The sequence below is a fragment of the Streptomyces sp. NBC_01717 genome, from assembly GCF_036248255.1.
Taxonomy (GTDB): domain Bacteria; phylum Actinomycetota; class Actinomycetes; order Streptomycetales; family Streptomycetaceae; genus Streptomyces.
On the sequence record NZ_CP109178.1, the window covers coordinates 3,262,316 to 3,490,599 of the forward strand.

200 protein-coding genes, 1 tRNA gene, 4 pseudogenes and 1 riboswitch (2 of these 206 running past the window's edge) are annotated in these 228,284 nt (G+C 70.1%); of the genes and pseudogenes, 91 read left to right on the plus strand and 114 right to left on the minus strand.

All coding sequences use genetic code 11. The features are described from left to right. On the plus strand, positions 1-320 hold the final stretch of the coding sequence (glgB, locus tag OHB49_RS14635; protein ID WP_329160733.1) for a 1,4-alpha-glucan branching enzyme. The gene continues 2,128 nt to the left of window position 1, outside the view; 320 of the gene's 2,448 nt are visible here — the last part of the coding sequence; its start codon lies beyond the left edge, outside the window; its stop codon occupies positions 318-320. Here the strand turns inward: glgB and OHB49_RS14640 are convergent. After that, on the minus strand, positions 277-2,487 hold the full coding sequence (locus tag OHB49_RS14640) for a HelD family protein (RefSeq protein WP_329166476.1): 2,211 nt from the start codon (positions 2,485-2,487) through the stop codon (positions 277-279). The genes glgB and OHB49_RS14640 overlap by 44 nt on opposite strands. A 435-nt stretch (positions 2,488-2,922) precedes the next feature. Here OHB49_RS14640 and OHB49_RS14645 point away from each other — a divergent pair, with 435 nt between their 5' ends. Next, positions 2,923-3,870 (plus strand): TIGR04222 domain-containing membrane protein, encoded by a 948-nt coding sequence (locus OHB49_RS14645; RefSeq protein ID WP_329160735.1) that lies wholly within the window; start codon positions 2,923-2,925, stop codon positions 3,868-3,870. 10 nt (positions 3,871-3,880) lie between these two features. On the opposite strand, the gene trxA is transcribed toward OHB49_RS14645, so the two are convergent. Together trxA and OHB49_RS14655 are read right to left on the minus strand one after the other, a co-directional pair. Next, entirely contained in the window at positions 3,881-4,222 is a 342-nt protein-coding gene (gene trxA, locus OHB49_RS14650) for a thioredoxin (protein ID WP_030971426.1), read from the minus strand. A gap of 3 nt (positions 4,223-4,225) precedes the next feature. Next, positions 4,226-4,630 carry a MerR family transcriptional regulator gene (locus tag OHB49_RS14655; protein WP_030971428.1) on the minus strand — a complete coding sequence of 135 codons (405 nt, stop codon included), beginning with the start codon at positions 4,628-4,630 and terminating at the stop codon, positions 4,226-4,228. A gap of 293 nt (positions 4,631-4,923) precedes the next feature. On the opposite strand from OHB49_RS14655, the gene OHB49_RS14660 reads away from it, so the two are divergent. Then, positions 4,924-6,321 (plus strand): family 16 glycosylhydrolase, encoded by a 1,398-nt coding sequence (locus tag OHB49_RS14660; RefSeq protein ID WP_329166477.1) that lies wholly within the window; start codon positions 4,924-4,926, stop codon positions 6,319-6,321. A 64-nt stretch (positions 6,322-6,385) separates the two neighbouring features. Here OHB49_RS14660 and OHB49_RS14665 read toward each other — a convergent pair whose 3' ends face one another. Further along, on the minus strand, positions 6,386-7,750 hold the full coding sequence (locus tag OHB49_RS14665) for a cation:dicarboxylate symporter family transporter (protein ID WP_329160739.1): 1,365 nt from the start codon (positions 7,748-7,750) through the stop codon (positions 6,386-6,388). Positions 7,751-7,881: 131 nt separating this feature from the next. Between OHB49_RS14665 and OHB49_RS14670 the strand changes: the two genes are divergently transcribed. The 6 genes from OHB49_RS14670 to OHB49_RS14695 all read left to right on the plus strand — a co-directional run bounded on the left by OHB49_RS14670 (position 7,882) and on the right by OHB49_RS14695 (position 14,392). Further along, the gene (locus OHB49_RS14670) at positions 7,882-9,624 is read left to right on the plus strand and encodes a sensor histidine kinase (RefSeq protein WP_329160741.1); all 1,743 of its coding nucleotides are present in this window, start codon (positions 7,882-7,884) and stop codon (positions 9,622-9,624) included. Further along, complete coding sequence (locus OHB49_RS14675) at positions 9,621-10,295, plus strand: response regulator (RefSeq protein ID WP_329160742.1); 675 nt, start codon at positions 9,621-9,623, stop codon at positions 10,293-10,295. The genes OHB49_RS14670 and OHB49_RS14675 overlap by 4 nt, the downstream gene beginning before the upstream one ends. A 174-nt stretch (positions 10,296-10,469) precedes the next feature. After that, on the plus strand, positions 10,470-11,831 hold the full coding sequence (locus OHB49_RS14680) for an ABC transporter substrate-binding protein (protein WP_313939255.1): 1,362 nt from the start codon (positions 10,470-10,472) through the stop codon (positions 11,829-11,831). Between the two features lie 107 nt (positions 11,832-11,938). Then, positions 11,939-12,772, plus strand: coding sequence for a carbohydrate ABC transporter permease (locus OHB49_RS14685; RefSeq protein WP_267007953.1), 834 nt, complete (start codon positions 11,939-11,941; stop codon positions 12,770-12,772). Then, entirely contained in the window at positions 12,769-13,617 is an 849-nt protein-coding gene (locus OHB49_RS14690; RefSeq protein WP_037852194.1) for a carbohydrate ABC transporter permease, read from the plus strand. Before OHB49_RS14685 ends, OHB49_RS14690 begins: the two co-directional genes overlap by 4 nt. A 151-nt stretch (positions 13,618-13,768) precedes the next feature. After that, positions 13,769-14,392 carry a helix-turn-helix domain-containing protein gene (locus tag OHB49_RS14695; RefSeq protein WP_329166478.1) on the plus strand — a complete coding sequence of 208 codons (624 nt, stop codon included), beginning with the start codon at positions 13,769-13,771 and terminating at the stop codon, positions 14,390-14,392. Positions 14,393-14,470: 78 nt separating this feature from the next. On the opposite strand, the gene OHB49_RS14700 is transcribed toward OHB49_RS14695, so the two are convergent. Next, a complete protein-coding gene (locus OHB49_RS14700) occupies positions 14,471-15,496 on the minus strand; it encodes an ATP-dependent 6-phosphofructokinase (RefSeq protein WP_030971449.1) in 1,026 nt (341 codons plus the stop codon). A 263-nt stretch (positions 15,497-15,759) separates the two neighbouring features. Here OHB49_RS14700 and pta point away from each other — a divergent pair, with 263 nt between their 5' ends. From pta to pyk, 3 genes are all read left to right on the plus strand, one after another. After that, the gene (gene pta / locus OHB49_RS14705) at positions 15,760-17,886 is read left to right on the plus strand and encodes a phosphate acetyltransferase (protein ID WP_329160744.1); all 2,127 of its coding nucleotides are present in this window, start codon (positions 15,760-15,762) and stop codon (positions 17,884-17,886) included. A gap of 5 nt (positions 17,887-17,891) precedes the next feature. Next, positions 17,892-19,178, plus strand: a complete 1,287-nt coding sequence (locus OHB49_RS14710; protein WP_329160746.1) for an acetate kinase — start codon at positions 17,892-17,894, stop codon at positions 19,176-19,178. A gap of 74 nt (positions 19,179-19,252) precedes the next feature. Continuing rightward, a complete protein-coding gene (gene pyk, locus OHB49_RS14715; protein WP_030971455.1) occupies positions 19,253-20,683 on the plus strand; it encodes a pyruvate kinase in 1,431 nt (476 codons plus the stop codon). Positions 20,684-20,787: 104 nt separating this feature from the next. Here the strand turns inward: pyk and OHB49_RS14720 are convergent, their stop codons facing one another. The 4 genes from OHB49_RS14720 to OHB49_RS14735 all read right to left on the minus strand — a co-directional run bounded on the left by OHB49_RS14720 (position 20,788) and on the right by OHB49_RS14735 (position 24,935). Further along, positions 20,788-22,041: a hypothetical protein gene (locus tag OHB49_RS14720; RefSeq protein ID WP_030971457.1), complete on the minus strand. Its 1,254-nt coding sequence runs from the start codon at positions 22,039-22,041 to the stop codon at positions 20,788-20,790. Further along, positions 22,031-22,618, minus strand: a complete 588-nt coding sequence (locus OHB49_RS14725) for a DUF6114 domain-containing protein (RefSeq protein WP_329160750.1) — start codon at positions 22,616-22,618, stop codon at positions 22,031-22,033. The genes OHB49_RS14720 and OHB49_RS14725 overlap by 11 nt, the downstream gene beginning before the upstream one ends. 98 nt (positions 22,619-22,716) lie before the next feature. Beyond that, positions 22,717-23,355 carry a DUF6230 family protein gene (locus tag OHB49_RS14730; protein WP_030971462.1) on the minus strand — a complete coding sequence of 213 codons (639 nt, stop codon included), beginning with the start codon at positions 23,353-23,355 and terminating at the stop codon, positions 22,717-22,719. A gap of 599 nt (positions 23,356-23,954) precedes the next feature. Next, positions 23,955-24,935: a tetratricopeptide repeat protein gene (locus OHB49_RS14735; protein WP_199919184.1), complete on the minus strand. Its 981-nt coding sequence runs from the start codon at positions 24,933-24,935 to the stop codon at positions 23,955-23,957. A 315-nt stretch (positions 24,936-25,250) separates the two neighbouring features. Here OHB49_RS14735 and OHB49_RS14740 point away from each other — a divergent pair, with 315 nt between their 5' ends. After that, positions 25,251-25,880, plus strand: a complete 630-nt coding sequence (locus OHB49_RS14740; RefSeq protein ID WP_030971465.1) for a TetR/AcrR family transcriptional regulator — start codon at positions 25,251-25,253, stop codon at positions 25,878-25,880. Positions 25,881-25,904: 24 nt separating this feature from the next. On the opposite strand, the gene OHB49_RS14745 is transcribed toward OHB49_RS14740, so the two are convergent. The 4 genes from OHB49_RS14745 to OHB49_RS14760 form a co-directional block, all read right to left on the minus strand. Beyond that, positions 25,905-27,605 (minus strand): acyl-CoA mutase large subunit family protein, encoded by a 1,701-nt coding sequence (locus tag OHB49_RS14745; protein ID WP_329160755.1) that lies wholly within the window; start codon positions 27,603-27,605, stop codon positions 25,905-25,907. An 83-nt stretch (positions 27,606-27,688) separates the two neighbouring features. After that, on the minus strand, positions 27,689-28,021 hold the full coding sequence (locus OHB49_RS14750; protein WP_030971469.1) for a DUF3817 domain-containing protein: 333 nt from the start codon (positions 28,019-28,021) through the stop codon (positions 27,689-27,691). Between the two features lie 98 nt (positions 28,022-28,119). Next, complete coding sequence (locus tag OHB49_RS14755; protein WP_030971471.1) at positions 28,120-28,629, minus strand: MarR family winged helix-turn-helix transcriptional regulator; 510 nt, start codon at positions 28,627-28,629, stop codon at positions 28,120-28,122. Positions 28,630-28,639: 10 nt separating this feature from the next. Then, complete coding sequence (locus OHB49_RS14760; protein ID WP_329160758.1) at positions 28,640-30,133, minus strand: MFS transporter; 1,494 nt, start codon at positions 30,131-30,133, stop codon at positions 28,640-28,642. 72 nt (positions 30,134-30,205) lie between these two features. Here OHB49_RS14760 and OHB49_RS14765 point away from each other — a divergent pair, with 72 nt between their 5' ends. Beyond that, positions 30,206-31,204, plus strand: coding sequence for an ArsR/SmtB family transcription factor (locus OHB49_RS14765; protein WP_030971477.1), 999 nt, complete (start codon positions 30,206-30,208; stop codon positions 31,202-31,204). 59 nt (positions 31,205-31,263) lie between these two features. Here OHB49_RS14765 and OHB49_RS14770 read toward each other — a convergent pair whose 3' ends face one another. After that, positions 31,264-31,557 carry an MTH1187 family thiamine-binding protein gene (locus OHB49_RS14770; protein WP_030971479.1) on the minus strand — a complete coding sequence of 98 codons (294 nt, stop codon included), beginning with the start codon at positions 31,555-31,557 and terminating at the stop codon, positions 31,264-31,266. Further along, positions 31,554-31,904: a DUF3817 domain-containing protein gene (locus tag OHB49_RS14775; protein ID WP_030971481.1), complete on the minus strand. Its 351-nt coding sequence runs from the start codon at positions 31,902-31,904 to the stop codon at positions 31,554-31,556. The genes OHB49_RS14770 and OHB49_RS14775 overlap by 4 nt, the downstream gene beginning before the upstream one ends. A 211-nt stretch (positions 31,905-32,115) precedes the next feature. Between OHB49_RS14775 and OHB49_RS14780 the strand changes: the two genes are divergently transcribed. The 4 genes from OHB49_RS14780 (at position 32,116) to OHB49_RS14795 (ending at position 34,791) form a co-directional block, all read left to right on the plus strand. Beyond that, positions 32,116-32,748 (plus strand): AIM24 family protein, encoded by a 633-nt coding sequence (locus OHB49_RS14780; protein ID WP_037689357.1) that lies wholly within the window; start codon positions 32,116-32,118, stop codon positions 32,746-32,748. Beyond that, positions 32,748-33,398, plus strand: coding sequence for an AIM24 family protein (locus tag OHB49_RS14785; protein ID WP_030916049.1), 651 nt, complete (start codon positions 32,748-32,750; stop codon positions 33,396-33,398). Before OHB49_RS14780 ends, OHB49_RS14785 begins: the two co-directional genes overlap by 1 nt. Continuing rightward, positions 33,395-34,177: an AIM24 family protein gene (locus OHB49_RS14790; RefSeq protein ID WP_329160762.1), complete on the plus strand. Its 783-nt coding sequence runs from the start codon at positions 33,395-33,397 to the stop codon at positions 34,175-34,177. Before OHB49_RS14785 ends, OHB49_RS14790 begins: the two co-directional genes overlap by 4 nt. Positions 34,178-34,314: 137 nt before the next feature. Then, entirely contained in the window at positions 34,315-34,791 is a 477-nt protein-coding gene (locus OHB49_RS14795) for a MarR family winged helix-turn-helix transcriptional regulator (RefSeq protein ID WP_030971487.1), read from the plus strand. 117 nt (positions 34,792-34,908) lie between these two features. Here the strand turns inward: OHB49_RS14795 and OHB49_RS14800 are convergent, their stop codons facing one another. Together OHB49_RS14800 and OHB49_RS14805 are read right to left on the minus strand one after the other, a co-directional pair. Beyond that, the gene (locus OHB49_RS14800) at positions 34,909-36,393 is read right to left on the minus strand and encodes a sensor histidine kinase (RefSeq protein WP_329160763.1); all 1,485 of its coding nucleotides are present in this window, start codon (positions 36,391-36,393) and stop codon (positions 34,909-34,911) included. Next, a complete protein-coding gene (locus OHB49_RS14805; protein ID WP_030971491.1) occupies positions 36,390-37,052 on the minus strand; it encodes a response regulator transcription factor in 663 nt (220 codons plus the stop codon). The genes OHB49_RS14800 and OHB49_RS14805 overlap by 4 nt, the downstream gene beginning before the upstream one ends. 120 nt (positions 37,053-37,172) lie before the next feature. Between OHB49_RS14805 and OHB49_RS14810 the strand changes: the two genes are divergently transcribed. Continuing rightward, positions 37,173-37,616 carry a PepSY domain-containing protein gene (locus tag OHB49_RS14810; RefSeq protein WP_329160765.1) on the plus strand — a complete coding sequence of 148 codons (444 nt, stop codon included), beginning with the start codon at positions 37,173-37,175 and terminating at the stop codon, positions 37,614-37,616. On the opposite strand, the gene OHB49_RS14815 is transcribed toward OHB49_RS14810, so the two are convergent. From OHB49_RS14815 to OHB49_RS14825, 3 genes are read right to left on the minus strand one after another with little or no spacing between them, the layout of a single operon-like run. Beyond that, on the minus strand, positions 37,617-37,808 hold the full coding sequence (locus tag OHB49_RS14815; protein WP_329160768.1) for a hypothetical protein: 192 nt from the start codon (positions 37,806-37,808) through the stop codon (positions 37,617-37,619). It abuts the gene before it with no gap. Between the two features lie 45 nt (positions 37,809-37,853). Then, entirely contained in the window at positions 37,854-38,810 is a 957-nt protein-coding gene (meaB, locus tag OHB49_RS14820) for a methylmalonyl Co-A mutase-associated GTPase MeaB (protein WP_329160770.1), read from the minus strand. Positions 38,811-38,854: 44 nt separating this feature from the next. Beyond that, positions 38,855-40,057, minus strand: a complete 1,203-nt coding sequence (locus OHB49_RS14825) for an acetyl-CoA C-acetyltransferase (RefSeq protein ID WP_030971497.1) — start codon at positions 40,055-40,057, stop codon at positions 38,855-38,857. Positions 40,058-40,192: 135 nt separating this feature from the next. Between OHB49_RS14825 and mce the strand changes: the two genes are divergently transcribed. From mce to OHB49_RS14860, 7 genes are all read left to right on the plus strand, one after another. Further along, on the plus strand, positions 40,193-40,621 hold the full coding sequence (gene mce / locus OHB49_RS14830) for a methylmalonyl-CoA epimerase (protein ID WP_030916038.1): 429 nt from the start codon (positions 40,193-40,195) through the stop codon (positions 40,619-40,621). 165 nt (positions 40,622-40,786) lie between these two features. Then, entirely contained in the window at positions 40,787-44,581 is a 3,795-nt protein-coding gene (gene scy / locus OHB49_RS14835; RefSeq protein WP_329160771.1) for a polarized growth protein Scy, read from the plus strand. Positions 44,582-44,766: 185 nt separating this feature from the next. Continuing rightward, on the plus strand, positions 44,767-45,705 hold the full coding sequence (locus tag OHB49_RS14840; RefSeq protein WP_030971502.1) for a cellulose-binding protein: 939 nt from the start codon (positions 44,767-44,769) through the stop codon (positions 45,703-45,705). Between the two features lie 86 nt (positions 45,706-45,791). Continuing rightward, entirely contained in the window at positions 45,792-46,790 is a 999-nt protein-coding gene (locus OHB49_RS14845; RefSeq protein WP_030971504.1) for an ABC transporter ATP-binding protein, read from the plus strand. Between the two features lie 5 nt (positions 46,791-46,795). Continuing rightward, a complete protein-coding gene (locus OHB49_RS14850) occupies positions 46,796-47,578 on the plus strand; it encodes an ABC transporter permease subunit (RefSeq protein ID WP_030971506.1) in 783 nt (260 codons plus the stop codon). 191 nt (positions 47,579-47,769) lie between these two features. Then, complete coding sequence (locus OHB49_RS14855) at positions 47,770-48,906, plus strand: ABC transporter ATP-binding protein (protein WP_030971509.1); 1,137 nt, start codon at positions 47,770-47,772, stop codon at positions 48,904-48,906. Continuing rightward, positions 48,903-49,796 (plus strand): ABC transporter permease subunit, encoded by an 894-nt coding sequence (locus tag OHB49_RS14860; protein ID WP_329160776.1) that lies wholly within the window; start codon positions 48,903-48,905, stop codon positions 49,794-49,796. Before OHB49_RS14855 ends, OHB49_RS14860 begins: the two co-directional genes overlap by 4 nt. Positions 49,797-49,817: 21 nt before the next feature. Here OHB49_RS14860 and OHB49_RS14865 read toward each other — a convergent pair whose 3' ends face one another. Further along, positions 49,818-50,147: an ATP/GTP-binding protein gene (locus tag OHB49_RS14865; RefSeq protein ID WP_267001756.1), complete on the minus strand. Its 330-nt coding sequence runs from the start codon at positions 50,145-50,147 to the stop codon at positions 49,818-49,820. 210 nt (positions 50,148-50,357) lie between these two features. Here OHB49_RS14865 and OHB49_RS14870 point away from each other — a divergent pair, with 210 nt between their 5' ends. Further along, positions 50,358-51,410, plus strand: a complete 1,053-nt coding sequence (locus tag OHB49_RS14870) for an LLM class flavin-dependent oxidoreductase (RefSeq protein ID WP_329160778.1) — start codon at positions 50,358-50,360, stop codon at positions 51,408-51,410. Positions 51,411-51,487: 77 nt separating this feature from the next. Here the strand turns inward: OHB49_RS14870 and OHB49_RS14875 are convergent, their stop codons facing one another. Continuing rightward, positions 51,488-51,880: an SCO5389 family protein gene (locus OHB49_RS14875; protein WP_030971516.1), complete on the minus strand. Its 393-nt coding sequence runs from the start codon at positions 51,878-51,880 to the stop codon at positions 51,488-51,490. Between the two features lie 271 nt (positions 51,881-52,151). On the opposite strand from OHB49_RS14875, the gene nucS reads away from it, so the two are divergent. After that, on the plus strand, positions 52,152-52,823 hold the full coding sequence (gene nucS, locus OHB49_RS14880) for an endonuclease NucS (RefSeq protein ID WP_329160780.1): 672 nt from the start codon (positions 52,152-52,154) through the stop codon (positions 52,821-52,823). An 89-nt stretch (positions 52,824-52,912) separates the two neighbouring features. Here the strand turns inward: nucS and OHB49_RS14885 are convergent, their stop codons facing one another. From OHB49_RS14885 to OHB49_RS14895, 3 genes are all read right to left on the minus strand, one after another. After that, on the minus strand, positions 52,913-55,393 hold the full coding sequence (locus OHB49_RS14885; RefSeq protein ID WP_329160781.1) for an ATP-binding protein: 2,481 nt from the start codon (positions 55,391-55,393) through the stop codon (positions 52,913-52,915). Positions 55,394-55,624: 231 nt separating this feature from the next. Continuing rightward, positions 55,625-55,948, minus strand: a complete 324-nt coding sequence (locus OHB49_RS14890) for an STAS domain-containing protein (RefSeq protein WP_030916001.1) — start codon at positions 55,946-55,948, stop codon at positions 55,625-55,627. Positions 55,949-56,174: 226 nt separating this feature from the next. Continuing rightward, positions 56,175-57,023 (minus strand): 3-hydroxyacyl-CoA dehydrogenase family protein, encoded by an 849-nt coding sequence (locus tag OHB49_RS14895; protein ID WP_030971524.1) that lies wholly within the window; start codon positions 57,021-57,023, stop codon positions 56,175-56,177. 302 nt (positions 57,024-57,325) lie between these two features. Between OHB49_RS14895 and OHB49_RS14900 the strand changes: the two genes are divergently transcribed. Together OHB49_RS14900 and OHB49_RS14905 are read left to right on the plus strand one after the other, a co-directional pair. Beyond that, a complete protein-coding gene (locus OHB49_RS14900) occupies positions 57,326-57,898 on the plus strand; it encodes a cob(I)yrinic acid a,c-diamide adenosyltransferase (protein ID WP_030971525.1) in 573 nt (190 codons plus the stop codon). Positions 57,899-58,217: 319 nt separating this feature from the next. Beyond that, positions 58,218-60,089: a glycoside hydrolase family 18 chitinase gene (locus tag OHB49_RS14905; protein ID WP_329160786.1), complete on the plus strand. Its 1,872-nt coding sequence runs from the start codon at positions 58,218-58,220 to the stop codon at positions 60,087-60,089. A 180-nt stretch (positions 60,090-60,269) separates the two neighbouring features. Here the strand turns inward: OHB49_RS14905 and OHB49_RS14910 are convergent, their stop codons facing one another. The 25 genes from OHB49_RS14910 to OHB49_RS15030 all read right to left on the minus strand — a co-directional run bounded on the left by OHB49_RS14910 (position 60,270) and on the right by OHB49_RS15030 (position 86,184). Continuing rightward, positions 60,270-60,716 carry a DUF2550 domain-containing protein gene (locus OHB49_RS14910; RefSeq protein ID WP_030971527.1) on the minus strand — a complete coding sequence of 149 codons (447 nt, stop codon included), beginning with the start codon at positions 60,714-60,716 and terminating at the stop codon, positions 60,270-60,272. A gap of 137 nt (positions 60,717-60,853) precedes the next feature. After that, positions 60,854-61,228 (minus strand): F0F1 ATP synthase subunit epsilon, encoded by a 375-nt coding sequence (locus tag OHB49_RS14915; protein ID WP_030971528.1) that lies wholly within the window; start codon positions 61,226-61,228, stop codon positions 60,854-60,856. 110 nt (positions 61,229-61,338) lie between these two features. Beyond that, positions 61,339-62,781, minus strand: a complete 1,443-nt coding sequence (gene atpD, locus OHB49_RS14920) for a F0F1 ATP synthase subunit beta (RefSeq protein WP_030971529.1) — start codon at positions 62,779-62,781, stop codon at positions 61,339-61,341. Beyond that, entirely contained in the window at positions 62,781-63,695 is a 915-nt protein-coding gene (locus OHB49_RS14925) for a F0F1 ATP synthase subunit gamma (protein ID WP_329160789.1), read from the minus strand. The genes atpD and OHB49_RS14925 overlap by 1 nt, the downstream gene beginning before the upstream one ends. Before the next feature lie 3 nt (positions 63,696-63,698). Then, positions 63,699-65,270, minus strand: coding sequence for a F0F1 ATP synthase subunit alpha (atpA, locus tag OHB49_RS14930; RefSeq protein ID WP_030971531.1), 1,572 nt, complete (start codon positions 65,268-65,270; stop codon positions 63,699-63,701). 133 nt (positions 65,271-65,403) lie between these two features. After that, complete coding sequence (locus OHB49_RS14935; RefSeq protein WP_329160792.1) at positions 65,404-66,219, minus strand: F0F1 ATP synthase subunit delta; 816 nt, start codon at positions 66,217-66,219, stop codon at positions 65,404-65,406. Further along, positions 66,216-66,749 (minus strand): F0F1 ATP synthase subunit B, encoded by a 534-nt coding sequence (locus OHB49_RS14940; protein WP_371797265.1) that lies wholly within the window; start codon positions 66,747-66,749, stop codon positions 66,216-66,218. The genes OHB49_RS14935 and OHB49_RS14940 overlap by 4 nt, the downstream gene beginning before the upstream one ends. A 51-nt stretch (positions 66,750-66,800) precedes the next feature. After that, positions 66,801-67,031 (minus strand): ATP synthase F0 subunit C, encoded by a 231-nt coding sequence (atpE, locus tag OHB49_RS14945; RefSeq protein WP_030915976.1) that lies wholly within the window; start codon positions 67,029-67,031, stop codon positions 66,801-66,803. A 74-nt stretch (positions 67,032-67,105) separates the two neighbouring features. Beyond that, on the minus strand, positions 67,106-67,933 hold the full coding sequence (gene atpB, locus OHB49_RS14950; RefSeq protein ID WP_030971537.1) for a F0F1 ATP synthase subunit A: 828 nt from the start codon (positions 67,931-67,933) through the stop codon (positions 67,106-67,108). 225 nt (positions 67,934-68,158) lie between these two features. Continuing rightward, entirely contained in the window at positions 68,159-68,596 is a 438-nt protein-coding gene (locus OHB49_RS14955) for a hypothetical protein (protein ID WP_030971539.1), read from the minus strand. Between the two features lie 262 nt (positions 68,597-68,858). Continuing rightward, complete coding sequence (locus tag OHB49_RS14960) at positions 68,859-70,244, minus strand: MraY family glycosyltransferase (RefSeq protein ID WP_030971541.1); 1,386 nt, start codon at positions 70,242-70,244, stop codon at positions 68,859-68,861. 92 nt (positions 70,245-70,336) lie between these two features. Continuing rightward, entirely contained in the window at positions 70,337-71,602 is a 1,266-nt protein-coding gene (glyA, locus tag OHB49_RS14965) for a serine hydroxymethyltransferase (RefSeq protein ID WP_030971543.1), read from the minus strand. Between the two features lie 97 nt (positions 71,603-71,699). Continuing rightward, the gene (locus OHB49_RS14970) at positions 71,700-72,341 is read right to left on the minus strand and encodes an arsenate reductase/protein-tyrosine-phosphatase family protein (protein WP_030915954.1); all 642 of its coding nucleotides are present in this window, start codon (positions 72,339-72,341) and stop codon (positions 71,700-71,702) included. Continuing rightward, entirely contained in the window at positions 72,338-72,985 is a 648-nt protein-coding gene (locus OHB49_RS14975; RefSeq protein WP_030915951.1) for an L-threonylcarbamoyladenylate synthase, read from the minus strand. Before OHB49_RS14975 ends, OHB49_RS14970 begins: the two co-directional genes overlap by 4 nt. A 61-nt stretch (positions 72,986-73,046) precedes the next feature. Continuing rightward, positions 73,047-73,892: a peptide chain release factor N(5)-glutamine methyltransferase gene (gene prmC, locus OHB49_RS14980; protein WP_030915948.1), complete on the minus strand. Its 846-nt coding sequence runs from the start codon at positions 73,890-73,892 to the stop codon at positions 73,047-73,049. A gap of 42 nt (positions 73,893-73,934) precedes the next feature. Next, on the minus strand, positions 73,935-75,011 hold the full coding sequence (gene prfA / locus OHB49_RS14985) for a peptide chain release factor 1 (RefSeq protein WP_313939216.1): 1,077 nt from the start codon (positions 75,009-75,011) through the stop codon (positions 73,935-73,937). A 190-nt stretch (positions 75,012-75,201) separates the two neighbouring features. Next, positions 75,202-75,426, minus strand: a complete 225-nt coding sequence (gene rpmE, locus OHB49_RS14990) for a 50S ribosomal protein L31 (protein WP_030971552.1) — start codon at positions 75,424-75,426, stop codon at positions 75,202-75,204. 182 nt (positions 75,427-75,608) lie between these two features. Continuing rightward, positions 75,609-76,712, minus strand: a complete 1,104-nt coding sequence (locus tag OHB49_RS14995) for an LCP family protein (RefSeq protein ID WP_329160798.1) — start codon at positions 76,710-76,712, stop codon at positions 75,609-75,611. A 367-nt stretch (positions 76,713-77,079) separates the two neighbouring features. Then, positions 77,080-79,128 carry a transcription termination factor Rho gene (rho, locus tag OHB49_RS15000; protein WP_329160800.1) on the minus strand — a complete coding sequence of 683 codons (2,049 nt, stop codon included), beginning with the start codon at positions 79,126-79,128 and terminating at the stop codon, positions 77,080-77,082. 384 nt (positions 79,129-79,512) lie between these two features. Continuing rightward, positions 79,513-80,430, minus strand: a complete 918-nt coding sequence (gene thrB / locus OHB49_RS15005) for a homoserine kinase (RefSeq protein WP_329160802.1) — start codon at positions 80,428-80,430, stop codon at positions 79,513-79,515. A gap of 255 nt (positions 80,431-80,685) precedes the next feature. Then, entirely contained in the window at positions 80,686-81,759 is a 1,074-nt protein-coding gene (gene thrC / locus OHB49_RS15010; protein WP_329160804.1) for a threonine synthase, read from the minus strand. Positions 81,760-81,765: 6 nt separating this feature from the next. Next, positions 81,766-83,064 (minus strand): homoserine dehydrogenase, encoded by a 1,299-nt coding sequence (locus OHB49_RS15015; protein WP_326608591.1) that lies wholly within the window; start codon positions 83,062-83,064, stop codon positions 81,766-81,768. A gap of 99 nt (positions 83,065-83,163) precedes the next feature. After that, a complete protein-coding gene (gene lysA / locus OHB49_RS15020) occupies positions 83,164-84,555 on the minus strand; it encodes a diaminopimelate decarboxylase (protein WP_329160806.1) in 1,392 nt (463 codons plus the stop codon). Between the two features lie 26 nt (positions 84,556-84,581). After that, positions 84,582-85,646, minus strand: a complete 1,065-nt coding sequence (nrtL, locus tag OHB49_RS15025; protein ID WP_329160808.1) for an ArgS-related anticodon-binding protein NrtL — start codon at positions 85,644-85,646, stop codon at positions 84,582-84,584. Positions 85,647-85,701: 55 nt separating this feature from the next. Further along, the gene (locus tag OHB49_RS15030) at positions 85,702-86,184 is read right to left on the minus strand and encodes a response regulator (protein WP_078852688.1); all 483 of its coding nucleotides are present in this window, start codon (positions 86,182-86,184) and stop codon (positions 85,702-85,704) included. Positions 86,185-86,356: 172 nt separating this feature from the next. On the opposite strand from OHB49_RS15030, the gene OHB49_RS15035 reads away from it, so the two are divergent. Together OHB49_RS15035 and OHB49_RS15040 are read left to right on the plus strand one after the other, a co-directional pair. Continuing rightward, a tRNA-Arg gene (locus OHB49_RS15035) sits at positions 86,357-86,428 on the plus strand. Positions 86,429-86,958: 530 nt separating this feature from the next. Next, entirely contained in the window at positions 86,959-89,073 is a 2,115-nt protein-coding gene (locus OHB49_RS15040) for a LamG domain-containing protein (RefSeq protein ID WP_329166480.1), read from the plus strand. 203 nt (positions 89,074-89,276) lie between these two features. Here OHB49_RS15040 and OHB49_RS15045 read toward each other — a convergent pair. Beyond that, positions 89,277-89,900 (minus strand): annotated as a pseudogene (locus tag OHB49_RS15045) (tyrosine-type recombinase/integrase); the annotation flags it as partial. Positions 89,901-89,981: 81 nt separating this feature from the next. On the opposite strand from OHB49_RS15045, the gene OHB49_RS15050 reads away from it, so the two are divergent. From OHB49_RS15050 to OHB49_RS15070, 4 genes are all read left to right on the plus strand, one after another. Then, positions 89,982-90,269, plus strand: a complete 288-nt coding sequence (locus OHB49_RS15050) for a transposase (protein ID WP_329160809.1) — start codon at positions 89,982-89,984, stop codon at positions 90,267-90,269. Between the two features lie 2 nt (positions 90,270-90,271). Next, positions 90,272-90,556: an IS3 family transposase gene (locus OHB49_RS15055; RefSeq protein ID WP_329160810.1), complete on the plus strand. Its 285-nt coding sequence runs from the start codon at positions 90,272-90,274 to the stop codon at positions 90,554-90,556. Then, positions 90,553-91,179 (plus strand): IS3 family transposase, encoded by a 627-nt coding sequence (locus OHB49_RS15060; RefSeq protein ID WP_329166483.1) that lies wholly within the window; start codon positions 90,553-90,555, stop codon positions 91,177-91,179. Before OHB49_RS15055 ends, OHB49_RS15060 begins: the two co-directional genes overlap by 4 nt. Positions 91,180-91,554: 375 nt before the next feature. Then, positions 91,555-91,770 (plus strand): hypothetical protein, encoded by a 216-nt coding sequence (locus OHB49_RS15070; protein WP_267008500.1) that lies wholly within the window; start codon positions 91,555-91,557, stop codon positions 91,768-91,770. Between the two features lie 223 nt (positions 91,771-91,993). On the opposite strand, the gene OHB49_RS15075 is transcribed toward OHB49_RS15070, so the two are convergent. The 3 genes from OHB49_RS15075 to OHB49_RS15085 form a co-directional block, all read right to left on the minus strand. Next, on the minus strand, positions 91,994-92,710 hold the full coding sequence (locus OHB49_RS15075) for a DUF6928 family protein (RefSeq protein ID WP_329160812.1): 717 nt from the start codon (positions 92,708-92,710) through the stop codon (positions 91,994-91,996). Between the two features lie 481 nt (positions 92,711-93,191). Continuing rightward, positions 93,192-93,326, minus strand: coding sequence for a hypothetical protein (locus OHB49_RS15080; protein WP_329160814.1), 135 nt, complete (start codon positions 93,324-93,326; stop codon positions 93,192-93,194). 53 nt (positions 93,327-93,379) lie between these two features. Further along, positions 93,380-93,742 carry a tautomerase family protein gene (locus tag OHB49_RS15085; RefSeq protein ID WP_329160816.1) on the minus strand — a complete coding sequence of 121 codons (363 nt, stop codon included), beginning with the start codon at positions 93,740-93,742 and terminating at the stop codon, positions 93,380-93,382. Positions 93,743-94,443: 701 nt separating this feature from the next. Here OHB49_RS15085 and OHB49_RS15090 point away from each other — a divergent pair. After that, a complete protein-coding gene (locus OHB49_RS15090) occupies positions 94,444-96,558 on the plus strand; it encodes a SpoIIE family protein phosphatase (RefSeq protein WP_329160817.1) in 2,115 nt (704 codons plus the stop codon). Here OHB49_RS15090 and glyA (OHB49_RS15095) read toward each other — a convergent pair. Next, positions 96,528-97,826, minus strand: a complete 1,299-nt coding sequence (gene glyA, locus OHB49_RS15095) for a serine hydroxymethyltransferase (protein WP_443079525.1) — start codon at positions 97,824-97,826, stop codon at positions 96,528-96,530. The genes OHB49_RS15090 and glyA (OHB49_RS15095) overlap by 31 nt on opposite strands. Before the next feature lie 284 nt (positions 97,827-98,110). On the opposite strand from glyA (OHB49_RS15095), the gene OHB49_RS15100 reads away from it, so the two are divergent. Both OHB49_RS15100 and OHB49_RS15105 read left to right on the plus strand, forming a co-directional pair. Further along, entirely contained in the window at positions 98,111-99,736 is a 1,626-nt protein-coding gene (locus tag OHB49_RS15100; protein WP_329160819.1) for a hypothetical protein, read from the plus strand. Between the two features lie 208 nt (positions 99,737-99,944). After that, the gene (locus OHB49_RS15105; RefSeq protein WP_329160820.1) at positions 99,945-101,888 is read left to right on the plus strand and encodes a S53 family peptidase; all 1,944 of its coding nucleotides are present in this window, start codon (positions 99,945-99,947) and stop codon (positions 101,886-101,888) included. 124 nt (positions 101,889-102,012) lie between these two features. On the opposite strand, the gene OHB49_RS15110 is transcribed toward OHB49_RS15105, so the two are convergent. After that, positions 102,013-104,700, minus strand: a complete 2,688-nt coding sequence (locus OHB49_RS15110; RefSeq protein WP_329160822.1) for a SpoIIE family protein phosphatase — start codon at positions 104,698-104,700, stop codon at positions 102,013-102,015. Positions 104,701-104,773: 73 nt separating this feature from the next. Further along, on the minus strand, positions 104,774-105,859 hold the full coding sequence (ku, locus tag OHB49_RS15115) for a non-homologous end joining protein Ku (protein ID WP_329160824.1): 1,086 nt from the start codon (positions 105,857-105,859) through the stop codon (positions 104,774-104,776). A 90-nt stretch (positions 105,860-105,949) separates the two neighbouring features. Here ku and ligD point away from each other — a divergent pair, with 90 nt between their 5' ends. The 8 genes and pseudogenes from ligD (at position 105,950) to OHB49_RS15155 (ending at position 115,166) form a co-directional block, all read left to right on the plus strand. Next, positions 105,950-106,846 (plus strand): non-homologous end-joining DNA ligase, encoded by an 897-nt coding sequence (gene ligD, locus OHB49_RS15120; RefSeq protein ID WP_329160826.1) that lies wholly within the window; start codon positions 105,950-105,952, stop codon positions 106,844-106,846. Between the two features lie 150 nt (positions 106,847-106,996). Continuing rightward, positions 106,997-109,171 (plus strand): HEAT repeat domain-containing protein, encoded by a 2,175-nt coding sequence (locus OHB49_RS15125; protein WP_329160828.1) that lies wholly within the window; start codon positions 106,997-106,999, stop codon positions 109,169-109,171. Beyond that, positions 109,168-109,485, plus strand: a complete 318-nt coding sequence (locus tag OHB49_RS15130; RefSeq protein ID WP_329160830.1) for a zinc-ribbon domain-containing protein — start codon at positions 109,168-109,170, stop codon at positions 109,483-109,485. Before OHB49_RS15125 ends, OHB49_RS15130 begins: the two co-directional genes overlap by 4 nt. 113 nt (positions 109,486-109,598) lie before the next feature. After that, positions 109,599-110,362 (plus strand): annotated as a pseudogene (locus OHB49_RS15135) (hypothetical protein). Beyond that, on the plus strand, positions 110,359-111,732 hold the full coding sequence (locus OHB49_RS15140) for a sensor histidine kinase (RefSeq protein WP_329160832.1): 1,374 nt from the start codon (positions 110,359-110,361) through the stop codon (positions 111,730-111,732). The pseudogene OHB49_RS15135 and the gene OHB49_RS15140 overlap by 4 nt, the downstream one beginning before the upstream one ends. A 36-nt stretch (positions 111,733-111,768) precedes the next feature. Then, on the plus strand, positions 111,769-113,145 hold the full coding sequence (locus OHB49_RS15145) for an FtsW/RodA/SpoVE family cell cycle protein (RefSeq protein ID WP_329160833.1): 1,377 nt from the start codon (positions 111,769-111,771) through the stop codon (positions 113,143-113,145). Continuing rightward, positions 113,142-114,599: a peptidoglycan D,D-transpeptidase FtsI family protein gene (locus tag OHB49_RS15150; RefSeq protein ID WP_329160836.1), complete on the plus strand. Its 1,458-nt coding sequence runs from the start codon at positions 113,142-113,144 to the stop codon at positions 114,597-114,599. Before OHB49_RS15145 ends, OHB49_RS15150 begins: the two co-directional genes overlap by 4 nt. Before the next feature lie 87 nt (positions 114,600-114,686). After that, positions 114,687-115,166, plus strand: coding sequence for a DUF3291 domain-containing protein (locus tag OHB49_RS15155; protein ID WP_329160838.1), 480 nt, complete (start codon positions 114,687-114,689; stop codon positions 115,164-115,166). Here the strand turns inward: OHB49_RS15155 and OHB49_RS15160 are convergent, their stop codons facing one another. The 3 genes from OHB49_RS15160 to OHB49_RS15170 form a co-directional block, all read right to left on the minus strand. Next, positions 115,167-115,985 (minus strand): hypothetical protein, encoded by an 819-nt coding sequence (locus tag OHB49_RS15160; protein ID WP_030969936.1) that lies wholly within the window; start codon positions 115,983-115,985, stop codon positions 115,167-115,169. A 54-nt stretch (positions 115,986-116,039) separates the two neighbouring features. After that, positions 116,040-116,933 (minus strand): ADP-ribosylglycohydrolase family protein, encoded by an 894-nt coding sequence (locus OHB49_RS15165; protein ID WP_329160845.1) that lies wholly within the window; start codon positions 116,931-116,933, stop codon positions 116,040-116,042. A gap of 229 nt (positions 116,934-117,162) precedes the next feature. Next, complete coding sequence (locus OHB49_RS15170) at positions 117,163-118,266, minus strand: ferritin-like domain-containing protein (protein ID WP_329160847.1); 1,104 nt, start codon at positions 118,264-118,266, stop codon at positions 117,163-117,165. Positions 118,267-118,444: 178 nt separating this feature from the next. On the opposite strand from OHB49_RS15170, the gene OHB49_RS15175 reads away from it, so the two are divergent. From OHB49_RS15175 to OHB49_RS15195, 5 genes are all read left to right on the plus strand, one after another. Continuing rightward, the gene (locus tag OHB49_RS15175; RefSeq protein WP_030969931.1) at positions 118,445-119,380 is read left to right on the plus strand and encodes an AurF N-oxygenase family protein; all 936 of its coding nucleotides are present in this window, start codon (positions 118,445-118,447) and stop codon (positions 119,378-119,380) included. Positions 119,381-119,421: 41 nt separating this feature from the next. Beyond that, the gene (locus OHB49_RS15180) at positions 119,422-120,174 is read left to right on the plus strand and encodes a TetR/AcrR family transcriptional regulator (protein WP_030969929.1); all 753 of its coding nucleotides are present in this window, start codon (positions 119,422-119,424) and stop codon (positions 120,172-120,174) included. A 34-nt stretch (positions 120,175-120,208) separates the two neighbouring features. Further along, positions 120,209-120,475 (plus strand): hypothetical protein, encoded by a 267-nt coding sequence (locus tag OHB49_RS15185; RefSeq protein WP_030915852.1) that lies wholly within the window; start codon positions 120,209-120,211, stop codon positions 120,473-120,475. Positions 120,476-120,559: 84 nt separating this feature from the next. Then, the gene (locus tag OHB49_RS15190) at positions 120,560-123,262 is read left to right on the plus strand and encodes an outer membrane protein assembly factor BamB family protein (RefSeq protein WP_329160851.1); all 2,703 of its coding nucleotides are present in this window, start codon (positions 120,560-120,562) and stop codon (positions 123,260-123,262) included. A 146-nt stretch (positions 123,263-123,408) separates the two neighbouring features. Then, entirely contained in the window at positions 123,409-124,581 is a 1,173-nt protein-coding gene (locus OHB49_RS15195) for a C40 family peptidase (RefSeq protein WP_030969922.1), read from the plus strand. 136 nt (positions 124,582-124,717) lie between these two features. Here the strand turns inward: OHB49_RS15195 and OHB49_RS15200 are convergent, their stop codons facing one another. From OHB49_RS15200 to OHB49_RS15225, 6 genes are all read right to left on the minus strand, one after another. Further along, positions 124,718-125,467, minus strand: coding sequence for a phytanoyl-CoA dioxygenase family protein (locus OHB49_RS15200; RefSeq protein ID WP_329160854.1), 750 nt, complete (start codon positions 125,465-125,467; stop codon positions 124,718-124,720). A 203-nt stretch (positions 125,468-125,670) separates the two neighbouring features. Next, on the minus strand, positions 125,671-126,918 hold the full coding sequence (locus tag OHB49_RS15205) for a styrene monooxygenase/indole monooxygenase family protein (protein WP_030969918.1): 1,248 nt from the start codon (positions 126,916-126,918) through the stop codon (positions 125,671-125,673). A gap of 43 nt (positions 126,919-126,961) precedes the next feature. Then, complete coding sequence (locus tag OHB49_RS15210) at positions 126,962-127,612, minus strand: GTP-binding protein (protein WP_030969916.1); 651 nt, start codon at positions 127,610-127,612, stop codon at positions 126,962-126,964. Next, positions 127,593-128,003: a DUF742 domain-containing protein gene (locus OHB49_RS15215; protein ID WP_030969913.1), complete on the minus strand. Its 411-nt coding sequence runs from the start codon at positions 128,001-128,003 to the stop codon at positions 127,593-127,595. Before OHB49_RS15215 ends, OHB49_RS15210 begins: the two co-directional genes overlap by 20 nt. Continuing rightward, on the minus strand, positions 128,003-128,482 hold the full coding sequence (locus OHB49_RS15220; RefSeq protein ID WP_030915812.1) for a roadblock/LC7 domain-containing protein: 480 nt from the start codon (positions 128,480-128,482) through the stop codon (positions 128,003-128,005). Before OHB49_RS15220 ends, OHB49_RS15215 begins: the two co-directional genes overlap by 1 nt. Beyond that, entirely contained in the window at positions 128,479-131,379 is a 2,901-nt protein-coding gene (locus OHB49_RS15225; protein WP_030969911.1) for a sensor histidine kinase, read from the minus strand. The genes OHB49_RS15220 and OHB49_RS15225 overlap by 4 nt, the downstream gene beginning before the upstream one ends. A 364-nt stretch (positions 131,380-131,743) precedes the next feature. On the opposite strand from OHB49_RS15225, the gene OHB49_RS15230 reads away from it, so the two are divergent. Beyond that, a complete protein-coding gene (locus tag OHB49_RS15230) occupies positions 131,744-132,529 on the plus strand; it encodes a hypothetical protein (RefSeq protein ID WP_329160856.1) in 786 nt (261 codons plus the stop codon). A gap of 65 nt (positions 132,530-132,594) precedes the next feature. On the opposite strand, the gene OHB49_RS15235 is transcribed toward OHB49_RS15230, so the two are convergent. Beyond that, a complete protein-coding gene (locus OHB49_RS15235) occupies positions 132,595-133,092 on the minus strand; it encodes a MarR family winged helix-turn-helix transcriptional regulator (RefSeq protein ID WP_382603272.1) in 498 nt (165 codons plus the stop codon). Positions 133,093-133,316: 224 nt separating this feature from the next. Between OHB49_RS15235 and OHB49_RS15240 the strand changes: the two genes are divergently transcribed. After that, complete coding sequence (locus tag OHB49_RS15240) at positions 133,317-134,165, plus strand: lysozyme (RefSeq protein ID WP_329160857.1); 849 nt, start codon at positions 133,317-133,319, stop codon at positions 134,163-134,165. A gap of 221 nt (positions 134,166-134,386) precedes the next feature. Next, the gene (locus OHB49_RS15245) at positions 134,387-135,151 is read left to right on the plus strand and encodes a polysaccharide deacetylase family protein (RefSeq protein ID WP_329160859.1); all 765 of its coding nucleotides are present in this window, start codon (positions 134,387-134,389) and stop codon (positions 135,149-135,151) included. 132 nt (positions 135,152-135,283) lie between these two features. On the opposite strand, the gene lon is transcribed toward OHB49_RS15245, so the two are convergent. After that, a complete protein-coding gene (gene lon, locus OHB49_RS15250; RefSeq protein ID WP_329160862.1) occupies positions 135,284-137,704 on the minus strand; it encodes an endopeptidase La in 2,421 nt (806 codons plus the stop codon). Between the two features lie 698 nt (positions 137,705-138,402). Between lon and OHB49_RS15255 the strand changes: the two genes are divergently transcribed. The 4 genes from OHB49_RS15255 to OHB49_RS15270 all read left to right on the plus strand — a co-directional run bounded on the left by OHB49_RS15255 (position 138,403) and on the right by OHB49_RS15270 (position 145,231). Continuing rightward, positions 138,403-139,095 (plus strand): spermidine synthase, encoded by a 693-nt coding sequence (locus OHB49_RS15255; protein WP_329166484.1) that lies wholly within the window; start codon positions 138,403-138,405, stop codon positions 139,093-139,095. A gap of 235 nt (positions 139,096-139,330) precedes the next feature. Then, positions 139,331-140,068 carry a response regulator transcription factor gene (locus OHB49_RS15260; RefSeq protein ID WP_006127534.1) on the plus strand — a complete coding sequence of 246 codons (738 nt, stop codon included), beginning with the start codon at positions 139,331-139,333 and terminating at the stop codon, positions 140,066-140,068. Continuing rightward, positions 140,065-141,141 (plus strand): HAMP domain-containing sensor histidine kinase, encoded by a 1,077-nt coding sequence (locus tag OHB49_RS15265; protein ID WP_313939174.1) that lies wholly within the window; start codon positions 140,065-140,067, stop codon positions 141,139-141,141. Before OHB49_RS15260 ends, OHB49_RS15265 begins: the two co-directional genes overlap by 4 nt. A gap of 259 nt (positions 141,142-141,400) precedes the next feature. Next, positions 141,401-145,231 (plus strand): multifunctional oxoglutarate decarboxylase/oxoglutarate dehydrogenase thiamine pyrophosphate-binding subunit/dihydrolipoyllysine-residue succinyltransferase subunit, encoded by a 3,831-nt coding sequence (locus OHB49_RS15270; RefSeq protein ID WP_329160865.1) that lies wholly within the window; start codon positions 141,401-141,403, stop codon positions 145,229-145,231. Positions 145,232-145,321: 90 nt separating this feature from the next. Here OHB49_RS15270 and fxsT read toward each other — a convergent pair whose 3' ends face one another. The 8 genes from fxsT to OHB49_RS15310 all read right to left on the minus strand — a co-directional run bounded on the left by fxsT (position 145,322) and on the right by OHB49_RS15310 (position 158,819). Next, positions 145,322-148,315 (minus strand): FxSxx-COOH system tetratricopeptide repeat protein, encoded by a 2,994-nt coding sequence (gene fxsT, locus OHB49_RS15275; RefSeq protein WP_329160867.1) that lies wholly within the window; start codon positions 148,313-148,315, stop codon positions 145,322-145,324. A 93-nt stretch (positions 148,316-148,408) separates the two neighbouring features. After that, positions 148,409-149,797, minus strand: coding sequence for an aKG-HExxH-type peptide beta-hydroxylase (locus OHB49_RS15280; protein ID WP_329160869.1), 1,389 nt, complete (start codon positions 149,795-149,797; stop codon positions 148,409-148,411). Then, the gene (locus OHB49_RS15285; protein WP_329160870.1) at positions 149,794-151,011 is read right to left on the minus strand and encodes an FxsB family cyclophane-forming radical SAM/SPASM peptide maturase; all 1,218 of its coding nucleotides are present in this window, start codon (positions 151,009-151,011) and stop codon (positions 149,794-149,796) included. The genes OHB49_RS15280 and OHB49_RS15285 overlap by 4 nt, the downstream gene beginning before the upstream one ends. A gap of 169 nt (positions 151,012-151,180) precedes the next feature. Continuing rightward, positions 151,181-151,414 (minus strand): FxSxx-COOH cyclophane-containing RiPP peptide, encoded by a 234-nt coding sequence (gene fxsA, locus OHB49_RS45845; protein WP_078852641.1) that lies wholly within the window; start codon positions 151,412-151,414, stop codon positions 151,181-151,183. 144 nt (positions 151,415-151,558) lie between these two features. After that, a complete protein-coding gene (locus OHB49_RS15295; RefSeq protein ID WP_329160872.1) occupies positions 151,559-154,987 on the minus strand; it encodes an SAV_2336 N-terminal domain-related protein in 3,429 nt (1,142 codons plus the stop codon). A 7-nt stretch (positions 154,988-154,994) separates the two neighbouring features. Continuing rightward, positions 154,995-156,041, minus strand: a complete 1,047-nt coding sequence (locus OHB49_RS15300; RefSeq protein WP_329160874.1) for an AAA family ATPase — start codon at positions 156,039-156,041, stop codon at positions 154,995-154,997. Positions 156,042-156,156: 115 nt separating this feature from the next. Next, on the minus strand, positions 156,157-158,241 hold the full coding sequence (locus OHB49_RS15305) for a VMAP-C domain-containing protein (RefSeq protein ID WP_329160876.1): 2,085 nt from the start codon (positions 158,239-158,241) through the stop codon (positions 156,157-156,159). Further along, positions 158,238-158,819: a CU044_2847 family protein gene (locus tag OHB49_RS15310; RefSeq protein ID WP_030969871.1), complete on the minus strand. Its 582-nt coding sequence runs from the start codon at positions 158,817-158,819 to the stop codon at positions 158,238-158,240. Before OHB49_RS15310 ends, OHB49_RS15305 begins: the two co-directional genes overlap by 4 nt. Positions 158,820-158,983: 164 nt before the next feature. On the opposite strand from OHB49_RS15310, the gene OHB49_RS15315 reads away from it, so the two are divergent. Then, the gene (locus OHB49_RS15315) at positions 158,984-159,169 is read left to right on the plus strand and encodes a DUF6104 family protein (protein ID WP_007266501.1); all 186 of its coding nucleotides are present in this window, start codon (positions 158,984-158,986) and stop codon (positions 159,167-159,169) included. 98 nt (positions 159,170-159,267) lie between these two features. Here OHB49_RS15315 and OHB49_RS15320 read toward each other — a convergent pair whose 3' ends face one another. Further along, positions 159,268-160,113 carry a hypothetical protein gene (locus OHB49_RS15320; protein WP_329160878.1) on the minus strand — a complete coding sequence of 282 codons (846 nt, stop codon included), beginning with the start codon at positions 160,111-160,113 and terminating at the stop codon, positions 159,268-159,270. A 154-nt stretch (positions 160,114-160,267) separates the two neighbouring features. Here OHB49_RS15320 and OHB49_RS15325 point away from each other — a divergent pair, with 154 nt between their 5' ends. Next, positions 160,268-161,125, plus strand: a complete 858-nt coding sequence (locus OHB49_RS15325; protein WP_329160880.1) for a DUF4097 family beta strand repeat-containing protein — start codon at positions 160,268-160,270, stop codon at positions 161,123-161,125. A 1-nt stretch (position 161,126) separates the two neighbouring features. Further along, the gene (locus OHB49_RS15330; RefSeq protein ID WP_329160882.1) at positions 161,127-162,134 is read left to right on the plus strand and encodes a PadR family transcriptional regulator; all 1,008 of its coding nucleotides are present in this window, start codon (positions 161,127-161,129) and stop codon (positions 162,132-162,134) included. Between the two features lie 85 nt (positions 162,135-162,219). Here OHB49_RS15330 and OHB49_RS15335 read toward each other — a convergent pair whose 3' ends face one another. The 4 genes from OHB49_RS15335 to OHB49_RS15350 all read right to left on the minus strand — a co-directional run bounded on the left by OHB49_RS15335 (position 162,220) and on the right by OHB49_RS15350 (position 165,815). Then, positions 162,220-162,798, minus strand: coding sequence for a Clp protease N-terminal domain-containing protein (locus OHB49_RS15335; RefSeq protein ID WP_030969861.1), 579 nt, complete (start codon positions 162,796-162,798; stop codon positions 162,220-162,222). Next, entirely contained in the window at positions 162,798-163,007 is a 210-nt protein-coding gene (locus OHB49_RS15340) for a sigma factor-like helix-turn-helix DNA-binding protein (RefSeq protein WP_329160885.1), read from the minus strand. Before OHB49_RS15340 ends, OHB49_RS15335 begins: the two co-directional genes overlap by 1 nt. A 404-nt stretch (positions 163,008-163,411) precedes the next feature. Next, a complete protein-coding gene (locus tag OHB49_RS15345; RefSeq protein WP_030915745.1) occupies positions 163,412-164,377 on the minus strand; it encodes a zinc-binding dehydrogenase in 966 nt (321 codons plus the stop codon). Between the two features lie 214 nt (positions 164,378-164,591). Next, the gene (locus OHB49_RS15350) at positions 164,592-165,815 is read right to left on the minus strand and encodes an NAD(P)-dependent malic enzyme (RefSeq protein WP_030969860.1); all 1,224 of its coding nucleotides are present in this window, start codon (positions 165,813-165,815) and stop codon (positions 164,592-164,594) included. 524 nt (positions 165,816-166,339) lie between these two features. Here OHB49_RS15350 and OHB49_RS15355 point away from each other — a divergent pair. From OHB49_RS15355 to OHB49_RS15365, 3 genes are read left to right on the plus strand one after another with little or no spacing between them, the layout of a single operon-like run. Continuing rightward, entirely contained in the window at positions 166,340-167,296 is a 957-nt protein-coding gene (locus OHB49_RS15355; protein WP_329160889.1) for an ABC transporter substrate-binding protein, read from the plus strand. Positions 167,297-167,324: 28 nt separating this feature from the next. Then, positions 167,325-168,263, plus strand: coding sequence for an amino acid ABC transporter permease (locus OHB49_RS15360; protein WP_030969856.1), 939 nt, complete (start codon positions 167,325-167,327; stop codon positions 168,261-168,263). An 11-nt stretch (positions 168,264-168,274) separates the two neighbouring features. After that, positions 168,275-169,027, plus strand: a complete 753-nt coding sequence (locus tag OHB49_RS15365) for an amino acid ABC transporter ATP-binding protein (RefSeq protein WP_030969855.1) — start codon at positions 168,275-168,277, stop codon at positions 169,025-169,027. 635 nt (positions 169,028-169,662) lie between these two features. Here the strand turns inward: OHB49_RS15365 and OHB49_RS15370 are convergent. Together OHB49_RS15370 and OHB49_RS15375 are read right to left on the minus strand one after the other, a co-directional pair. Further along, positions 169,663-169,788, minus strand: a pseudogene (locus tag OHB49_RS15370) (SigE family RNA polymerase sigma factor); the annotation flags it as partial. Between the two features lie 145 nt (positions 169,789-169,933). Continuing rightward, positions 169,934-170,695, minus strand: coding sequence for a class I SAM-dependent methyltransferase (locus OHB49_RS15375; protein WP_329160892.1), 762 nt, complete (start codon positions 170,693-170,695; stop codon positions 169,934-169,936). Between the two features lie 93 nt (positions 170,696-170,788). On the opposite strand from OHB49_RS15375, the gene OHB49_RS15380 reads away from it, so the two are divergent. Further along, positions 170,789-171,418: a CGNR zinc finger domain-containing protein gene (locus OHB49_RS15380; protein WP_329160894.1), complete on the plus strand. Its 630-nt coding sequence runs from the start codon at positions 170,789-170,791 to the stop codon at positions 171,416-171,418. Here OHB49_RS15380 and sodX read toward each other — a convergent pair. Continuing rightward, entirely contained in the window at positions 171,322-171,768 is a 447-nt protein-coding gene (gene sodX / locus OHB49_RS15385; RefSeq protein ID WP_329160895.1) for a nickel-type superoxide dismutase maturation protease, read from the minus strand. The genes OHB49_RS15380 and sodX overlap by 97 nt on opposite strands. A 178-nt stretch (positions 171,769-171,946) precedes the next feature. Between sodX and sodN the strand changes: the two genes are divergently transcribed. Next, positions 171,947-172,342, plus strand: a complete 396-nt coding sequence (sodN, locus tag OHB49_RS15390; RefSeq protein WP_030915726.1) for a superoxide dismutase, Ni — start codon at positions 171,947-171,949, stop codon at positions 172,340-172,342. A 114-nt stretch (positions 172,343-172,456) separates the two neighbouring features. On the opposite strand, the gene OHB49_RS15395 is transcribed toward sodN, so the two are convergent. The 5 genes from OHB49_RS15395 to OHB49_RS15415 all read right to left on the minus strand — a co-directional run bounded on the left by OHB49_RS15395 (position 172,457) and on the right by OHB49_RS15415 (position 176,657). Further along, positions 172,457-173,074, minus strand: a complete 618-nt coding sequence (locus tag OHB49_RS15395) for a nucleotidyltransferase domain-containing protein (RefSeq protein ID WP_329160898.1) — start codon at positions 173,072-173,074, stop codon at positions 172,457-172,459. A gap of 85 nt (positions 173,075-173,159) precedes the next feature. Next, positions 173,160-174,098, minus strand: coding sequence for an NAD(P)H-binding protein (locus tag OHB49_RS15400; RefSeq protein ID WP_078852630.1), 939 nt, complete (start codon positions 174,096-174,098; stop codon positions 173,160-173,162). Beyond that, complete coding sequence (locus tag OHB49_RS15405) at positions 174,095-174,460, minus strand: DUF952 domain-containing protein (protein ID WP_329160901.1); 366 nt, start codon at positions 174,458-174,460, stop codon at positions 174,095-174,097. The genes OHB49_RS15400 and OHB49_RS15405 overlap by 4 nt, the downstream gene beginning before the upstream one ends. Positions 174,461-174,590: 130 nt before the next feature. Then, entirely contained in the window at positions 174,591-175,577 is a 987-nt protein-coding gene (locus OHB49_RS15410) for an NAD-dependent epimerase/dehydratase family protein (protein ID WP_329166485.1), read from the minus strand. A 126-nt stretch (positions 175,578-175,703) separates the two neighbouring features. Beyond that, positions 175,704-176,657, minus strand: a complete 954-nt coding sequence (locus OHB49_RS15415) for a LysR family transcriptional regulator (protein ID WP_329160902.1) — start codon at positions 176,655-176,657, stop codon at positions 175,704-175,706. 246 nt (positions 176,658-176,903) lie between these two features. Here OHB49_RS15415 and snpA point away from each other — a divergent pair, with 246 nt between their 5' ends. Together snpA and OHB49_RS15425 are read left to right on the plus strand one after the other, a co-directional pair. After that, a complete protein-coding gene (snpA, locus tag OHB49_RS15420) occupies positions 176,904-177,578 on the plus strand; it encodes a snapalysin (protein ID WP_329160903.1) in 675 nt (224 codons plus the stop codon). A gap of 203 nt (positions 177,579-177,781) precedes the next feature. After that, positions 177,782-178,237, plus strand: a complete 456-nt coding sequence (locus OHB49_RS15425; protein ID WP_329160904.1) for a group II truncated hemoglobin — start codon at positions 177,782-177,784, stop codon at positions 178,235-178,237. Positions 178,238-178,354: 117 nt separating this feature from the next. Here the strand turns inward: OHB49_RS15425 and OHB49_RS15430 are convergent, their stop codons facing one another. From OHB49_RS15430 to OHB49_RS15445, 4 genes are all read right to left on the minus strand, one after another. Then, positions 178,355-179,026, minus strand: coding sequence for a DUF6304 family protein (locus OHB49_RS15430; protein ID WP_313939146.1), 672 nt, complete (start codon positions 179,024-179,026; stop codon positions 178,355-178,357). An 82-nt stretch (positions 179,027-179,108) separates the two neighbouring features. Then, positions 179,109-179,705, minus strand: coding sequence for a GNAT family N-acetyltransferase (locus OHB49_RS15435; RefSeq protein ID WP_329160907.1), 597 nt, complete (start codon positions 179,703-179,705; stop codon positions 179,109-179,111). Between the two features lie 162 nt (positions 179,706-179,867). Further along, positions 179,868-180,914: a family 2 encapsulin nanocompartment cargo protein polyprenyl transferase gene (locus OHB49_RS15440; protein WP_329166487.1), complete on the minus strand. Its 1,047-nt coding sequence runs from the start codon at positions 180,912-180,914 to the stop codon at positions 179,868-179,870. 289 nt (positions 180,915-181,203) lie between these two features. Beyond that, the gene (locus OHB49_RS15445; RefSeq protein ID WP_030969826.1) at positions 181,204-182,610 is read right to left on the minus strand and encodes a family 2B encapsulin nanocompartment shell protein; all 1,407 of its coding nucleotides are present in this window, start codon (positions 182,608-182,610) and stop codon (positions 181,204-181,206) included. 170 nt (positions 182,611-182,780) lie between these two features. On the opposite strand from OHB49_RS15445, the pseudogene OHB49_RS15450 reads away from it, so the two are divergent. The 3 genes and pseudogenes from OHB49_RS15450 to OHB49_RS15460 form a co-directional block, all read left to right on the plus strand. Beyond that, positions 182,781-183,272 (plus strand): annotated as a pseudogene (locus OHB49_RS15450) (hemin transporter); the annotation flags it as partial. A 123-nt stretch (positions 183,273-183,395) separates the two neighbouring features. Further along, the gene (locus OHB49_RS15455) at positions 183,396-183,986 is read left to right on the plus strand and encodes an N-acetylmuramoyl-L-alanine amidase (protein WP_329166489.1); all 591 of its coding nucleotides are present in this window, start codon (positions 183,396-183,398) and stop codon (positions 183,984-183,986) included. Positions 183,987-184,052: 66 nt separating this feature from the next. Then, the gene (locus OHB49_RS15460) at positions 184,053-184,970 is read left to right on the plus strand and encodes a 1-aminocyclopropane-1-carboxylate deaminase/D-cysteine desulfhydrase (protein WP_329160910.1); all 918 of its coding nucleotides are present in this window, start codon (positions 184,053-184,055) and stop codon (positions 184,968-184,970) included. Here OHB49_RS15460 and OHB49_RS15465 read toward each other — a convergent pair. After that, positions 184,937-186,547 carry a Na+/H+ antiporter gene (locus tag OHB49_RS15465; protein ID WP_329160912.1) on the minus strand — a complete coding sequence of 537 codons (1,611 nt, stop codon included), beginning with the start codon at positions 186,545-186,547 and terminating at the stop codon, positions 184,937-184,939. The genes OHB49_RS15460 and OHB49_RS15465 overlap by 34 nt on opposite strands. Before the next feature lie 35 nt (positions 186,548-186,582). On the opposite strand from OHB49_RS15465, the gene OHB49_RS15470 reads away from it, so the two are divergent. From OHB49_RS15470 to OHB49_RS15480, 3 genes are all read left to right on the plus strand, one after another. After that, positions 186,583-186,843 carry a UBP-type zinc finger domain-containing protein gene (locus OHB49_RS15470; RefSeq protein WP_030969819.1) on the plus strand — a complete coding sequence of 87 codons (261 nt, stop codon included), beginning with the start codon at positions 186,583-186,585 and terminating at the stop codon, positions 186,841-186,843. Positions 186,844-187,075: 232 nt separating this feature from the next. Continuing rightward, positions 187,076-187,489, plus strand: coding sequence for an anti-sigma regulatory factor (locus OHB49_RS15475; RefSeq protein ID WP_030915678.1), 414 nt, complete (start codon positions 187,076-187,078; stop codon positions 187,487-187,489). Beyond that, positions 187,486-188,436 carry an RNA polymerase sigma factor SigF gene (locus OHB49_RS15480; RefSeq protein ID WP_382603320.1) on the plus strand — a complete coding sequence of 317 codons (951 nt, stop codon included), beginning with the start codon at positions 187,486-187,488 and terminating at the stop codon, positions 188,434-188,436. Before OHB49_RS15475 ends, OHB49_RS15480 begins: the two co-directional genes overlap by 4 nt. 13 nt (positions 188,437-188,449) lie before the next feature. Here OHB49_RS15480 and OHB49_RS15485 read toward each other — a convergent pair whose 3' ends face one another. Continuing rightward, on the minus strand, positions 188,450-188,827 hold the full coding sequence (locus tag OHB49_RS15485; RefSeq protein WP_037851742.1) for a hypothetical protein: 378 nt from the start codon (positions 188,825-188,827) through the stop codon (positions 188,450-188,452). 225 nt (positions 188,828-189,052) lie between these two features. Between OHB49_RS15485 and OHB49_RS15490 the strand changes: the two genes are divergently transcribed. After that, positions 189,053-190,021, plus strand: coding sequence for a diacylglycerol/lipid kinase family protein (locus OHB49_RS15490; protein WP_329160916.1), 969 nt, complete (start codon positions 189,053-189,055; stop codon positions 190,019-190,021). A gap of 319 nt (positions 190,022-190,340) precedes the next feature. Further along, entirely contained in the window at positions 190,341-190,598 is a 258-nt protein-coding gene (locus tag OHB49_RS15495; protein ID WP_003953983.1) for a WhiB family transcriptional regulator, read from the plus strand. A gap of 171 nt (positions 190,599-190,769) precedes the next feature. Here the strand turns inward: OHB49_RS15495 and OHB49_RS15500 are convergent, their stop codons facing one another. Continuing rightward, positions 190,770-192,236 (minus strand): sensor histidine kinase, encoded by a 1,467-nt coding sequence (locus OHB49_RS15500; RefSeq protein ID WP_267007966.1) that lies wholly within the window; start codon positions 192,234-192,236, stop codon positions 190,770-190,772. Between the two features lie 341 nt (positions 192,237-192,577). Further along, entirely contained in the window at positions 192,578-193,648 is a 1,071-nt protein-coding gene (locus tag OHB49_RS15505; protein WP_329160918.1) for an SIS domain-containing protein, read from the minus strand. Between the two features lie 209 nt (positions 193,649-193,857). On the opposite strand from OHB49_RS15505, the gene nagB reads away from it, so the two are divergent. Then, complete coding sequence (gene nagB / locus OHB49_RS15510) at positions 193,858-194,643, plus strand: glucosamine-6-phosphate deaminase (RefSeq protein ID WP_329160919.1); 786 nt, start codon at positions 193,858-193,860, stop codon at positions 194,641-194,643. An 80-nt stretch (positions 194,644-194,723) separates the two neighbouring features. Here nagB and OHB49_RS15515 read toward each other — a convergent pair whose 3' ends face one another. The 4 genes from OHB49_RS15515 to OHB49_RS15530 all read right to left on the minus strand — a co-directional run bounded on the left by OHB49_RS15515 (position 194,724) and on the right by OHB49_RS15530 (position 199,462). Further along, on the minus strand, positions 194,724-196,271 hold the full coding sequence (locus tag OHB49_RS15515; RefSeq protein ID WP_329160921.1) for a glycoside hydrolase family 3 protein: 1,548 nt from the start codon (positions 196,269-196,271) through the stop codon (positions 194,724-194,726). 9 nt (positions 196,272-196,280) lie between these two features. After that, complete coding sequence (locus OHB49_RS15520) at positions 196,281-197,111, minus strand: carbohydrate ABC transporter permease (protein WP_030969801.1); 831 nt, start codon at positions 197,109-197,111, stop codon at positions 196,281-196,283. Then, the gene (locus OHB49_RS15525; protein WP_329160924.1) at positions 197,108-198,094 is read right to left on the minus strand and encodes a carbohydrate ABC transporter permease; all 987 of its coding nucleotides are present in this window, start codon (positions 198,092-198,094) and stop codon (positions 197,108-197,110) included. The genes OHB49_RS15520 and OHB49_RS15525 overlap by 4 nt, the downstream gene beginning before the upstream one ends. An 84-nt stretch (positions 198,095-198,178) precedes the next feature. After that, complete coding sequence (locus OHB49_RS15530; protein ID WP_030915652.1) at positions 198,179-199,462, minus strand: extracellular solute-binding protein; 1,284 nt, start codon at positions 199,460-199,462, stop codon at positions 198,179-198,181. Between the two features lie 305 nt (positions 199,463-199,767). On the opposite strand from OHB49_RS15530, the gene OHB49_RS15535 reads away from it, so the two are divergent. The 6 genes from OHB49_RS15535 to OHB49_RS15560 all read left to right on the plus strand — a co-directional run bounded on the left by OHB49_RS15535 (position 199,768) and on the right by OHB49_RS15560 (position 207,039). Then, positions 199,768-200,544 (plus strand): GntR family transcriptional regulator, encoded by a 777-nt coding sequence (locus tag OHB49_RS15535; protein ID WP_030969792.1) that lies wholly within the window; start codon positions 199,768-199,770, stop codon positions 200,542-200,544. Between the two features lie 205 nt (positions 200,545-200,749). Beyond that, positions 200,750-201,004: a DUF3311 domain-containing protein gene (locus OHB49_RS15540; RefSeq protein WP_030915647.1), complete on the plus strand. Its 255-nt coding sequence runs from the start codon at positions 200,750-200,752 to the stop codon at positions 201,002-201,004. Further along, positions 201,001-202,656: a monocarboxylate uptake permease MctP gene (gene mctP, locus OHB49_RS15545; RefSeq protein WP_030969791.1), complete on the plus strand. Its 1,656-nt coding sequence runs from the start codon at positions 201,001-201,003 to the stop codon at positions 202,654-202,656. The genes OHB49_RS15540 and mctP overlap by 4 nt, the downstream gene beginning before the upstream one ends. Positions 202,657-202,806: 150 nt before the next feature. Continuing rightward, complete coding sequence (locus tag OHB49_RS15550) at positions 202,807-203,307, plus strand: GNAT family N-acetyltransferase (RefSeq protein WP_329160928.1); 501 nt, start codon at positions 202,807-202,809, stop codon at positions 203,305-203,307. Between the two features lie 53 nt (positions 203,308-203,360). Continuing rightward, a riboswitch (cobalamin riboswitch) is annotated at positions 203,361-203,485 on the plus strand. Between the two features lie 144 nt (positions 203,486-203,629). Next, positions 203,630-206,026, plus strand: a complete 2,397-nt coding sequence (locus OHB49_RS15555; protein ID WP_329160930.1) for a ribonucleoside-diphosphate reductase subunit alpha — start codon at positions 203,630-203,632, stop codon at positions 206,024-206,026. Further along, on the plus strand, positions 206,026-207,039 hold the full coding sequence (locus OHB49_RS15560; RefSeq protein WP_329160931.1) for a ribonucleotide-diphosphate reductase subunit beta: 1,014 nt from the start codon (positions 206,026-206,028) through the stop codon (positions 207,037-207,039). Before OHB49_RS15555 ends, OHB49_RS15560 begins: the two co-directional genes overlap by 1 nt. Here the strand turns inward: OHB49_RS15560 and OHB49_RS15565 are convergent. Then, a complete protein-coding gene (locus OHB49_RS15565) occupies positions 207,036-207,248 on the minus strand; it encodes a hypothetical protein (RefSeq protein ID WP_329160932.1) in 213 nt (70 codons plus the stop codon). The genes OHB49_RS15560 and OHB49_RS15565 overlap by 4 nt on opposite strands. Positions 207,249-207,329: 81 nt before the next feature. Here OHB49_RS15565 and OHB49_RS15570 point away from each other — a divergent pair, with 81 nt between their 5' ends. Continuing rightward, positions 207,330-208,304, plus strand: coding sequence for a GlxA family transcriptional regulator (locus OHB49_RS15570; protein ID WP_030969784.1), 975 nt, complete (start codon positions 207,330-207,332; stop codon positions 208,302-208,304). Between the two features lie 98 nt (positions 208,305-208,402). Further along, positions 208,403-210,316 carry a family 20 glycosylhydrolase gene (locus OHB49_RS15575; protein WP_443079659.1) on the plus strand — a complete coding sequence of 638 codons (1,914 nt, stop codon included), beginning with the start codon at positions 208,403-208,405 and terminating at the stop codon, positions 210,314-210,316. A 193-nt stretch (positions 210,317-210,509) separates the two neighbouring features. Here OHB49_RS15575 and def read toward each other — a convergent pair whose 3' ends face one another. The 8 genes from def to OHB49_RS15615 form a co-directional block, all read right to left on the minus strand. Further along, entirely contained in the window at positions 210,510-211,148 is a 639-nt protein-coding gene (def, locus tag OHB49_RS15580; protein WP_329160935.1) for a peptide deformylase, read from the minus strand. Positions 211,149-211,221: 73 nt separating this feature from the next. Then, entirely contained in the window at positions 211,222-212,214 is a 993-nt protein-coding gene (locus OHB49_RS15585; RefSeq protein WP_030969778.1) for a tetratricopeptide repeat protein, read from the minus strand. 92 nt (positions 212,215-212,306) lie between these two features. Beyond that, positions 212,307-213,572 carry an HD-GYP domain-containing protein gene (locus OHB49_RS15590; RefSeq protein ID WP_443079526.1) on the minus strand — a complete coding sequence of 422 codons (1,266 nt, stop codon included), beginning with the start codon at positions 213,570-213,572 and terminating at the stop codon, positions 212,307-212,309. After that, positions 213,569-215,080, minus strand: a complete 1,512-nt coding sequence (locus tag OHB49_RS15595) for an HD-GYP domain-containing protein (protein WP_329160936.1) — start codon at positions 215,078-215,080, stop codon at positions 213,569-213,571. The genes OHB49_RS15590 and OHB49_RS15595 overlap by 4 nt, the downstream gene beginning before the upstream one ends. Positions 215,081-215,337: 257 nt before the next feature. Further along, a complete protein-coding gene (rsrA, locus tag OHB49_RS15600) occupies positions 215,338-215,655 on the minus strand; it encodes a mycothiol system anti-sigma-R factor (RefSeq protein ID WP_329160937.1) in 318 nt (105 codons plus the stop codon). Beyond that, the gene (locus OHB49_RS15605) at positions 215,652-216,308 is read right to left on the minus strand and encodes a sigma-70 family RNA polymerase sigma factor (RefSeq protein ID WP_030915605.1); all 657 of its coding nucleotides are present in this window, start codon (positions 216,306-216,308) and stop codon (positions 215,652-215,654) included. The genes rsrA and OHB49_RS15605 overlap by 4 nt, the downstream gene beginning before the upstream one ends. Positions 216,309-216,654: 346 nt before the next feature. Further along, positions 216,655-217,308, minus strand: coding sequence for an alpha/beta hydrolase family protein (locus OHB49_RS15610; protein ID WP_329160938.1), 654 nt, complete (start codon positions 217,306-217,308; stop codon positions 216,655-216,657). A gap of 17 nt (positions 217,309-217,325) precedes the next feature. Beyond that, positions 217,326-218,141, minus strand: coding sequence for an SOS response-associated peptidase (locus OHB49_RS15615; protein WP_329160940.1), 816 nt, complete (start codon positions 218,139-218,141; stop codon positions 217,326-217,328). Between the two features lie 53 nt (positions 218,142-218,194). Between OHB49_RS15615 and OHB49_RS15620 the strand changes: the two genes are divergently transcribed. From OHB49_RS15620 to OHB49_RS15635, 4 genes are all read left to right on the plus strand, one after another. Then, on the plus strand, positions 218,195-218,908 hold the full coding sequence (locus OHB49_RS15620) for a M50 family metallopeptidase (RefSeq protein ID WP_030969767.1): 714 nt from the start codon (positions 218,195-218,197) through the stop codon (positions 218,906-218,908). Positions 218,909-219,025: 117 nt separating this feature from the next. Beyond that, positions 219,026-220,342 carry a 3-phosphoshikimate 1-carboxyvinyltransferase gene (gene aroA, locus OHB49_RS15625; RefSeq protein ID WP_030969766.1) on the plus strand — a complete coding sequence of 439 codons (1,317 nt, stop codon included), beginning with the start codon at positions 219,026-219,028 and terminating at the stop codon, positions 220,340-220,342. Between the two features lie 3 nt (positions 220,343-220,345). Continuing rightward, complete coding sequence (gene rsgA / locus OHB49_RS15630) at positions 220,346-221,362, plus strand: ribosome small subunit-dependent GTPase A (protein ID WP_030969765.1); 1,017 nt, start codon at positions 220,346-220,348, stop codon at positions 221,360-221,362. Positions 221,363-221,452: 90 nt separating this feature from the next. Continuing rightward, a complete protein-coding gene (locus tag OHB49_RS15635; protein ID WP_030969764.1) occupies positions 221,453-221,776 on the plus strand; it encodes a DMT family transporter in 324 nt (107 codons plus the stop codon). On the opposite strand, the gene OHB49_RS15640 is transcribed toward OHB49_RS15635, so the two are convergent. The 3 genes from OHB49_RS15640 to OHB49_RS15650 are packed head-to-tail and all read right to left on the minus strand — an operon-like array spanning position 221,706 to position 225,808. After that, positions 221,706-223,850 (minus strand): ABC transporter ATP-binding protein, encoded by a 2,145-nt coding sequence (locus tag OHB49_RS15640; protein WP_329160946.1) that lies wholly within the window; start codon positions 223,848-223,850, stop codon positions 221,706-221,708. The two genes, OHB49_RS15635 and OHB49_RS15640, sit on opposite strands and share 71 nt — an antisense overlap. Then, entirely contained in the window at positions 223,847-224,800 is a 954-nt protein-coding gene (locus OHB49_RS15645; protein WP_329160948.1) for an ABC transporter permease, read from the minus strand. Before OHB49_RS15645 ends, OHB49_RS15640 begins: the two co-directional genes overlap by 4 nt. 24 nt (positions 224,801-224,824) lie before the next feature. Then, positions 224,825-225,808: an ABC transporter permease gene (locus OHB49_RS15650; RefSeq protein ID WP_030969762.1), complete on the minus strand. Its 984-nt coding sequence runs from the start codon at positions 225,806-225,808 to the stop codon at positions 224,825-224,827. 246 nt (positions 225,809-226,054) lie between these two features. Here OHB49_RS15650 and OHB49_RS15655 point away from each other — a divergent pair, with 246 nt between their 5' ends. After that, positions 226,055-227,746 (plus strand): ABC transporter family substrate-binding protein, encoded by a 1,692-nt coding sequence (locus OHB49_RS15655; protein WP_329160950.1) that lies wholly within the window; start codon positions 226,055-226,057, stop codon positions 227,744-227,746. Positions 227,747-227,768: 22 nt separating this feature from the next. Here the strand turns inward: OHB49_RS15655 and OHB49_RS15660 are convergent, their stop codons facing one another. Beyond that, positions 227,769-228,284, minus strand: the 3' portion of a protein-coding gene (locus OHB49_RS15660) for a TetR/AcrR family transcriptional regulator (protein ID WP_329160952.1). It continues 93 nt past the right edge of the window; the window shows 516 of its 609 coding nt (coding positions 94-609); its start codon lies off the right edge, out of view — the gene reads right to left on this strand; it ends in the stop codon at positions 227,769-227,771.

Consider the following 228,284-nt stretch of genomic DNA (forward strand, 5'->3'; position numbering starts at 1 on the left):
TCCCCGAGGGCTTCGCCTGGGTCGACGGCGGAGCCGCCGAGGACAATGTCTTCGCCTTCCTGCGCTTCGACGCGGGCGGTGCGCCGCTGCTCGCGGTGTCGAACTTCTCGCCGGTGGTCCGTCACGAGTACCGGCTGGGCGTGCCGTCGTCCGTGTCCGCCTGGGCGGAGGTGCTCAACACGGACGCGGCACGGTTCGGCGGCGGAGACGTCCTCAACCCGGATCCACTGAAGCCGGAGTCCGTCGCCGCCCACGGTCACCGCACGAGCGTCCAGCTCACTCTGCCGCCGCTGGCGACGATGTGGCTGAAGCCGGTGTGATGACTCCGAGCCGCTGGGTGGCCCGGGTCAGCGCCACATAGAGATCGTTGGGGGTCATCAGCGCGGGCGCGACGACGAGAACCGTGTCGAACTCCAGGCCCTTGGCCTGGCGCGGGTCGAGCAGGACGACGGGCCGGTGCAGATCCAGCGGCCCGTCGTCGAGTCCGGTGAGTTCCGCGTGGAGCTCGCGCGGGGCGATGACGGCGAGCCTGCCCTCCGCCGGGGCCTCCGCCTCGGCGAGCCCGGCCACGTCGGCGAGCGGCAGGGTGCGCTCCCAGGGCCGTGCACCGGTGGAGCGGATGGAGCGCGGGGGTTCGAAGGCGGGGTCGGTGGCCCGGCGCCGCTCGGCCGCGTACTCCATGATCTCGGCGGGCGTACGGTAGTTGACCCCGAGCCGGGCCAGCTGCCAGCGGTCCTGGACGTGCGGTGCGAGGATCTCCTGCCAGGAGTCGCAGCCTGCCAGGTCGCCGGTCTGGGCCGGGTCGCCGACCAGGGTCATCGAGCGGGTCGGGCTGCGGCGCATCAGCAGCCGCCAGGCCATGGCCGACAGCTCCTGCGCCTCGTCGACGATGATGTGCCCGAACGCCCAGGTCCGGTCGGCGGCGGCGCGCTCGGCGGCGCTGCGGTGGTCGGCCTCCTCCTGACGCTCGGCGAACCGTTCGGCGTCGATGATGTCGTGCGCCGCGAGGACCTCGGAGGCGTCCTCGTCGATGTCCTCCTTGTCCTCGAACTCGTAGGTACGGGAGGCGTACGAGACGTCGAGGACGCCCTGCGCGTAGGCGATCTGACGGGCCCGCTCGGCCTCGGCGGCGGCCCGGGCGGCGGAGTCGTCCGCACCGAGGAGCTCGGCGGCCTCGTCGAGGAGGGGCACGTCGGCGGGTGTCCAGGCGGCCTTCTTCGCGCGCCGGAGCAGCTCGGCGTCGCCCTCGGCCAGATGCGTGGGCTCCTCCAGATAGCCGGCGAGGAACTCCTGCGGGGTGAGCGGGGGCCACAGGGAGGTGATGGCGGCGTGCACCTCCGCGCTGGCGGCGATGCCCTTGCCGAGCTGGGCGATGTCGTCGGGGCCGAGGAAGTTCGGGCCGCCGTAGGGGTCGGCGCCGATGCGGTCGGCGAGTTGCGTGGTGAGATCGTCGATGATCCGGAAGGCGAAGGTGGGCAGGGCGAGGTTGTGCGGCAGCCCGGTCTCCCGGGCCTTGTGCCTCGCTTCGACCGCCATGTCCCAGTCGAGGATCAGCTCCCCGTCGTCGTGCGCGATGACGATCGGCTCGCCCTTCTCGGGCACCTGCTGCTGGTCCCGTACGGCCTCGGCCAGTACGCCGGCCATGTCCGCCCGGCCCTTGACGGCGGCGGCCGCCGGGCTGTCGGTGCCGGTGGCGTGCACGCCGGGGAACAGTTCACCGACCGTCGACAGCAGTACGCCGGTCTCCCCGAGCGAGGGCAGCACGTCGCCGATGTAGCCGAGGAAGGCCGGGTTGGGCCCGACGATCAGCACGGCCCGCTTGGCGAGCTGCTCGCGGTGCGCGTACAGCAGATACGCCGCCCGGTGCAGCGCGACCGCGGTCTTCCCGGTGCCCGGCCCTCCCTCGACGACGAGCACCCCGCGCTGCGGGGCGCGGATGATGTGGTCCTGTTCGGCCTGGATGGTCGAGACGATGTCGCCCATCCGGCCCGTGCGGGCGCTGTTCAGCGCGGCGAGCAGCACCTCGTCGGCGTCGTGCGACTCGTATCCGGTGCGGGTGGTGTCGGCGAGATCCATGATCTCGTCGTGCAATCCCGTGACCGTGTGCCCCTGCGTGGTGATGTGCCTCCTGCGGCGCAGACCCATCGGTTCATATCCGGTCGCGAGATAGAACGGCCGCGCGACGGGGGCCCGCCAGTCGATCAGCAACGGGGTGCGCTCGGCGTCGTCCCGCCGGATTCCGATGCGCCCGATGTGGTACGTGACTCCGTCGCGCCTGTCGATCCGTCCGAAACAGAGTCCCGTGACGGCCGCATTCAGCGAGGCAAGTGAGGCGGAGTGCTCGGCGACGCCGATATCGCGCTCCACCCGCGCCTGCCGACCGGTGCTGAGCTGCGCGATCGTGGTGCGCATGGCGGCTTCGGCCGCTGCCCGGAGCTGGTCGAGCCGCTCGTGGGCGAGGGAGACGAATTGCTGCTCCTGCCGCATTTCCTCGGTTGACAATTCAGCTCCTGGCGCGATAGGGTACGTTTATTGAAGTTCTCCGTGCATTACAGTCCGTACACACACGGAACTATTCAATATAGGCGAAGAAATACCCCGGCCGTCAATTCGGACCGGGGTTTTTGTTTGCGTCCAGGAGCCGTCTGGCAAAGAGCCGGCACGCCTGTCGCATCGAGCGCGGCACGCAGCCGGACGGGATGCCCCGCCGCAAGGCGGCGTCGCTCCGGAGAGCCGCGCGCCCGGAGTCGGGCACCCGGATGCGGTCGATGGCCGGGACCGCGAGCACGGGGGAAGCGAGCAGCTCGGAACAAGCTCAGAAAAAGCTCTGAAATCAGGCTTGTTCGGATTGACCGTGCTTCACGCGGAGATACCCCTCGCATACGCACATTCATCCGGAGCACGTCCGGATCGGGGGCTGCCATGTGGACCACACTCACGCTCATCGACGCCGCGACCGCGCTGGTCGCTGCCACCGCCTGTCTGGCCCTCTCCGGTCGGCGGCTGCTGCCGTGGCGGCGCCGGGAACGCGCGCCCGACTTGAGTCCGTACGATGCGGCGTTTCTGGCGGGCGGACCGGAGCGGGTGGTGGAGACGGCGCTCCACGCCCTGTGGGGCAGTGACAACAACGTCGTGATCGGGTCGGGTGGACGGCTGCGGTTACCCGAGCCGTGGACGGGACCCGAGCATCCGGTGGAGCGTGCCGTGGTCGAGAAGTGGCGGACCTCCGGCTCCACGACCCCGACGCTGCTGCGGGTACGGGCGGTGCGGGCCGTGGCCGTACGCGAGATCGGCGACCGGCTCGTCTCGTACGGGCTGCTGATGGCCCCGCGACGCGCCCTGGCCCGTCTGTACGCCGCGCGTGGATTGGTCGTCGTGGCGTGCGGCACAGCGGTCCTGGCCGCCCTGGCCGTCCCGCAGGGGCTGCGGCGGACGGCACCGTTCATCGCGGTGACAGCCTGCTGTCTGGCCGTGCGGGTGCTGTGCCCGGCGCGGGGTCCGCTCACCCCGGCGGGCCGCCGTCGCCTCGCAGCGATACGCACCAGCGAGCCGTGGGCATCGGCCGCGCTCGGGGCCGTGGTGTTCGACGGCCGCAGCGCGCTGCCGGGTGAGCGCCGGCGCTCCCGGCGGTGGGACGGGGGCGGGGGCCGTCTGCCTTCGGTGGGCCGGATGCTGGTCAAGTACGGAAAGGCACTGGATCCGGACCACGACGACCGGAGCCCGGACAGCGGCGGCACCGGCAGCGACGACAGCTCCTACGGATCCGGCAGCTCCCACGACTCGTACGGCTCCCACGGCTCCTCGTACGACGGAGGAGGTCACCACCACAGCTGCGGCGGTGGCAGCAGCTGTGGCGGCGGAAACCACTGAGCGTCGTGGCTCACACCTTCTCGAGCACGTCCTCCAGCTCCTGAAGGAGCCTGCGCTTGGGCCGGGCGCCCACCATCGACTGCACCGGCTCGCCGGACCGGAACACCATCAGGGTCGGCATCGACAGCACCCCGTACCGGCTCGCGATCCCGGGGTTGTGGTCGACATCGAGCTGGACGATCTTGATGCGCCCGGCCTCCTCGGCGGCGATCGCGCTGAGCACGGGGGCGAGTTGGCGGCAGGGTCCGCACCAGTCGGCGGTGAACTCGACCAGTACGGGGAGCTCGGCCCCCAGCACCTCTCCGTCGAAGGTGGCGTCGGTGACCTCGGCCACGCCCTCTGCATGAATCATCTGTCATCCTCCCAGTTCACAACGTGGTTCCGGGCCGCCAGGAAGCTCGGCCGCGGCCTCCAGCTCGGCCCTCGCGAGCTCCGCGCCCACCTGGGCGCGGACCGACTGGAGCTGCTCGATGAGCGAGTCGAGCTCGCCGAGCTTGCGCCGGTAGACGGCGAGCGAGGCGGGGCAGGCGTCACCGGCCGGGTGGCCGGCGCGCAGGCACTCGACGAACGGCCGGGTCTCCTCAAGATCGAACCCGAAGTCCTGCAGGGTCCGGATCTGCTGCAGCAGACGCAGATCGTCCTCGTCGTACGTGCGGTACCCGTTCACGGCCCGCCGCGCAGGCAGCAGTCCGCGTGACTCGTAGTAGCGCAGAGTCCGCGTCGTCGTCCCGGCCCGCTCGGCCAGCTCCCCGATTCGCATGCTTCGACCGTAAAGGTTGACGCGGGCGTCAAGGCAAGCACTGGGCTCTCCTCTCCCAGCCATTCCTTCAACTGCCCTTTACATTCAAGAAGTTAAGAGTGCATCGCCATTGACGCCCCCCTGGCGTGCACCTACAAAAAGCGTGAGAGCGCTCTCAAGACAGGTACCTCGTTCCCGTTCCCCCGCCCCCACCGGAGAGGTGTTCCTTGAACGCGAGCCGCATCCACCTGCCCGCTCACTCCCCCACCTCCACTCCCCGCAGACGCACCACTGCACTCGCCGCGCTGACCGTGATGGCCCTGGTCCTGGCCGGGCTGGCCACCGTCCTCGGCTCCGGGTCCGCTCGCGGCGCCGTCCCTCCGGCTCCTGGCTGGGACCTGAAGTGGAGCGACGACTTCAACGGCGCCGACCGCTCCCTCCCCTCGGCCGCGAACTGGCAGATCGACACCGGCCACGCCTACCCCGGCGGCCCCGCGAACTGGGGCACGGGTGAGATCCAGAACTACACCGCCAGCCCCGACAACCTCAGCCTCGACGGCAACGGCAACCTCCGGATCACCCCGCTCCGGGACGGTGCGGGCAACTGGACCTCCGGCCGGGTCGAGACCACACGCTCCGACTTCAAGGCCCCGGCGGGCGGCACTCTGCGCATCGAGAGCCGGATCCAGATGCCGAACGTCACCGGTAACGCGGCGCTCGGCTACTGGCCCGCGTTCTGGGCGCTCGGCTCCCCGTACCGTGGCAACTACTGGAACTGGCCGGGCATCGGCGAGTTCGACATCATGGAGAACGTCAACGGGATCAACTCCGTATGGGGCGTGCTGCACTGCGGCGTCAACCCGGGCGGCCCGTGCAACGAGACGAGCGGCATCGCCAGCAACCGGGCCTGCCCCGGCGCCAGTTGCCAGTCGGCGTTCCACACGTACACGTTCGAGTGGGACCGCTCCGTCTCCCCCAATGTGCTGCGCTGGTACGTGGACGGCCAGCAGTTCCACTCCGTCTCCCAGAGCCAGCTGGACGCCGGCACCTGGGCTGCAATGACCGAGCACGCGGGGTACTTCATCCTGCTCAACCTCGCGATCGGCGGCGCGTTCCCCAATGCGCTGGGCGGCAGCACCCCCACCGCGGAGACCGTCCCGGGCCGCCCCATGCTCGTCGACTACGTCGGTGTCTGGACCAAGGGTGGCGGGGGCGGCACCGACCCGACCGACCCGCCGTCCGGCTCCTCCGACCTCACGCTCCGCTCCGGTGGCGGTCTCGGCGCGGCTGAGGCGGCCGGCTCGGCCGCCACGCTCGCCTCGGCGGGCGGCGCCAACTACGACGGCACCCCGCACAGCCCGCAGACCTTCACCGCCTCCGGCATCACCCGGACGTACAACGGCGGGTCCACCCAGTTCGACCTGTTCGTCGACGCCGGTACGACCGTCGCCAACGGGCAGCAGGTGAGGGTGAGTTACGACCGTACGGGCGACGGGACCTGGGACCGGACGGAGACGTACAACTACTTCCCCACCGACCCCGTCCCCGGCTACGAGCACTACACGCAGGGCAAGGGACTCATGACCTCGACCGGGAGCCAGGGCAATCTGGTGAACGGCAAGGTCAGGGTCGAGATCTGGAACGCCATCGGCAACGGCTCCAGCACGGTCGGAGTCGGTAACCAGTCGGTCGTCCACATCCCGTTCGGCTGAACGCACGGCTGACATACGGGTGCGGCCGGTACGGGAGTCCCGCACCGGCCGCACACCCACCTCGTTACGCCTTCGTCAGCAAGGGCTTCTCGTCGTCGCCGCCCCTGGACTCCGGGACGTACGGCTCCGTGGGACCCTCATCCGTGATCATCTTCTCGTCGAACGGGATGGAGCCGGAGAGGACCTGGTCGACCCGCTCCTTGTCGATCTCCTTGGTCCAGGTGCCGACCAGCACCGTGGCGACCGCGTTGCCCGCGAAGTTCGTCAGGGCGCGGGCCTCGCTCATGAAGCGGTCGATGCCGACGATCAGACCGACGCCGTCGACCAGGCCGGGGCGGTGGGACTGCAGGCCGCCCGCCAGCGTGGCGAGGCCCGCGCCGGTGACGCCCGCCGCACCCTTCGAGGCGACGATCATGAAGAGCAGGAGCGAGACCTGCTCCCCCGCGCTCAGCGGGTCGCCCATCGCATTGGCGATGAAGAGCGAGGACATCGTCAGATAGATGGCGGTGCCGTCGAGGTTGAACGAGTAGCCGGTCGGCACGGTGATGCCCGCGACGGACTTGCTGACGCCGAGGTGCTCCATCTTGGCGATGAGCCGCGGCAGCGCGGACTCCGACGACGAGGTGGAGAGGATCAGCAGGAACTCGCGGCCCAGGTACTTCAGCAGGAGCAGCAGGTTCACCCCGGCGACCAGCCGCAGGATCGTACCGAGCACCACGAAGACGAAGATCGCACAGGTGATGTAGAAGCCGACCATGATGATCGCGAGGGACTTCAGCGCGTCGACGCCGGTCTCGCCGACCACGGCCGCCATCGCGCCGAACGCACCGACCGGGGCCGCCCACATGATCATGGCGAGGACGCGGAAGACGAGTCGCTGGATGTGTCCGATGCCGCGCAGGACGGGTTCGCCGGCCGACCCTATGGCCTGGAGCGCGAAGCCCGCCAGCAGGGCGACGAGCAGCGTCTGGAGCACTTCGCCCTCGGTGAAGGCGGAGACCATCGTCGTCGGGATGATGCCCAGCAGGAAATCCACGGTGGACTCGCTCGCGCCCGCCGCCTGCTTCTCACCGGCGGCGCGTACCGCTTCGGTGAGATGGAGGCCCTGGCCGGGCTCCAGGATGTTGCCGACGAGCAGGCCGATGGCGAGGGCCACGGTCGACATCACCAGGAAGTAGCCGAGTGCGAGACCGCCGACCGCGCCGACCTTGGCAGCCTTGCGGACCGAGCCGACGCCCAGCACGATCGTGCAGAAGATGATCGGCGAGATCATCATCTTGATGAGGTTCACGAAGCCGGTACCGATCGGCTTCAGCTCGACGGCCACTCCGGGGGCCACGAAGCCCACCAGGATGCCGAGTGCCACAGCGCCGATCACGGCGAGATACAGATAATGCGTACGGTCCCGCCTGGCGGCTGGCACTCCCACGGGGTTCTCCTCGGCTCGTCCCTGTCCGTCCCCCCGTCCCTGGGGGTCCCGGCGAATATCCCGCCCCGTGTGACGGCCGTCACCCTTACGTGCATTTAGTTCATATGTTTTCGGCCAGGCAGACTGTGAGCATGCGTCTCCCACGCCCCCGTCCCCGTAGCCTGGCCGGTCAGCTCTTCGCGATGCAGGTGGTGCTGGTTGCGGCCGTGGTGGCGGGATGCGCGTTCTTCGCGTACGTCTCCGGGAGCGCGCAGGCGAAGGAGACCGCGACCCGGCAGGTCAGGGCGGCGGCGCTGGCGGTGGCCGATTCGCCGTCCGTACGGGAGGCGATCCGCACCCCGGACCCGACCGCCGTCCTCCAGCCGTACGCGGAGCAGGTCCGCCAGGACACCGGGATCGCCTTCGTCACGATCATGAGCCCGGACCGGATCCGCTGGACGCACCCCGACGCGGACCGGATCGGGGAGACGTTCCTCGGCCACACCGCGAGGGCGCTGCGCGGCGAGACGTTCTCGGAGACGTACACCGGCACACTCGGCCCCTCGATCCGGGTCGTCACCCCGATCCGGGACGGCGGCAGGATCACCGGCCTGGTCAGCGCGGGCATCACGGTCGAGCGGGTCTCCTCGCAGGTGCGGGCGCAGCTCGGCGCGCTGGGGCTCGCGGCGGGCGGGGCACTCACCCTCGGCGGCATCGGCACGTATGTGATCAACGCCCGGCTGCGGCGCCACACGCACGGAATGAACGCCGCCGAGCTGAGCCGGATGCACGACTACCACCAGGCCACGCTGCACGCGGTGCGCGAGGGGCTGCTGATGCTCGACGGACAGCGCAGGATCGCGCTGGTCAACGACGCGGGCCGGGAGCTGCTCGGGCTGTCGCAGGGTGCGGTCGGGCGCCGGGTGGCCGAACTGGAACTGCCGGTGCCGCTGACCGGGGCGCTGCTGGCCTCCGAGGAGCGGGTCGACGAGCTGCATCTGACGGCGGACCGGGTGATCGTGGTCAACACCCGTCCGGTGGTGGGCGGCGAGCAGCGCGGTACGGTCGTGACTCTTCGCGACCACACGGAACTCCAGGCACTGTCCGGCGAGTTGGATTCGGAGCGGGGGTTCACCCAGGCGCTGCGCTCACAGGCGCACGAGGCGGCGAACCGACTGCACACGGTCGTCTCGCTGATCGAGCTCGGCCGGGTGGAGGAGGCGGTCGGCTTCGCGACGGCGGAGCTGGAGCTGGCGCAGGTCCTCACCGACCGGGTCGTCGGTGCCGTCGCCGAACCGGTGCTGGCGGCGCTGCTGCTGGGCAAGGCGGCGCAGGCGAACGAGCGGGGGGTGGAGCTGATGCTCGCGGACGACAGTGTGATCGACGACGGCGCGCTGCCCGCGACGCTGCCGCAGCGCGATCTGGTGACGATCCTCGGCAATCTGATCGACAACGCGGTGGATGCCGCGTCGGAGGCGGCGACGGCCCCGCCGCCCGGCGCGGGTGTCCCCTCCGGTGCGGGGGTCGTGTCCGGATCCGCAGTGGCGCCGGACTCCGCAGCCGTGCCCGCCCAGCGCGGTGCGGCACCGCGCCGCGCCGGCCGCGCGCGGGTCACCGTCACCGCACTCGCCGACGACCGTGAGCTGCTGCTGCGGGTCGCGGACACCGGGGCCGGAGTCGATCCGGACGTCGCCGCGGAAGTGTTCCACCGCGGCTGGTCGACGCACGGCGCCGGTCGTGGGCTCGGGCTGGCGCTCGTGCAGCAGGCCGTGCACCGGGCCGGCGGGACGGTCGCGCTGAGCGAAGGTGCGGACGGCGGCGCGGAGTTCACCGTACGGCTCCCGCTGGCGCCCTCGCCCACGCGGCAGCACACGCCGAAGGAGCCCACCCCGTGATCCAGGTGCTGGTCGTCGAGGACGATCCCGTGGCCGCCGACGCCCACCGGCTGTACGTCGGCCGGGTCCCCGGCTTCACCGTGGCCGCGGTCGCGCATTCGCGTGCGGAGGCGGTACGGGCGCTGGACCGTACCCAGGTCGATCTGCTGCTCCTGGACCTGTATCTGCCCGATGGACACGGTCTGCAGCTGCTGCGGTCGCTGCGCGCCGCCGGGCACACGGCGGATGTCATCGCCGTGACGTCGGCGCGTGATCTTGCGGTGGTCCGGGAAGGGGTGTCGCTCGGTGTCGTCCAGTACGTGCTGAAGCCGTTCACCTTCGCCACGCTGCGCGACCGCCTGATGCGCTACGCCGAGTTCCGTGCGGCGGCCGGTGAGGCGAGCGGCCAGGACGAGGTGGACCGGGCGCTGGGCGCGCTCCGGGCTCCGCAGCCGTCCCGGCTGCCCAAGGGGCTGAGCGGCCCGACGCTGGAGGCGGTGACCCGTGCGCTGCGGGCCTCCCCGGACGGGGTGACCGCAGCCGCGACCGGCGTGGAGCTGGGTATCTCGCGGATCACCGCACGCCGTTATCTGGAGCACCTGGTGACGGCGGGCCGCGCCGTCCGCAGTCCGCAGTACGGGCAGATCGGGCGGCCGGAGCTGCACTACCGGTGGGTGGCCGAAACGCGCTGACCGTACGCCGGTGCGTACGTCCGGCCGCGCCGACGCCCATCTGTACATCCAGCTGTATTTCCACCCGTACGTCGCGCCGACAACAAGCGCTTCCCGCACGGGGATTGACCTTGTCGACGGGCCGGTCCTACCGTCACGGTCTCAGCCCCCCGTGGCTATGAGGAGGTCGTGCCCGTGCGCCCCACCGCCCCACTGATCCTCGCCGCCGCAGTCACCGTTCTGGCTGCCGGCTCGCTGACCGCCTGCTCCTCCGGTTCCGGCAGCGATCCGGACACCGTGAAGGTCGCGTACAACCGTTCCACGGACAACAAGATCCGGTTCAAGGACGCCTACATCGAGTCGGTGAAGAAGCAGTTCGAGAAGGAACACCCCGGCAAGAAGATCAAGTTGATACCGATTCAGGCGGCGGACAACGACTACGCCACCAAGGTGCAGCAGATGATGCGGTCGCCGAAGACGGCTCCGGATCTGGTCTACGAGGACACCTTCCGGATCAACTCCGACATCAAGGCCGGCTATCTGCGGCCGTTGGACGCATATCTCGCCAAGTGGGACACCTGGAGCCAGTTCGTGGACACGGCGAAGGCCGCCGCGAAGGCCGAGGACGGCAAGACGTACGGCGTCCCGGACGGCACCGACACCCGAGGGCTCTGGTACAACAAGAAGATCTTCGCCAAGGCGGGGCTGCCGACGGACTGGCAGCCGAAGAACTGGGAAGAGGTCCTGGACGCGGCCCGCGCGGTCAAGAAGAAGGTCCCCGGCGTCATCCCGCTGAATGTGTACACGGGAAAGGCCCCGGGCGAGGCCGCGGTGATGCAGGGCTTCGAGATGCTGCTGTACGGGACCGGCGACGACCCGCTCTACGACCCCGGCGCCAAGAAGTGGGTGGCCGGCGGGCAGGGCTTCCGCGACGCGCTCGGCTTCGTGGAGACGGTGTACGGGGAGAAGCTCGGCCCCGATCCGTCCGACGCGCTCGACCCCAACGTCGGTACGCATGTGGCCACCGAGTGGTTCCCCGAGGGCAAGCTGGCCATCTCGCTGGACGGCTCCTGGATGGGCCAGAACTGGATCAACGAGGGACCCAAGGCGTGGCCCGAGTGGAAGACGGAACTCGCCCAGACCCCGATGCCCACCCAGAACGGCCAGGCGCCCGGGAAGGTGTCCATGTCGGGCGGCTGGACCTGGGCGATCCCGCAGAAGGCCAAGAACCCGGATCTGGCCTGGGAGTTCGTCAAGACGATGCAGACCCCGCAGAACGCGTCGAAGTGGGATGTGGTCGGTGCGCAGATCGCGGTGCGCGAGGACGTGGCGAAGGATCCGGCGTATCTGAACTCGATGCCCGGCATCGAATTCTTCACCGGCCTCGTCCAGTACACCCACTACCGTCCCGCTCTGCCCGTCTACCCGCAGGTGTCGACGGCCATCGGTGAGGCGATGGAGAAGGTGACGACGGGCGACGGATCGCCGGAGTCGGCGGCGAAGGAGTACGACGAGCAGCTGAAGACCCTCGTCGACGGCGCGGTCGTCACGAAGTGAGCGGCGCCGCGTCGAAAGCCGGCCCCCTGCGATCGCGGCGAGCCGGGTCGTGGCAGCAGGCAGGGCCGCGGCAGCGTGCGGGGGCGTGGCGGCAGGCAGGGCGGTGGCTGCCGATCGCCCCCGCCACCGCGCTGCTGCTGCTCTTCCTCGCGGGCCCCATCGGCTACTGCGTATGGATCGCCTTCACCAACACCCAGCTGACCGGATCGTCGAGCTCCGACTTCGTCGGCTTCGCCAACTTCCGGCGGGCGTTCGCCGACGACAACTTCCGTAACGCCGTCCAGCTGACGCTCGCCTTCACCTTCCTGTCGTCGATCGTCGGACAGAACACGCTGGGACTGGCGCTCGCGGGCCTGATGCGGGCCGCGTCCCGCCCGGTCCGTACGGTCACCGGGGCGCTGGTCATCACGGCCTGGGTCCTGCCGGAGATCGTCGCGGCATTCCTGCTGTACGCGTTCTTCCGCCGCGAGGGCACCTTGAACGCGATCCTGGACCAACTCCATCTGCCCTCACAGAACTGGCTGTTCACGCTGCCGATCCTGGCGGTGTCGTTCGCCAACGTGTGGCGCGGGACGGCGTTCTCGATGCTGATCTACTCGGCGGCGCTGGCCGAGATCCCGCAGGACATCACGGAGGCCGCCGAGGTCGACGGGGCGAGCGGGCCGCGTCGGCTGTGGCACATCACGCTGCCGATGATCCGCCGTTCCATCGGCACCAATCTGATGCTCAACACCTTGTCCACGCTCTCCGTGTTCGGACTGATCTGGGCGATGACCCGAGGCGGTCCGGGCAACCGCAGTCAGACGCTTCCGGTGTTCATGTACGACCAGGCGTTCGTGAACAGTCTGATCGGCTACGGGACGGCGGTGGCGCTGCTGCTGCTTCTGGTGGGGTCCCTGTTCTCGATCGTCTATCTGCGGCTGATGAAGGTGGAGGTGTGACGGGCGTGAAAGGCGTGACGACGTCCCGGCGCACCCGGGCGCGGCTGGCGTCCGACGGGGCGCTGCTGCTGGTCGCGGTGTCGTTCGCGCTGCCGCTGGTGTGGCTGCTGTTCGCCTCGCTGGACGGCAGCGCCGATCTTCGGGTGCGACCGCCGACGTCACCGACTCTGGACAACTTCGACGCGGTCCTCACCGACGAGATCACCTTCACGCCGATGCTCAACAGCCTGCTGCTGTGCGGCAGTGCGACGCTGCTGACCGTGGTGTGCGCGGCGCTGGCCGCATATCCGCTCTCCCGCCACCGATCGCGCCTGACCCGCCCGTACCTGCTGACGATCCTGTTCACGACATGTCTGCCGATCACCGCGATCATGGTGCCGGTGTACGGGCTCTTCGTGCAGGTCGATCTGATCGACACGATGTACGGGACGGCGCTCTTCCTCGCCACCGCCCAGCTGCCGTTCGCCATCTGGCTGATGAAGAACTTCATGGACGGCGTGCCGAAGGTGCTGGAGGAGGCGGCCTGGACGGACGGGGCGTCGGCGACACAGACACTGGTCCGGGTGGTGCTGCCGCTGATGGGGCCGGGGGTGGGCGTGGTGACGATCTACACCTTCATCATGCTGTGGGGGAACTTCTTCGTCCCCTTCATGCTGCTGCTCTCCCCCGAGCAACTCCCGGCCTCCGTCTCGATCTTCACCTTTTTCGGCAACTACGGATCGGTGGTCTACGGGCAGCTGGCAGCGTTCTCGATCCTGTACTCGACGCCGGTGCTGCTGCTGTACATCCTGATCTCGCGCCGCCTGGGCGGCGGGTTCGCCCTGGGCGGCGCGGTCAAGGGTTGAGCGGGCGGCGCAGCCTAGGACGTTCCTACGAGCCGTGATCTCGGTCGAACACACCGTAGTCAGGCCGGGTCCCGGCTCCTACGGTGGGGCCGTGCACCCCACCCCGCCCTTCAACGCCCCCGCCGCGCGCCGACTGCGCGAGGCCCTGGGGATGGCGCCCGGTCATGTCGCGTACGGCCTCGGCGCCCAGTACGGACTCCGGATCAGCGCGGACACCGTCGCCGCCTGGGAGCGTGGCCTCGCGCTGCCCGACGAGAAGGAACTCACGGCGCTGGCCGGAGTGCTGTGGTGCGCGCCGGGCGATCTGCTGACCGCCGCCCGCACCCTGCGCGAACACCGGGTGGCCCGTGGCCTGGCCGTGGACGAGCTGGCGCGGCTGCTGGGGCTGACGGTCTCCGCGTACCAGCGGATGGAGGATTCGGGGCGCTGGCGCGGCAACGAACGCCAGTCCGCCGCGCTCAGCGAGGCGTTGGAGCTGACGGCGGCCGACTTCATGACGGCGACCGGGCGGAACGAGGAGCTCGGGGAGCTGCTGCGCAGCGCGGTGACAACGCGCTGGCAGGCGTACACCCGGCCGGTGGCGAAGCTGGTGCCGCTGGAGCGGCGGCTGCTGCAGGGTGTAGTGGAACAGCTGCACTCCGACTACCAGGCACTGATGGTGTCGACCCTGAGCTGGAGCACGGGAGGTCCGGAGCGGGCGGGCGCGGACGGAGAGGCGGGGCGGGCGTTCCTGGACGAAATCGTGGAGCGGTTCTGGGAGACGGCGGCGGCCTAGCGCGGCCGGCGCCCGGCCGGCCCGGCCCTCAGGGGCCGTCCTTCGGAGCCCGCCCCTGGGGAGAGTCGGACCCGCCGGTCAGAACACCGACTCCGCCTCGTACATCCGGTCCTTCGGCACCGTCTTCAGCTGTGTGATCGCGTCCGCCAGCGGCACCATCTTGATGTCGTTGCCGCGCAGCGCCGTCATCCGGCCGAAGTCGCCCCGGTGCGCCGCCTCGACCGCGTGCCAGCCGAAGCGGGTCGCGAGCACCCGGTCGTACGCGGTCGGCGTGCCGCCTCGCTGGACATGGCCGAGAATGACCGGCCGGGCCTCCTTGCCGAGGCGGGTCTCCAGCTCGACCGCGAGCCGGTTGCCGATGCCCTGGAAGCGCTCGTGGCCGAACTGGTCGATCTCGCCCTTGGCGTACGGCATCGAGCCCTCGACCGGGTGCGCGCCCTCGGCGACGCAGATGACCGCGAACTTCTTGCCACGGGCGAAGCGCTCCTCGACCATCTTGACCAGGTCCGCGACCTCGAACGGCCGCTCGGGCAGACAGATGCCGTGCGCGCCGCCTGCCATGCCGGACTCCAGGGCGATCCAGCCCGCGTGCCGGCCCATCACCTCGACGACCATGACCCGCTGGTGCGATTCGGCCGTGGTCTTGAGACGGTCTATGGCTTCGGTGGCGACACCCACCGCCGTGTCGAAGCCGAAGGTGCGGTCGGTGGACGAGATGTCGTTGTCGATGGTCTTCGGAACGCCGACGACGGGCATTCCGGCGTCCGACAGCATCCGGGCCGCGGTGAGGGTGCCCTCCCCGCCGATCGGGATCAGCACGTCGATGCCGTAACGACGGCTCAGCTCGTCACAGTTCTCGGCGGCTTCGCGGAGCCGGTCGCGCTCCAGCCGGGCCGAGCCGAGAATGGTGCCGCCGTGCGCGAGGATGCCGCTGACCGCGTTGAGATCGAGGGGGCGGAAGTGGCCGTCGAGGAGTCCCTTGAAGCCGTCCTCGAACCCGATGACTTCATCGCCGTGACCCACCACGGCGCGGTGCACGACCGACCGGATCACTGCGTTCAGACCTGGGCAATCGCCGCCTGCGGTGAGAACTCCGATGCGCATCGTGCCGTATCTCCTGCTCGTTAGTGCCGTGCATTTCGGGGGCGACTGCGGAATCCCCCGTACCGTGAGCCACAACGATTGTCCCACGTCACGTCCGGACCTCGCGCTCTCGGCTTGTCCGGGGCGCGGCATCCGACCGCTGCAGGGTGTGTGCAGCACCCCGGAACAGGGGCTTTCGCCCGGGGGGCGGCTGGTCCGCACCCGCAGGTATCGTCAAAAAGGGCGATACCACACCAACCGGCCAGAACGACGGGAGAGCATGCGTGACGCGCAGTGTGTACGTGACGGGGATCGACCGGGGAGACGGCCGCCAGGTCGTCGATCTGGGAGTCATGGAGCTCCTGACGCGTCAGGTGGACCGGGTCGGGGTGTTCCGGCCCCTGGTCCACGACAGCCCTGACCGGCTGTTCGAGTTGCTGCGGGCCCGCTACCGGCTCAGCCAGGACCCGTCGTCGGTCTATGGCCTGGACTATGCGGAGGCGTCCGCGCTGCAGGCGGAGAAGGGTACCGACGAACTGGTCTCGCGGCTCGTCGACCGCTTCCATCAGGTGGCCCGGATGTACGAGGTGGTGCTGGTCCTCGGCACCGACTTCGCGGCCACCCAGCTCCCCGACGAGCTGGCACTCAACGCCCGGCTGGCCAATGAGTTCGGCGCCTCGGTGATCGTGGTGGTCGGCGGGAAGGGGCAGGACGCGGAGTCCGTGCGGGCCGAGACGCGCAATGCCTACCGGGCGTACGCCGGTCTGGGTTGCGACGTCCTCGAGATGGTGGTGAACCGGGTGGCGGCCGAGGACCGCGAGATCATCGCCGAGCGGCTGACGGCGCGGCTGCCCGTGCCGTGTTCGGTCCTGCCGGACGACGCCGCGCTCTCCGCGCCGACCGTCGCCCAGATCACCGCGGCGCTCGGCGGCACCGTACTGCTGGGCGACGACGCGGGGCTGGCCCGGGACGCGCTGGACTTCGTCTTCGGCGGTGCGATGCTGCCGAATCTGCTGAACGCACTGACGCCCGGCTGTCTGGTGGTCACGCCCGGGGACCGGGCGGATCTGGTGGTCGGCGCACTGGCCGCGCACAGCGCGGGCACCCCGCCCATCGCGGGTCTGCTGCTGACGCTGGACGAGCGCCCCGGCGAGGAGATACTCAAGCTGGCCGCACGGCTCGCGCCGGGCACCCCGGTCGTGTCGGTGGCCGGCGGCTCCTTCCCCACCGCGGGAGAACTCTTCACACTGGAGGGCAAGTTGAACGCGGCGACGCCCCGCAAGGCGGAGACCGCACTCGGCCTCTTCGAGCGCCATGTGGACACGCCCGCCCTGCTGGACCGGATCTCGGTGGCCCGCAGCGGCCGCGTCACGCCGATGATGTTCGAGCACGAGCTGCTTGAGCAGGCCCGCGCGGACCGGCGCCGGGTGGTGCTGCCGGAGGGCACCGAGGAGCGGGTGCTGCGCGCCGCCGATGTGCTGCTGCGCCGCGACGTCTGCGATCTCACCCTTCTCGGCGACCTGGACGTCATCCGGAAGAAGGCGGCCGACCTCGGCGTCGACCTTGCCGACACCCAGCTGATCGACCCGCAGACCTCCGAGCTGCGCCAGACGTTCGCGGAACGGTACGCACAGCTGCGCGCGCACCGCGGCGTCACGGTGGAGCTGGCCTACGACGTCGTCTCGGACGTGAACTACTTCGGCACCCTGATGGTCCAGGAGGGCCTGGCCGACGGGATGGTCTCCGGGGCCGTGCACTCCACCGCGGCGACGATCCGCCCCGCCTTCGAGATCATCAAGAGCAAGGGGGCCGCGCGGAGCGCGTCAGGCAGGGCGGCGGCGGGAGACGGGAGGGCCCGGGCGGACGCGTCGATCGTGTCGTCCGTCTTCTTCATGTGCCTCGCCGACAAGGTCCTGGTGTACGGCGACTGCGCGGTGAACCCGGACCCGGACGCGGAGCAGCTCGCGGACATCGCCGTCCAGTCCGCCGTCACGGCCGCCCGCTTCGGTGTGGAGCCGCGGATCGCGATGCTCTCCTACTCGACGGGCACCTCGGGCACGGGGGCCGACGTCGACAAGGTGCGCCAGGCGACGGACCGGGTGCGCGAGAGCCGGCCGGACCTCAGGATCGAGGGCCCGATCCAGTACGACGCGGCGGTCGAGCCGAGCGTGGCCGCGACCAAGCTGCCCGGTTCGGAGGTGGCGGGGCAGGCGACCGTGCTGATCTTCCCGGACCTGAACACCGGCAACAACACGTACAAGGCCGTGCAGCGCTCGGCGGGCGCCGTGGCTGTGGGGCCGGTGCTCCAGGGGCTGCGCAAGCCCGTCAACGACCTGTCGCGCGGTGCGCTGGTCCAGGACATCGTCAACACCGTGGCCATCACGGCGATCCAGGCGCAGGCCCAGGAGTGAACCGCATGACCACCACCACGAAGGAAGGTTCCGCCGTCGTGCAGGCCCGTCGCGTACTCGTCCTCAACTCCGGCTCCTCGTCGGTGAAGTACCAGCTCCTCGACATGAACGACCGCTCCCGGCTCGCGATCGGTCTGGTCGAGCGGATCGGCGAGGAGACCTCCCGTCTGCTGCACACCCCGCTGACCGGGGGCGACGCCGAGACACGTGAGCGCACCGGCAGGATCGCCGACCACGCGGCGGCGCTGAAGGCGGCGGCCGAGGAGCTGGCCGCCGACGGGCTGGGCCTGGACTCCCCCGAGCTGGCGGCGATCGGCCACCGGGTGGTGCACGGCGGACTGCGGTTCACCGAGCCCACCGTCATCACCGACGAGGTGCTGACGGAGATCGAGCGGCTCGTCCCGGTGGCGCCGCTGCACAACCCGGCGAACATCACCGGCATCCGTACCGCGCAGGCGCTGCGCCCCGATCTGCCGCAGGTCGCCGTCTTCGACACCGCGTTCCACACGACGATGCCGGAGTACGCGGCGCGGTACGCGATCGACGTGGAGACCGCCGACGCGCACCGGATCCGCCGCTACGGCTTCCACGGCACTTCGCACGCGTACGTCTCCCGCAAGGCCGCCGAGCTGCTGGGACGCGCCCCCGAGGAGGTCAATGTCATCGTGCTGCACCTGGGCAACGGCGCCTCGGCCTCGGCGGTGGCGGCCGGCCGGTGCGTGGAGACGTCGATGGGGCTGACCCCGCTGGAGGGGTTGGTGATGGGGACCCGGTCCGGGGACATCGACCCGGCGGTCACCTTTCATCTGAAGCGGGTGGCAGGGATGTCCACCGACGAGATCGACGTCCTGCTGAACAAGAAGAGCGGTCTGGTCGGGCTCTGCGGGGACAACGACATGCGGGAGATCCGGCGCCGGATCGACGAGGGCGACGAGCGGGCGGCCCTGGCGTTCGACATCTACGTGCACCGGCTGAAGAAGTACATCGGCGCCTATTCGGCGGTCCTCGGGCGGGTGGATGCCGTGGTGTTCACGGCGGGGGTCGGGGAGAACTCGGCGCCGGTACGGGAGGCTGCGATCGCCGGTCTGGAGGAGCTCGGCCTGGTGGTGGACGCCGGTCTCAACGCCGTGCGGTCCGGCGAACCGAGGCTGATCTCGCCCAACTACGCGCGGGTCGCGGTCGCCGTGGTGCCGACGGACGAGGAGCTGGAGATCGCCGACCAGACCTTCGCACTGGTCGGACAGGCCGAACCGGCCGGACAGCAGGTTCCGGTCGGACAGGTCGACAACTGAGCACCCCCGCGCCCCTTTGTATCTTCCACCAGACGGAATATTCCGCAGCGAAACAAACCGATAGGATCCGCCTCATGCGCCGTTCCAAAATCGTCTGCACCCTCGGTCCCGCCGTCGACTCCCATGAGCAGCTCGTCGCTCTGATCGAGGCCGGCATGAGCGTGGCCCGTTTCAACTTCAGCCACGGCTCCCACGAGGAACACCAGGGCCGTTACGACCGCGTCCGCAAGGCGGCCGCCGAGACGGGCCGGGCGGTGGGCGTGCTCGCCGACCTCCAGGGCCCGAAGATCCGCCTGGCGAAGTTCGCCGAGGGCCCCGTCGAACTGGTCCGCGGGGACGAGTTCACCATCACCACCGAGGACGTCCCCGGTGACAAGTCGATCTGCGGTACGACCTACAAGGGTCTGCCGAGCGACGTCGCCAAGGGCGACCCGATCCTGATCAACGACGGCAACGTCGAGCTGAAGGTCGTCGCGGTCGACGGCCCCCGGGTCAGGAGCATCGTCATCGAGGGCGGGGTCATCTCCGACCACAAGGGCATCAACCTGCCCGGTGCCGCGGTGAACGTCCCGGCCCTGTCCGAGAAGGACGTGGAGGACCTCCGGTTCGCCCTGCGGATGGGCTGCGACCTGGTCGCACTCTCCTTCGTGCGGGACGCCAGCGACGTCAAGGACGTCCACAAGGTGATGGACGAGGAGGGCCGTCGGGTCCCCGTCATCGCCAAGGTGGAGAAGCCGCAGGCCGTCGAGCACATGGAGGGCGTCGTCATGGCGTTCGACGGTGTCATGGTCGCCCGTGGCGACCTGGCCGTCGAATACCCCCTGGAGAAGGTCCCGATGGTGCAGAAGCGCCTGGTGGAGCTCTGCCGGCGGAACGCCAAGCCGGTGATCGTGGCGACCCAGATGATGGAGTCGATGATCACCAACTCGCGGCCGACGCGCGCCGAGGCGTCCGACGTCGCGAACGCGATCCTGGACGGCGCGGACGCGGTCATGCTGTCCGCCGAGTCCAGCGTCGGCGCATACCCGATCGAGACGGTCAAGACGATGTCGAAGATCGTCGTCGCAGCCGAGGAGGAACTGCTCTCCAAGGGCCTGCAGCCGCTGGTGCCGGGCAAGAAGCCCCGTACCCAGGGTGGTTCGGTGGCCCGCGCGGCCTGCGAGATCGCGGACTTCCTGAACGGCAAGGCGCTGGTCGCCTTCACCAAGTCCGGTGACACGGCCCGCCGGCTCTCCCGCTACCGCGCCGCACAACCGATCCTGGCCTTCACCACCGACGAGTCCACCCGTAACCAGCTCGCGCTGAGCTGGGGCGTCGAGGCCCACGTCGTGCCGCACGTGGACAACACCGACGCCATGGTGGACCTCGTCGACGCGGAGCTGCTGAAGCTGAGCCGCTACAACGCGGGCGACACGATGGTCATCACGGCCGGTTCGCCCCCCGGCGTCCCCGGCACCACCAACATGGTCCGGGTGCATCACGTGGGCGGCGGCGCCCGCGACTGACGCGTCGCCCCGCACCGGCGTACGACTGTGGCCCGTACCCCCTTCGAAGGGGGTACGGGCCACGGTCCTGTGCGGCTCCCGAACGGGTCCTGGATCCACGGGCGCTAGTTGTTGCCGCCGGTGAAGTAGTTGTGCAGCCCGGGCACCGTGAGCGTGCCGCCGAACTGGCCGGCCTGCGTGACCTTCACGTTGGTGAAGAACGCGAACGGTACGTTCACCGGCGGCGGGGTCTGAGGGCTGAACGTGATCGGGATGAGGCCGAAGAGGTTGCCCTTCAGCTCCTCCGTGTACATCGTCACCGTGCCGTTGCGGATGGTGGACGTGGAGCCCTTCCGCGCCTGGACGTGGCCGGTGGTGCCGTTCGGCCCCTCCGTCAGCTGGTGCAGGTCCTTGATGTCGACGGACGAGGCGGTGAACTTGAGCACCTTCTTGGTGGTGCCGTCGCCCTTCTCCACCTCGACGATGCCCTTGTAGTCGAGCCCGCTCAGGGTGAGCATCGAACTCTCCAGGATCCACGGCTGGTTCGGCAGCCGAGGGATGCCCTGCTCCAGATCGGCCGCGGCCAGCGCCTTGGGGTCGGCGGTGGGGCACGGGAAGCGCTCCTTGGCGCCGTCCGGGATGTCCAGGTCCTTCACGGGGTCGAGGCCCTTGACGCCCTCGTCGAGCTCCTCGACCGTCTTGCCCGCCTTGCCCGCCGCGTCACGGATGGCGTCGGCGGTCTTGCCGACGGTGTCCGTGACCTTGCCGACGGGGTTGTCGGTCGACTTGGTCGCGGTGTCGGACGGCTTCGGGGACGCGGTGGTGGCGCTGGGGGACGGGCTCGCCGTCCCCTGGTCCGATCCCCCGAGGAGACCCTTGAGCGCGTCGCCGACGCCCAGCGGGTCCAGCGGGTTCTTCGTCGCCGAGGGCGACGGCGAGGCGCTCGGCGTCGCGGCGGACGCGTCGCTCGACGAATTCGATGTGCCGCTCGACGACGAGGTCGCCGAAGGCTTCGGGGTCGCCCCGTCGCCCTGGTCCGAACCGCTGCCGCTGTCGCCGGTGGTCTCACTGGCGGACGGCGACGGGGACTTCGTCGCCGAGGCCGACGGCTCCGGGGACTCGCTCGGCTCGTCGGAACGGGTCACGCAGGGGCCCGGCGCGAACGGGATGTCCGTCGCGTCGTCGGCCATCGCAAGCTTGGGGGTGAGCCCCATCCCGACAAAGACCGCCGTCGGCATCGCGGCGAGAGCGAAGGCCTTGCCCGCGGGTATGTGCAGCTTCGTCAGCAGAGACTTCCTGGGGGCCGCGTGACGCGGCCCGCTTCTGCCCCGGAAATCCTCGCCTCCGGTCGAGTTCAGCTGCGTCTCGTCACCCCGCACTGTTCCTCCCGCCGTTGGCTTCAACTTTGCCGTTCGTGCTGTCGTCGCTCCACGGAGCGGGACCCGGGCTGTACGTAGGTCCGGCGCCGAGCTGAGGTTCCGTGCCGTGAGGCGCCGAACCCTCAGGAGCTTCCGGGCCCTTCGGGGAACGTCCGGCCGCGTGCTTGGCCGGCTGCTCACCTGTGGGCGTGCCCGGGGCCCAGGACAGGGCGAGGCAGCCGCCGATCATGGCGAGCAGGAACCCGACCACGAAACCGCCGAGGTTGGACACCGGAATGGAGACCAGCGCCAACAGGATCGAGGCGACACCGGCGAACACCCGGACAATTTGGTGGTACCACATGGTCAGACCGAGCGTGACCAGCAGTACACCGATGATCAGTGAGCCCGCACCCGCCGTGGTCGCCATGGCCAGCGTGACGTGGCCGAGCTTGAGATTGGCGTACGGGAAGTACGCGATCGGCGCCCCACCGAGTGCGGTGAGCAGGCCGGCCCAGAACGGCCGGGTGTGCCGCCAGGCACGGAACCGCAGCCGCCAGTAGGCGGAGTCGCGGGAACCTGTGGTCTCGGCGCTCATGGAAAACAGCTCCCTGGAACCGGTATTGCTGTGAAAAAAGAGTGGGAGACGGGTGGGCGAGGCAGCTTCACGCTTCCCCGCCCACCCGGGCGGAGTGCTTAGTAGCACTCCTTGACGCCGTTGTAGAGGCGCATGCTCAGGCCGTTGAGCTTGAAGGTGCCGGCGGTGGTCGCCCACGCCTTCTGCTTCACGTTGTCGAGAACCGCGCGGTCCGCCTGCTGGGCGAAGCCGTTCTCGTTGACGTTCTCGCCGTCCTTGATCTTCGGACCCTTGGTGGCGTCCTTCGCCGCAACACCGATGTCGATGTTGGTGAACGTGGCGTCGGCGTCCAGATCCGCAACGTCGAGGTACAGGTTCTCGGCGTGAACCGGGGTACCGCCGCCGCCGGCCTTCAGCTGGAGGCTGACGGACCCGAGGAGCGGGATGTCCGGCGTGACCACGGACTGGCACATGCCCGTGATGTCGGCCGACTTGAACGACGAGATAGCGACCGGGTGCAGGGTCTTCTTGTCACCCTTGAGCTCCGCGTAGCCGGCGTCTATACCGCCGTACTGCGAGAAGCCCTTGCCGTCCAGGTGCTCCGCTGTCACCTTGAACGACTGGCCGGAGACGCTGAACGAAGCGGCCAGCGCACCCTGTGCAAGGGACACACCTACCGCTGCCGTCAGGGCCACGCTCGGCACCATGACGAGAGCGAACCGCTTCCATCTGGTCCCGCCACGAACTTGGGACTCCATGACTTTCCTCCTTCTCGGACGTACATCTCCGGTACGGGCGTGGCCCGTCCTGGGATGGGAGAAGTGCTACGTCCTCGGAAAGGAGAGCGCCGGAACCGGAGGCGTGAGCCGCGTCCGAATCACTGGCGATCACCCCCGAGCGACAACCACTGGCCACGCGTTCGCGCAACCTGCTTCGGACAGGCCCTGCCAGTCAGCAGGAACCCCCCTGTCCGCAGTCGGCGCCACTGCCGCCGACCGACTCGGTGGGGACCCAATTCGGCCGGCGCGCCGACTGGCGGTCGGGCTGGCGTCATTGGACCGAGCGTGGCCGATCGTGGTCCATTCGCGCCCGCGACACAAGGGGGTTCGTTACTGGCTAGTAACGGCCCGATAACCGATGCACAACCGGGTGACATCGACCGGCCACACAGGGTGGTGCAGGGCGCATGGAGAAAAGGGGAGATGGAGGTTTGTAAGCGGACAGATCCCAACGCACGATTTACTGCGAGTAACAGCCCGAGCTTTTATCAAGATTTGGTAAAGCGGGGGCGGGTCCTGTCGCTCGACCGCGAAAAACGGCCGTGGCACCGGCGGGGCACCACGGCCGAGTTGTCACATCAGAACAGGACCCGGGCCAGCGCCGTGCGGGCGGCGACGACGCGCGGGTCCTCCGGGCCGATCACCTCGAACAGCTCGAGGAGGCGCAGCCGCGCCGCGTCCCGGTCGTCACCGAAATTGCGGCGCACGGTCTCGACGAGCCGCCCGAAGGCGTCCTCGACATGACCGCCGACCAGGTCCAGATCGGCGGCGGCGATCTGCGCCGCCACATCGCCCGGCTTCTCGGCGGCGTCGTCGCGGACCTGCTGCGGGTCCATGTCCCGCACCCGGGAGAGCAGTTCGGCCTGAGCGAGACCCAGTTTGGCCTCGGTGTTGGCCGGGTCGTCGGAGAGCACGTTCTTGTACGCCTGGACGGCGCCGGCGAAGTCGTTGGCGTCCAGCGCCCGGACCGCCGCTTCGAGCAGCGCGTCGTACGGACCGGCCGGAACCTCGGCCGGGCCCTGCTCGGCTCCCTCCGGACCGGCCGCGGCCGCGTCGACCGCGATCCCGGTGAGACCGAACCGCTCCTCGCCGACCTGGATCAGCTGGTCCAGGGTCTGCCGGATCTGGGCCTCCGGGGCCGCGCCCTGGAAGAGCGGGAGGGCCTGCCCGGCGACGACGGCGAAGACCGCCGGGATGCCCTGGATACCGAACTGCTGCATCAGCATCTGGTTGGCATCGACATCGACCTTGGCCAGCAGGAAGCGGCCGTTGTACTCCTGGGCCAGCCGCTCAAGGAGCGGCCCCAACTGCTTGCACGGCTCGCACCACTCGGCCCAGAAGTCGATGACGACGGGGACCTCGGCGGAGCGCTGGAGAACGTCGCGCTCGAAGCCCGCCTCATCGACATCGATCACCAGGGCGGACGGAGGTACGGCGCCGCCGCCGCCCTGCCGGGCGGTCTCGGCACGGGCCTGCTCCGCCTTCACCTTGGCCTCGCCGGCCGCCTTCACCGCGGCGAGGTCGACGACGCCGCTCATGGACATGTTCCTAGGCTGCATGCGTACATCCTCCCCCCTTGGCACGCCGTTCCGGAAAGCGATCCGGGAACCGCATCCGTCCGTGGCTCCCGCCGGAGTGCGGGGCGCACGGACATCCACGGCCCGCGGGCCCTCCAGGGCCCTTTTTCCGCCGGGTCCCCACCCGGCGCATGTGGCTGTCGTTCGCTCGTGGCGCAGCAACGGCACGGCCGTCGTCCTTACGCTACGACCCGTAGCGTAACTGGCCCACACCCCTGGTGCACAAGAGTGTTCGGTGATCTGTCTCACGACGAACCGGAACGGCTTGTTCTCGCTACCGGCGGGTATGGTCACGGGATGCTGAGCGACGGCCACCCCAAACCCGCCCGAACGGGACGACCGCGCAGCGCCGCGGCCGATGAAGCGATCCTGGAAGCCTGCCGGGCCTCGCTGGTCGACCTCGGCTGGTCGAAGCTGACGATGGGTGACGTGGCCACACGGGCCGGGGTCGCAAAGACGACCCTCTACCGCCGCTGGGCCGGAAAGAACGAACTGGTCGTCGACGCCGTCGCGGTCCTCTTCGACGAGCTGGAACTGCCTGATCTGGGCAGCCTGTCGGCCGATGTGCAGGGCGTGGTGCTGCAGTTCGCCGGGCTGCTGGAGCGGCCGGAGACCAGGACCGCGCTGATGGCCGTCGTCGCCGAGTCGACCCGCGACGAGGCGCTGCGGGCCCGGATCCGCGACTCGATCGTGGACCGGCAGAAGCGGCTCGTGCTACTGGGACGGCAACGGGCGCAGCGGCGCGGCGAGTTGCCCGTCGAAGCGGACGAGGCGACGGCGGCCATGACGGCCGACCTGATCTTCGATGTGATCGCCGGTGCGGTCGTGCACCGGGCACTGGTGAGCGCCGAGCCCGTCGACGAGGACTGGGCCCGGCGCTTCACCGTTCTGCTGCTCGCGGGGCTGGGCGCGGCGGTCGCCACGTAACGCGGGCCCCTGGCCGCGCTCCCGTCAGAAGCCGGGCGGCTCGGTGTATGTGCCCCACTCGTCGCGCAGGACCCCGCAGATCTCACCGAGCGTCGCCTCGGCCCGTACCGCGTCGAGCATCGGTCCGATCATGTTCGAGCCGTCGCGGGCGGCGGCCAGCATCGCGTCCAGTGAGGCGCGGACCCGGGCGTCGTCTCGGGCGGCCTTGCGGTCGGCGAGCTCGCGGACCTGCTCGCGCTCGACCTCGTGGCTGACCCGCAGGATCTCCAGGTCGCCGGTGACCGAGCCGTGGTGGACATTGACGCCCACGACCCGCTTGTCCCCCTTCTCCAGCGACTGCTGGTACCGGAAGGCGGACTCGGCGATCTCGCCGGTGAACCAGCCGTCCTCGATCCCGCGCAGGATGCCGGAGGTCATCGGCCCGACGGGGTGCTGCCCGTCCGGATGCGCCCTGGTGCCGCGCTCCTTGATCTGGTCGAAGATCTTCTCGGCGTCGGCCTCGATCCGGTCGGTGAGCTGCTCGACGTACCAGGAGCCGCCCAGCGGGTCCGCCACATTGGCGACACCGGTCTCCTCCATCAGCACCTGCTGGGTGCGCAGCGCGATCTCGGCGGCCTGCTCGGAGGGGAGTGCGAGGGTCTCGTCGAGGGCGTTGGTGTGCAGCGAGTTGGTGCCGCCGAGGACGGCGGACAGGGCCTCGACCGCGGTCCGTACGACGTTGTTGTACGGCTGCTGGGCGGTGAGGGAGACCCCGGCGGTCTGGGTGTGGAAGCGGAGCCACTGCGCCTTGTCGGTCTTCGCCCCGTACACCTCCTTCATCCAGCGGGCCCAGATCCGGCGGGCCGCGCGGAACTTGGCGATCTCCTCGAAGAAGTCGAGGTGCGCGTCGAAGAAGAAGGAGAGCCCGGGGGCGAAGGTGTCGACGTCGAGCCCGCGGGAGAGGCCGAGCTCCACGTAGCCGAAGCCGTCGGCGAGGGTGTACGCGAGCTCCTGCGCGGCCGTCGCCCCGGCCTCGCGGATGTGGTAGCCGGAGACCGAGAGCGGCTTGTACGCGGGGATGGCGGCGGCGCAGTGCTCCATCAGGTCGCCGATCAGGCGCAGATGGGGCTCGGGCTGGAAGAGCCACTCCTTCTGCGCGATGTACTCCTTGAAGATGTCGGTCTGGAGCGTGCCGTTCAGCACCCCGGGGTCGACGCCCTGGCGCTCGGCGGCGACCAGGTACATGCAGAAGACGGGGACGGCGGGGCCGCTGATCGTCATGGACGTCGTGACATCGCCGAGCGGGATGTCCTTGAAGAGGACCTCCATGTCGGCGGCGGAGTCGATGGCGACACCGCAGTGCCCGACCTCGCCGAGCGAGCGCGGCTCGTCCGAGTCGCGGCCCATCAGCGTCGGCATGTCGAAGGCGACGCTGAGCCCGCCGCCGCCCGCGGCGAGGATCATCTTGTACCGCTCGTTGGTCTGCTCGGCGTTGCCGAAGCCGGCGAACTGGCGGATGGTCCAGGTGCGGCCGCGGTAGCCGGTCGGATAGAGCCCCCGGGTGAACGGGTACTCGCCCGGCCAGCCGATCCGCTCGAAGCCCTCGTAGGTGTCCCCGGGGCGGGGCCCGTACGCGGGCTCGACCGGGTCCCCGGAGAGCGTGGTGAAGTCCGCGTCACGCTTGCGGGCCTTGTCGTAACGGGCCTGCCAGCGTCGGCGGCCTTCCTCGATCGCGTCAGCGTCCATAGGACCAATTTACTAGGACGTCCTAGTAAATGTCGATGACAAACCGCCCGGCGCTTTGCGCGGGGCGGTTCGGGTGGGCCGGGTCAGGCCTTGGCGGTCACCGGGGAGCCGTCCGCGACCAGCGGCTCGATCTCACGCACGACCTTGCGCTCGACGAAGAACGCGGCGGTCGGGATCGTGCCGGAGATCAGCACCCAGAGGAGCTTTCCCATCGGCCACTTCGCCTTGGAGCCCAGGTCGAAGGCGAAGATCAGGTAGATGATGTACAGCACACCGTGGATCTGGGAGACGACGAGCGTCAGACCCTCACCGGTGTCGAAGCCGTACTTGAAGACCATGCAGGTGCAGAGCACCAGCAACATGACGGCGGTGACGTAGGCCATCACCCGGTACCGGGTCAGCACGCTGCGTTTCATGGCAACGAGCGTAACCGGGCAGCCGGGGGGATCTTGAAGCGGGCCGGGGGTCGTGCGTGCCGGACCCCGGGAGCCCGGCGCGACTCGAAGGAATGACCCTATTTCTCTTCGAAGTCGTGGGCCGCGATCCGCAGCGGACGCAGCATGGCGAAGATCTCCGCGCACTCCTCGGCGTCGTACGCCCCGAGTCCGAACTCCATGTCCACCAGTTCCCGGGTGGCCGCCTCGACCACTTCGCGGCCCTTCCCGGTGATCGAGGCGAGCGTGCCGCGACCGTCGTTCGGGTTGGGCCGCTTGGCGACCAGACCGGACCTGACCAGCCGGTCCACCGTGTTCGTGACGGAGGTGGGGTGGACCATCAGCCGCTCGCCGATCTTGGACATCGGCAGCTCGCCCGCCTTGGAGAAGGTGAGCAGCACCAGCGCCTCGTACCGCGCGAAGGTCAGCCCGTACGGTTTGACGACCGCGTCGACCTCGGCGAGCAGGATCTGCTGCGCACGCATGATCGAGGTGATCGCCCCCATCGCGGGGACCGGACCCCAGCGCTGCTGCCAGAGTTCGTCGGCGCGGGCGATGGGATCGAACGGGAGACTGAGCGGCTTCGGCACGGCACCGACCTTACCCACTGGTCATATGCTGGTCAGCCCCGTCTCGTACTTCGGTCCGGCTACCGTCCACAGGTGCGGTTGCGCGTGCGGTTCTGCTGACCTCGCGGACGAGCAGAAGGGTGCAGACGACGCCGATCACCCCGGAGTCGGCGACCACCCGGTGCACGGGGAGGAACTCGGCGGCAAGGCCGGCGAGGGCCATGCCGATGCCCTGGACCGTCATCAGTCCTGCGGTGAGCAGGGTCATGGCTCGGCCCCGCAGCTCCTCCGGGACGGCGTCGACGAACCACTGGTCGAGGCCGATGATGTACGCCGCCCCCACCCCGGCCAGGGCGAGCGCGACCAGGGTCAGCGCCATACCGGGGCGGAGCCCGTACAGCAGGAGCGGCAGCAGCCCGGTGGCGGCGACCGGCAGCACGATCCGGGAGCGGACCCGCGGGGCCAGCACGGCGCCCGCGTACAGCTCGGCGGCGATGTGCCCGACCGGCATCGCGCACATCAGCAGCCCCAGGGCGGCCGGGCCGAGGCCGATCTCGTCCGCGTACGGGGCGGCGAGAGCCTCCGGTGCGACGACGAACAGCGCGGGTACCCAGAAGAGCAGCATCAGCGCGCGGATTCTGCGGTCGGCGAGGACGATGCGGGCCCCGGCCAGTGATTCCTTGAGCAGCGCGCCGCCTCGGTCACCGCCGGTCCTGGCGGGCCGGTTGCGGGTGCCGAAGCGGAGCAGGGCCGCCGAGCAGAGGAACGTCCCGACAGTGATTGTGATCGCCCCGCGCGCGGACAGCGCGGCAAGCAGCACACCGCCCACGCCGAAACCGATCAGCAGCGCGCTCTGCGAGACGATCCGCAGCAGCGAGCGGCCCAGTACATAGAGGTCGCCCTCGCCGAGGATGTCGGTGAGCGCGGCCATCCGCGTCCCGGTGAAGACGGGCGACACGGAGGCGACGAGACAGCGCAGCGCGAGGAGCCCGCCGACCGGGGTGCCCGGCAGCACCATGACGGCGACGCAGCCCGCGCAGATCAGATCGCAGGTGACGAGAACCCGGCGGGCCGGGTAGCGGTCGGCGACCCCGGCGAAGAGCGTGCCGCCGACGAGGTACGGCAGGAAGCCGAGCGCGAACGTGAGGGCGCTGAGCAGGGGCGAGCCGGTGAGGTCGTAGACGAGGACGGTGAGCGCGAGCTCGCTGACCACGACGCCGAGGAGGGAGAGCAGATGGGCGGCGAAGACGGCGCGGAACTCCCGCACGGCGAAGACCGCACGGTAACCGCGGGGGGTGGGCTCCGGGGACGCGGCGGCGGGGGCCCGGTCCCGGAGCGCGGGCGACGGCTTCGGGTCAATGGGGTCGGCGCGCTCCGGGGAAGGGGCCGAGACCGGCACCGGTGCGGCGGGGTGGGCGGTCGCGGTGCGGGGCGCGGCCGACGGGTCGCGTGGGCCCGTCGGACCGTGCGGGGTGTCCGCCGCGTCGCGGGGGCCGTCCGCCGGGGTGGGGCTGTTGCTCGGCATGGCCGCAGCTTGGAGGACCGGAGGCCCCGCTCCGTAGACTTTCGGCTGACGCCGAATCTTCGCGAGCCACCCATGCCGTTCCATCTGCATTTCGACGAGAGCGATCTGCTTCGCTGCCGGTTCGCGCTCTCCCCGCTCTGGGAGACCCAGGCCGCGGTGCGCACGCTTCTGCATCCGGGGCGGCACGGCTATCACCAGCCATGGCTGCGGCGCATCCAGGACGCCGCCGCGGGTCTCGACCTCGGGCCGCTGTGGTCGTTGATGCCGGAGGGCGGACACAACCCGGACTTCCTCTGTCCGCCGCCGCTGGGGCCCTACGCCTCGTTCGAGGAGGAGATCGCCGGCGTACGCGCCATCGATCCCCGGCTCATCCGCGAGGACCTGGCCCTGACGCTCGCCGACCAGCCGGGTGCACTGGACTCCCCTGCCGGGCAGGCGCTGCTCGCCGACCCCGCGCGGGCGCTGCACGAGCTGGCCGCACTGCTGGAACAAGCCTGGCGGACCCTGGTCGAGCCGGACTGGCCGCGGCTGCGCGCGCTGCTGGAGGCGGACATCGCGTACCACTCGCGCCGGCTGGCCGAGGTCGGCTTCGCTCGGCTGCTCGGCGAGCTGAGTCCCCAGCTCAGGTGGACGGACTCGACCCTCACGCTGGTCGGGATGAAGGGCCGGCACTCCCGGGTGCTCGGCGGGCAGGGCCTCGTCCTGATGCCGAGCGTGTTCGCCTGGCCGGATGTCGTCAGCGGATACGAACCGCCCTGGCTGCCCGCGGTGATCTATCCCGCGCGTGGGATCGGCGGGCTGTGGACGGAGCCCGCCGACCGTACGCCACAGACGCTCGCCCGACTGCTCGGCCGGGCGCGGGCCGACGTACTGTGCGCGCTCGACGAACCGGCCGGGACGAGCGCCCTCGCCCACCGGCTGGGCCTCGCGCCGTCCTCCGTGTCGGCCCATCTGTCGGTGCTGCGGGCGGCGGGGCTGCTGACGTCACGGCGGTACGGACATCAGGTGCTGTACGAGCGCACGCCGCTCGGGATCGCACTCGCGGTGACGTCCGGCGCGGACACCGGGTGACAACGAAACCCCCGCGCCGTAGGGCGCGGGGGTTCGTCAGGTGGTGCGGCAGGCCGGTGTCAGTCCGCGAGGTAGCGCTCGACCGTCTCGACCTTGGAGGTCAGGCCGTCGGTGACGCCGGGGCGGATATCGGCCTTCAGTACGAGGGAGACACGTCCGGCGCGGGCCTCGACGGCCGCGACCGCCCGCTTGACGACGTCCATGACCTCGTCCCACTCACCTTCGATGGAGGTGAACATGGCGTCCGTACGGTTGGGCAGGCCGGACTCGCGGACGACTCGGACGGCGTCGGCGACGTACTCACCGACGTCCTCACCGACACCCAGCGGGCTGACGGAGAAGGCGACGATCATGCGCTGACCACGCCTTCCCGGCGGGCGCGGGCGGCGATGACCCCATCGGCCTCGTAGCGCTTCAGCACCTTGTCGCCGTACAGCCCGCCGAACGGGAGCAGCGCCAGCAGGAAGAAGAACGCGACGCGCTTGAACGGCCACTTGGTCTTGGACCAGACGTCCAGCAGCAGGACGGCGTAGATCACGAAGAGGACGCCGTGCAGCATGCCGAGCGGCATCATCAGGAAGTCGATGTCGGAGACACGGCTGAGGATCGAGCCAAAGATGATCAGCGCCGGGAAGGAGAGCGCCTCGGGAATCGAGATGAGGCGCAGCCGGTGCAGGGCGGTGGCGGTCTTGATGTCCACGAGGGCACCTTCGGTGGGAGGGTCGTGACGGCTTGTGAATACAGGCACAAGCGTCCCCCATTGTGACATCGCACCCCACAAGCCCCGGGGGCGGGGGGCGCGACCCGCCGATGGGCACTTATCGGCGCATATCAGGGTCGACTCAGGGGCCGGATAGGTCCATGGACCCTGTCCGGGCCCTGGTCCGGGCCGCTAACGTCACCCCGTGGCAATGTTCCGACTCCAAGGCAGCAAGACGCTCGCCGTCGATCTCACCGGCGACGCCGTCAAGGCGAAGAACGGCTCGATGGTCGCGTACGACGGCCGGATGGCGTTCAAGAAGATGTCCGGCGGCGGTGAGGGGATCCGCGGCATGGTGACCCGCCGGCTCACCGGCGAGCAGATGACCGTGATGGAAGTGACAGGGCAGGGCACCTGCTACTTCGCCGACCGCGCGAGCGAGATCAACCTCGTGTCGCTGCGCGGCGAGAAGCTCTATGTGGAGGCGAGCAATCTGCTCTGCACCGACGCCGGGCTGCGCACCGGCACCACCTTCACCGGGCTGCGCGGCGGGGCGACCGGCAACGGCCTGTTCACCACCACCGTCGAGGGCACCGGCCAGGCGGCGATCATGTCGGACGGCTCGGCCGTGGTGCTGCGGGTGACGGCCCAGTACCCGCTGTTCGTCGACCCCGGCGCGTACATCGCCCACCAGGGCAACCTCCAGCAGCACTTCCAGTCCGGGGTGAACTTCCGGACGCTGATGGGCGAGGGCTCGGGCGAGTCGTTCCAGATCCGGTTCGAGGGCGAGGGCCTCGTCTACGTGCAGCCGAGCGAGCGGAACACCATCGGGGGCGATGTCTGATGCCGTTCCGTGAGATCAACTCGAAGATGGTCGAGGCGACGGTGGTCCCCGGCCAGAAGATGTTCAGCCAGCGCGGCGCGATGCTCGCGTACCGCGGCGAGGTGTCGTTCACGCCGAACATCCAGGGCGGCCAGGGCGGCCTGATGTCGATGATCGGCCGACGGGTGGCGAACGAGGCGACCCCGCTGATGACGGTCGAGGGCAGCGGCACGGTGATGTTCGGCCACGGCGGCCACCACATCCAGGTGATCAACCTGGCCGGCGACACCCTCTACGTGGAGGCCGACCGGCTGCTCGCCTTCGACGGGACGTTGCAGCAGGGCACGATGTTCATGGGTGCGCAGGGCGGGGTCATGGGCATGGTGCGCGGTCAGGTGACCGGGCAGGGCCTGTTCACCACGACACTGAAGGGCCATGGCGCGGTCGCGGTGATGGCGCACGGCGGGGTGATCGAGCTGCCGATCACCCCGGGCCGCGAGGTGCATGTGGACCCCCAGGCGTATGTCGCGCACCACGGCGACGTACGCAACAAGCTCTCCACCGCGCTCGGCTGGCGCGACATGGTGGGGCGCGGCTCCGGCGAGGCGTTCCAGCTGGAGCTCAGCGGCAGTGGCGCGGTGTACGTCCAGGCGTCGGAGGAGAAGCTGTGAGCACGCCCGTGATCTTCGATCCGATGACGCTGCCGTCGGACGACAACGTCAACTCGTACACCTTCTGCGTGGAGCTCAAGGGGAGCCAGTGGTTCCTGCAGAAGGGCAAGATGATCGCCTACTACGGGCGGATCGAGTTCAACGGCATCGGGCACGGTCGCTTCGAGCGGCTGATCCGTACGAGCTTCCACTCGCCGCTGCACGCGAGCGACTGGGTGGTGGCCGAGGGCAGCGGCAAGATGCTGCTCGCCGACCGGGCGTTCGACGTGAACTCGTACGACCTGGAGGACGGGAACCTGACGATCCGTTCCGGCAACCTCCTCGCGTACCAGCCGACGCTGGCACTCAAGCAGTCGATCGTGCCGGGCTTTCTCACGCTGATCGGTACGGGGAAGTTCGTGGCCGCGTCGAACGGTCCGGTGGTCTTCATGGAGCCGCCGCTGCGGGTCGATCCGCAGGCGCTGGTGGGCTGGGCGGACTGCCCCTCACCCTGCCACCACTACGACCACGGCTACATGACGGGCGTGATGGGCGGGCTCAGATCGCTGACGGGGATCGGCGGGACGTCGGGCGAGGAGCACCAGTTCGAGTTCGTCGGCGCCGGTACGGTGCTGCTCCAGTCGACGGAGGTCCTGATGCCCGAACAGGCCACGGGACTGACTCCGCAGCAGGCCGGGGTGCCGGGCGGTGGGCAGCACTCACCCGGTGCAGGTCAACCCGGCTCCGCCCCCCGTCTGCCCGGGCAGCTGGGGGACCTCCAGCGCCGCTTCGGTTTGTGAACGGTAGTCTGCAGAGTGTGACGTCGAACGTCTGCGCCCAGCCCGGACCGAACTCCTGAGCCGGTCTCCGGGCGGGTGCCGGACATCACACCCAGTCTAGTTCGTCCAGATTTCAACTTCTTAGGTAGAATCCATACATGGAGACCGAGACGGCCACCCGCTGGCTGAGCGACGCGGAGCAGTGCGCCTGGCGCACCCACCTGGACGTCAGCAGACTGCTGATGCATCAGCTGGAGAAGGATCTCCAGCCGTTCGACCTGACCATGAACGACTACGAAATCCTGGTCAACCTCTCGGAGTCGGACGGCCAGCGCATGCGGATGAGCGACCTCGCCGCCGCCACTCTGCAGTCCAAGAGCCGGCTCTCGCACCAGATCACGCGGATGGAGTCGGCCGGGCTGGTCCGCCGGGAGAACTGCGAGTCCGACCGGCGTGGGCTGTTCGCGGTACTCACGGAGACGGGCGCGGAGACGATGCACAAGGTCGCGCCGCACCACGTCGCTTCGGTGCGCAAACACTTCATGGACCTGCTGACGCCCGAAGCACTGGCGGACCTGCACGCGGCGCTGACACCGGTCGCGGATCATCTGCGGGGGCGGCGGGGCAAGCCGTAGCGCGGCGGGGCGCGCGGGTGGGGTGCGCCGTCGCGGGGGCGCGGCCGCTTCGTCCTCGATCGCCGGACGGGCTCGATCCGCCCGGGGGCGTGCTCATCAGCGGGCCCCGTGCCGACCTCATCTGCCTGGATCCGGCCTTGCCGGCAGGCGCAGTTCGAAGCGGGCACCGCCTTCCGGGGACCGGCTGACCGTCAGGGTGCCCTGATGTCTGCGGGCCACGTCTCTCGCTATGGCGAGGCCCAGGCCCGCGCCGCCCTCGTCGCGGCTGCGGGCGTCGTCCAGGCGCACGAAGCGTTCGAAGATCCGCTCACGCTCGGGCTCCGGAACGCCCGGCCCGTCGTCGCTGACCGCGACCACCACGCTGCCGCGTACCGTACGCACCGAGACGGCGACCGAACTCTCCGCGTGACGCTCGGCGTTGTCCAGCAGGTTGCCGATGATTCGCGCCAACTGACTGCGTGAGCCGGTGACTTCGAGAGGCTCCGACGGCGGTACGGACACCGTCACCGTGATCCGGTCGCCGGTGCGCTGCGAGACCTCCTCGTGGACGAGCGCGCCCATGTCCAGCCGGGTGCCCCCCGGCCGCTCCCCCGCGTCCAGCCTGGCCAGCAGCAACAGATCGGCGGCCAGCGCCTGGAGCCGCACGGTGTCCGTGACCGCCCCCGGCACATCCAGCAGCTCCGGATGGGCCGCGCCCACCTCCAACTGTGTCCGCAGGGACGCGATCGGGCTGCGCAGCTCGTGCGAGGCGTCCGCGACGAAGCGCCGCTGACGGTCGACCGAGGCCTCCAGCGCGGTCAGGGTCTCGTTGGTGGTACGGGCCAGCCGGGCGATCTCGTCGCGCGAACCGGGCTCCGGCACCCGCCGGGACAGATCCTCGGACGCCGTGATCGCGGACATCTCCGCCCGGATGCCCTCGACCGGCCGCAGCGCGCGCCTTGTCATCAGCCAGGTCACCGCGGCGACGATCAGCAGCATCACGGGCAGCCCGATCAGCATCGCGCGGCTCACACTGCCGACCGCCTTCTGTTCGGTGGCGAGCGGGGCGCCCGCGTGGACGGTCAGGGTCACACCGGCGCCGGTGGTCGCGGAGACCGAGGCGAAGCGGTAGTCGGCCGTGCCGCCGTCGACGGTGGCGGTGCCGTTGGTGAAGTCCGGGTCGTCGGTGGAGACTTCACCGCGGGCGGGAATGCTGACGTTCGCATCGTCGTCGCCCCGGTCTTCGCCTCCGTGGCGGTCGCCGCCGCCGTCGTCGTCCGTGTCGGTGCCGGTACTCGTCGGCACGGCCGATGCCTGGGGCTCGACCCGGTCCGTGCCCGTGCCGGTGATCGCCACCAGGTCCTCGGACACGGCCACCAGCCGCCCGTCCTCGTCGGTCACCTGGACCGGGTGCTCCTCCGCGTCGGGCAGGTCCAGCTGGGGGACCGGCACATCGAGGGCCAGCTGTCCGGCGACCTCACGGGCCGCCACCTCCGCCTGGAGGCCGGCCTGATCGGTGAGGTTGGCGCGCAGGACGAGGAGTACGGCGAGCCCGGCGCCGATCAGGGCGACCGCGACCACCACCGTGGCGCCGAGCGCGGTCCTGGCCCGCACCGATCTCACAGCGCCTCCAGCCGGTAGCCGGCGCCGCGCACCGTGCGGATGGCCGCGGCGGAGAGCTTGCGCCGCAGCGCGCTCACGTACACCTCGACGATGTTCGGGTCCCCGTCGTACGCGAAGTCCCAGACGTGTTCCAGGATGTCCGCCTTGCTGACCACCTGTCCCGCCCGCAGGGCCAGCTGCTCCAGCACGGCGAACTCCTTGGCGGTAAGGGTGACTTCGTCCTCGCCGAGGAGGACGCGGCGGGCGGCGGTGTCCATCCGCAGTGCGCCGACGGTGAGCACGGGCGAGGCGGAACCGCCGCCCCGGCGCCGCAGCAGTGCCCGGATCCGGGCGACCAGCACCACGTACGAGAACGGCTTGGTCAGATAGTCGTCGGCGCCGGTGTCCAGCCCCTCCGCCTCGTCGTACTCCCCGTCCTTCGCCGTCAGCATCAGGATCGGCACCTCGTGGCCGGCGGCGCGCAGGGCGGCGCAGACCCGGTAGCCGTTCATCCCCGGCAGCATGATGTCGAGAACGACGAGGTCGTACGCCCCTCCGCCCGCCCGGTGCAGCCCTTCGAGTCCGTCGTGCACGACGTCCACGGCGAAGCCCTCGGCGGTGAGTCCCCCGGCCAGGGACATCGCCAGCCGCTTCTCGTCCTCCACTATCAACAGACGCATACGCACAGAGTGGCAAACGGAACCTGAAGACGGCTTCAGGTGGCTTCAGGCTGCGTTCAGCATCGGTGCGCCACGGTGGTTCACGTCGAACACGGGCAACCCACATCGGGAGGAACCCTCATGAAGCACAGGATCGCCATCGCCGCCGTCACCGCGGCCGTACTCATCGGCGGCGGGACCGCCGCGGCCGCCGCCTTCGCCGACGACAGCGGCCGGGACAGCCACGACAGCGCGGAGGTGCTCGGCAAGCACACCTCCGACGACGACACCAACGACGACCGCGGCCTGCACACGTCGCGGCCGGCCTCCGTCACGCGCTCCGCTGCGATCGACGCCGCTCTGCGCTCGGCGCCGGGCACGGTCACCTCGATCGAGCTCGACGACGCCGACCGGAGTGGCGGAGCGCCGCACTGGGAGGTCGAGATCAACGGCAAGGACGGCAGGCACCACGAGCTGAACGTGGACGCCAGGACCGCCGCGGTCACCCCCCACCACTCGGACGACGGTCACCACGGGGGCGGCCGGCACGAGCATGACCGGCACGACGACCGCGACGACGACTGATCAGGGCGCGTAGCCCGAGAGCGCCGTTCCGTCGGCCAAGATCGGATACACCACGTCGCCCGGCGCGATCAGCTCCGGCTCGGCCCTCCCCGCGGGCCGGCCGGAGTGGACCTTCACGCCCTTGCTGTCGGCGTTTCCCTCGGTATGCGGGTCGCGAGGAAGCGGCCCTTCATCGACGCGTCCTCGGCGCACACCACCCCGGGCGGCAGGCGGCCCGCACGCCGCCCGCCCCGGTTGTCAGGCCCCGGTGATTCCCGCCACCAGTTCGTCCGCCGCGGCGTACGGGTCCAGGCGGCCCGCCACGATGCGTTCGGCCAGGGAGTCCAGGCGACGGTCGCCGTGGAGGTCGTCGATGCGTTCGCGGAGTCTGGTGACCGCGATCGTCTCGACCTCGCGGGCCGCGCGCGCCGCCCGCCGCTCGGCGAGGACCCCGTGCTCCTCCATCCACGCCCGGTGCTTCTCCAGCGCCTCGACGACCTCGTCGATGCCCTCACCCCGGGCGGCGACCGTCTTCACGATCGGCGGTCGCCAGTCGCCGGGCCCCCGGGACTCCCCGAGGCCCAGCATGTGGTTGAGCTCCCGCGCGGTGGCGTCCGCACCGTCCCGGTCGGCCTTGTTGACGACGTACACATCGCCGATCTCCAGGATTCCGGCCTTGGCCGCCTGGATGCCGTCGCCCATGCCCGGGGCGAGCAGGACCACGGAGGTGTCGGCCTGGGAGGCGATCTCCACCTCCGACTGGCCGACGCCGACCGTCTCCACCAGGACCACGTCGCAGCCCGCCGCGTCCAGCACCCGGATCGCCTGCGGCGCCGACCAGGCGAGGCCGCCGAGATGTCCGCGGGTGGCCATGGAACGGATGTAGACGCCGGGGTCGGAGGCGTGCTCCGACATCCGGACCCGGTCGCCGAGGAGCGCGCCCCCGGAGAACGGCGACGACGGGTCGACAGCCAGTACACCGACGCGCTTGCCGGCCCGCCGGTACGCCGAGACGAGCGCCGACGTGGAGGTCGACTTACCGACACCGGGCGAACCGGTCAGGCCGACGACGTACGCGTTCCCGGCCAGCGGCGCGAGGGCCGCCATCACCTCGCGCAGCTGCGGCGACGCCCCCTCCACCAGCGAGATGAGCCGGGCCACGGCCCGCGGCCGGCCCTCACGGGCCTGCTCGACCAGGGTGGGGACGTCCACCATTACCGCTCCGTTCGGTTCGCTCTGCAGCTGCGTACGTACGACTACTACTTGCCCGGAACGCGAATGATCAGCGCATCGCCCTGGCCGCCACCGCCGCACAGCGCTGCCGCACCCGTGCCGCCGCCACGCCGCTTCAGCTCCAGCGCCAGGTGCAGCACCACACGGGCGCCGGACATCCCGATCGGGTGACCCAGCGCGATCGCGCCGCCGTTGACGTTCACCTTTTCCGGGGAGACGCCGAGGTCCTTCATCGACTGGACGGCGACGGCCGCGAACGCCTCGTTGATCTCGATGAGGTCGAGGTCCTCGACGGAGAGGCCGTCCTTCTTCAGCGCGTGCTTGATCGCGTTGGACGGCTGCGACTGCAGCGAGTTGTCCGGGCCCGCCACATTGCCGTGCGCGCCGATCTCGGCGATCCAGTCCAGGCCCAGCTCCTCGGCCTTGGTCCTGCTCATCACGACGACCGCCGCGGCGCCGTCGGAGATCTGCGAGGAGGTGCCGGCAGTGATCGTGCCGTCCTTGGTGAAGGCCGGGCGCAGCTTGCCGAGGGACTCGACGGTCGTCTCGGCGCGGATGCCCTCGTCCTTGGAGAAGAGGACCGGGTCGCCCTTGCGCTGCGGGATCTCGACCGGGGTGATCTCGGCCTCGAAGAGACCGTTCTTCTGGGCGGCGGCGGCGCGCTGGTGGGACAGGGCGCCGATCTCGTCCTGGTCCAGGCGCTTCAGGCCGAGACGGGTGTTGTGCTTCTCGGTGGATTCACCCATCGGGATGTTCTCGTACGCGTCGGTCAGACCGTCGTACGCCATCGAGTCGAGCATCTCGATCGCGCCGTACTTGTAGCCCTCGCGGGACTTCGGGAGCAGGTGCGGGGCGTTGGTCATGGACTCCTGGCCACCGGCGACCACGACGTCGAACTCGCCGGCCCGGATCAGCTGGTCGGCCAGCGCGATGGCGTCGAGCCCGGACAGACACACCTTGTTGACGGTGAGTGCCGGAACGTTCATCGGGATGCCTGCCTTGACCGCGGCCTGGCGTGCCGGGATCTGCCCCGCCCCGGCCTGGAGCACCTGGCCCATGATCACGTACTCGACCTGGTCGCCGCCGATGCCGGCCCGGTCCAGCGCGGCCTTGATGGCGAAGCCGCCGAGGTCGGCTGCGGAGAAGCTCTTCAGGGAGCCGAGAAGACGCCCCATGGGCGTACGGGCGCCCGCGACGATCACTGAGGTGGTACCGGTCGTTCCAGACATGAGGCACGGCCCCTTGGATTAGATGTGAACGAGGGTTTACTCGAATGTACTGAGCGGTACCCCGCCCGTCATCCGGCAGCGGGTGTGATCGCGCGCACGTTGCGTAACCATCGGTTGAGCGCTCCACTGTTGTCCATGCTGACGCGAATCGACCACATCGGGATCGCCTGTTTCGACCTCGACAGGACTGTCGAGTTCTACCGCTCGACCTATGGCTTCGAAGTGTTCCACTCCGAGGTCAACGAGGAGCAGGGCGTGCGGGAGGCCATGCTCAAGATCAATGAGACCTCGGACGGCGGTGCCTCGTACCTCCAGTTGCTCGAACCCACTCGCGAGGACTCGGCCGTCGGTAAATGGCTGGCCAAGAACGGCGAGGGGGTCCACCACATCGCCTTCGGCACCGCGGACGTCGACGCGGACGCGGCGGACATCCGTTCCAAGGGCGTCCGGGTGCTGTACGACGAGCCCAGGACCGGCTCGATGGGGTCCCGGATCACCTTCCTGCACCCCAAGGACTGCCACGGCGTCCTCACCGAACTGGTCACGTCCGCAGCGGAGCACTGACCTCCGGATACCTGGCCCGGTAGAGTGGGCGATTCCGGGCCGGGGCCGGGTCGGGGCCGCGCCGCGTCCCCAGCCGTTGATCTGTCACCATTCCCCGGGGGACCGTTCGCCGGCGAACGGTACTCGTTTCGAGAGTTGCGACCAGGGGACGGATGGGACCGCGCAGTGCGGGGCTACGAACGCCAGGAGAGCCACCGAGCTGACGACGACCACCTCTCGCGGTTCGAAGCCGAGATGGATCGGCTGAAGACCGACCGGGAGAAGGCCGTCCAGCACGCCGAGGACCTCGGTTACCAGGTCGAGGTCTTGCGCGCCAAGCTGCATGAGGCTCGGCGCAATCTCGCGACCCGTCCCGCGTACGACAGCGCGGACATCGGCTACCAGGCCGAACAGCTGCTCCGTAATGCCCAGATCCAGGCTGATCAGCTGCGGACCGACGCCGAGCGCGAGCTCCGTGACGCCCGGGCGCAGACGCAGCGGATCCTGCAGGAGCACGCCGAACACCAGGCGCGGCTGCAGGCCGAGCTGCACAACGAGGCCGTGCAGCGGCGGCAGCAGCTCGACCAGGAGCTCGCGGAGCGCCGCCAGACCGTCGAGTCGCACGTCAACGAGAACGTCGCCTGGGCCGAGCAGCTGCGGGCCCGGACCGAGTCCCAGGCCCGCCGGCTGCTCGACGAGTCGCGGGCCGAGGCCGAGCAGTCCCTGTCCGGCGCCCGCGCCGAGGCCGTCCGGCTCGCGGACGAGACCCGGCAGCGGCTCGGCTCCGAGGCGGAGTCCGCCCGCGCCGAGGCCGAGACCATCCTGCTGCGCGCCCGCAAGGACGCCGAGCGGCTGCTCAACGCCGCGTCCAACCAGGCGCAGGAGGCCACCAGCCACGCCGAGCAGCTGCGCACGTCGACGAACGCGGAGACCGAGCAGACCAGACAGCAGACCGCCGAGCTGAACCGGGCCGCCGAGCAGCGCATGCAGGAGGCCGAGACGCAGCTGCGCGAGGCCCGCCTGGAGGCCGAGAAGGTCCTCACGGAGGCGAAGGAGGCCGCGGTCAAGCGGCTGGCCGGCGCCGAGTCGCAGAACGAGCAGCGCACCCGTACGGCCAAGTCGGAGATCGCCCGGCTGGTCGGCGAGGCCACGAAGGACGCCGAGGCGCTGAAGGCGGAGGCCGAGCAGGCGCTCGCCGACGCCCGTGCCGAGGCGGAGCGGCTCACGTCCGAGGCGCAGGAGAAGGCCCGCACAGCGGCCGCCGAGGACACCGCGGCCCAGCTCGCCAAGGCGGCCAGGGCCGCCGAGGAGGTGCTGACCAAGGCATCCGAGGACGCGAAGTCCACCACCCGCGCGGCGAGCGAGGAGGCCGACCGGATCCGCCGCGAGGCGGAGGCCGAGGCGGACCGGCTGCGCGGCGAGGCGGCGGAGCAGGCCGACCAGCTCAAGGGCGCGGCCAAGGACGACACCAAGGAGTACCGGGCCAAGACGGTCGAGCTGCAGGAGGAGGCGCGCAGGCTGCGCGGCGAGGCCGAGCAGCTGCGCTCCGAGGCGGTCGCCGAGGGCGAGCGGATCCGCGGCGAGGCCCGCCGCGAGGCCGTCCAGCAGATCGAGGAGGGCGCGAAGACCGCCGAGGAACTGCTGTCCAAGGCGAAGGCGGACGCGGAGGAGCTGCGGACCTCCGCGGGCACCGAGAGCGAACGGGTCCGTGCCGAGGCGATCGAGCGCGCCTCGGTGCTGCGCAAGCAGGCCGAGGAGGCCCTGGAGCGGGCCCGCGCGGAGGCCGAGCGGCTGCGTACCGAGTCCGAGGAGCAGGCGGAGTCCACCACGACAGCGGCCGAGCAGGCCGCGGCGGAGCTCCGTGAGGAGACCGAGCGTGCGGTCGCGGCCCGGCATGCCGAGGCGGCCGATGAGCTGATCCGGCTGCATACCGAGGCCGAGACCCGGGTCACCACCGCCGAGCAGGCACTCACGGACGCGCGCGCCGAGGCGGAGCGGATCCGGCGCGAGACGAACGAGGAGTCCGAGCGGCTGCGCGCGGAGGCCGCCGAGCGGCTGCGCGCCCTGCAGCAGCAGTCCGAGACCGAGGCCGAGCGGCTGCGCGACGAGGCGGCGGCGGATGCGTCGCGGTCCCGTGCGGAGGGCGAGGCCGTCGCCGTACGGCTGCGCAGCGAGGCGGCATCCGAGGCGGAGCGGCTCAGGACCGAGGCGCAGGAGAGCGCCGACCGGGTGCGGTCCGAGGCCGCGGCCGCGGCCGAGCGGGTCGGCACCGAGGCCGCCGAGGCACTGGCCGCCGCCCAGGAGGAGGCGAACCGGCGCCGCCGCGAGGCCGAGGAGACCCTCGACGCCGCGCGCACGGAGGCCACCCAGGAGCGCGAGCGGGCCCGCGAGCAGAGCGAGGAGCTCCTCGCCTCCGCCCGTAAGCGGGTCGAGGAGGCGCAGGCCGAGGCCCAGCGGCTGGTCGGCGAGGCGGACGCCCGGGCGACCGAGATGGTCTCCGCCGCCGAGCAGACCGCCCAGCAGGTACGGGATTCGGTCTCCGGGCTCCACGAGCAGGCCGAGGCGGAGATCGCCGGGCTGCGTTCCACCGCCGAGCATGTCGCGGAGCGGACGAAGTCCGAGGCGCAGGAGGAGGCGGACCGGGTCCGCGCCGACGCGTACGCGGAGCGGGAGCGGGCCGGCGAGGACTCGGCGCGCATCCGCCGGGAGGCCCAGGAGGAGTCCGAGGCCGCGAAGGCGATGGCCGAGCGGACCCTCAGCGACGCGATCACCGAGTCGGAGCGGCTGCGCACCGACACCGCGGAGTACAGCCAGCGGATGCGTACCGAGGCGTCGGATGCGCTGGCCTCGGCCGAGCAGGACGCTGCGCGCAGCCGCGCGGAGGCCCGCGAGGACGCCAACCGGATGCGTTCGGACGCCGCGGCCCAGGCCGACCGGCTGGTGGGCGAGGCGACGGGCGAGGCCGAGCGGATCCTTACCGAGGCGACGCAGCAGGCGACCGAACTCGTCGGCGACGCCACCGACGAGGCGGAGCGGCTGCGTGCGGAGGCGTCAGCCACCGTCGGCTCGGCGCAGGAGCACGCTGCCCGCACCCGCGAGGAGTCGGAGCGGGTGCGCGCCGACGCGGAGGCGGCGGCCGAGCAGATGCGCGGGGAGGCCCGCGAGGAGGCGGACCGGCTGCTCGACGAGGCGCGCGAGGCGGCGGCGAAGCGCCGTGCCGACGCCGCCGAGCAGGCCGACCAGCTCGTCAACAAGGCCCAGGAGGAGGCGCTGCGCGCCGCCACCGAGGCCGAGAAGCAGGCCGACACGATGGTCGGCGCGGCCCGCAAGGAGGCCGTGCGGATCACCGCGGAGGCGACCGTCGAGGGCAACTCGCTGGTGGAGCGGGCCCGTACGGACGCGGACGAGCTGCTGGTCGGCGCCCGCCGGGACGCCACGGCCATACGGGAGCGGGCCGAGGAGCTCCGGGCCCGTCTGGAGAGCGAGATCGAGGAGCTGCACGACCGGGCGCGGCGCGAGACCTCCGAGCAGATGAAGACGGCGGGCGAGCGCGTCGACAAGCTGATGAAGGCGGCGACGGAGCAGCGCGAAGAAGCTACGGCGAAGGCCAAGGAGCTGCTGGCGGACGCGAATTCGGAGGCGAGCAAGGTCCGGATCGCCGCCGTGAAGCGGGCCGAGTCGCTGCTGAAGGAGGCCGAGCAGAAGAAGGCCAGCATGGTCCGCGAGGCCGAGAAGCTGCGCGCCGACGCCGAGCAGGAGGCGAAGAAGACGGTGGACGAGGGCCGTCGCGAGCTCGATGTCCTGGTGCGCCGGCGCGAGGACATCAACACGGAGATCTCCCGTGTCCAGGACGTCCTGGAGGCGTTGGAGTCCTTCGAGGCACCGGGCAGCGGCAAGGGTGCGGGCGGCGGTTCCACGGGCGGCGTCAAAGCCGGGGCCTCGGCCGGCACTCGATCGAGTGGCAAGTCGTCCGAGGGGTAGTCACCCGGCCGAGTCACATGCTTCGACAAGGAGGTTCGCCCCTCCGAGTGGCAAGGGTTCCGGGGGTTAGCCACTCAAAAGGGGGGTCATTCTCCAGATCAAACGGGCATCCACTCGATGACACGCCGCTCGGGCCCCTAGGATTCCCCCTATCACCTCACCGGTCTTACTTCGACAGGAACCCCATGAGTGACCCTTCCTCCCCCTTCGGCTTCGAGCTCGTGCGGCGTGGTTACGACCGCGGTCAGGTGGATGACCGCATTACCAAGCTCGTCGCCGACCGTGATAGTGCTCTCACCCGCATCACGTCTCTGGAAAAGCGCATCGAGGAGCTGCACCTCGAAACGCAGAACGCCCAGGCCCAGGTGAACGACGCGGAGCCGTCGTACGCCGGTCTCGGTGCGCGCGTGGAGAAGATCCTCCGCCTCGCCGAGGAGGAGGCGAAGGACCTGCGCGAGGAGGCCCGTCGCGCCGCCGAGCAGCACCGCGAGCTCGCCGAGTCTGCCGCCCAGCAGGTGCGCAACGACGCCGAGTCGTTCGCCACCGAGCGCAAGGCGAAGGCCGAGGACGAGGGCGTACGCATCGTCGAGAAGGCCAAGGGTGAGGCCGGCTCGCTGCGCACCGAGGCCCAGAAGGACGCGGCGCAGAAGCGCGAGGAGGCGGATGCCCTCTTCGAGGAGACCCGCGCCAAGGCCGCCCAGGCCGCCGCGGACTTCGAGACCAACCTGGCCAAGCGCCGCGACCAGTCGGAGCGCGACCTCGCGTCCCGTCAGGCCAAGGCCGAGAAGCGCCTCGCCGAGATCGAGCACCGTGCCGAGCAGCTCCGCCTGGAGGCCGAGAAGCTCCGTACGGACGCCGAGCGCCGGGCCCGCCAGACGGTGGAGACCGCGCAGCGTCAGGCCGAGGACATCGTGGCCGACGCGAACGCGAAGGCCGACCGGATCCGCAGCGAATCGGAGCGCGAGCTGGCGGCGCTCACCAACCGCCGCGACTCGATCAACGCGCAGCTGACCAACGTCCGCGAGATGCTGGCGACGCTGACCGGTGCCGCGGTGGCCGCCGCCGGTTCGCCGGTGGACGACGAGCCCGTCACCCGTGGGGTCCCGGCTCAGCAGACCCGCTGATCCCTCAGTACCTCAGCTGTACCCCTTGCGCGCCCGGTTCCGCCCTTGTGGTGGCGCCGGGCGCGCGCCCGTTCTAGCGTGAGCGCATGATCGAGCTTGATGGTCTCACCAAGCGCTTCGGTAACAAGGTTGCCGTCGACCACCTCTCATGCCAGGTCAGGCCTGGAATGGTGACGGGTTTTCTGGGCCCGAACGGGGCGGGCAAGTCCACCACGATGCGGATGATGCTCGATCTCGACAACCCGACGAGCGGATCGGTGCGGATCGACGGCAAGCACTACCGCGAGCTGTCGGAACCCCTGAAGCACATCGGCGCGCTGCTCGACGCGAAGTCCATGCACGGCGGCCGCAGCGCGTACAACAATCTGCTCTGTCTCGCGCAGAGCAATCGCATCCCGAAGAGCCGTGTCCCGGAGGTTCTCGACACCGTCGGCCTGAGCGCGGTGGCGAAGAAGAAGTCCAAGTCGTTCTCTCTCGGTATGGGGCAGCGGCTCGGAATCGCGGCCGCGCTGCTCGGTGATCCCGAGATTCTGATGTTCGACGAACCCGTCAATGGTCTGGACCCCGAGGGAATTCACTGGATTCGCAATCTGATGAAGACGCTCGCGGCGGAAGGCCGGACGATCTTCGTCTCCTCGCATCTGATGAGCGAAATGGCCCTCACCGCAGAACACTTGATCGTCATCGGCCAGGGCCGACTGCTCGCCGACACCTCGATGGCCGACTTCATCCACCAGAACTCGCGCAGTTACGTACGCATGCGCTCCCCGCAGCAGGAACGGCTGCGCGATGTGCTGCACGAGGCGGGCATCATCGCGGTCGAGTCGGGGAGCGGCATGCTGGAGATCGACGGCGCCACCAGCGAGCAGCTCGGCGAGCTGGCCGCGCAGCACCACATCGTGCTGCATGAGCTGAGCTCCCAGCGGGCCTCGCTGGAAGAAGCGTTCATGCAGATGACGGCGGACTCCGTGGAGTACCACGCCCACGCGGACCACGCCGGGCCGCCACCGGCGCTCGCGGGCCCGCAGTGGGGCGGGCAGTGGAACCTGCAGTCCGGCACCCCCGGCCCCGGAAAGGGGGCGTGACGACGATGGCATCGTCGGTACCCGCGGTCCTGAACTCCGAGTGGACCAAGATCCGTACGGTCTCCTCGACCACCTGGACCCTGATCTCCGCGTTCGTCGTCACCGTGGCGATGAGCGCGGCACTCTGCGCACTGATGAACGCCCAGTTCGACGATCTCCCCGCACCGGAGAGGGCCACTTTCGACCCGACCTTCCTCAGCTTCTCCGGCATGATCCTCGGCCAGCTGGCGATGGTCGTCTTCGGTGTCCTGGTGGTCGGTACGGAGTACAGCTCCGGCATGATCCGCACCTCGCTGGCCGCCGTACCGCAGCGCGGCTCGTTCCTCTTCAGCAAGATCGCGGTCGCCGGCGTCCTCGCCCTGGTGGTCGGCCTCGCCACCAGCTTCGTCACCTTCTTCCTCGGCCAGGCCCTGCTCGGCGACCACCGCACGGACATCGGTGCGGACAACGTCCTGCGCGCGGTCTTCGGCGGCGGCCTCTACATGGGCCTGATCGCGATCTTCTCCATGGGCGTGGCCACGATGCTGCGCAGCTCGATGCTGTCGCTCGGCATCCTGATGCCGTTCTTCTTCCTGGTCTCCCAGATCCTGTCGGCGGTCCCGGGCGCCAAGAACGTGGCCCGCTACTTCCCCGACCGGGCCGGCTCCAAGATCATGCAGGTGGTTCCGGACGCCATGCGCAGCGACCCGGCCCCGTACGGCCCGTGGGGCGGGCTCGGCATTCTGGTGGCGTGGGTGGTCGCCGCGCTGATCGGCGGCTATCTCGTACTCAAGAAGCGGGACGCGTGATCCCGGTGGAAGCGGGAGGAAGCAGAGGAAAGCAGGAGGAAGACATCCGGTTCGGTCCGATACGTGGGTGACGCACCCCCGCAACGGCTTGGCCGGAACCGTCAAGGCCTGGATATCCTCCTAACTCTTACGGGGGGCGTGCGGCCGGTCGGCCTGGGCCCCGACGACAGATAAGTCGATGGGGCTGGAGCATGATCGAGGCAGTCGGCCTGACCAAGCGCTACGGCGCGAAGACGGCCGTGTACAACCTTTCCTTCCAGGTGCGGCCGGGTGCCGTCACCGGATTCCTCGGTCCCAACGGGTCGGGCAAGTCCACCACCATGCGCATGATGCTCGGCCTGGACCGTCCGACGGCGGGCCATGTGACGATCGGCGGGCACGCCTTCCGCAGCCTGCCGAACGCCCCGCGTCAGGTGGGTGCGCTGCTGGACGCCAAGGCGGTGCACGGTGGCCGCAGCGCCCGCAATCACCTGCTCTCGCTGGCCCAGCTCGCCGGCATTCCGGCCGCCCGGGTCGACGAGGTGCTCGGCGTCGTCGGTCTGCAGGACGTCGCCAGGAAGCGGTCCAAGGGGTTCTCGCTCGGCATGGGGCAGCGGCTCGGGATCGCGGCGGCACTGCTCGGCGACCCGCAGGTGCTGCTCTTCGACGAGCCGGTCAACGGTCTGGACCCCGAGGGCATCCTCTGGGTCCGCAACCTGATGAAGATGCTCGCCTCCGAGGGGCGCACGGTCTTCGTCTCCAGCCACCTGATGAGCGAGATGGCGCTCACCGCCGATCATCTGATCGTGATCGGCCGCGGGCAGTTGCTCGCCGATATGAGCGTCAAGGACTTCATCTCCGCCAACTCGGCCGATTTCGCCCGGGTGCGGGTCCCGGACGCGCAGCCGGAGCTGCGGGAGAAGCTGACCGCGTCGCTCACCGAGTCGGGTGGCCGGGTCATGTCGGAGCCGGACGGGGCGCTGCGCGTCACCGGGCTGCAGCTGTCGCGGATCAGCGATCTCGCGCACGAGTCGGACGTCCGGCTGTGGGAGCTCTCGCCGCACCAGGCCTCGCTGGAGGAGGCGTACATGCGGATGACGCAGGGCGCCGTGGACTACCGATCGACGGTGGACCAGCGGACCGGGCTGCAGCAGCCCGTGATGGGTGGCGGGTACGCGCAGCCGCCCGTCCAGGAGGTGCCGCAGCAGGGCTGGTACGCCCCGCCGCCGCCCGGACAGAACCCGTACACGGCGCCCCCCGTGGCCGCCCCGGCCGCAGCCGCCCCGGCCGTGCCCGCCACCGGCCCCGCAGACCTGACCCAGCGCGACACCAGCGAGGACGCCCGATGACAACGCCGCCGACCCCGCAGGCGCCGTACCAGCAGCAGGCGCAGCAGTATCCGCAGCAGCCTGCGGCCCCGCAGCAGAACTGGCAGGGGGCGCCCGCAGGCCTCTACGCCTCGCCGATCCCGCAGCGGCGTGCCACCCTCGGTGACGCGCTCGCCTCCGAGTGGACCAAGATCCGTTCCGTGCGCTCCACGATGTGGACGCTCGGCATCATGATCGTGCTGCTGCTCGGCATCGGACTGCTGTCGGCGATCGCCGTCGACGCGTCCGGCTCCGAACTCGGCAACACCCCCGTGCTCAGCCTCGGCTTCTTCGGGGTGCTCCTCGGTTCGATCTGCGTGATCACGCTCGGCGTGATGACCATCGCCTCCGAGTACGGCACGGGCATGATCCGTACGACGCTGACGGCCTGCCCCACCCGCGGCCGGGTGCTGACCGCGAAGGCGATCGTCTTCTTCCTGCTCACCTTCGTCATCACGACCGTGACGACCGCGCTCGTCGCGGTGCTGCAGACGGCCATGCTGGGCGGCGCGGAGCCGACCGGCGGCGACTGGCTGCGCGCCACGGTCGGCGTCGGCCTCTACATCGCGACGCTGGGGCTGCTGTCGCTCGCGGTGGGCGCCCTCATCCGGCACTCCGCCGGCGCGATCACGATCATGATCGCCGTGGTGCTGCTGCCGCTCGTCCTGGCCATGTTCATGTTCTCGCAGTCGCTCGCCGACGTGCAGCAGGCCCTCTTCGAGTACTCGATCCCCAGCCAGCTCGGCGCGTTCTACGACGCGTCCGTCGCCTCGTCGGGTCCGTCCGGCTGGGAGCCGCTCTGGATCATGCTCGGCGTCACGGCCGTGGCCATGATCGGCGCCTATGTGTCGCTCGACCGGCGCGACGTCTGACCGGTCACCGGCCCGCGCAGCTCAGTAGCGCGGCGCGTTCCTGGACCGCTGCACCCTTGTGGTGCGGCGGTCCTTCGCATTCCAGCAGGCCTTGTGCCAGTGCCTGCGGTCGTCGATCCCGCCGTACTCGGACCAGGCCACGAGATGCGGAACGCCGGACGGGATCTCCTGGTCGCAGCCGGGGCAGCGGTACCTCTTTCCCGCCGCGCTCGCCCCGCTCACCGGACGGACCGACCACTGCTCGCCCTGCCACTCCTCTGCGCGCCCACCCCCGCCGTACCGCTCGCCCGCCTCGCTTGCGCTGCCGGTGGGACTCTCGCCGCCTCGGGGGCGGTTGCGGCGCGGGGACACGGGACACCTCACTGGGCAGGCCGGGCAGTTCCCGTCCAGCGTAGGGCCATTCGGACGGGGCAGGCGTCCAGGAGGTCCCGGAACGGGACACGGACAGGACCGGGTTACCGGAAAATCGCAACAACTTCGCCGTGGACCGTGCCTTTGGCACGTGTCAGACGTTGTTGCCTATAGGGGAGAGCCGCGTCGGCCGCAAGGAGGCAATTGGCGATGCGCGTGGGAACGTTTGTACTGGCAGCCCAGTTTCCGGGCCAGGGACCGGGTGAAGCGCTGCATCGCGCGATCCGGTCCACCGAGGTCGCGGAGGAATCCGGACTCGATTCGGTCTGGCTGGCCGAGCACCATTTCGTGCCGTACGGGGTCTGCCCGTCCGCCGTCACCCTGGCCGCACTGCTGCTCGGCCGCACCCGCAGAATCCGGGTCGGTACGGCGGTGAGCGTGCTGCCGTCCCAGCATCCGGTGGCGCTGGGCGAGCAGGCCGCGCTGCTCCATCTCACCAGCGGGGGCAGGTTCTCCCTCGGCGTGGGCCGGGGCGGCCCCTGGGTGGATCTGGAGGTGTTCGGAGGGGGCCTGAAGGCGTACGAGAGCGGCTTCCCCGAGTCGCTGCAGCTGCTGCTCGACTGGCTCAGCAAACCGCGTGTGGCGGGCCGTGGGGAGCGATTCGGCTTCCGTGAGGTCGCGGTGGTCCCCCGCGCCGACGAACTGCTCGACGAGCACCGCGAGGACACCGCGCAGGGGCCGGGCGGCCCCGAGGTGATCGTCGCGTGCACCTCGCCGGAGAGCGTGAGACTCGCCGCGGAGAACGGCCTGCCGATGCTCCTCGGCATGCACTGCGGGGACGAGGAGAAGGCCGAGATGGTCGCCCTGTGGCGTTCCACCGCCCTCGCCGCGGGCCGTTCCCCGGAGAGCGTCCGGGACGCGGGCCATGTCTCCGCGGGCGTCGCCCAGATCGCGGACCGGCGCGAGGAGGCCGTGGAGACGCTCGTGAAGGCGATGCCGGGCTGGCTGCGGCAGGGGCTCGACGCCCATGTGACGGTCGACGGCAGGCACCGGGTGATGCGCGATCCGATCGCGTACACGGAGTTGCTGTGCGGTCTTCATCCGGTGGGCCCGCCCCGGTTCGCGGCCGACCGGCTCGCCGCCACCGCCGAGCGGACGGGCATCACCAGGTTCGCGCTCCTGGCGGAGGGTTCGGGAGATCTCGCGGCCACGGAGGAGAACGTAGCGCGGCTGGGCACCGAGGTACTGCCACTCCTGACATGAACACCCGTATGAGTACGGGGAGCTGCCGCCCCGGAGCCAGTTGCACCTCCCGCGGCCCGGAGCGGCAGCAGAAGCGTTCAGCAGTCCCGTAGTTCGGGCGACTGGTTGAGCAACTGGCCTCTCACCGAGGTGAATCGGGCCAACCGCTCGTCGACCGAGGCGTCCAGCGGGAACACCGCGACGCGGTGGCAGTTCTGGAATGCCAGGCGCACCCCGAAGTGCCGCTGCAGCGCGCCGCGTATCGCATCACTCGCGAGCGCACGCAACAGCTGACCACGTGCCTGCTCGTCCGGCGGCGGCGTCTGGTTGTCGGCGAACTCTCCGCCGTCGACCTTCAGCTGGGCCACCAGAGAGCTGATCATCTCCCATGCGTAGGGCAGGGAGGTCCGGACGCAGTCGACGAAGTCGGCTTCGTCGACCTCGCCTCGCTCGGCCTGTTCCAACAGCGCCGGTGAGACGTCGAGCGACATGGGTTCTCCTCTCGCGACCCCGGCGGACGGCCGGGGCCTTACGGGCAGGGAAGGAGGACGGCGACGCAGCGTACACACACGGCGACCTCCTGCTTCCACGGTAAGGGTGCAGTCCGGGCCGCACCAGGAGATTGGGAACACAACCGGCCAATAACGAAGGTGCGCAAAGAGGGGCAAGCCCGCGGGCGGGAAGGGCTGTGACAGGCGGTGGTGGTGGGTTGCCGGAGGGAGAATCGCGTGGAGCACCCGTCGTCGAGTAGCGTTGCCGACCATGCGTCTCGTCATCGCCCGCTGCTCCGTGGACTACGCGGGCCGGCTCACGGCCCACCTGCCCTCCGCTCCCCGTCTCATCCTGGTCAAGGCGGACGGGAGCGTCTCGATCCACGCCGACGACAGGGCGTACAAACCCCTCAACTGGATGTCACCGCCCTGCACGCTGAAGGAGGGCGCCGACGACACCGGCGGCGTCTGGACCGTGGTGAACAAAGCGGGCGAGAAACTGATCATCACGATGGAGGAGATCCTCCACGACTCGTCGCACGAGCTGGGCGTCGATCCCGGTCTCATCAAGGACGGCGTGGAAGCGCACCTGCAGGAGCTGCTCGCCGACCGGATCGAAATCCTCGGTGAGGGCTACACCCTGATCCGCCGCGAGTACCCCACCGCCATCGGCCCGGTCGACATCCTGTGCCGGGACGCCGACGGGAAGACCGTCGCCGTCGAGCTCAAGCGCCGTGGTGACATCGACGGTGTGGAGCAGCTGACCCGTTATCTGGAACTGCTCAACCGCGATCCCCATCTCGCCCCGGTGAAGGGCATCTTCGCGGCGCAGGAGATCAAGCCGCAGGCCCGGGTGCTGGCGACGGACCGGGGAATCGGCTGTGTGGTCCTCGACTACGACGCCATGCGCGGCATCGAGGACGACAAGCTGCGGCTGTTCTGACGCCGTCCTCCGCATACGCAAGGCCCCGGACCGCACATCGGCGGTCCGGGGCCTTGCGCGTACGGGTGCCTGTCCGTACCGGTCCCGTCTCAGGCCGCCGTCGGCTCCACCGTGGTGCCGGACTCGCTCGTCGTCGCCGACGGGCCGCTCGCCGAGACGGACGTGTCCGGCGTGGTCGGTTCCGGGTCCGTCTCGGTCGGACTGGGACTTTCCGTCGGCTCCGTCGGGGTCTGGGTCGGCGTGGGTGTGGTCGGAGTCTTAGTGGGGGACTTGGTCGGCGACTTGGTGGGCGTCCCCGGTGTGCTGGGCCTCCCGGTCGGCGGCCTGCCCGACGACGACGGGCTGTCGCTCGGCCCGGTCGATCCCGTGGACGGCGCACCGCTGCCGCTCGGGGTGGCCCGACTTCCGGACGGACCCGGCGCCGAGGGACTCCCGCTCGACGAGCCCTTGCGCGGTGTCGAGGCGTCCGTCGGCTCGTCGGCCGGGAACCCGCCGTCGATGCCGTCCTCGTCGGCCGGCTGCTCGGTCGTGACGCCGCCGCCGTCCTGGGCGTCGCTGCTGGACGTCATGCCGAGCGTCACGACCGTGCCGAGCACGGCGGCCAGCACGACGCCGGCACCCGCGGCGACGACATTGCGCCGGGCGCCGCCCAGCACGGCAGCCTTGCGGCCGCCGGACGCACCGGTGCCTGCTGCCGGGGCGACCCGGGATATCAGCGCGGTTTCGTCCTCGGACCTACGCGGCGCGGCCTTCGGCCCGCTCACCGGTACGGTCACGGGCGGGCGCGCCGACTCCTCGTACCGCGCGGCCGGCGTTTCCTCACCCGACGGGCGGCTGCCGGGCACCTGTCCGCCTGAGCGGTCGGAGACCAGGGCGAGCGCGCGGCGTCCGGCCACCGCCCCGGACTTGTCGGCGAGCGCGCCGCGCATACCGATCGAGGCCTCCAGCTCGGCCCTGGCCCGGTCGAGGTTGCCGGTACAGAGCGCGAGGACGCCCAACTCATGGTGGAAGTAGGCCTCTTCGGCGACCTCGCCGGCGATCCTGGCAGCCTCCTGGCCGAGCCGCAGGGCCTTCTCCCAGCCGCCCCAGTGCAGCCCGGCGGCGAAGGCGGGGGCGGCGCTGCGGGCCAGCAGCACGGCTGCACTGGCCTGTCCGGCCCCGTCGCCGGGGACCAGCTGGGTCATGGCCGCGATGATCGCGTCGGCCTCGGCCACCGCGCGGGCAGGGGTGACCGAGGGGTGCCCGGACCACCAGGCATAGTGCTGGGCCGCCGTACGGGCCCGGTCGGCCGCGTCCTCGCCGTATCCGGCGGCCTCCAGCTGGGCGAGGACGCCTGCGGCCAGCCGATAGCGGGAACCCGCCGGGGAGAGCAGTCCGCAGCCGGCCAGCTCGCCGAGCGCGGCATCGGCGTGGGTGTCTCCCACGAGCGCCGGCAGATGCGCCTGGTGCGGCACCTCGCCGCCGAGCGCGACCGCGAAGTGCAGGGTGTCGCGCGCGGGCCCGCTGAGCCGGGAGGCGAGCAGCGCGGCGGGCGCGGCACCCTCGCCGAGGCTCGGCAGCGGTACGTCGTGGCCGTCGGCGTCCTGGCCGAAGGCGTCGAAGGAATCGTCGACGGGCCGGCCGTCGAAGTAGCCGTGCTCGTCGTACGCGGTGGGGTCGGTGCGCAGCATGTCCCGCTGGCGCAGCAGGGCGCCCGCCTGGACGAAGCGCAGCGGCAGCCCCTCGGACTCGAACCAGAGGTCGCCTGCCCAGTTCGCCTCGTCCTCGGTGAGCGACCGTTCGACGACCTGTTCCAGCAGCTCGACCGAGGCGCTGCGGCCCAGCCCGGCGAGGAAGACCTCTTCGAGGTGCGAGTCGGCGGTGGGTGCGGCGATGTCGGGTGTCGCGGCGAGCAGGAACGCGCACTCCGGCGTCGCGTCGAGCAGTTCCTCCAGCGCGGTCCCGCCGAACTCCAGGTCGTCGAGGACGACGACGGCCCCGATGCCCCGGACCTGTTCGAGGAGGGCGGCACGGTCGGGGCGCAGCAGCGGTGCGTCGAGGACCGCCTCGTAGAGCCCGTACAGCAGGTCGGTGGCGGTGCGCTTGTGGCCGGAGAGCCGTACGACTCCATCCGGTGCGAGGTCCGCGCAGTCGGCGGCGACGGCGTTCAGCAGCGCGGTGCGTCCGGATCCGGCCGGTCCGGTGAGCCGCACCGAGCGGCCGCGCCCCAGCAGGCGCGCCAGCCGCTCACGCTCCTCTGCGCGCTCCAGGAGCGGCAGTTGGGGGGAGGGGGGTCCCGGCGGCACGGGCGGAGCGGCCGCGCGCTCGCGGTCGGTGCGCTCGGCGGGGTTGCGGCGGACCGGAGCGGCGGGCTGCTCCCCCGGGGGGCACAGCTCGACCTCGCTGCCGTCGACCGGGTTGACGGTGAGCAGGAAGTCGCCGGGGAAGAGCTGCACGACGCGAGCCTGCTGCTGCGGCTGCTGACCGAATTCGGTGCTCAGCGGGTCGCGGGACCGCCGTCGGCCGGTGTCCTCGCCGTAGCCGTCATTGTCATGGCCGAAAACTTCCGGCCCCCGGTGTGTCGGGTCCATCGCCAAACCCCCCAGACGCGTCGCGCACGGTTGCCCCTCCCGGCCTCGCACGCCCTGCTGTCGCTTCCGGTCCGGTATCCGCCGCATGGGTTCCGTCAATCGGTGGACGGCCGAACCCTAAACCTTCGCACAGTATCTACGAACCATCGGGGTGCCGCGCCGTCCAGGACATCACGGTCTCGTGAGGATTGTGTGGGTTCGGGCAGGTGGACGAGCGCCCCCACGCCCGTACTAAACCCGCGGCAGGGAGTCCGCGGCGATTCCGCCTTCGATCGCCAGAATGCGGTGCAGTCTCGTCGCCACCAGCAGGCGCTGCATCTGCGGCGGCACACCACGGAGCACCAGCCGCCGCCCGGCCCGCCCGGCCCGGCGGTGCGCGCCCATGATGACGCCGAGACCGGTGGCGTCCCAGGAATCCAGCTCGGTCAGGTCGAGAATCAGGTCGCCGACCCCGTCGTCGAGGGCCGAATGCAGGACCGTACGGGCGTCCGCCGCGCTTCGGACGTCGAGGCGGCCCCCGACGACCAGCTCGGCGTGGTCGCCCCTGATGTGCATATGCGCTCCCCGGAAATGCTCCATGGCACGGTCGTCTGTCTGTTTCTGTCTCTGTCACAACTGACTGCGACAACGACAGGGAAGTTTCCGTCTGTAAGCGAACCGATACCGAATTCACTCCGTGGAGTGACGCCGGCCCGCTCAAGGACCACCGCAGCCGGGGAGTTACCCCCGTCTCCCCCGGGCGTGATCGACGGCGGATCAAGCGCCCGGGGGCCGAGAACGATCAGTAGGTGTAGAAGCCCTGCCCGCTCTTGCGGCCGATGTCACCTGCATCGACCATCCGGCGCATCAGCTCGGGAGCGGCGAACTTCTCGTCCTGCGACTCGGTGTAGATGTTGGACGTGGCGTGCAGCAGGATGTCGACGCCGGTGAGGTCCGCCGTCGCGAGCGGCCCCATGGCGTGACCGAAGCCCAGCTTGCAGGCGGTGTCGATGTCCTCGGCCGTGGCGACGCCCGACTCGTACAGCTTGGCAGCCTCGACGACCAGCGCCGAGATCAGCCGGGTGGTGACGAACCCGGCGACGTCACGGTTGACGACGATGCAGGTCTTGCCGACGGACTCGGCGAACTCCCGTGCGGTGGCGAGCGTTTCGTCGCTCGTCTTATAGCCGCGCACCAGCTCGCAGAGCTGCATCATCGGGACCGGCGAGAAGAAGTGCACACCGACGACGCGCTCCGGGCGCTCCGTGACGGCCGCGATCTTGGTGATCGGGATGGCGGAGGTGTTCGACGCGAGGACCGTGTCGTCCCGCACGATCTTGTCGAGGGCCCGGAAGATCTCGTGCTTGACCTCGAGCTTCTCGAAGACGGCCTCGACGACGACATCCGCGTCGGCGACCGCGTCGAGGTCGGTGGTCGTGGTGATGCGGGCCAGCGCGGCGTCGGCGTCGGCCGCCTCCAGCTTGCCCTTGGAGACGAACCTGTCGTACGAGGCCTTGATGCCGTCGCGCCCACGGACCAGGGCCTCGTCGGTGACATCACGCAGCACGACGTCCCAGCCCGCCTGGGCGGAGACCTGCGCGATACCGGACCCCATGAGTCCGGCCCCGATGACGGCGAGCTTCCTGGCCACGTTCGCACCCCTTTGTGTCAATCCTCGACGGCCGACGTCCACGACGGCTCCACGGACATTTTCGTAACGCTTGTTCACATGCTCTCCGGCGGAGATTAGTACCCGTGGGGCGCGCTGGGGCGGTGAAGAGATACGCGTCACGTCTCACATGACGGACATCACACCGCTACGCGTCATTCGGTGGCGCACCGCGCGCAGTTGAGCACCCTGACGCCGAGGAAGCCGTGAGGTTCTCATGGCGTGCGCGTCAGCACGTGTTCCGGACCACCGGAGCGGGAAAGGGCCCGGATAGGCTCGGCCGCATGGTCAATCTGACGCGCATCTACACCCGTACCGGCGACCAGGGCACCACCGCCCTCGGCGACATGAGCCGCACCGCCAAGACCGATCTGCGGATCTCGGCGTACGCGGACACCAATGAGGCCAACGCCGTCATCGGTACGGCGATCGCGCTCGGCCAATTGCCGGAAGAGGTCGTGAAAGTCCTCGTCCGCGTACAGAACGACCTGTTCGACGTGGGCGCGGATCTGTCGACGCCGGTCGCCGAGAAGCCGAAGTATCCGCCGCTGCGGGTCGAGCAGAATTACGTCGACAGGCTGGAGGCGGACTGCGACCACTTCCTGGAGCACCTGGAGAAGCTGCGGAGCTTCATCCTGCCGGGCGGTACGCCGGGGGCGGCGCTGCTCCACCAGGCATGCACGGTGGTCCGGCGTGCCGAGCGGTCCACCTGGGCGGCGCTGGAAGTGCACGGTGACGTGATGAACGCACTGACGGCGACCTACCTCAACCGCCTCTCCGACCTTCTGTTCATCCTGGCGAGGACGGCGAACAAGGAACTCGGCGACGTGCTGTGGGTGCCGGGCGGCGAGCGGTAGGTAAAGGGGGTCCGCCCGGCTCGGCTGATGTCCTCGGCCGCCGGCCGGGCCCGTTCCGCTCCATCGAAGGGCACGTCGGCCGGTCGTGGGGACGTTCAGGCCGCGCGGCCGGCCCCAAGCGACGCTTCCGGTACAGGAGTTGGGCATTTGAGGTTTACTTCCGATCTTTGGTCCAGACCTCTTGACGATTGGTCCAGACCTTCCTAACCTCACCGAACACACTGCGGTGAGCGCGCCATGACAAAGCGGGCTCAGGGCGGCGCAGGGTTGCAGTCCACGGACCACCCCCGTTTGTCCGGACCTCACCCGAGGAGCACCGTTGAGCACCGAGACCCCCCTACGCCGAACCAGATTCAGATTCGGCCTGGCCACCACCACCCGTACGAAGGCGATGGCCGGCCTCACCGCACTACTGCTCCCCCTCGCCGCAATGGTCGGACTGGCCGCCCCCGCCCAGGCCGCCACCTCGGCGACCGCCACATACGTCAAGAAGTCCGACTGGGGCACCGGCTTCGAGGGTCAGTGGACGGTGAAGAACACCGGTACCACCGCCCTCAGTTCCTGGACCATCGAGTGGGACTTCCCCTCCGGCACGTCGGTCACGTCCGCCTGGGACGCCACTGTCACCAGCTCCGGAACCCACTGGACCGCCAAGAACGTCGGCTGGAACGGTACGGTCGCCCCCGGCGCCAGCGTCAGCTTCGGCTTCAACGGCGCCGGTCCCGGCGCCCCCACCGGCTGCAAGCTGAACGGCGCCTCCTGTGACGGCGGCAGCGTCCCCGGCGACAACGCCCCCTCCGCGCCCGGCACTCCGACCGCGAGCAACATCACCGACACCGGTGTGAAGCTCACCTGGACAGCCGCCACCGACGACAACGGCATCAAGAACTACGACGTGCTGCGCAACGGCAACAAGGTCACCACGGTCACCGGCCTGACCTACACCGACAGCGGGCTGACCGCCGGCAGCGACTACTCGTACACGATCCAGGCGCGTGACACCGCCGACCAGACGGGCCCGGCCAGCGGCTCGGTGGCCGTGCACACCACGGGCGGCGGAGGAAACCCCGATCCCGGCAGCAAGGTCAAGCTCGGTTACTTCACCGAGTGGGGCGTCTACGACCGCAACTTCCACGTCAAGAACCTGGAGACCAGCGGCAGCGCCGCCAAGATCACGCACATCAACTACTCCTTCGGCAACGTCGCCGGCGGCCAGTGCGCGATCGGCGACGCCTACGCCGCCTACCAGAAGACCTACGACGCGGCCTCCAGCGTCGACGGCACCGCCGACACCTGGGACCAGCCGGTGGCCGGCAACATCAACCAGCTGCGCGAGCTGAAGAAGAAGCACCCGGGCCTCAAGGTCATCTGGTCCTTCGGCGGCTGGACCTGGTCCGGCGGCTTCACCCAGGCCGCGCAGAACCCCACCGCCTTCGCCAACTCCTGCTACAACCTGGTCGAGGACCCGCGCTGGGCCGATGTCTTCGACGGCATCGACATCGACTGGGAATACCCCAACGCCTGTGGTCTGTCCTGTGACAGCAGCGGCGCCTCGGCCTTCAAGACCGTGGTCTCCGCGCTGCGGACGAAGTTCGGCAGCTCCAACCTGGTAACCGCGGCCATCACCGCCGACGCCTCGTCCGGCGGCAAGATCGACGCGGCCGACTACGCGGGCGCGGCCCAGTACGTCGACTGGTACAACGTGATGACGTACGACTTCTTCGGCGCCTTCGACGCGGACGGCCCGACCGCCCCGCACTCCCCGCTCACCTCGTACAGCGGCATCCCGCTGGACGGCTACAACAGCGACGCCGCCATCACCAAGCTCAAGGGCAAGGGCATCGCGGGCAGCAAGCTGAACCTCGGCATCGGCTTCTACGGGCGCGGCTGGACCGGCGTCACCCAGGCCACCCCGGGCGGCTCGGCGACCGGTCCCGCGCCCGGCAAGTACGAGCAGGGCATCGAGGACTACAAGGTGCTCAAGACCAGCTGCCCGGCCACCGACACCATCGCGGGCACCGCCTACGCCAAGTGCGGCAGCAACTGGTGGAGCTACGACACCCCGGCCACCATCGCCGGGAAGATGACCTACGTGAAGAACCAGGGCCTCAAGGGGGCGTTCTTCTGGGAGTTCAGCGGGGACACCAGCAACGGTGAACTCGTCAGCGCGATCGACAGCGGCCTGAGGTAGTCACCGCGGTCCTCGTGCAGTACAGCGCGTAACCCCGAAAAGCAGCCGGGGAGACAGGTCCGCCCCCTGTCTCCCCGGTTCTTCGTTGTGTCCGTGGCCGGGCCCGTACGTACGGGCCCTCAAGCCACGTTCAGCTTTCCGGACTTCATCCGGGGGACCCCCTGCCGACGAGGCCCCTTCTCAAGCGACGTTGACTCGCTGGCCGGGCGGAGCCGCCTCCAGCCAGGCGAGAAAACCGGTGAGGGCGTCCTCGCTCATCGCCAGCTCCAGGCGGGTCTCGCGGTGGAGACAGCCGAGCACGACGGCGTCGGAGAGCAGCGCCAGCTCCTCCTCGCCCTCGGGCAACCGCCGGGCGACCACCTCGATCGCGGAACGCTCAAGTACCCGGCGGGGCCGGGGAGCGTACGAGAAGACCCGGAACCAGTCGATCTTGTCACCGCTGTACCGGGCGACGCCGTACACCCAGCCCTTGCCCGAGAGATCGGGCTCGGCCGGCACATTCCACCGCACGCTGCAGTCGAACGTCCCGCCGGAGCGCTGGATCAGCCGTCGGCGCAGGCCGAAGACGAAGAGACCCACCGCGACCAGTACGACGACCAGGCCGCACACCCACAAAGCGAGGACCATCTCCACCGACCTCCTCGCATCGTCGAGTAACGGATACCGCCCGGACTGCAACTGCACCTGCATCGCCTCAGCCGCGGCACGGTCTGGAGAGTTCCAGTTCGGGCCGCGGCTGAGGGTAAAAACATTCGGCGGGGTGCTTAACGCACCGCCACCGCACGGAGTCGGACATCGGCGCGACGCTCGGCGCCGCCGTCCGTCTCCGACTTCGCACGCTCCAGCGCACGCTCGGCGCGCTGGACATCGATCTCGTCCGCCAGCTCGGCGATCTCCGCCAGCAGCGACAGCTTGTCGTCCGCGAACGAGATGAAACCGCCGTGCACAGCCGCGACTACGGTTGAGCCCTCGCTCGTACGGATCGTCACCGGGCCCGACTCCAGCACACCGAGAAGCGGCTGGTGACCGGGCATGACGCCGATGTCGCCGGACGTGGTACGCGCGACGACCAGGGTGGCCTCGCCGGACCAGACACTGCGGTCCGCGGCGACCAGCTCGACGTGCAGCTCAGCAGCCAAGAGTGGCTCCTCGGGTCACCACCCGGCCGTTGCAGCCGGGTGTTGGGTCAATTCTACGGGGCGTGGTGAGGGGGACGGGACGCACCCGCCCCCCTCGGTGAGCCATGGGCTCAGGAGACGCCGAGCTCCTTGGCGTTGGCCTTGAGGTCCTCAATGCCACCGCACATGAAGAACGCCTGCTCCGGGAAGTGGTCGTACTCACCGTCGGCGATCGCGTTGAACGCGGCGATCGACTCGTCGAGCGGAACGTCCGAACCGTCCACGCCCGTGAACTGCTTGGCGACGTGGGTGTTCTGGGACAGGAAGCGCTCGATGCGACGGGCGCGGAAGACCGTGAGCTTGTCCTCCTCGCCGAGCTCGTCCATACCGAGAATGGCGATGATGTCCTGGAGGTCCTTGTACTTCTGCAGGATTCCCTTGACCCGCATGGCGGTGTCGTAGTGGTCCTGCGCGATGTAACGCGGGTCCAGGATCCGGGACGTGGAGTCCAGCGGGTCCACGGCCGGGTAGATGCCCTTCTCGGAGATCGGACGGGAAAGAACCGTCGTCGCGTCGAGGTGGGCGAAGGTGGTGGCCGGGGCCGGGTCGGTCAGGTCGTCCGCGGGGACGTAGATCGCCTGCATCGAGGTGATCGAGTGACCGCGGGTCGACGTGATGCGCTCCTGCAGCAGACCCATCTCGTCGGCCAGGTTCGGCTGGTAACCCACTGCGGACGGCATACGGCCGAGCAGCGTGGAGACCTCGGAGCCGGCCTGGGTGTACCGGAAGATGTTGTCGATGAAGAAGAGCACGTCCTGCTTCATCACATCGCGGAAGTACTCCGCCATGGTCAGACCGGCAAGCGCGACCCGCAGACGGGTGCCCGGGGGCTCGTCCATCTGACCGAAGACAAGCGCCGTCTTGTCGATGACGCCCGACTCGGCCATCTCCTCGATGAGGTCGTTGCCCTCACGGGTACGCTCACCGACGCCCGCGAACACCGACACACCGTCGTGGTTGTTGGCGACGCGGTAGATCATTTCCTGGATCAGAACGGTCTTGCCGACACCGGCACCACCGAACAGACCGATCTTTCCACCCTTGACGTACGGGGTGAGAAGGTCGATGACCTTGACGCCGGTCTCGAACATCTCGGTCTTGGACTCGAGCTGGTCGAAGCTGGGCGCCTTGCGGTGGATCGGCCAGCGCTCGGTGACCTCGGACTCGGCCTCGGGCTTGTTCAGGATCTCACCAAGGGTGTTGAACACCTTGCCCTTGGTCATCTCGCCGACCGGCACCGTGATGCCGGAACCCGTGTTCGTCACCGGGGCCTGGCGGACCAGACCGTCGGTGGGCTGCATCGAGATCGCGCGGATCACGCCGTCGCCGAGGTGCTGGGCGACCTCGAGCGTCAGCTTCTTCAGCTTGCCGTCCTCGGCCGGGTCGGCCACCTGGACAGTCAGCGCGTTGTAGATCTCCGGCATGGCGTCGACGGGGAACTCCACGTCGACGACCGGGCCGATGACCCGGGCGACGCGGCCCGTGGCAACGGCCGTCTCAACTGTGGTCGTCATTACTTGTCACTCCCCGCGGTCGCGTCGGCCAGCGCACTGGCACCACCGACGATCTCGCTGATTTCCTGGGTGATTTCGGCCTGGCGGGCCGCGTTGGCAAGCCGGGAGAGGCTCTTGACGAGCTCCCCGGCGTTGTCGGTGGCCGACTTCATCGCGCGGCGGCGGGCAGCGTGCTCGGAAGCAGCGGCCTGCAGCAGTGCGTTGTAGATCCGGCTCTCGACGTACCGCGGAAGCAGGGCGTCGAGGACGTCCTCCGCCGACGGCTCGAAGTCGAAGAGCGGCAGGATCTCTCCCTTGCCGTCCTCCTCCTTCGTGGTGTCGAGGCTGAGCGGCAGCATCCGGTTGTCCACCGGGTTCTGCGTCATCATCGAGACGAACTCGGTGAAGACGATGTGCAGCTCGTCCACGCCGCCCTCGGCGGTCTCCTGGGTGACCGCCTCGATCATCGGGGCAGCGGCCCGCTTCGCATCCGCGTACGTCGGGCTGTCAGTGAAGCCGGTCCACGAATCCGCGATCTTGCGCTCGCGGAAGCCGTAGTAGGCGACACCCTTGCGGCCGATCACATACGTGACGACCTCCTTGCCCTCACCGCGCAGCCGCTCGGTCAGTCGCTCCGCCGCCTTGATGGCGTTGGCGGAGTAACCGCCGGCCAGACCGCGGTCGCTCGTGATGAGCAGGATCGCGGCCCGCGCCGGAGCGTCGGCCTCGGTGGTCAGCGGGTGCTTGGTGGTGGAACCGGTCGCCACCGCGGTGACCGCACGGTTCAGCTCGGTGGCATACGGCATCGAGGCCGCCACCTTGCGCTGCGCCTTGACGATGCGCGAGGCGGCGATCATCTCCATCGCCTTGGTGATCTTCTTCGTGGCGGTGACGGAGCGGATGCGGCGCTTGTAAACGCGAAGCTGAGCGCCCATCGATCAGCCCTCGCCCAGGAGCTTGCCGTCCGAGGTCTCGAACTGCTGCTTGAAGGCGGCGATCGCGTCGGCGATCGACTGCAGCGTGTCGTTCGACATCTTGCCGCCCTCGGCGATGCTGGTCAGGAGGTCCTTGCGCTCACGGCGCAGGTACTCCAGCAGCTCGCTCTCGAAGCGACGGATGTCCTCGACCGGGACGTCGTCCATCTTGCCGGTGGTACCGGCCCAGACGGAGACGACCTGCTCCTCGACGGGCATCGGCTGGTACTGGGCCTGCTTCAGCAGCTCGACCATGCGCTTGCCGCGCTCCAGCGACGCCTTCGAGGCCGCGTCCAGGTCGGAACCGAAGGCGGCGAACGCCTCCAGCTCGCGGAACTGGGCGAGGTCCACACGGAGACGGCCGGAGACCTGCTTCATGGCCTTGTGCTGGGCGGAGCCACCGACACGGGAGACCGAGATACCGACGTTCAGAGCCGGACGCTGGCCGGCGTTGAACAGGTCGGACTCCAGGAAGCACTGACCGTCGGTGATGGAGATGACGTTGGTCGGGATGAACGCCGACACGTCGTTCGCCTTGGTCTCGACGATCGGGAGGCCCGTCATCGAACCGGCACCCATCTCGTCGGAGAGCTTCGCGCAGCGCTCCAGCAGACGCGAGTGGAGGTAGAAGACGTCGCCCGGGTAGGCCTCACGGCCCGGCGGACGGCGCAGCAGCAGCGACACGGCGCGGTAGGCGTCGGCCTGCTTCGAAAGGTCGTCGAAGATGATCAGGACGTGCTTGCCCTGGTACATCCAGTGCTGACCGATGGCCGAACCGGTGTACGGCGCAAGGTACTTGAAGCCGGCCGGGTCGGACGCCGGGGCGGCGACGATGGTCGTGTACTCGAGCGCGCCGGCCTCTTCGAGGGCACCGCGCACGGAGGCGATGGTGGAGCCCTTCTGACCGATGGCGACGTAGATGCAGCGCACCTGCTTGTTCACGTCGCCCGAGCGCCAGTTGTCGCGCTGGTTGATGATCGTGTCGACGGCCAGAGCGGTCTTACCCGTCTGACGGTCACCAATGATCAGCTGACGCTGGCCGCGGCCGATCGGCACCATGGCGTCGACGGCCTTGTAGCCGGTCTGCATCGGCTCGTGCACCGACTTACGGACCATGACGCCAGGGGCCTGCAGCTCGAGGGCGCGGCGGCTGTCGGTCGCGATCTCGCCGAGACCGTCGATCGGGTTGCCGAGCGGGTCGACGACGCGGCCGAGGTAACCCTCGCCGACGCCGACGGAGAGCACCTCACCGGTGCGCTGCACCGGCTGGCCCTCCTCGATTCCGCTGAACTCGCCGAGGACGATCGCACCGATCTCGCGCTCCTCGAGGTTGAGGGCGAGACCGAGGGTTCCGTCCTCGAACTTCAGCAGCTCGTTCGCCATGGCCGAGGGAAGGCCCTCGACCTTCGCGATGCCGTCGCCGGCAACGCTGACCGTACCGACCTCCTCGCGCGAGGCCGCGTCCGGCTTGTACGACTGGACAAAGTTCTCCAGCGCGTCCCGGATCTCCTCCGGCCGGATCGTGAGCTCCGCCATCTGGGTTCCCTGCTCTCCTTGTTGGGCCCGAAGTTTCTTAAGGGGGTCTGGGGGCCGACCCCCAGGAATCTTCTGCAATTTCTGCACGGCCCAACCGGGCCGCTGGTCTTGCTTGTTCTGTTGCTGCGCTGCGTCAGCCGGCCATGCGACGGGTCGCCTCGTCGAGGCGCTCCGCGATGGTGCCGTTGATCAACTCGTCACCGACCCGCACCGCGATCCCGCCGAGGACCGTCGGGTCCACATCGAGATTCAGGTGCATCGGCCGACCGTAGATCTTCGCCAGTGCGGCACCGAGGCGCTGCTTCTGCTGATCACTCAGCGGCACTGCCGACGTGACCACGGCGACCATGCGGTCCCGGCGCTCCGCGGCAAGCTTGGAGAGGGACTCGAGTCCCGCTTCCAGGCTACGTCCCCGGGGCTGGGTCACAAGCCGCACGATGAGGCGCTCGGTGACGGGCCGCGCCTTGCCGCCGAGCAGGCTGCGCAGCAGCTCGCCCTTGGCGGCGGTGGACGCGGACCGGTTGGTGAGCGCGGCGCGCAGCTCCTTGTCGGAAGCCACGATCCGGCCGAACCGGAACAGCTCGTCCTCGACGTCGTCGAGGTCTCCGCTGCGCTGGGCGACGGTGAGGTCTGCGATGTTCGCCAGCTCCTCGACCGAGTCGACCAGGTCACGCGACTGCGACCAGCGGGAGCGGACCATGCCGGAGATCAGGTCGACGGTCTCGCCGCCCACCTGACCGCGCAGCAGTCGTCCGGCCAGCTCCGCCTTGGCCTCACCGGCCTGCGACGGGTCGGTCAGGACCCGCCTCAGTGAGACCTCGCGCTGGAGCAGCGCCGTGACGGCGGCCAGCTCCTCGGCGAGCTTCGCCACGTCGACCGACGTGCTGTCGGTCAGCGCGTCGAGACGCTCACGTGCGGCAGCCAGTGCCTCGCGGCTCGCGCCGTTCATCGGACAGCCTCGGCCTTCGCCTCGAGCTCGTCGAGGAAACGGTCGACGGTGCCGCTCTGCCGGGCGTGGTCCTCGAGGGACTCGCCGACGAGCTTGCCGGCCAGGTCGGTGGCGAGCTTGCCCACGTCCTGACGCAGCGCAGCGGCCGCAGCCTTGCGGTCGGCCTCGATCTGGGCGTGGCCGGCAGCGATGATCTCCTCGCGCTGCCGCTGGCCTTCCGCCCGCATCTCCTGCAGGATCACGGCGCCCTGCTCCTGTGCCTCCTGGCGCAGGCGCGCGGCCTCGTGACGGGCCTCGGCGAGCTGAGCCTTGTACTGCTCAAGAACGCTCTGGGCCTCGGTCTGGGCCGCATCGGCCTTTTCGATACCGCCTTCGATGGCCTCGCGGCGCTCGTCCAGAACCTTGTTGATGTTCGGGAGGAGCTTCTTGGCGAGGAAGCCGAAGACGATGAGGAAGGCGATGAGGCCGATGACGAGCTCGGGGATCGGCGGGATGAGAGGGTTTTCCATCTCAGCCGCGACCGTAAGCATCTGGCTCACGTCATTGCCTTTCGTCTAGTGGGCTGGTCGTGGATCCGAAGATCACTGGCCGTAGACGAACGGCATGACCAGACCGATGAGGGCGAGCGCCTCACAGAAGGCGAAGCCGAGAATCTGGTTGGCGCGGATGAGACCGGCAGCCTCGGGCTGACGGGCGAGAGCCTGGGTGCCGTTACCGAAGATGATGCCGACGCCGACGCCGGGGCCGATGGCGGCGAGGCCGTAACCGATGGAGCCGAGGGAGCCGCTGACGGCAGCAAGGGTCTGGGACATGCCAGTTCTTCCTTCTCTTTCACGGACCGGTGGGGGTTGGCCACCGGACGAATAAGGGTCGGAGCGCGAGATGCTCAGTGGTGCTTGGCGAGCGCGCCCTGGATGAAGGTGCAGGTCAGGAGCACGAAGACGTACGCCTGCAGCGCCTGAATGAAGAGCTCGAACGCGGTCATCACGATGACCATCACAAAGGAGACGCCCGCGTAGGCGATCCCGATGCCGTTGAGCAGGTACCAGCTGGCGATCGTGAACAGCAGCAGCAGCGTGTGGCCTGCAAACATGTTCGCGAAGAGTCGGACCGCGTGGGTGAAGGGGCGGACCAGCAGGTTCGAGAAGAACTCGATGAGCATGGCCAGCGGGAGCACCGGGCCGAGCGACTTGTCGTACCCGGTGAAGTTCTTGAAGGCGCCGACGAAGCCGTGACGCTTGAAGGTCAGGCTGACCCACAGGACGTACACGATCAGGGCCAGGACGATCGGGTACGCGATGATCGACGTCACCGGGAACTGCGCGACCGGGATGATCGACCAGAGGTTCATCATCCAGACGAAGAAGAACAGCGAGACAACGAGCGGGACGTACTTCTCGCCCTCACGCTTGCCGATCGTCTCGTAGACGATGCCGCGACGGATGAAGTCGTAGCCGGTCTCGGCGACCATCTGCAGCTTGCCCGGGACGACCTTCGGCTTACGGAAGGCGGCCCAGAAGAAACCGACGACGATGATCGAGCCGAGCAGGGCCAGCAGCATCGGCTTGTTGAAGTACAGGTTGCTGTCCGCGTCGCCCCAGAGGGGCTCGAACAGGAACGAGTGCAAGCCGGGTGCCGGGAAGCCACAACCGTTGTCGGCGAAGATGTGGCAATCGGTCTCGAAGGCGAGCACCTGTGTCGGGTCAGCACTCACCGCGGGCTCCTTCAGCGTGGCGCATAGGTACGGCAACCTCGTTGTGTCGGCGCGGCGTGGAGCCGCGGTTCGGCACTGGACTGGTGTTACGGATGTGTGAGCGGCAGTCAGGCATTGAGCCTCGCGATCGAGCAGGCGTCAGCTCACATGCCCGCGCCCGCAGTGCCGCAGTTGGAACCGGACGATAGCAGGGTCCGGAACGTGCACTTATTCCGCCCCTACCTTTCACGTCTGCGAGCCCGTGTTCTTGGGCTTGTCGCCCTGGTGGGACTCGGGCTCGACGTAAAGGATCTTGGCCTTCATGTGCGCACGCGCCTGTGCGCCGATCCACACGAGAGTCGTCGCAACCAGCGTGATCGCGAAGGCCTTCGGGTTGAACAGCGTCGTGTTCTTGAATGCGGCCACAAAGATGAACAGCAGCAGGAGCTGGGCTGTATACAGCATCAGCCCCATCGCCTGGAACAAGTGGGGCAGGGACCTCGCGGTCCGTTGCAGGACCATGAGGCCGATCCCCATGAAGAGGATCACCACGATCGTCGCAACGACCGCGCCCAGGGCTCCCTTGCCGCCGGCAACGCCACCGCTGATGGCGGCGGCAACAGCGCCGGCGACAGCGGTGGGTACGGCGGCTTGAAGGAGAGTCCGGACGTCGTTGGACGGCATGGCGGCAGCTCCGCTTGCAGGGGGTGGGCAGTGTGTCGTCATGGACGAGCGTAGGCCCGGTTCGGGTCGATACCTCGGGCCGACAGAGCCTCTCATCAGGCTCCTTCGGCTCCGTCACCGGGCTTAGTGAACGGTATCACAAACTATTTGATGAGGTCTTTACCAAGAAAGTGTGGTCGCTGTCACACATGAGAGTTAACCCGCGCGTGTGAGCAAGACAACTCAACGCTTTGTCTGGTAATGCCCTTCGCTGCCCGAATCGTTAGCGGGCCGTATCGGCTTTGTGTCTCTCCGGGAGACGCGAACGGGGGCCGATCGCGGTCGCTCCGTTGACGCCGGAGACTCCCGCGACGACCCGGCGCCGCCCCTGGGGCTCGTCCGCGTCCTGCCCCATCTGCGCTTCCCTGGGCTCCTGTTGGGTCCCGTACGCAGACGAGGGCGTGGCTCCCGGCTCCTCGCCGCGGTGGCCTCGGCGGCGGTAACGAGGCGGCACAAAACGCTCCGCCCAGCGCGGTGCGCGCGGGGTGAAGCGAGGCATCAGCAGCAGGACCAGGCCCACCGCGCTCAGCCCCACGATGACCAGCACGATCCACAGCGACGCCGAGTGCACGGAGTAACCGACCGTCCCGAAGGCGATGAGAGCCGACCAGAAGTACATGATCAGCACGGCCCTGCTGTGCGAATGGCCGATCTCCAGCAGCCGGTGGTGCAGATGGCCACGGTCCGCCGCGAACGGCGACTGACCGTTCCAGGTACGCCGCACGATCGCCAGCACCAGGTCGGCCGCCGGGATCGCGATGATGGTCAGCGGCAGCAGCAGCGGGATGAAGACCGGCAGCATCGCGTGGGTCGCCTCACGCTCACTGCCCGCGAAGAGCTTCATCGCGTCCGGGTCGACCTGGCCCGTGACGGAGATCGCGCCGGCCGCCAGCACGAGGCCGATCAGCATCGATCCGGAGTCGCCCATGAAGATCCGGGCGGGATGCATGTTGTGCGGCAGGAAGCCGAGGCACATGCCCATCAGGATCGCGGTGAACAGCGTCGCCGGGGCGGCGGCCTCGATCATGTGCCCGTACCAGAGCCGGTACGTGTACAGGAAGGACGCGGCGGAGGCGATGCACACCATGCCGGCCGCCAGACCGTCCAGGCCGTCGACGAAGTTGACCGCGTTGATCGTGATGACGACCAGTGCGACGGTGAGCAGCGTGCCCTGCCACTGGGTGAGGGCGACCGTGCCGATGCCGGGGATCGGCAGCCAGAGGATCGTCAGACCCTGGATGACCATGACCGCGGCGGCGATCATCTGCCCGCCGAGCTTGATCAGCGCATCGATCTCGAACTTGTCGTCGAGGACGCCGATCAGCCAGATCAGGGCGGCACCGGAGAGCAGCGCCCGCGGCTCGTTGGAGAGCTGGAAGACGCCGTCGAGGTTGTACAGATGGTCCGCGACGATCAGTCCGGCGCACAGCCCGCCGAACATGGCGATGCCACCGAGCCGCGGTGTCGGTTCTCGGTGCACGTCACGCGCACGGATCGCGGGCATCGCCCCGACCGCGATCGCGAACTTCCGCACCGGACCGGTCAGCAGATAGGTCACCGCGGCCGTGACACACAGTGTCAGCAAGTAATCACGCACGGGCTGCCCCACAGATATCGCCGGCCATCTCAGCCCACACCTTAACTACGTCGGCCTCATGGTTGAGGACAAGGAGGTACGGCTGATGGTTGCACGAGCCACGTCTACCCCGGATAGGGGGGATATTTCCCTGCCAGTTCCTTTACCTCTGCGCGGACGTCGCCTTCCTCACGTACGGCCGCCCCGAAGAGCACCGCGATCCGCGCCATGTCGGCGTCGCCCATGCCCTGGGTGGTGACGGCGGCGGTGCCGAGCCTGATGCCCCGGGCGTCCCCGTACGGCAGCGCGCAGGTGTCCAGCACCATGCCCGCAGCCGCGAGCCGCTCGCGGGCGGTGCGGCCGTCCACGCCGAGCGGCGCCGGGTCCGCGACGATCAGATGGGTGTCCGTGCCGCCGGTGGTCACCTCGAAGCCCTCGGCCTCCAGACCGGCCGCCAGCACCCGCGCATGGGCCACCACCTGGTGGGCGTACCCCGTGAACGCCGGTCTCGCCGCCTCCCCGAACGCCACCGCCTTGGCCGCGACCGTGTGCATCTGCGCCCCGCCCTGGGTGAAGGGGAAGACGGCCCGGTCGATCCGCTCGGCCAGCTCCGCGCCGCACAGGATCATGCCGCCGCGCGGCCCGCGCAGCACCTTGTGCGTGGTGGCGCACACCACATCGGCATATGGGACGGGACTGGGCGCGGCTCCCCCGGCGATCAGCCCCATCGGATGTGCGGCATCGGCGATCAGATACGCGCCGACCTCGTCGGCGATCTCACGGAACACCTCGTAGTCGGGGTGACGCGGGTACGAGATCGAGCCGCTGACGATCGCCTTGGGCCGGTGGGTGCGGGCCAGGGTGCGCACCTGCTCGTAGTCGATCAGACCGCTGTCGGAGTCGACCCCGTAGCCGATGAACTCGAACCAGCGGCCGGAGAAATTGGCAGGCGAGCCGTGGGTGAGGTGTCCGCCGTACGGGAGTCCCATCGCGAGGACCGTGTCGCCGGGGCGCAGCAGCGCCGCGTACGCCGCGAGGACGGCCGAGGAGCCGGAGTGCGACTGGACGTTGGCGTGCTCGGCTCCGAAGAGCGTGGTGGCCCGCTGGACGGCGATGAATTCGGCGGCGTCGGCCATTTCGCAGCCGCCGTGGTGGCGGGCGCCGGGGTATCCCTCGGCGTACTTGTTGGCGAGCGGTGAGCCGAGGGCGGCGAGGACCGCGGGCGAGGTGAAGTTCTCGGCGGCGATCAGCTGCAGGGTGCTCGACTGCCGGTTCAGCTCCCCCAGCAGCACATCGGCGATCTCCGGGTCCTCCCGGATCAGGGCTGCGAAGTCCTGCGGCAGGGCGGTGACGTGGGCGGAGGTGGGTGCGGCGGGGGTGGTGACCGACATCTGACGGCTCCGGGCCTGGGACGGGGGTGCGCTGGCGTCAGATCCAAGGTAGGCCAGTACCCGGCTCGCTGCCTGCTGCGCGCTGCCCCCGGACGCGTCAGTGCGGGGCCGGTACACCCGTCAGTGCGGTGACCACCGGCTCCAGGGCCTGGTTGATCTCGTCGCCGACGGAGCGGAAGAACGTGATCGGGGCGCCGTACGGGTCGTACACCTCGTCGGCCTCGGCGGTGGGGGCCAGCAGCCAGCCGCGCAGCGCGGCTGCCGCACGGACCAGGGCGCGGGCGCGTTCGACGACGCCCTCGTCGCGCGGGTCGGGCAGCGTCGCGGGGTCTATGGCCCGGACCAGCCGGGTGAATTCCTTGAGCGTGAACGTCCTCAGGCCGGCCGAGTGACCCATCGAGATCACCTGGGCGCGGTGGTCGCGGGTGGCGGTGAGGACGAGGTCGGCACGGATCACGTGCTCGTCGAGCAGTTCCCGGCCGACGAAGCCGGTGGCGTCGGCGCCGAAGTCGGCCAGGACGATCTCGGCGTTGGCCTCCATGGGGGCGCCTTCGTGCCCCCACGTGCCGGCGCTCTCCACGATCAGGCCGCCGCTGAGCGGATCGCCGAGGCGGTCCACCAGGGCATGGCGGGTCAGCCGCTCGGTGATGGGCGAGCGGCAGACGTTGCCGGTGCTGACGTGGAGGATGCGGAAAGTGTCGGTCCGCCCCGCTATGCCACGCCCCTCAGGGGCGGTCAATTGGCCACCTCGAGGTCTGGTACCACCTTGCGGAGTTCCTCGACGGAGAGCGCACCGGCGCGCAGCAGTACCGGCACCTTGCCGGTGACGTCGACGATGGAGGACGGCACGATGCCGGGGGTCGGGCCGCCGTCGAGGTAGACGGAGACGGAGTCGCCGAGCATCTCCTGGGCGGCGTCGCAGTCCTCGGGAGACGGGTGTCCGGTGAGGTTGGCGCTGGAGACGGCCATCGGACCGACCTCGGTGAGCAGCTCGATGGCGACCGGGTGCAGCGGCATCCGGACGGCGACGGTGCCGCGGGTGTCGCCGAGGTCCCACTGGAGCGACGGCTGGTGCTTCGCGACGAGCGTGAGGGCGCCGGGCCAGAAGGCGTCGACGAGCTCCCAGGCCTGCTCGGAGAAGTCCGTGACCAAGCCGTGCAGGGTGTTCGGGGAGCCGATCAGGACAGGGGTGGGCATATTGCGGCCGCGGCCCTTGGCGTCGAGCAGGTCGGCGACGCCCTCGGAGCTGAAGGCGTCCGCACCGATCCCGTACACGGTGTCGGTGGGCAGCACGACCAGTTCGCCGCGGCGCACGGCGGACGCGGCTTCGCGCAGACCCGTCGTACGGTCGGTCGCGTCGTTGCAGTCGTATCGCCGTGCCATCAGCCGGCCTCCTCAAGCGTGTACGGGTACGGGTCGTGCGGGTGCGCGTGCGGGGCGCCGGTCACGGCATGGCCTTGCGGGCCGTGGCGAACCGGGGGCGCCCGTTCAGGTCGGGGTGGTCGGCCGCGTCGGCCCAGCCCCGCTCCTCGGTGAAGATCCACGGCACTTGACCGCCCTGGGTGTCGGCGTGCTCGATGACGACGAGACCGCCGGGCCGCAGCAGACGGTGTGCGGTGCGTTCGATACCGCGGATGGTGTCGAGGCCGTCCTCGCCGGAGAAGAGCGCCATCTCCGGATCGTGGTCACGGGCCTCGGGTGCCACGTACTCCCACTCGGTGAGCGGGATGTACGGCGGGTTGGAGATGACCAGGTCGACCTGGCCGTCGAGCTCGGGAAGGGCCGTCAGGGCGTCCCCGCGGTGCACGGTGACCCTTGACCCCTCGGCGTTCTTCCGCGTCCAGGTGAGGGCCTCCTCGGACAGCTCCACGGCGTGCACGCGCGAGCGCGGCACCTCCTGGGCCATGGCGAGGGCGATGGCGCCCGATCCCGTGCAGAGGTCGACGATCATCGGCTCGACGACGTCCATCGCGCGGACGGCGTCTATCGCCCAGCCGACGACCGATTCGGTCTCCGGGCGGGGGACGAAGACGCCGGGGCCGACCTGGAGCTCCAGGTAGCGGAAGAAGGCGCGACCGGTGATGTGCTGGAGCGGCTCGCGGGCCTCGCGGCGGGCGACGGCCTCCCAGTACCGGGCGTCGAAGTCCGCGTCCGGCACGTTGTGCAGCTCGCCCCGCTTGACGCCGTGCACGAACGCGGCAAGTTCCTCCGCGTCGAATCGCGGTGAGGGTACACCGGCGTCGGCCAGCCGCTGGGTGGCCTGGGCCACCTCGGCGAGCAGCAGGTTCATCGCGGTTCTCCGTACGGTTTCACGGGCGGGGCGGGGCGTTGCTTATGCGGCGGCGAGCTTGGCGGCGGAGTCGGCGTCGACGCAGGCCTGGATGACTGCGTCCAGTTCACCGTCGAGCACCTGGTCCAAGTTGTACGCCTTGAATCCGACGCGGTGGTCCGAGATCCGGTTTTCCGGGAAGTTGTAGGTACGGATCTTCTCGGAACGGTCGACGGTACGCACCTGGCTGCGCCGGACGTCCGAGGCTTCCTGCTCGGCCGCCTCCTGAGCCGCGGCAAGCAGTCGCGACCGCAGGATACGCATCGCCTGCTCCTTGTTCTGAAGCTGGCTCTTCTCGTTCTGGCAGGAGGCGACGACACCGGTCGGCAGGTGCGTGATGCGGACGGCGGAGTCCGTCGTGTTGACGGACTGGCCGCCGGGGCCCGAGGAGCGGTAGACGTCGATACGGAGATCGTTGGCGTGGATCTCGACGTCGACCTCCTCCGCCTCGGGCGTGACGAGCACACCGGCTGCCGATGTGTGGATACGGCCCTGGGACTCGGTGGACGGCACCCGCTGCACGCGGTGCACGCCGCCCTCGTACTTCATCCGGGCCCACACACCCTGGCCGGGCTCGGTGGCGCCGTTGCCGCCCTTGGTCTTCACGGCGACCTGGACGTCCTTGTACCCACCGAGCTCGGACTCGGTGGAGTCGATGATCTCGGTCTTCCAGCCGACACGCTCGGCGTACCGCAGATACATGCGCAGCAGATCGCCGGCGAACAGGGCGGACTCGTCGCCGCCCGCGCCCGCCTTGATCTCCAGGAGCACGTCCTTGTCGTCACTGGGGTCGCGCGGGACCAGGAGGAGGCGGAGCTTCTCGGTGAGCTCCTCGCGCTGCTTCTCCAGGTCCTTCACCTCGGCGGCGAAGTCGGGGTCTTCCGCCGCGAGCTCGCGGGCGGTCTCGATGTCGTCCGCGGTCTGCTTCCAGGAGAGGTACGTACCGACGATCGGGGTCAGCTCGGCGTAGCGCTTGTTGAGCTTGCGCGCGTTGGCCTGGTCGGCGTGGACCGCGGGATCCGCGAGCTTCTTCTCAAGATCGGCCTGTTCGCCGATCAGTTCCTCGACCGCCTCGAACATCGGGGGCTCCTGGGTGTGGGGTATCCCCTGCTCATCAAGAGCTCGGGGAAGTGACTTCGACATGCCTGCTGGACGGCGGTGTGCTGTCCGGACGGGGGGTGCGGGGACGGGCCTGAACCCCCCGGCCGGAAAAAAACGCCGGTCTCGACGCCCCCGGGAAGAGGGCGCCGAGAACCGGCGCAATGGCTCGCTACTTGCTGGCGGAGCCTGCAGCCTTGCCGAAGCGGGCCTCGAAGCGGGCCACACGGCCACCGGTGTCGAGGATCTTCTGCTTGCCCGTGTAGAACGGGTGGCACTCGGAGCAGACGTCGGCACGGATGGCGCCGCCGCCGATGGTGGACCGCGTGGTGAACGACGCGCCACAGGTGCAGCTGACCTGCGTCTCGACGTACTCGGGGTGGATGTCGCGCTTCAAGGGTGTCTCCTAGGTTCGGGAGGGCGCCGGGTCGTACGCGCGGATTTGCGCATCCGTGAACCGGGGCCGACGTACCAGTCTGCCAGGACCGGCCGTATCTCCCAAAACCGGGGGCGTGCCGCAACTATTCCCGAGCGCTGCGGAACGCTCCGCGCACGCCGGGACACCGGACTGTGGTGGTCCTACCGGACGACCTGGCCCGCACCGCCCTTGTCGCCGGCCGACTTCTCGATGGCGGAGGCGGGGATCGGCTTGTCCTGCTTGAGGGCGGTCCACACCTGCTGTGCGGACTTCTCCAGCGGTACGACGCGGTTCGGGTCGGCCGGGTCGTACTGCACGGGCAGCGTGACCATGTGGACGTTTTTCGAGCCGAGCCCCTTGAGGCCGTTGGCGAAGCCCGTGAGCTCCTTGACCGAACCCAGGTCGGAGTCGGTGGTGATGGCCTTGGTCGCCGTGTCCGCGAGACCGAACAGCGTCTTCGGGTCGGAGAACACCCCCACGGTCTTCGCCTGTTCCATCAGCGCCTTGATGAAGGCCTGCTGGAGCTGGATACGGCCGAGGTCGCTGCCGTCGCCGACGCTCTTGCGGGTGCGGACCAGGCCGAGCGACTGCTCTCCGTCGAGGGTGTGGGTGCCGGGCGTCAGATTCAGATGGCTCTTGGAGTCGTCGATCGCCTGCGTGGTGGTGATCTTGACGCCGCCCAGCTGGTCGATGAGCTTCTTGAAGCCGGTGAAGTCGACCTCGAGGTAGTGGTCCATGCGGATGCCGGACATCGACTCGACGGTCTTGACCGCGCAGGCCGGCCCGCCGACCTCGTACGCCGTGTTGAACATCGCGCGCTGCTCGCCCGGTACGGTCTCGCCGCTGGTGTCGCTCGTGCAGTCGGGGCGGGTGACGAGGGTGTCGCGCGGAATGGAGACGACGCTCGCGGTCCTGTGGCCCTGATTGAGGTGCACGACCATCGCGGTGTCCGAGCGGGCGGTGCCTTCGTCCCTGCCGTACTCGGAGTTCGCGCCGGAGCGGGAGTCGGAGCCCAGGACGAGGATGTCCTGCGAGCCGTTGTCGACATCGGCCGGGCGGTTCTTGCCGAGCGCGGCGTTGATGTCGACGGCCTTGAGATTTCCGTTGAGCTTGAAGTACGCGTAACCCAGACCCGCACCGCCCACCACGACCACGCCGGCCACGGTCCAGGCGGCTACGGCCGTCGCCCTGCGGCGGCGGGAAGGCTCCTTCCGGCGCTTGCCGGTGCCGCGTATTCGGCCGTTGCTCCCGTTCTGCCCGGTCATCCGTCTCCTCGATCCTCACCTGCCCCGGCTACCCCCTGCAGTGGTGTTCGGGCACTGGTTCTGTCGCTTTGTCGCTATGAGTACGACGTGGTGGCTCGAAAAAGGGTTGCACAGCGCCCGGTCGGGACCGGGTGAGGACCCAAGCCGCGCACGACGGCGGGGAACGGCCGGTGATCCCGCGCTCACCTGCGGTTTCCTGCCTGCTACAGGCATCGCCGGGGCCGGTGGCGGAACCGTCGCCGTGTGGCGAAGGTCTCGGATCGGGCGGATCTGCCGAAAGGCCGGAAATCGATGCACCGGAACAGGGCCGCCCCCGTCACCGAGGTGACGGGGGCGGCCCTGTGACAACTGCCTGAGCGGTACGACGTCAGTCGTTGCCGTTGCCCGGAGCGGGCGTCGTCTTCTGGATCTGGAGCAGGAACTCCGCGTTGGACTGGGTCTTCTTCATCCGGTCCAGGAGGAGCTCGATCGCCTGCTGCTGGTCGAGCGCGTGCAGCACCCGGCGCAGCTTCCAGACAATCGCCAACTCGTCGCTGCCGAGCAGGATTTCTTCCTTACGGGTGCTGGACGCGTCGACGTCCACCGCCGGGAAGATGCGCTTGTCCGAGAGCTTCCGGTCGAGCTTGAGCTCCATGTTGCCGGTGCCCTTGAACTCCTCGAAGATCACCTCGTCCATGCGCGAGCCGGTCTCGACGAGCGCGGTGGCCAGGATGGTCAGCGAGCCGCCGTCCTCGATGTTGCGCGCGGCACCGAAGAAGCGCTTCGGCGGGTACAGCGCGGTCGAGTCGACACCACCGGACAGGATGCGACCGGATGCCGGGGCCGCGAGGTTGTACGCGCGGCCGAGGCGGGTGATCGAGTCCAGCAGGACGACCACGTCGTGACCCAGCTCGACGAGACGCTTGGCGCGCTCGATGGCCAGCTCGGCGACGGTGGTGTGGTCCTCGGCGGGACGGTCGAAGGTCGAGGAGATGACCTCGCCCTTCACCGACCGCTGCATGTCGGTGACCTCTTCCGGACGCTCGTCGACCAGGACGACCATCAGGTGGCACTCGGGACTGTTGACGGTGATCGCGTTGGCGATCGCCTGCAGGATCATGGTCTTGCCGGTCTTCGGCGGGGCCACGATCAGACCACGCTGGCCCTTGCCGATCGGTGCGACCAGGTCGATGATCCGCGTCGTCAGGACGTTGGAGTCGGTCTCCAGACGGAGCCGGTCCTGCGGGTACAGCGGGGTCAGCTTCTGGAACTCCGGGCGGCCGCGGCCGCTTTCCGGAGCCATGCCGTTGACCGAGTCGAGGCGGACCAGCGCGTTGAACTTCTCGCGGCGCTCGCCGTCCTTGGGCTGGCGCACCGCACCGGTGACGTGGTCACCCTTGCGCAGGCCGTTCTTGCGGACCTGGGCGAGCGAGACGTACACGTCGTTCGGGCCCGGCAGGTAGCCGGAGGTCCGGATGAACGCGTAGTTGTCGAGGATGTCCAGGATGCCCGCGACCGGGATCAGGACGTCGTCGTCGGAGACCGGCGGCGCGTCGCTCGCGAAGTCGTCACGGCCACGACGGCCACGGCGGTCGCGGTAGCGGCCACGGCGACCGCGACGGCCACCTGCCTCGTCGTCGTAACCGTCGTCCTGCGGTCCGCCGCCACCCTGCTGGCCCTGGCCCTGGCTCTGGCCCTGGCCCTGGCCCTGGCCCTGACCCTGGCGCTGCTGGCGCTGGCCGCCCTGCTGGCCCTGGCCACCGCCCTGCTCCTCGCCCTTGCCGCGGCGGTCGCGCTGACGGTCACGGCGGTCGCCGCGGTCGCCGCGGTCGCCGCGGTCGCCACGCTGACCGCGGTCGCCACGGCGGCCTTCGGCGGTGTCCACGGCGGCTTCGGCCTTCGCGTCGGCGCGGTCGTCACCCTTGGGCTCGGCCTGCGTCTCCACCTTGGCCTCGGCCTTGGGCTCCGCCTTGACGTCCGGGCTGCCCGCCTGCGCGGTCGCACGGCGCCGACGACGCTCACCCGTGGGCTGGTCGTCGCTGGCCGGCTGACCGGGGATGTCGATCTGCTGCTGGGCCGTCGCCTTCTCGGCGGGCGCGGCGGCGGACTCGTCCCCCGTGCGCGCCTTGGAGGTGGCGCGGCGCTTCGGCTTGGTCTCGGCGTCCGCGGCGGCGGGCGCTGCGGCAGCCTTGGGCGCAGCGCTTCCGCCCTGCGCCTCCTTGATGACCTCGATCAGCTGGCTCTTGCGCATCCGCGCAGTGCCCTTGATGCCGAGGCCGGACGCGACCTGCTGCAGCTCGGCCAGGACCATGCCATCGAGGCCGGTGCCGGAGCGGCGGCGCCGTGCGGTGGTGCCAGTGGCAGCACCTTCGGCGGGCGCGGAGCTGTCGACGGTCTTGTCGGCAGTCACGCCCATCAGATCGGTGGTGTCGCTCACGAAGGGTCCTTCCCTGGAGCGGACGTCGGCCTTCTGGCTCGGCGACCGGTTGTGCTGTCCGACTGCGGTCTTTGGATCTTGCGGACCGTGCCGGGGCGGTGGTCCGCCGGGTACGGCGGAGAGATGAATGTGCAAGGGTCCGACGCGAGCATCCCCCTGCTCGGCCCACTCCTGGACAAGCGAAGGGTGTCGTGCCGGTTCCGGAGCGTGCTCGAAACTGCTCAGGCAGGCTGCTCAGGCAGTTGGGGAGGCTCTCGGAAGAAATGGTGGCCCCGGAAAGGGACACGAAGCAACGCGCCACATAGACGTCGATTGCAGACTTGAGGTTAACACTACCGGCTCCAACAAACATTCCCCCTCTCACTCACCGGCAATCACTTCTCGCTACGGGGCGAGCGGCAGCACACTCGCACCCGAGGCGTCGAGAGTGAGCCGGTTGGCCGCCCATCCCTCGCCCGCCAGCCGTGCGACCTTGTCGGCCGCACCGTCCTCGGCCAGCGCGAGCACGGTCGGCCCGGCACCGGAGATGACTGCAGGGACGCCGTCGGCGCGCAGTCGGTTCACAAGTTCCACGCTCTCGGCCATTGCGGGGGCGCGGTATTCCTGGTGCAGCCGGTCCTCGGTCGCGGCGAGCAGCAGCTCGGGGCGGCGGGTCACGGCTTCGACGAGGAGAGCCGCACGGCCGACGTTGAACGCGGCGTCGACGTGCGGGACGGTGCGCGGCAGCAGTCCGCGGGCGGTCTCGGTGAGCACCGGCTTGCCGGGGACGAAAACCACCGGAACGATGGAATCCGAGGGATCCATCCTGATCGCGCGAGCGGACCCGCCGTCCATCCAGGCCAGCGTGAAGCCGCCGAGCAGGCACGCCGCGACGTTGTCGGGGTGGCCCTCGATCTCGGTGGCGAGCTCCAGCAGCGCCGCGTCGTCGAGCCGGGCATCGCCACCGGTCGTCACAGCGCGGGCCGCGACGATACCGGCGCAGATGGCCGCGGAGGAGGAGCCGAGGCCACGTCCGTGCGGGATGCGGTTGGCGCAGACGATCTCCAGGCCGCGGGGCTGTCCACCGAGCAGGCCGAAGGCCGTACGCAGGGAGCGCACGAGGAGGTGACTCTCGTCGCGGGGCAGGGTGTCGGCACCCTCGCCGGCGATGTCGATGTGCAGACCGGAGTCCGCGACGCGGACGACGACGTCGTCGTACAGCCCCAGCGACAGGCCGAGGGCGTCAAAACCCGGGCCCAGGTTGGCGCTGGTAGCGGGGACGCGCACCCGGACGGCGGCGGCTCGGAAGGCGGGACCGGCCATCGCTTCGACGACTCTCCTTGTGAGGCAGTGGGGATTGTTGCGGCGGGGATTGTGGCGGTGGATATTTCGTAAGCCTGTGGAGAACCCGACGGCCACGAAGGCGGCACCGCGGCAATTGCGGCGGGGCGGGTTGACTACAGCTTATCGAAGGAAGGTTCTGTCGCGACATAGGGCGCACAGGAGGCGCACGATGCGTGTCGCACGCCTCCTATGCGCTCTCCGCCCCGAAAAGGGGCGGTTGAGCTGCTGATGTCCTTACTGCACGAGGCCCAGCTTCTCCGCGGCGGTGGCGGCGTCGACCGGTACGGTGACGGGCTGCGGGGCGCCCGCGACGGCCCAGTCGGGATCCTTCAGACCGTTGCCGGTGACCGTGCAGACGATCTTCTGGCCGGGGTCGACCTTGCCCTCTTCGGCGGCCTTGAGCAGACCGGCGACCGATGCGGCCGAGGCGGGCTCGACGAAGACGCCCTCCCGAGAGGCCAACAGACGGTAGGCGGACAGAATTTGACGGTCCGTCACCTCGTCGATGAAGCCGCCGGACGCGTCACGTGCGTCCAGCGCGTACTGCCAGGAGGCCGGGTTGCCGATCCGGATCGCGGTGGCGATGGTCGACGGGTCCTTGACGATCTCGCCACGGACGATGGGCGCGGAGCCCGAGGCCTGGAAACCCCACATACGGGGCTTGTGCGTCGACATGGCATCCGCGGCGTACTCCGTGTAGCCCTTCCAGTACGCGGTGATGTTGCCCGCGTTGCCGACCGGGAGGACATGGATGTCAGGGGCGTCGCCGAGCGCGTCGACGATCTCGAACGCCGCGGTCTTCTGACCCTCGATACGGACCGGATTGACCGAATTGACCAGCGCCACCGGGTAGTTGTCCGAGAGCGAGCGCGCCAGCGTCAGGCAGTCGTCGAAGTTGCCGTCGACCTGGAGGATCTTGGCGCCGTGGACGAGCGCCTGGCCCATCTTGCCGAGCGCGATCTTGCCCTGCGGTACGAGGACGGCGCAGACCATGCCCGCCCGCACCGCGTACGCGGCGGCGGAGGCGGACGTGTTGCCGGTGGACGCGCAGATGACGGCCTTGGCGCCCTCCTCCTTGGCCCGGGTGATCGCCATCGTCATACCGCGGTCCTTGAAGGACCCGGTGGGGTTGGCGCCCTCCACCTTGAGGTGCACCTCGCAGCCCGTGCGCTCGGAGAGGACCTGAGCGGGAACGAGCGGCGTGCCACCCTCACGAAGCGTGACGACCGGCGTCGTGCTCGTGACCGGAAGACGGTCCCGGTACTCCTCGATGATGCCGCGCCACTGGTGGGTGCCCTTGCTGGTCATGGGTCCTTACTCCCCTTCAACACGCATGATGCTGGCGACACCGCGCACGGTGTCGAGCTTGCGCAGCGCCTCGACGGTCGCCGAAAGGGCGGCGTCGGGCGCGCGGTGGGTGACGACGACGAGAGATGCCTCGCCGCCTCCGTCCTGGCGACCTTGCTGGCGGACCGTATCGATGGATACGCCCTGTTCGGCGAAGACCGTCGCGACCTGGGCGAGTACGCCAGGCTTGTCGGCCACGTCGAGACTGATGTGGTACCGCGTGACGACCTCACCCATGGGGCTGACCGGCAGGCGCGTGTACGCGGACTCACCGGGGCCGGTGGCCTCGTTGAGCTTGTTGCGGCAGACCGCGACCAGGTCGCCGAGGACCGCGGAGGCGGTCGGGGAACCGCCCGCGCCGGGGCCGTAGAACATCAGCTGCCCGGCGGCCTCCGCCTCGACGAAGACCGCGTTGTACGCCTCACGGACGGAGGCCAGCGGGTGGCTGAGCGGGATCATCGCCGGGTGCACGCGCGCGGTGACGGACCGGCCGTCGGCGGCGCGCTCGCAGATGGCGAGGAGTTTGACGGTGCAGCCCATGCGGCGGGCCGACGCGATGTCGGCAGCGGTGACCTCGGTGATGCCCTCGCGGTGAACCTCGCCGATCCTCACCCGGGTGTGGAAGGCGATGCCGGCGAGGATCGCGGCCTTGGCGGCGGCGTCGAAGCCCTCGACGTCGGCGGTCGGGTCGGCCTCGGCGTACCCGAGGGCGGTGGCCTCGTCGAGCGCCTCGGAGTAGCCGGCGCCGCTGGTGTCCATCTTGTCGAGGATGAAGTTGGTCGTGCCGTTGACGATGCCCAGCACCCGGTTGACCTTGTCACCGACGAGGGACTCGCGCAGCGGCCGCACGAGCGGAATGGCACCGGCCACGGCCGCTTCGTAATAGAGGTCCCGGCCGTACTGCTCGGCGGCGGCGTGCAGAGCGGCGCCGTCCTCGGCGAGCAGCGCCTTGTTGGCGGAGACGACACTCGCGCCGTGCTCGAAGGCGGTGGTGATGAGTGCGCGGGCCGGCTCGATGCCGCCGATGACCTCGATGACGACGTCGATGTCGCCCCGTTTGACCAGGGCGGTCGCATCGGTGGTGATCAGCGCGGGGTCGATCCCCTCCCGCGCCTTCGAGGGACGGCGGACGGCGACACCGGCGAGCTCGATGGGCGCGCCGATGCGCGCGGCGAGGTCGTCGGCGTGCGTCGTCATGATGCGAGCCACCTCTGAGCCGACCACTCCACAGCCCAGCAGCGCCACCTTCAGCGGACGCGTACGCATCATCCGACCTCGTTTCTCATACATGCTCACGTGTGGACCAGTCTCACTCACCGGACGGGAGTTTCTGTCACCCGTCCGGATCCTGAGACATCTATTTCATCAGCCGACATCAAGACGCAGGAGATCTTCCTCCGTCTCGCGCCGGACGATCACCCGCGCCTCTCCGTCGCGCACGGCGACGACGGGCGGGCGCAGCGCGTGGTTGTAATTGCTCGCCATCGAGCGGCAGTAGGCGCCGGTGGCGGGCACGGCGATCAGATCGCCGGGCGCGAGGTCGGACGGCAGGAACGCGTCCTTGACCACGATGTCACCGCTCTCGCAGTGCTTGCCGACGACACGTACGAGCATCGGTTCGGCGTCGGAGCGGCGCGAGACGAGCGCGACGCTGTACTCGGCGTCGTACAGCGCGGTGCGGATGTTGTCCGACATGCCGCCGTCGACACTGACGTACGTACGCAGTCCTTCGAGGTGCTTGATGGTGCCGACCTCGTACAGCGTGAACGCGGTGGGTCCGACGATGGCGCGCCCGGGCTCGACCGAGATCCGCGGGGTGGCGAGGCCGGCCGCCTCGCACTCGCGGGTCACGATGTCGCCGAGCGCCTTGGCGATCTCGTGCGGCTCGCGCGGATCGTCGTCGGAGGTGTACGCGATGCCCAGACCACCGCCGAGGTCGATCTCCGGCAGCTCGACACCGTGCTCGTCGCGCACCTCGGCGAGGAGCTGGACCACGCGGCGGGCGGAGACCTCGAAGCCGGCCATGTCGAAGATCTGCGAGCCGATGTGCGAGTGGATGCCGATGAGCTCGATCCCGTCGAGCGTGAGCGCCCGGCGCACTGCCTCGGCGGCCTGTCCCCCGGCCAGCGCGATGCCGAACTTCTGGTCCTCGTGGGCGGTGGCGATGAATTCGTGGGTGTGCGCCTCGACGCCGACCGTCACCCGGATCTGGACACGCTGGCGCTTGCCGAGCCGCTGCGCGATGTGCGACACGCGGACGATCTCCTGGAACGAGTCGAGCACGATCCGCCCGACGCCGACCTGGACGGCCCGCTCGATCTCGGCGACGGTCTTGTTGTTGCCGTGGAAGGCGATGCGCTCGGCGGGCATTCCGGCGTCGAGCGCCGTGGTCAGCTCGCCGCCGGAGCAGACGTCGAGGTTGAGCCCCTCCTCCTTGAGCCACCGCACGACGGCCCGCGACAGGAACGCCTTGCCGGCGTAGAAGACATCGGCGCCCGGTCCGAACGCGTCGGCCCAGGCACGGCAGCGGGCGCGGAAGTCGCTCTCGTCGAGGAAGTAGGCGGGCGTGCCGAATTCCTCGGCCAGCCGGGTCACTTCGATCCCGCCGACGGTCACGGCGCCGTCGTCGTTGCGGGAGACGGTGCGGGCCCAGACCTTCTCGTCGAGGACGTTCAGGTCGGCGGGCGGGGCTGCGTAATGCCCCTCGGTCAGGACGTCGGCGTGACGGGGACCGGCGGGGTGTGCGGATCGGCTCATGGTGTTGCTCTGTTCTCTCGGATCTCTCAGAGGTGTTCGGGTGCGCTGATACCGAGCAGGGACAGGCCGCCGGCCAGCACCGTCCCGGCGGCTTCGGCGACGGCCAGCCGGGAGCGGTGGGCGGCCGAGGGTTTCTCGTCGCCGACGGGCAGCGGGGACGCGGAGTCCTGGAAGTCGAAGAAGGCGTGCGCGACGTCTTCGAGATGCCGGGCGAGCCGGTCGGGCGCGCGGTGGCGGGCGGCGGCGGCGAGGGCCTCGGGGTAGTCGGCCAGCGCGCGCAGCAGTGCGGGTGCGTCGACATCCTCGTCGTACGAGCTGTCGAATCCGAGGAGCGCGGCGCCGCGGGTGAGCGCGCGGGCCCGGGAGTGGGCGTAGCGGACGAGGAACAGCGGGTTTCCGGCGCTCTGTACGAGCAGCTCGTCGCCGAGCGGGGCCCGGTCGTGTCCGGCCGGCCGCAGCAGCCCCCACCGGACGGCATCGGGCCCGAGCCGCTCCAGCAGTTCGCTCGCTGCGGCACCGGCGGGAAGAGGCCGGACGACGGTGGGCGACGCAGCCGGCTCCCCCGGAGCGTCGATGTCGACCCCGAGCCGTGCCCAGTCGGGGTCTGGCGACACGTCGCAGCCGGTGCGCACCAGCGCGTCCTGGGTGCGGGCGATGGTGCGCAGCGCGTGGGCGGTGACCGCGGCCCGGACCTCGCGGGCATGGCTCAACTGCAGGATGTCCCCGGCGAGCGCGTCCCCGTGCCCGTACCGGGCCCCTCGCGCCAGCACATCGTGTACGAGTGCGTCGCGCACCCGGGCATCCGCCGACGCGTCGAGCGTGAAGTTCAGGAATCCGGGCCCGGTGACCTCGACCCGCCCGATCCCGGGTGCTCCGGCGACCCGGTCCCGCAGGATCTCGGCGACCTCCCGGGCCGGCCGCGCGGCGGCCCCGGCCAGCTGGAGCGCGACGGCGCAGGCGTAGTCCCCGCTACCGCCGGGCCGTGTCCGCTCCACTCGCACGCGCGCGGGCACGGGCGCGCGCAAGGCCTCCTCGTCGACCGCGCGACGCACGGCGCGCAGCACGGTCCTGGAGAGCTCGGCGGGGGTCACGGGACAAGCGTATGGGAGGGAGGGGGGCGCTCCGCGACCCGGTTTCGCCATGCGGTCAGCCCGCTGCGCTCTCGGCCTTCCCGGCGCTTTGTCTGCCGTCGAGCGACGGCGGGTCCTCCCTGTTCGCCAACTGCCTTACGAGGCGTACCAGCTCGCTCGGCTCGAACGGCTTCGCCAGGAACGCGTCGACGCCCGCGGCGACACCGTTGTCAACCTCGTACTGCGTACAGGCGCTGACGATGGCGACGGGCAGATGTCTGGTCCGCGGATCGGAGCGCAGGCGAGTGGCGGTCTGCAGACCGTCGAGCCGGGGCATGACGACATCGAGGGTGATCACATCGGGGCAGACCCGATGCACCAGGTCCAGGCACTCGACACCATCGGCCGCGGTCACGACCTCGAAGCCCTCAAGCTCGAGATTGACCCTGATCAACTGCCGGATGACCTTGTTGTCGTCAACAACAAGCACGCGGCCACACGCCCCTGACACACTCCGAGAGTAGGCGGGGCGTAGGGGCTGCGTCCGGGTTTTGCCCATTTCCGGCCCCGGACGGGTGGCGGCCGAGTGGCGCACGGACAGCCCGGCGGACGATACGGCGGGGGCCTGGCGGCCGACGTGACGCGGACGGTGACCGCGTGGAAATACCTGTTCACAGACACCTCGCGGAAGCTGGTAGTGTTTCACCCGTCGCAGAGCAACACAGCGACACGCCCCCGTAGCTCAGGGGATAGAGCATCGGCCTCCGGAGCCGGGTGCGCAGGTTCGAATCCTGCCGGGGGCACTTCCGCCGGACCAGCGCGATCAAGCCGCTGAACAGGCGAAGTGCCAGACTTCAAGAGCCGGACCCAGTCTCACTGGGTCCGGCTCTTTGTCGTTGTCCGCCACTGATCGCGAGTGAGTGGCGAGTGGGTTTTCATGACCGCCGAGCGCTCACTGGCCGGTCCCCTCACCCCACCCCATGGACTTCTCGATCGTGGTGCGAACGGCCTGGCCTCCTGCCGCACCCGCCAGTAGCTGGTGGAGCCGAGGACTCCCCCACGCTCGTTGGCAAAGAGCCGACCGTCCTCGGCCGTGCCGAGCTGGAACAGGTCATCGAGCCCCCGACCACCCTCGTGGTCATCCAGCGGCCGGCCGACTCATCGTTCTACCGGAGCTGCTACCCGCTACCAGTGCCTAAGCGAAGGGGAGAAATCCTCGTCTGCGTTGTCAGACATCTCTGTTAGCTTCATGCGGCTCGTGTGATCCACGAGCTCAAGCACTTACAGGGGTGGGACATTGACCAGGTTCGGAAAGACGGTCAGATACAGACGGATGGTGGTGGGGAGCTGCGCGGCGGCGCTGCTCGCCACGTCTGCCGGTACGGCGTATGCGGTGGACAACCTGCCGCCGAAGCAGCCGCTGATCCAGGACCTCCAGTCGGAGGGCAAAGCCTGCGCCACCGGCGACGACACGCCATACGTCCCGGGTTCACCCAGGCTCAGTGCCATGCTGTACGACCCGGAGGAGGACAACCAGCCCTCCGAATCCAGCCCGGTCAAGGGCGAGTTCGAAGCCTGGTGGACGGACGCAGCAGGAGTTGAGCAGCGTCGTACCTACACCACCATCACCTTGTCGTCGGGGGCGCGCTTCTACTGGACGATGCCGGGCGACATCCCGGCGAACACGGTCGTGTCCTGGCACGTCCGCGCGAACGACGGCGAGGCGACCTCCGCATGGAGCGACGAGGGCGACGGCTCGGTCTGTTCCTTCGTGTACGACGACGTGAATCCTGAGAAGGCGACGATCAGCTCCCCCGAATACCCGAATCCGGAGGACGTGTTCTGGGTGGACGGGGTGGGCGTCTACGGCCACTTCACCATGGACTCGCCCTCGGACGACGTGGTGGCGTACACGTACGGCTTCCTGGGCGGCCCGTACGGGACCGTCTCCGCCGAGCGGCCGGGCGCAGCTGTGACCGTTCCGTACCTGCCGCTCACTGCAGGTCCCAAGCAGTTGACGGTCCGCGCGCTCGACCGGGCGGGCCGAAGCAGCGGTAGTTCGTCGTACGACTTCAACGTGCAGAACGGGCGTGCCCCTGTCGCCCGCTGGAAGCTGGACGACCCGGCGGGCTCCCGCACGGCCTCTGCCGAGACGGGCACCGTCGCCCGTGCCGGCACTGGCGTGACCTTCGGCGGCCCGGCGCCTGCGGGCACCGGAACCACCGCCACAGTCGGCCTCGACGGCAGCGGCCACGGCTTCCTCACCACGGACGCCCCGGCCACCGACATCCGCAAGACCTTCGCCGTCAGCGCCTGGGCGCGGCCCGCCGAAACCGGCCGGAACATGACCGTCGCCAGCCAGGACGCGGACGGGCAACCCGGCTTCGGCCTCGGGCTGCGCAGCCAGGACCCCGGCCCTGTCTGGTCGTTCGCGATCGGGGGCGCACGGGTGTCCGGTGGTACGCCCGAGACCGGCGAGTGGGCCCACCTGCTGGGGCTTTACGACGCGGAGACAGGTCGCGCGCAGTTGTACGTCAACGGCCAGGAGGTCGGCACCGCGGCAGAGGCGACTCCCGCCGAGACGGCCGGCGCGTTCCAGATCGGACGCGCCCGTGGGACTACCGGCTACCGCGACCGGTGGCACGGTGACATCGGCGACGTACGGGTCCACGACCGGGTCGTGGTACCGGGCGAGGTATCCGAACTGGCACTGCGCAAGCCGAAGCTGCTCGGTCACTGGTCGATGGACGACGCGACGGACGGCGCGAGTCCCGAGCAGTCGGACCGCGCGCCGCTGCGGCTCGGCACGGGAGCCTCGATCTACCGGGGCTCCGACAACTCCTGCATCCCGGAGATCGACCCCGACTGCACCTACGTGCCGCCGCCGCTCGTCGGCGACGGGCATCTGCGCCTGGACGGCGAGACCGGGTACGCCGCTGCCGACGGGCCGGTCGTGGACACCGGCGACAGCTTCACCCTCGGCATCGTCGTGCGCCTCGCGGACTCCGTGCCGGCCCACCCGATGACCGTGCTCTCGCAGGCCGGCGAGCACACCGACGCGTTCAAGGTGCGCTACGAGCCGTCCACGCACACCTGGCAACTCGTGATGCCGGAGAAGGACGAGGTCGGATCTCCCGAGAAGGTGGTGTCCCGGATCGCGGGCGCGGACGGCGGCGAGGGCCAGGGTCATCGTCTCGCCGTGATCTACGACGACGGGACCGACACGATCAAGCTCTACCTCGACGGCTACACCAACGCTGAAGCGACCGCGCGCCTCCCCAACGGCTGGCACAGCACCGGTGACCTCCAGATCGGCCGGGCCAAAGCCGGTGACGGATGGGTCGAGTACCTCCAAGGCGATGTGGACGAAGTGCAGGCCTACTCCGGTGCGCTGCGGGACAGGGACGTATCCAGCCTGGGCTGGGGTACGAATCCCTGCCTGTGCTGATCCGTCCGTTCTGATCCGTCCGTTCTGAATCCAGAGGTCGGAGCCCCGACGGCCCGACAGCTTGCGCGCGGAAACGACGATGGACCCGGACGGTGTGTCCGGGTCCATCGTCGTTGCAGCTCAGCCTTTGTCGTTGTGTGTCACTGATCGCGAGTGAGTGGCGAATCAATTTTCACGCGTGGTCACAGCTCACTCCCAGTTCCCTAGCCCCACCCCATGGCTTGCTCGATCTTCCGGTTGTTCAGCACCTCGTGTCCGTCGATGCAGCCCGCGTACCGGCGGTGCACCACCTCCGGCGAGTTCCCGGCGCGGCGGGACACCTCCGCGACAGGGACGCCCGCGTTCAGCCAGTTCGTGATGCAGATGTGCCGCAGGTCGTAGGGCCGGTGGGCGAGCGAGGAATCGGTCTTGTCCGGCGGCAGCGCGTAGGGACGGGCTTCCTGCCATACCCGCCAGTAGCTGGTGGAGCCGAGGACTCCCCCACGCTCGTTGGCGAAGAGCCGACCATCCTTGGCCGTGCCGAACTCTTCGATGTGGGCGCGAAGCATGGCGACCAGCACGGGCGGGATCGGCACGGGGCGGTCGGTGTTCGCCTCGCGTGATTTAAGGCCACGCCGGTCGTGCCGGAGACCGGAGTCCGTCCACTTCGTTCCGACCACCGGGCGTGTCTCGCGAAGAGTCAGGGTGCCCCACCCCTTTTCGGGGAGGTAGCAGTCCTTCTTCCGAAGCCCTACCGCTTCGGCCGGCCGAAGCGCGGCGTAGAGCTGGACAGCGAAGAATCCGACCAACCTACGGCCGCGATTGCGGTGAACGCTCCCCATGAAGTTCCCCCGCTGAGCTGGACAGCCTGATACTGGGACGGAAGGTCCCGGAGAAAGCAGTTCCAGGTAGTGAGCAAGAAGAGCAACATGAGTAAGCGGTACACGGCCGAGTTCAAGCGCGACGCGGTCGCGTTGGTGCACTCGTCAGAGAAGACGGTCACCGAGGTTGCCCGGGAGATCGGCGTCAGCGCCGAGGGACTGCGCAACTGGGTAAAGCAGGACCAGGCCGACCGCGGGCATGGGCCTGCGGGCGCCCTGACCAGCGACGAGAAAGAAGAGCTGAGGCGTCTGCGGCGGGAGAACCGGGAACAGCAGCAGACCATCGAGGTCCTGAAAAAAGCCGCGGCCTTCTTCGCGCGGGAGTCGACGAAATAGCCGTGCGCTACGCGTTCATCGATGCGGAGAAGGCTACCGAGCACAACCCGGACGGCCACGGCGTCAGCCTGATGTGCAAGGTCTTGGGGGTGTCCCGCTCCGGCTACTACGCCTGGTGTGCCGCACGCCCGGCCGCCAAGGCGAGAGCGGGTGAGGAGACCGAGCTGGTCACGCAGATCCGGCAGCTCCACACGCAGTCCCGCCGTGCCTACGGCTCCCCGAGGATCACGGCCGCATTGCGTCGCGGGAGGGACGGCGGATCAACCGGAAGAGGGTCGAGCGGCTGATGCGCGAGCACGACATCCGAGGCATCACCCGCCGCAAACGCCGCAGCCTGACCCGCCCGGACAAGAAAGCGGCCTTCTCCCCCGACCTGATCGGACGGGATTTCACCGCCGTCGAGCCCGGCACCAAACTGGTCTCCGACATCACCTATCTGCCCACTCTGGCCGGCTGGTGGTATCTCGCCACCGTCATCGACCTGGCCACTCGCGAGGTGATCGGCTATGCGATGGCCGGCCACCACCGCGCCGAGCTGGTCGTCGACGCGCTGAAAATGGCCGCCGGCCGCGGGCTGCTCAGGCAGGGCTGCATCGCACACTCGGACCGCGGATCCGAGTACAGCTCTCGCGAATACCGCAGCCAGATACGGCAGTTGAACCTGCGGCAGAGCATGGGCAGAACAGGCTCCTGTTACGATAACGCCGCAGCCGAGAGCTTCTTCGGGCTGCTCAAAGCGGAGATCGGGACCATTGTCTGGAAGTCCCACGAGGCTGCCCGAGCCGACGTCTTCCGCTTCATCGAGGTCGAGTACAACCGCACCCGTCTGCGCAAGCACCCTGTCTACGGGTTCGTCACTCCGCTCGAAACAAGGGCACTGACGACACGAGGTCTCGCCCCCGCAGCGTAAGCACCCGCTGTCCACGATCAAGCTCCGCTACGTCGTCGAGCAGACCTTCACCCTGCTCCACCAGTTCAAACGACTCGCCGTCCGCTGGGAACGCCGCACCGAACTCCACGACGCCTTCGTCTCCCTCGCCTGCAGCCTCATCTGCTGGCGCCGGCTCTAAGGATTGTCGTACTGGTGATACCTGCGTACGTGAATGCGAGCACGGCCCTCAAGGCCTCTCCGGCGGGTTGCGGCACCGGCCATCCGTCCCTGCGTCGCCGGTGGCCTACTCCCGGCAGGTGTCACTCGAATGGAGTAACCAAACGCGCCACCCACATGGGTGAAGATCAAGCTGAGTAGTGCCCCAACCGAGGCAATCCGTGAAAGGGAAACCACATGCGCATTCGACGAACTCTCGCCGCCGTCATCGCCACGGCAGCCCTCGCCGGACTCGGCCTCACAGGTGCCGCCACCGCCACGGCCGCCACCCACAACGCCACCGCCACCGCCCACACCGAAAGCCTCACCCCGGGTGAGTGCGTGGACGGCGGCGGAAAGGTGGTCGGGATGAAGTGCGTCGGCGGTACGGGCGACGGGCAGATGGTCGACTAACGCCCACTGGGCGCCCCGCAGCCACGCGCCGCGGGGCGCTCCCGCGCGAGCATGCTGCAACATCACGTTTACACCGAGATACGTACGCCACTAAGGGCGTGGCAACTGCGACGCACAACCGCGAACAACCGTGGACGTCAGCGGGCCATCAGCGCAGGTGACAGGTACAGCAGCCCAAGGACAGAGAGCGTCCCGAGTTGCTTCGGGAGGAAGAGGTCGTGAGCTAAGGGCCGTCGCGCTCGATCAGCGAGCCGTCAGAGCCCAAGCTGAATTCCCGTGGCGGACCCATGGCTTCCACGGCCCTTTGCAGCTCCACTTCCTGCTCTGCGGGGTCGGGGCCGTGCAGATATCGCACCTGGAAGCCGTGCAGTCGGATGTTGTCTGCGTCAACGTCGTCCGGCTGGGGGCGGCCCTCCTGGATGAAGCCGCAGAGAGCTCGCAGTGCGTCTTCGCCCAGTTCTAGGGGGTGGAACGGCAGCGGGTACGGCTCTTCGTCCTCGTCCGGCCAGGGGATGACGTCGGCTGGACGGTCTCCGGCCCAGTGGGGCAGTTCAAAGGGGAGTGGTTCGCCGATGTTCTCGATGATGCCGCTGTCCGGGGACAGGCTCAGGGAGCGGACAAGCTGGCCGTCTTCCCACACAGCAAACGCAAGCCAGTCGACGACGCTGTGCATGGCGTGCAGGATGAGCCGTCGGTCGGCGCTTGCCGCCACTAGGTGCTCCGGGAGTTGGGAGGGGGCGTCGATCATCACGCTCTGATCACCGATGACCTCAACGCCCGGCCAGCTGGCCGCGTACGCAGTGCCCTTTGGGGGGTACACACCGTCCCAGAGATTCGAGCCGTCGCACTCCTCGATCTCCCAGCCGGGATAAAGCCGCCGCATCATGGTGGCCGTCCGATCAAGGTCTGACGTACCCACGCGTCGCAGCAGCTCCGGCACGTCACCGTCGGCCTACACCAGCAGTCCCGTCTTGGCGCCCAAAGCCCCTCCTCAGACCGTTGCCCTTGTGGCGAACGCACCATAGCCGCACGCACCGACAACGGACGTCCGCTCAGCCCGCGTGCCCGGCTGGGCCGTCCCTGGGCAGTCCGAGGCCCCCGAGGCCACTCAACGACGACCGAGGATTTCCTGCGTGCCGCCGAGTGAGTGGCGAGTGAGTACGCATCCGGTCTGATCTCGGTTGGACGTTCTCCCAGCTCAGGCGGCCAGTCGGGGCAAATAGGCGCATGCCCTCCGGAGCCGGGTGCGCAGGTTCGAATCCTGCCGGGGGCACCGCATTCCGGACAGCGTGATCAAGCCGCTGACCAAATGAAGTGCCAAGTACAGAGGGTCGGAACCAGTCTCACTGGTCCGGCCCTTTGTCGTTGTGCGTCACTGATCGCGAGTGAGCGGCCAGTGGGCTTTCAGGGGTGGTCGCAGCTCACTCGCCTGTCTCCTCGCCCGGGCCCACGGACTGCTCGATCTTCTTGTCCGGCGGCAGCGCGCAGGGACGGCCGCCGGTAGCTCGTGGAGCCGAGCACTCCCCACGCTCGTCGGCGAAGAGCAGAGCTCGCACGTCTTCGCCTACTTGCCAGGACGCCGACGGATCGAGGGCGGCTTCGCTCGACTCTACTTCTGTGGCCGCAGGTCGACAGGGAGGGCGGGACGGCCGCCGCCGAAGGAACTACTGGCACGGTCGATCTCGCCGAAGAAGACCATGATGTCGTTCGGGTCCGTTCCTGCCGCCTGCAGGCGAGCCACGATCGCGGAGAGGAGCGAACGCTTCCTTTGTTCCCCGGTCCCTGACGAGAGCACGGCCTCGATCATCAGAACATGCTCACTGCGAGGCTTCAGCAGATCGGGATAGCGGGGGCTGATACGAAGGTCGGCTTCTTCCAAAGAGATGAATCTCTGAAAGTGATCGTCCTCCGGGTAACCGGCACTGACGCTTGCTTCATGGATGGCGGCGGATATCGCGTCCTTCTCTGCCATCGTCCTCCCGGAACGCATTGTGACGGTGAAAAGTGGCATAGAATTCCCTTGGATTACGTAAAATCTCCTATTGATTCCAATGAAATCGTACCGCGTCGACCGCGATTCCTTCGGGGCGTGGATGAGCGGCGGACCGGCTCGGTGGGTGCGAGTTGACGCCCATGCGCCGCTGACCAGGGTCAGGGCACAAATGCAAGACCGAAAGACCAGCCGAGACTTCGGGACGAAGCGGCTGATGGGTTTCGATCGGCAACCACGAGCAAGTCGCGAGTGAGCTGGCTGCCGGTCCGAGGGCTCCCCCTCCCCGGGGCCGGGTGCACAGGTTCGAATCCTGTCGGGGCACTTCCGATAGACCTCCGACCAGTGGATCGCCGAGCAGCGGGTCTTTTCCATGCCATTTTCCTGCCGTTGGATCCGCGGACGGCGGCCATTGCACGTGCAAGCAGGCTCTCTGATCAGGCATGACGCCGGATCGGAGGGCCTGTTGTCGGATACGGGCCGGGCACCGGGTTCCCTCGAGTGGTTCGGTGTGTCGACGACGGCCTTCCGCTTCGTCGCATCCACCACCGCGCATCGGCGGTGGAGTGCTGGGTATCGGGTTCGGAGAGACGATGGAGGGGCCGCAGCGAGGCGAAGGGAGCAGTACGGGCTCGGCCGGACGGAACTGCCGCCGTGGAGGCGAGCGGAAGGGGTGCCCGGGGATGAGTACGACCGATGCGTTCCTGGCAGGCCTGGGCCTGCCAGGTGCGGCATCCGCGCCGAGCGGGCTACTGGATCTGCTGAGCCTGGCTGCGGTCGTACTCGATGACAGCGGACGGATCGTCTTCTGGAGCCCGCAGGCGGAGGAGCTGTTCGGCTATACCGCCGAGGAGGCGCTGGGGACGTTCGCGGGCCGGCTGCTGGTGGATGAACAGCACCTGGAAACGGTGATCGAGCTGTTCGCCCGGGTGATGCAGAGCGGGCAGCGCTGGTCGGGGAGTTTCCCGGTCCTGCACCGGGACGGCAGCACCCGGCTGGTGGAATTCCGCAACATGAGGCTGCAGGACGACCACGGCGGCTACTACGCGCTGGGTATTGCCACGGACCAGGCGACGCTGCAGCGCGTGGAGCGGGATCTGGCGCTGTCCATACGTCTAGTCTCCCAGTCCCCGATCGGCCTGGGGGTCATGAACACCGAACTGCGGTACGTGCTGGTCAACCCGGTGCTGGCACGCGTCGACGGCCTGCCCGCCGACGAGCAGGTCGGGCGCGCCGTCAGCGAGGCACTGCCCTTCGCGAACGAGGATTCCATCGAGTCGGACATGCGCCGGGTCCTGGCCACCGGCACACCGCTGCTGGACCGGTTCGTCGTCGGCCGCACCCCGGACGACACCGATCAGGACCATGCCTGGTCGGTGTCCTTCTACCGGCTGGAGGACCCTGGCGGGCAGGTACTCGGACTCGCCACCTCGGTGGTGGACGTCACCGAGCAGCACCGGGCGGCTGCCGACGCCGCCCGGGCGCGGCACCGGCTGGCTCTGGTCGCCGACGCGTCGGTGCGGGTCGGGACCACCCTCGACCTGCAACAGACCGCCCGGGAGCTGGCCGAGGTCTGTGTGCCACAGGTGGCCGACGTGGCCACGGTGGATGTGCTGGACAGCATCCTGCACGGCCACCGCAGCAGCGGAGAGGCGGTAGACGCGGCACGGTTCAGGGCGCTGGCGGTGGTGTCGGCCCACCCCACCGTGGCTACTCGCGCCGTCGATCCCACCGGCGACTACGCCCAGTACGACGCCAGCCGTCTGATCACCCAGTGCGTCAACACCCGCCGGCCCGTCCTCAAGACCGATGTGACCGGCCAGGATCTGCGCCGCGTCGCCCGGGACGACGAATGCGCGGCGCTGCTGGCCGCAGCCGGAGTGCACTCCTACCTCGCGGTCCCGCTGATCGCCCGTGGCGAGGTGATCGGCGCCGTGGGCCTCATGCGCGCCGACAACCCGAGGCCCTTCGACAAGGACGATGTCGTCCTGGCCGGGGAGCTGGCTGCCCGCGCGGCGGTATGCATCGACAACGCACGTCTGTTCCAGAGCCAGCGGCACGCCGCCCTGACCCTCCAGCGCAGCCTGCTGCCTCAACGGCCGGCCGACCAGCTGGGTCTGAAGATCTCCACCCGCTACCAGCCCGCCGGCGCCACCAGTGAGATCGGCGGCGACTGGTTCGACGTCATCCCCCTGGCCGACGACAAGACCGCCCTGGTCATCGGCGATGTCATGGGCAGCGGCATCGACGCCGCCGCCACCATGGGCCAGCTGCGCACCGCCACCCGCACGCTGACACAGCTCGACCTCGATCCCGCCGACGTGCTGCACAATCTCGACCGGGCCACCGCCGGCATCGAACACACCATCGCCACCTGCGCCTACGCCGTGTTCAACCCCCACGAAGGCACATGCGACATCTCGCTGGCCGGGCACCTGCCGCCGGTCCTCATGCGACCGGGCCGCACCCCCGAACTGCTCGACCTGCCCACCGGCGCTCCGCTCGGCGTGGGCGGGGTCCCCTTCAGTACCACCCGCCTCGGTCTCGCCCCCGGTGACCAGCTGGTCCTGTACACGGATGGCCTGGTCGAAACCCGCGACCAGGCCATCGACGATCGGCTGGATCTCCTGCTGTCCCTGCTCGCGGGTCCGCACCGCGATCTTGAGGAGACCTGTGACCTGCTCCTGCGGGCGCTGCGCCGGCCCGGCGACCACGATGACGTGGCCCTGCTCATCGCCCGGCTGCCCGCCGCGGAGCCCGGAGACCCTCAGCCCACCGGCAGCCCCGGCGCCGGGTAGGCGTCCATCAGGTTCTTCACGTCGGCGCGCACCTTGGTGACCGTCGCCTCGTCGTCCGTACGCGCCGCCTCCACCACCCGGGCGATCCACTCCGCGACCGTGCCCATCTCGGATACGGGGATTCCGCGTGAGGTCAGGGCCGGGGTGCCGATGCGGATGCCGGACGGGTCGAAGGGCTTGCGGGGGTCGTAGGGGACCGTGTTGTAGTTGACCACGATGCCCGCCCGGTCCAGGGCCTTCGCCGCGATCTTGCCGGGCACGTCCTTGCCGGTGAGGTCGATCAGCAGAAGGTGGTTGTCCGTGCCGCCGGAGACCAGGTCGAAGCCCCGGGACGCCAGCTCCTCGCCGAGGGCGCGGGCGTTGGCGACCACCTGGTGGGCGTAGGCGCTGAAGTCGTCGGTTGCGGCTTCCTTGAGTGCTACCGCGATCGCTGCCGTCGTCTGGTTGTGCGGGCCGCCCTGGAGGCCGGGGAAAACGGCCCGGTCGATGGCACGGGCGTGTTCCGCCCGGCTCAGCAGCATCGCGCCGCGCGGGCCGCGCAGGGTCTTGTGGGTGGTGGTGGAGACCACGTCGGCGTGCGGGGCGGGTGAGGGGTGGGCGCCGCCCGCGATCAGGCCGGCGATGTGGGCGATGTCGGCGACCAGGACCGCGCCGACCTCGTGGGCGATCTCGGCGAAGCCGGCGAAATCGATCGTCCGGGGCACGGCGGTGCCGCCGCAGAAGATCACCTTGGGACGCTCGGCGCGGGCCAGGTCGCGGACCTCGTCCAGGTCGATCCGGCCGGAGTCGCGCCGGACGCCGTACTGCACCCCGCGGAACCAGGTCCCGGTCGCCGAGACTCCCCAGCCGTGCGTCAGGTGACCACCCATCGGCAGCGACATGCCGAGCACGGTGTCACCGGGCTCGAGGAACGCCAGGTACACGGCGAGGTTGGCGGGCGAGCCGGAGTACGGCTGCACATTGGCGTGGTCCATGCGGAAGAGGGACGTGGCCCGTTCGACGGCCACCGTCTCCACCTGGTCGATGATCTGCTGGCCCTCGTAGTACCGCTTGCCGGGGTAGCCCTCGGAGTATTTGTTCTGGAGGACCGTGCCGGAGGCCTCCAGCACCGCTGCGGAGACGTAGTTCTCACTGGGGATCAGGCGCAGGGTGTCGGCCTGCAGCTGCTCCTCCGCACTGACGAGGGCAGCGAGCTCCGGGTCGGTGGCGGTAAGGGCGGGGCGGCGGTTCTCGGGTGTCGTCACAGGGTCCTCCCGGGTCTGGCGCATTGCTGCGGCGTGGACCCGGATGCCCAGGCGGACGGCTCTCCGGCGGTAACGCCCCCGGGCAGGCCCGGAGTGTGCCGCTTCCTCGTGGTCGATTCCACGGAGCACCCCTGCCGGAGTGCGCGCCAGTCGCGGCGCCTCGAAGTTTACCGGCGGAGGACGGATTCGGGGCGGATGCCGGGCGGATCCTGGGCGAATACGCCCGATTGACACTGTTCGTGGCGGCGAGGATGGTGGTGAAGCCGGGCGCGGTCAGGGGTGCCGTGCCCAACGGTTGGGGGGCCGGGATGAGTTGGGACGATCAGGTTTTCCGACCGGGCTCGGCTCCTCCCGTACCGCCACCGCCTTCCCGTCCGCCCACCGTGGGGCCACCGCCACCGGGCGCCGCGCTGCGTGCCGTGGCCGCCGGGCTGCTCAATCTCACCGGTCTCGGGCTCGGCTACGCCCTGACGGGGCGGTGGTTCAGAGCCGTTCTGTGCTGGGTGGCGACGGGTGTGCTGCTGCTCGTGGCGCTGCCCGCCGACCCCGACGGCGTGGCCGCGGGTCCGGTCGTCGGGTACGTGCTCGTGCTGGTGGCTGCCGCCGTGGACGGGGCGCGGATCGCGCGGCGTACCGCTATCGGCGGGTCGTGGCGGCCGGTGGTGGCGGCCGGGGTCGGGCTGGTGCTGCTGGCGGCGCCGGCGGGCGGCGTGGTGTTCTACGGCTCCGCGCGGGACGAGGCCGTCGAGCAGATGCTGCTCGACCGGCTGGGCGAGAGTGACCGGACCGTGCGGGCCGCCTCGGGCCGGACCTTCGATGCCGCCCGGGCCGACTACCGTTCCGCCCTTGCCGTCTATCGCGATCTCGGTGAGGAGCATGCGGGGTCGAGGGCGGGGAAGCTCGTACCGGAGCGGCTGAAGGAGTACTACGAGGCGGTCGCCGCTCCGTACCGGCGGGGCAGGCATTGCGAGGCCGTCGCGCCGCTGACGCATCTGCGAACCGTGCCCGAGTCGATCGACCCGAAGCTGCTGGGCGACCTCGCCGGCTGGCCCGACGGTCCGCTGGCCACCTCGCTGTACGCGTGCGGGGTGTCGAGGCTGGGTGACTCGACGGTGGGGTCGCCGGGTGGCGAGCTGGCCGAGCTGCTGCGTACGTTCCCCGGTTCGGCGCAGGCCGGGAAGGTGGGTCCGGCTGTCTCCAAGAAGATCTCGGAGCAGGCCCGGGCGGTGAGCGGGAGCAGTCCCTGCTCGGCCACCGCGACGCTGCGGGGGCTCCGGGCGAGCGTGGCGTCGATGCCGGAGAAGTCGGTCTCCGCCCGGGCCGGGGAGGCCGACCGGGGGATCGAGAACGGCGCGTACGCCTGCGGGGTGGACCAGTTCAGGAAGAAGCAGTTCACCGAGGCGCGCAAGACCCTGACGGAGTTCGCCACCACTTACGGGAAGGACGGACGCAGGGCTCGGGCACGGGACATCGCCATCGCCGCGGAGATTGCCGCCGACCGGCCGGCGGCGGGCAAGCGGCTGCCGCCGGCCGGACGTCCGGGCGGCTCCCGGATGGAACTCGTCATCAGCAACGACGCCCCGAGCGGTGTCGAGATCCTCTACACCGGCCCGGTCACCGGCCGCGTCACGCTCAAGGCGTGCGGCAGTTGCAAGCGGTACGGGACGGAGGTGTCCGGGTCGATGCTCGCCTGCAAGGCCGGCGGCAGGAGCTATCCGAAGGCGCGGTTGCAGCTTCCGGCGGGCGAGTACCACTTCCTGTACAAGCACGGCACGGGCGTGAGCGCGAACGTGGACAGCTATTCGTCCGGGTCGCGCATCAAGCCCGGCTACACGTACACGAGTTGTACGTACGTCGTCGAGAGCCCGTACGGGCTCGGCCTGCCCTCACCCTCCGATCCGATCAGCTTCTCCCCCGCGTCCTCTTCTCGGTGAACCGGGTGCCGATACCGGGACGGTCGGATCCGGACAGGTGCATTCCTTCTCTTATCGACTTGAACTGCCTGTTCCGCAGCGCCTCTTGGCAGTTTCTTGGCGAACGCATGCCCCTTACGTAAAGGGTTCCTCGCCAGAGTGACGGATTACATGTGCACATCATCCGGCACATGCTCCACACGCGAAGAACCACATCGCAGGGGGTTACATGAGAATCAGCCGCGCCAGACGCCGCGCCGGGCTGAGCATGGCAGCGACACTGCCGCTGCTCGCCGGTGCACTCGCCCTCGGCATACCGTCCGCCAGTGCGGACTCCGCGCCCGGCGGGCGCGACGCACTGCAGGGCACCAAGCCGGCCTGGGCGACCGCCCAGGCCGACCAGGGTGCCACGGCCGACAGCGGCAAGGTGAGTGTCCGGGTCCATCTCGCCGGGCGGGACGCGAAGGGGCTGGCCGCCTACGCCGCCGCCGTGTCCGACCCGCACTCCTCCTCGTACGGGAAGTATCTGAGCGCCGAGGAGGCGCAGGCCCGGTTCGGGGCGACCCAGCAGCAGATCGACCAGGTCAGCCAGTGGCTGAAGTCGAACGGCCTGACCGTCACCGGTGCCAACCAGCACTACGTCTCCGCCACCGGCGATGTCGCCGCGGCCGAGAAGACGTTCAGCACCCAGCTGCGCAACTACCGCAAGGGCGGCCGGACCTATCGCGCCCCGTCCGCGACGGCCTCCGTGCCGGCCGGGCTGAGCGACTCGGTCCTGGCGGTCTCCGGTCTGGACAACGCGCCGCACAAGTCGAGCCACGACGAGACGCTGCCGCCGCCGGACGCGGTGTTCCGCAACGCGGGCCCCTTCTCCTCCTACTACGGCTCGAAGACCGCGGGGTCGCTGCCGAGCGCCTACGGGGCCAAGGTGCCGTACGCGGTCAAGGGCTACACGGGCAAGCAGCTGCGTGCCGCGTACGGTGCGGGCAGCTGGACCGGCAAGGGCGTGACCGTCGCGATCACCGACGCGTACGCCTCGCCGACCATCGCGAAGGACGCCTCCGAATACGCCAGGCGCAACGGCGACGCCCCGTACCGCAGCGGCCAGCTCCGCCAGGTGCTGCCGGCCGACTACACGAAGACCGAGGAGTGCGGGGCGTCCGGCTGGTACGGCGAGGAGACCCTCGACGTCGAGGCCGTGCACGCGGTCGCGCCCGCCGCGGACATCGTGTACGTGGGCGGCGCCTCCTGCTACGACGCCGACCTGCTGGACTCGCTCAACAAGATCGTCGACCACCGGCTGGCCGACATCGTCTCCAACTCCTGGGGCGATGTCGAGGCCAACGAGACCCCGGACGTCGCGGCCGCGTACGACCAGGTGTTCAAGATGGGCGCGGTCGAGGGCATCGGCTTCTACTTCTCCTCCGGTGACGCGGGCGACAACGTCGCGTCCACCGGCACGAAGCAGGTCGACGTCCCGTCCAACTCCGCCTGGGTGACGTCGGTCGGCGGCACCTCGCTGGCCGTCGGCAAGCACGACGCCTACCAGTGGGAGACCGGCTGGGGCACGCTGAAGGCTTCTCTCGCGGACGACGGCAAGAGCTGGACCGGCTTCCCCGGCGCCTACACCTCGGGCGCGGGCGGTGGCACCAGCTCGACCGTGAAGCAGCCGTCGTACCAGCGTGGAGTCGTCCCGGACGCGCTCGCGCAGGCGAACGGCAAGCGCCGGATGCGTACCGCCCCGGACATCGCGGCGGTCGCCGACCCGAACACCGGCTTCCTGGTCGGTCAGACCCAGACGCTGCCCGACGGCTCGCTCGGCTACGACGAGTACCGCATCGGCGGTACGTCACTGGCGGCCCCGGTCATCGCGGGCGTCCAGGCCCTCGCGCAGCAGGCCCAGCACGGCCGGCCGCTCGGCTTCGCCAACCCGGCGATCTATGCCCGGTACGGCTCGACGAAGTACCACGACGTCACCGACCACCCGCTGGGCGCAGGCCGTGACCTCGCGGTGGCCCGGGTCGACTTCACCAACGGCTTCGACGCGGCCGACGGCCTGCTGACGTCGGTGCGGAGCCTCGGCAAGGACGCCTCGCTCAAGGCGGTCAAGGGGTACGACGACGTGACGGGTGTCGGGACTCCGGCGGCCGGCTACATCAACTCGTACCGCTGACACCGACGCACGGGATCGACGCGTAGGACTGCCCCGGGGCTTCGGCCCCGGGGCAGCAGTATGTGCAGGCCGACCTCGGCAGATGCACTCCGGCACGGAGGTCATGATCACGCCGCTGAGCTCCTCAGGGGCTGTCCATCGCGCCGGGCAGCGGCTGCTGCGCCCAGATGACCTTGCCTTCAGGGGTGTACCGCGTGCCCCAGTGCTCGGCGATCTGCGAGACGAGAAACAGCCCGCGGCCTCCCTCGTCCATCGTCGCCGCGTACCTCAGATGGGGTGAGGTGCTGCTGCCGTCGGACACCTCGCAGATCAGGTTGCGGTCACGCAGGAGCCGCACCCGGATCGGCGCGGAGGCATGGCGGATGGCGTTGGTGATCAGCTCGCTGAGTATCAGCTCCGTGGTGAACGCCAGCTCCGACAGATCCCACTCGTCGAGCTTCTCGGCGACCGCGGCGCGTATCCCGGCCACCGCGGCGGGGTCGAGCGGAACCTCCCATTCGGCGATCTGGTCGGCGGAGAGCGCGCGGGTGCGGGCGATGAGCAGTGCTACGTCGTCCTGGGCCTGGGTGGGAAGGAGCGCGTCGAGCACCGCCCGGCAGTGATCTTCCGGCGATCGGCCGGCATGGGCCAGAGCCTGGCGGAGCAGCTCCATCCCCACATCGATGTCCCGGGTGCGGTCCTCGATCAGCCCGTCGGTGTAGAGGACCAGCTGAGCACCGACGGCCAGATCCAGTTCGGCCGTCTTGAACGGCATGCCGCCGAGCCCCAGCGGCGGCCCGGCAGGAAGGTCGGGGAACTCCACTCTGCCGTCGGGGTGGACCAGCGCGGGGAGGTGATGCCCGGCGCGGGCCATGGTGCAGTGCCGGGAGACTGGATCGTAGATCGCATACAGACAGGTCGCTCCGACGACCCCGACACCGACGTCCGTGATCCCCTCCTCCCTGTCGATGCGGTCGACGAGGTCGTCGAGGTGGCCGAGGAGCTCATCGGGCGGCAGATCGAGCGTGGAGAAGTTGTGCACCGCGGTGCGGAGCCGCCCCATGGTTGCGGCGGCGTGCAGTCCATGGCCGACGACGTCACCCACGACCAGAGCGACGCGATTGCCCGACAGCGGGATCACATCGAACCAGTCACCGCTGACTCCCGACTGTGCGGGCAGATAGCGGTGGGCGACATCCAGGGCGTTCTGCTCGGGCAGAGCGCGCGGCAGCAGGCTGCGCTGCAACATGACCGCCAGGGCGTGTTCGCGGGTGTACCGGCGGGCGTTGTCGATGCTGACCGCGGCGCGGGCGACCAGCTCCTCGGCGAGTGACCGGTCCTCCTCGTCGAACTTTCCGGCTTCCCGCGAGCGCCAGAAGTTGGCCATGCCGAGAACCACGCCCCGGGCCTGCAGCGGCGTCGTGAGGAGTGAGTGGATTCCGTACGCGATGACGTCGTCCGTGCGCTCCGGGTCCTGAGCACGCCAGCCGGGTGCGGAGGCCAGGTCGGGTACCACCACCGACCGGCCGGTGGCGAAGCCACGAGCCTGGGGCGTGGACGGAAGGAAGGTGATGAGCTCGCCGCGCGGGTAGAGCGGGTGATCGTTGCGGATACCGCTGACGGCCACCCGGCACATGTCGGCGGCCGTGCCGGTCGGCTCCTCCCCGAGCAGGACGGCGTTGGCGAGGTCGACGGTGACGAAGTCCGCGAAACGGGGGACGGACATCTCGGCCAGTTCCTCGGCCGTGCGCGCCACGTCCAGCGTGGTGCCGATGCCCAGACCCGCGTCGTACAGCAGCCTGAGGCGTTCGTTCGCCGCATCCACCTTGCCCGACAGCGCCAGGAGCTGGGTGGAGTCGCGAAAGGTCGCCACCGTTCCCAGCGAGCCTCCGTTGTGGTCGGTGCGCCGCTGGTTCACCACCAGCATCCGGTCCCCGGCCAAGTACACCTCGTCCGTGGCCACGCGGCCGGAGACGAGCAGCTCCGCCGTGGCGGGGTCGAGGCTCTCCAGTTCCTCGACCCGGCGTCCCTGGGCATCGGGCGGGAGATCGAGCAGCCGTTCGGCCTCGTCGTTCGCCAGCAGCAGCCGACCGTCGCGTCCGACGATGAGCACTCCTTCGCGGACGGAGTGCAGCACCGCGTCATGGTGCTCGTACATACGTGTCATCTGGGCGGGATCGAGCCCGTGGGTCTGCCTGCGCAGCCGTCTGGCCACCAGCGCGGCCCCGCCCGTGGCCAGGGCGAGCGCGGCGGCACCGCTGGCAAAGATGACCACCAGCTGCCTACTGACCGTGTTGGCGACGTTCTTGACCCTGAGACCTGCGGACACCAGGCCCACGACGGAGTGGTCGGGAGCGGTGACGGGGACAATCGCCTGGACCTCATGGCCGAGGGGTCCTTGGACGTCCTCCACGTGGACCTCACCCTCCAGCGAGGGTTTGATGTTGCCGACGAACTTCTTCCCGATGAGCTCCGGGCGGGGGTGTGTGTAGCGGATCCCGTGGGTGTCCGTCACCACGATGAAGTCGACCCCGGCCAGTTTCCGCGCCTCCTCGGTCAGCGGCTGCAGCACCTTCGAGGGATCGGGAGATCTCAGCACGTCCACGATGCCCGGAGAGTGTGCGAACGACTCCGCCGCCGCCACCGAACGGCGCTCCGCCTCGATCTCGGCGTCGTGAAACGACTGGAGGACCAGCGCAAGAACCGCGCCCGCCACGAGCAGGACAATGACCACCGCCTGCAGGACGAACACCTGCCGGGCTACGCTTCGCGGACGCCTGCCGCTCAGTGACCGAACCGATCTGCTCCGGGATCGGTCGGAATGGTCGACCATGGCGCCATTTCTAACACTTTCCAGCAACGCGTGCCCATTGGCTCACTTTCGTCCGATTTTCATCGACCAATCGTCAGGCCGAGGCGCGCTTCTTGGGGGATGCCTTCCTGACCGCCGGCTTCGTGCCCGTTGCCGACTTCGCCGTCTTCGCCGCCGTGTTCGCTGTCGTCTTCTTCGTGGCCGACTTCGTCGCCGACCGTGCGGTGGTCTTCTTGGCGGGGGTTCGGCCCGGCGTCGTCTTCTTCGCGGCCGCCTTCCGACCGGTGCTCGTCGCCGTGGAGGCAGCTTTCTTCTTTGCCCCGGTTCCGCCGCTCTTCTTGCGTCCGGCGAGTGAGGTGACCTTGGCCACCGGGGCACGTCCTGCCTCTTCCGGCTCCTCGCCGCGGGCTTCCTTCGCCGCCCGGACGCTGTTCTCCAGGGCCGCGATCAGGTCGATGACCTTGCCGCCGCCGTGGTCGTCGGAGGCGGCGGGCTGCAACGCCTCGCCGGAGGCCTTCGAGGCGATGAGGGTCTCCACCGCCTCGCGGTAGTCGTCGTGGAGCGTGTCCATGTCGACCTCGCCGAGGGTGGCCATCAGGGCGTCGGCCAGATCGAGTTCGGCGTCACGGACCGTGACGTCGGACTCCGGGGCCACGCCGTCGGTGGCACGGATCTCGTCGGGCCAGAGCAGGCCGTGCATGGCGATCACGTCGTCGACCACGCGCAGCATGCCGAGCCGTTCACGGCCGCGCAGTGCGTACTTGGCGACCGCGACCTTCTGGCTCCGCTTCAGGGCTTCGCGCAGCAGGGTGTACGGCTTGGCCGCCGGGACTCCGTTGGCGGAGAGGTAGTACGCCGCGTCCATCTGGAGCGGGTCGATCTCGGTGGCGGGCACGAATGCGACGATCTCGATCGTCTTGGCGGTGGGAAGCGGGAGCGAGGCCAGGTCCTCGTCGGTGATAGGGATCATCGTGCCGTCGGCATCCTCGTACGCCTTGCCGATCTCGGCGGCCGTCACCTCCTGCTCGTCGAGTTCGCAGACCTTCCGGTAGCGGATCCGGCCGCCGTCGGCGACGTGGATCTGACGGAAGGAGATCGAGTGGCTCTCCGTGGCGTTGACCAGCTTGATCGGGATGCTGACCAGCCCGAAGGAGATCGCACCGTTCCAAATGGACCTCACCGTTCACCCCTGTGTCCCTGGAGATTTCGACAGGTATCGATAGATGACGATTGATTCCTTAAGATCCCGGAATCATGTGATTCTTATCGTATGACGCCGATCACGGAGGTGGAGGGGCGGCGCCTGGCGCTCAGCAACCTCGACAAGGTGCTGTATCCGGCCACCGGGACCACCAAGGGCGAGGTGCTCCACTACTACGCGGTCACGGCGGCCGACGCCCTGCTGGCCCATCTGCACAACCGGCCGGTGTCCTTCCTGCGCTATCCGGACGGGCCGGACGGGCAGCGGTTCTTCACCAAGAACCCGCCGCCCGGTACGCCGTCCTGGGTACGGATCGCCGAGGTGCCGCGGCATACGGCGCAGCAGAGCCGGCAGGTGGTCGTACAGGACCTGGCGTCGCTGATGTGGGCCGCGAACCTGGTGGTGGAGTTCCATACGCCGCAGTGGCAGGCCGATGCTCCGGGGATCGCCGACCGGATGGTGTTCGACCTCGATCCCGGAGCTCCGGCAACCGTCGTGGAGTGCTGCCGGGTGGCGCTGTGGCTGCGCGAGCGGCTGGCGGCGGACGGGTTGTCCGCGTACGGGAAGACCTCGGGGTCGAAGGGGCTGCATCTCCTCGTACCGCTGGAGCCGGCTCCCGCCGATCGGGTGTCGGCGTACGCGAAACGGCTGGCGGTGGAGGCGGAGCAGGATCTTCCGGACCTGGTGGTGCACCGGATGACACGGGCGCTGCGGCCGGGAAAGGTGTTCGTCGATTTCAGTCAGAACGCGGCGGCGAAGACCACCGCCACTCCGTACACCTTGCGCGCCGAGGCCGAACCGACCGCTTCCGCGCCCGTCACCTGGGCGGAGATCGATGACTGCCAGACCCCTGCCGAGCTGGTTTTTCTGGCCGCCGACATGGCCGGGCGGCTGGAGCGGTACGGGGATCTGCTCGGTCCGCTGACCGATCCGGACCGGGCCCGGCCGCTGCCCGTCACTCCCTGAGCGGAGTCCGTCGGGCCTGTTCAGGGGCCATGGTGCCTGCCGTTGGCGTCCGTGCGGGCAAAAGGCTGCATGTGGCGGGTGGATTGTCCGGGCCGTGGTGCACACTCTGCGCAGACACTGCTTCGTGAGGTCACGTGGGGAGGCGATGGCGTGTTCGCAGGGATCGACGAGGTTGAATGGGCCTCGATGGAGCATGCGTACGGGCCTGCCGATGATGTGCCCGGGCTGCTGCGGGGGCTGGCGTCCGCCGATCCGGCGGAGCGCGAGGGAGCGCTGGACGGCATGTACGGGGCCGTGCATCACCAGGGCGATGTGTACGCCTGCACGCTTGCCTGCATTCCGTTTCTTTTCGAGCTGGTCGCGGATCCGGGGATCCAGGACCGGGGCAGCATCGTCGAGCTGCTCACCAGCATCGGTGGCATCGATCTGGACGAGGACGACGAGGAGGAGCTCGACGAGGAGGAGATCGAGGGCGCGGCCAACTACGCGATGGCGGCTGCCGCCGTCACCGCGGGCGCCGGGGTGTTCTTCGAGCTGATCGCCGACGAGGACCCAGGGGTGCGGCTCGCCGCGCCGCTGGCGCTCGCCACACTGCACGGCCACCCGGTGCGGGTGCTCGCCCTGCTGCGGGAGCGGCTGCCGGCGGAGCCGGACGAGGAGGTACGGCTCGCGCTCGTGGAGGCCGCCGGGCGCGTCGCGCTGCGGCACCGCCCGCTGGCCGGGCAGGCGGCCGACTGGCTGAGCCGGCTCGCCGCCGAGTCGTACGCACCGGGACTGCGGCTGGCCGCCCTCGCCCAGCTGGCCAGGTGCGCGCCGGAAGCACTGCCGGGTGATGTCGTACGAGTGGTGGCGGGACTGCTGCGCCGGCTGCGCACGACACCGGCCGACGCACCCGACGGGGCGGACGGGACCAACGGGGCGGACGATGCGGATCCGGTGGTCACCGCCGGGCCGGACGACGATCCGGGTCCGGCCGCCGATGCCGCCGAGGAGCGAGGCGCGCCGGTGACCCTGGTGGGTCAGTTGCGGGCGCTGTCCGCCGCCGAGTCCGCGGGGCGTACCGCCCCCTGGACGGCCGATCTGCTGCGGACACTGCACGTCGGGCTCGACGACCGGGTCGCCGACCGGACGGCGCTGCTGACCGACCAGCTGCGCAGCCCCGACCTGCGGCAGCGGATCGACGCCGTGCGGATGAGCGCCGGGCTGATACGGGCCTGGCGGGGCCCGTACGAGGAGCTGGTCCGGCTCGTGGGCGAACAGCTCGCTTCCCCGGAGCCAAAACTGGCCGAGGCCGCCTCGCATGTGCTGGAGGAGCTCTTCGGGCTCGCCGCACCGGCCGCGGACGCGCTGGCGGTGCGGGTGGCGGCGGACCCCGGGGCCTGGGTGAAGGAGTGGGCGAGCGGACCGCCGGGGCTCGGCAGCGCGGTGAAGGCGCTGGCCCGGCTGGGTGACGCCCGGGCCCTGCCCGCGCTGGCCGCCGCCCTGGAGCGTCCCGAGGTGCCGCACGACGTGGGGTTCGCCATCGGATATCTGGGGGCGGCAGCGGCGCCGCTGGCCGGGGTGTTGCGCCGCAGGCTCGGCGAGATCGCTCTCGACGAGGGGGCGTACGACCGGGCGAATCCGCTGCTCTGCGGACTGACCGCGCTGCGGGCGGGCGAAGCCGCGCCGGAGGTGCTGCGGGTGCTGCGCGGTGCGCCGGAGTATCGCGGGGAGTGGTTGCGGACGTCGGCGCTGCGGGCGCTGGGCTCGTTCGGCTCCGCCGCGCACTGCGCCGTACCGGAGCTGCGGGCGCTGATCCGCCGCCCCGGGACCGCGGCGGCGACGGAGGCGGCGCAGGCGTTGTGGGCGGTCGACGGGGATGCGGAGGCCGTGCTGCCGGTGCTGATCGAGGGGCTCCGGGCCGAGCACGCGCACGAGCGGCGGTCGGCGGTGACCGCGCTGGGCGGGCTGGGGGCCCGGGCGGAGGTGGCAGCGCCACGGCTGCGGGCTCTGCTGTCGCACGACGAGCTGTGGCTGCGGGCGGACGCGGCGATCGCACTGTGGGAGGTGTCCGGCCGGGCCGAGGAGTCCGTGCCGGTCATGCTGGCTGCCTGGGAGAGGAATCGTCATGTCAGGGTCCGGGTGGCCGAATGCCTGGCGCGGATGGGTGCCGCTGGTGCAGGGTCGGATGCGGCACACGTGCTGCGTGCCGAACTCGCCTCCGTACGCCGTCACAACGCGATGGACGGCGGGTACGGCAGCCACGACACATACGAGGACGAAAAGCTGCTGGCACTCTGCCGGCAAGCGCTTCCGGGGAACACGGGGAAGGGGCCCACAACGTGATCATCTTTGGTACGCGAGGCTATCTCTATCAACTGGCCGTTCTGACGCTTGTCTGCGGCTGGTGCGGCAACCCGGCCGCGCACACGCTGCGCAAGCGGGTCACGAAGTTCACGCTGTTCTTCGTGCCGCTGTTCCCGTTCTCGACGAAGTACGCGACGCAGTGCACGTTCTGCGGCGGGGAGCAGAAGATCCCGAAGGAGCAGGCCGATCAGCTGCTGGCGCAGCACGTGGCGGCGCAGGACGGCAACCCGTTCGGGCAGACGCAGCAGCAGCCGGGGTACGCGCAGGACGGTCAGAACCCCTACCAGCGCTGAACAACTGCCTCTTCACCGGCAGCAAAAGAACATAAAGGACTTCCTTCCTAATAAGGTCGATGGATCACGGGTCTGCGGACTCATGGACCGGACGACCGGGAAGGGAGCGAGCGATGCGCCCGCAGCGCCGGGTGACGCGCCGCGCGACGGTGGCCCTCGTGGCCGCCGTCGGCGCCGCGCTGCCGGTCGGCTGCGGCACCGACGGCGGCCGGCTGCAGAGCGCCGGACCGGCCCCGACCGCCATCGGGCCCGCCCGGCTCTGGCCCAGCTGCCGCCCGCCTCCGCCGCTCCGTACGACTACGGCGAGGGCGCGACGGCGCGCATCCCGGGAATCACCGTCCCGCACGACGATGTGCGTGCTCTGGACCCGGTCGCCGTGGTGCAGGCCGACCTGATGGCCACCACCAGCCGGTCCAGCGGTTCCGACGAACTCCCCGCCGACACGGTCCGGAGGATCACCGCGTGCCGCACCGCGCCCGCCACCTGCCCGGTCCTGCAGCCGTACTACCGCGATCTGACGGGCACGGGCAGGGACGACATGGTGCTCGGCGTACGGCGGAGCGACGGGCGGCTCTCCGTCCGGGTCTACATGGCGCACGCGGACGCACTGACCCGGATCATGGCCGTCTCGGACGCCGTGATCAGCGTGGAGCTGGCCGGCCGGGATGTGATCATGCGGGTGCCGTCGGCGATCAGCGGGTACGAGTACCGGACGGTCTGGTCCTGGGACGACCGGCAGCACGCGATGCTGCCGACGCAGGACGAGATCCTGCGGAAGACCCCGGAGCCGGAACCCAGCGGCCGGCCGAGCGCGGAACCCAGTCCTGAGCCGACCGCGACGTCGCCGTCGCCCGCCGTCTCCGAGGGGCGGCGATGAGGCGACGGAGACCGCGTGCGCCCGCCTGGACCGCGACGCTCACCTGGAAGGCCGCGGTGTTCATCACCGTGATGTGCTGCGCCCTCGCCGCGCTGCTCGGTGTACTGGTGCATACCGCGGTGACCCGGGAGACCGTCAGCGAGGCCCGCGACAAGGCGCTCGCCCGGCTGGCGGACGCGACCAGGTCGTACGAGGCGGGCGAGGTGCTCCCGCCGGATTCCGGTATCGACCCGGCCGGTCTGCCCGCCTCCCTGCGCGACCTGGCCGTGAGCGGGCGCCGGGGCACCGTCGAGGCCGACGCCCACGGCCGGGCGGCGATGTGGGCAGCGGGCCCGGCCGACGGCCGTGCGCTCGCCACCGAGATCGACTACAGCATGAGTGCCCACACCATCGACCGCCTCGACCGGGCGATCGTCGGCTCCTCCCTGCTGGCGATCGCCGTCACGCTGCTGATCGGCGCGTTCGCCGTCAGCCGGGTCACCCGGCGGCTGCACCAGACCGCCCGGGTGGCCCGCCGGATCAGCGCGGGCGATCTCGACGCCCGCGTCGACGACCCCTGTACGGCGAACCCTTCGCGCCCGCAGGACGAGGTGGCGATCGTCGCCGGCGCGCTGGACACGATGGCGTCCACGCTCCAGCGCAAACTGCTGGCAGAACAGCGCTTCACCGCCGATGTGGCGCACGAGCTGCGCACCCCGCTGACCGGTCTCTCGGCCGCCGCCGAGCTGCTGCCGGCCGGCCGGCCGGCCGAGCTGGTGCGGGACCGGGTCCGCACCATGCGGGCGCTGACGGAGGATCTGCTGGAGATCTCCCGCCTCGACGCCCGTACCGAGGAGGTCGATCTCGCCGTGCACGAACTGGCGCCGCTCGCCGAACGGGTGGTGCGCGCGTCGGGGACGGAGACCGAGATCCGCGTCGTGGGAGCGGAAGCCGGCGGCGGAGCGAGGAACGTGCGGGTCGAGACGGACAGGCGGCGGCTGGAACGGGTCCTCGGCAATCTGATCACCAACGCACACAAGCACGGCCGTCCGCCGGTGGTCCTGACGGTCGACGGGCCGGTGGTGACCGTACGCGATCACGGCCCGGGCTTCCCGGACTACCTGCTGACCGGCGGTCCGCAGCGGTTCCGTACCGAGGGCGGCGGCAAGGGCCACGGGCTCGGACTGACCATCGCCGTCGGACAGTCGGCCGTCATCGGCGCCGAACTCGTCCTCGTCAATGCGGAGGACGGCGGGGCGGAGGCGCGGCTGACGCTCCCGGAGTACGTGCAGTTCGACGAGGACGAACCGGCCCGCCGGAACGGCGACGGCAACCGCGGACCGGCCGGCGGCGACGAGTCGACCGGCGACGGCCAGGCCGAAGCGACATAAGGGAAATAAGGCCCACCTCTTGCTACGTTGCGGGGCATGACCGCAACGCCGGACGCACCCCCGCCCGAGCTACGCCTGCCCAAGCGGCGCGGGGTCGAGCTCTCGCTCCTCATCGGGGCAGTCCTCATCTCCGTCTACGGCTACGCCGCCGTCGGTCTCGCGCGCAACGACGCGGTCCCGCCCGATGTCGCCGGTTACGGCGCCGGCCTGGGGCTGCTCGCCCTACTCGCCCACCTCGCCGTCCGCTTCCGCGCCCCGTTCGCCGATCCGCTGCTGCTCCCCATCGCCGTCCTGCTCAACGGTCTCGGCCTGGTGCTGATCTACCGGCTCGATCTGGAGACGCCCAAGGACCAGGCCGCACCCACCCAGCTGATCTGGTCGACGCTCGGTGTCGCGTTCTTCACCGTGGTCGTCGTCTTCCTCCGCGACCACCGGGTGCTCCAGCGGTACGCGTACCTCTCCGTCGCCGCCGCCCTCGTCCTGATGATCGTGCCGATCTTCTTCCCCGCCGTGAACGGCGCCAAGATCTGGATCCGGGTCGGCGGATTCTCCTTCCAGCCCGGCGAGTTCGCCAAGATTCTGCTCGCCGTCTTCTTCGCGGCGTATCTCGCCGCGAACCGCAATGCCCTCGCCTACACCGGCCGCAAGTTCTGGCGGCTCCAGCTCCCCACCGGCCGTGTGCTCGGCCCGATCGTGGCGATCTGGCTGCTCAGCGTCTGCGTGCTGGTCCTCGAGCGCGATCTGGGCACCTCGCTCCTCTTCTTCGGCCTCTTCGTGATCATGCTGTACGTGGCGACCGGCCGGACCGGCTGGATCGCGGTGGGACTGCTGCTCGCCGCCGTCGGCGCCTTCGTCGTCGGTTCCTTCGAACCGCATGTGCACAGCCGGGTGCAGGACTGGCTCGATCCGTTCGCCACCATCGCCGCGGGCCGCGGGCCCAGCCAGCTCGCCCAGTCGCTGTTCGCGTTCGCCGCGGGCGGGATGCTCGGTGCCGGGCTCGGTCTCGGTCACTCCATCCTCATCGGCTTCGCCGCCAAGTCCGACTTCATCCTGGCCACAGCGGGGGAGGAGCTCGGGCTGTCCGGGCTGACCGCCGTCTTCCTGCTGTACGCGCTGCTGGTCGCCCGCGGCTATCGGGCCGGCCTCGCCCTGCGTGACCCCTTCGGGCGGCTGCTGTCGATCGGGCTCGCCTCGATCCTGGCCCTCCAGGTGTTCGTGATCGCGGGGGGCGTGATGGGGCTGATCCCGCTGACGGGCATGGCGATGCCGTTCCTCGCCCAGGGCGGTTCGTCCGTCGTCACCAACTGGATCATCGTGGCACTGCTCATCCGCGTCAGCGACGTCGCCCGCAGACCCCACCCCGACCAGGTGGAGACCGGGGTCGTCGCACCGATCGCGGAGGAGCAGTCGTGATCCGGTACATCCGGCGGGCCGCCGCGTTCTGTCTGCTGCTGCTCATGGCGCTCCTGCTGAACGCCGCCCGTATCCAGGTCTTCCAGGCCGACGAACTCGACGACAACCCCGCCAACCGCCGCCGGACGATCGTCCGTTACGACCAGCCGCGCGGCGACATCATGGTCGGCAGGAAGTCCGTCACCGGTTCCCGGAACACCGGCGAGCAGCTCAGCTACGAGCGCACGTACACCAACGGCCCGCTGTACGCGCCGGTGACCGGCTACGCCTCGCAGACGTACGGCACGACGCTGATCGAGAACGCCGAGGACGGCATCCTCTCCGGCACCGACCCGATGCTCGCCCCGGTCCCCCTGTGGAACGAGATCACTCGCAGCCAGCAGCCCGCCGGCAACGTCGTCACCACCATCAAGGACTCGATGCAACGCGCGGCGTACGACGGGCTGGGCAACCGGCGGGGCGCGGTCGCCGCCCTCGAGCCGTCGACCGGCAAGATCCTGGCTCTGGTCTCGACCCCCTCGTACGATCCGGGGCGGCTCTCCGGCACGGGTTCGTCGGTCACCGACGCCTGGCGGCAACTCAACACGGCGAAGAGCCAGCCGATGCTGAACCGGGCGATCCGGCAGACCTATCCGCCGGGTTCCACCTTCAAGATCGTGACGGCTGCGGCCGCGCTCGACACGGACGTGGTCACGGACCCCGACGCCTACACCGACACCCCGTCCCCCTATGTGCTGCCCGGGACCAGCACCACGCTCCCCAACGAGGCGCGCGGCTGCGAGGAGGCGTCGCTCGCCGAGGCGATCCGGGTGTCGTGCAACACCGTGATGGCCCATCTGGGGGTGCAGGTGGGGCTGGACGGGATGGTGGAAGCGGTGCGGAAGTTCGGCTTCAACGACACCGGGCTGAAGATCCCGTCCGGGGTGGCGAAGAGCAACTTCGACACCGATATGAGCGACGACCAGCTGGCCCTGTCGTCGATCGGGCAGTACGACACGACGGCGACACCCCTGCAGATGGCGATGGTGGCGTCGGCCGTGGCGAACGGCGGCGAGCTCAAGTACCCGTACCTGGTCGACCGTACGACCACCAAGAACGGCACCACCGTCCATCAGAACAACACGCGCTCGTACCACCAGGCGATGAGCCCGCGTACGGCGACGCAGTTGCAGCGGATGATGGTCGACGTCGTGGAGCAGGGCACCGGGTCCAACGGTGCGATCTACGGGGTGACGGTGGGTGGCAAGACCGGAACCGCACAGCACGGCATCGACAACACCGGTATGCCTTATGCCTGGTTCATCTCCTGGGCGGAGTCCCCGGACTCGCGGCAGCCGGTGGTCGCGGTCGCGGTCGTCGTCGAGGACGCCGCCGCGAAGCGGGCGGACATCAGTGGGGGCGGCAGCGCGGCTCCGATCGCCAGGTCCGTCATGGAGGCGGCGCTGCGGGGCTGAAGGTACGGGCTGCACGGTTGCGGACCGGGTCGTCTCGCGCCGCGGAAGGGTCCGTGCGGCGCGGAGCGCGCTGATTACTGTGCGGCCATGACATCTCTCGCGCCGCAGCCCGGCCACGAACTCGCGCAGGTGAACATCGCCCGGCTCAGATTCCCGCTGGACTCCCCCGAGTTGAAGGACTTCGTCGACGCTCTCGATCCGGTCAACGCGGTCGCCGACCGAGCCGCCGGCTTCATCTGGCGGCTCCGGAGCGAGACCGGGAACGCCACCGACGTACCGGTCTTCGGCGACTCCTGGTTGATCGTGAACATGTCGGTGTGGCAGGACATGGACGCGCTGACGGCCTTCATGTACCAGGGGCGGCACCGCGAGCTCCTCGCCCGGCGCCGCGAGTGGTTCGAGCGGGTGGCGGAGGCGATGACCGCCCTGTGGTGGGTACCGGCGGGTGAGCGCCCGACGGTGCAGGACGCCGAGGAGCGTCTGCGGCATCTGCGTGAGCACGGTCCGACGGAGCGGGCGTTCACCCTGCGGACCGGCTTCCCGGCCCCGGCCGCCGCCGCGGGCTGATCAGCCGATCGGCCTGCGCGACTCGGCCCTGACCTCGGCCGTGTCCGCCGCCGCCTGCTCCAGGTCCACGCTCTTCGGGTCCTGGACCGCGGTCTTGGGGGTGACCAGGCCGACGAAGGCCGCCGTGTTGCCGTCGCCCCAGGCGCACATGGGGATGGTGCTGGTCACTCCGGCGTCCTTCGACGTCACGACCTGACAGGCCACCGTGATGTCGTATCCGTCGGGCGTGAACTCCCTGGCGGGTACGACGACGGTCATGCCCTTCTCTCCCGCGGCCCCCTCCAGGATCTTGTCCCGGGTGAACTCGGGCATCCTGATCCGGCCCCACATACCGGAGATGACCAGAACGCCGCCCTCGGCGGAGGAGTACTGGGTGACGACGGCCTTGACATCACGGACGCTGGGGTCAGGGACCTCCTCGACCTCCTTGCCGTCGGTCGACGACGTGTCCTCGGCGAGCGTGTACTCCTCGTCCAGCAGCTTCTTCGGCACGGTGAGCCGGTACTCGGCCTCGGGGAAGCCACCCACGACCGACTTGCCGGCTCCGACCAGCTGGAAAGCGGTGTAGCCGAGGGCGCCGACCGCCACCAGTGCGGCGGCCGTGATCCCGATGACCATGCCGGTCCGCTTCTTCCTCGGCGGCTGGGCGCCGGGCGGGCCGGGCATCCCCGGCTGCCCCCACGGCCCCTGCGGCGGCCCCTGCTGCGGCAGTTGCTGCGGATAGCCGTACGGGGGCTGCTGGGCATACGGGTTGTGCTGCGGGTGCGGGAGCTGGGGTGGCCCGTACGGGCCCTGCGGCGGCTGTGGCGGCGTGGTCATGGCGCCCAAGTTACGTCACGCATGCGAACGCCAATTCGACACAGGGTGGCCGTCTCAGCTCAACGGCTCACGACTGCGCAGCCACTGGGCCGGTACTCCGTCGACTCCGGTGGCCGCGGCGACGACCCCGCCGGTGATCGCGCAGGTCGTGTCGACGTCACCGAAACCCTCGGCGGTGGCCCAGAGGGCCGCTTCCAGATCGCCCGGATGCCGGGCCGCGGTCCACAGGGCGAACGGGACGGTGTCGTCGGCCCGGATGCGCTGCCCGTTGCCGAGCAGATCGGCCGCCTTCCACGGCACGGTGGTGAACGGCACGGCCGATGCGCGCCGGATCCCGTCCTGTACCGGTCCTTCGGGCGTACGGTCCGCGACCGCCGTCAACGTGAACCCGCCCCGCACCTGCAGTGCGGCGGCGACGGCCACGGCCACCGCGCCCGCGATGCCCTGCGGGTGGGCGTGGGTGACCTCGGCCGACAACTGCGCCTGCCGGGCGGCATGGTCGAGGTCCGCGTGGAACCGGGCGCCGAGCGGTGCGACCCGCATGGCGGCGCCGTTGCCGAGGCTGCCGCCCTCGAAGAGGTCGGGCGCGAGGGTGCGCCAGTCGGCCGGTGCGGTGAGCAGCTCGGGCAGCAGGATGTGCATGCCGTGGCCGTAACCGCGGGCCGGGTCGATGTCGTACGTGAGGGCGAAGCAGGTGGCGAGCCGGTCCTGGTCGACCTCGCCGTGGTCGTCGAGGACGCGCTGCAGGGCGCGGGCCATGGCCGTGTCGTCGGTCCAGTGCCAGACCGGTTCCGCGGGTGTGCGGCGGGCGCGGATCTCGTTGCGGGCCTGCTGGGGCGCGCGGAAGAGCGGGAACCATCGCTCCCCGAACGCATCACCGAGCGAGAGTCCTTCAAGGCTTCGGCGGGCGGCCGCCAGGTCTGCGCGCGGGGGCGTCATGAGGTCCATCCTGGTGCCCGGGGCAGCGGGGTGTACATCCCTTTATGACGCGTACGGGCAGCGTCGGCCCGAGATCTCGCGGAACTGTGCCACGGCGTCCGCGCGTCACCGCCGAGGGCATCGCGGCGACGCACACCGTACTGCAGGAGCAGCCGGCACAGGTGGCGGAGCCGGTGGGTGGGCGGTCTCGCGGCCGGCCTCCTGGCGCCGGCCGCTGAAGGACCCGGCAGCGGGCCGCCTACGCCGCGCCGTCCGCTATCGCGTCCTCGACCTCCGCCACCCGGGCCTGTTCCTCCGCCGCGAACCGGTCGCGGTCCAGCTGTTCGGCGATCTCCTCGTCCTGGGCCATCAGCAGGTCCAGGTTGGAGTCGCCGAGCTCGAAGACGCCCATGTCGACGTAGGCCTTCTGGAGCCTTTCGCCCCACAGTCCTATGTCCTTGACGCACGGCACTATCCGGCTGAACAGCAGCTTGCGGAAGAGCTGCAGATACTCCGAGTGCTCGGAGAGCTCCTTGGCCTCCTGCTTGCCCACGCCGAAGTTCTGCAGCACCTCGACGCCGCTGAGACGGTCCCGCATCAGGTAGCAGCCCTCGATGACGAACTCCTCGCGTTCGCGCAGTTCGGCGTCGCTCAGCTGCTTGTAGTAGTCGCGCAGCGCCATACGTCCGAAGGCGACATGGCGGGCCTCGTCCTGCATGACGTACGCGAGGATCTGCTTGGGCAAGGGCTTGGTCGTGGTGTCGCGGATCATGCCGAAGGCGGCAAGGGCGAGCCCCTCGATGAGGACCTGCATACCGAGGTACGGCATGTCCCAGCGCGAGTCGCGCAGGGTGTCGCCCAGCAGGCCCTGCAGGTTGTCGTTGACCGGGTAGAGCATCCCGACCTTCTCGTGCAGGAACCGGCCGTATATCTCCGCGTGCCGGGCCTCGTCCATGGTCTGGGTCGCGGAGTAGAACTTCGCGTCCAGATCGGGGACCGACTCCACGATCCTGGCCGCGCAGACCATGGCGCCCTGCTCGCCATGGAGGAACTGGCTGAACTGCCAGGAGGTGTAGTGCTTGCGCAGCTCGCCCCGGTCCTTCTCGGTCATCTTCGCCCAGTGCGGCGTGCCGTACAGCGTGAGCGCCTCGTCCGGGGTGCCGAGCGGGTCGGCGGGGTCGACCTCCAGGCTCCAGTCGATGCGCTTGTTGCCGTCCCACTGCTTGTCCTTGCCCTTCTGGTAGAGGGCGAGGAGGCGCTCGCGGCCGTCGTCGTACTCCCAGCTGAAGCGGGCGGCGCCGGAGGCGGGCACCTGCCACAGCAGTTCCTCGGGGGCGGTGGTGTAGAGGTCGTGTGTCGACACGGACGGCTCCTTCGCCTCGCATGGTTCGATAAGTTCCGTGGCGGTTACGTCAGTTGGCAGGTTCACACGTTGGTAGACGCCGGGTCAACAAGTCGTGCGCAAGGGATTGACGGTCTTGCTGACAAGCAGTCTCATAAGAAGTGACCGCTGGTAACCCACGTGTGAGGTGCCCTCAGCCATGACGACAGTGACCGAACGCGACGTGCGGACGCTTCGCGACGCACTCGGCCCGCTCCGGGACCGCGAGCAGATCGCCGAACGCCTCCTGGAGTCCTCGGCCAAGCACTCCTTCGACCCGGACACCGAGCTCGACTGGGATGCGGCCGTCGAGGACGGCAAGTGGTTCTGGCCGCCCGAGCTCGTCTCGCTCTACGACACCCCGCTGTGGCGGAAGATGTCCGAGGAGCAGCGGATGGACCTGGCCAGGCACGAGGCGGCGTCGCTGGCCTCGCTCGGCATCTGGTTCGAGATCATCCTGATGCAGCTGCTGGTCCGGCACATCTACGACAAGCCGGTGACCAGCAACCATGTCCGTTACGCCCTCACCGAGATAGCCGACGAGTGCCGGCACTCGATGATGTTCGGCCGCATGATCCAGTGGGGCCGTGCGCCCAACTACCCCGTACCGCGCGTCTATCACAACCTCGCGCGGGTGCTGAAGACCGTGTCCACCACGCCCGGATCGTTCGCCGCGACCCTGCTCGGCGAGGAGATCCTCGACTGGATGCAGCGGCTGACGTTCCCGGACGAGCGCGTCCAGACGCTGGTGCGCGGCGTGACCCGGATCCATGTGGTCGAGGAGGCGCGGCATGTCCGCTACGCCCGCGAGGAGCTGCGCCGGCAGATGGTCACCGCACCGCGCTGGGAGCGCGAGTTCACCCGGCTGAGCTGCGGGGAGGCGGCGCGCGTCTTCTCCGTCTGCTTCGTCAACCCGCAGGTGTACGAGAACGTCGGCCTGGACCGCCGCGAGGCCGTCGCCCAGGTGAGGGCGAGCGGCCACCGGACGGAGGTCATGCAGACGGGCGCGAAGCGGCTGACGGACTTCCTCGACGACATCGGTGTGCTGAACGGGGTCGGACGCAGGCTGTGGAAGAGCTCGGGCCTGCTGGCCTGACCCGGCTCCCCCCACCGAGGGGACGGCTTACGCTTCGAGGTATGACCTCTGCTGCCGCAGCCCCGCCGAACCGCGCGTACCAAAGGCTCAGCGTCGAGGAGCGCCGCACGCAGCTCCTCGGTGCGGCCCTCACCCTCTTCGCGCACCGGGCCCCCGACGAGGTCTCGCTCGACGAGGTCGCGGCGGCCGCCGGAGTCTCCCGCCCTCTCGTCTACCGCTACTTCCCCGGTGGGCGGCAGCAGTTGTACGAGGCTGCGCTCCGGTCCGCCGCCGACGAACTGGAACTGTGCTTCACCGAGCCGCCCGTGGGCCCGCCCACCGAACGGGTGGCGCGGGTACTCGGCCGCTATCTCGCGTTCGTCGACGAGCACGACACCGGGTTCAGCGCGCTGCTGCGCGGTGGCAGCGTCGCGGAGACGTCCCGGACGACGGCGATCGTCGACGAGGTGCGGCGGGCGGCGGCCGAACAGATCCTGCTCCACCTCGGCCGCGGAGACACGCAGGCACCGGGCCCCCGGCTGCGGATGATGGTGCGGACCTGGATCGCGGCCGTCGAGGCGGCCTCCCTGATCTGGCTGGACGAGGAGAAGCAGCCCCCGGCGGACGATCTGCGCGCCTGGCTGGTCGACCAGCTGATCACCCTGCTCGCGGCCACCGCGGCGACGGACCGGGAGACGGCGTCCGTGGTGGCGGAGCTGCTGCCGTTGGAGACGGCCGACGGCCCGGCCGGGCGGCTGGCCGCCCGGCTCGTCCCGGTGGTCGCCGAAGCGGCGCACCTGCTGCCACCGGACTGAGTACCCGAACACGCCCCTGGGTCAGACTGGGGGCGTGAGAAGCGAGAACACCACCTTCAGGGGCGGCCCGCTGGACGGGCGGGTCCTCCCCGTCCTCGTCGGCGCGACCGGCCATCCGCCCAAGTGGTACGAGGTCCCGGTGCCGGATGCCGACGGCGGACCGGCCACCGTGTACACGTACCGGCGGGTCCCGGCCGGATACTCCAAGCGGCTGGGTGTGCAGCGCGGCTGGGTGTACGAGTACGCCCCGGAGGGCCGTGAACGCCACACTCCCAAGTGGCCCTGGTCGAAACCGAACTGACCCGCGCGCATCCCGGCTGCGGGCACCGGACCCTCTAAGATCGACGGATCCATGGTCACGAGAACGGTCACAAGGGGGTGCGCCATGGAGGCGCTGCGTCAGGACGATCCACGCCGCTTCGGTCCGTACACCGTGGTGGCGCGGTTCCGCGAGACCGCGAGCGCCGTGCAGTACCTCGCGCACGACGCGGCCCTCGACGACACCGTCGTGATCACCGCGGCCCACCCCGAACTCGCCGCCCTCCCTGCGTTCCGCCGTCGCTTCGAGGCGGAGACACGCACGGCGGAGCGGCTGGCGGGTGGCTGGGTCCAGCCACAGATCGTCACCCGTACGGCAGAACACGCGGACGAGGACGCGAACGGCCCCGCGAACGGGCAGCTGTGGACGGCCGTGGCGTACGTACCGGCACTGACGCTCGCGGAGGCGATCGACTTCGCGGGCCCCCTCCCCCAGCGTGCGGTGCGGATACTGGGCGCGGGCATCGCCGAAACCCTCTCCCGGGTGCACGCCACCGGGGCCGTGCTGGAAGGGCTCGCCCCCAGGACGGTGCTGCTGGCCGAGGACGGGCCCCGGCTCACCGCCTTCGGCCCCCTGGGCGCGGCGGCCGACGCGGAGGCCCGGCCGGGTGGACAGCTGTCCGTACGGCTCGGCTATCTCACCCCGGAACAGGTCGAGGGCAAGGAGGCCGGACCGGCCTCCGACCTCTTCGTGCTGGGGCTGCTGCTGGCGTACGCGGCGACCGGGACGACTCCGCTCGCCGACGGACCGGCGGCGGAGGCCGCCGAACGGATCGCCCGTACCGAACCGGAACTGGACGCGGTCCCGGAAGAACTGCGCGGCCTGATCGCGCGCTGCCTGGCCAAGGACCCGGCCGACCGGCCGACCGCGGGCACGGTGGCGGCGGAACTGGCACTGGAGGGTGCGGCGGGCCTGGCCAAGGGCGGCTGGCTGCCGGGGCCGCTGTCCAGGCTGATCATGGAACAGGCCGGACACGTACGAAAGTTGGCGGCGGACCCGGATGACGGTCCGGCCGACGCGTCTGCCGGCGCCGCCCCCGGCACCCCCGTCGACTCGCCGACCCACAGTCTGCTCGGCGCCCTCGGTCACGACGCTGCCGACGCGGCCCCCGACGGGCCCGCAGACGCCCGGCCCGACACCCCCGCCACCAGGGACGACGATGTCCGGACCACCCGCATCGGCAGCGTCGGCAGCCCCCGTGCGCCGGAGCCCGACCGGCCGACCACCCAGCTGTCCATCCCGCGGGAGCGCAGCGGGCCTCCGGCCGAGCTGCCCACCGGCCTGCCGCCCGTCGCACCGCTCGTGCCGAGGCCTCTGCCGGCTCCCACGACACCGGCCGCGCCGGTACCGGCCGTCCCCGCATCGACCGCCCCGGCAACAACCCCCACCGCTCCCCCTCCCTCTCCTCCCCCTGCCGGTCCGACCGGCGCTCCCGCTCCCGCAGTTCCCCCCCTCGACCGCCGCACCCTGCTCGTCGGTGGCGTCGCCGGTGCTGCCGGACTCGTCGTCGGGGGCGGGGCCGTACTCGCCTTCAAGTCCGGCGGTTCCGAGGACCAGGACGACGCCAAACCCGCCCCGGCCCCCACGCGCCCCACCGTGGCCGGGCTGCCTCCGCAGCCGCGTTGGGTGTACACACATCCCGACGCCGAGCCCGCGCCGCTCACCGCCGCCCTCTGGCTCGACCGGCTGCTCGTCCTGACCGGCGACACGCAGGCCGTAGGGATCGATCTGCGCTCCGGCCGCCGCGTCTGGGAGTGTGCGGACGGAGCCAAGGGGCAGGCGGCCCTGCCCGCCGGCGAGGATCTCTGCTTCGTCGCCGGGCCGTCCGAGTTCCTCTGGCTGTCAGCCAGGAACGGACAGGTCACACACCGGGTGGCGTACGAGGACGGGTTCGAGGACACGCCACATCTGACGGTGTCGGACATCATCGGCCGGTCCGGGCCGGTCATCTGGTTCACCGGCTCGCACAAGGTCACCGTGAAGGCCAAGAAGCCGAAGAAGGGCAAGAAGCCCGGCAAGGACACCCAGGCCGTCGTGTCGTTCCTGTTCGCGTACGACGTCGTGCAGCGCAAGGAGGTGTGGCGGACCTCCGTACCCACCGGACGTGAATCGGCGGCCCCCGCCTACCGGTCGATCGCCGTCCGACCGGACGACATCGTCGTACGTCAGACGAGTGCGACGCTCACCCCGGGAGACGTCAGGGCCGCGAAGGGCAAGGCGGTTTTCCGCTGCTTCGACCGCGAGAGCGGAAAGCTGCTGTGGACCAAGTCGTTCGGCAAGATCGGGCCGGACGGAGCGGCCGTCGGCGACGACCGGGGTCTGCTCTACGCGGCGGTGGGCGACGACCTCCAGTCGTTCGCGATGCCCGGTGGTAAGCCGGAGTGGACCCTGAACGGCACCGCCGGCTCCGTGTTCGGGACCCCGGTCCCGGCCGGAACGCTCCTGCACACCACCAACCGCAACCAGGAAGTAGGCGCGGTCGACCGGGCCACCGGAAAGCTGCGCTGGCGGCGGTCCACGGAGGCGGCGCCCGGCGGCGCTGCGCCCGCCGTCACCCTCAGCCCGTCCGGCGAGACCCTGCTGGCGGCCGGAGGGGCGCAGGTCACCGCGTTCGCGACGGAGGACGGGCGGCGGCTGTGGAAGTTCCAGGACATCGGCGTGCAGGATCCGAAGGGGGCCACGGTCACCGCTCCGTACCGGCTGCTGGCGTTCGGGAAGACCGCCGTGGTCCAACGCGAACGGATCTTCTACGCGTTCCCGGTGGCGTGAGCCCGCGGGGCACCCGCCTTCCGAGGGAACCCCTCGGCCGCCACGCCGCGGGGTTCTTGCATCGCCCGACACCCGGTGACCGTATGGATGTGCCGCGCTCACTCATGGGGTAGTCCCGCGATCGCCCCGTCATCGGAGGTGATCCCGTGTCAGGCACGGTCCTGCGCACCGTCTGCTCCGCGGCGCTCGCCGCCCTCGTCATGGCCTCCCCCGCCGTTGCCGCCCCCGTGGCACCGGACCCCGGTCCCTCGGACGTGACCACCGGCAAGGGCCCCGACTCCACCAAGAGCATCGCCGAGCTGCTGACCGAGCTGCGCACGCTGTACCGGCAGGCGGAGGAAGCCACCGAGACGTACAACGGGACCGTGGCCGAGCTGAAGAAACGGACCGCCGAGGCGAAGCGACTCGGTTCCGCCCTCGCCGCGGCCAGGCTCGCACTGGCCCGCAGCCACGACGAAGCGGGGCGGCTGGCCCGTGAGCAGTACCAGGGGCGGTCCGACTTCTCCTCGTACGCACAGCTGCTGCTGGCCCGCGATCCCGAGCACGCCCTGGACCAGGGGCATGTGATCCAACGGGTGACCGCCGGCCGGGCCGCGACCGTGAAACGGCTCACCGGCGCCGCGAAACACGCCGACGGCCTGGCCACCGCGGCCCGCAAGGTACGCGACAGACAGCGGGTGCTGGCGGCGCGGCAGAAGAAGCAGCGCGACACGGTGCGGGCGCGGCTGCGGAACGTCGAGAAGCTGCTGGCCACCCTCTCCGCCGAAAAGATCGCCCAGATGTCCCGGCTGGAGCAGCAGGCCACGGAGAAGGCCCAGGGCGCGCTGGTCGCCTCGGGCGCCCTGTCCTCTTCCCGGCAGCCGTCCGAGGAGGGCGGCGAGGCGGTGCAGTACGCGATCGGGCAGGTCGGCAAGCCGTATGTGTGGGGTGCGGAAGGGCCGGGGTCGTTCGACTGCTCCGGGCTCACCTCGCGGGCCTGGGCGACCGCGGGCCGGCCCATTCCGCGGACCTCGCAGGAACAGTGGCAGCGGTTGCGGAAGGTGCCGCTGAACACTCTGCGCCCGGGTGACCTGGTGATCTACTTCCCGAAGGCCACGCACGTGGCGATGTACATCGGCAACGGTCTGGTGGTGCAGGCGCCCCGGCCGGGGACCCGGGTGAAGGTCTCACCGGTGGCGTCGAACCCGCTGCTCGGCGCCGTGCGGCCGGATCCGGAGAACGCGTCGCTGCGCACGTACGAGCGGCCGGAGCTGCCCCGGAATGCGTCGGACGGCTCGGACACGGGATACAGCGCTTCGTCCGCCCCCACCGACGCGTAGGGCAAGCTCCAGGTCCGGGACGTGAGCGCCGCCAGGATTCGGCCCGCCCGAACGCGAGCGCTGCCGCCCGAACGGCCGTCACCCCCGTCAAGGCAACCCGGTGCTCGGTGCTCGGCTGCATTGCGAGGGAACCGGCTCACTGAAATTCGGCGAGTGGATCAGTGACAGCCTCACGCCACCGGTCACGGTGGCCGCTCGCATGGAGCCGGTAGTACACCGTCTCGCGCCGCCCCTCGGCGGCCGCACCCTCGTGGTCACCGATGTTGTGGGCGAGCAGATAGTGCGCGAACAGCACGCTGCCCGCACTGCCGATCGCCTGTGTCGGCTCGCCGAGCTCGATCTTCGGATAGGGGCCCGGATTCATCTCCTCGACCCGAGTCAGGGCGCCCGCGCCGCGGTCGGCAAGGTACTGCCCGAAACGCAGATGAGTGCCCGGCCAGACCCACAGGTTCCCTCGGTGCCGCCGGTCGTGATCGGTGAGCCACACGCCGGCCAGCAGCGAGAACGTCGCCGGACGTCCGTCCGGTTCACCCGGCGTCAGGCCGTCGACGTGCGGACCGCCCGGCCGATGCGGCCAGGGCGGGATCGTTGTGGCCACCTGCGCGAAATCGGGATCCTGTACGGCCCGATCCGTACGCAGTAGCTGGTCGGCAAGCTCCCCGATGCCCGTCTCCCGGTAGAAGTCGAGCAGCGGATGGCCCGTCGGAGAGAACCGCGGCCACAGGAAATACGGTCCGGCGTGGTCGTCGGCGTAGGGCTCCCGCTCCAGCATGGCGGCGACAACCCTGCGTCCTGCGGCGATCCGTTCGCCGCTGAGCACATCGGGAATCACTACGAATCCCTGCTGACGGAACGTGGTCCTCGTCTCGTCAGTGATGGTCACCATGCCGTTCAGTGCACCAGGCAGCATCCTCCACGGCAACCCGATAACGCCGGCCGTCCATGCGCACACTGTCGCAGCCGGCACCGGTACACCGTCACAAGATCTCCGACAGAGCCGAATTACGTGATCGCCCAGGCCGTCTGTGGGCCGTCCGAGGACGGCCCACAACCACCGACGTCGACCGACGCCAACCGCTACTTCGCAGGTCAGGCGGCGGATGCGGCCCCGGACACCTGAGCCAGGTACGCGTTCGTCTTCTCCGGGTCGAAGAAGAAGTTGTCGAAGTCCGCCGGGTTGTCGAACCCGTTGGCGAAGCGGTCGGCGACCGGCTGGAGCTGGCCGGCGGCACCGATCAGGTTCAGCACGTGCTCCGGCGGTACGCCGAGCATGGCGTTCGTCCACTTCACGACGTGCTGCGCGGTGTCCCAGTAGCGGTCGAAGGTGGACTGCATCCAGTCCGCGTCGAACGGACGGTCGCCGTGCTCGATGATCGACCGGAGGTACGCATCGGCGCACTTGGAGGCCGAGTTGGAGCCCTGGCCGGTGATCGGGTCGTTGGCGACGACCACGTCCGCGACGCCGAGCACCAGACCGCCGCCGGGCAGGCGGCCGATCGGCTTGCGGACGGTCGGGGCGTAACGGCCCGCCAGGGTGCCGTTGGCGTCCGTCAGTTCGACCTTGGTGGCGCGGGCGTACTCCCACGGCGTGAACTGCTCCATGAGCTCCAGCGTCTTCGCGAGGTGCTCGGAGGGGTCCTTGATGCCCTGGAACACGTCCAGCGGGCCGCCCGGGATGCCCTCCCAGAACAGGATGTCGGCGCGGCCGGACGTGGTCAGGGTCGGCATCACGAAGAGCTCGCCGACGCCCGGGACCAGGTTGCAGCGGACCGCGTCGAACTCGGGGTGCTCGGGGCGCGGGCCCATGCCGTGGACGTACGCGACGGCCAGTGCGCGCTGCGGGGCGTCGAACGGCGAACGGGACGCGTCCCGGCCGAACATGGAGACCAGTTCGCCCTTGCCCGCGGAGACCATCACCAGGTCGTAGGTGCGGGAGAAGTAGTCGAGGTCGGAGACGGCCGCACCGTGGATGACGAGCTGTCCGCCACGCTGGGCGAAAGTCTCCATCCAGCCGGCCATCTTCACGCGCTGGTCGACGGACTGGGCGAAGCCGTCCAGCTTGCCGACCCAGTCGATGGCGCGGGAGGAGTCGGGAGCGGCGACCGAGACGCCGAGGCCCTCGATGCGCGGGGCCTGGGACTCCCAGAAGTTGAGCTGGAGGTCGCGCTCGTGCTGCAGCGCGGTGTCGAACATGCACTGTGTCGACATGACCCGGCCGGACCGGATCTCGTCGGCCGTGCGGTTGGACATCAGGGTGACTTCGTACCCACTGGACTGCAGTCCGAGGGCGAGCTGGAGACCGGACTGACCGGCTCCGACTATGAGTATCTTCCGCATCGCGGTTCTCCGTTACGTGTACGTGTACGTGCGCGTGTTGTGTCTACGCGGGTGTGGCGTCAAGAGCGTGGCCCACGAGGGCCAGCAGCGACTCGACGACCGTGATCCTGTTACGCGCGTCCATGATCACAACAGGTACGTGCAGGGGTATGGTCAGGGCCTCCCTGACGTCCTCGGGCTCGAATCCGGGGGTTCCCTCGAAGTGGTTGACGGCCACGATGTACGGAAGTCCGCAGCTCTCGAAGTAGTCGAGCGCGGGAAAGCAGTCGGAGAGCCGCCGGGTGTCGGCGAGCACGACCGCTCCGATCGCGCCGCGCACCAGGTCGTCCCACATGAACCAGAAGCGCTGCTGTCCGGGCGTGCCGAACACGTACAGCACGAGGTCGTCGTCGAGGGTGAGCCGGCCGAAGTCCATCGCGACGGTCGTGGTGACCTTGTCGGGCGTCGCGGTGAGATCGTCGGTCTCCTCGCTGGCCTGGGTCATCAACGCTTCGGTCTGCAGCGGAGTGATCTCTGAGACCGATCCCACGAAGGTCGTCTTGCCGACGCCGAACCCGCCCGCGACCACTATCTTCGTGGCTATGGGGGCCCTGGTGTGGTCCAGCTGCCATGCCTGCAGTGACTCTTCGGTCTGGCCCTCCGGTCCCGGCTGACGCGGGGCGGACAGCAGCGAGTCAGAGACGGCGGAGTCCATTCAGCACCCTTTCGAGCAGTGCGCGGTCGGGCTGGCCGGTGCCGTGACCGGTCCCGTACACACGAATCTTTCCCTGGTCGGCCAAGTCGCTGAGCAGCACTCGGACCACGCCGAGCGGCATCTTCAACAGGGCCGAGATCTCCGCGACCGTACGCATGCGGCGGCAGATTTCGACAATGGCCTGGAGCTCCGGCATCACGCGCGTGGTGAGGTTGCCGTTGGTGAGCTCGCGGCGCTCCTCGGGCGCTTCGAGCGCGGCCACGAACGTCTCGACGAGGAGGACGTGACCGAAGCGGGTGCGGCCGCCGGTGAGCGAGTACGGGCGGACCCGGGCAGGCCGTCGGTCGGAACCGCGGACGGGGAGCCTGCGGGCGGGTTCAGCAGCGGGCATCACTGGGCGCTCTCCATCGATTTGCGCAGTTCACTGCGGAGTTCGGGGGTGAGTACGTGTCCGGCACGGCCGACGAAGAGCGCCATGTGGTAAGCGATGACGCTCATGTCGCAATCGGGGGTGGCATGTACGCCGAGCAGGGATCCGTCACTGATCGACATGACGAAGACGCTGCCCTCGTCCATGGCGACCATGGTCTGCTTGACGCCACCGCTGTCCATCAGCTTCGCGGCACCGATCGTGAGGGAGCCGATGCCGGAGACGATGGTCGCAAGGTCGGCGCTGGAACCCCTGGGGCCGTCCTGCCGGCCGGTCGCTCTGGCTGCGTGGTGGCCCGGGTCGGAGGAGAGCAGCATCAGTCCGTCGGACGAGACGACCGTGACCGAGTGGACCCCTGGCACCTCCTCGACGAGATTGCTCAGCAACCAGTGAAGGTTCCGGGCCTCGGTACTCAGCCCGAATGTGCTGGGCGCAGTCAACTGCGTGCCTCCTCGACTGTGTCCCCCGTGTCATCGGTTCGACCGCCGGGACGGTCTGCCAGCTCGGTGCGGTCGGTCTGTGCGGTGCGTTCGCTCCGGTCGACGCCGAGGGCAGGGCCGGCGCCGACGGCACTGCCGGCGCCTTCGGCGATCTCCGCCTCGACATCGCGGCGGCCGTCCTTCGCGCCCTGGTGGAAGCCGCCGAGGCGACGGCGCAGCGCTTCCTTGTCCAGGCTGCCCTTGCGCTCGGTGGCGGGGGCGGCTGCGGGCTTCACAACCTTGGGGGTGCGCTTGGGCAGCCCCTTGTCGGTGATGCGTTCGCCCTGCGGCTGCTGCTGTGGTTCCGGCTGCCGGGGGCCGGGAAAGGCCTCTGCGACGGTGGTGACGGCCGGGACCGGAGCGGTGAAGGGCTCCTGGCTCTCGTCCGCGGTGCGCTCGTGGCGGTCGGGGCCGATGGCGTACGGGCCGGACGCCGCCGGGGCCGGCAGGACCTCCGGGACCTCGGGCAGCCGGAACTGCATCGTGGTCTCGGCCTCGGTCTCGGCGGCGAGCGGCTCAGGTGCAGGCGGCTCGGTTGCGACCGGTTCGGGCGCGGGCACCGGCTCGGCGCCGGACTCCGCTCCCGCGTCGCGGATCGTCTGCTCGGCCGCGGCGATCAGCGGGTCGCCTGGCAGCGCGAGTGTCCGGCCCGGCAGGGAGTTGGAGTTGGCCTCGGCGACCGATCCCGGCAGGTTCAGCGCGGGCGCGTCCCCCGGCACCCGCACCGGCGGCGGGGTGGCGGTCGGCGGCGCCTTCGGCAGCAGCGCCTGCGGCAGCACGACGACCGCCGTCACGCCGCTGCCCTTCTGCTCGCGCAGCTGGACCCGGACCCCGTGGCGCCCCGCCAGCAGCGACGTCACCTGGAGTCCGAGGCCCGCTCCGTCCGCGCTCTGCCGGCCCGCCTCGAACGAGGCCGGGTCGGCGAGCCGGGCGTTGAGCTCGCCCATCCGTACGGACGACATCCCGATGCCCTCGTCCTGAACGGAGAGCATCACCTCACCGGACTCCAGCAGCCAGCCGGAGAGCTGGACATGGGAGTCGGGCGGCGAGAAGGAGGTCGCGTTCTCCAGGAGTTCGGCGACCAGGTGGCTGAGGTCGTCGGCGGCGAAGCCGGCGACCTGGGCGTGCGGCGGCAGCGACTGGATGGTGACCCGCTCGTACCGCTCGATCTCGCTGACGGCCGCCCGCAGGACGTCGACCAGCGGGATCGGGCCGGAGTGCCCGTGACCGTGCTCGGCGCCCGCGAGAACCAGCATGTTCTCGCTGTGGCGGCGCATGACCGTGGCCATGTGGTCGAGCTTGAAAAGGGTGGCGAGCCGCTCCGGGTCCTGCTCACGCTCCTCCAGGCTCTCGATGACGCCGAGCTGGCGTTCGACGAGGCCGAGAGTGCGGAGCGAGAGGTTGACGAAGGTGTGGTGGACCGTGTTCTTCAGCCGCTCCAGCTGGGCGGCCAGGTCGGCCGTGCGGACCTGGAGTTCGGCGCGCTGGAGGGACAGGGCCTCGTGTCCGGCGACGAGCTCGCCGCGCTCCTTCTCCAGGTTCGCGAACCGGCCGTTGAACTCGTGGAGCAGTCCCTGCAGCTTGCCGTGGAGAACGTTGAGGTTCCGTACGACCTGGGCGAACTCGTCGTTGCGGCCGGTGTAGCGGACCGGCTCGGCGGTGCCGGGCTCCGCGGCGAGGCGGGCGGCGCCGATCCGCAGGACGGCGAGCGGCTGGGTGAGCGTGCGGGCCACGGCGGTGGAGACGCCGACGGCGATCAGCAGACAGCCGCCGAGCAGCGCGATGTGCAGTTCGAGCGCGGTGACGTCGTCGTCGCGCAGCTGCTCCAGTCGCTGGATGCGGGCGGTGCCGAGTGCGGACTCGACGCTGCGCATCCGGTCGATGCGGGCGGAGAGTGCCGCCCCGACCTTCTGCCGGTTGACCTGCTGGTCGGAGTCCGACAGCTCGGGGCGGTCGGTGAGCGCGGCGAGGTATTTCTCCGCGTTGTTGACCTCGGGCCCGGTGACCGTGGAGGAGAGCTTCTCGCGAGCTGTGGAGCCCGCGGCCTGGTCGAAGTCGGCGAGCGCGGCGAGTTCGCGGACCCTGGCCTGCTGGGCGGCGGCACTCAGCTCGTCACGGTTGCGGTCGTCCTCGCTCGGGCCCTCGTCCTGGGTCTGCACGGGCAGCCCGGTGTACGGGTCGATCTGCGGGGTGGTGGCCACTTCGCGGGGCACCGACAGGGCGGCGACCAACAGCCCGCGGGTGGCGGAGGCCTGCTCGGCCGCCTGGCCCAGGGCAAGGGGCGCACGAGTGGCCTCGGATGCGCGCGGCGGGGTCTTCTCGGCCAGTTCGTCGGCGACGTCCTGCAGCTTGGCGATGACCTCGGAGTACGCCTGGTGGGCCGCGAGCGCCGAGCCCTTGCCGGTGAGCGCGGTGCGGCGCAGCGAGGGGATCGTGGAGAGGTCGCGGCGCAGCGCGGCGGGGGCCGTGCCGCGGATCTCGTCGACCTGCTGGTCGACGCGGGCGCTGCGGCTGCTGGGTCCGTCGCTCTTCGGGCCGGACTTCTCGTCCCGGCCGCTCGCGATGTAGGCCGTGACCTCGTCGCGCTCGTCCGCGAGGGCGTGCGCGAGCGCCACCGCCTGCTGATTCAGCTCGGCGAGCGTGACCAACCGCTGGGACTCGTTCAGTTCGGAGGAGGCACCGAGCGCCGCGGGCGCGCCCGCGGCGATGACGGTGATACCGACGACCGCGACGCCGGCGACCAGCCGGCTGCGTACGCGTACGGTGCGCCGGGTGGGCTCACCTTCGGCCGGCGGCAGAGGTGTCGCCCCGGAACCGCTTCGCTTGCTGCCCTTGCTCCGAGGCCGCTTCTTCTGCACCGGTGCTCGCAATCTTGACTCGTCCACCCTTGAAGCAGAGGTGACGCTCGGTCACATGGAACGGCGCCCCGACCGCCTGGTACGGCTTCTGACCATTCCAGTGCTTTTGAGAGGGGGGCGCGCATCGACCGCTCCGCCACCTGAACGAGTGAACATCACTCCAGAGTTGACGAACAAGTCTCCCCACGCGCGTCGCCGTGCACACCCGGGCCGCGGGCTGGAACTTCCGCGCAGGCTTTGGCAAGATGCCCGCCCGCACGCCGCCGGAGCCATTCCTTCCGCTCAAGGGGTGCGGCTGACCTGCTCGTACTGTCCAACGCCGCGCTCGTGCAGGGCCGGTGAAGGCGTCGTGCAGACTTGCCGTATGCGTATCGAACTCGCCACCGTCCCCGGTAGCCCCGAACGCCCCAACGAGGACTGGGCGGCCACCGCACTTCCCGCTTCCGGCCAGGGCGGGACGCTGGTCCTGCTCGACGGCGTCACTCCGCCGCAGGGGGACGACGGTTGTGTGCACTCCGTCCCGTGGTTCACCGCTCGACTGGGCGGCTCCCTGGCCGAACTGTCGGGTTCGCGGCGGGATCTGCCCCTCATGGAGGTCCTCGCCGAGTCCATCCGGCGCACCGCCGACACGCACCGTTCCTCCTGTGACCTTTCTCACGTGCGTACACCGCAGGCGACCGTCGTGATGGCGCGTTGGGACGAACGCGAGATCGAACACCTGGTGCTCTCCGACTCGGTGCTGCTGTTCGAGTCGACGGACGGCTCGGTACGCGCACTGCTCGACGACCGGCTCGACCGGCTGCCACCGGGCTCCCTGGCCACCGAGGCGATCGCCGACGCGCAGGTGCGCAACAAGGAGGGCGGCTTCTTCACCGCCGCCGCCGACCCCTCGGTGGCGGCGCGCGCGGTGACCGGGCGGACGCCGCGCGCCGGGGTGCGGGCGCTGGCCGCACTGACGGACGGGGCGAGCCGCTGGACCGAGATGTTCCGCGAAGGGGACTGGGCGGCCTGCCTCGGGGTGCTCCACAAGGAGGGCGCAGGGGGGCTGATCGACCGGGTCAGGGCACTGGAGGACGCGGACACCGGGCGCACGTATCTGAGGCGCAGCAAGACGCACGACGACGCCACGGCGGTCTATGCGGTGCTGTAGGTCACCCGAGTACGGAGCCGGCCCGGGCCAGATGCCGGGCCGGTCCAGGTTGGACCCGGCTCGTGTCATTCCTCGGCGCGGGTGTTCAAGTGGTGCAGCAGCCGGGCCAGTTCCGCCACCTCGGCCCGGTCCCAGTCGGCGAGCTTGCGTACGTACCGCTCGCGGCGGGCGTCGCGGACGCTGCGGTAACGCGCGAGTCCCTCGTCGGTGAGATGAACGAGGAAGGCCCGCCCGTCGGCCGGATCGGGTTCGCGCGCCACCAGTCCGAGGTCCTCCAGGGCGCGCAGTTGACGGCTCATGGTCGCCTTTCCGACCCCGAAGTACGCCGCGAGATCGGTGGCCCGTTGCCGCCCCGCCGACTCCAGTTGCACGAGGAGTCCGTACGCCGCGGCCTCCAGGTCGGGGTGGACCTCGCGCGCCATTTCGCCGGAGCTCGACCGCGCCCGGCGCAGGAAGACGGCCAACTCCCGCTCCAGTGCCAGGAATTCGTGGTCCACACCAGTTTCCCCGGTCGCGCCGGGTTCACTACCGCTTTCGCTCCCGTGCACGTCAACACCCCTCATGAGCTTTCCTGCCGCTGAAAGTTTCTTTCACCGCCGGTCATCGCCGCAGCTCCGCCAGTATTTCGCAGGCGTAGACCAACGGCGGCGCCCAGGCCCCCTTCCGCCGCACGGGTCTACGTGCGTAGCGTCATTCCTGGCATGTTCACACCATCACATGTCACAGGGGTGCGCCGAGCCGCCCCCTGGGTCGGCAGATCCCCCCACCGAGACCTCGGAGGCACGCAATGCCCGTGCACAGATCCGGATCCGGAACGACCCGCCGCTCACGCTTCGCGGCGCTGGGAACGCTTCTCGCAGCACTCTCGCTTCTGCTCACCCTGCCCGGTGCGGCCACTGCGGCCGACTCCCCCACCGCCACCACCACACCCGCTCGCGGGTCGGCCACGATGGGCATGGGCGTCATCGCCCATGACGGTCAGGGCGGCCTGCCGCGTGACACGCGCGCCGCGCAGACCGAAGGCGTGGACGTCAGCAGCCACCAGGGCAACGTCGACTGGGCGACCCTCTGGAACAGCGGTGTCCGGTGGGCCTACACCAAGGCCACCGAAGGCACGTACTACACGAACCCCTACTTCGCCCAGCAGTACAACGGCTCGTACAACGTCGGCATGATCCGGGGCGCGTACCACTTCGCCACCCCGGACACCACGAGCGGTGCCACCCAGGCCAACTACTTCGTGGACCACGGGGGCGGCTGGTCGCAGGACGGCAGGACGCTGCCGGGCGTCCTCGACATCGAGTGGAACCCGTACGGCGACCAGTGCTACGGCAAGACCGCGGCCGCCATGGTCTCCTGGATCCGCGACTTCGTGAACACGTACAAGTCACGCACCGGCCGCGACGCCGTCATCTACACCGCGACCAGCTGGTGGCAGGCCTGCACCGGCAACAACGCGGGCTTCGCCGCCACCAACCCGCTCTGGGTGGCCCGCTACAACACCACCGTCGGTGAACTCCCGGCCGGCTGGGGCTACTACACCATCTGGCAGTACACGTCGTCCGGCCCGTACGTCGGCGACCACAACCACTTCAACGGCGCCCTCGACCGCGTACAGGCACTCGCCAACGGCTGAGTCCGCCCCGCAGCGCCCCACTGGGCCCCGGTGACGCACCCCGTCACCGGGGTCCAGTCGCGTCCACCGCACCGACAGGGCCCGGCAGCCCGTGCCGACCAGGCAATTCATCCCGTAGGCGGGACCCCTCGACCCGCTATGCACTCGGCGTATACACCGTATGTATAGTCGCGCCTGTCGCACGCCGTGTGCGCCGTTCAGCAACGAGGGAGTGACCCGCCTTGCGCAGGAAGAAGAAGTCGATCGGTACGGGCCTGGCCGCCGCTCTTGCGGCGGCGCTCGCCCTGACGCTGAGCAGCTGCTCGACGCCGACCACCGCCCCGGCCTCACAACGGGCGGACGCGGCCTCCGACGCCAAGGGCTCGTTCGGCCCGGTGGACTGCCGCAGGGCGAAGTGCATAGCGCTGACCTTCGACGCGGGTCCGGGCGAGGACACCCCGCATCTCCTCGACATCCTCAAGGAGAAGAAGGTGCACGCCACCTTCTTCCTGCTGGGCAGGAACCACGTGCTCAAGCACCCCGACACCGTGCGCCGCCTCCAGGCGGAGGGCCACGAGGTCGCCAACCACACCTGGTCGCACGAGATCCTGACGGACCGGAAGCCCGCCGAGATACGTGCCGAGCTGGAGAAGACGCAGGACGCGATCGCGAAGATCACCGGCAGGAAGCCGCGGCTGATGCGTCCGCCGCAGGGCCGGACCGACGACACGGTCTCCGGCATCAGCAAGGATCTCGGGCTCGCTCAGGTCCTGTGGAGCGCCACCGCCAAGGACTACTCGACGACCGACTCCGCGCTGATCAAGAAGCGGATACTCGACCAGGCGAGCAAGGACGGCATCATCCTGCTGCACGACATCTACAGGGGCACCGTGCCCGCGGTGCCGGGCATCATCGACGCACTGAAGAAGCGTGGCTACACCTTTGTGACGGTCCCCCAGCTGATGGCCCCCTCCGAGCCCGTGCCGGGCGCCGTCTACCGCCCCTGAGCACGGACCGCCACCCGCTGCCTGGAGACCGCGGACACCGGGGACATGCGGAACGGCCCGCACCGCCCTCTCGGGGGTACGGGCCGTCCGACCGGCCGCGCACGTCATGCCACGCCCGTCACGCCATGGCGCTCACGCCGCGGCCGGGATCCTCTCCTCCGCCCTGGCCGAAGCCGGGGCGAGAGCGATCTCCAGCACCTGACGGACATCCGTCACCGGGTGGACCTCCAGCTTGTCGAGGACCTCGGCCGGGACGTCGTCCAGATCGGCCTCGTTCCGCTTCGGGATCACCACGGTGGTGATTCCGGCGCGGTGCGCGGCCAGCAGCTTCTGCTTCAGGCCGCCGATCGGCAGTACCCGTCCGGTCAGCGACACCTCGCCGGTCATCGCCACATCCGTACGGACCAGCCGCCCCGAGAGCAGCGAGGCCAGTGCCGTCGTCATCGTGATACCGGCGCTGGGGCCGTCCTTGGGGACCGCGCCCGCCGGGAAGTGGATGTGCGCTCCCCGGTCCTTGAGGTCGGCGACGGGCAGTTCCAGTTCGGCGCCGTGCGACCGCAGGAAGCTGAGCGCGATCTGCGCGGACTCCTTCATGACGTCGCCGAGCTGGCCGGTCAGGGTCAGTCCGGCGGCACCCGTCTCCGGATCGGCCAGCGACGCCTCCACGAACAGCACGTCGCCGCCGGCACCGGTCACCGCGAGTCCGGTCGCCACGCCCGGCACCGCGGTGCGGCGCTCGGCCGGGTCCTGGGCGGACTCGGGAACGTGGTGCGGCCGTCCGACGAGACCCCGCAGGTCCTCGTCGGTGACGGTGAACGGGAGCTCCCGGTCGCCCAGCTCGTGCTGCGCGGCGACCTTGCGGAGCAGCCGGGCGACGGCCCGCTCCAGGTTTCGTACGCCCGCCTCGCGGGTGTACTCGCCGGCCAGCTTGCGCAGCGCCGACTCCTCGAGGGTCACCTCGCCCTTCTCCAGACCGGCCCGCTCCAGCTGGCGCGGCAGCAGGTGGTCCCGGGCGATGACGACCTTCTCGTCCTCGGTGTAGCCGTCGAGCCTGACCAGCTCCATGCGGTCGAGCAGGGCCTCCGGGATGGCTTCCAGGACGTTGGCGGTGGCCAGGAAGACCACGTCGCTGAGGTCGAGCTCGACCTCCAGGTAGTGGTCGCGGAAGGTGTGGTTCTGCGCCGGGTCGAGCACTTCGAGGAGCGCCGCGGCCGGGTCGCCGCGGAAGTCGGAGCCGACCTTGTCGATCTCGTCGAGCAGGACGACCGGGTTCATGGAACCGGCCTCCTTGACGGCGCGGACGATGCGTCCGGGGAGCGCACCGACGTACGTACGCCGATGGCCGCGGACCTCCGCCTCGTCCCGCACACCGCCGAGCGCGACACGGACGAACTTGCGTCCCATGGCGTGCGCGACGCTCTCGCCGAGGGACGTCTTGCCTACGCCGGGAGGCCCGACGAGGGCCAGCACCGCACCACCGCGGCGCCCGCCGACGACCCCGAGACCGCGGTCGGCACGGCGCTTGCGCACGGCGAGGTACTCGGTGATCCGCTCCTTCACGTCCTCCAGGCCGGCGTGCTCGGCGTCGAGGATCTCCTTGGCCGCGCGGATGTCGTACGCGTCCTCGGTGCGCTCGTTCCACGGCAGCTCCAGGACGGTGTCCAGCCAGGTGCGGATCCAGGAACCCTCGGGGCTCTGGTCGGACGAGCGCTCCAGCTTGTCGACCTCCTTGAGCGCGGCCTCACGGACGTGCTCGGGAAGATCGGCGGCTTCGACGCGCGCCCGGTAGTCGTCGGACTCGTCCTCCGGGTCGCCGTTGAGCTCTGACAGTTCCTTGCGTACGGCTTCGAGCTGGCGCCGCAGCAGGAACTCGCGCTGCTGCTTGTCGACGCCCTCCTGGACATCCTTCGCGATGGACTCGGCGACGTCCTGTTCGGCGAGGTGTTCGCCGAGCCACTGGATGGCGAGCTTCAGCCGGGCGACCGCGTCGGCGGTCTCCAGGAGCTGCACCTTCTGGGTGGTCGTGAGGAAAGGTGAGTAACCGGAGTTGTCGGCGAGCGCGGAGATGTCGTCGATCTGCTGGACCCGGTCCACGACCTGCCAGGCGCCGCGCTTCTTCAGCCAGCTGGTGGCCAGGGCCTTGTACTCCTTGACCAGCTCGGCGGCCGCACCGGGAAGCGGCTCCGGGACGGACACGTCCACGCGTGTCCCCTCCACCCAGAGCGCTGCCCCGGGGCCGGTGGTCCCGGCGCCGATCCTCACCCGGTCACGGCCGCGGATGAGCGCACCGGGGTCGCCGTCGGAGAGCCGGCCGACCTGCTCGACGGTACCGAGCACACCCGTTCCGGTGTACGTCCCGTCGATCCGCGGCACGAGCAGCACCTCGGGCTTGCCGCCACCCGGCCGGACGGCTGCCTGCGCGGCCTCCACGGCGGCCCGCACATCGGTGTCGGACAGGTCGAGAGGAACCACCATTCCGGGCAGCACGACCTCGTCGTCGAGCGGCAGCACTGGCAAGGTCAGCGGAGTGACCGCGTTGGGCTCAGTAGCCATGATCTCCCCTTCGGCATTCAAGTTGAGCTATGCAGGCTCAATGCTCCTGAGCGACTTAATGTTCCCGCGGCCGTGTTCGCTCTCAGCGATCCCCCTTCCGCCTCGCCGCCACCTGCGAAATCCGTTCGCGGCCCGCCTAACGCACGGGGGAGAGTGCCCGCATGGGTGACACACGCGTGGACGACAGGGGCCTGGCCGAGGACGGGACGATCAGACATGAAGGCTCGCTGAGCCGCGTACCGGCGGCGTTCGCCCCCGTGGTCGAGGCGGCCCGCTCCCGGATCACCGATGCGTTCGGCGCCACGCAGCTGCACAGCGCCTACCTGTACGGCAGCATTCCGCGGGGCACTGCCATTCCCGGCGTCTCCGACCTGGACCTGCTGCGCGCCCTGTACGCCGAGCCGACCGCGCAGATGCGCATCGCCGCGGCCACCGGCCGCACCCCTTCGACGGACCCGGCACCCCTCACCACGCTCATCGACGACCTGGCGCCGCGGCCGGCAGCCGAATACCTCGCGGTGCACGGCTCGAAGGCGCCTCGCCGACCGCCGGCATCCGCGCGCCGGTGCAACAGCGGCGGGCGGGCCACCTGCCCTTCGACTCCTCGCGCCCCACCCGGATCCACCGATTTTGGCCCCTCCCGCGCCGTCCGACGAGGATGGTGGGACCCCATCCACCGCCTACCGGAGACCGAGGACATGCCGACCGCCGACCGCCGCACCGCTCACAGCCCCGTCACACTCGACCGCCGCGAGGGACCGTACGGGGAGGTCGTCCTGCGGGAGCGGGGGGACGACTTCGAGATCATCGCCAACGGGTGCTTTCTGATGGACACCGCGGACGGGCGCTCCGAACGGTTGCTGATCGATGCCGCACTCGCCGCACTGCCCGCCGGGCGGACGGATCCGGCAGTGCTCGTCGGAGGGCTCGGGGTCGGCTTCTCGCTGGCGCATGCCGCCGCCGAGCCGCGCTGGGGGCGAATCGCGGTGGTCGAACGGGAGCAGGCGATCATCGACTGGCACCTGGACGGGCCACTGGCCCGGATCTCCGCCGCGGCGCTCACCGATCCGCGGACGACGATCCTGGCGACGGACCTCGTCACATATCTGCGTACGACTACGGACCGTTACGATGCGTTGTGTCTGGACATCGACAACGGACCGGACTGGATCGTCACCGAGGACAACGGAAGTCTCTACTCCGCTTCCGGGCTGGCGGACTGCCGGGAACGGCTCAACCCGGGTGGGGTGCTGGCGGTGTGGTCCGCGCAGCCGTCCGCCGCCTTCGAACAGGCCCTGAAGAATGCCGGATTCGTTGGGGTAAGGACGGAGGAGGTGCGTGTTGCCCGAGGTGTGCCCGACGTGGTTCATCTCGCACTTCGGGACGACTGAGGTTCTCCTCCGGGTATCCGGGGCCCCCGGACGCCCGGGGGCCAAGCGCCACAAGACAGACACTCCGCCGCCTGCTTGCGTCCAACCCGTTCCCGTGCCGTTACACCCTGCGTAGCCGGGAACAGCCTGCTGGCTTTACGCTGCTGAGCGGCAAACGGGATCACCCACAAAATTCACAAGCGAAGACCGTGCGTCCGGGGGAATGACCCCCGCGAGAACGGGCAGGGGCGGGGCGATGGAACAGACACACACCACCCACAACGGTGTCGCGGCCACCCCGGGCGCGCAGCGCCGGGTGCTGGTGGTCGAGGACGACGCGACGATCGTCGACGCCATTTCCGCACGCCTGCGGGCCGAGGGCTTTCTGGTGCAGACCGCGCTCGACGGCCCCGCGGCCGTCGACGCGGCCGAGGCCTGGCAGCCCGACCTGATGGTGCTCGACATCATGCTTCCGGGCTTCGACGGCCTGGAGGTCTGCCGCCGGGTTCAGGCCGCGCGGCCGGTGCCGGTGCTGATGCTGACCGCCCGGGACGACGAGACCGACATGCTGGTCGGCCTCGGTGTCGGCGCCGACGACTACATGACCAAGCCGTTCTCCATGCGTGAACTGGCGGCCCGGGTGCATGTCCTGCTGCGCCGGGTCGAGCGCGCGGCACTGGCCGCCGTGACGCCGCGCAGCGGCATCCTGCGCCTCGGCGAGCTGGAGATCGATCACGCGCAGCGCCGGGTCCGGGTGCGCGCGGAGGACGTCCACCTGACGCCGACCGAGTTCGACCTGCTGGTCTGCCTGGCCAACACGCCGCGCGCGGTGCTCTCCCGGGAGCAGCTGCTCGCGGAGGTCTGGGACTGGGCGGACGCCTCCGGCACCCGTACCGTCGACAGCCACATCAAGGCGCTGCGCCGGAAGATCGGTGCGGAGCGGATCCGTACCGTGCACGGTGTCGGTTACGCCCTGGAGACCCCGGCGCCATGACCCGGCTCGGCTCCGGACTGCGCCCTTTCTCGATCAAGGCCAAGCTGGGCACGCTGGTCGTGGTCTCGGTGTTCATCACGACCGGGCTGCTGATGGTGGCGGTGCGCACCAGGACCGAGCTGCGGTTCATCACGGTGTTCTCGGTGATCGCGACGCTGTTGATCACCCAGTTCGTGGCTCACGGGCTGACGGCGCCGCTGGACGAGATGACGAGAGTCGCCCGGTCGATCTCGCACGGCGACTACACCCGACGGGTGCGGGGCGCGGACCGGCGGGACGAGCTCGGCGACCTGGCCCAGACGATCAACCTCATGGCGGACGATCTGGAGGCCGTGGACCTGCACCGCAAGGAGCTGGTGGCCAATGTGTCGCATGAGCTGCGCACGCCCATCGCAGCGCTGAGAGCCGTCCTCGAGAACGTCGTGGACGGGGTCTCCGCCGCTGATCCGGAGACCATGCGTACGGCGCTGAAACAGACGGAGCGGCTCGGCAGGCTGGTGGAGACGCTGCTGGACCTGTCCCGGCTGGACAACGGGGTGGTCACCCTCAAGGCCCGCCGCTTCGAGGTGTGGCCGTATCTCTCGGGCGTGCTGAAGGAGGCGAACCTCGCCGCCTCGCACCGCCGGCTGTCCTCCGGCTCCGGGAACCACACCCGCACGGACGTACATCTGCATCTGGACGTGTCGCCGCCCGAGCTGACCGCGCACGCGGACGCGGAGCGGCTCCACCAGGTGGTGGCCAATCTGATCGACAACGCGGTCAAGCACAGCCCGCCGCACGGGCGGGTCACGGTGCGGGCACGGCGCGGCGCGCTGCCGGAGTCGCTGGATCTCGAGGTCCTGGACGAGGGTCCGGGCATTCCGGAGTCCGAGCGGCACCGGGTCTTCGAGCGTTTCAACCGCGGCAAGGTGGCGTCCCCGCACGGTCCGGGCAGCGACGGCGGTACGGGCCTGGGCCTGGCGATCGCCCGTTGGGCCGTGGATCTGCACGGCGGTCGCATCGGGGTGGCCGAATCGGCTCGCGGTTGCCGCATCCAGGTCACCCTTCCGGGGATCTCTCAACCACGCAGTTGACGCGGGGCCCGAACCGGAAGGGCACGTTCTACGCATCGTCCCACGAGGGGATATGGTCCACGTGGCCGTAGCCACGGCCACGCGTACCCGGAGTGAAGCGGAACCACGCTTGTTTCCCGCCATTTCCAGCGCCGAAACCCGCTCTTTGATGTGACTTGCACGACGAAGACCGGCCCGGTCTGCATGGAACGGTCAAGGAGGCGTAGCCTTGATTTCCGCTGTCCATCACCTTGTGAAGCGGAAGAGGGCGGTTGCCGCCGTGTCGTCTCAGTCCCCCAGTAACTCGAGCATCTCGACCGACCAAGCCAGCCCGGGTGCAAACCCGGCTGCCGCTTTCGGCCCCAATGAGTGGCTCGTCGACGAGATCTACCAGCAGTACCTCCAGGATCCCAATTCGGTCGATCGCGCCTGGTGGGACTTCTTCGCCGACTACAAGCCGGGTACGTCCGGCACGGCGGACAAGCCCGTTCCCGGCGCCGCAGCCGCGGGGGCTGCGGTAACTCCGGCCCCGGTTGCCACCGCACCGGCGCAGACCGACCACGCCGCTCCTGCGCAGCCCGTGGCCCAGGCTCCGGCTCCGGCCGCCGCACCCGCCGCCCCGGCGGCGCCCGCGGTTGCCGCACCCGCTGCCCCGGCCGCTCCGGCGAAGGCCGCGCCCGCGGCACCCGCCGCGCCGGCCGCCAAGGCCCCCGCCAAGGCGGCCCCGGCCACCGCGGCGGGCGAGGGCCCCGAGTACGTGACGCTGCGCGGTCCGTCCGCCGCCGTTGCGAAGAACATGAACGCCTCGCTGGAGCTGCCGACGGCCACGTCCGTCCGCGCCGTTCCGGTGAAGCTGCTCTTCGACAACCGCATCGTCATCAACAACCACCTCAAGCGCGCCCGCGGCGGGAAGATCTCCTTCACGCACCTCATCGGGTACGCGATGGTGCAGGCCCTCAAGGCCATGCCGTCGATGAACTACTCCTTCGCGGAGAAGGACGGCAAGCCGACGCTGGTCAAGCCGGAGCACGTCAACCTCGGTCTGGCCATCGACCTGGTGAAGCCGAACGGCGACCGCCAGCTGGTCGTCGCGGCCATCAAGAAGGCCGAGACGCTCAACTTCTTCGAGTTCTGGCAGGCGTACGAGGACATCGTCCGCCGCGCCCGCATCGGCAAGCTCGGCATGGACGACTTCACCGGAGTCACCGCCTCGCTGACCAACCCCGGCGGCATCGGCACCGTCCACTCGGTGCCCCGCCTGATGCCCGGTCAGGGCCTCATCATGGGTGTCGGCGCGATGGACTACCCGGCGGAGTTCCAGGGCACCTCCCAGGACACCCTGAACAAGCTGGGCATCTCGAAGGTCATGACCCTGACCTCGACGTACGACCACCGGGTCATCCAGGGCGCCGCCTCCGGCGAGTTCCTGCGGATCCTGGCCCAGCTGCTGCTCGGCGAGAACGAGTTCTACGACGAGATCTTCAAGGCGCTGCGCATCCCCTACGAGCCGGTCCGCTGGCTCAAGGACATCGACGCCTCGCACGACGACGACGTCACCAAGGCCGCGCGGGTCTTCGAGCTGATCCACTCCTACCGGGTCCGCGGTCACGTCATGGCCGACACCGACCCGCTGGAGTACCGCCAGCGCAAGCACCCCGACCTGGACATCACCGAGCACGGCCTCACCCTGTGGGACCTGGAGCGGGACTTCGCGGTCGGCGGTTTCGCCGGCAAGACGATGATGAAGCTCCGCGACATCCTCGGTGTGCTGCGTGAGTCGTACTGCCGCACCACCGGCATCGAGTTCATGCACATCCAGGACCCGAAGCAGCGCAAGTGGCTCCAGGACCGGGTGGAGCGTCCGCGCCCGAAGCCGGAGCGCGAGGAGCAGCTGCGGATCCTGCGCCGCCTCAACGCCGCCGAGGCGTTCGAGACGTTCCTGCAGACCAAGTACGTCGGCCAGAAGCGGTTCTCCCTGGAGGGCGGCGAGTCCGTCATCCCGCTGCTCGACGCCGTCATCGACTCCGCCGCCGAGGCCCGCCTCGACGAGGTCGTCGTCGGCATGGCCCACCGCGGCCGGCTGAACGTCCTGGCGAACATCGTCGGCAAGTCGTACGCGCAGATCTTCCGGGAGTTCGAGGGCAACCTCGACCCGCGGTCGATGCACGGCTCCGGCGACGTGAAGTACCACCTGGGCGCCGAGGGCACCTTCACCGGTCTGGACGGCGAGCAGATCAAGGTCTCGCTGGCCGCCAACCCCTCGCACCTGGAGGCGGTCGACCCGGTCCTGGAGGGCATCGCCCGCGCCAAGCAGGACATCATCAACAAGGGCGGCACGGACTTCACGGTCCTGCCCGTCGCGCTCCACGGCGACGCGGCCTTCGCGGGCCAGGGCGTCGTCGCCGAGACGCTCAACATGTCGCAGCTGCGTGGTTACCGCACCGGCGGCACCGTGCACGTGGTGATCAACAACCAGGTCGGCTTCACCGCCGCCCCGGAGTCGTCGCGTTCCTCGATGTACGCCACCGACGTGGCGCGCATGATCGAGGCGCCGATCATCCACGTCAACGGCGACGACCCCGAGGCCGTCGTGCGGGTGGCCCGTCTCGCCTTCGAGTTCCGCCAGGCGTTCAACAAGGACGTCGTGATCGACCTCATCTGCTACCGCCGCCGCGGTCACAACGAGGGCGACAACCCGGAGTTCACCAACCCGCAGATGTACACCCTGATCGACAAGAAGCGCTCGGTGCGCAAGCTGTACACCGAGTCGCTCATCGGTCGTGGCGACATCACGCTGGAAGAGGCCGAGCAGGCGCTCCAGGACTTCCAGGGCCAACTGGAGAAGGTCTTCGCGGAGGTCCGCGAAGCCACCTCGGCTCCGGCTCAGACCCATGTCCCGGACGCGCAGCCCGAGTTCCCGGTCGCCGTCACCACCGCGGTCTCCCAGGAGGTCGTGAAGCGGATCGCCGAGTCCCAGGTCAACATCCCGGAGCGGATCACGGTCCACCCGCGCCTGATGCCGCAGATGCAGCGTCGTGCCGCCTCGGTGGAGAACGGCACGATCGACTGGGGCATGGGCGAGACCCTGGCCATCGGTTCGCTGCTGATGGAGGGCACTCCGGTCCGGCTCGCCGGCCAGGACACCCGCCGCGGCACCTTCGGTCAGCGTCACGCGGTCCTCGTCGACCAGGTGACCGGCGAGGACTACACCCCGCTGCTCTACCTCGCCGACGACCAGGCCCGTTACAACGTCTACGACTCGCTGCTCTCCGAGTACGCAGCGATGGGCTTCGAGTACGGCTACTCGCTGGCCCGCCCGGAGTCGCTGGTCATCTGGGAGGCCCAGTTCGGTGACTTCGTCAACGGCGCGCAGACCGTCGTCGACGAGTTCATCTCCTCGGCCGAGCAGAAGTGGGGCCAGACCTCCGGCGTCACGCTGCTCCTGCCGCACGGCTACGAGGGCCAGGGCCCGGACCACTCGTCCGCCCGCCCGGAGCGCTTCCTCCAGATGTGCGCGCAGGACAACATGACGGTCGCGATGCCGACCCTCCCGTCGAACTACTTCCACCTCCTGCGGTGGCAGGTGCACAACCCGCACCACAAGCCGCTGATCGTCTTCACCCCGAAGTCGATGCTCCGCCTCAAGGCGGCGGCGTCGAAGGTGGAGGAGTTCACCACCGGCGGCTTCCGCCCGGTGATCGGCGACGACTCGGTCGACCCGAACGCGGTCCGCAAGGTCGTCTTCTGCGCCGGCAAGGTCTACTACGACCTTGAGGCCGAGCGCGAGAAGCGCGGTGTCACGGACACGGCGATCATCCGTCTGGAGCGCCTGTACCCGCTGCCGGGTGCCGAGCTCCAGGCCGAGATCGCCAAGTACCCGAACGCCGAGAAGTACCTGTGGGCCCAGGAGGAGCCGGCCAACCAGGGCGCCTGGCCGTTCATCGCCCTGAACCTGATCGACCACCTGGACCTGGCCGTCGGCGCCGACGTCCCGCACGGTGAGCGCCTGCGCCGCATCTCGCGGCCGCACGGCTCGTCCCCGGCGGTCGGCTCGGCCAAGAGGCACCAGGCGGAGCAGGCTCAGCTGGTCGCCGAGGTCTTCGAGGCCTGATCAGCGACTGTACGAACCGGAGGGCCCGGCCCCGCGAGTGATCGCGGGGCCGGGCCCTCCGGCTTGTGCGGGGTGCGGCCCGCCGAGGTGTCAGATGATCTGTGGCTCGAAGTCCCAGTACGGCCGGTTGCGGGACCGCGCCGAGACCGTGTGGACGTGCTGTGCCCCCAAGGTCGTCACGAGGTCGCCCAACGCCTCGGTCTCGATCTTCTCGGCCCGCTGCCGGTCCCGGACCCCGCGCAGGTCCGCCGCGTGGGCGATCCGGGCCGAGAGCGTCAGCGGGTGGGTGCGGCCGAGGGCCTCGGTGGCGCGGCTGACGGTGCTCTCCATGAGCGAGGCGGCGGATTCGGGGTCGCCGACCAGATTGCGCAGTGCCGACGCGTTGATCGCACAGCCCAGGGTCCAGGGGTGGTTCTCGCCCACGGCCTGGGTCAAGTCGGCGAGCGCCTCCTCGATGAGAACGTGGGCGTGTTCCCGCTCGCCCACGTTGCGCAGAACGAGCGCATGGTTGGCGCGGGTGCCCGCCACGTAGGGGTGGGCCTCGCCGAGCATGTCGGCGTATCCGCTCACGACCTTCTCGCTTATGTCCCTGGCCTGGTCGATGTCCGCGTGCTCACGGGCGAAGCAGCTCTGACTGGCCGCGAACATCATCGTCAGGGGATCGCCCTCGCCGAGCACGCGTTCGCAGCGCTCCAGCACGCGGGTGAACAGCTCGCGGGCCTTGCCGCGGTCGCCCGACCGGTAGTGGCAAAGCGCCAGGTTGTGCTCGGCGCGCAGTGTCTGCGGGTTGTCGGCCCCCAGCACGAGCCGGTGCACGCGGGCGCTCTGTGTCTGGAGCGACTCGGCCTCGGCGTAGCGACCGAGCAGGCGCAGGTCGGTGGCGTAGTTGATCTCGGAGTACAGCGTCCAGCTGTGGCGCGGGCGCAGCAGCTGGCGCCTCGACTCCAGGGTGCGCCGGTTCAGTTCCAGCGATTCCTCGTACCGCCCGAGCAGCCGGAGCGAGATGGCCAGGTTGTTCTGCGCGTCGAGCGTCCGCGAGTCCTGTTCGCCGAGGAGTTCCCGGTAGGCGGCCAGGATCCAGCCGGAGATCTCCAGTGCCTCGTCGTACCGGCCGAGACCCCGCAGGTCGGCGGCGAGGCCACCGGCCGCGCGCAGGTGTTCCAGGTCGTGTTCGCCGCGTTCGGCGCGCAGGTGGTTGACGGCGGCCCGTTCGATGGCCTCCGTGCCCGCGTAGTCGCCGACCGCCCGCAGCAGGTTGGCGTAGTTGTAGCTCAGGTCCCAGACCCTGGGGTGGTTCTCGCCGAGGAGTTCGCGCCAGGCCTTCATGGCGCGGGCGCCGAGCTTGATGCCGGCCCGGTACTCGCCCGAGAGGTACATGTAACGCAGGCAGTTGAGCACCAGGGTGTGGACCGCCGGATCGGTACTCAGAAGGACGTCGGCCCATTTCAGGTGCGGCGTGATCTCGGCGTAGGCAGGCCACTGGCGAGTGTCCGTGGGACGGCCGGGGTCCGCGGCGGCAAGGGCTCGGCGGACCACACCGATGAATTCCTGGCGGTCCCGCTCCGGCATGTCCTTGCTGACGATCTGGTGGACCATGCGGTGCAGGTAGAGAGATTCGCCGGAGGACGGCTCGTCGATGATCGACTCGTGGGACTCCAGGCGGACGACCGAGTACTGCCGGAGCTGGGCGATCGCCTTGTTCCACAGCAGCGGGTCGTTCATCAGGCCGGACAGCTGCTCGGGAAGTTCTCCGGCCGGCATCTCCTTCAGAAGCCGTACAGGGATGGAGCCAGGGGCGAAGAAAGTGCACAGGCGCAGCAGGTCGACGGACTCGGGGACGGTGTCCTTGAGCTTGTTCAGCAGTATCGACCAGGCGGTCTGGAAGGCCAGGGGGAAGTCCGCGGAGATCTTGACGACGTCCTGGTCGATGCCGCCCTCGAGGAGCTCGATGTACTCGTCGACGGACATGTCGGAGTCGTTGAGCCAGCCGGCCGTCTGGTCGAGCAGCAGCGGGAGGTCCTCCAGTGCGTCGGCGAGCAGGTCGGCCTCGGTCTGGGTCAGCCGGGGGGCGCGGCGGCGGATGAAGGCGACCGATTCGTCCCGCCTGTAGACCGGCACCTCGACGAGGTTGCTGTTGTGCTCGCCCCACTCCGGGTTGCGTGAGGTGATCAGGACGTGTCCGGGGCCGGTGGGCACCAGGTCCCAGATCTGTTCGGGTTCGTCGGCGCCGTCGAGGACGAGCAGCCAGTGGGAGTGGGGGTCGCCGCGGCGCAGCGAGTCGCGGACCGCGCGCAGCCGTTCGCCGTACTCGACGCCGGTGGACAGGCCCAGTTCCGGGGCGAGTTCGGCGAGTTTCTGGCGGTAGAGTGCGCGGCGGTCGGCGGGGACCCACCACACGACGTCGTACTCGGAGCCGAACCGGTAGACGTACTCCGCGGCCAGCTGCGTCTTGCCGACGCCGGACATGCCGTGCAGGGTGACGACGCCCGCGCCGGAGCCGGCGTCCTGGAGGGCTCGGTAGGCCCTGCTGAGCAGTTCCTCGCGGCCGGTGAACCGGGTGTTGCGGCGCGGTACGCCGCCCCATACCTCGGGGGTGTCGGACGGGAATCGCGGTCCCGGCCTGGCCGCCGCGGTCTCGTGCGTCGGCTCGGCGGGGATTCCGAGGCGGGCCAGCAGCCGCCGTTCGGCCTCGTCGGCGCCGACGTTGGTCAGGTCGGCCGCCCCGAAGACGGAGGTCGCGCCCGGCAGCGCCGACGTGGTGACGGAGACGGCGACGAAGCGGTCCGGGTCGGGGGCGACGACCTCGCGCAGCGCTCTGTTCCACTCGTCGTGGCTGCGCGGGCCGAGTTGGAAGTACCAGTCGCTCAGGATCACCAGGACGAGGCCGCGGGCCAGCGTCAGATCCCGCAGGCTCTCCTCCAGCGGCACCTCCACCGGTGGGTCCCAGCGCTGCTGGACGACCGTCACTCCGCGCCGCTCCAGACGGTCCCCGATCCACGCCGCCCACGCCCGGTTGAATCCGGCGAAACTGATGGTGACGGTCTGCACCCCGGCTGCTCCAACTTGCTTACGCGTTCCGGGCATTCAACCGTCTCCCTGCCTCGATTCGAGCCTTCTCAAGATACACCGGGGACCCTTTGACGATCAGATGGTCGGAGGCGTCGATCATGTGCACGCTCACGCCCGCCGTGAGCCGTTCCTCTGCTGCCATATCACGCGCACAGTGCTCACATACGCCCGCGCACGGGCCAGATGACCCGTGGGGGGCGGACAATCGGCCAGACGGTCGTAGAGGGTGATCATCTCGTTGACCAGTACCCTTCCCTCGGCGGTCAGCGCCCCCGAACCAGCCAGTACGGGCAGCACGGCTCCCACTTGCTCCCGGCAGCGGGCGTGTTCGGCCCAGGCGAGATCGCGGTGGGTGACGCGCTCCGCGCCGCATGCGAAGCGCTGCCAGTAGTCGGCGAGCGCGATGTGCGAGTAGGCGCCCTGGAGCAGCCCGTCGAACGGCCGGGGATCCGATCGCCAGGGTGCGAAGTGCCGGGGGGTGGTGTCCTCGTGGTGCAGCCGTACGAGGGCGCCGATCGCGGCCAGTTTGGTGTGCTGGAGTTCGTGCACGAGGGTCGAGGCGAAGTACGCGGGGGTGGCCGGCTTGCTGCTGAGGACCGCGCCGAAGGCCTCGCGCCTGGTGCCGCTGCAGTGTGCCGCGCCCTGGCCGGTGGGGCCCGATCCGGGCGGCGGGCCGAGTGGCACCAGGCAGCGCAGCAGCACGGCGGTCTCGGTCACGCGGTGTGCGCCGCCGATGCGGAGCAGCGGTTCGACCCCGGACCAGGACTCCGTCCACGCCTTGCGTTCGCTGTCGTCGATATGGACGGCGCCGCTCAGTCCGTGGCGTTCCAGACCGCTTCCGGCGGTGCGGTACGGGTCGAGATCGTCCAGCGGGACGGGGCCGGCGCCGGGCGTCACGGCGGGCAGGGACAGCGCGGGCAGCCAGCGTGGGTCGGGGGAACTCGTGGTGCCGTCGGCGTGCGCGTGCACGACGACGGGCTTCTCCGGGTGGTGGCGTAACGTCAACTCGCTTCCGGTGGACGTGATGTCGAGCCGGCCGGCGGGCGTCCGCAGGGCCCCCAGGGCCGGCAGCGACAGCAGTCCGCCGAGCGCGGTGAGCCGGGCCGCGAAAGCCAGCCGCGCGCGGATCGCCGCCGCTGCGGCGAGCGCACCCAGGTGGTCGAGGTCCGCCTGAAGTTGGGGCGTGGGGGCGGTGGCGGTCAGGCCCCGCAGGCAGCTCTGCGCCCAGGGGCCCACCAGAGGGTGGAGCAGCACCGCGTGGACGGCGGTCCGGTCCGCGCGTTCGGCGGCTTCGAGCAGCGACCAGTCCTGGCGCAGCCGGTCGAGCCGGTCCGGTGGGCAGACGGTCGCGGGGGCCGCCCCGGCGGCGTCGAGGAGTGCCCGCAGCAGGACGAGGCGGCGGGTGTCCTGATCGCGTACGAGCAGGTCGAGGTCGTCGGCATCGCCTTCGGTGCGGCCGAAGGCGCGGAGTGCGCGGTCGGGGAGTGGGGGGATCATCGGTGGTCTCCTGCGGTTGCGGCGGCCAGCCGGTCGGCCACATGGCGGACCAGCCGGTCGAGGTCGGCGCAGTAGACGGAGGGGTTGGTGAAACCGTTCTCTGCGCGGTAGCGGTGGGCGTAGTGGCCGCCGCCGCACACGGTCAGCAGCGGGCAGGCCCGGCAGGCCGCGGCGAGTGCGCCGGCACCTGCCTGACGGGCGGCGACGCCGGGGTGGCGCAGGGCGTCGTCGAAGCTGTGGCGGAAGATGTCGAGTCCGGTGGCGGCGGCCGTGTCGTAGGCGGACTTCAGGGAGTCGACCTGTTCGATCGCGCCGTCGGTCTCGACGACGACGGCGTCGACCGGGTCGAGGCCCAGCGATTCGGTGGCGGCGGGCAGGCCGAGCAGCAGGGCGAGGCACTCCTCGAAGAGCCGGACCCGGGTCTCCCGCCGGCCGGCCGGCCACCAGCGGTCGAAGACGGTGCACAACCAGTCGCCGTACGGGGTCGGGCGCGCCGGTCCCGGTCCGGCGCCCGGTGTCCCCGGGTCGGGTATGCCCGGCGGCGGGGTGGTCCAGTTGCCGTGCGGCAGCAGCAGGTCCAGGGCCGGTGGGCGAAGGGCGAGCAGCGACTCGTACATCTCGACGGGGTCGGTCCGCGGGTCGACGACGGTGAGGATGCCCGCGTAGGCGTCGGGGTGCCGGTCGGCGAGGAGCCGGGCACCACGGGAGGCGGCGGGCCAGGAGGGGCGGCCCGCGTGGTCGGTGCGGAGGGTGTTGTGACGGGCCAGACCGCCGTCGAGGCTGATCCCGACGCGGACGCCGTGCCGGGCGAGGGTGGCGACGCGGGCGTCGGTGAGCAGGGTGGCGTTGGTCTGCACGGTCGCGTGGAGGGTGCAGCCACCGGGTATCCGCTCGCGCACCCGGTCGGCGAAGGCACCCAGCCTCCCCGCTCCCACGAGCAGGGGTTCGCCCCCGTGGAGGACCAGGGCCACGCTGCGCAGGGCATGCGTCGCCGCGTGTTCGGCGATCCGGTCCGCGGTACGGTCCAGCACGGCCGGTGCGGCGGCGGCCGGGCGGCCGCGCCACGTCCGGTCGGGGCCCTCGTACAGGTAGCAGTAGCGGCAGGCGAGATTGCAGCGGCCGTGGACCTTGACGATGAACTGGCCGAAGGGGACGGGTGGCCGGGCGGCGGCGTCCGGGCACGCGGGCACGCCTGGCGTCGTCCGTCGGGACACTTCGGCACCCCCGTGCTGTCTGTCTTCCGGGGCGTCCCCCGCTGTCGGGAACGCTCCTTCCACAGGTCCGGGGCGCGTCTCCGCGGCCTGCCGCGCGGGCAGACCCGTCCCGGGCCGTGCCGCTCCGTTCACCCGGACCACGGACCGCGTCCGTGCGGTCCACCGCGCCTCAGAAGGCGTTGGTGAAACCCCACAGCATCTCCCGCGGCTGCTCGGCCCTGTCCCGGAGATCCGCGACCACCGCGGAGAGGACCGGGTGGTCCAGCGTCCGCAGCGCCTCCAGATCGAGTCCGAGCAGGTCCGGCAGCGCGCCGGGCTCGTGGCCGACCCCGGCGCCGGGTACCTCCGGCGCGCCTGCCCCGGACCCGTGCGCCGATTCGCCCGGCTCGCTCAACTCGCCCATCATGCCTCCCCGTTGGCTGTGCGGTGGCCCTGCGGTCGCGCGCTCGCCGTCGAGCGCGCGCACCGTCGAGCCCGTGTCCCTGACCCTCGTACCACTACACCCTGGCGCACGCCATGCACCCGCTGAGCGCACGCCGTCGTGTGCTCAGCGCTCCAGCTCGGCCAGCCGCTCGGCGGTCGACTCGCCCGCCGCGCCACCGCCGTTCGGCAGTTTGCGCCATTCGAGGCCGGCCGCCCGGTACGCCTCGCGCGCGGCCCGGGGACGCCCCGCCTTCTCATACGTCATACCCCGCCAGTGATTGGCCATAGCACCCAACTCCACTGCCTCTTCACGCTGTTGTGGACTCTCCAGCTCCGCTTCCGCCGTACGGGCGGACTCGGCCGCGTCCCGGAACGCCTCGGCAGCATCGTCGAGCCTGGCCGGCCGCTGCAGCACCCGTGAGGCATCGAGATGGGACCGGCCGAGCGCCAGCCAGCAGCGCGCAGCGGTCAGCGGGTCGCGGGCCTCCCGCGCGGCGAGCCCGAAGAGATACTCGGCCTCTCGCAGATCGACCCGGTCCTCGGTGGCCCGGTGCCGCAGCATCAGGGCCCGGCCGAGCATCAGCAGCCGCTCGGCCTGGCGCGCGCTGCCGGACGGCGTCTCCGTACGGCAGTCGCGCAGCACCCGCACCGCCGCACCGATGTACTCACGCCCGTCCGGTAGTTCAGCACGTCGCAACAGGGTCCCGCCCCATTCGGCGAGCAGGTCCGCATGGGCCTGGGAGTCGCGCGGGACACCGCGGGAGGCGCGGGCGAACCATTCGGCGGCCGCCACGAGTTCGCCCGGTTCGTCCAGCTGTTCGTACCGGGCGACCCGGACCCGGCCCGCCCTGGTCTGCAGCGCGGCGCGCTGACGCTGTTCCCGTACGGTCTCCAGCGCCTGGTCGATCAGGGTCGCCGCCTCGTCCGGTTCGCCGCCGGCGGCCAGCAGGGCGTCCACCAGGTCCAGCAGGATCCGCACCTCGGTGCCCAGGGTGTGCCGACCGCCGCCCGCCCCGAACGCGGTGCGCAGCGAGCGGGCCGCCTGCTCCGCGTACACCCGTGCCTGTTCGGTGTCGACGGTCGCCCCGGCCAGTTTGAGCAGCGTCCGGCCGTGCGCCAGCGGCAGTGTGGCCGGACGGTTCTCCTGGTCGGGCCAGACGTCGGCGAACGCCTCCAGCATTCCTGCCGCGGCCTGCAGCAGTGCGCTGTCGCCGCCGAGGCGCCACTGCGCCTCCAGGGCCCGTACCCGCTCCAAGGTGAGCCGCAGCGCCTCGCCGGGGTCGAGGCCGGGGGCCGCGCAGGCGACCGTGTACTCGCGGTCGGCGCGTCGGAGCAGGGCCAGCGCGCCGCGCCGGTCGCCGCGCCGCCGCCGGTCGTCGGCCGCGGCGTGCAGCACCTTGGCCAGCACCGCCCGTTCGCGTACCGCTCCGGGATGCGCGGCGGCCCGTTCCGCGGCGTTCTGAGCCTCGCTCAGGAGGTCGTCGCCACCCTGGACCTCCCACAGGCGCAGCACGCACCGGGCGTACTCGGCCCACAGTTCGGGGTCGGCGCCCGGGTACCGCTCGCGCTCGGTTGCGCCCCGGAGCAGCTGCACGGCGTCGATCAGGTACTGCACCATGCTGTCCGAGTCGAACTGGCGCAGGAGTGCGCGCGCGCTCCCCACCGCCGTGTGTGTCGTCCGGCCGGGGGCATCGCGGCCGCCCCGGTCGCTGTAGAGCGCGAACTGCTCGGGCAGGGGCATGAAGCGCTCCAGCACGCGGGCCGCGACCTCGGCGAAGGGATGGGGAACGCGCGAGCCGCCGCTTCCGTCGCTCTCCCCGCTCTCGTCACTGTCGTCGCTCTCGCCACTCTGCACGCGGCGGCCGAGGTCGGTGGCGTACGACGAGACACGCGGCCCGTCTCCGAGCTGCGCGTACGCCAGCGCGGGAAAGTTCGGCCCGCCCTTGCCGAACCGCTGCTCTATGTACTCCGAGCAGTGCTTGAGCACGAGCAGCGCCTCATCCCGTCCCAGCGGTCCGAGCAGCGCCTCCTGGACACCCGGCGCGAACTCGTACCACTGCCCGTCGCCCGCGCCGTCGCCCTTGCTCCGCGAGATCAGTCCGCTGAGCAGCACCTCGGCGAGTTCGGAGGGGCCGGAGTCGGGCAGCATCGTCCGCTGCACCAGCTGCATCACCGGCAGACAGAGCGGTGCCGCGGCGAGATAGACCGCGAGCTGCCCGGCGACCGGGGAGGCCGCCGAGCGGAAGCGGCTGACCAGCTGCAGCGAGGACGGCCGGTCGCCGGGACGTGGTGCGGGCGCGGCCGGCTGGTCGGCCCTGACCCAGCCGACCGCCCCGGAGATCCGGCCGGCGCCGGTGCCGGAGAGCAGTCGTGCCCAGGCGGCGAGCGCGCCCGCCACGGGTGGGAGTACGGGGACGGCGAGTGAGCCGGGACGTGCGGTGGGTACTCCGCCCACGTCCTCCGTGACCTTCAGGACCGCGGCACCGGAGAGCCCCTCACCACGGGAGAGCACACCGTAGGTCACCGGCAGCCGGGTGCGGTTCCACATCCGCTGCGGCAGCGGCTGCAGTACGGCGGTCGGGGCCTGCCGGGCCAGCTGATGCAGCAGCCGGTGGGCGCGCCCGCTGTGCCAGAGCGGTCCGGCGCAGTCGCTCACCAGGACGGTGACCCGGCGGCCGGTCGGATCACTGAGCCGGTCCGCCGAGTTCAGCGGTGCGGCCGCCGGGTCGGGGCTGCGGCTGACCGCGCAGGAACCGTCGGGGCCACGGTGCAGATAGCGCACCTGGACATCCCTGAAGGCGCCCAACTGACCGAAGATCCTCTGGAGTTCGCCGAACATCACGTCCCAGACACGCATCGACGAGGAGGCGTCCATGACGAACTGCAGCAGTGCGTCGGCGCGGGACACCCCACGGAACACCGGGATGATCAACCCTCCTGCGCGGGCACTCAGTTCGGCGGTGGCCGTCTCGTCCAGGGTGCGGCGCAGAGGGGGTACGGCGGGGCGGTAGCGCTGCAAGGGACGTAAGGCTCGCTGGATTTCGAGAGGTGCGGGCAGGGCAGGGGCGGCGGGCACACCGAGGGTGAGAGTGGTGGCGTCGCGGCGCCGACGGCCGTGCGGTCCGCCGCCCTCACGCCGCCCGTCGCGGAGCGGGGCGGAGTCCGCGGGCGGTACCGGATACAGGGCGATGCGGCGGTCGGTGGCCGCGGGATCCCCCTGCCCCACGGGCTCGTCTTCGTCCGGTACGGCGCCCGCGCCGCGGGCGCCCCCGTCCGTGGTGCGGACGGACGGCGTGGCCGGTCCCTCGTCGGACAGCTGGGTGCGTGAGGACGGTACTGCGTGGCCGCCCTCCTCCGGTGACTCGGTGCGGCGGGTCCATCGGGCGAGCCAGAGGGCGTCGCAGAGCTGTTCGGCGTCGGGGTCGAGCCCGGCCTCACGCAACCGGGCGACGAGTGCCGGCAGCAGGCCCCCGTCGTACGGCCCCGGCGGCGGCTCCGCAGGGCCACTTCCCCTTGCACCGTCCGGGCCGTGGCGTGCCGTGGCGTCGGGCATCAGCTCATCACCTCGGCCGGTCGAGTCGCTGGATGAGCAGGTCGGCGAGCCGGTCCCGGCCGGCCGGGGCGGCTGCATCGGTGAGATAGATGGCGTTCAACAGCTGGTCGGTGGCCAGCAGTTCGCTGCGCGACCGCTCCAGGAAGTGGGCGATGAGATCGTCTCCGGAACGCGCCGCCTCGTCACCGAGATGGGCGCGGACGAAGGTGGCGAGCCGCTGGTGGTCGGGGCGGCCCAGCTCCAGGTGGATGCAGCGGCGCATCAGCGGGGCCGGGAAATCGCGCTCGCCGTTGCTGGTGAGCACGACGAACGGGAACGCCGCGCACTGCACGCGGCCGCCCTTGACCGTCACCTTCGTGCCGTCGTCGGTCAGCACCTCGGCCTCGCCGTCGGGCAGCCGGTCGGCGATCCGCTCGAGCTCCGGAATGCCGAACTCGCCCTCCTCCAGCACATTGAGAAGGTCGTTCGGCAGATCGATGTCGCTCTTGTCGAGCTCGTCGATGAGCAGCACCCGGGGCCGGTCCGAGGGCAGCAGCGCGGTGCCGAGCGGGCCGAGCCGGATGTAGCTGCCGACGTTCTCCGACGCGTCGTGGCGCACCGTCCCGGCCGCTGCGCCGTGCGCGGCGATCTGGACGTCCTGCAGCCTGGCGATCGCGTCGTAGTGGTAAAGGCCGTCGAGGAGCGTGGACCGGCTGACGATGGGCCAGCGCAGGACCCGGCCGAGCCTGAGTTCATGGGCGACGGAGTGCGCCAGGGTGCTCTTTCCGGCTCCGGGACTGCCGGTGACCAGCAGCGGGCGTCGCAGGTACAGCGCCGCGTTGATCATTTCGAGTTCTTCGGCGCCGGGCCGGTGGAGTTCGGCGATGTGCCGGTGGCCACCGAGACGTCGGGTGGCGGACCCGTCCGTCCGGTCACTCCCGGCTCCGTCGTCGCCGGGGTCCGGGGCCTCGCGGGCCGCGAAGTCCCGCCAGGGTGGCGGGGACGGCAGCTGTTCGATGCCGTCGTGCGGTTCACCGGCCCCTCGGTAGATGAGCCACTCGCTGGGTTCACTCATAGCGTGTTCCTCGTCGTCACTCGTCCGCCTGGTCCGGTGTGAGGGGCAGCAGCCGTCGAACGTGCTTCACGGTATCGATCCGTGAACTCTCCGTTAAGAGGCCTGCCTTCGCTGTTCACGGCGCCTCCAGGAGCTGCCCGGAACCCGGCGGCACATGGTGCGGATCGTCATAGAACAGGACGATGCCGTAGGACCAGAACGCATCGGCACGTTCCGCCTTCACGTCCCTTCTCAATTTGTGGATCCTCTGCGGCAGCCGGTCGGCGGTGCGGGCCTCCGCGACGGTGTTGAGGGCGCGCCGATGGAATTCCGAACAGACCCCGTCGGGTTCCCCGGTCCGCCGCCACAGGGCCACCCCGAAGCCGCCGTCGAGGATCCGCACCAGTCCGGCCGTGGTCTCGGGATCCGGCCGGTCGCCGTACCGGCAGAGGACCGGCACGGTCTCGTACGCCAGGGTGTGCAGCCTCGCCACCTCCGGTACGCGTACCCCCATTCCGTCCTCGCAGTCGACGACTTCGGCCTGCATCGAGGAGTTCCGGGTGCTGTGCCAGCGGGCCCTGCGCCGTCTTTCCGCTTCGTCGTCCGGCGGATGCCCCCGCTCCGTGCGGCGGACGACCACCGGGCGTACGACGCCGAGCGGTAGCCCGTCGGGGGTCACCTGCCAGCTGTCGACGTCCAGGCCGAGCAGCGCCGGTACGACCGCGACCTGGAGTACGGCGGGGCTGTCCGGCTCGTCGCACCGCCGGAACGCCTCGGCGAGCGGGGCGGCGAGCCGCTCCGGCAGGGCGCCGAGCCCCGTGCCCTGGCTGTCCTCGGCGACGGGCAGGACCTCCCCGGTGGGGCGGGCGACGCCGATCCGCCAGTCGTACAGGTCCCGTTCCCAGCCGCGCGGCTCCAGCTCCAGCAGGACGAAGGCGCGTTCGCCGTAACGGGCAGGCTCGTTCATCGGGGCGGGGGCCCGTTGGTGCTCCTGGTCCCGGTGCTGCCGGACGGCCCGCCAGTGCAGCACGAGTTCCTGCCGGAAATCCCGGGAGAGGTCCTCGTCGGCGACCCGTTTCACCCATTCCCAGAGGGACTTCGTGGCGGTCCGGGTGGAGGGCACGTCGAAGGGGCGGTCGGCGGCGAGGACGCCCATGCAGTAGCGCACGACGAGTTCGAGCGCGGCGTCGCGGTCGCGGACGCGTGCGTCGTACAGCGAGCCGAGGCCGTCGCGCCAGCCGCGCGGCGCCGGGCGGAGGTCACGCGCGTGGACGTTCGGCAGGCCGTCGAGGAGCGCCAGCAGATTACGGGTGCTGACCGGCGGCGGGAACTCGGCGAGCCTGCCCAGCAGGTCGATCCGCCGCTTGGGGCTGAGCACCCGGCCGGGCGGCCCGGGCAGGTCGCTCTGCACATCGGCCCAGGTCCGCTCGGTGGAGGCGGGGCTGTTGTGCCGGTCGGCGTGGTAGCGGTCGTGGGCATGGAAGACGGCCTGATACGTATCGTCCGACTCGGTCTCCACGGGCCCGGCGGGGACCGTGAGGGAGCGCAGCCGCTCGATGCCGACGGCGGTGCCGCCCTGGTGGTCGTCGAGCCGCGACTTGATCACGCCGACGACCTCGCCCCGGGCCACGTCCACGACGGGGCCGCCGGACATTCCGGGCTCCAGCCAGTCCCCGTCGAGCCGGATCTGCTGGTCGGCATCGGCCCAGCCGCCGTACGTGCCCTTCACCTCGCAGTCGCCACTGAGCGTCGTCAGCCCGCCGCCCGGCGAGGGCGCCCAGCCCACGCAGCGGACCTTGCGGCCGCGGAGCATGGCCTCCGAGCGCTCGGTGACGTACACACAGGTGTGTTCGACGGGCCGCCGGAGCTGGATGAGCGCGAGGTCGGGAGCGGGCCAGCCGGTGACCCCGGCCGGCCGGGTCTCGGGCAGTGCGGCGAGCACCACACCGGGGACCTCGGTCAGTTCGGCGCTGTACGGATCGGCCCTGAACAACACGTTCACCTCGCGCCCCTCCCCCCGCATGGCCACATGCGCGCACGTGAGGACCCAGCTCGGGGCGATGAAGAAGCCGCTTCCCAGGAAGCCCTGGCCGGGTCCGTCAGTGGCATACCCGGCACCTGGGCGATGGATGCGTACGGTGGCGTCCCGCACGAGGTCCATGAGCGCAGCCTCCGCCTGGCCCGGACCCCCCTCCGCGCCCCCGCCGGTCTCCTGCGTCATGACCCGCCGCCGTCAGCGGCCGCGGCCGCATCGGGATGCGCCGGTGCGCCGGTGGGTGCCCCGGCGGACGGCGACGGGGGCGCGGGATCCGGTTGTACGGGGTGAGCCGAAGGCGCCGGGGGTGCCTGGGCTGCGGGTGGCGCGGACGGGATCGGGGGCGTGGCCGGTGCGGCGGCCTGCGCGGGCACCTGGGGCGTGATCGGCGGATCGACGGGCGGTCCGCCGCCGTTCCAGGTGAGCGTGACCTTGATGGCGCCCTTGGCCTCCCCGTCCGCGAGGAGCCCGACGACCTTGCCCGCCTTGGCGGTGAGCTCGATGCCGAATTCGACGCTGACCTGGTCCGGCTGCACGGCCCGCAGCGGCTCGGCGAGCGACCGCGCGACGCCGGTCACCACCCCCTGCAGGCTCTCCACCCGGGCCTGCACCTGGTCGGCGAAGTCCGAGAAGCCGGTGTCCGTGTAGGACAGACCGCTCCCGGCCGGCGCTCGCCGAAGTTCCTCGGCCCCGGAGATGCGCGCCCAGACCGGCGTACCGTCCGGCAGCTCGATGCGCGCAATACGGGCCTCGCTGTCGCTCATGGCACCCCCCGTTCCCCGAACTCCCCGCAGGCTAACGGCAGTACGTGACCGACGCGAGGCACATCGGCCAGGACACCGGGTCGGGGCGCGCCGGTTCCAGGGGGCGTCCGCGTCGTCCCGCGGGGCCCGGTCGGGGGCGCTCACCAGGCATTAAACTTGCCGCCATGTACTTCACCGACCGTGGCATCGAGGAGCTGGAGAAGCGACGCGGCGAGGAGGAGGTCACCTTCGAGTGGCTCGCCGAGCAGCTGCGTACCTTCGTCGATCTCAACCCCGACTTCGAGGTGCCCGTCGAGCGCCTCGCCACCTGGCTCGCCCGGCTCGACGACGAGGACGAGGACGACGAGTAGGGCGACGCCCGGGATCCAGTGTCCCTCCCGGCAGCCTTTGCCCCGTCGCGCCGCCCGGCACGCACGGTCCTTCCGGGCGAACATTGCCGGTCACGGCACTAGGTTCTGACGTCCCGGATCCGGTCGTACGCGAGGCCGGCCGCCCCGTGCGCGAGCAGCAGTACCCCCGCGAAGGCCCACCCTCCGCTGCGGCGCCCGATCCCCCAGGCGACGAGCGGGAGACCCACGGCGAGCTGGGCCGCGGCGAACGCACGGGCCCTGGGGCCGCGCATCCACGGGCCGAGGCCGCTGTTCTCGACCGCGTCGAGTTCCAGCTTCACCGCATCGCGCCAGCCCGCCCACGCGATCCGTTGCGTTTCGGGCCGGTCGCCGGCCGCGGTGTGCAGCCGGTCGGCGGGTTCGCCGGGTTCGAGGCCCGGCGGGAGAATCACGCCGATGCGGGCGAGGACGGCGAGCAGCCCGCGCAGCCGGGTACGGGCGTCCGCTTCGGGGTCGGGGCGGGTCAGCGCTTCGAGTTGCTGGATGTCCAGGACGGGATCGAGGCCGAGCCGCGCGGCGAACGTACGCATCGCCTCGTCCTCCCCGGCCGGGGTACCGTCCGTCAGCCAGACGTAGCCGACGGGCCGCCGGAAGCCGGACGCGAGCGTGTAGCCCGCCCGGTCGCCGTCCCACCACAGCGCGAGGACCGGCCAGGTCGAACCGACCGCGAGTGCGGTGGCCCAGCCGGCCAGCACGCTGTCGACCGGCTGCTCCCCCTCCGTCTCCGCCGTGCTCCGCTCTTCCTGCCTGTCCTGCCAGGGCGTGCCCTCCGGGACGAGGACGCTCCACTCGTCCCCGGCGGGTGCGAGCAGCATCCGCTCGCGCAGCAGATGGGCCACCGGCCGCACGGATCCGGGCTCGGCTCGGCACAGCAGCAGCGCGCCCACGGATGATGTCGCGTTCATGCCCCACACCGTAGGGCAATTTGCCCATATTTGGAGCCATTTGATCGATCCGTGACACCTCGCTCTCGCTTGACTTCTCCGATCCGCGATATATCGTGTTCTGCAAGAGACGCGATATGTTGCGTCGCGCCGCGTTCCCCGGGAGGTCAGATCCATGCCTGTGTCGACGTGGGCCATCACCGAGCCTCAGAAGCTGACCTTCGACGAGCCGGTGACGTCGCTCAATGTGCGCATCGTCAACGGCACGGTCAACGTCGTGGGCACCGAGGAGCCGACCGCCCGGCTGGAGATCTCCGGGATCGAGGGCCCGCCGCTGATCGTGACGCAAGAGGGCGGCACCCTCTCCGTCGCCTACGAGGACCTGCCCTGGCACGGTTTCCTGAAGTGGTTCGACCGCAAGGAGTGGCACCGCAGCGCGGTCGTCTCGCTCGCCGTGCCCGCCGGGTCGACGGTGGAGGTCGGCGTGGTGGGAGCCGGAGCGTTCGTGTCAGGTATCCGGGGGCGTACGGACGTGCGCGGCGTCAGTGGCGACACCACGCTCGCCGGCCTGGCCGGCGCGGTCCGGGCGGACACGGTCTCCGGCAATGTGGAGGCCCAGGCCGTCACCGGCGACCTCCGCTTCAAGTCGGTCTCCGGCGATCTGACGGTCGTCGAGGGCGCCGGGGCCTCCGTACGGGCCGATTCGGTCAGCGGCGACATGGTGCTGGACCTGGACCCGACCGGGAAGCCCACGGACATCCGGCTGACCACGGTCTCCGGCGAGGTGGCGATCCGGCTGCCGCACCCGGCGGACGCGAGGGTCGAGGCGAGCACGGCGAGCGGCGCCGTCTCCAACGGCTTCGAGGACCTGCTGGTCAGCGGCCAGTGGGGGGCGAAGAGGATCACCGGCACGCTCGGCGCCGGGACGGGATCGCTGAGGGCCACGACCGTCTCGGGATCGATCGCCGTGCTCCGCCGCCCACCGGCCGAGGAAGATCCGTACGACGCCGAGCCGACCGGAAAGGTGCTCTGACATGCCCCCCGTATTCGCCCATGGGCGCCTGCGCCTCTACCTGCTGAAGCTCCTGGACGAGGCCCCTCGCCACGGCTACGAGGTGATCCGGCTCCTGGAGGAACGCTTCCAGGGTCTGTACGCACCATCTGCCGGCACGGTCTATCCGCGGCTGGCCAAGCTGGAGGCCGAGGGCCTGGTCACGCATGCCACCGAGGGCGGCCGCAAGGTCTACTCGATCACCGACGCGGGCCGCGCCGAACTGGCGGACCGCACCGGCGAACTGGCCGATCTGGAGCTGGAGATCCGCGAATCGGTGTCCGAACTGGCCGCCGAGATGCGGGACGACGTGCGCGGCGCGGCGGGCAAGCTGCGCAGCGAGATGCGGGCCGCGGCCGGCGAGACCCGGCACACGTCCGCCGCCGGGACCGGCGCGAAGGGCGACCGGGGATCCCCGTTCGGTGACTTCGGCGACAACGAGGCGTGGCGCACCGCCAAGGAGGAGCTGCGCAAGGCCAAGCAGGAGTGGAAGGAGCAGGCCCGCCGGGCGAAGGACGAGTCGCGCCGCGCCCGCGAGGAGGCCCAGCAGGCCCGCCGCCAGGCCAAGGAGGCCCAGGAGAGGGCACGCGAGCAGATGCAGAACGCGGCCCGGCAGGTCCAGGAACACTTCGCCCGGGGCGACTGGCCCACCGGCGTACGGGAAGGCCTGGCGGAGATCACCGGCCGCCTCGGCGGCTTCGCCGCGACGGGCAGCCGGCCCCCGTACGTCAAGCCGGACCCGGTCGACGCGGACCCCGAATGGGGCAAGGAAACAGCCGGTACGGGCGACCCGGCCCGCGACCTGGACCGCCTGCTGGACCGCTTCCGCGACGACATCCGCGACGCGGCCCGGGACCGGGGCGTCACGGAAGCCCAGCTGACGGAGGCCCGCCGCCATCTGTCGACGGCGGCAGCCCACATCGGCGCACTGCTGCGGAAGGACACCGGCAGCAAGGGCAACGGCACCGAGGGCCCGGAAGCCTCCCGGTGAGCGGGGCGAGGTGGCATGCCGCACGGGTCATGCCACCTCGTGATCGCCCGCACCGGCCGGAGGAGGCCCCAGCCCCGCCCGACCCTCAGCTCGCCTTGGCCTGCCCCTCCGCTCCCCCGTCCCCGTAGAGCGCACGCGTCACCGTCCCGTGCGTCGCCCCGTGCTCCGCCAGCACATCGGCGACCACACCGGGGATGACGGTGAACGCCAGCAGGATGTGTTCCTCGCCGATGAACCGGTCGCCGCGTCCCAGCGCGATCCGCAAGGACTTCTCCAGGACGGTCTTCGCACCACGGTTGAAGGACGGTCGCCCTGACCGCCCCCGGCGGTCCTTCCGGTCGCCCGCCAGCGCACCCTCGCCGTGGGCACCCTCGACCCGGGCGACGATCTCCGTCACGTCGATGCCGATGCCGGCGAGTGCGTCCGTATCCGCCTTGGTCAGTCCGCCACGGCGGGCCGCGTCGGCGAGCGCCGCCTCCACCGATGCGCGACGGTCGGTGAGGCCGAGCGCGGTGACGGCGAAGGAGGTCCGGCTGCTGCCCGGCCGATCCAGCAGGGCGAGCAGCATGTGCTCCTCGGTGACGGAGCGGGAGCCCGTCCCTCTGGCCTGTTCCACGGCTCCGGTCACGACGGCGCGGGCATCGGCAGTGAATCGTTCGAACATCAATTCCTCCCGTACTTCTTGTGCACGGCCTGCCGGCTGACGCCCAGTTCGGCGGCGATCTCCTGCCACGACCAGCCCTGGACGCGAGCACTTCTGACTTGGACGGCTTCGAGCTGCTCCAGCAGCCGCCGCAGCGCGACGACGGCCCGCAACCCGACGCGCGGGTCACGATCGCCCGCGCGTGTGGCGAGATCCGTTGCTTCGGTCATGATGTCAACTTACGTTGACACACCCTCCTTGTCAACCGTAGTTGACAAGGAGGGTGGCGAGTCGTCCCGGAAGACCGGTGGCCGGGCTGATTCGGACTCTTGGCGTGCAGATCGCGGACGTGCTTCTCGGTGATGGCTGTCAGCGCCAGGTCACCGCGGTTCGCCTCGCCCTCGACGTTCCAGCCGCGACAGAGCGAGGGTCCGGCCGTGGGCAGCGTTCAGCCTCGGAATGCCGGGCGGCCGCGGATCGCCGACGGGGACGCGCGCGGGCGGCGGGGGCGAGGGCCCCCGCCGCCGGCACGGTCGCAGTGACAACTGCCATGGGTGCGCCGCCCATGCGCACGGCGCAGACCACACAGCAGAACTGGCGCACCATCAAGGGCGCGTCGGGAGGGCGGACGGACTCAGGAGGCGGTGAGCACGATCTTCCCGAACTGGTCTCCCGCGGCAAGTCGTTCGAACCCCTCACGGGCCCGGTCCAACGGCAGCACCTCGTCGATGACGGGCCGCACACCGGTCGTCGCGCAGAACGCCAGCAGGTCCTCCAGCTCGTCCTTGGACCCCATCGTCGAACCGACGACCTTCAGCTCCAGGAAGAAGATCCGGGTCAGCTCGGCGTGCGAGGGCCGGTCGCCGCTGGTCGCACCGGAGATGACCAGGGTGCCGCCGGGGCGCAGTGACTTCACCGAGTGCGACCAGGTTGCGGCGCCGACGGTCTCGATGACGGCGTCGACACGCTGCGGCAGCCGCGCTCCCGGCTCGTACGCCTCGATCGCACCGAGCTCGACGGCCCGCTTGCGCTTGGCTTCATCGCGACTGGTCGCGTAGACCCGCAGGCCTGCGGCGCGACCGAGGACGATCGCGGCGGTGGCGACACCGCCGCCCGCGCCCTGCACGAGCACCGAGTCCCCGGGCCGTACCCCGGCATTGGTGAACAGCATCCGGTACGCGGTGAGCCAGGCGGTCGGCAGACAAGCGGCCTGCTCGAAGGTGAGCTCCTTCGGCTTGGGCAGCACGTTCCAGCTGGGGACGGTGACCTGCTCGGCGAACGTGCCTTGGTAGCGCTCGGTGAGGATGGAGCGGGGCTCCTTCGGGCCGACACCGTGCCCGGTCTGGCCGATGACGGAGTGCAGGACGACCTCGTTGCCGTCCTCGTCGATGCCGGCGGCGTCACAGCCGAGGATCATCGGCAGCTTGTCCTCGGCGAGGCCGACACCACGGAGCGACCAGAGGTCGTGATGGTTGAGGGAGGCGGCGCGGACGTTGACGGTGGTCCAGCCGGGACGCGCCTCGGGGGCGGGGCGCTCGCCCAGCTCAAGGCCGTTGAGGGGCTGGTCGCGGTCGATGCGGGATGCGTAGGCGGCGAACATGGCCCTGACGATAGGCCGGAGGGCCCGTCGGCGTAACCGATCACGGGTGTGACGCGTACCGCGCGTGCGGGTCGCCTGCGGCGGACCTTCGAAGTCGCAGATCCGGCCTCGCCGGTGTCCGGGGCGCGGGGTCCGGGGCGACGCCCTGGTTACGGAAAGGGGCGAGGCCGGGGAACGGGCCCCACAAGCACCCGGCCCCGCCCCGCCCCGGACCTCAGCGTCGCGCCACGCCCTCCGCCCGCGCCGCCGCGGCAACCGCCGCTGTGACGGCCGGAGCGACCCGCTCGTCGAACGGCGACGGAATCACGTAGTCCGCAGCCAACTCGTCACCCACGACATCCGCCAGCGCGTTCGCGGCGGCAATCTTCATGCCCTCCGTGATCCGGGACGCCCGCACCTGCAGCGCCCCCGCGAAGATGCCCGGGAACGCCAGCACGTTGTTGATCTGGTTCGGGTAGTCGGAGCGTCCCGTCGCCACCACGGCCGCGTACTTGTGCGCAATGTCGGGGTGGACCTCGGGGTCCGGATTCGCCATGGCGAAGACGAACGCACCGGGCGCCATCGACGCGACCGCCGACTCCGGCACCGTACCGCCGGACACACCGATGAAGACGTCCGCGCCGACCAGGGCGGTCTCCAGCGGACCGGAGATGCCGGCCCTGTTGGTGAGCTCCGCGAGCTCGCGCTTGACGTCCGTCAGGTCCTCACGGTCCCGGCTGACGACGCCCTTACGGTCGGCCACGGCGACGTCCCCGAGCCCCGCCTCCAGCAGGAACTTCGCGATGGCCACCCCGGCCGCACCGGCGCCGGAGATGACACCGCGCAGGTCGCCGAGGGTCCGCCCGGACAGCTTCGCGGCGTTCCGCAGGGCCGCCAGCGTCACGACGGCGGTGCCGTGCTGGTCGTCGTGGAAGACCGGGATGTCGAGCCGCTCCTTGAGCTTGCGCTCGATCTCGAAGCAGCGGGGCGCCGAAATGTCCTCCAGGTTCACCCCTCCGAAGGACGGCGCGAGGCGGACGACCGTCTCGACGATCTCGTCCGCGTCGGTGGTCGCGAGCGCGATCGGCACGGCGTCGACGCCGCCGAACTGCTTGAAGAGGATCGCCTTGCCCTCCATCACCGGGAGGGACGCCTCGGGACCGATGTCGCCCAGTCCGAGCACCGCGGTGCCGTCCGTCACGACGGCGACGACCTGCGACTTCCAGGTGTAGTCATGGACCAGCTCGGGGTTCTCGGCGATGGCGCTGCACACCTTGGCGACGCCGGGCGTGTACGCGAGGGACAGATCGTCCTTGTCCCGGATGGGGACGGTGGCCTGCACGGCCATCTTCCCGCCGCGGTGAAGCGCGAAGGCCGGATCGAACGGCTCGTCGGTGGCGCTGTCGGTGCTGTTGTCGGTGTTGCTGTCGCTGCGAGGATTGACGATCTCCGCTGCCATGGTGTTGACCCCTTAAGTCTTCAACGTCTGAGGGTGGCCACTCCTGATTGAGGAGGGGTGGGCGGGCACCGCGTACGTTCCCTGCGCCGGGCGGTTGGCCCGCCCCGGCAGGGGGAGGTACGTACGCGCGGGCGCGCCGCACACGCGCCCTGGGCCCCGGATGAGGGGTGTAAACGTCTTTCTTACCGGACGGACCGCGTCGCGGACGAGTCCATACCGACGCGGTGACGTGCCTCATAGTCGAATATCTGGACAAGTCCGCCAACACGCGAAATATGCGCCAGCATGTGAGACACGCCGTAGATTCTCCGGCTGCAAGAAGGAAACCCCTCAGAAGGTCCGGCCTTGATGTACCGGCCTCTTGGGGTTCGGGGATCGCCCGTTATCCGATTTTGACATGCCTGGCACCCTGAATGGGCTAGTCCGAATGGCAAGATGCCCCTAATCGCACGAGGCGGCGACATCCGACGATGTGTGCCATCCCGCCTGGCCACTCCACCCTCACCTGCCGGAGGAACCCGATCATGACCGCACGCACCACCCGTCGCACGGCCGCAACGTCCAGGATTGCAGCGGTCTGCGCCATCGCGGTCGCCGGCACCATGCTGCTGACCGCCTGCGGCGACCAGACGAACTCGGACACCACGAAGACGGAGGGCGGCACCAAGAGCACCGCCCCGCTCTTCGACAAGCTGCCTGCGGACATCCAGAAGGCCGGTGTCATCAAGGTCGGCACAGACGCCACGTACGCTCCGATGGAGTTCAAGCAGGGCGACAAGATCGTCGGTGTCGACCCCGACATCGCTGCGGCCCTCGGCAAGCAGCTCGGCGTGAAGATCGAGTTCACCTCGGGAACCTTCGACACCCTTCTCGGCGCTCTGCCCACCGGCCGCTACAACGCCGTCATGTCCGCCATGAGCGACACCAAGGCCCGCCAGGAGGGTCTGGACGACAAGGGCAAGAAGACCGGCACCGGTGTCGACTTCGTCGACTACTTCACCGCCAGCACTGGCATCCTGGTGAAGAAGGGCAACCCGGAGGGCATCAAGTCGCTCGACGACCTCTGCGGCAAGAAGCTCGCCGTCCAGCGCGGCACGACGTACGAGCAGGCCGCCAAGGACCTGTCGGCCAAGTGCGTCAAGGACGGCAAGAAGAAGATCTCGATCGAGGCCTTCTCCAGCGACGCCGAGGCCCAGACCCGCGTCAAGTCCGGCGGCGCCGTCGCCGACTTGAACGACTCCCCGGTCGCCGCCTACATCGCCAAGACTGCGGGCGGCGGCAACGACTTCGAGGCCGTCGCCAACAAGTCGGACGCCGGACCGTTCGGTATCGCGGTCGACAAGAAGAACACGCAGCTCCGCGACGCCCTCAAGACCGCCCTGGATGCGATCATCGCCGACGGGACCTACAAGGCCGCTCTCGACAAGTGGGGTGCCGCCGACGGTGCCGTCACCGCAGCCGCCGTCAACGGTGGCAAGTGAACCACGCACCGGCTGAAGGGCAGTCGTTGTGAACGACAAGATCGACAAGGTTCCGTCCGGGGCGGTCCCCACCCCGGACCGGATCGCTCCTGTGGCCAATAAGGCGATCCCGGTACGCCATGTCGGGCGCTGGATCAGCGGGCTGATCGTGGTCGCCGTCCTTGCGACCCTCGGGTACGCCTTCTCGCAGGGCAATGTGCGCTGGGCGACCGTGCCGGAGAAGCTGTTCGACTCCAGCATCCTCACCGGCCTGTGGCACACCATCCTGATCAGCGTGGCCTCCATGGCCCTGGGCCTGGTGCTCGGCGTGGTCTTCGCCGTGATGCGCCTGTCCAAGAACCCGGTGACCGGCTGGGTGGCCTGGCTGTACATCTGGTTCTTCCGCGGCACTCCGGTCTACGTGCAGCTGCTGATCTGGTTCAACCTCGCCCTGATCTTCCCGATCTTCGACATCGGGTTCTACCGGGACGAGATGACCGATGTCATGACCCCCTTCCTGGCCGCCCTGCTGGGGCTCGGTCTCAATGAGGGTGCGTACATGGCGGAGATCGTCCGGGCCGGCATCCAGTCCGTCGACGAAGGCCAGACCGAGGCGTCCCACGCACTGGGCATGACGCAGGCGAAGACCATGCGGCGAGTGGTGCTCCCGCAGGCGATGCGGGTGATCATCCCGCCGACGGGCAACGAGTTCATCAACATGCTCAAGACCTCGTCGCTGGTCGTGGCCGTGCAGTACCAGGATCTGCTGCGCAGCGCACAGGACATCGCGTCCACCTCGTTCGCGGTGATGGAGATGCTCTTTGTCGCCTCGATCTGGTACCTGGCCCTGACCAGCGTGTTCAGCGTCGGCCAGTACTACCTGGAGCGCCGTTACGCCCGCGGGGCACTGCGCTCCCTGCCGCCCACCCCGCTGCAGCGTCTGCGGGCCAACCTGAACATGCTCCGCCGTTCGGAGGTGGCCAAGTGACCACACACGCCATGGTGAAAGCCGAGGGCGTCCACAAGTCCTTCGGCGCCGCGCACATCCTCAAGGGCATCGACCTGGAGGTCGCGCCGCGTGAGGTGTTCTGCCTGGTCGGTCCGTCCGGTTCCGGCAAGTCCACCTTCCTGCGGTGCATCAACCACCTGGAGAAGATCAACGCCGGGCGGCTGTCCGTGGACGGCGATCTGGTGGGCTACCGCGAGAAGGGCAACAAGCTCTACGAGCTCAAGGACAGCGAAGTGGCGGCCAAGCGCCGCGACATCGGCATGGTCTTCCAGCGCTTCAACCTCTTCCCGCACATGACGGCCATCGAGAACGTCATGGAGGCACCCGTCCAGGTCAAGGGTGAGACGAAGGCTGTCGCCCGGGCCCGCGCGGAGCGGCTCCTGGACCGGGTCGGCCTCGGCGACAAGGCGAAGAACTACCCGTCGCAGCTCTCCGGCGGCCAGCAGCAGCGGGTGGCCATCGCCCGTGCCCTGGCCATGGAGCCGAAGCTGATGCTCTTCGACGAGCCGACGTCGGCGCTCGACCCCGAGCTGGTCGGCGATGTCCTGGACGTCATGCGCGGTCTCGCGGAGGACGGCATGACGATGATCGTCGTGACCCACGAGATGGGCTTCGCCCGTGAGGTCGGCGATGCGCTGGTCTTCATGGACGACGGTGTGGTGGTCGAGTCGGGCCACCCGCGCGACGTACTGACCAACCCGCAGCACGACCGGACGAAGTCGTTCCTGTCGAAGGTGCTGTAGCGGTACGGAAATGACGAGAGGGCGGTACGGACCCCGGTCCGTACCGCCCTCTTCCGTATCTGCGGCTACTACTTCGCCGACAGCTCCGGGCTGAGCATCAGGGTGCGAAGCTGCGCGCGGGTGAGCGGCGGGGACTTGAGAAGCGGGCCCTGCGCCTGTTCGCTCTCGAGACCCGTGCTGTCGCGGACGGACAGCAGCCCGCCGTCCTTCGGAGTGAGCCGGGCGACGAGCTCGGGCCCCCACAGGGGCGTGCCCCCATAGTTCATCGGGTCGCTCCAGATGGTCAGGATCCGCCCGTCCGGGAGCACTTCGCGTACGCACTGCGCCGGGCGGGGCTCCCCGTTGGTGGGCTCGCAGAGGTTCGCGGCGGGATCGACTCCGCCGGACTTCTGCCGGACCTGCTGGCCCGTCCTGACGTCGACGACGAGGTAACCGACGCCGCCGTCCCTGCGAACGGAGTACTGCCCATCCAGCGGCCCCACCGGATGCTCCTCCGCCTGCGCGGCGGTGGCGTGTTTGATGATCACGGCAAGGGAGACCTGCTCGACCGGGCCGACGCCCTTGGGCAACAGCTTGACCAGCTGCTTCGCCCGGCCGCTGTTGCCGACCGCCTCGGCGGGGCCCCCACCGAGGCGGAGTGTCGACTGGACCAGGTCCTCGGCCTCGTGCCGGTCGCCGCAGAGCAGATAGGCGCTGCGGAACAGTGCCGTACGCCTGCCTTCGACGAAGGCGTGCAGCGCGGCATCGTCAGCGGTCCGCATCGTCGGCGCCCCTTCCCGGGTCCGCGGGTGCGGACCGTCTCACCCTTCCAGTGCGCCGGGGTGCGCGGCGGGTTGCAGAGGTCGGACAGAAAGTCGGGGCGGTACGGACCGGAGTCCGTACCGCCCCGACGAGGGCGGGCTGCCGCTACTTCACTGCGAGTACCAGGGCGTCCGAGGGCGAGGCCCAGACGGCCCGCGCCTCGCCGAAACCCGCGGCCCGCAGCGTCTCCGCGTGCCACTGGGCGGACGGCATGTCGCCGTCCGCATGCTCGCCGTAGATCTTGTACCGCTCGGCGGTCGGTGCGGCGAGGACCGGGTCCTCGGCGGCCAGGGCCCACCAGTCCGCCCAGTCGACGGCGCCCGCGGCCTTGGCGCGGTCCATGGCGGCGTGCCGGTGGGCGCGTTCGGCCGCGTTGATCCGGGGGGTCGCGGTGTCGATCATCCGGTCGGCGTTCATGAACACCCCGCCGTCCCGGACGAGCCCGGCGAGCTGCCCGTAGAGCGTGGTGAGCGGTTCGCTGTGCAGCCAGTGCAGGGCGGTGGCGGTGAGGACGGCGTCGTACGTGTCGTGCGGCAGCCGCTCCACCCACTCCGGGTCCTTGAGATCGGCGGTCACGAACGTGGCGCGCTCGTCGCCGGCGAAGGAACCACGGGCGATGGCGAGCAGCGCGGGGTCGAGGTCGATGCCGGTACTGGTGGCCTCGGGGAACCGCTTGAGCAGCCGGTCCGTAATACTTCCCGTACCGCACGCGAGGTCGAGCACCCGTGGTTCGGGCCCCACCACGGCCTCGACCATGTCCAGCATCACCCGGAACCGCTCCTCGCGGTCGGGCATGTACCACTCCTGCTGCCGGTCCCAGCTCTGCTGCCAGGCCTGCCAGTCGGTGCCCGCTGCTGTCTCCGTCACGAGAATCCCTCCAATGTAATACCCTGAAACTGCAAACGCCTATTACTCCGATCGCCGCACGATGACCCTAGACCGACCCGGTAAGGACTACAAGTGGAACTGGCCTATTACTCGGACTACGCGGTGCGCCTGGTCAACACCGAGGAGCCGGCCCGCAACAAGGACGTCCTCACCTCCGTCGAGGCGGTCCGCGAGCTGTTCGGCGTCAACGCGCAGGCCGCGAGGCGCGCCACCGACGCGGATGTGACCCGCTTCCGGTCGGTACGGGCGCGGCTGCGCGCCGTCTTCGAGGCGGCCGACAGCGGCGACGAGACGCTCGCCGTCGACCTGCTGAACTCCCTGCTGCTGGAGTTCCCGGTCAGCCCGCAGATCTCCGGCCACGACACCCGTGACGAGGACGGCAAACCGGACTGGCACATGCACCTGGCCGACCACCCGTCGAACGCGACGGCCGGATACGCCGCCATCGCGGCGATGGGGCTCGCCTTCCACCTCACGTCGTACGGCGTGGACCGGCTCGGCCTGTGCGAGGCGGCGCCTTGCCGCAACGCCTATCTCGACACCTCGACCAACCGGTCCCGGCGCTACTGCTCGGACCGCTGCGCGACCCGCGCCAACGTGGCCGCCTACCGGGCCCGCAAACGTCTGGAGGCGGAGCGCACGGCCGACACCGGCCGCAGCGTGGTCGCCGCCCAGCCCAGCACCCCGAGCACCGACCTCTGATCCTTCCTCAGCGGCCGGTAGCGGACCCGGACCCTGGCCAGCACCAGCTCCTCGGGCACCGTCCCGTAATCCGTGCTGTCCCCGCCCGCGAACGTGTTGTCGCCGAGCACCCACCAGCCGCCCGCACGGCGCTCGACGGCCCGTTTGACGACCAACAGGTCCTGCTGGAACGGATGGCGCAGAATCACCACATCGCCCGGGCGCACCGGCGCCCCGTACTGCACGAGCAGCCAGTCCCCGTGGTGGAGCGTGGGAACCATCGAAGGCCCCGTCACCTCCACCACCTGGAACGGCACTCGCGCCGCCAGCCCGCGCGCCTGCTCCTGTGTCAGCTCCGGCCCCTCCGGCATTTCCGGCACCTCCCCGGTCCGTTCATTACACCGTCCCGCATACCGTTCCGTACATTCGGCCACTGGTCCCATCCTCACCCCGGACTTTTGGCCTAAGCCCATGGGGGCACCCGCAAAAACAGCTCCCTCACGGAGTAATGTCCCACCTGAGAAGACGATCACGAGGAAGGACAGCTCAATGCTTTCCCGCCTGTTTGCCCCCAAGGTGAAGGTCAGCGCCCACTGCGACCTGCCCTGCGGCGTGTACGACCCGGCCCAGGCCCGCATCGAGGCGGAGTCCGTCAAGGCCGTCCAGGAGAAGTTCCAGGCCAACGAGGACCCGCACTTCCGGGCCCGCGCGGTGGTCATCAAGGAGCAGCGCGCCGAGCTCGCGAAGCACCACATCTCGGTGCTGTGGAGCGACTACTTCAAGCCCCCGCACTTCGAGAAGTACCCGGAGCTGCACCAGCTGGTCAACGACGCCCTGAAGGCGCTGTCGGCCGCGAAGGCCTCCACCGACCCGGCGACGGGTCAGAAGGCGCTGGACTACATCGCCCAGATCGACAAGATCTTCTGGGAGACCAAGAAGGCCTGATCGCCGCTTCCGAGCGGTTCGGCCTGCCACGCAGGCCGAGGCAGAACAGAAGGGCCCAACCGGACTTGCCGGTCGGGCCCTTCTACAGTTCCGAGGCCGCTCGGGAGACCACCGTCACCGGTACCTGCGCAGACGTACCGCCCAAGGATGGTCGGCGCCGTGCGCCAGGGTGACGGTCTCGGTCAGCCAGGCACGCTGGTCGGCGGTCAGGACCCGCAGCGCCGTTGTGAAGTCCTCCTCGTCCTTGGGGCGTCGCGATTTCGCCTTGTACAGGAGCTGCACATGCAGGGCCAGGTACGGGATGCCGTCCCCCGAGACCCGGCACAGCCGGTCGAGCGGGAGGCGGATGCGGGTGTCGCGGCGGAAGGCCCAGTCGGTGCCGTCCGCCTCGTCGAGCATGAGCTGGATGCGCCAGGGCTCGTCGGGGCCCGGTCGGCACCAGATGTCGTGGACCCCGTGCGGGAGGATCTCGCCGGGGAGCCACGGCCGCAGGGTGCCGGGCGGGTCGGCGGCCCACCACTCCCAGCCGGCGAGCACCTGCTGGACGGTCAGCTGGTCGCGGCGGAGCAGCGTGACGTCGATGTCGGCGTGGTCGCGGAAGGCGTGGCCGACCGCCAGCTCGACCGCGTAGCCGCCCGCGATCCACCAGGGGGTGCGCAGCGGGGCGAAGCGGCGGGCGACCTCGGCGAGAGGGGCCGGGTCCCAGGGCCCCCAGGGGGTTTCCGTGCGCATGGCTGTCGTTCCGTCCCTTCGTTCCGGTCGGACAGGCCGCCCGTTCGCCGCCGGCTCCCCGGTCGTCGGTCGTGCCGTCGGACGGTCAGTCGGCCTTCAGCAAGTGCCGGTAGCTGTCCGGATTCTCGCTCAGGTATGTGGCAAGGCTCTTCGCCGGGCGGCCGGTGAGGCGCGTCACCGCGTCCGAGACCGTGGACATCTCGCCGGCGGCGATGGCCTCGTACGACGTCACCCAGCCGGCGACCTCCCACTCCTCGGCACCGTGCTGCGCCCGTGAGGCGTAGGCCTCATCCCGGGTCTCCGGGTGGTAGGTGATGGTGCGTCCGGTGGCCCGGCTCAGTTCCTCGGCCGCTTCGGCGAGGGTGAACGCCTCGGGTCCGGTGAGGTCGTACGTCACCCCGTCGTGGCGGGTGTCCTCGCTCTCGGTGTCGGCAAGCAGGACGGCGGTCGCCGCGTCGGCGATGTCCTCGTGCGCAACGGCCGCGACCCGGCCCTCACCGGCCGGACCGCGCAGCACCCCGTCGGCCCCGGTCATCGCCGGGATACCCGCGAGGTACCAGCTGTCGCGCAGGAAGGTGTGGCGCACACCGGAGACGCGGATGTGCGCCTCGGTGTGCCAGTGGTCGCGGGCGAAGGTGAACGTGGCGTCCGGCGCGGCGCCGAGGAAGGACACGTAGACGATGCGTTCGACATGGGCGGCGACCGCCGCGTCCACGGCGGTGGTGTGGTCGAGTACCCGGTTCGGGCTCTCGTGCGCCGAGACGAGGAACAGGGTGTGCGCGCCGGCGAGGGCCTGGCGCATCGCCTCCCCGTCACCGTAGGCGGCGGGCGGTGCGGCGACCGCACCGGGCAGGTCCGGCAGCCGGGACGGGTCGCGGCCGAGGAGCCTTACGGGGACACCGGCGCGCGCGAGCCGCTGTGCGACACGGCCGCCGACCGCGCCGCTCGCACCGGTCACCGCGATGATCGGGGCATCCCTGACCACGGTGCTGCCGCCGATGTCCGTGGGGCGTGTGGTGTTCATACGGGGCTGCCTTCCTTGCGCAACCAGGGACGCACTTCCACGACCGCGTCCACCGGGACGGGACCGTAGATGTGCGGGAACTCCTCGCCGCCGGGCGCGAGGGCCTCGTACCGCACGGGTACCGGGAGCCGCGCGGGATCGATGACGAGTACCACCAGGTCCACCGGACTCCCGGCAGCGGCCGGGACCTCGGCGCCGTACAGCATCTCGGCCACGCCCGGGAGCTGATGGGGCGACGAGCAGTGGATGAAGCCCTCTTCGTGCAGAGTGCGGCCGCGGGTGGACATCTCGTACGTCCCGGTCCCGCGGGCCGCCTCCCACAGGGGGCGTTCGGTGAGGTGAAGCAGCAGTTCTTCGGCCATGGGCCCCAAACTAGCTGCGCAGACGGCTCCTTCGGGCCATCGGCGTGGCCGCCGACGCGGTGCCGCACCGGATGGGCCGGACAGGCCGCGGCGCGTGCGCCGCCTGCACGACAGCCGACGTCCCTCGCCCCTATTGCGTCAGCAGTTTCGCCTCGGTCCCGGGGTCCAGCCCCACCACGGGGCGGTCCGGCCGCTGCGGTGCCGCGCCGCCCAGCTCGCACAGCCAGTTCCAGGTGTCGGTGACCGTCTCCCCCACCGGCCGGCAGTGCAGTCCGGCCGCGTACGCCTTGCTCACATCGCCGCGGTGCATGGTGTCGTGCAGCTCGCCCGGCGGCAGCCAGACCGGCAGGTCGGTCCACGGCTCCACGCCCGCCGCGAGGATCTTCTCGGCGGGCGTCCAGCGCAGCACGGCGTCGGAACCTGTGGCGCGTACACAGGCGTCCAGCAGCTCGCCCATGGTGGCGTGCCCAGGACGGCTGACCAGGTTGTACGGTCCGTGCAGGCCGCGCTCCGCCGCCTCCAGCAGCCAGTTCGCGAGATCGCGGGCGTCGATGTACTGGAGCGGGGTGTCCGGCGCGCCCGGGGCCATCACGGGTCCACCGCGGGCGATCCGCCGCAGCCACCACGGCAGCCTGCCGATGTTCTCCCACGGGCCGAGGATCAGTCCGGCGCGGGCCAGCAGGGCGCGGTCGCCGAAGGCGTCGAGCGCGGCCAGTTCGCCACCGCGTTTGGCCAACGGGTACGAGACCTCCGCCCCGGCGTCCGGTGAGGCGCCGGTCACCAGCGGTCCGTCCTCGGGCAGTCCGGCCGGGGCCGGGTACGCGTACACCGAACGGCTGGAGACGTACACGTAACGCCCGGCCCGGTCCGCGAGCAGCCGGGCCGCGTCCCGCACCGCCGAGGGCGCGCCGCTCCAGGTGTCGACGACCAGGTCCCAGCCGTCCTCCCCCGCGGCGGCGAGCGCCGCGAGGCCGTCGGCGGTGGTCCGGTCACCGAACAGCTCGGTGGTGCCCGGCGGGGGTGAGTGGTGGCCGCGGTGGAACACCGTGACCAGCCAGTTCCGCGCGAGCGCCGCCTCGGTGACGGCACGTCCGACGAATTCCGTACCGCCCAGGATCAAGAGCCTCATGGGCCGACTCTGCCCGCGGGCAGGGCGGTCGGGAACATTTCCTCGCTCTGGGCGCAATCGGACACACCGGTGGCCACGCTATGCCTCAGAGACCTGCGGGGGTGCGCGGCGGACTCACGGCGTGCGCGCAAGCGGGCTCCGGTGACGCAGCAGCCACTGGTGGTATCCGGCCACCCGCTGCGCCGCCTCCCGGTACGCCGCCTCCAGCTCGCCGTACACCGTGCCCGTATCGGCGCCCGGCCGGGACACCAGCAACAGTCTTACGGCGAGCGGGTCGTCGCGCAGGGGACGGATCGCCATGTCGTCGCGCGGCCCCGAGGTGGGCTGGCACGGGGCGACCGCCTCGCCGAGGACGACCAGGGAGGCAGCGGTGAGGTAGTCGCCGTGCAGAACGGTCGGGGCGAGACCGGCCGCGCCGAACACCCGGCGCAGCCCGTCCCATTCGCCGTCCACCGTGGGGTCGACCATCCACCGGTCGGCGGCCAGATCGCCGAGGTCCACCACCGGCCGGGCAGCGGCCGGATGGTCCCTGGCCATGGAGATGAACTGCGGTTCGCGGTCAATGAGTACGCGCTGCTCCAGGCCGTCCGGGATGGACAGCGGACAGCCCTCCACCTCGTGCACGAACGCGACATCGAGCCGGCCCGCCTCGACCGTACGCAACAGGGCGTGCGCCGATACGTCGACCCGCAGCGAGATCTCCGTGTCGGGCAGCCGGAGCCGCAGCCTGCGCAGCCAGCCGCCGATCACCCGGCTGGCGGTGCAGCCGATCCGCAGCAGCGGACCACCGTCGCGGACGGCTTCGGCCTCCGCCCTGAAGTCGGTGACCAGAGCGGTCATGCCGTCGACCAGGGGGCGGGCCCGGCTGAGGACGGAACGGCCGAGGAGGGTCGGGCGGCAGCCGGTCCGATCGCGGCGGAACAGTTCGGCTCCGAGGGAGTTCTCGATCCGCCGCAACTGGTTGGTCAGGGAGGGCTGGCTCACGCCCAGCCTGCGGGCCGCTCGGTGCAGGCTGCCGGTGTCGGCGATGGCGCACAGCACCCTGAGGTGCCTCACCTCGAGCTCCATGCTGCCGAGAGTATGGCGGCCGCAGCTGCCGCACCAGAGGCCCCAACTACACCAAAGCCCGGTAATTCACCGGGTGTTGGGCAAGATTCCGATCAGTCTTCCGGAGCCGGACGATAGGGCCGTGCTATCGCCGGTTGACATCATCCGCCGCGGCTCAGGTTCCCCGACACTCTCTGCGTACCGCACCCGCCCGAGTCCGATCGTCGGACGGGTTCATCGGATCGGAACCCGGTAGGAGAACCCCCCATGAAACACCCCAGGACCGTCATGTCGGCCGTGGTCGGCCTCGGTTTGGGCCTCGCCGCCGCGCTGGGCACCGCGCCCGCCGCCGTCTCGGCCGCTCCGGCCCCTGCCGCACCCCCCACCTCCGCATCTGCCCCGTACGCGGGCTACACCGCACACTCCGGATCGCGGTCACACGAGAGCGCCGCGGCGAACAAGGCGTTCTTCGAGGCGGTCGTGAAGTCGGTCGCCTCGAAGCGGGCCGCACACCCCGGTCTCAAGGCGGTCACCATCGTCTACAGCACCGCCAATGCGCCGAGCTTCCGTACGCAGATAGCCAACAGCACGCAGATATGGAACAGCTCGGTCTCCAACGTCCGGCTGCAGGAGGGCTCCAACCCCGACTTCGCCTACTACGAGGGCAATGACCCCAGCGGCTCGTACGCGAGCACCGACGGGCACGGCAACGGCTACATCTTCCTCGACTACGCGCAGAACCAGCAGTACAACTCCACCCGCGTCACCGCGCACGAGACCGGGCATGTGCTCGGGCTCCCGGACGACTACTCGGGGCCGTGCAGCGAGCTCATGTCGGGCGGCGGCCCCGGCCCGTCCTGCACCAACCCGTATCCGGACGCGAACGAGCGCAGCCAGGTGAACTACCTGTGGCAGTTCGGCTTCGCAGCCGCCCTGCACTGATCGGCGCCGCCCCTCCCCTGTGCCGCAAGGGGCCACTCCGCACCTCGGGGTGGTCCCTTGCGGCGCGTTGCCGCGGCGGGACGGCTGAACCTGTGCCCCCGCTTGATCCGCCGGCAGCGAACGGTCCGGGAGGGCCACTCCCCCTGATGGATGCTGGGCCCAGCGGCCCGGGGCGGACCGGGTCCGGCCATGGAGGTAGACGCGTGAGCGAGCGTCCGGGAACGCTGTACAAGGCCGTCGGCGGTGTCGACGTACTGCGCCGGCTGAGCAACACCTTCTACGACAAGACGCTGGCGGATCCGCTGCTCGCCCCCGTTTTCGCGGACTTCTCTCCGACCCATATCGAGCATGTCGCCGTGTGGCTGGCCGAGATCTTCGACGGACCCGCCGACTTCACCGGGAAGCTCGGGGGCCATCAGTCCCTGTTGCGCTCCCATCTCGGGTTGTCGATCACCGAGCCGCAGCGGCTGCGCTGGATGGAGCTGATGACAGCCGCAGTCGAGAAGGAGTTGCCGGACGACGAGCTGCTGCGCCGCCGTGTGCTGGAGTACTTCGACTGGGGCACCAGGATCGCGCGCGACGTCTCGGCGTCCCCGGCCGGTGCGGACCTCGGCGATCCGGGGCCGACGCCGCGCTGGGGCTGGGAGGGCCTGCGCTGACGGCCGGCGCGCGCACGGCCGGTGCGCGGCGACGCCCGGCGCGCATGACCACCACGCGCGGCCGAGTTCGGTTTACGGAACAGGTACAGCCGCTCGTCCTGGGTGTCTTCGGGGCTCTCAGGCGAGTTCGAGCGGGAACGCGCCCCGGTGGCCGGTGCCCGCACCCTCCGCGGGGCGCGCCTCGAACTCGCGGCAGCTCCAGATCTCCTGGACGAACCCGGTCCGCCGGTCCCACAGATCGAGCACGTCGTCCTCGCCCGCCGCCCCGCGGTACGCGTCCTTCGCACCCCGGAAACAGGCAAGGCCGCCGGAGAGTCCACGGTCGGTCGTCGCCGGGAAGTAGTCCGAGAACGCACAGGCGATGCACGACTGCAGACGGACTCCGGGCGGGAGGGAGCGCTGGATCATGGCGAGCGCGGTGGCGAAGTCGCACTCGGCCCGGCGCGACCCGTAGACCGCGCCGCCGAAGTGCAGCTCCAGATGGAGATCGGCCTCCGGGCGGCGCAGCGACAACAGGCAGCCGAGCGTGGCCTGGTGAACCGTGCCGTCCGCGACGACCGGAAGCGGCAGGTCCCACTCCAGCACGCAATCGGTGAGTGCGCCGTCCGCCAGGGCGAACATTCCGCTCTCCGGCGGCATGCCGGCCACCGGAGCGAGGTCGTCGAAGCTTTCGCCCTCGAAGTCGACGCCCCTGACCCGGATGCGGAGTTGCTGTCCATCGGTGGTGAGGATGAAGGCCTCGGAACCTTGCCGGTCCCGGTACCACCCTGCCCATGACTCATCTGTCATGGGCACGGACTGTAGCCCGTGCCCATCGCCGCCGCCCGGCCGCCCTCCACTTCGCTGTCGCGGGCGCCGCGGGTCCGTGACCTCAGCCGACCTGCGGCTCCCGCCACATGGGCCACATCGACGGACCGTCCGGGAGTTCGACGGTCGTCCCCATGAAGGTGAAGCCCAGCCGTTCGTAGAGCCGGCGGCTGCGCGCGCTGCTCGCCTCCAGATAGGCGGGGACGCCGTCGCGGTCGCAGCGCTCCAGCACATCGGCGACCAGGGCCGCACCGATCCCCTCCCCCTGACGGTCCGGGGACACCCCGATCATGAGCAGATACTCGTGGGCCCGGTCGTGCGGGTGGATCGCGCCCGTGAGCCTCCCCACCAGCTCGGCGCGCTCGTTGTCGGGGTCCGCGGTCGCCCGCATCAGGGCGGGGGTGGTGTCCTCCTCCGTGGGTGCGCCCGCGGGCACGGGCAGCCACAGAGCCACGGCCGTGCCGTCCTCCAGCAGGTCGATACGGCCTTCGGCGAGCGTGACGTCGACGAAGACGCCGAGGAACTTTCCGTGCACGGCCCGGCGGTGCGCCTCGTCCGGGAAGACCCAGCCGCTGACCGGGTCGTGGTGGAACGCCTCGTCCAGGAGCCGCACCACCTGTTCGCGGTCTTCCGCTTCCGCCTGCCGTATCCGTACACCCATGTCCGGCTCCCGCTCTCGCTCGTACCGCCTCAACCGACGTACAGGATCTTAGAGTTGATGCCGTACGGGTCCGGCGGGAGCCGGTCGCTCCCCTCTGCCCTCCTCTCCTGTCCCAGGGCGACGGGCGGGTGACGGCCGCTTCCTCCTTTCTCCTTTCCTCCCTCAGTGGGTCCGGCGGGTGACGAACTCCGCCAGGGCGAGCAGATCGCCCGCCGCCGCCAGGTCGGGCACCGCCCGGGACAGATGGTGGACCGCGCGGGCCATCCGGTCCGCCGCGCTGACCTGCGCCCAGTCGCGTCCGCCGGCCCGGTCGACCGCGTCGGCGGCTCGGTCCACCTCGCCGGGTGTGCGCATGGAACCCCGGTAGAGCGCGGCGAGTTCGGCCGCCGCCGGGGTGTGGGAGGTCAGCGCGGCGACCACCGGCAGGGACTTCTTGTGGGCGGTCAGGTCCGCCCCGACCGGCTTCCCGCTCTGCACCGGGTCCCCCCAGATGCCGATCAGATCGTCGATGAGCTGGAAGGCGAGGCCCGCCTCCCGGCCGAAGCCGTCCATCGCGCCGACCTCCCGCTCCGCCACGCCGGCGTACAGCGCACCGAGTGCGCAGGCGCAGCCGAGGAGGGCGCCGGTCTTGGCGGTGGCCATGGCGAGACACTCGTCGAGCGAGACCTCGTCGGGGCCACGCTCCTCGAAGGAGCAGTCGGCCTGCTGTCCCGCGCACAGCTCGATGACGCAGTTCGCCAGCCGGACCGAGGCGCGTGCCGACGCCGGGCGGGTGTCCTCGGCGAGCAGCCGGTGGGCCAGGGCGAGCATGGCGTCGCCCGCGATGACGGCGGCCGGGACGCCGAACACCGTCCAGGCCGTGGGGCGGTGCCTTCGGGTCCGGTCCTCGTCGATGACATCGTCGTGCAGGAGGCTGAAGTTGTGGACCAGTTCCACGGCCACGGCTGCCCGCACCGCCTGCTCCGCGTCGCCGCCCACCGCCCGGGCCGCGGCGAGGACGAGCGCGGGCCTGATCGCCTTGCCGGCCTGCCCGGCGGTCGCAGTGCCGTCGGCGTGCTCCCAGCCGAAGTGGTACATCGCGACACGCCGGATGGATCCGGGCAGCGACTCGACCGCGGCCCGAAGTTGCGGATCGACGAGACTCCGAGTGCGCTCCAGGAGCGCCAGTGCCTCGTGGCCCTCGGTTGTGGCGGTGTCCGTACTGATCATGGTCACAGTGGCTCCCTCAGGTCACCCGGGTCCGGAGCAACTCGGCCGGGGCGTGGGTGGTGCGGTGAGTGGGTGGTTTCCACCGGGGCAGCGCCACGGGTCGCTCGGCCCATAGATCACCCCCGTCGGAGCGAACCTGGCCCGTCCGAGCGAACCGGGCCGGGCCGGGCCGCCGGGACCGGGGCGGGGCCGGGGCGGGGCCGGCCCCGGGCGCCCCGGATCGACGGCCTACGGGCCGGGGTGGCGGGTGGGACCCGGACGGGACCGGCCGGTCCGGGTCCCGCGGACCTCAGCGCCAGCGGCTGACCTCGACGTTCTCCAGGACCCCGAGTGCGTCCGGCACCAGCACGGCCGCCGAGTAGTAGGCCGTCACCAGGTAGGAGATGATCGCCTGCTCGTCGATGCCCATGAAGCGCACCGAGAGGCTCGGCTCGATCTCGTCGGGGATGCCCGTCTGCTGGAGCCCGATGACCCCCTGCTCGGCCTCGCCGGTTCGCATGCAGATGATCGAGGTGGTGCGGGCGTCGGTCACCGGGATCTTGTTGGACGGGAAGATCGGCACACCGCGCCAGGCGGGCACATGGTGGCCGCCGATCTCCACGCTCTCCGGCACCAGCCCGCGCCTGCTGCACTCGCGGCCGAACGCGGCGATGGCCCGCGGGTGGGCGAGGAACAGCTTCGATCCGCGGCGGCGCGACAGCAGTTCGTCCATGTCGTCGGGGCCGGGCACGCCGTCGTGCGGCTGGAGGCGCTGGTCGTAGTCGCAGTTGTTGAGCAGCCCGAACTCCCGGTTGTTGATGAGTTCGTGCTCCTGGCGCTCGCGGAGCGCCTCGACCGTCAGCCGCAACTGCTGCTCGGTCTGGTTCATCGGTTGGTTGTAGAGGTCGGCGACCCTGCTGTGGACCTTCAGCACGGTCTGGGCGACGCTCAACTCGTACTCGCGCGGTGCCGATTCGTAGTCGACGAACGTGTGCGGGACGACGGCCTCGCCGACGTGACCTGCGGAGAGATCGATCTCCGCCTCGCCGTACTTGTTGGTGCGCTGGTGCGGGATGTTGAGCAGTCCGGCGAGATGCGCGCGGAGCGAGTCCGCCCGCTCGGCGAGGTTGAGCACATCCGCCCGCCTCAGCGTGAGCACCGTGCACGCGGTGACGGCGCGGGCCGTGTACTCCCAGACCGCGTCGCCCTCGATCAAGGAGTGGTCGCCGAAGTACGCCCCGTCGGCGTGCACCCCGAGCACCGCTTCGTCGCCGTAGGGGCCGGTGCCGACCTTCTCGACCTTGCCGTGCGCCAGCAGGAAGACCCGGTCCGCGGACTCCCCGGAGGCGGCGATCACCTGCCCCGCGGCGATCTCGCGCTGCTCGCACCGCCGGGCCAGCTCGGAGAGCACCTCCTCGTCACCGAAGTCCCGCAGGGCGGGCAGTTCACCGAGCTCCGCGGGGATCACCGTGACCCGGTCACCGGTCTGCACGAACGTCACCCGGCCGTCTCCGACCGAGTAGCTCAGCCGGCGGTTCACCCGGTACGTGCCGCCCTGCACCTGCACCCACGGAAGCATGCGCAGCAGCCACCGCGAGGTGATCTCCTGCATCTGTGGAGCGGACTTGGTGGTCGTCGCGAGGTTCCGCGCAGCCGCCGTGCCCAGACTCTGCTGCGGCGGTGCCTGCGTGTTCTGAACCTCTTCACCAACGGACATCTGACGTCCTCTCGATCATCGGCTGACCTGCGAGAAGAAGCCTTTCAGCGTGGGGACGCAGCACGCTATTACACAAAAGAGTGTGACTAATCGGTCTTTGGGCTGGGCACGACGCCGAGCGATGTCCACGGAACTTCTCAATTTGCACGTCCGCTGCCGCGGCCCCGCCGCCCGACGGCGAGGTCTCGGCGCACCTGCACGCCCACACCCGGGCGGGCGCCGGCTGCGCGTCTCCGCCCCCTACGGCGATCTCGTCCTCGACGCCGTCGACGCGCCGCTGCTGCCGGCCTCCGCGGGTATCGGCTGCACCCAGATGCTGTCGATGCTGGACCACCTCGCGGCCACCGGCCACCGCTCCCCGGTCACCGTCGTGCACGGCGACCGCTCCCCCGCCGATCACGCCCTGCGCGCCGACCACCAGCGGCTCACCGTCGAACTCCCGGACGCCGCGGCGCACTTCCGGTACGAGAACCCGGAGCCCGGCCACCCGGCCGACCGCACCGGTCCGGTCGATCTGCGCGGCCTCACGGTCCCGGCCGGCACGCACGCGTACCTCCGGTCCACTGCCCTTCATGCGGGCCGTCCGCACCCAGTTGCCGGCCAAGGACGTCCCGGCGGCCGACATCCACTACGAGGTGTTCGGCCCCGATCTGTGGCTCGCCCAGGACTTGACCGGATCCGCTCGCACACCGCACGAACAACGCGGCGGGGGATGGCCCGGAGTACGGCGTTCCGATACAAGCGGTGTACGGACTCACTCCCCCCACGCCCCAAAGGAGTCGGCCATGTCCACCCCCATGTCCGCGAGCGCCTTCCTCGAAGCCCTCAGGAACGAAGGACTCACCGTCGTCCAGGTGGGCGACTGGCGTACGCACAACCGCAATCACAAGGGCCCCTGGGGCCCCGTGAACGGCGTGATGATCCACCACACGGTCACCAGCGGCACCGCGGCCACCGTCCGGATCTGCCGCGACGGCTACCCGGAGCTGCCCGGCCCGCTGTGCCACGGCATGATCGCCAAGGACGGCCGGATCCACCTCGTCGGCTACGGCCGTGCCAACCACGCCGGCCTCGGCGACGACGACGTCCTGCGCGCCGTCGTCGCCGAGAAGATCCTCCCGCCCGACAACGAGGCCAACACCGACGGGAACAGGCACTTCTACGGTTTCGAGTGCGAGAACCTCGGCGACGGCAAGGACCCCTGGCCCGACGCCCAGCTCGTAGCCATCGAGAAGGCCGCCGCCGCGATCTGCCGCCATCACGGCTGGACGTCCCGCTCGGTCATCGGCCACAAGGAGTGGCAGCCCGGGAAGGTCGATCCGCGCGGCTTCACGATGGAGTCCATGCGCGCCCGGATACACGACCGTCTGAAGTAGCCGCCCGCCCGCACCCGCACCACCCGGGCGACGGGGCCGACCGGGCGACCGGGCGACAATGGGCGCATGCCCTGCGATCCGCTCGACCTCTCCCGGCTGCAGCCGGTGCTCCCGTCACCCCTGCAACCGGTCGAGGACGAGCGCTTCGACCGGCACGGCATACGGCTGCTGCTCAAACGCGACGACCTGATCCACGCGGATCTGCCAGGCAACAAATGGCGCAAACTCGCCCCCAACCTGGCGGCCTCCGCCGGGCGCACCGTGCTGACCTTCGGCGGCGCCTACTCCAATCATCTGCGTGCCACCGCCGCCGCCGGCCGGCTGCTCGGCTTCCCCACCGTCGGCGTCGTACGCGGCGACGAACTGGCCGGCCGGCCCCTAAACCCGTCGCTGGCGCAGTGCGCGAAGAACGGCATGCGTCTGCACTTCGTGGACCGCGCGACGTACCGCGCGAAGACCGATCCGGCGGTCCTGGACGGGCTGCTGAGTGCCTACGGGGCGTGCAGTGTCGTCCCGGAGGGCGGGAGCAACGCCGTGGCCGCACAGGGCTGCACAGCGCTCGGCCGGGAGCTGCACGGTCTGGCCGATGTGGTCGCGGTGGCCTGCGGCACGGGCGGCACCCTCGCCGGTCTCGCCGCCGGCCTCGCACCGGGGCAGCGGGCACTCGGCATCCCGGTGCTGCGCGGCGGCTTTCTGGGAGACGCGGTACGGCAGCTGCAGCGGGAGGCGTTCGGCGGGCCCGCCGGGGTGTGGTCCCTGGACGAACGTTTCGCCTTCGGCGGCTACGCCCGTACGACTCCGGAGCTGCACGCCTTCGCCGACGACTTCGAGGACCGGCACGCGCTGCCCGTGGAGCGGCTCTACGTCGCCAAACTGCTGCACGGGCTGACCGTGCTGGCCCGGGAGGGCGCGTTCGCCCCGGGCACGAGGCTCGTGGCGGTCGTCACCGGTCAGCCCTGGGCCGCGTCGGACTCCTCGCGGTAGGCCGCCGCCTCCTCCAGGTCCAGCCGTCGCAGCAGGGTCCGCATCATCTCGTCGTCGATCCGCCGCTCGTCCCGCAGCCGTACGAAGACCGTCCGCTCGGCGTCGATCATTTCCCTGGCCAGTCGCCGGTAGGTGTCGTCGGCCGACTCCCCGGTCACCGGGTTGGCCGCGCCGAGCCGCTCCCACACGGCGTTGCGGCGGCGCTCCAGGACCATACGCAGCCGGTCGGTGAGCGGACCGGGCAGACAGTTGCGCGGATCGGTGAGCAGCTCCTCCAGGCGGGCATCGGCAGCCGCGGACGCCTCGCTCTGGGCCTGCGCCTCGGCGAGGGTCTCCGCCTGCGCGTCACGCCCCGGGAGCTTCAGGACCCGCACCAGGAGCGGCAGGGTGAGCCCTTGGACGACCAGGGTGCCGATGACGGTCGTGAAGGTCAGGAAGAGCACCAGGTTGCGGGCCGGGAAATCCTCGCCGTCGGTCATCGCCACCGGGATGGCGAAAGCGATGGCGAGCGAGACGACGCCGCGCATCCCGGCCCAGCCGACGATCAGGGGCGAGGTCCAGTTGGTCTCGGTCTCGCGCTCCCTGATCCGCTTGAACAGCCACCGCGGCAGATATGTGGCCGGGTAGACCCAGATGAAGCGGACCACGACGACGGCGAGGAACACGGCCACCGCGTACCAGAGGGACTCCGTGACGGCATAGGTGCCGAGCCCTTTCAGTACGAAGGGCAGCTGCAGTCCGATCAGCGCGAAGACCGCCGACTCCAGGATGAACGCGACCATCTTCCACACGGCAGCTTCCTGGAGCCGGGTCGCGAAGTCGACCTGCCAGGAGCGGTGCCCCAGATACAGCGCCACGACGACCACGGCGAGCACTCCGGAGGCATGTACGCGTTCCGCCGCCGCGTACGCCACGAAGGGGATCAGCAGCGACAGGGTGTTCTGCAGCAGGGCTTCCTTCAGGTGCGTGCGGAGCCAGTGCAGCGGCACCATCAACACCAGGCCGACCCCGACACCGCCGCCCGCCGCGAGGAGGAACTCGCCGATCCCGGCGCCCCAGCTGACGCCTTCGCCGACGGCGGCGGCCAGCACCACCTTGTAGGCGGTGATCGCCGTCGCGTCGTTCACCAGGGACTCGCCCTGAAGGATCGTCGTGACCCGGCTCGGCAGCCCGACCCGGCGGGCGATGGCGGCCGCCGTGACGGCGTCCGGCGGCGCGACCACGGCGCCCAGCACCAGTGCGGCCGTCAGCGGCAGGTCGGGCACCAGCCAATAGGCCAGCCAGCCGACGGCGAAGGTGGCGAAGAGGACGTAGCCGACGGAGAGCAGGGCGATCGGCCGGACGTTGGCACGCAGATCGAGGTACGAGCTGTCGACCGCGGCCGTGTAGAGCAACGGCGGCAGCAGCAGCGGCAGCACGATGTGGGCGTCCAGGGTGTAGGACGGCACGCCCGGCAGATAGGAGGCGAGCAGCCCCCCGGCGACCAGCAACAGCGGGGCCGGCACCGGGGTGCGGCGGGCGGCCCCCGCGATGGCCGCACTGGCCGCGACGAGTGCCACCAGCGGCAATGCGTCCATCTCACCGTCCTTGCATCCGTCGTAACCTGACAATCATGAGTGAGTGCCTGCACGTTCTCGAACTGCCGCGCCCCGAGCCCGCCCCGCTCGGCGCCACATGTCCCGAATGTCTTGCCGCGGGCACCCACCCCGTGCAACTGCGGCTCTGCCTGGTCTGCGGCCATGTCGGCTGCTGCGATTCGTCGCCTCTGCAACACGCCACGGATCACTTCAAGAAGACCGGTCATCCGGTCATGCGGAGCTACGAGGCGGGCGAGAGCTGGCGTTGGTGCTTCGAGGACGGTTCGATCGTCTGACGTCTGGGTACGTCAAACCGGCGCCTGTTGTTCGTAATTGAGCGCCGCAGACCTCTAGCCACTGTGTGTGCTCATGGGTTTACCATGAGTGACAGTCATGGGATGGGGTCCCGGCGACACGGCATCATGGATCGCGATAGCGTCGCCGGACCAAGAACCGAAGACGTACCGCATGGCTCCGGGGCACCCTTCCCGGAACCTCGAAAGAGTTTGTGCCACCTTGGAGGTGAGGGTGTCCCAGATCGCAGGCGAGCCCGGGAATCAGGACTTCGTGGAAGTCCGGCTGCCCGCTGCGGGTGCCTACCTGTCGGTGCTGCGTACGGCCACGGCCGGTCTCGCAGCGCGTTTGGACTTCACGCTCGACGAGATCGAGGATCTTCGCATCGCGGTCGACGAGGCCTGCGCGATCCTGCTCCAGCAGGCCGTGCCCGGCTCCGTCCTCAGCTGCGTCTTCCGACTCGTCGACGATTCTCTCGAGGTGACGGTAGCGGCCCCGACGACGGACGGCCGGGCCCCCGAGCGCGACACATTCGCCTGGACGGTGCTCTCCGCACTGGCCGGCAAGGTCGACTCCACGGTCGCCGACGACCGTACGGTCAGTATCAGCCTGTACAAACAGCGCGGCGCGGGACCCGGGCCGGCGTGAGCAACGGGAACGGGGACGGTCCTGTGCGGGACGAGACGATCCGACCAGGGGTGGTGCGACCAGCAGGCATCCCGGAGCAGCAGGCGGCCCTGCCCCATCCGGAGGACGGGGCGGACGGGCCGGTGGTCCGTACGGTCGCGGTGGAGCAGGCGGAGCGGGCAGGCCAGATGAGCGAGCACGGACACCACGATCCACGTGACCGCAGTGGGGCGCGGGCACTCTTCATCGAGCTCCGCGAACTCCCCGACGGCTCGCCGGAGAAGGCCGAACTGCGCAACCGGCTGGTGCGGATGCATCTGCCGCTCGTGGAGCACCTGGCCCGCCGGTTCCGTAACCGCGGCGAGCCGCTGGACGATCTGACGCAGGTCGCCACGATCGGCCTGATCAAGTCGGTGGACCGGTTCGACCCGGACCGCGGCGTCGAGTTCTCCACGTACGCGACACCGACCGTCGTGGGCGAGATCAAGCGCCACTTCCGCGACAAGGGCTGGGCGGTCCGGGTGCCGCGCCGGCTGCAGGAGCTGCGGCTCTCGCTCACCACGGCCACCGCGGAGCTCTCCCAGCAGCACGGCCGGTCGCCGACGGTCCATGAGCTGGCGGAGCGGCTGGGCATCTCCGAGGAAGAGGTCCTGGAGGGCCTGGAATCGGCCAATGCCTACAGCACGCTCTCCCTGGACGTCCCGGACACGGACGACGAGTCCCCGGCGGTCGCGGACACGCTGGGCTCCGAGGACGAGGCACTGGAGGGCGTCGAGTACCGGGAGTCGCTGAAGCCCCTGCTGGAGGACCTGCCGCCCCGGGAGAAGCGCATCCTGCTGCTCCGGTTCTTCGGCAACATGACGCAGTCGCAGATCGCACAGGAGGTCGGCATCTCCCAGATGCATGTCTCGCGCCTGCTGGCCCGCACGCTGGCACAGCTGCGCGAACGACTGCTGGTCGAGGAGTAGCGGGCGTCGCGCGTTACGCCTCCGGCGTCGCGCGCGGACCCCGGATACCCAGCGCTTCCCTCGTCACCGGCCTGAACAGCTGCACCAGCGCGGTCAGAGCCACCGCGGCAAGGACGATCCCGGCCGGGATCAGCGCCCCGTGGGAGCGCAGCAGCGTCCAGGCCACCGGCAGCGCCATGAGCTGCGTGATGAGCGCAGGGCCTCGGCTCCAGCTGCGCCGCAGCAGCAGCCCTCGCGCGGCGAGGAGCGGGATCAGGCCGAGCACGATCAGTGTGAGGCCGCCCATCTCCGCCTGCTCCGGACTGTCCGGCCGGCCGAGCAGGCCCATGACCAGCATGTAGACCCCGCCGAGTGCGAGCGCCGCCCCTTCGAGGGCGTTGAGTCCGGCCACGAGGGCGATCCTGGCCGGCTTCGTCGGCTCGGCCGTGGGCGACGAGGGCGGCGTGTTCTGCTGAGTACTCACCCTTGCAGGTTGGCATCCCGGCGCCGCGAAAGCGACGCCGGGGTCCGGATCGGAGCGCCGCGGTCCAGCCCACCGCACCCGGTCCGTCACCGAACGTGAAGGCAAGGGGTAAGGACTTCAGACCGATTCCATGCGGTAGGTAGTCTGGCCGTCATGCGCGCACTCCTTGTGGTCAATCCAGCTGCTACCACCACCAGTGCGCGGACCCGTGACGTGCTCATCCATGCGCTGGCCAGCGAGATGAAGCTGGAGGCGGTGACCACGGAGTACCGCGGGCACGCCCGGGACCTGGGGCGGCGGGCCGCCGACTCCGACGACATCGACCTCGTCGTGGCCCTCGGCGGTGACGGCACGGTCAATGAAGTCGTGAACGGCCTGCTCCACAACGGTCCCGACATCGACAACCTGCCGAGCCTCGCCGTGGTGCCGGGTGGCTCCACCAATGTCTTCGCGCGCGCCCTGGGTCTGCCCAACGACGCGGTGGAGGCGACCGGCGCGATTCTGGATGCGCTGGCCAACCGGACCGAACGCACGGTCGGACTGGGACTGGCGGCCGGCACGCCCGGCACCGAGGACGAGTCGGTCCCCAAGCGCTGGTTCACTTTCTGTGCCGGTCTCGGTTTCGACGCGGGCGTGGTCGGCCGGGTCGAACAGAAGCGCGAACGCGGCAAACGGTCGACACACGCGCTGTACGTACGTCAGGTGGTCCGGCAGTTCCTGGAGGAACCGCACCGGCGGCACGGAACGATCACGCTGGAGGCCCCCGGCGCGGACCCGGTCACCGATCTCGCGCTTTCCATAATCTCGAACACGGCCCCCTGGACCTACCTGGGGAATCGTCCGATGTACGCATCCCCGAAGGCCTCGTTCGACACCGCCCTGGATGTCCTCGGACTGAAGCGCCTCTCCACCCCCGCGGTCGCCCGCTACGGCACCCAGCTGCTCACTTCGAGCCCTGAGAAGGGTCCGCACGGCAAGCACGCTGTTTCACTTCACGACCTCACGGACTTCACCTTGCATTCAAAGGTTCCACTGCCGTTCCAGATGGATGGTGACCACCTGGGCCTGCGTACCAGTGTGGCGTTCACAGGCGTACGCCGTGCACTGCGTGTGATTGTGTGAGCGGAAGGACCCAAAGTCCTTTAACTCGAACGTTTGGACTGGCCTCCACCCCATAGAAGTACGGCTGTGACCTAGCCGACACCGAGGAATCAAAAAAAAGTTTCCGGAAGGGGTTGTATCCGCCGCCGAGGTTTGCGAATCTCTACATGGCGATCGGGACGGCCCGCAACAACGGCCTCCACTGAGAGCCAGAACCCCTCCTCACTGCACAGGACCACAACCAGTTCATCTGGGCGTCGGCCCGTCACCTGCGGGGGGATTCGTGAAAGCGTTCACATTCACAAGCAACAGTATGCAATACCAAGGAGAGGTAGCAGCCATGGACTGGCGTCACAACGCCGTTTGTCGTGAGGAAGACCCCGAGCTGTTCTTCCCCATCGGCAACACCGGTCCTGCGCTGCTGCAGATCGAGGAAGCCAAGGCCGTCTGCCGTCGCTGCCCCGTCATGGAGCAGTGCCTGCAGTGGGCGCTCGAGTCCGGCCAGGACTCCGGCGTCTGGGGTGGCCTCAGCGAGGACGAGCGCCGCGCAATGAAGCGCCGTGCCGCTCGCAACCGGGCGCGTAACGCCAGCGCCTGAACCGACGCCACCGCTACGAGCCTCAGTCAGGCGGCGCGTACAGAGCGTACGCACCACCCCGCCCCCCGAGTCGCAGCGCGCAGTACCCCCGAAGCGCATGCATGACCAGTGAGCCCGGACCGTCAACAACGGTCCGGGCTCACTGCTGTTCCCCCCGGGGAACAGCTCCGGCTACTTCTCCGCGCTGACCGGGATGTCGAGGACCACCTGGGTGCCGCGCCCCGGAGCCGGGACCATGCCGAACGATCCGCTCAACTCACCCTCCACCAGCGTCCTTACGATCTGCAGCCCCAGGTTGCCGGCGCGCTGCGGGTCGAACCCCTCGGGCAGCCCGCACCCGTCGTCCTGGACGGTGATCAGCAACCGGCCCTCTGCCGGGGAGCCGCCGCGCACCGCGGAGACCTCCACCGTGCCGGTCTGGGCGACGGTGAACGCGTGCTCCAGTGCGTTCTGCAGCACCTCGGTGAGCACCATGGCCAGCGGAGTGGCCACTTCCGCATCGAGGATGCCGAAACGGCCCGTGCGACGGCAGGTGACCTTGCCCGGCGAGATCTCGGCCACCATCGCGATGACCCGGTCGGCGATCTCGTCGAACTCGACCCGCTCGTCCAGATTCTGGGACAGCGTCTCATGGACGATGGCGATCGAACCGACGCGCCGCACCGCCTCGTTGAGGGCCTCGCGGCCCTGCTCGGAATCCATCCGGCGGGCCTGCAGACGCAACAGGGCGGCCACGGTCTGGAGGTTGTTCTTCACCCGGTGGTGGATCTCCCGGATGGTGGCGTCCTTCGTGATCAACTCACGCTCGCGGCGGCGCAGTTCGGTCACGTCGCGGAGCAGGACCAGGGAGCCGATACGGACGCCCTTGGGCTTCAGCGGGATCGCCCGGAGCTGGATCACGCCGCCCGCGCACTCGACCTCGAACTCACGGGGCGCGTAACCGCTGGCCACTTTGACCAGGGCCTCGTCCACCGGGCCGCGGGACGGGGCGAGTTCGGCGGTGGTCTCGCCGAGGTGGTGTCCGACCAGGTCGGAGGCGAGGCCGAGGCGGTGGTACGCGGAGAGGCCGTTGGGGCTGGCGTACTGGACGACGCCGTCGGCATCGAGCCTGATCAGCCCGTCGCCGACGCGTGGCGACGCATCCATGTCGACCTGCTGGCCGGGGAACGGGAAGGATCCGGCAGCGATCATCTGGGCCAGGTCCGAGGCGGACTGGAGGTAGGTGAGCTCCAGTCGGGACGGGGTGCGGACGGTCAGGAGGTTGGTGTTCCGGGCGATGACCCCGAGGACCCTGCCCTCACGGCGGACGGGGATGGACTCGACCCGTACCGGCACCTCCTCCCGCCACTCCGGGTCGCCCTCGCGCACGATCCGGCCCTCGTCCAGCGCCGCGTCCAGCAGCGGACGGCGGCCGCGTGGCACCAGGTGGCCGACCATGTCGTCCTGGTAGGAGGTGGGGCCGGTGTTGGGCCGCATCTGGGCGACCGACACATATCGGGTTCCGTCGCGGGTGGGCACCCAGAGGACCAGGTCGGCGAAGGACAGGTCGGAGAGCAGCTGCCACTCCGAGACCAGCAGATGCAGCCACTCGAGGTCGGTGTCACTCAGGGCTGTGTGCTGGCGGACGAGGTCGTTCATGGAGGGCACGTGTGCGAGCGTACCTGTGGATACGCACTGGTTCCGAACCGAACGACCGGCCTGCACGTGCAAGGGGGAAGGGGCCGGAAATTGCCGCGCTCCGATGGATGGACACAGGTGAATGGTCTAGTCCACAATGCTCAAGACAGAGCTTCCGCTCTCCCCGCACAGGAGAGCGGATCGAGGTGGCCGCGCTCTCTGCCCTGACTGCGACGGCACCTCTCCCCGGCCGGGGGCACCGCACACCGCCGGCCGAGCAACTCCGGGCTGCGGTGCCGGACGGGCTGAGGGTCCCGTCCCGGCGCCGCGGCCCGCGGGTGTTTCTGCGGGCTGCCCCGTGTTCAGCGGGTCTCGGTGACCTTGGCCAACGCGCGGGGCGCGTCCGGGTCCTGGCCGCGAGCGATCGTCACCTCGTACGCCAGCAACTGCAGCGGCAGGATCTCCAGGATCGGCTGGACCTCCTCGGCGACCCCGGCCGTCGGCAGCACGAAGCCCGCGGACGCCGCTTCCACCTGGGCCTTCGGGCCGACCACGAAGAGGTCCGCGCCACGGCCGCGCAGCCGGTCCAGGACCGGCTGGAGTGCCTCGCCGCCCCGGCCGTCGGTGACCACGGCGATCACCGGGGAGATGTTGTCGACCATGGCGAGCGGGCCGTGCAGCAGATCGGCGCCGGAGTAGGAGAGAGCGGGGATGTAGCTCGTCTCCATCAGCTTCAGGGCGGCTTCCTTGGCCGTGGGGTAGCCGTAGCCGCGCGAGGTGATGACCATGCGCTCGGCGAAGCGGTAGCGCGACGCCAGACCCTTGATCTCGTCCTTGCGGGCCAGAACCGCTTCGGCCAGCTCCGGCAGGATCGCGGCGGCGGAGCCGTCCCCGCCGCGCAGCCCCTCGACGAAGAGGTAGAGGGACAGCAGGGAGGCGGTGTACGTCTTGGTGGCCGGGAGGGCCTTCTCCGGGCCCGCCAGGATGTCGATGTGGTGCTCGGAGACGGCGGCGAGCGGCGAGTCCGGGTTGTTGGTGACGGCCAGGGTGATCGCGCCGGCCTCGCGGGCCGCCCGGGTGGAGGCCACCAGGTCGGGCGAGCCGCCGGACTGGCTGACGGTGATGACGAGGACGTCTCGCAGGTCCGGCTTGGCACCGTACGCCGTGGTGGTCGACATCGACGCCAGACCGCAGGGCAGGCCGAGCCGGATCTCGAGCAGGTACTTGGCGTAGAGCGCCGCGTTGTCCGACGTACCGCGGGCGGTGAGGAGGACGAAGCGCGGGTGCTTCGCCGCGATCTCGGCGGCCACCGCCCGGATCTCCGGGGCTCCCCGGTCGAGGATGCGGCGCAGCACCCCGGGCTGCTCGGCCATCTCGCCGGACATGATGCGGCCCGGCCGCTCGCCCTCTTCGGCCGGAAACGTGGCGGACATGTCGGGTGCCTCCCAGAGGTGTCTCGGTGCGTCCGGAGCGGCGGTCCGACCAAGTCGACCACGGGAAAGCCGGGGCCCGCCAGCGGGCCGCGGCCGGACAGCGCACGAACGGCATCCGGACGTCACCGCAGGGTCGTCCGGCTCTGCTAGATTAGGTCTCGATTGGTCTATACCACACATCATCACCTCCTCAGATCGGCAGGCCCCGCGTGGAAGTTGTCATCGTCCCGGACGCCAAGGCAGGCGGCGAGCTCATCGCGGGGGCCATCGGCGCCCTGCTCAGCCGAAAGCCGGACGCACTTCTCGGCGTTGCCACCGGTTCGACCCCGCTGCCCATCTACCAGGCACTGACCGCCAAGGTCCGCTCCGGCGAGGTGGACGCCTCGCGCGCCCGCATCTGCCAGCTCGACGAGTACGTCGGACTGCCGGCCGGCCACCCCGAGTCGTACCGCTCGGTGGTGCTGCGCGAGGTCGTCGAACCGCTCGGCCTGTCCGAGGCGTCCTTCATGGGCCCCGACGGCTCCGCCGAGGACGTGCAGGCCGCCTGCGAGGCGTACGACAAGGCGCTCGCCGCAGCCGGCGGGGTGGACCTGCAGCTGCTCGGCATCGGCACCGACGGTCACATCGGCTTCAACGAGCCGTGCTCCTCGCTCGCGTCCCGCACCCGGATCAAGACGCTCACCGAGCAGACCCGGATCGACAACGCGCGCTTCTTCGACAACGACATCAGCCAGGTGCCGCACCACGTCATCACCCAGGGCATAGGCACCATCCTGGAATCCCGCCACCCGATCCTGCTGGCCACGGGCGAGGGCAAGGCCGAGGCGGTGGCGCAGACGGTCGAGGGGCCGGTGGCGGCGTTCGTCCCGGCGTCGGCACTGCAGCTGCATCCGCATGCGACGGTGGTGGTGGACGAGGCGGCGGCGTCGAAGCTGAAGCTGGCGGACTACTTCCGCGCCACGTACGCGGCGAAGCCGCGGTGGCAGGGGATCTAGGTCTCCGGACGTGGAAGGGCCGGGGCACCGTGGCGGTGTCCCGGCCCTTCCATGTTGCCCGAACGCCGGACGAGCTCGGCTCAGTCGTCGGACGCGGTCGGGTGAGGTGCCCCCGTGATGGCTTCCGCTGCCGCGACTCCGCAGACCCGTGCGGCTCCGTGGGTCACTATGTACAGCGCTCCCCGCGGCTCCGCCTGCGGTACGCCCATCTCGACCACCACCGTGTCGGGGCGCTCCGCCAGCAGCGTGGTGAGTGCCTCGCGTATCCACGCGTGCCGGTGGGCGTCACGGACGACCGCGACGATGCGCCGCTCCCCCGCGGCCCGGATCGCCGAGGCCGCCGGTTCCTCGGTCTCGCCGCTGTACGTGTCGGTCGCGGTGCCGGGCAGGACCCGGGCCAGTTCGGCCGCGACGCCCCAAGGGGTCTCGTCACCGACCGCAATGTTCGCGACGGGGGTGAACGCGGCCACGTACGCCGGTTCGGTGAGCGGATCGGCGGCGCCGCTCAGCCGCAGCGCGCGACGCGCGGCGACCAGGCCGATGTCGGACGCGATACCGGTGCCGGGCGCGGTCCCCTCCTGCGTTGCCGCGCCCGGCTCCGGGACAGCCCTCCGGGCCCGCTGCGTCCAGGACGCGAGGGCACGTACCCGTGCCGCCGCGTCGGCCAGCCGCTCCTCGGGCAGTTCGCCGGCCCGTACCGCCGCCACCAGCGCGTCGCGCAGCCGCAGCACGGTGGCCTCGTCCTCCAGCCCGCCGCCGACACAGATCGCATCGGCGCCCGCGGCGATCGCGAGGACGGAGCCGCGCTCGATTCCGTACGTCGCGGAGATGGCCTGCATCTCCATGCCGTCGGTGACGATCAGACCGTCGTAGCCCAACTCGTTGCGCAGCAGACCCGTGAGGATCTGCGGGCTCAGGGTCGCCGGGCGGTCCGGGTCGAGCGCGGGCAGCAGGATATGCGCGCTCATCACCGATTTGGAACCCGCTGCGATCGCCGCCCGGAAAGGCACCAGCTCACGGGCGTGCAGAGTGTCGAGGTCCACATCGATGCGGGGCAGCGCATGGTGCGAGTCGACGGCGGTGTCACCGTGTCCCGGGAAGTGCTTGGTGCAGGCGGCCACCCCGGCGGCCTGGAGGCCCTCGATGTACGCGGCGGTGTGCCGGGCGACGAGGTGCGGGTCGGCTCCGAAGGACCGTACGCCGATGACCGGGTTGTCCGGGTTCGAGTTGACGTCGGCGGACGGCGCCCAGTTGAGGTTGACGCCGCACTCGGCGAGTCGGCGGCCCAGCTCCTGAGCGACCGCGCGGGTCAGCTCCGGGTCGTCGACGGCCCCGAGGGCGAGGTTGCCGGGGAAGGACGAGCCATGACGCACCTCCAGTCGGGTGACATCACCGCCCTCCTCGTCGATCGCGACGAGCACGTCGTCCCGCTCGGCCCTGAGCTGGGCGGTGAGCGCGGCGAGCTGTTCCGGCGTCTCGATGTTGCGGCCGAAGAGGCCGACGGAGGAGAGGCCTTCACCGACGCGGCGCAGCAGCCAGTCCGGGGCGGTGGTGCCGGTGAACCCCGGCTGCAGGACGGCGAGGGCGTCGCGCGTGACGGTGTCCGTGGTGGAGGTGAAGGTGGTCATGGGGCGGCGTTATCCCTTCACGGCGCCGTCGGTAAGACCGCTGACGGCCTTGCGCTGCAGGTAGATGAAGAGGATCAGGATCGGTACGGCGAAGAGCGAGGAGGCGGCCATGGTCGCCCCCCAGTCGTCACCGAACGCGGTCTGGAACTGGGAGAGCCAGAGCGGCAGGGTCTGCGACTCGATGTCCTTGTTGAGGATGAGGACGAGCGGGAATTCGTTCCAGGCGGTGACGAAGCCGAAGAGCGAGGTCGCCATCAGGCCGGGGCCGAGCAGCGGCAGGATCACCTTCATGAAGGCCTGCGGGCGGGTGCAGCCGTCGACCATCGCGGACTCCTCCAGCTCCCTCGGCACCGAGGCGACGTAGCCGCGCAGCGTCAGGATGGTGAAGGGCAGGACCATCATCATGTAGAAGATCGTCAGCGGTACCAGGCTGTTCAGCATGTCCGCGTCGCGGACCAGCATGTAGATCGCGATGACCATGACTTCCCACGGCGCCATCTGCGCGATCATGAAGGTCAGCAGGATGCCGCGCCGGCCCTTGAAGCGCATGCGCGCCATCGCGAAGGACGCCAGCAGCGCGATCACCAGCGAGGCAGCCACGGAGAGCACGGTGACGGTGAACGAGTTGCGGACCAGGGTCCAGAAGTGGTCGGCCGCGACGGCCTTCTCGAAGTGGTCGAAGGTGATGTCGGTGGGGAACCACACCGGGGTGTCGGTGATGATGTCGCCGGTCGGCTTGAAGGCCGTGCTGAACATCCAGTAGACGGGGAAGGCGAAGGCTATGAAGAGGACGACTGCCGTCGCGTTGGGCCAGATCCGGCCGATCAGTGAGCGCCTCACAGCTCGTCCTCCTCTTGCTTGAGTACGGTGCGCAGGTAGTAGCCGGTCATCGCCAGCAGGACGATGATCGTCAGGAACGAGATGGCCGAACCCATGCCGAAGTGCTGGTTGCCGACACCTTCGACGAAGGCGTAGACGGGCAGGGTCTCGGTGAGCCGGTCCGGGCCGCCGCCGTTGATCGCGAAGAGCTGGGCGAAGGACTTGAAGACCCAGATGACTTCGAGGAACGTGGTGGCCAGCAGGAACGGCTTGAGGAACGGGAACGTCACCGAGGTGAAGCTCTTCCAGGTTCCGGCGCCGTCGAGCGACGCGGCCTCGTACAGCTCCTTGGGGATCGTCGTCGACGCGGCGTACAGGTTGATCGCCACGAACGGGATGGACATCCAGACGATCACCAGGGTGACCAGCGAGAAGGTGGAGAACTGGGTGCTCGTCCAGTTGTAGTCGGCCATGGAGTGCCAGCCGAGACCGTCGAGCACGTAGTTGACGACACCGAAGCGCTGGGCGAACAGCCACTGGTAGACCGTGGTCGCGGCGATGAGCGGCATGGCCCAGGCGAGCACGAGGCCCAGCATGAGCAGCAGCCGCATCTTCTTGCCGAGGCGCGCGAGCAGCAGGCCGATCAGGGTCCCGAGCACCATGATCAGGACAACGTTGGCGGCGGTGAAGAAGATCGAACGCTCGACGACCTTCCAGAAGTCCGAACTGCCGAGGACTTCGGTGTAGTTGTCGAAGCCGTTCCATTCGGTCAGGTGGAGGATCAGCTGGCGCGGGTTGAGGTTCTGGAACGACAGCATGCCGTTCTTGACCAGCGGATAGCCCAGGAGCACCGCTGTGACGAGCAGTGCGGGCAGGAGGAGCAGATACGGGGCCGGGCCACCGACCCGCTTCTTGCTCGATGCGGCAGGGCCGCCGGGAGGCGCGTCATCCTTGCGGACGCCGGCTGCCGGGACCGAGTCCACTTGTTCGGTCTGCACTGACATGCTCGCCATCTCTTCTCGGGCCGTACGGTCGAGTCACGCGGGAGCGCCGGGGGGCGGGCGACGCCCGCCCCCCGGCGTGTGCGGTCAGCTCGTCTGCGAGAGACGCTTGTTGATCTCCGACTCGACGGCCTTGGCGGCGTCGGCCGGGGACTTGCCGTTCAGAACCGCGGTCATGTAGCTCTTGATCGGGTTCGGCGCGTTCTCGACAGCGGCCCACTCGGGGATGAGCGGGGTGGTGCCACCGCCGACGGCGGCCGGGGCCGCGGCCTCGGCGGCGCCGTTGCCGGTCAGGTTGGAGTTGAGCGACTCCTTGTTCGGGATGACGCCGTTCTCCTTGGCCAGCTGGCCCTCGAACTGGTCGGACAGGGCGAGCTTCAGGAACTCCTTGGCGAGGTCCTGCTTCTTGCTGCCCGCGGCGACGGCGAAGTTGGAGCCACCGAGGAAGACGCCCTCGGGCTTGTCGGCGGTCTCACCCGGGATGGTGAAGTAGCCGATGTCACCCTCGATCTTCTTGTTGGCCGCGATGGCCGTGCCGGCCTCCCAGCCCATGCCGATGAAGGCACCGACGTTGCCCTTGGCGAAGACCTCGGCCTGCTGCGGGGTCGCCTCGTCCTTGTCCTTGGGGGCCTTGGAGTAGGACTGGTACTTCTTGTAGAGCTCCATGGCCGCGGCGACCTTGGGGTCGGAGAGGTTGGAGACGTACTTGTCGCCTTCCTTCTTCACGAGGTCCGCACCCTGACCGATGGTCAGACCGTCGAAGAAGTACCAGTTCTGGCCGGGCATGTAGATCGGCTCGGCCTTGCCCTTCTTCTTGATGGCGTCGAGGTCCTTGAAGAAGTCGTCGCGCGTCTTCGGGGTGTCCTTGATGCCGGCGTCGGCCCAGACCTTCTTGTTGTAGATGACGACGCGGTTGGCGAAGTACCACGGGGCGGCGTACTGCTTGCCGTCGAAGACCGAGGACTTGTTGAGCGCGTCGACCCAGTCGCCGCCGATCTCCTGCTTGAGGTCGCTCAGGTCGGCGAGGCCACCGGTGGCCGCGTACGCCGGGGTCTGGGTGTTGCCGACCTCGATGACGTCCGGCGGGGTCGACTCGGAGAGGGCCGTCGTGATCTTCTGCTGGATGCCGTCCCACTTCTGGGTCTGGAACTTCAGCGTGGCGCCGGTCTTCTTCTTGAAGGCCGCGGTCAGGTCCTTGGTCCAGCCGGGAGGCGTGGAGCCGTCCATGGCCCAGACGGTCAGCGTCTGGCCCTTGTAGCTGTCGGGGCCGGTCTTCTTGCCACTGTCGCCCTTGCCGTCGTCCGAGCCACAGGCAGTGGCACCGGCCATGAGAGCTACGACACCAATGGCCGCGATGAGTCCGCGCTTCACGACACCCTCCTCAGGGATGCAAGAGAATTCCCCCCACCACCCGAGATCGCCGTCCGTCGCACAACCTCATACGACGGGTACTGCCCGTGGGGCTGGGACCTGGTCTTTAATGGTTTAGACCAGTACCGGGAGCTTGGCCTAGACCTTTAGGGGTGTCAAGGGTGTATAAGAAGTGCACTCGCGTCCGTTATAGGACCGACACCTGAGGGAGGGCGACGAGCCGTGACCGGACCGTGCCACCATGTGAGCCGCGACAGATGGAGGAGCCGGTGACGGCAGCAGCGCAGCAGTCGGGAAGGCGGGCGATGGGTGCCGACGGGGGCAGTTCGGAGAACGAGACGGGCGCGGGCACCGGTGCGGCCACGCGTACCGCCCGCGTGCCGAAGTACTACCGCCTCAAGCGCCACCTCCTCGACATGACGGACACCATGCCGCCCGGCACCCCCGTGCCGCCGGAGCGGACCCTGGCCGCCGAGTTCGACACCTCGCGTACGACCGTGCGCCAGGCGCTCCAGGAGCTGGTCGTCGAGGGCCGGCTGGAACGCATCCAGGGCAAGGGCACGTTCGTGGCCAAGCCGAAGGTCTCGCAGGCCCTGCAACTGACCTCGTACACGGAGGACATGCGCGCCCAGGGGCTGGAGCCGACCTCGCAGCTGCTGGACATCGGCTACGTCACGGCCGACGACACCCTCGCCGGGCTGCTCGACATCACCACCGGCGGCCGGGTGCTGCGGATCGAGCGGCTGCGCCTGGCCAGCGGCGAACCGATGGCGATCGAGACCACTCACCTGTCGGCCAAACGCTTCCCCGCACTGCGCCGTTCACTCGTGAAGTACACCTCGCTGTACACAGCGCTGGCCGAGGTGTACGACGTACGGCTGGCCGAGGCCGAGGAGACCATCGAGACCTCGCTCGCCACTCCGCGCGAGGCCGGCCTGCTCGGTACGGACGTGGGCCTGCCGATGCTGATGCTGTCCCGTCATTCCCTGGACGGACAGGGCGAACCGGTGGAGTGGGTGCGGTCGGTGTACCGCGGCGACCGTTACAAGTTCGTGGCGCGTCTGAAGCGGCCGACCGACTGAGACGGCGGGACCTGGCTCCTGCTCGGCCAACTACCTGAATGCGGACGGAATATCAGGAGTGGGATCCCCTGACAGCACCCTCGCCCCCGGCCTCGGCACACCGTTGCCGGACCGAAATGCGGACAGGGGGTGACGCTGGTCGGAACTCTCCCCTAGATTTCCTGCGCATTACAACAGGTGGTCAGCGAGGGGACGGAGTCGCCATATGCCAGAAGAAACAGATACGAAACCACCAACGGTCACACCTATGAGGGTGGTCATCGCCCTCTGTCTCGTCGCGCCGTTCGTGGCGATGCTCTGGGTGGGTTCGTACGCGAAGGTGGACCCGACCTTCATCGGCATTCCGTTCTTCTACTGGTACCAGATGCTCTGGGTGCTGATCTCCACCGCGCTCACCATGGTCGCGTACAAGCTGTGGCAGCGTGACCAGCGCTCCCGCAAGGGGGGTGCTTCCGCATGAAGGACGGCGTGAACGGCGTCGCGCTCGGCGTCTTCATCTTCTTCTTCCTGGCCGTCACGGTCATCGGTTTCATGGCCGCGCGCTGGCGCAAGGCCGAGAACGAGGCCAGCCTCGACGAATGGGGGCTGGGCGGACGGTCGTTCGGCACCTGGGTCACCTGGTTCCTGCTCGGCGGCGACCTGTACACCGCGTACACCTTCGTCGCCGTCCCTGCCGCGATCTACGCGGCGGGCGCGGCCGGCTTCTTCGCGGTCCCGTACACCATCCTGGTGTACCCGCTGATCTTCACCTTCCTGCCGCGGCTGTGGTCGGTGTCGCACAAGCACGGGTACGTCACCACCTCGGACTTCGTCCGCGGCCGCTTCGGATCGAAGGGGCTCTCGCTGGCGGTCGCCGTCACCGGCATCCTCGCCACGATGCCGTACATCGCATTGCAGCTCGTCGGTATCCAGGCGGTGCTGGACGTGATGGGCGTCGGCGGCGGCGAGACCACGCACTGGTTCGTCAAGGACCTGCCGCTGCTGATCGCGTTCGCGGTGCTCGCCGCGTACACGTACTCCTCCGGGCTGCGGGCCCCCGCACTGATCGCGTTCGTCAAGGACGGCCTGATCTACCTGGTCATCGCGGTGGCGATCATCTACATCCCGATCAAGCTGGGCGGATTCGACGACATCTTCGCCAAGGCCGGCGAGGCGTTCTCGCAGAAGAACCCGGCGACCGGCGCCCCGCGCGGAGCGCTCGCACCGGGCGAGACGGGCCAATGGGGCTACGCCACTCTGGCCCTGGGTTCGGCGCTCGCGCTCTTCATGTACCCGCACTCGATCACGGCGACGCTCTCCAGCCGCAGCCGTGACGTGATCCGGCGCAACACCACGATCCTGCCGCTGTACTCGCTGATGCTGGGCCTGCTGGCGCTGCTCGGCTTCATGGCGATCGCCGCCGGGGTCAAGGTGCAGAACGGGCAGCTGGCGATCCCGCAGCTGTTCGAGAACATGTTCCCCGACTGGTTCGCCGGGGTGGCGTTCGCCGCGATCGGTATCGGCGCGCTGGTGCCCGCCGCGATCATGTCGATCGCCGCCGCCAACCTCTTCACCCGGAACATCTACAAGGACTTCCTGAAGCCCGATGCGACCCCGGCCCAGGAGACGAAGGTCTCCAAGCTGGTGTCGCTGCTGGTGAAGGTCGGTGCGCTCGCCTTCGTCCTCACGATGGACAAGACGGTCGCGATCAACTTCCAGCTGCTGGGCGGGATCTGGATCCTGCAGACGTTCCCGGCACTGGTCGGCGGCCTGTTCACCCGGTGGTTCCACCGCTGGGCGCTGCTCGCCGGCTGGGCGGTCGGCATGGTCTACGGCACGCTCGCCGCGTACGGGGTGGCGAGCCCGACCCAGGCGCACTTCGGCGGCTCCTCGAAGGAGATCCCGGGGATCGGCGAGATCGGCTACATCGGCCTGACCGCGTTCGTGCTGAACGTGGTGGTGACGGTGGTGCTGACGTTCGTCCTGAACGCGGTGAAGGCCCCGGCCGGAATCGACGAGACGTCACCTGCCGACTACACGGCGGACGCGGGCGACCCGGGCGTGAAGGTCGAACTCCCGTTGGCCAGGCCTGAGCCGGCCTCCTCCCCCGACACGAGCCCGTCGACCAGCTAGTCCTGCACGCCAGCAAGAAATGTGGCCCGGCCGGCGACGGAGGAAGGATCCGTCGCCCGCCGGGCCACACAGGTTTCGGACAGGATCGGCGCCCCTGGTGTACCCGGGCAGCTGCCCCCGGCCCCCACCCCCGTACGGCACACTTCCGCCATGGACATATCGATCAGGCCCGTCGACCCCACCGAACACCCCCTCCTCGGCGAGATCACCGCAAACGCGTACCTCGACGACGGCCTGCTCGACCTCGGTGCCGACGACCCGTATCTCGAACAGCTCCGCGACGTGCCGCGCCGCGCCGCCGAGGCCGACGTGCTCGTCGCGGTCGGCGCCGACGGCCGGGTACTGGGCGGCGTGACATACGCTCCGCCCGGCAACCCGTGGGCCGACATCGCCGGCCCCGACGAGGCCGAATTCCGGATGCTCGCCGTCGCGCGGGAGGCGCGTGGCCTCGGGGCGGGCGAGGCGCTCGTACGGGCCTGTATCGACCGCGCACGGGGTACGGACGGCGTCGCGGGGCTCGTCCTGTCGACGCAGTCGACCATGCTCGCCGCCCACCGGATCTACCACCGCCTGGGCTTCGTACGGACTCCGGAGCGCGACTGGTATCCCATTCCAGGCCTCCAGCTGCTGACCTACAGCCTCACCCTGTGAACCCCGAACGACACAACATGTGGGGGCTGCCTCAACGGGCGGCCCCCACATGTATGCTCGTGCTCGCTGTCGCCGCAGGGAAATCCGGTGGGAATCCGGAACTGTCCCGCAACGGTGTGATCGGTGCACTTTTGCGCACCCTGTAAGTCCGAGGACCTGCCGACAGCGCGTCCGGCTCGACCGATCCGGACGCCCAGACGTCCGGGCCTCGCGGATGGGCCGGTGGACGCCGCACGGAGTGCTGTCCCCTTTCCCGGGCACGCCTCTGCCCGGCTGCCCCCGCTCCCCGCCCGGCCCCGAGCCGAGCGAGGGAGAGCACCACATGACCATCGCGCCAGCCGATCCGGCTTCAGTCGCCGAGTCCACGGGAACCACGAACGACGGACCCGGGACCGCACTGCTGCGGACCCTGACCGACCTCACCGTCGATCTGCCCGACACCGACCCCGGACGCGTCGCCGCCGCCGCGCTGCGCGGCCGCAACGCCCGGTCGGACGAAGCAGAGCTGCGTTCGCTGGCCACCGAGGCCGCCGCGGGTCTGATCTCCGAGGACCCCGCGTACTCCCGGCTCGCCGCCCGCCTCCTCACCCGCACCATCGCGGACGAGGCGGCCGGTCAGGGCGCGGTGTCCTTCTCCGCCTCGGTCGCCGTCGGCCACCGCGAGGGTCTGATCGCGGACCGCACGGCCGCGTTCGTGGCGCTCCACGCGGCCCGGCTCGACGCGCTGGTCGAGCAGTCGCTCGCCGACGGCGCCGACGACCGGTTCGGCTACTTCGGGCTGCGGACGCTGCACAGCCGCTATCTGCTGCGCCACCCGCACACCCGTCAGGTCATCGAGACGCCCCAGCACTTCATGCTGCGGGTGGCGGCCGGTCTCGCCGAGGACGACTCGGCGCGCGCACTGGACGAGGTCGCCTCGCTGTACGGCCTGATGAGCCGCCTCGACTACCTGCCTTCCTCCCCCACACTCTTCAACTCCGGTACCCGGCACCCGCAGATGTCCTCCTGCTATCTGCTGGACTCGCCGCTGGACGAGCTCGACTCGATCTACGACCGCTACCACCAGGTGGCACGGCTCTCCAAGCACGCGGGCGGCATCGGCCTCTCGTACTCCCGGATCCGCGCCCGCGGTTCACTGATCCGCGGCACCAACGGGCACTCCAACGGCATCGTGCCGTTCCTGAAGACACTCGACGCCTCGGTCGCCGCGGTGAACCAGGGCGGCCGCCGCAAGGGCGCCGCCGCCGTCTACCTGGAGACGTGGCACGCGGACATCGAGGAGTTCCTGGAGCTGCGCGACAACACCGGTGAGGACCAGCGGCGTACGCACAACCTCAACCTGGCGCACTGGATCCCGGACGAGTTCATGCGCCGGGTCGACACGGACGGCGACTGGTCGCTGTTCTCGCCCGCCGACGTGCCCGAGCTGGTCGACCTGTGGGGCGACGAGTTCGACGCCGCGTACCGGGCCGCCGAGGCCAAGGGCCTGGCCCGCAAGTCGATGCCGGCGCGTGAGCTGTACGGCCGGATGATGCGGACCCTCGCGCAGACCGGCCAGGGCTGGATGACCTTCAAGGACGCCTCCAACCGGACCGCGAACCAGACCGCCGAGCCGGGCCGCGTCGTCCACTCGTCGAACCTGTGCACCGAGATCCTCGAAGTCACCGACGACGGCGAGACGGCCGTCTGCAACCTCGGTTCGGTCAATCTCGGGGCGTTCGTGGCCGACGGTGAGATCGACTGGGAGCGGCTGGACTCCACCGTCCGTACGGCCGTGACGTTCCTCGACCGGGTCGTCGACATCAACTTCTACCCGACCGAGCAGGCCGGCCGGTCCAACGCCCGCTGGCGCCCGGTGGGTCTGGGCGCGATGGGGCTCCAGGACGTCTTCTTCCAGCTGCGGCTGCCGTTCGACTCCCCCGAGGCCCGCGCGCTCTCCACGAAGATCTCCGAGCGGATCATGCTCGCCGCGTACGAGGCGTCCTGCGACCTCGCCGAGCGGTCCGGTCCGCTGCCCGCCTGGTCCGAGACGCGCGCCGCCCGCGGTGTGCTGCACCCCGACCACTACGCCACCGAGCTGACCTGGCCGGAGCGCTGGGACGCGCTGCGTGCCCGGATCGCGAAGACCGGTATGCGCAACTCGCTGCTGCTGGCCATCGCGCCGACCGCCACGATCGCCTCGATCGCCGGGGTGTACGAGTGCATCGAGCCGCAGGTCTCCAACCTCTTCAAGCGCGAGACGCTCAGCGGCGAATTCCTCCAGGTCAACGCGTATCTGGTGGACGAGCTGAAGAAGCTCGGCGTGTGGGACGCGCGCACCCGTGAGGCGCTGCGCGAGGCGAGCGGCTCGGTGCAGGGGTTCGCCTGGATCCCGGAGGACGTACGGGCGTTGTACCGCACGGCGTGGGAGATCCCGCAGCGCGGTCTGATCGACATGGCGGCGGCGCGTACGCCGTTCCTCGACCAGAGCCAGTCGCTGAACCTGTTCCTGGAGACGCCGACGATCGGCAAGCTCTCCTCGATGTACGCGTACGCCTGGAAGCAGGGGCTGAAGACGACGTACTACCTGCGCTCGCGCCCGGCGACCCGGATCGCCCGCGCGGCATCCGGCCAGGCCTCAGCCGCCCTCCCCATTCCCGTACAGCAGACGACGGCTCCCGACGCGGACGCGATCGCCTGCTCCCTCGAAAACCCCGAGTCCTGCGAGGCCTGCCAGTAATGAGCAACACCGAGAAGAACCTGCTCGACCCGGGCTTCGAACTGACGCTGCGGCCCATGCGCTACCCGGACTTCTACGAGCGCTACCGCGATGCGATCAAGAACACCTGGACGGTCGAGGAGGTCGACCTCCACTCCGACGTGGCCGACCTCGCCAAGCTGTCCCCCGGCGAGCAGCACATGATCGGCCGGCTCGTCGCGTTCTTCGCGACCGGCGACTCGATCGTGTCGAACAACCTCGTGCTGACGCTGTACAAGCACATCAACTCCCCCGAGGCGCGGCTGTATCTGTCGCGGCAGCTCTTCGAGGAGGCCGTGCACGTCCAGTTCTATCTGACGCTGCTCGACACGTATCTGCCCGACCCGGACGACCGCGCGGCAGCGTTCGACGCGGTCGAGGAGATCCCGTCCATCCGCGAGAAGGCGCAGTTCTGCTTCAAGTGGATGGACTCGGTGGAGAAGATCGAGCGGCTGGAGACGAGGGCCGACCGCCGTCGCTTCCTGCTGAACCTGATCTGCTTCGCGGCGTGCATCGAGGGGCTGTTCTTCTACGGCGCGTTCGCGTACGTCTACTGGTTCCGCTCGCGCGGCCTGCTGCACGGTCTCGCCACGGGGACCAACTGGGTCTTCCGTGACGAGACGATGCACATGAACTTCGCGTTCGAGGTCGTGGACACCGTCCGCAAGGAGGAGCCCGACCTCTTCGACGACGAACTCCAGCAGCAGGTCACCGACATGCTGAAGGAGGCCGTCGACGCGGAGCTGCAGTTCGGCCGTGACCTGTGCGGCGACGGTCTGCCGGGCATGAACACCGAGTCGATGCGCGAGTACCTGCAGTGCGTGGCCGACCAGCGGCTCGCCAGGCTCGGCTTCCCGACGGTCTACGGCTCCGAGAACCCGTTCTCGTTCATGGAGTTGCAGGGTGTTCAGGAGCTGACGAACTTCTTCGAGCGCCGCCCGTCGGCGTACCAGGTGGCGGTGGAGGGCTCGGTCGCCTTCGACGACGACTTCTAGACCCTGGCACCGACCCTGGGGTACGGGCGCCGCGTGGCTGTGACCGGCTGCGCGGCGCCTGCCGTTTCCGGGGGCTCCGCCCGCCGTTCGTTCTCTGCGGCGCGCAGCTCACGGTCGATCCGGCGCTCCCGGGCGAGCCCGATGAGTGCGGGCAGCAGGACGAGAGCGAAAAGTGCGGCTATGGCCAGGAAGTTCGTGAATGTGTTCATGCCTCTACTGTCGTCTGTGCGGCCGCATTCCGGCAGTGGCAGGACTGCCACACAGCATCGAATTACTGCCACACTGATGGCATGCTGAAGAATGTCGCCGCTCTCCTGCTGGACGAGGTCCACCCCTTCGAACTCGGCGTGCTGTGCGAGGTGTTCGGCCTCGACCGCAGCGACGAGGGTCTGCCGGTCCACGATTTCGCGGTGGTCTCCGCGGAAGGCCCGGTGCTGCGGACCCATGCCGGGTTCACCATCAGCACTCCGCACGGACTCGACCGGCTGGAGGAGGCCGACCTCGTCGCCGTACCGGCCGGCAGCCACTTCATGGACCGGGAGTACCCCGAGGAGGTCCTGGACGCCCTGCGCCGCGCGGTGGACCGCGGCGCGCGCGTGCTGAGCGTCTGCTCCGGTGCGTACGTCCTCGGCGCGGCCGGGCTGCTGGACGGCCGCCGCTGCACCACCCACTGGCGCCACTCCGCCGAGCTGGCCCGCCGCTTCCCGCGGGCCGTCGTCGAGCCCGATGTGCTGTACGTGGACGAGGGGCCGGTCATCACCTCGGCGGGCACCGCCGCCGGGATCGACGCCTGTCTGCATCTGGTCCGTCAGGCGCACGGCCCCGATGTCGCCAACGCCATCGCCCGCCGCATGGTGGTGCCGCCGCACCGGGACGGCGGCCAGGCGCAGTACATCAAGCGTCCGCTGCCGCGCACCGCCTGCGACACGGTCGGCGGGACGCTCGCCTGGATGGAGCGCCACCTGGACCAGGAGATGACCGTCGAGCAGCTCGCCGCCCAGGCGCACATGTCCCCGCGCACCTTCGCGCGCCGCTTCCAGCAGGAGACGGGCACCACCCCGTACCGCTGGCTGCTACGACAACGAGTTCTCCTGGCACAGCACTTGCTGGAGACCTCCGATGAAACGATGGATGGGATCGCCGGCCGTACTGGTTTCGGAAACGCCGCCGCGTTGCGCCATCAGTTCGTCAAGTCCCTCGGTACCACTCCGAATTCCTACCGCCGCACGTTCCGTGGCCCGATGTCCGTCCCCGAAGCCGCCTGATCCACATCGGACCTGACCTCCGATCATTCGTCCAACCATTTTCTGCATCAGTCCATGGACCACGGGCCCCGCTTCCCGCAAGGGTCGGGCGCATGGACATGCGGATGGCAAGACGAAGGACCATCGGAGCCGTGGTGACGGCGCTCGCCGCCGCGCTGCTGCCCTGGCAGAGCGCGGCGGCCGAGGGCGGCTCGGCCGCCGCGACCCCGCCCGAGGTGCTGCCCACGCTCCGCGAATGGCACGGCGGTCAGGGCGAGTTCACGCTCACCGATCGGGCGGGAATCGTGCTGGACGGAGTGCGGGACAGCCGTACGGCCGCCGACGCACGCCGATTCGCCGGCGAACTGAACGGCAAGGCGTCGGTGTCGCGGGGCCACGCGGCCCGCTCCGGGGACATCGTGCTGCGCCAGGACCCGTCCCAGAAGGGCCTGTTGGGCGCGGAAGGCTACCGGCTCACGGTCGGTACCCGCATCACTGTCACCGCCGCGACCTCCACCGGCGTGTTCTACGGCACCCGGACCGTCCTCCAGCTGCTGAACGACGACGGCCGCGCCGCGCGGGGTTCGGCGACCGACGTACCCGCGTACCGCGAGCGTGGAGTCGGGGTCTGCGCCTGCTACATCAACATATCGACACAGTGGTTCGAGCGGCTGATGAAGGACATGGCGTCGCAGAAGCTCAACCAGCTGTGGATCGAGGCCAAGGTCAAGAGCGACACCGACCCGGCGTCGGCGTTCTGGGGCTACTACACCAAGCCTCAGGTCCGCACGCTGGTCGCGATGGCCAGGAAGTACCACATCGAGCTCGTGCCCGAGATCAACTCCCCCGGCCACATGGACACCTACCTGGAGAACCACCCGGAGCTCCAGCTCAAGGACCAGAACGGCGTCGCCTCCCCGCCCCGGCTCGACATCTCCCGGCCCGAGGCCCTGGCGTACTACACCTCGATGGTCGACGAGGCGCTGAAGGTCTGGGACACCCGCTACTGGCACATGGGTGCCGACGAGTACATGATCGGCTCCTCCTACCCGGACTACCCCCAGCTGCAGGCCGCGGCGCGCGCGAAGTTCGGTGCGTCGGCCACCCCCGACGATCTCTTCACCGACTTCATCAACCAGGTCAACGCGCATGTGAAGGCGGACGGCAGGTCGCTGCGGATCTGGAACGACGGGCTCGTCGGCAAGAACGCCGTCGTCCCGCTGGACCGTGACATCACCGTCGAGCACTGGCTGGGCGGCGGCTCCATCCAGCAGCCGTCCTCGCTGCTCGCCGAGGGCCGGCCGGTCATGAACTCCGCCTACTCCCTCTACCTGGTGCGCGGCGGCTTCACGATGCAGACCCAGAAGCTGTACGAGAGTGACTGGACGCCGTTGAGCTTCGAGGGTCAGACGCTGACCCAGGGGGCGGCGAACCTCACCGGCGCGAAGATCAGCCTGTGGCCGGACAGCGCGGCGGCCGAAACGGAGAACGAGGTGGAGACGAAGGTCTTCATGCCCCTGCGCTTCGTGGCGCAGGCGACCTGGGGCGGTCCGAAGCCGAGCCCGACGTACGCCGGTTTCGAGACGCTCGCCCGGAAGATCGGTCACGCGCCGGGCTGGGAGAACACCGACCGCGCCCCGCTCGCCGACGGTACGTACCGGCTGACCACGGGTGCGAAGGCGCTGGCCCCCGCGGCGGGTGCGGGCGTGTCCCTGGTCAGGAACAGCGCGGCCTCCTGGGCGCTGACGGCGACCGCCGACGGGTACTACACGGTGCGGTCCACGGAGAACGGTCAGTGCCTGGACGCGGTGCGCGGCAAGAAGTATCTGGGCGCGCCGCTGGAGGTGGGGGCGGAACTGTCACTCGCGAACTGCTCGACGACCGCGCGTACCCAGCGCTGGCAGCTGGACACCGGGGCGGGTGCGCTGACGCTGCGCAACGCGATCTCGCAGCTGCATCTGACGGAGCGTGCGTCGGACGGCGCCGCGGTGCAGACGACGGGCGCGACCCGGCTGACGGCGCGCGCCGCCTGACGAGGTCCGGCTGAGGGCGCCATCCGCCCGATGCGACCCGGCTGACGGTGAAACCCGCCCGATGCCGCACCGAACGGGGCCCCGCCCGCCGGATCATCTGATCGCCGGCGCGTGGGGCCCTTCCATGTCCGGTGCCGGATGCCCCAATTGGGCGCCCACCGGACCGAACCTGCCCTCGGTGGAATCCGGAACGTCAGTCGTTCGGCACGATCTCGTAGCGCGGCGTGTTCTCCGCCATCTGCCTCAGCGCGTCCTTGCGGTCGCGCTTCGAGAGCCGGTCGATGTACAGGTAGCCGTACAGGTGGTCCGTCTCGTGCTGAAGGCAGCGCGCGAAGTAACCGTCGCCGCGGACCTTGATCGGGTTGCCCTTGGCGTCCTGTCCGCGCACCACCGCGTAGTCCGGGCGGGCCAGCGAGGCGTATGCCGTCGGGACGGAGAGGCAGCCCTCGTTGGAGTCGTCCAGGACGCGCTCCTCGGGCGGCAGCTCGTCCAGCACCGGGTTGCAGACGACGCCCACGTGCCGCACACCGTCGTCGTCCGGGCAGTCGTAGACGAAGACCTTGAGGTCCACACCGATCTGGTTGGCGGCCAGGCCCACGCCCTCAGCCGTCCGCTGGCTGGCGAACATGTCGTCGATCAGCTTGCCCAGCTCGTCGCCGAACTCGGTGACGTCCTTGCACTCCTTGTGGAGCACCGGGTTGCCCACGACCGTGATCGGCCGGGAGGTGCCACGCTCGCGGTACGCCGCCTCACGCGCCTCACAGTCCTCGGTGTCCACGACGAATCCCTCGTCGTCGACGCTGATCTGCTCGTCCGTCTCCTGCTGCGCCATGTCCGCCGCACGCCTTCCTCAAAACCCGAATCGATGCCCGTACAGCGTAACGGCCGGGCCGCGGACGCACGGCTCAGCAGACTTCTTCGAGATCCCGCCACTCACGGCTGTCCGGGCTGTCCGCCACCCAGCCGTCCAGCAGTCCGCGGACCAGCCCCGCCGGCGCCGCTATCCCGCACTCGCGCTCAGGCACCCACAGCTCACCGGCGGTCCGGTGGCCCAGCGGGCCCGGATGGCCGGGCTCGCTGTGGTCATGCGGATCGAGGTGCTCACCGTCGCCCTCGTCGCTCTCCATCCGGCTCTCCGAACAGGCCCGGCAGAGCAGCCGTACGGACGACGACCAGTCCTCGGCGGCGAACCCGGCGTCGGACGCCAGCTGCTCCAGGGCGTCCCGGTCGTCCTCCGTGGCCGCTTCGAGAAGCACCACCCAGGTGGGTACGGGGGACGGCGCCCACAGCTCGATCTCGTCGAACACGGGATACGAGGGGCCGGCCGCGGTCACCCGCTCGCCGTGCGGCACCCCGTCGTGCAGGACGACCTCGCCCCAGCGCCGCCCGGAGGACGGCAGCGGGATCGAAAGCACTTCCATCCGCGCCGGGTCCAGCCTGCGGCCCCAGACGACCTCGGCCTCGCCCTCGGGCGACAGCCGTACAGCCGCGCTGCCCAGCTCCATGCCGGCCGGCTCGCTGTTGGCCGCGGCGGTGTGCTGGCCGCTGCCGGGTACCTTCAGGCCGTAGGCCTGCCAGGCGCGACGGGCGAGCGGCCAGTCCTGCAGTGCGGTGGCGGCGATCCCGACGTTCCACCAGTCCGGGGCGCCGGACTCCTTGTCGAGCAGCGCCACGGCCCGTAGGCCGGCCGCCCTCGCCTGTTCCCAGTCGTGCCGGAACTTGTGCAGCAGCGCCAGGTTGAACCACGACTCGGAGAGCCAGGGCTCCAGGTCCGCCGCCCGTGTCAGCAGCGCGCCCGCATCCTCGTACCGGCCGTCGCCGATCAGCGTGAACGCGCGGTCCGTGGCCTGCCGCCAAGAGGCGGAGGGCCGATGCCGTACCTTCCCGAAGATCTTCACGATTCCCGCCTGTCCCGACTCGGACACCCTCGTTTTCCGGTCTTCTTCGCATCCAACCATGCCCAGCCGGACGCCCGCTCATTACCCATGGGTTACCCAGGCAGGACGGGGGTCAGACCGCCCCGGGCCAGCACGCGCGCGAGCGATTCCACGACCTCCGGCTGATAGTCGTGGCCGGTCCCGAGCCTGAGCTGTTCCAGTGCGTCGAGCGGCCCGCTGAGACCTTCCCCGCACAGGTCGTCGTATGCGTTGACAGCCCGGACTATCCGGGCGGGCAGCGGCTGCTCGCGATACGGGTCGGCCTGCCGCTCCACCACGACGGCGATCTCGGTGTCCACCCCGGTCTGCCGGACGACGGCGCCGCCCAGCAGCGCTATCCGGCGTTGCTCGGCGGCCGGCAGCGGGGCGGTCGCCCCGTCGGGCACCGGATCGACGAGGGAGAGCTGTCCGATGTCGTGCATCAGGGCCGCGTACTCCAGCACGGTCAGCTCGGCCCCGGAGAGCCCCAGCTCGCGGCCGACGGCCGTGCAGAGCACCGCCACTCTGCGGGCATGCCCGTGCGGGGTGTAGCCGGCGATCTCGGTGGACCGGGCGAGCGAGGTGATGGTCTGCCGGTAGGTGGTGCGCACCGCGACGAACCGGCGGAACGACACCTGCGTCAGCAGCAGCGGCACACAGAGCACGGGCAGCGCCCACAGGCCGGCGACAGAGACCCCCAGGGCCATCACCGCCCCGGTCGCGCAGACCGCCGAACCGATGCCCAGCAGAGCGCGCAGCTCGTCACGGAGCAGCGGCCCGTACGGGAAGGGGGTACCGGACCGCAGCAGCAGGGCGCCGAGCACCGCGTCGCACAGGGCGGTGAGCACGAGCAGTACCAGCAGGAAGAGCGCGAAGTACGGGCCGTCGCCGAACCAGACGGCTGACCGGCCGGAGTTGTGGAGCGGCTGGAAGCACACGGCGGCGAAGGAGACGATGACGATCCGCCGGGCCACCTGATCGGCGGTGGGCCCGCTGCCGCGTGCCACATGGGGCACGGCGGCGACGAGCTGCGCCGCGACGAGAACGGCGATGACCTGAAGGGCTCCGTGGCTGGTCGGCTCGCCGCCGCTGCGGCCGAGAAGCGCGTACGCGAGCGCTCCGGCGGCGCCGATCGGCGCGGGCTCCCGTTCACCGGGCAGCGCACCCCAGCGGGCCAGCTCACCGACGGTGATGAGCACACCGAAGGCGAGGGCGAGCCCGGGTTCGTGGAGACCGTGCCAGAGGGTGTGGGCGAGCCCGGCTACGGCGAGCGCACCGGCGGCGCCTCGGACGGCCAGGACGGCGGGGGGCAGCCGCGTCCGGCCCCGACCGCGACTCACCGGGTCCGGTCCACGGACGACTGCGCCCCAGGAGCGAGCCCGAACCCGTTGGTGGCCACCGCACGACCGCCGGCCGCATCGAGCCCGTCACCGGGCACCGCACGACCGGCAGCCGGTTCGGGCCCGTCAGGCGATCGCGGGCGAACCGGCCTCCGGACGGCCCCTGCCCCCGTCCCCTCCCCCACCCTTGGCACCGGCACCGTCTCGTCGGCCGTCACCACCGTCGACGCCGTCGACCACCCGTGCCGGTCCAGGCCTCGCGCCAGCGCCCGCACCATCTGTGGATCGAACTGCGTGCCCGCACACCGCTTCAGCTCCTCCACCGCCGCCGGCACCGGCCTCCCTCTCCGGTACGACCGTGTCGACGTCATCGCGTCGAACGCGTCGGCCACCGCGACGACCCTCGCGAACTCGGGGATCTCCCGCCCGCTGAGCCCGTACGGGTAGCCGCTGCCGTCGAGCCGCTCGTGGTGGTGCAGGATCGCCGCGCGCGCCTCGCCCAGGAAGCCGATGCCCCGGACGATCTCGTGCCCGTACTCCGGATGCAGTTCGATCACGCGCCGTTCCTCCGGGGTGAGCGGCCCGTCCTTGCGCAGCACCCGGGTCGGGACGCAGAGCTTGCCGACGTCGTGCAGGATCCCGGCGAAGCGGAGCACTTCGAGGCGGTCCTCGGCCATGCCGAGTTCCCTGGCGATCAGTACGGAGGCCCGCCCCACGCGCTCGCTGTGCCCGCGGGTGTACGTGTCCTTGATGTCGACGGCCTGCACGAGCGCCCTGATGGTGGCGCGGTGTGCGGCGTGCTCACGGTGGTACTGGGAGAAGATCCAGCAGGAGATGTACATCGGCAGCAGGACGAAGAGCGCGGACACCGGTCCGTACGAGCTGCGCCACAGCACGGCCATCATCAGCCCGGCGAGACCGTGCACCAGGTGCGGTCCGAGCGAGCGCGGCAGGAGCCCGCTCCAGGCGTGTCGCAGCGGCAGGCGTTCGGCCGTGGCCAGGATCGAGCCGTCCAGGGCGGTCAGGACGAGGCTGAAGGCCAGCGCGGCGGCGCAGGCGGGCAGCAGCGCGTACGGGAAGTCGGGCAGCCGTTCGGGACCCGGTCCGCCGAGCGTGGCGCCGCCGCCGAGCAGACCGTGGACGCACGACGCCGCCCAGACGGTGAGGGCGAGCTGGGCCGCCCGCCAGATGCGGCGGGCCGTGGCGGGCGCGTGCTCGACCCGGCCGACGAGCGAGCCGGGGATCGCGACCAGCGCGGCGGCTGCGGGCGGCAGCAGGAACGCGGCGGCGAGCAGCAGCGGGAAGAACGATCCGGCACTGATCGGCACGGAGCTGCCGAGGAGGCGGCAGCGGCCCGGAAGCTCGCAGGCCAGATAGAGCGCAGTGAGCAGTCCGACGGTGGTCCACGCGATCCCCGCACCGGGACGCAATGCGGGCAGCGCACAGAGCGTGGCACAGACCACTGCGGTCAGAATGTGCGCGCGCGCCGCTAACGGTGTGGCTCTCACCCGCCCCACCCGCCCCCCAACGATGGTCAATGGAGGCGCCAGGCTAGCGAGTTGGGCCCTTGATCGAGTGCCGATGTGCGTGATTAGCACGTTCGGGTGAGTTCGGGCGGTGTGTACGCCGTACCGGTGGTACGTGTGAGGGCGCGCTGCGACTGTCGCAGCGCGCCCTCACACGTACAGACGGAGGAGGGAGCTACGGGACGTACCACCGCTCAGCGGCTGCCGCCCGTCACTCTCCGGCCCTCACCTGCCGGCCGTCACTCGCTGGCGGCGGTCGGCAGCTGGGACTCGGACACCACGTCCTGATCCGGCACGGCCTGCCCCGAGCGGATCAGGTCGATCCGGCCCATCACCTTGGAGCGCAGATCGGTCGGCACGTCGTCATGACCGCAGCAGCGCTTCACCAGCTTCTTCACAGCCTGCTCCAGGCCGTACTTCTCCAGGCACGGGGAGCACTCCTCGAAGTGCACCTCGAACTTGGTGCAGTCGCTGTCGGGCATCTCATGGTCGAGGAACTCGTAGAGATGATCGAGGACCTCTGAGCAGTCTGTCTCGTGCGGCTCTCCGCAGCTCATGAGCCCGAGCCTTTCCGATCGTCCGACTCTCCGGCACCGGCCGGGACGAGCCCGCGGTCACGGGCGTAGTCCTCCAGCATGCCGCGCAGTTGGCGGCGGCCCCGGTGCAGTCGGGACATCACCGTACCGATGGGAGTCCCCATGATGTCCGCGATCTCCTTGTAGGCAAAGCCCTCTACATCCGCAAGATAAACCGCGATGCGGAACTCTTCGGGAATCGCCTGCAGTGCGGACTTCACATCCGAGTCCGGAAGATGGTCGAGAGCCTGCGACTCGGCGGAGCGCAGACCTGTCGACATGTGCGACTCGGCGCGCGCCAGCTGCCAGTCCTCGATCTCCTCGGCGGCGCTGCGCTGAGGCTCTCGCTGCTTCTTGCGGTACGAATTGATGAAGGTGTTCGTGAGGATGCGGTACATCCATGCCTTGAGGTTCGTACCCTCGCGGAACTGGTGGAAGGAGCCGTACGCCTTCGCATACGTCTCCTGGACCAGGTCCTCGGCGTCCGCGGGGTTGCGCGTCATGCGCAGCGCGGCCGAGTACATCTGGTCGAGGAAACCGAGGGCGTCCCGCTCGAAGCGCGCGTTGCGCTCGGCGGTCGTCTCCTCCGCGCGGCCGTCGTCGGTCCCTGTGTCGGTACCGGTGACCGGACCCACCTCCTCCAACGCTGTGGCGGATCCGAAACCGGACCCGCTCGAATCGGAGAATAGTCGACCTTGCTTCGACGCGGGCTGTCGATCCGATCCGCTCAGTGCCCGCTCGGGAGCGGTCTTCGCCGCGTGCAGCACCGTCCACTCCAGGTCAGCGGCGTTCGAGCGGCGCGGGCAGATGGTCGAACCCATGCGACGGACTCCCTCTCCACATACGACGTTGATGTACCGATGTCCGCAACAACAGTGGCCCCCTACTCAACATTCCCGGGGCTGTGGCCGGTCTCCGCGAGGGTGATCCGATCCACCCGAAAGGAGGCGTGCCCGGTGTGCGAGGGGGACGGGCCGGGTGTTACGGGAGCCGGTCCAGCCAGGCGGTGACGGCGGCGGTGAGGATCTCCATCGCCTGATCCTGGGTCAGGTCGGCCTTCTTCGGGACGGCGAACCCGTGGTCCCCGTACGGCACCTCGGTGATCTCATACTCCCCCCTGGGGAATTCGGCGGGCCGTCCGAACGGGTCGTGGCCGCCCTGCACGACGAGCGTGGGCACACCCGAGCCGAGCAGCTCGTCCTTGCGGGACTTCTCCGGCTTGCCCGGCGGATGCAGCGGGAAACTGAGCGCGAGGACCGCGTGGGCGCCGAGCTCGGTCGCCGTCCGGCAGGCCACCCGGGCACCGGCGCTGCGTCCCGCAGCGACGACCGGGAGCCCTGGGGCGGTGAGCGCGGGCCACAGGCCGCGCCAGCCGGTGTCCAGGGTCTTCGGGGCGGGTGCGAGTTTCTTCCCTGCGACCCGCCACGGCTGCTCCACCAGGGCGACGCTCACTCCGTGGGCGGGCAGCGCGGCGGCGAGTGCCTGGAGGTCACGGGCCTCGATGCCGCCGCCGGCGCCGTGACCGGCGGCGAGCACCAGGCGCGGCTTCTTCGCGGGCAGCCAGGTGATCCGGGCCGACCCGGCGTCGGTGTCGACCGTCTCGGTCGTCGTACGAGCTGTCTCTGTGGGACTCACGTACTCATCCTGCCCGGTCAGAAGAGTGTGCCGACCTCCGGCGCGGCCAGCTCCTCCAGCAGTTCGGGTCCGTTGTTGCGGACGTTGCTGACGGCGGTGGCCACCGGGTAGGCCCGCATCAGTCCGCCGGGCGGTGGTGCGAGCAGTGCCCGAAGTCCCTCGATGTCCGTGTGCGAGGGGTCCAGCCAGGCGTCCCAGCGGTCCGGGGTGAGCATCAGCGGCATCCGGGGGTGGATGTCGGCGAGCGCCGCCGGGCCCTCGGCGGGGGCGACGGCGAGCGGGGTGGTCTCCGCCTCGGTGGTGATCACGGAGCAGGTCACCCACCAGGCCTGCGGGTGGTCGTCGGGCAGGGTGCGGTCGCGCCAGAACTCGTACAGTCCGGCCATCGCGAAGACCGATCCGTCCGCGGGCGTCACGAAGTACGGCTGCTTGCGGGGGCGCTTCTTCCTCCCCTGCTCCTCCAGCTGCCGCTCGTCGGTACCGGTGACCCACTCGTAGTAGCCGTCCGCAGGCAGGATGCAGCGCCGTGAGACGAAGGGGCGGCGGAACGACGGCTTCTCGTGGACCGTCTCCGCCCGGGCGTTGATCATCCGGGCGCCGCCCTCCGGCGACTTGGCCCAGGAGGGCACGAGTCCCCATTTCAGTGCGCGCAGCTGGCGAACCGGACGTTGATCATCCGCGTCTTTCACCGGGCGTTCCAGTACGGCGTAGACCTCCTTGGTCGGCGCCACGTTGTAGTCGGGCTCCAGCGCCTCCGCCGGTTCCCACTTCTCGACGCCGAAGAGTCCGGTCAGATCCTCGGGCCGCCGACTCGCTGCATACCGTCCGCACATAAGTGCCAGACTGCCACGACCCACCGGCACGACCGCAAGGAGCCGCCCGCACCATGGACAGCACCGATCTCGGCGATCTGTGGGATCGCATATTCGGCACCCAGCCCGCACCCGAGCAGTGGCTGGTGGTCGTGACGGCCACGGTCGCGCTCATCGCCGTCGTGCCGAACGTCCTGTGGCGGGTCTCCCGCAACACGATCACCATCGCGCACGAGGGCGGCCACGGGCTGGTCGCTCTGGTCACCGGGCGCAAGCTGCAGGGCATCCGGCTGCACTCGGACACCAGCGGGCTGACCGTCAGCCGTGGCAGGCCCACCGGTATCGGCATGATCCTCACCGCGGCGGCGGGCTACACCGCGCCGCCGCTGCTGGGACTGGGCGGCGCGTGGCTGCTCAGCAGCGGCAGGATCACGCTGTTGCTGTGGGTGGCGACCGCCCTGCTCGCCGTGATGCTGGTGATGATCCGCAATGTGTACGGGGCGCTCACGGTGATCTTCACCGGCTCGGCCTTCCTGCTGGTGTCCTGGCTCGCCTCGCCCGACGTGCAGTCGCTGTTCGCATACACCGCGGTGTGGTTCCTGCTGCTCGGCGGTGTGCGTCCGGCGTTCGAGCTCCAGTCGAAGCGCCGCCGCGGCGGCGCACCGGACTCGGACGCGGACCAGCTGTCCCGGCTCACGGACGTCCCGGCCGCGCTGTGGCTCTTCCTCTTCCACGCGGTGTCGCTCTGCTCACTGATCGGCGGAGGCCGCTGGCTGCTCGGCCTGTGAGGGGCGGCGGCGTCCGGCCCCGGGTTCGTTGCGGTCGGTACCACGCTTGTATTACGCCCCGGTTTCCGCCTGTTTGATCAAGATCCGGGTTTGCGGTGAGCCACTAAAGTGAGGGCCATGACCGAAAGTTCCGTGCACCCTGCCCTCTGGCCCGCCCCCCATGCGAGCGGAGCCGTCGACGCCACCGTCACCGTGCCCGGATCGAAATCGGTCACCAACCGGGCGCTGGTCCTCGCCGCCCTCGCCGCCGAGCCGGGCTGGCTGCGCCGCCCGCTGCGCTCCCGCGACACCCTGCTGATGGCGCAGGCGCTGCGCGCGATGGGTGTGGGCATCGAGGAGGGTGTCGGCCCGGACGGCTCAGGGGAGGCGTGGCGGGTCATCCCGGCCGGGCTGCACGGCCCCACCACGATCGACGTCGGCAACGCCGGAACGGTCATGCGCTTCCTGCCGCCGGTCGCCACCCTCGCCGACGGGCCGATCCACTTCGACGGCGACGCGCGTTCGTACGAGCGGCCGCTGAACGGTGTGATCGACGCGCTGCGGGTGCTCGGCGCCAGGATCGACGACGACGGGCGCGGCTCGCTGCCGATGACCGTGCACGGCGGCGGTGCGCTGGACGGCGGCCCGGTGGCGATCGACGCGTCCTCGTCCTCCCAGTTCGTCTCGGCGCTGCTGCTGTCGGCGCCGCGTTTCAACCAGGGCGTGGAGGTGCGTCACACCGGCTCCCGGCTCCCGTCGATGCCGCACATCCGGATGACGGTCGACATGCTGCGGGTCGTCGGCGCCCAGGTCGACGAGCCGGAGACGGGCGGCGAGCCGAACGTCTGGAGGGTCTCCCCGTCGGCGCTTCTCGGCCGTGATCTGACGGTCGAGCCGGACCTCTCCAACGCGCAGCCGTTCCTGGCCGCGGCACTGGTCACCGGTGGCCGGATCACGATCCCCGACTGGCCGCTGCGCACCACCCAGCCCGGTGACGCGCTGCGCGAGATCTTCACCGCGATGGGCGGCAACTGCGAGCTGACCGAGCGCGGTCTCACGTTCACCGGTTCGGGGCGCATCCACGGCATCGACGTCGACCTCGGCGAGGTCGGCGAACTCACCCCGGGCATCGCGGCGGTCGCGGCCCTCGCCGACTCCCCTTCCACGCTCAGCGGTGTCGCCCATCTGCGACTGCACGAGACGGACCGGCTGGCCGCGCTCACCAAGGAGATCAACGAGCTCGGCGGCCGCGTCACCGAGACCTCCGACGGGCTGTACATCGAGCCGCGCCCGCTGCACGGCGGTACCTTCCATACGTACGACGACCACCGGATGGCCACCGCGGGGTCGATCATCGGCCTCGCAGTCCCCGGAGTGGAGATCGAAAACGTGGCGACAACCGCCAAGACCCTGCCGGATTTCCCGCAGATGTGGACCCGAATGCTCGAGGTCTGAGTCATGCGTCGCTACGGCAAGAACCCCGACGAGGACGACATCCGGTTCCGCCCCAACCCGAAGGGCAACCGGCCTCGTACGCATACCCGTCCGAAGCACGAGGACGCCGAGGACGGCATGGTCCTCACCGTCGACCGCGGCCGCCTCACCTGCCTCGTCGAGGGCCGTACGGTCATGGCGATGAAGGCGCGCGAGCTCGGCCGCAAGGCCGCGGTGGTGGGGGACACCGTCTCCATCGTCGGCGATCTGTCCGGGGACAAGGACACCCTGGCCCGCATCGTCCGCATCGGTGAGCGCCGCTCGGTGCTGCGGCGGACCGCGGACGACGACGATCCGTACGAGCGGGTGGTCGTCGCCAACGCCGATCAGCTGGCGATCGTCACCGCGCTGGCCGATCCGGAACCGCGTCCGCGGATGATCGACCGCTGTCTGGTGGCGGCGTACGACGGCGGGCTCACCCCGCTCCTGGTCCTCACCAAGTCCGACCTGGCGTCCCCGGACAAGCTCCTGGAGGCGTACACCCCGCTGGGTGTCCCCTACATCGTCACCAGCCGCCAGGAGCTGGAGAACGGCGACGCGGCGGACCGGGTGCGCGAGCAGCTGAACGACCGGGTCACCGCGTTCGTGGGGCACTCCGGCGTCGGAAAGACCACGCTGGTCAACGCCCTGGTGCCGAAGGACCGGCGGCGTACGACGGGTGTCGTCAACGCGGTCACCGGCCGCGGCCGGCACACCACCACCTCGGCCCTGGCGCTGCCCCTGCCGGACGGGCGCGGCTGGGTGGTCGACACCCCCGGTGTGCGCTCCTTCGGGCTGCACCACATCGACCCTTCGCGGGTCATCCACGCCTTCCCCGACCTGGAGCCCGGCACCGAGGACTGCCCTCGCGGCTGCACCCACGACGCCGTCCAACCGGAATGCGCTCTGGGCGCCTGGGTGGCGGCCGGGCATGCCGATCCGGCCCGGCTGGACTCGCTGCACCGGCTGCTGGCCACCCGGGAGCGACGCGAAGGCGACTGATCCAGGCACGTTTGCGATCTGCTGCTACCGGTAAGTGCATAATCGCACGCAGCGGGACAGGGCAGTCACCGACGTGGGAGGGCACCGACGATGGCGTGGCTGCTGGTCGTGGTCGCAGGGCTTCTGGAGACCGGCTTCGCTGTCTGTCTGAAACTGTCGCACGGCTTCACCCGGCTCTGGCCGACCATCGCCTTCTGCATCTTCGCGCTCGGCAGCTTCGGTCTGCTGACCCTGTCCCTGAAGAAGCTCGACGTGGGGCCCGCCTACGCCGTGTGGACGGGCATCGGCGCGGCGGGCACCGCGATCTACGGCATGGTCTTCCTCGACGACGTGGTCTCCACGCTCAAGCTGATCTCGATCTCCCTGGTGATCCTGGGTGTGATCGGACTGCAGCTGTCGGGCTCGTCCCACTGACCGGCAGGGGACGTCCGGGAAAGTGACAGGCGGCGCTGTGCCCGGCCGCCTCCCCGACCGGTACGTCGCGCTCGCAGCGCTCCCTGTCCTCCTCGCCCAGCTCCGCGTACACCGGGCAGCGTGACCGGAACCGGCAGCCCTCGTACCGCCGCGTCGGGCTCGGCGGATCCCCGGCCAGCAGAATGCGGGTGCGGCGGCGCTCGCGCTCCGGGTCGGGCAGCGGGACGGCCGACAGCAGCGCCTGCGTGTACGGATGGCGGGCCCGCTCGAAGACCTCCTCGGCGGTGCCGGTCTCGACCGTACGGCCGAGGTAGACGACGCTCACCCGGTCCGCGATGTGCCGCACCACCGAAAGATCGTGCGAGACGAAGAGGTACGCGAGTCCCAGCTCGGCCTTGAGCCGCTGGAGCAGGTTGAGCACCCCGGCCTGTACGGACACGTCGAGCGCGGACACCGGTTCGTCGAGCACGAGCAGGTCCGGTTCGACGGAGAGCGCGCGGGCGATCCCGATGCGCTGCCGCTGCCCACCGGAGAACTCGTGCGGGAAGCGGGAGGCGTGCGCCGGCTCGAGTCCGACCTGAGTGAGCAGCTCGGGAATCCGCCGGGCCACGGTGGCGCGGTCCGCGCCCTGGGTGCGCAGCGGCTCGGCGACGATGTCGCCGACCGGCATCCGCGGGTCGAGGCTGGCCATCGGGTCCTGGAAGACGATCTGGACCCGGCCGCGCAGCGCCTTGCGGTCGGCCTTGGACAGTCCGTCGAGGGACCGTCCGAAGAGCTCGATGTCCCCGCCTTCGGGGCGGACGAGGTTCAGCAGTTCGAAGAGGGTGGTGGACTTGCCGGATCCGGACTCCCCGACGAGCGCGAGTGTTTCACCGGCCCGGATGGAGAGGTCCACGCCGTCGACCGCATGGATGGAGCCGACACGCCGTTTGAACGCGGTCCCCTTGAGGACGGGGAACGTCTTGGTGAGCCCGGTGACGTGCAGGACCCGGTCGCCGGGGGAGGCGGCGCGTTCGGGAATGGACGGGACGGGGAAGACCTCCGCCGGGGTGAGGCCCCGTTCGGCGATCTCGTCGGCCCGTACGCAGGCGGCGAGATGGCCTTCGTCGCTCGCGTCCGCGGCCGCGAGCGCGGGCTCGGACGCCGTGCAGCGGTCCTCGGCCAGCGGGCAGCGCGGGGCGAAGGCGCAGCCTTTCGATAGCCGGCCCGCCGAGGGCGGTGCGCCCGGGATCGGGACGAGCACGTCCGAGGGGCCGTCGATCCGCGGTACGGCACCGATCAGGCCGAGCGTGTAGGGCATCCGGGGCCGCCGGAAGAGTTCGGTCGCCGCTGCGGTCTCGACGACCCGGCCCGCGTACATCACCGCGACCCGGTCCGCCGCTCCCGCGATCACCCCGAGGTCATGGCTGACCAGCAGCAGCGCGGCACCCGTCTCGCGCTGCGCGGTGCGCAGCACGTCCAGGACCTGGGCCTGGACGGTGACGTCGAGGGCCGTGGTCGGCTCATCGGCGATGATCACATCCGGGTCGTTGGCGACGGCCATCGCGATCATGGCGCGCTGCCGCATCCCGCCGGAGAACTCGTGCGGGAATCCCTGCGCCCTGGTGGCCGGTTCGGGAATGCCCACGAGGTCGAGCAGGTCGACGGCTTCCGCACGGGCGCGCTCGCGGGAGACGTCGCGGTGGGTGCGGATGGCCTCGGCGATCTGGTCGCCGATCCGGTAGACCGGGGTGAAGGCGGAGAGCGGGTCCTGGAAGACCATGCCGATACGGCGCCCGCGTACCGAGGAGAGCACCCGGTCGGTGGCGCCGACGAGTTCGGTCCCGCCCTCGTCCGCGGTTCCGCTCCCGGCGAGCCGGACCGATCCCCGTACCCGTGCATTGGCCGGCAGCAGCCCGAGCACGGCCAGTGCGGTGGCGGACTTGCCCGACCCCGACTCCCCCACCAGGCCGAGCACTTCGCCGCGGTGCAGGGTGAAGTCGACGCCCCGGACGGCGGGCGCCCCGTCGAAGTCGACGGCGAGACCGGAGACGTCCAGCACCACGGGTGCCTGTCCGTCAGTCGTCGTACTCATCGGTCGGTCTCCTCGCTCTGAACAGCTGTCCGAGCCGTTGAACGGCCGCGCCCGCTCGTCGGATCGAGCGCGTCGCGCAGTCCGTCGCCCACCAGGTTCACCGCGAGGACGAAGACGATGAGCAGTCCTGCGGGGAAGAAGAACATCCAGGGGTACGTCACCGCGGCGCCGGTCGTCGAGGCGATGAGCGTGCCGAGCGAGACATCGGGCGCCTGGACGCCGAAGCCGAAGTACGACAGCGCGGTCTCGCTCATCACCGCGCCGCCGACCGCGATGGTCGCGTCGATGATGAGGAAGGAGGCGACGTTCGGCAGGATGTGCCGCCAGATCACCCGGAACGGCCCGACCCCCATGTACCGGGCGGCCCGCACGAATTCGCGCTCCTTGAGGGAGAGCGTCATGGACCGCACCACCCGTGCGGTGATCATCCAGCCGAACACGGCGAGCAGCCCGACGAAGGCGAACCAGCCGCCGCCGCGCAGCCTCGGTGAGATGATCGCGATGATCAGGAACGCCGGGAAGACCAGCAGCAGATCGACGCCGAACATCAGGATCCGGTCCGGCCAGCCCCCGAAGTATCCGGCGCAGGCGCCGACCAGCGAGGCGAGCACGGTCGAGAAGAACGCCACCAGCAGCCCGATCAGCAGCGACTTCTGGAGTCCGCGGACGGTCTGCGCGAAGACGTCCTGCCCGATGCGGTTGGTCCCCCACCAGTGCCTCCCGCCCGGGCCTTCGCGCAGCGAGGTGTAGTCGATGTAGCTGTAGTCCCAGTGGCTGATCAGGGGTCCGGCGAAGGCGAGCAGGAAGAGCAGCAGAAGGATCGTTCCTCCGGCGAGTGCACCGCGGTTGCTCACGAAGCGGCGCAGCACCACCGCGGCGCGGCCGACCGGCCGCAGCGGCTCGGCCCCTCCCGCCGCGGCGTCGGCGGCGGTCTCGATGACGGCGGTCATGACAGTCGTACTCCTCGGGCAGGTTCAGGCATTCCGGATACGCGGGTCGAGCGCGGCGTGCAGGAGATCCGCGAGGAAGCCGGACAGGAGGACCATCACGGCGGCGAACACATTGACGGCGACCACCGAGTTGACGTCGTTCTTGCCGACGGAGGCGACGAACCACTCGCCCATGCCGTGCCAGCCGAAGATCGTCTCGGTGAAGGTGGCACCGGTGAACAGCGCCAGGAAGCCGTAACTGAAGTAGGTCGACATGGGGATGAGCGCCGTGCGCAGCCCGTGCTTGAGCAGCGCGGTGGACCGGGTGAGCCCCTTGGCCTGAGCGGTGCGCAGATAGTCGGAGCCGAGGACGTCGAGCATGGTGGAGCGCTGGTAGCGGCTGTAACTCGCGATGGTGCCGAGGGCGATGGAGACGGTCGGCAGCAGCAGATGCACCGACCTGTCCTTCAGCACGGTCCAGAACCCGGAGTCCACGCCGGGGCTCTTCTCGCCGGTGAACTGGATGGCCTCGGTACCGGTCTTCTGGTTGAACCAGATCGCGCCGATCTTCAGGAGCACCGCGAGCAGGAAGACGGGGGTGGAGAGCAGGACGAACGAGGCGAGGGTGACCAGTCGGTCGGAGAGCCGGTACTGGCGTACGGCGGTCCAGGCGCCGGCGAGCACGCCGACGACGGTCCCGAGGACGGTGCCGAGCAGAAGCAGCCGCAGGCTGACCCCGATCCGGCGCCCGAACTCCGCACCCACCGAGGTCCCGTCGATGGTCTGCCCGAGATCACCGCGGACCGCGCGCCCGGCCCACTGCCCGAACCGGGTGAGCAGCGGCTCGTGGTCATTGACCCCGAGAGCGGTGAGGTGGTGGTCGACGGACCTGGGCGAGAGGGGCGGCTGGCGCCCCTCGTAGTACGCGCGCGGGTCGAGCGCCAGGGACGCGAGGAGGTACGACAGGCAGACGGCGGCCAGCAACAGCACGGCGTAGTAGCCGAGTCGCTTGGCCAGAAAGGCGGCCACAGGTGTTGGTCCTCCACAGGGGCGTTCACAAGGGTCGTGCAGAGCCGGCGGGCCGGATCGCGGCCACGGCCGACTCCATCGGCGCAGGTCTGCCTACTGGCCCAGCTTGACGGTGTTTTGTTGCGGACATGCAAAGAAACCATGAAACCACCCCGGCTGCCCTCCCACCAGCCCGAAGATCGACTTACGGTCTCCGCAGCCTGCGGCCCCGATCGGACCGCACCCGAACCGGAGGAATGAACACCGATGCGCAGAACCACCGTGATCGCCATCGCCGCAGCCCTGTCGGCCACCTTGGCGGTGACCGGCTGCGACTCCTCCGGCGCGGACGCCAAGGCGCCGAAGAAGCAGGCCGCGCCCAAGGCCGACGGCCAGGACATCAACGCGCACCCGCTCAGCGACCTCAGGCAGGGCGGATCGGTGAAGGTGCCGATCACCCAGTGGATCACCCAGTACAACTACAACACCGTGGACGGCTCGCAGGGCGATGCCATGGAGATCAGCGCACTCGTCCTGCCGGACCTCTTCGACTCGGACGCCAAGGGCGCCATCCACACCAACCCGAACTTCCTGGCCTCGGCGAAGGTCGTCTCCACCAGCCCGCAGGTGGTGGAGTACCAGCTGAACCCGAAGGCCAAGTGGTCCGACGGCAAGCCGCTGAGCTGGAAGGACTTCGAGGCCCAGTGGAAGGCCCTGAACGGCTCGGACGAGGCGTACGAGGCGGCCGACACCTCGGGCTACGACCAGATATCCAAGGTCGAGCAGGGCAAGGACGCCCACGGCGTGAAGGTCACCTTCACCGAGCCGTACGCCGACTGGCAACGGCTTTTCGACCCGCTCTACCCGGCCGAGTACATCGACACCCCGGAGAAGTTCAACAAGGGCTGGTCGGAGAAGGTCCCGGTCTCGGGCAACGCCTTCAAGATCGGTGAGTACGACAAGACGGCGCAGACCATCACAGCCGTTCCGGACCCCAAGTGGTGGGGCGACAAGCCCAAGCTGGACTCGGTGATCTACCGGGTGCTGGACTTCTCCGCGATGACCGACGCCTACCTCAACAAGGAGACGGACTCGGCCACCGCGCTCCTCCCGGAGGACTACAAGCGCCTGGTCGACGCGCCGGGCACGGAGATCCGGCGCGGCGCCCGCTGGGACGAGGTGCACATCACCCTGAACGGCGGCCGGGGGCCGCTGAAGGACGTGAAGGTACGCAACGCCCTGCAGGCTGCGATCGACCGCAAGGGCATCAACGCCAGCTTCAGCAAGGACCTCTCCTTCGAACTGAAGCCGCTGGACAACCACTTCTTCATGCCCAACCAGGTGGGCTACCAGGCGAACGCCGGGGCGTACGGCGAGTACGACGTCGAGAAGGCGAAGAAGCTCCTCGACGAGGCGGGCTGGAAGGACGCCGGCGAGGGCAAGCCGCGCACCAAGGGCGGCAAGCAGCTCACGCTCGACTACGCCCTGAGCGCGGGCGGCACCTCGGCCCAGACGGACCAGGCTGAGCTCGTGCAGCAGCAGCTCGGTGTCATCGGCGTGAAGGTGAACATCAAGAAGGTCCCGGCGAACGACTTCTTCAACAAGTTCGTCAACACCGGCAACTTCGACCTGGTCAGCTTCCGCAACGTCGACCAGGTGTATCTGACCATGTCGTACCCGGTGTACCGGCAGCCGAAGGGCAAGAACCTCTTCCAGAACTTCGGTTCGGTCGGCTCCCCGAAGATCGACGAACTGCTGTCGAAAGCCGCACAGACCACCGACCGGGCCGCGGCGGCCAAGCTCTACAACGAGGCGGACGTCGAGATCTGGAAGCTCGGTCACTCCATCGAGCTCTACCAGCGCCCGCAGATCGTCGCCGTCCGCAAGGACCTGGCGAACTACGGCGCCGAGGGCCTGGCCTCCGTCGACTACACCAAGGTCGGCTGGCTGAAGAAGTAGCGCGCCACCGGTGGCCCGCCAATCACCCGGCGGGCCACCGCTCCACCACCTCGCGCACCAGCGGCGCAGCGTCCGTGGGGACGGAGGACGCGGCAACCGCGTACGACAGTGCGAGGCGCAACACGATCTCGCAGGTCACGGCCAGCGCCGCCGGGTCGTGCTGCGGGCGCCCCCCGTCCAGGGCGACCACCGCGCGGTCGCGCACCAGGCCGAGGAGCTCCGCCGGGGTCGGCGGCCCGGCATCGGCTCGCCGCTGCGCCGGTACGGGCGAGGAAGGCGGCCCCGAGAGACGGGCGGGGCGGGGTAACCGCTCTCCCCAGCAACCCGTGAGCAAGGCCCTGACCAGGGTGTTCGTGCGCGCGGCCCGGACCGTCCAGGCGGCGGTGGCGGCCAGTCTGTCCCCCGTGTCGCCGGGCGATTGCAAGGCCCGTTCGACACCGGCGAGGTAGCCGTCGGCAGCGCGCCGGACGAGAGCCCGGGCCAGGCCGTCCTTGCTGCCGAACTCGTTGTAGAGGGTCTGCCGGGAGACTCCTGCGGC

Excerpts from the sequence above, each read along its gene's own strand:
- OHB49_RS14805 (WP_030971491.1), bottom strand. The coding sequence starts at position 37,052 with ATGCGTCTGTTGATAGTGGAGGACGAGAAGCGGCTGGCGATGTCCCTG.
- prmC (WP_030915948.1), bottom strand. The coding sequence starts at position 73,892 with ATGAACCTGCTGCTCGCCGAGGTGGCCCAGGCCACCCAGCGGCTGGCC.
- OHB49_RS14750 (WP_030971469.1), bottom strand. The coding sequence starts at position 28,021 with ATGAAACGCAGCGTGCTGACCCGGTACCGGGTGATGGCCTACGTCACC.
- OHB49_RS14745 (WP_329160755.1), bottom strand. The coding sequence starts at position 27,605 with ATGGACGCTGACGCGATCGAGGAAGGCCGCCGACGCTGGCAGGCCCGT.
- OHB49_RS15490 (WP_329160916.1), top strand. The coding sequence starts at position 189,053 with ATGCGCGCACTCCTTGTGGTCAATCCAGCTGCTACCACCACCAGTGCG.
- fxsT (WP_329160867.1), bottom strand. The coding sequence starts at position 148,315 with ATGCCCGGAACGCGTAAGCAAGTTGGAGCAGCCGGGGTGCAGACCGTC.
- OHB49_RS15325 (WP_329160880.1), top strand. The coding sequence starts at position 160,268 with ATGCCTGTGTCGACGTGGGCCATCACCGAGCCTCAGAAGCTGACCTTC.
- thrC (WP_329160804.1), bottom strand. The coding sequence starts at position 81,759 with ATGACCAGCAAGGGCACCCACCAGTGGCGCGGCATCATCGAGGAGTAC.
- OHB49_RS15515 (WP_329160921.1), bottom strand. The coding sequence starts at position 196,271 with ATGACCACCTTCACCTCCACCACGGACACCGTCACGCGCGACGCCCTC.
- OHB49_RS15540 (WP_030915647.1), top strand. The coding sequence starts at position 200,750 with ATGCCAGAAGAAACAGATACGAAACCACCAACGGTCACACCTATGAGG.
- OHB49_RS15030 (WP_078852688.1), bottom strand. The coding sequence starts at position 86,184 with ATGGGCAAAACCCGGACGCAGCCCCTACGCCCCGCCTACTCTCGGAGT.
- OHB49_RS14730 (WP_030971462.1), bottom strand. The coding sequence starts at position 23,355 with ATGGAGTCCCAAGTTCGTGGCGGGACCAGATGGAAGCGGTTCGCTCTC.
- OHB49_RS15435 (WP_329160907.1), bottom strand. The coding sequence starts at position 179,705 with ATGGGTGTACGGATACGGCAGGCGGAAGCGGAAGACCGCGAACAGGTG.
- OHB49_RS15655 (WP_329160950.1), top strand. The coding sequence starts at position 226,055 with ATGCGCAGAACCACCGTGATCGCCATCGCCGCAGCCCTGTCGGCCACC.
- OHB49_RS15165 (WP_329160845.1), bottom strand. The coding sequence starts at position 116,933 with ATGGACCTCATGACGCCCCCGCGCGCAGACCTGGCGGCCGCCCGCCGA.
- OHB49_RS15500 (WP_267007966.1), bottom strand. The coding sequence starts at position 192,236 with ATGAACGACCTCGTCCGCCAGCACACAGCCCTGAGTGACACCGACCTC.
- OHB49_RS15560 (WP_329160931.1), top strand. The coding sequence starts at position 206,026 with ATGAGCAACACCGAGAAGAACCTGCTCGACCCGGGCTTCGAACTGACG.
- OHB49_RS14860 (WP_329160776.1), top strand. The coding sequence starts at position 48,903 with ATGACAACGCCGCCGACCCCGCAGGCGCCGTACCAGCAGCAGGCGCAG.
- ligD (WP_329160826.1), top strand. The coding sequence starts at position 105,950 with ATGACGCCGATCACGGAGGTGGAGGGGCGGCGCCTGGCGCTCAGCAAC.
- mctP (WP_030969791.1), top strand. The coding sequence starts at position 201,001 with ATGAAGGACGGCGTGAACGGCGTCGCGCTCGGCGTCTTCATCTTCTTC.
- OHB49_RS14940 (WP_371797265.1), bottom strand. The coding sequence starts at position 66,749 with ATGCTTACGGTCGCGGCTGAGATGGAAAACCCTCTCATCCCGCCGATC.
- OHB49_RS14870 (WP_329160778.1), top strand. The coding sequence starts at position 50,358 with ATGCGCGTGGGAACGTTTGTACTGGCAGCCCAGTTTCCGGGCCAGGGA.
- OHB49_RS15295 (WP_329160872.1), bottom strand. The coding sequence starts at position 154,987 with ATGCCCGACGCCACGGCACGCCACGGCCCGGACGGTGCAAGGGGAAGT.
- OHB49_RS14645 (WP_329160735.1), top strand. The coding sequence starts at position 2,923 with ATGTGGACCACACTCACGCTCATCGACGCCGCGACCGCGCTGGTCGCT.
- OHB49_RS15255 (WP_329166484.1), top strand. The coding sequence starts at position 138,403 with ATGCCGACCGCCGACCGCCGCACCGCTCACAGCCCCGTCACACTCGAC.
- atpD (WP_030971529.1), bottom strand. The coding sequence starts at position 62,781 with ATGACGACCACAGTTGAGACGGCCGTTGCCACGGGCCGCGTCGCCCGG.
- OHB49_RS15440 (WP_329166487.1), bottom strand. The coding sequence starts at position 180,914 with ATGATCAGTACGGACACCGCCACAACCGAGGGCCACGAGGCACTGGCG.
- OHB49_RS15555 (WP_329160930.1), top strand. The coding sequence starts at position 203,630 with ATGACCATCGCGCCAGCCGATCCGGCTTCAGTCGCCGAGTCCACGGGA.
- OHB49_RS15050 (WP_329160809.1), top strand. The coding sequence starts at position 89,982 with ATGAGTAAGCGGTACACGGCCGAGTTCAAGCGCGACGCGGTCGCGTTG.
- OHB49_RS14770 (WP_030971479.1), bottom strand. The coding sequence starts at position 31,557 with ATGATCGTCGCCTTCTCCGTCAGCCCGCTGGGTGTCGGTGAGGACGTC.
- rsrA (WP_329160937.1), bottom strand. The coding sequence starts at position 215,655 with ATGAGCTGCGGAGAGCCGCACGAGACAGACTGCTCAGAGGTCCTCGAT.
- OHB49_RS15470 (WP_030969819.1), top strand. The coding sequence starts at position 186,583 with ATGAGTGAGTGCCTGCACGTTCTCGAACTGCCGCGCCCCGAGCCCGCC.
- meaB (WP_329160770.1), bottom strand. The coding sequence starts at position 38,810 with ATGGTGGACGTCCCCACCCTGGTCGAGCAGGCCCGTGAGGGCCGGCCG.
- pyk (WP_030971455.1), top strand. The coding sequence starts at position 19,253 with ATGCGCCGTTCCAAAATCGTCTGCACCCTCGGTCCCGCCGTCGACTCC.
- OHB49_RS15565 (WP_329160932.1), bottom strand. The coding sequence starts at position 207,248 with ATGAACACATTCACGAACTTCCTGGCCATAGCCGCACTTTTCGCTCTC.
- OHB49_RS15210 (WP_030969916.1), bottom strand. The coding sequence starts at position 127,612 with ATGGACTCCGCCGTCTCTGACTCGCTGCTGTCCGCCCCGCGTCAGCCG.
- def (WP_329160935.1), bottom strand. The coding sequence starts at position 211,148 with ATGGCGCAGCAGGAGACGGACGAGCAGATCAGCGTCGACGACGAGGGA.
- OHB49_RS14910 (WP_030971527.1), bottom strand. The coding sequence starts at position 60,716 with ATGGTCCTCGCTTTGTGGGTGTGCGGCCTGGTCGTCGTACTGGTCGCG.
- OHB49_RS15100 (WP_329160819.1), top strand. The coding sequence starts at position 98,111 with ATGAGTTGGGACGATCAGGTTTTCCGACCGGGCTCGGCTCCTCCCGTA.
- OHB49_RS14695 (WP_329166478.1), top strand. The coding sequence starts at position 13,769 with ATGGCGCCCGGTCATGTCGCGTACGGCCTCGGCGCCCAGTACGGACTC.
- thrB (WP_329160802.1), bottom strand. The coding sequence starts at position 80,430 with ATGGCCGGTCCCGCCTTCCGAGCCGCCGCCGTCCGGGTGCGCGTCCCC.
- trxA (WP_030971426.1), bottom strand. The coding sequence starts at position 4,222 with ATGATTCATGCAGAGGGCGTGGCCGAGGTCACCGACGCCACCTTCGAC.
- sodN (WP_030915726.1), top strand. The coding sequence starts at position 171,947 with ATGCTTTCCCGCCTGTTTGCCCCCAAGGTGAAGGTCAGCGCCCACTGC.
- OHB49_RS15320 (WP_329160878.1), bottom strand. The coding sequence starts at position 160,113 with ATGAACGCGACATCATCCGTGGGCGCGCTGCTGCTGTGCCGAGCCGAG.
- OHB49_RS14660 (WP_329166477.1), top strand. The coding sequence starts at position 4,924 with ATGGCCCTGGTCCTGGCCGGGCTGGCCACCGTCCTCGGCTCCGGGTCC.
- OHB49_RS14875 (WP_030971516.1), bottom strand. The coding sequence starts at position 51,880 with ATGTCGCTCGACGTCTCACCGGCGCTGTTGGAACAGGCCGAGCGAGGC.
- OHB49_RS15635 (WP_030969764.1), top strand. The coding sequence starts at position 221,453 with ATGGCGTGGCTGCTGGTCGTGGTCGCAGGGCTTCTGGAGACCGGCTTC.
- OHB49_RS14840 (WP_030971502.1), top strand. The coding sequence starts at position 44,767 with ATGAGTGACCCTTCCTCCCCCTTCGGCTTCGAGCTCGTGCGGCGTGGT.
- OHB49_RS15400 (WP_078852630.1), bottom strand. The coding sequence starts at position 174,098 with ATGAACACCACACGCCCCACGGACATCGGCGGCAGCACCGTGGTCAGG.
- OHB49_RS15430 (WP_313939146.1), bottom strand. The coding sequence starts at position 179,026 with ATGACAGATGAGTCATGGGCAGGGTGGTACCGGGACCGGCAAGGTTCC.
- OHB49_RS14975 (WP_030915951.1), bottom strand. The coding sequence starts at position 72,985 with ATGGCACGGCGATACGACTGCAACGACGCGACCGACCGTACGACGGGT.
- OHB49_RS15460 (WP_329160910.1), top strand. The coding sequence starts at position 184,053 with ATGCCCTGCGATCCGCTCGACCTCTCCCGGCTGCAGCCGGTGCTCCCG.
- OHB49_RS14760 (WP_329160758.1), bottom strand. The coding sequence starts at position 30,133 with ATGCCGAGCAACAGCCCCACCCCGGCGGACGGCCCCCGCGACGCGGCG.
- OHB49_RS14955 (WP_030971539.1), bottom strand. The coding sequence starts at position 68,596 with ATGCCGTCCAACGACGTCCGGACTCTCCTTCAAGCCGCCGTACCCACC.
- OHB49_RS15040 (WP_329166480.1), top strand. The coding sequence starts at position 86,959 with ATGGTGGTGGGGAGCTGCGCGGCGGCGCTGCTCGCCACGTCTGCCGGT.
- OHB49_RS14810 (WP_329160765.1), top strand. The coding sequence starts at position 37,173 with ATGAAGCACAGGATCGCCATCGCCGCCGTCACCGCGGCCGTACTCATC.
- OHB49_RS15085 (WP_329160816.1), bottom strand. The coding sequence starts at position 93,742 with ATGGCAGAGAAGGACGCGATATCCGCCGCCATCCATGAAGCAAGCGTC.
- OHB49_RS15215 (WP_030969913.1), bottom strand. The coding sequence starts at position 128,003 with ATGCCCGCTGCTGAACCCGCCCGCAGGCTCCCCGTCCGCGGTTCCGAC.
- OHB49_RS15415 (WP_329160902.1), bottom strand. The coding sequence starts at position 176,657 with ATGGAGCTCGAGGTGAGGCACCTCAGGGTGCTGTGCGCCATCGCCGAC.
- nucS (WP_329160780.1), top strand. The coding sequence starts at position 52,152 with ATGCGTCTCGTCATCGCCCGCTGCTCCGTGGACTACGCGGGCCGGCTC.
- OHB49_RS14850 (WP_030971506.1), top strand. The coding sequence starts at position 46,796 with ATGGCATCGTCGGTACCCGCGGTCCTGAACTCCGAGTGGACCAAGATC.
- OHB49_RS15190 (WP_329160851.1), top strand. The coding sequence starts at position 120,560 with ATGGAGGCGCTGCGTCAGGACGATCCACGCCGCTTCGGTCCGTACACC.
- OHB49_RS15300 (WP_329160874.1), bottom strand. The coding sequence starts at position 156,041 with ATGAGTGAACCCAGCGAGTGGCTCATCTACCGAGGGGCCGGTGAACCG.
- mce (WP_030916038.1), top strand. The coding sequence starts at position 40,193 with ATGCTGACGCGAATCGACCACATCGGGATCGCCTGTTTCGACCTCGAC.
- OHB49_RS15345 (WP_030915745.1), bottom strand. The coding sequence starts at position 164,377 with ATGTTCGCCGCCTACGCATCCCGCATCGACCGCGACCAGCCCCTCAAC.
- glyA (WP_443079525.1), bottom strand. The coding sequence starts at position 97,826 with ATGCGCCAGACCCGGGAGGACCCTGTGACGACACCCGAGAACCGCCGC.
- OHB49_RS14925 (WP_329160789.1), bottom strand. The coding sequence starts at position 63,695 with ATGGGCGCTCAGCTTCGCGTTTACAAGCGCCGCATCCGCTCCGTCACC.
- OHB49_RS15615 (WP_329160940.1), bottom strand. The coding sequence starts at position 218,141 with ATGTGCGGACGGTATGCAGCGAGTCGGCGGCCCGAGGATCTGACCGGA.
- OHB49_RS14900 (WP_030971525.1), top strand. The coding sequence starts at position 57,326 with ATGGTCAATCTGACGCGCATCTACACCCGTACCGGCGACCAGGGCACC.
- OHB49_RS15240 (WP_329160857.1), top strand. The coding sequence starts at position 133,317 with ATGCCCGTGCACAGATCCGGATCCGGAACGACCCGCCGCTCACGCTTC.
- OHB49_RS15465 (WP_329160912.1), bottom strand. The coding sequence starts at position 186,547 with ATGGACGCATTGCCGCTGGTGGCACTCGTCGCGGCCAGTGCGGCCATC.
- OHB49_RS15550 (WP_329160928.1), top strand. The coding sequence starts at position 202,807 with ATGGACATATCGATCAGGCCCGTCGACCCCACCGAACACCCCCTCCTC.
- OHB49_RS14785 (WP_030916049.1), top strand. The coding sequence starts at position 32,748 with ATGCCGTTCCGTGAGATCAACTCGAAGATGGTCGAGGCGACGGTGGTC.
- OHB49_RS15640 (WP_329160946.1), bottom strand. The coding sequence starts at position 223,850 with ATGAGTACGACGACTGACGGACAGGCACCCGTGGTGCTGGACGTCTCC.
- OHB49_RS15340 (WP_329160885.1), bottom strand. The coding sequence starts at position 163,007 with ATGACCGAAGCAACGGATCTCGCCACACGCGCGGGCGATCGTGACCCG.
- OHB49_RS14735 (WP_199919184.1), bottom strand. The coding sequence starts at position 24,935 with ATGCAGCCTAGGAACATGTCCATGAGCGGCGTCGTCGACCTCGCCGCG.
- OHB49_RS15155 (WP_329160838.1), top strand. The coding sequence starts at position 114,687 with ATGACATCTCTCGCGCCGCAGCCCGGCCACGAACTCGCGCAGGTGAAC.
- OHB49_RS15200 (WP_329160854.1), bottom strand. The coding sequence starts at position 125,467 with ATGGTGACCATCACTGACGAGACGAGGACCACGTTCCGTCAGCAGGGA.
- OHB49_RS15335 (WP_030969861.1), bottom strand. The coding sequence starts at position 162,798 with ATGTTCGAACGATTCACTGCCGATGCCCGCGCCGTCGTGACCGGAGCC.
- lysA (WP_329160806.1), bottom strand. The coding sequence starts at position 84,555 with ATGAGCCGATCCGCACACCCCGCCGGTCCCCGTCACGCCGACGTCCTG.
- sodX (WP_329160895.1), bottom strand. The coding sequence starts at position 171,768 with ATGCCGGAGGGGCCGGAGCTGACACAGGAGCAGGCGCGCGGGCTGGCG.
- OHB49_RS15365 (WP_030969855.1), top strand. The coding sequence starts at position 168,275 with ATGGTGAAAGCCGAGGGCGTCCACAAGTCCTTCGGCGCCGCGCACATC.
- OHB49_RS15350 (WP_030969860.1), bottom strand. The coding sequence starts at position 165,815 with ATGGCAGCGGAGATCGTCAATCCTCGCAGCGACAGCAACACCGACAAC.
- OHB49_RS15355 (WP_329160889.1), top strand. The coding sequence starts at position 166,340 with ATGACCGCACGCACCACCCGTCGCACGGCCGCAACGTCCAGGATTGCA.
- OHB49_RS15305 (WP_329160876.1), bottom strand. The coding sequence starts at position 158,241 with ATGACGCAGGAGACCGGCGGGGGCGCGGAGGGGGGTCCGGGCCAGGCG.
- aroA (WP_030969766.1), top strand. The coding sequence starts at position 219,026 with ATGACCGAAAGTTCCGTGCACCCTGCCCTCTGGCCCGCCCCCCATGCG.
- OHB49_RS15280 (WP_329160869.1), bottom strand. The coding sequence starts at position 149,797 with ATGATCCCCCCACTCCCCGACCGCGCACTCCGCGCCTTCGGCCGCACC.
- rsgA (WP_030969765.1), top strand. The coding sequence starts at position 220,346 with ATGCGTCGCTACGGCAAGAACCCCGACGAGGACGACATCCGGTTCCGC.
- OHB49_RS15105 (WP_329160820.1), top strand. The coding sequence starts at position 99,945 with ATGAGAATCAGCCGCGCCAGACGCCGCGCCGGGCTGAGCATGGCAGCG.
- OHB49_RS15070 (WP_267008500.1), top strand. The coding sequence starts at position 91,555 with ATGCGCATTCGACGAACTCTCGCCGCCGTCATCGCCACGGCAGCCCTC.
- OHB49_RS15235 (WP_382603272.1), bottom strand. The coding sequence starts at position 133,092 with ATGAGGGGTGTTGACGTGCACGGGAGCGAAAGCGGTAGTGAACCCGGC.
- lon (WP_329160862.1), bottom strand. The coding sequence starts at position 137,704 with ATGGCTACTGAGCCCAACGCGGTCACTCCGCTGACCTTGCCAGTGCTG.
- OHB49_RS15140 (WP_329160832.1), top strand. The coding sequence starts at position 110,359 with ATGAGGCGACGGAGACCGCGTGCGCCCGCCTGGACCGCGACGCTCACC.
- OHB49_RS15175 (WP_030969931.1), top strand. The coding sequence starts at position 118,445 with ATGACGACAGTGACCGAACGCGACGTGCGGACGCTTCGCGACGCACTC.
- OHB49_RS14710 (WP_329160746.1), top strand. The coding sequence starts at position 17,892 with ATGACCACCACCACGAAGGAAGGTTCCGCCGTCGTGCAGGCCCGTCGC.
- OHB49_RS15455 (WP_329166489.1), top strand. The coding sequence starts at position 183,396 with ATGTCCACCCCCATGTCCGCGAGCGCCTTCCTCGAAGCCCTCAGGAAC.
- snpA (WP_329160903.1), top strand. The coding sequence starts at position 176,904 with ATGAAACACCCCAGGACCGTCATGTCGGCCGTGGTCGGCCTCGGTTTG.
- OHB49_RS14780 (WP_037689357.1), top strand. The coding sequence starts at position 32,116 with ATGTTCCGACTCCAAGGCAGCAAGACGCTCGCCGTCGATCTCACCGGC.
- OHB49_RS15525 (WP_329160924.1), bottom strand. The coding sequence starts at position 198,094 with ATGTCAGTGCAGACCGAACAAGTGGACTCGGTCCCGGCAGCCGGCGTC.
- atpA (WP_030971531.1), bottom strand. The coding sequence starts at position 65,270 with ATGGCGGAGCTCACGATCCGGCCGGAGGAGATCCGGGACGCGCTGGAG.
- OHB49_RS14795 (WP_030971487.1), top strand. The coding sequence starts at position 34,315 with ATGGAGACCGAGACGGCCACCCGCTGGCTGAGCGACGCGGAGCAGTGC.
- fxsA (WP_078852641.1), bottom strand. The coding sequence starts at position 151,414 with ATGGGCGAGTTGAGCGAGCCGGGCGAATCGGCGCACGGGTCCGGGGCA.
- OHB49_RS15575 (WP_443079659.1), top strand. The coding sequence starts at position 208,403 with ATGCGGATGGCAAGACGAAGGACCATCGGAGCCGTGGTGACGGCGCTC.
- OHB49_RS15265 (WP_313939174.1), top strand. The coding sequence starts at position 140,065 with ATGACCCGGCTCGGCTCCGGACTGCGCCCTTTCTCGATCAAGGCCAAG.
- prfA (WP_313939216.1), bottom strand. The coding sequence starts at position 75,011 with ATGTTCGAGGCGGTCGAGGAACTGATCGGCGAACAGGCCGATCTTGAG.
- OHB49_RS14765 (WP_030971477.1), top strand. The coding sequence starts at position 30,206 with ATGCCGTTCCATCTGCATTTCGACGAGAGCGATCTGCTTCGCTGCCGG.
- OHB49_RS15405 (WP_329160901.1), bottom strand. The coding sequence starts at position 174,460 with ATGGCCGAAGAACTGCTGCTTCACCTCACCGAACGCCCCCTGTGGGAG.
- OHB49_RS15495 (WP_003953983.1), top strand. The coding sequence starts at position 190,341 with ATGGACTGGCGTCACAACGCCGTTTGTCGTGAGGAAGACCCCGAGCTG.
- OHB49_RS14890 (WP_030916001.1), bottom strand. The coding sequence starts at position 55,948 with ATGCACATCAGGGGCGACCACGCCGAGCTGGTCGTCGGGGGCCGCCTC.
- OHB49_RS14855 (WP_030971509.1), top strand. The coding sequence starts at position 47,770 with ATGATCGAGGCAGTCGGCCTGACCAAGCGCTACGGCGCGAAGACGGCC.
- OHB49_RS15230 (WP_329160856.1), top strand. The coding sequence starts at position 131,744 with ATGCGTATCGAACTCGCCACCGTCCCCGGTAGCCCCGAACGCCCCAAC.
- glyA (WP_030971543.1), bottom strand. The coding sequence starts at position 71,602 with ATGTCGGTCACCACCCCCGCCGCACCCACCTCCGCCCACGTCACCGCC.
- OHB49_RS15015 (WP_326608591.1), bottom strand. The coding sequence starts at position 83,064 with ATGCGTACGCGTCCGCTGAAGGTGGCGCTGCTGGGCTGTGGAGTGGTC.
- OHB49_RS15395 (WP_329160898.1), bottom strand. The coding sequence starts at position 173,074 with ATGCGCACGGAAACCCCCTGGGGGCCCTGGGACCCGGCCCCTCTCGCC.
- OHB49_RS15445 (WP_030969826.1), bottom strand. The coding sequence starts at position 182,610 with ATGTCCGTTGGTGAAGAGGTTCAGAACACGCAGGCACCGCCGCAGCAG.
- OHB49_RS15110 (WP_329160822.1), bottom strand. The coding sequence starts at position 104,700 with ATGGTCGACCATTCCGACCGATCCCGGAGCAGATCGGTTCGGTCACTG.
- OHB49_RS14885 (WP_329160781.1), bottom strand. The coding sequence starts at position 55,393 with ATGGACCCGACACACCGGGGGCCGGAAGTTTTCGGCCATGACAATGAC.
- OHB49_RS14640 (WP_329166476.1), bottom strand. The coding sequence starts at position 2,487 with ATGCGGCAGGAGCAGCAATTCGTCTCCCTCGCCCACGAGCGGCTCGAC.
- OHB49_RS15205 (WP_030969918.1), bottom strand. The coding sequence starts at position 126,918 with ATGCGGAAGATACTCATAGTCGGAGCCGGTCAGTCCGGTCTCCAGCTC.
- OHB49_RS14655 (WP_030971428.1), bottom strand. The coding sequence starts at position 4,630 with ATGCGAATCGGGGAGCTGGCCGAGCGGGCCGGGACGACGACGCGGACT.
- OHB49_RS14725 (WP_329160750.1), bottom strand. The coding sequence starts at position 22,618 with ATGAGCGCCGAGACCACAGGTTCCCGCGACTCCGCCTACTGGCGGCTG.
- OHB49_RS15260 (WP_006127534.1), top strand. The coding sequence starts at position 139,331 with ATGGAACAGACACACACCACCCACAACGGTGTCGCGGCCACCCCGGGC.
- OHB49_RS15620 (WP_030969767.1), top strand. The coding sequence starts at position 218,195 with ATGGACAGCACCGATCTCGGCGATCTGTGGGATCGCATATTCGGCACC.
- OHB49_RS14935 (WP_329160792.1), bottom strand. The coding sequence starts at position 66,219 with ATGAACGGCGCGAGCCGCGAGGCACTGGCTGCCGCACGTGAGCGTCTC.
- OHB49_RS14670 (WP_329160741.1), top strand. The coding sequence starts at position 7,882 with ATGCGTCTCCCACGCCCCCGTCCCCGTAGCCTGGCCGGTCAGCTCTTC.
- atpE (WP_030915976.1), bottom strand. The coding sequence starts at position 67,031 with ATGTCCCAGACCCTTGCTGCCGTCAGCGGCTCCCTCGGCTCCATCGGT.
- OHB49_RS14995 (WP_329160798.1), bottom strand. The coding sequence starts at position 76,712 with ATGACCGGGCAGAACGGGAGCAACGGCCGAATACGCGGCACCGGCAAG.
- OHB49_RS15315 (WP_007266501.1), top strand. The coding sequence starts at position 158,984 with ATGTACTTCACCGACCGTGGCATCGAGGAGCTGGAGAAGCGACGCGGC.
- OHB49_RS15505 (WP_329160918.1), bottom strand. The coding sequence starts at position 193,648 with ATGTCCGCCACGTTTCCGGCCGAAGAGGGCGAGCGGCCGGGCCGCATC.
- OHB49_RS15570 (WP_030969784.1), top strand. The coding sequence starts at position 207,330 with ATGCTGAAGAATGTCGCCGCTCTCCTGCTGGACGAGGTCCACCCCTTC.
- OHB49_RS14700 (WP_030971449.1), bottom strand. The coding sequence starts at position 15,496 with ATGCGCATCGGAGTTCTCACCGCAGGCGGCGATTGCCCAGGTCTGAAC.
- OHB49_RS15310 (WP_030969871.1), bottom strand. The coding sequence starts at position 158,819 with ATGAGCGACAGCGAGGCCCGTATTGCGCGCATCGAGCTGCCGGACGGT.
- OHB49_RS15145 (WP_329160833.1), top strand. The coding sequence starts at position 111,769 with ATGACCGCAACGCCGGACGCACCCCCGCCCGAGCTACGCCTGCCCAAG.
- OHB49_RS15330 (WP_329160882.1), top strand. The coding sequence starts at position 161,127 with ATGCCCCCCGTATTCGCCCATGGGCGCCTGCGCCTCTACCTGCTGAAG.
- OHB49_RS14740 (WP_030971465.1), top strand. The coding sequence starts at position 25,251 with ATGCTGAGCGACGGCCACCCCAAACCCGCCCGAACGGGACGACCGCGC.
- OHB49_RS15180 (WP_030969929.1), top strand. The coding sequence starts at position 119,422 with ATGACCTCTGCTGCCGCAGCCCCGCCGAACCGCGCGTACCAAAGGCTC.
- OHB49_RS15160 (WP_030969936.1), bottom strand. The coding sequence starts at position 115,985 with ATGACCACGCCGCCACAGCCGCCGCAGGGCCCGTACGGGCCACCCCAG.
- OHB49_RS15645 (WP_329160948.1), bottom strand. The coding sequence starts at position 224,800 with ATGACCGCCGTCATCGAGACCGCCGCCGACGCCGCGGCGGGAGGGGCC.
- OHB49_RS15090 (WP_329160817.1), top strand. The coding sequence starts at position 94,444 with ATGAGTACGACCGATGCGTTCCTGGCAGGCCTGGGCCTGCCAGGTGCG.
- OHB49_RS14845 (WP_030971504.1), top strand. The coding sequence starts at position 45,792 with ATGATCGAGCTTGATGGTCTCACCAAGCGCTTCGGTAACAAGGTTGCC.
- OHB49_RS15535 (WP_030969792.1), top strand. The coding sequence starts at position 199,768 with ATGGGTGCCGACGGGGGCAGTTCGGAGAACGAGACGGGCGCGGGCACC.
- OHB49_RS14825 (WP_030971497.1), bottom strand. The coding sequence starts at position 40,057 with ATGTCTGGAACGACCGGTACCACCTCAGTGATCGTCGCGGGCGCCCGT.